This window comes from Streptomyces sp. NBRC 110028 (assembly GCF_001417735.1).
In the GTDB taxonomy this organism is placed as follows: domain Bacteria; phylum Actinomycetota; class Actinomycetes; order Streptomycetales; family Streptomycetaceae; genus Streptomyces.
Window position 1 is genome coordinate 1 of record NZ_BBUZ01000026.1, and the last position, 230,686, is coordinate 230,686.

The following is a 230,686-nucleotide window of genomic DNA, read 5'->3' on the forward strand; positions in this document are numbered from 1 at the left end:
CGTATATCTTCACCACCTCCCCGGTGAGGGACCCCGGTGGCGCTACCGGTAGAGTCATGGGGCATCATCGGCTGATTCCCTCACAGGAGGCCCCCGGGTGGAGGTTCAGGAGACACGGGTCCAGACGGATCGTGTACTCACCATCCCGAACATCCTCAGCACCGCTCGCCTCTTCGGCGTACCGCTTTTCCTGTGGCTGATCCTCCGGCCCGAGTTCGGCGGGCCCAAGAGCGACCTCTGGGCCCTGCTGGTGCTGGCGCTCAGCGGCGTGAGTGACTATCTGGACGGGATGCTGGCCCGTCGCTGGAACCAGATCAGCAGCCTTGGCCGCATCCTCGACCCGGCCGCCGACCGGCTCTACATTCTGTCCACGCTCATCGGCCTCACCTGGCGGGACATCCTGCCGCTCTGGCTACCGGTGGTGCTCCTCGCCCGCGAGGTCGTGCTCGTTGCCATGGTGTGGATCCTGCGGCGCCACGGCTATCCGCCGCCCCAGGTGAACTTCCTCGGCAAGGCGGCGACGTTCAACCTCATGTACGCCTTCCCCTTGCTCCTTCTGAGTGATGGAAGTGGCCCACTTCACACGACCGCCGCTATTTTCGGATGGGCGTTCGCCGGATGGGGTACAACACTCTATTGGTGGGCAGGAGTCCTCTACGTGGTTCAGGTCCGCCGGCTGGTGAAGGCGGACGCCGCGGCCGACTGAGTTCGCCGCCTTGGGCAGCCCAGGACCGGGTGCCCGTAGCGATTTCACGGGCCATCGGGCGTGCGCGGTCGGCGTGACCGTCATCTCTTTCGAGGAGGACGCTTCCGACATGAAGGCCGTCGTAATGGCAGGGGGCGAGGGAACTCGTCTGCGCCCGATGACCGCGACCATGCCCAAACCGCTGCTTCCCGTGGCCAACAGGCCGATCATGGAGCATGTGTTGCGGCTGCTCAAGCGGCATGGCCTGTCCGAGACCGTGGTCACCGTGCAGTTCCTCGCGTCTCTGGTCAAGAACTACTTCGGGGACGGCGAGGAGCTCGGCATGGAGCTCACCTACGCCAACGAGGAGAAGCCGCTCGGCACCGCGGGGAGCGTCAAGAACGCGGAAGAGGCGCTCAAGGACGACGCCTTTCTGGTGATCTCGGGTGATGCCCTGACCGACTTCGACCTGACCGAGCTGATCAATTTTCATAAGGAAAAGGGCGCGATGGTCACGGTGTGCCTGACCAGGGTCCCCAATCCGCTTGAATTTGGAATCACCATCGTCGACGAGGCGGGCCAGGTCGAGCGCTTCCTCGAAAAGCCCACCTGGGGCCAGGTCTTCTCGGACACGGTCAACACCGGCATCTATGTCATGGAGCCCGAAGTCTTCGACTATGTCGACCCCGACGTGCCCGTCGACTGGTCCGGTGATGTCTTCCCGCAGCTCATGAAGGAGGGCAAGCCCATCTTCGGCTATGTTGCCGAGGGCTACTGGGAGGACGTCGGCACCCATGAGAGCTATGTGAAGGCCCAGGCCGATGTGCTCGAGGGAAAGGTCGACGTCGAACTCGACGGCTTCGAGATCTCGCCCGGCGTCTGGATCGCCGAAGGCGCGGAGGTACATCCGGAGTCCGTGCTCCGCGGCCCGCTCTACATCGGTGACTACGCCAAGGTTGAAGCCGGGGCCGAGATCCGGGAGCACACCGTCGTCGGCTCCAACGTCGTCGTGAAGACCGGCGCCTTCCTCCACAAGGCCGTCGTCCATGACAACGTTTACGTGGGCCAGCAGAGCAATCTGCGCGGCTGTGTGATCGGCAAGAACACCGACATCATGCGCGCCTCCCGCATCGAGGACGGGGCGGTGATCGGCGACGAATGTCTGATCGGTGAGGAATCGATCGTCCAGGGGAACGTCCGGGTCTATCCGTTCAAGACCATCGAAGCGGGCGCGTTCGTCAACACCTCGGTCATCTGGGAGTCCCGGGGACAGGCCCACCTCTTCGGGGCCCGCGGCGTATCCGGGATCCTGAATGTGGAGATCACCCCCGAGCTGGCGGTACGGCTGGCCGGCGCGTATGCCACGACCCTCAAGAAGGGCTCCACGGTCACCACGGCGCGCGACCACTCCCGAGGCGCCCGCGCCCTGAAGCGGGCCATGATCTCCGCCCTGCAGACGAGCGCCATCGACGTCCGGGACCTGGAGAACGTGCCGCTGCCGGTGGCCCGCCAGCAGACGGCCCGGGGGAGCGCCGGCGGCATCATGATCCGTACTTCACCCGGCGTTCCCGACTCCGTGGACATCATGTTCTTCGACGAGCGCGGCGCCGATCTGTCCGCCGGTGGCCAGCGCAAGCTGGACCGGGTCTACGCGCGCCAGGAATACCGCCGGGCGTTCCCCGGAGAGATCGGTGACCTGAGCTTCCCGTCGAGCGTTTTCGACTCGTACACCGGCTCCCTGCTGCGGGCCACGGACGTCAGCGGCATCGCCGAGTCCGGTCTCAAGGTCGTGGTGGACGCCGCGAACGGCAGCGCCGGGCTCGTCCTCCCCAGCCTGCTGGGGCGGCTCGGAGTGGACGCGCTGACGATCAACCCGGGGCTGGACGAGTCGCGCCCCACCGAGACCGCCGACGGCCGCCGCTCCGGGCTCGCCCGGCTCGGGGAGATCGTCGCTTCGGCCCGCGCGGCCTTCGGGGTCCGTTTCGACCCCGTCGGGGAGCGGTTCTCCCTCGTGGACGAGCGTGGCCGCATCGTCGAGGACGACCGGGCCCTGCTGGTGATGCTGGACCTGGTGGCCGCGGAGCGCCGCAGCGGACGGGTGGCGCTGCCGGTGACCACGACCCGTATCGCCGAGCAGGTCGCGGCGTACCACGGCACCCAGGTGGAGTGGACGACGACCGCGGCGGACGATCTGACCCGGGTCGCCCGATCGGAGACGACGATCTTCGGCGGCGACGGCCGCGGCGGCTTCATCATCCCCGAGTTCAGCAGCGTCTTCGACGGTACGGCCGCCTTCGTCAGGCTCATCGGGCTGGTGGCGCGTACCCAGCTGACCCTCAGTCAGATCGACGCGCGGATTCCGCGGGCCCACGTGCAGCGGCGGGACCTGGCCACCCCCTGGGCGGTCAAGGGCCTGGTCATGCGGCATGTGGTGGAGGCCGCCGGCGACCGGTCGGTGGACACCACCGACGGGGTCCGGGTGGTGGAGGCCGACGGCCGCTGGGTGATGGTGCTGCCCGACCCGGCCGAGGCCGTCACCCATCTGTGGGCGGAGGGTCCGGACGACGCGTCCGCGCAGGCGCTGCTCGACGAGTGGGCCGGTGTCGTGGACAGCGCGGGCCGCTGATCCGGGGATCTTCCACGGGTTCTTGAACCCGTTTGAACACGTTGGGGCGCCGTCTCCCGGCCCCGTATCCGGCACGCCGGTGGGGCCATTGGGAGACGGCGCCCCCGACGTGCGACGATGTGCGGCATGTCGCAGCAGCCCCCCGTTCGGAGCACAACAACGCCGCGGCCGCGCCTCGACGCGTCCATGTCGCTGCTGACCAACGTGATGGACCACAGCCTCGACGACGGCTACGCCGAGGCGGCCGCGCGGCGCGGCGAGACCGGCCGGTCCCGCCTGCCGCGCACCCTGCGCGGGCGGCTGACCGTGGCCCTCGGCCTGGTGATGGTGGCGGTCGTGGTCACCATCGGGGCCGCCGAGGCCCGGATATCGGCGCCGACGCTGGCCAAGGAGCGGGGAGAACTCATCGACCGCATCGAGTCGGGGAACGCGAAGGCGGACCGGCTCACCAAGAGCGTGGACACGCTCCGCGGCGAGGTGGAGGAGAAGCAGCGGCAGGCGCTGCAGAAGCACGGGGGAGCCAAGGGGGACCTGGTGGCGCTGCTCTCGGGGGCGACCCAGGTGTCCGGCCCCGGCGTCAAGCTGGTGGTCGACGACGCCAAGCAGTCGGCGTCGGGGGGCGGCGGGGGCCCCAGGGAGAGCAACGACTTCTCCGATACGGGGCGGGTGCGCGACCACGACATGCAGCGCGTCGTCAATGGCCTGTGGGAGTCGGGCGCCGAGGCCGTCGCGATCAACGGACAGCGGCTGACGGCGCTGTCGGCGATCAGGGCCGCGGGAGACGCCATACTGGTCGACAACAAGCCGCTGGCGCCGCCGTACACGGTGCTCGCGGTGGGGGACGGGCAGCGGCTGAGCACCGCTTTCCAGGACAGTGCCGATGGCCAGTACCTGCACGTGCTGCAGGAGAACTACGACATCCGCACGAGCATTTCCGCCCAGGACACGGTTCGGCTGCCGGCCGCGCCGAGCCTCATCGTACGTAGCGCAGAACCGATAGCCGGCGGCGCCGGCAACGGTGGCACCGAAACAGGGAAGGGCACATCGTGATCGCCGTATTGGGCCTGATCGTGGGAGTCGTGGTCGGACTGGTGGTCCGACCCGTGGTGCCGACGGTGGTCGAGCCCTATCTGCCGATCGCCGTCGTCGCGGCACTCGACGCCGTGTTCGGCGGCTTCCGGGCGATGCTGGACGGGATCTTCGACGACAAGGTCTTCGTCGTATCGTTCCTGTCCAATGTGGTGGTGGCCGCACTGATCGTCTTCCTCGGTGACAAGCTCGGCGTCGGCGCCCAGCTGTCCACCGGCGTCGTGGTCGTCCTCGGCATCCGCATCTTCTCCAACGCTGCCGCGATCCGTCGGCATGTGTTCCGGGCGTGAGGCCGATGACGACCGACGACACCCCCGAGAAGCCCCAGAACTCCGAGCAGTCCGAGCAGGCCGAGCGGCCGGAGAGGGCGGGAACGCCCGAGCGGTCCGCGGCACCGCGCGAACCGGAGCGCCCGGAGCGCCCGGAGCCAGCCGAGCGAGCGGGGAAGGCCGACCAGCCCGAACGGCCCCAGCGGCCTGAGCAGGCCGAGAAGCCCCGGCCGGCCGAGTCGCGCGAGAAGCGGGCCACGGCCGAGAAGCGCGACGCCGAGCAGCCCGAGCGGCCCGAGCAGTCCGCGAAGCCGAGCCGGCAGGGCCCACCCCAGCGGCCCGCCGCGCCCGAGCGGCCCCGTAGCGCCGGGCGGCCCGCCGCCTCCGCGCCGCCCGGGAAGCCGCGCGCGCAGGGCGGGCCGGAGCAGCGGGCGGTCCCGCCGCGGCCGTCGCTGCCCAAGCCGCCGGAGAAGCGCGCCGCGACCGGGAGGCCCGAGCAGCCCGGAGCGCCGGAGAAGCACAAGGCCGCCCCGCGGAAGCCGCAGGCTCCCCAGGCGACGCCCTCCGGCCCGGGCGGCCCCAAGGGCCCCGCCCGCCCCGCACTGAGGGCCCCGCTGCCGCAGAGCGCCCCGCCCGGCGGCGCGGCCCCCAAGGGCGCCCCGCCCCGGGGCCCGGCCGCCGCCGGCCGGCCCCCGGCCCCGGTGCCGAACGGGCGGCGCCCGTCCGATGGCGCGAGCAGCGGCGGCGGGCCGGCGAACGGACCGGGGCAGCAGCGCGCCGGGTCCGAGCCCGGCGGGAAGCCCGAGGGCGCGGAGGAGGCGCTGACCGGGCGGCAGCGCCTGCTGAAGGGCGTATGGCCGCCCCGGGTGACCCGGGCGCAGCTGATCGTCGCCGTGCTGCTGTTCGGGCTGGGTCTCGGCCTGGCCATCCAGGTGCGTTCGACCAACGAGAACAGCGTGCTGCGCGGGGCCCGCCAGGAGGACCTGGTGCGGATCCTGGACGAGCTGGACTCGCGCACCCAGCGGCTGCAGGACGAGAAGCGCCGTCTGGACAATCAGCGCACCGAGCTGGAGAACAGCTCGGACCAGGCGGAGGAGGCCCGCAAGCAGACGCTCCAGAAGGAGCAGCAGCTGGGCGTGCTCGCGGGCACGGTCGCCGCGCAGGGGCCGGGGATCACGATCACCATCCACGACGCCCAGGGCTCCGTGGAGGCCGACATGCTGCTCGACACGGTGCAGGAGCTGCGGGCGGCGGGCGCCGAGGCGATCCAGATCGGCTCCGTGCGGGTGGTCGCCAATTCCTATTTCTCGGACGTCGGCGGCTCCGTGGCGATCGATGGACGGAAAGTGACGCAGCCGTACGTCGTGAAGGTGATCGGCAAGCCGGAGGATCTGGAGCCGGCACTGAACATTCCGGGCGGAGTGGTGCAGAGTCTGGAGAAGGAGCAGGCCACCGTGTCCGTCCGGCGGGAGAAGAAGATCGTTGTGGATGCCTTGCGGTCGGGGAAGAGCCCTGACTACGCTCGGTCGTCATCACGGTGAGGCGGTTCGATATGGGGGTCTCTCGGGGAGACCATGTGGATGCGGGGGGTCGACGCACCAGAAGAGTCGCGCGTGATGGAAACTGTCTGGTGGTCACGGACGTTGTGAGGATGTCCGGACCGTCTGCTGGTGTGTGCATCGAGGGTTTGTCCTGCCCCACGGGCGGGTCTGTTTCAGTCAAGGGGAATCGCCCGTGAAGTTGTTCGGGAAGTTGTTCGGGAAGAGTGCACGCCAGGACGGCGGCAGCGGCACCGCTCGCCACCGCGCGGGGCGTGCTGCGGACGAGAGCGGAGGGGGGAGCGAGGAGCGGCCGCTGTTCCGGGATCAGGTCGGCGGCCAGGGCGGTGACATTTCGGGCGGCCAGGGCGCGTCTTCTGTTGACCCCTCGGCGGCCGGGCGCATAGGTTTCGAGGACTCATCGGCCTCGCGGAGTGCTGGAGGTCCCGGATTGCCTGTTTGTACGAGGTGCGGGCATCGGAACGCGGAGGACAGCCGGTTCTGCTCCAATTGCGGCGCGCCGCTGCGCGGCCAGGCGCCCTCGGAGCGTGCCTCCGAGACCACGTCGACGATCTCCATTTCCGGCATCGAGGCGTACGACTCCGAGGTGACCGGGCAGAATCCGCTGCCGTCGCTCAGCCCGGAGGCCCAGGCCGCCGTGGAGGCGCTGCCGCTGGGTTCCGCGCTGCTGGTGGTCCGCCGCGGGCCGAACTCGGGCAGTCGCTTCCTGCTGGACAGCGATCTGACCACGGCCGGACGCCACCCCCAGAGCGACATCTTCCTGGATGACGTGACGGTCTCCCGCCGCCATGTGGAGTTCCGGCGCGGCCAGGACGGCAGCTTCACCGTCGCCGATGTCGGCAGCCTCAACGGGACGTACGTCAACCGGGAGCAGATCGATGCGCCGGTGGTCGTGAACAGCGGCGACGAGGTGCAGATCGGTAAGTACCGGCTGGTCTTCTACCCGAGCCAGCGGGGCGTCGGCATCTGACCCGTCAGGGGAGGTCCGTCCATGCTTCAGACACCGTCGGGCGGTGCCGGTACCGGCACCGCCCCCGCGGGCGGCCGGTCCATGAGCATCGGCGCCGTCCTGAATCTGCTGCGGGACGAGTTCCCCGAAGTCACCATCTCCAAGATCCGTTTCTTGGAGGCCGAAGGGCTGGTGGAGCCGCGGCGCACGCCGTCGGGCTACCGCAAGTTCAGCCAGGAGGATGTGGAGCGGCTCGCTCTCATCCTCCGCATGCAGCGTGACCACTACCTGCCACTCAAGGTCATCCGGGAACACCTGGAGGCCCTGGAGCGGGGTGAGCGGCCGCAGCTTCCTGCCGTTTCGCAGGGGGCGCGGCCGCATGAGCTGCTGGGGCCAGGAGCCCGGGACATTCCGCAAAGCCCGACCGTGGCCCGGGTGGGCCGGGCCGAGCTGCTGGCATCCGCCCAGGTCAGCGAGGCGGAGCTGGCCGACTGGGAGTCGTACGGGCTGATCGTGCACGGCGAGGACGGCGGCTACGACGTCGAAGCGGTGACGGTCGCCCGGCTGCTCGCCGAGCTGGGCCGCTTCGGTCTTGAGTCACGTCATTTGCGGATCATGAAAGCGGCCGCGGAGCGCGAGGCCGGACTGGTCGAGCAGGTGGTCGCACCGCTGCGGCTGCATCGAAACCCGCAGACCAGAGCGCATGCGGAGGCCAGTGCGCGCGAGCTGGCGACGCTCTCCGTCCGGCTGCACGCGGCCCTGGTGCAGTCGGCGCTGCGGGCCGCCGCACACTGATCGATCCGGCCCCGACTATCCAAACCGGCCGGGCACGTCCTAGGGTTGCTGTGTGAACGAGCTCGACGTCGTGGGTGTCCGGGTGGAAATGCCCTCCAACCAACCGATCGTGCTCCTGCGTGAAGTGGGAGGCGACCGCTACCTCCCCATCTGGATCGGACCAGGGGAGGCGACCGCGATCGCCTTCGCACAGCAGGGCATGGCTCCGGCACGCCCGCTGACCCACGACCTTTTCAAAGACGTACTCGAAGCGGTCGGCCAGACGCTCACGGAGGTCCGGATCACGGATCTGCGGGAGGGGGTCTTCTACGCCGAGCTGGTCTTCGCCAGCGGTGTGGAGGTCAGTGCGCGGCCGTCCGACGCCATAGCGCTCGCGCTGCGCACCGGGACGCCGATCTACGGCAGCGACGGCGTGCTGGACGACGCCGGCATCGCCATCCCGGACGAGCAGGAGGACGAGGTGGAGAAGTTCCGCGAGTTCCTCGACCAGATCTCGCCCGAGGACTTCGGAAGCAGCAGCCAGTGAAGCGGTCTGCCGGTCCTCGCTAGCGCATTCGAGTAGCCTTTCCCGGACGAGGGACACGGGAAACCACTCTCAGGGTGATTATCACTCGGCGTGCCGAGTGTGGCGATCGTTGACGCACCCCGGGTGACTGCCTACCTTCGAGGAGGCAGGTCGAGGACGGAGGTCGGCGTGAGAAGCACCGGCGACGGCACGGCAGCCGGCGGTCCGTATGCGCTCCAGGGGAGCGCACCGGCCGATCCGGCACTGAAGGCCCGGGTCGCGGCACAGCCCACGGCATCACGTGAGCCCGCCGCGGGGGGTACGGAGACGGTCGGCTACCGCGGACCCACGGCGTGCGCCGCCGCGGGCATCACCTACCGCCAGCTGGACTACTGGGCGCGCACCGGCCTGGTGGAGCCGAGCGTGCGGCCCGCGTACGGGTCGGGCAGCCAGCGGCTGTACAGCTTCCGGGACGTGGTTGTCCTCAAGATCGTCAAGCGGCTGCTGGACACCGGCGTGTCCCTGCAGAACATCCGGGCCGCGGTCTCGCACCTGCGCACCCGGGGCCTGGACGACCTGGCCCAGATGACGCTGATGAGCGACGGCGCGACGGTGTACGAGTGCACCTCGCCGGACGAGGTCGTGGACCTCCTCCAGGGCGGCCAGGGCGTCTTCGGGATCGCGGTGGGCGTGGTGTGGCGGGACGTGGAGAGCGCCCTGTCCCAGCTGCACGGGGAGCGGGTGGACACCGGCGAGACGCTGGTGGGCCACAACCCCGCCGACGAACTCGCCCGGCGCCGCAACCGGGCGGGCTGAGCGCGCTCCCTCCGGGCGGTTTCCCCGCCCCTGCCGGCGCCGATTGTCAGTGGTGTGCGGCAGCATCGGAGATGTGAGGGGTGCGCCGACGATTCTGCATCTGGACATGGACGCCTTCTACGCTTCGGCGGAGCAGGCGGCCAAGCCCAGCCTGCGCGGAAAGCCGGTGGTCGTGGGGGGCCTCGGGCCGCGCGGGGTGGTGGCCACCGCGTCGTACGAGGCCCGGGTGTTCGGGGTGCACTCGGCCATGGCGATGGCGCAGGCCCGCAGGCTCTGTCCGAACGCGGCCTACCTCACCCCCCGCTTCTCCCTCTACCGCCAGGTCAGCGACCAGGTCATGGGGCTGCTGCGGGCGCTGTCGCCGCTGGTGGAGCCGCTGAGCCTGGACGAGGCGTTCGTGGACCTGGAGGCGGGCGGCACCGAGCCCCGGGTGGCGGCGGCGCGGGCCGTGGCGGAGCGGCTGCGGGCCGATATCCGCGCGGTGACCGGGCTGACCGGTTCGGTGGGCCTGGCCGGTTCCAAGATGCTCGCCAAGATCGCCTCGGAGCAGGCCAAGCCGGACGGCCTGACGGTCATCGAGCCCGGCACCGAGCGGGAGCTGCTGGGCCCGATGCCGGTGCGCACCCTGCCGGGCGTCGGCCCGGCCACCGCGGAGGCGCTGCGCCGGGCCGGTATCCACACCGTCGCCGAGACGCGGGAGGCGGGCGAGGCGGAGCTGATCCGGCTGCTGGGCCGGGCCCATGGCGCGTCGCTGCACCTGATGGCCGGCGGGCGGGACGAGCGGCCGGTGGTCGCCGAGCGGGACGCCAAGTCCGTCTCCGTGGAGGACACCTTCGACGTCGACCTGACCGACCGCACCCGGGTGCAGCTGGAGGTGGCGCGGCTGGCCGACCGCTGTGTGCGGCGGTTGCGCGAGGCGGGCCGTTCGGGGCGCACGGTGGTGATCAAGGTGCGGCGGTACGACTTCTCGACGCTGACCCGTTCGGAGACCCTGCGCGGGCCCACCGACGATCCCGGCGTGGTCAGGGAGGCCGCGGCGCGGCTGATCGACGGGGTGGACACCACGGCGGGCGTGCGGCTGCTGGGAGTGGGCGTGACGGGGCTCGCGGACTACACACAGGAGGATCTGTTCGCCCAAGCCGCTCAGGCCGCTCAAGCCGCTCAGGCCGCCGGGGCCGCCCACGAGGCCCTGGAGGGGCCGGAGGGGGGCTGGGGTACCCGGGCGCCGGAGCCGGAGAGTCCGGGCGTCTCAGAGGCCGCTGAGGGCGCCGGGAGGCCACGGGTCTGGCTGCCGGGGCTCGATGTGCGGCACACCGAGTTCGGGGCGGGCTGGGTGCAGGGCAGCGGGGTGGGGCGGGTGACCATACGGTTCGAGGTGCCCTGGTCGGGTCCCGGCCGGGTGCGGACGTTCGCCGTGGACGACCCGGAGCTCGAGCCGGGCGAGCCGCTGCCGCTGGTGCGGCCCCCCGAGGGCGCCGGCGGCCCGGCCGGGGCGCCCGCGCCGGGCGAAGGCCGGGGGAGGGGTCAGCCGGTGACGTCCAGCCCGTAGTGGTGGTACAGCTGCAGCTCCTGCTCCGGGGAGAGATGGCGGCCGACCCCCAGGTCCGGGGCGTCCTTGATCAGTGCCCGGTCGTACGGCACCCGCAGCGAGTCGCCGACGACCTCGCTCGGTTCGAGCGGCACGAAGACGTCCCGGCTGAACAGGCCGGTGCGTACCGCCGCCCACTCGGGCTCCCCGGTCGCGTCGTCGAGGTAGACCTCGTCCACGGTGCCGATCTTGGCGCCCTCGCGGTCGAATGCCTTGCGGCCGATCAGGGTCCGCGGGTCGATGTCCGTCTGCACGCTCTCTCCCACAGGTGGCGATGGTCACGGTGGCGATGGTCCAGTGATACCTACCAAAAGCCACATCACCGCACGCGGCCACTCGAGCACCCCCTGGCCCAACCCCCGTCGGCAGACGCGCTGGTACGCTGGCTGTGGCTGCAGACCCCGTGCGGGAGAGTCCTCCGGCGATCGTGCCGGAGGCGCCGAAGGAGCAAATCCTCCCCGGAATCTCTCAGGCACACGTACCGTGCGGGCGAGGTCACTCTGGAAAGCAGGGTGGGCCACGGGGAGCACAACTCCGGAACCCCTCCTCACCGACGGTGAAAGCCGGTCGAGCACCTATGACCGGTGAAGCTCTCAGGTTGAGATGACAGAGGGGGAGGCCGTCCGGGCACCCGCACCGCGGTGCCCCTCGCCGGTCGTACCAGACCAGGAGGCCCCCGCAGATGACCACTCACCGCATCTCGCTCGCCGAACTGGAGCGCGGTACTCCATTCGAGCAGCGCCATATCGGCCCCGACGCCGGAGCGCAGGCCAAGATGCTCGCCCAGGTCGGCTTCGGCTCCCTCGACGAGCTGACCGCCGCCGCCGTACCCGAGGTCATCAAGAGCGCCGAGGCGCTGCGGCTGCCGCCGGCCCGCAGCGAGGCGGAGGTCCTCGCCGAGCTGCGCGGCCTCGCCGACCGCAACCAGGTGCTGCCGTCCATGATCGGCCTCGGCTACTACGGCACCTTCACCCCGCCGGTGATCCTGCGCAACGTCATGGAGAACCCCGCCTGGTACACCGCCTACACCCCGTACCAGCCGGAGATCTCCCAGGGCCGGCTGGAGGCGCTGCTCAACTTCCAGACCGTCGTCGCCGACCTGACCGGCCTGGACACCGCCGGTTCGTCGCTGCTGGACGAGGCCACGGCCGCCGCCGAGGCCATGGCGCTCTCGCGCCGCGTCGGCAAGGTCAAGGAGGGCGTCTTCCTGGTCGACGCCGACTGCCTGCCGCAGACCATCGCGGTCATCGAGACCCGCGCCGAGCCGACCGGGGTCGAGGTCGTGGTCGCCGACCTGGCCGACGGCATCCCGGACGAGATCGCCGAGCGCGGCGTCTTCGGCGTGCTGCTCCAGTACCCGGGCGCCTCGGGCGCGGTCCGCGATCCGCGCCCGGTCATCGAGCGGGCCCATGAGCTGGGGGCGATCGTCACCGTCGCCGCCGATCTGCTCGCGCTCACCCTGCTCACCTCGCCCGGCGAGCTGGGCGCGGACATCGCGGTCGGCAGCACCCAGCGGTTCGGCGTGCCCATGGGCTTCGGCGGGCCGCACGCCGGGTTCATGGCCGTGCGCGCCGCTCACGCCCGCAGCCTGCCCGGCCGGCTCGTCGGGGTGTCGGTGGACGCCGACGGCGACAAGGCGTACCGGCTGGCGCTGCAGACGCGGGAGCAGCACATCCGCCGCGAGAAGGCCACCAGCAACATCTGCACCGCGCAGGTCCTGCTCGCGGTGATGGCCGGAATGTACGCGGTCTACCACGGCCCGGACGGGCTCGCGGGCATCGCCCGCCGCACCCACCGCTACGCCACCGTCCTCGCCGAGGGGCTGCGGGCGGGCGGCGTCGAGGTGGTGCACGGCGCCTTCTTCGACACCCTCACCGCGCGCGTCCCCGGCAAGGCCGCCGACGTCGTCGCCGCCGCCCGCGAGGCCGGGGTCAACCTCCGGCTGACCGACGCCGACCACGTGGGCATCGCGTGCGACGAGACCACCGGGCGCGCCCAGCTGGCCGCCGTGTGGTCCGCCTTCGGCGTCGACGGCGGGGACGGGGACAGCGCTCCCGGCATTCCCGGCATCGACGAGCTGGACGCCGCGGCGGCCGACGCGCTGCCCGCGCAGCTGCTGCGCTCGGACGCGTATCTGACCCATCCGGTCTTCCACCAGTACCGTTCCGAGACGGCGATGCTGCGCTACCTGCGGCGGCTGGCCGACCGGGACTACGCCCTGGACCGGGGCATGATCCCGCTCGGCTCCTGCACCATGAAGCTCAACGCGACCACCGAGATGGAGCCGGTCACCTGGCCGGAGTTCGGCGCGCTGCACCCCTTCGCGCCGGTCGAGCAGGCCCATGGCTATCTGACGCTGATCCGCGAGCTGGAGGAGCGGCTGGCCGACGTCACCGGCTACGACAAGGTCTCCCTCCAGCCGAACGCCGGATCGCAAGGCGAGCTGTCCGGGCTGCTGGCCGTGCGGGCGTACCACCGGGCGAACGGCGAGCCGCAGCGCACGGTGTGCCTGATCCCGTCCTCCGCGCACGGCACCAACGCGGCCAGCGCCGTCATGGCGGGCATGAAGGTCGTCGTCGTCAAGACCGGCGAGGACGGCGAGGTGGACGCCGCCGACCTGCGCGCCAAGATCGAGCAGTACGGGGACCAGCTGGCCGTCCTCATGGTCACCTACCCGTCCACCCACGGCGTGTTCGAGGAGCACATCACCGAGATCTGCGCGGCCGTGCACGACGCGGGCGGCCAGGTGTACGTGGACGGCGCCAACCTCAACGCGCTGGTCGGGCTGGCCGAGCCCGGCCGGTTCGGCGGCGACGTCTCCCATCTGAACCTGCACAAGACGTTCTGCATCCCGCACGGCGGCGGTGGCCCGGGCGTCGGCCCGGTCGCGGTGCGCGCGCACCTCGCGCCGTACCTGCCCAACCACCCGCTGCAGCCCGCCGCGGGCCCGGCCACCGGCGTCGGCCCGGTCTCGGCCGCGCCGTGGGGCTCGGCGGGCATCCTGCCGATCTCCTGGGCGTACATCCGGCTGATGGGCGCCGAGGGGCTGCGCCACGCGACCCAGGCCGCGGTGCTCGGCGCCAACTACATCGCCAAGCGGCTGGAGCCGCACTACCAGGTGCTCTACACCGGGCCCGGCGGGCTGGTGGCGCATGAGTGCGTGGTGGATCTGCGGCCGCTCACCAAGGCCACCGGGGTCACGGTCGACGATGTGGCCAAGCGCCTGATCGACTACGGTTTCCACGCGCCGACGATGTCGTTCCCGGTCGCGGGGACGCTGATGATCGAGCCGACGGAGAGCGAGGACCTGGCGGAGCTGGACCGGTTCTGCGAGGCGATGATCGCGATCCGGGCGGAGATCGACAAGGTCGGCTCGGGGGAGTGGCCCAAGGAGGACAACCCGCTGCGGAACGCGCCGCACACGGCCGCCATGCTGAGCGGGGCGTGGGACCACCCGTACAGCAGGGACGAGGCGGCCTTCCCGGCCGGGGTCTCGGCCGCCGACAAGTACTGGCCGCCGGTGCGGCGGGTCGACGGGGCGTTCGGGGACCGGAACCTGGTCTGCTCGTGCCCGCCGATGGACTCGTACGAGAACTGACGGGGACGGACCCCACGCACAACGACGGGGCCGGTTCGGCGCGAGCGCACCGGGCCGGCCCCTCTTTATTCGGGCTCGATTCGCCTCCGGGGGTGCCTCGGTCTCCCCCAGCTACCGCTGGGAGGTGCCCCCAGCCGGATGCCAACGTCGCCTGGGTGGTCGGCCTAGGCGGCGGTCACGACGTGCTCGGTGGCGAGCGGTCGGCACGGGGCGATGACGCGCCCGTCCGGCAGCAGCTCACCGGTGTCCTCGAAAAGCAGGACACCATTGCACAGCAGGCTCCAGCCCTGCTCGGGATGGTGCGCCACGAGATGGGCGGCCTCCCGGTCGGCGGAGTCGGCTGACGGGCACGGTGGTTGATGCTGGCACATGGCGAGGTTCTTTCGCTGCGGTGAGGTGTATGTCCTGCTGCTCGCTGCGGCGTTCATGTTGGCCGCCCCCCGGTTGGTGTCGGTCGGATGCTCCCAGTGTTGCCCCACGGCACGGTTTCCGCAGGGATTTCGCGGCACCGGTCTTGCTAGATAATGACGCATCACCCGACCGGACGGTTCACCGTGGCGGGACTGTTACCCGGTCGCAGCGCGGCGCCCCGTGGCCCGGTGGGCCGCGGGGCGCTGGCTCCGGCACGGAAGGGGCAGGTCAGGCGGGGGAGCCCAGCAGTGGGGCGGGGGTCAGCCGATGGGTGAGGACGGGCAGCAGATCGGCCGCCGGGTGCGGGCGGTGCGCCGCGATGCCGGGCGGTGCCGGGGCCAGCGGCACCAGCAGGTCCCCGGCGCCGAGGCCGCCCTCGGCGGCGTCCGCCGTGGGGTCGCCGTGCAGCCACAGCGCGACCATGTACAGCTCGGGGATGGACAGCAGCCGCGGCTGGTACGCGGTGGGCAGTGACTCGGCCTGGCGCAGGGCGAGTTCGGCCGAGGCCACGTACGGCCCCTGGGAGAAGTGCGAGAAGGCCCAGCCGTCGGCGGTGAGCATGGCCTCGGCGGCGGCCACTGTGCGGTCGCCGTCGCGGAGCATGAAGCGCCAGCCGGTCAGTCTGACCCGGGGCGGGCCGGCGGGGGTGGTGATGTCGTCCAAGAGGTGGACGGGAAGCGGGTGTTCGGGTTCGAAGGGGCCGGACAGGGAGCTGAGTGCCGGGGTGCGGACCTCATGGACGGCGGTGGGGGAGCCAAGGGCCGTGAGGACGCTGCGCAGGGCGGGCGCCGGGGCCGGGGGCACAAGCAGCGGCATGGTGGGTCGCCTCTCACGTCTAAGACACGGTGGAGCGATAGCGGGCCGGGGTAGGGGCGCGCGCTGTCGGTGTACAGAGCTCGGAACGCGGGTCAGAGGGGGCCGGGACGAACTGTCCGGGCGTTATCTCTCTGCCTCGTAAAGCGAGTTTATACGACCCATGTTCCGGGCGTGTTTCGGCTAGCTGTCCCCGATATTGCGCACAAGGTGATTTCAGGCCCGCACGGGTGCGGGGATTTCCCCCGATTCGGTGCCGGATGCACGGATATGACCTGACGGTTTACGCCCGCCGCGGTAGGCTGGATCCCGCCGATCCATTTTCATGGAGCAATGCGCCACTGTTGAGAGCCTAGCGGCTGGACGGGCCGTGCGGGGCGTTATCGATCACATTGGCGGGCATCATCGAGCGTGGTGTGCGCGGTGCGGGCGCCGACGATCCACTCGAGGAGGTGCTCCGATGGGGGAGAAGGTCATAGCCGGTGAGTTCGACCCGTCCGGTCGGCAGCGGCAGCGCGGACGCTTGCGGCAGGGCCTCGACGCGCTGTCCCGGCTCCTGGCCGACAAGCGGTTCGACCGCCCGAGGAATCTCATGGGGCTGGAGATCGAGCTGAATCTCGCAGGCGCCGACGGGCTGCCGAGGATGATGAACACGGAGGTTCTGGAGCGCATCGCGAGTCACGATTTCCAGACCGAACTCGGACAGTGCAATCTTGAAGTAAATATCGTGCCGCACCGTTTGCACGGCAGAGTTCTCGACCAGCTCTCGGAAGAGCTGCGGACGGGATTGTCATATGCCGACCGCAAGGCGCGTGAGGTGTCCTCCGAGATCGTGATGATCGGAATTCTGCCGACGCTCGCCGCCGGGGATCTCGGATCGGCCAACCTGTCCTACGACGACCGTTACAAACTTCTCAACGAACAGATGCTGGCCGCCCGCGGCGAGGATTTCCTCATCGATATCGAGGGCCGGGAGCGCATCAGCTACGCCAGCGCCACCATCGCCCCCGAGGCCGCCTGCACCTCCGTCCAGCTGCACCTCCAGGTCACCCCCGGACGCTTCGCCGCCGTGTGGAACGCCGCGCAGGCCGTGGCCGCCGTGCAGATCGCCATCGGCGCCAACTCCCCTTTCGTCTTCGGCCGCGAGGTGTGGCGCGAGTCCCGCCCGCCGCTGTTCCTGCAGGCCACCGATGTGCGCGCACCGGAATACGCGGCGCAGGGAGTGCGGCCGCGCACCTGGTTCGGAGAGCGCTGGATCACCGACGCGTATCAGCTCTTCGAGGAGAACCTGCGCTACTTCCCCCCGCTGCTGTCCACCGGCACCGACGAGGAGCCGCTGCGCACCCTGGACGAGGGCGGTGTGCCCGAGCTGCAGGAGCTGGTGCTGCACAACGGCACGATCTACCGCTGGAACCGGCCCGTCTACCAAGTCGTGGACGGCGTGCCGCATCTGCGCGTGGAGAACCGGGTGCTGCCCGCGGGGCCCACCGTCACCGATGTCATCGCCAACGCCGCCCTCTACTACGGGCTGGTCAGGGCGCTCGCCGAGGAGCCGCGCCCGGTGTGGACCCGGCTGCCGTTCACCGCCGCCGCGGCCAACTTCGACGCCGCGTGCCGGCACGGCATCGACACGGTCCTGCAGTGGCCGAAGCCCGGCCGCTCCTCCTCCCTGGCGCGCATCCCCGCCGTGCGGCTGGTCCGCGAGGAACTGCTGCCGCTGGCCGCCGCCGGCCTGGACGCCTGGGGCGTCGAGCCCGCCGACCGCGACCGCTACCTCGGAGTGATCGAGCAGCGCTGCGCCCTGCGGGTCAACGGCGCGTCCTGGCAGGCCGCGACCTACCACCGGGCACGGGACAGCGGGTTGGGCCGGGACGCGGCGCTCGCCGCCATGACCCGCCGCTACTGCGCCCTGATGCGCACCGATGCCCCGGTCCACACCTGGCCCGCGGACCTCTCGGCTTGAGAGCCTGGGGCGCCGAGAGCCTAGGGCGCCCCGGCCTCGCCCGCGGCGACGATGGCCTTGAGCATGGCCGTGTTGATCTGCGCGGGGTCGTTCACCCGCTGCGCCGATCCGCCGGTCGCCCGGGCGATCTCGCGGCACGCGGCCTGGTCGGCGTCCGGACCGACAGCGATGGCGATGAGCGGCACCGGGCGGTCCGGGTCGACCAGCCCCTTCAGCTCCTTCACCAGCGCGGAGCGCGAGATGCCGTCCGGATCCTGGTTGGCGCCGTCGGTGAGGAGCACCACCGCGTTGAACTTGCCCCGTACGAAGGTGTCCTGGGCGTGTTTGTAGGCGGCCAGCGTGGTGTCGTACAGCCCGGTCGAACCCTCGGGGAGCGGCTTCAGCGCGGCGAAGGCGGCTGACAGCACATCCCGCTGGCCGGTTCCGTCCGGGGTGCGCGCCCCGAGCTGCCGGGCCGCGACCAGTTCCCGGTAGTCGCGGTCGCCGTCCAGCTCGGTCGAGAACTCCCACAGCCCGATCTCGTCCCCCGCGGTGAACCGCGAAAGGGCCTGCCGCAGCGATGCCTTGGTGACGTCCATCCGGCTCTGGCCGGGGCGGCCCGGCACCGGGTCGTTCATCGACGCCGAGGCGTCGACGACCGTGTTCAGCCGGGCGCTCTGCACGGTGATGGTCCACATGCCCAGGGCCGCTTCGACCTCGCGGGCGGACGGCCCGGGCGAGGGCGTGACCGCGTACGGCTGGGGGGTGCGGCCGCCCGCGGCCCGTGCCACGTCCTCGCTGACCTTGCCGTCCGGCGTCCGGAAGCCGTCCTTGCGCAGGGCGGCGCGGCCGGGGGCGTCGGTGAGCAGCGTCATGAAGCGGGTGGCGGCCCGCGCCCGTACGGTGGTCAGCTCGCGGTCGTTGAGCACCGTGTACGGGTAGTCCAGCTCGGCCGTGCCGTCCTTCGGATAGAACAGGCCGAGGCGGGAGGCACCGTCGGCCTTCGCGTTGTGGGCGAAGGCGGCCTGCTCGGACAGGACCACCGCCTCCTCGCGCCGGGGCAGTGACGTCAGCAGGGCGGCGTCGGTCGCGGCGGCCCGCTGGGACAGGAGCTTGGCGTTGGCCGCGGCGCGCGTATCGGCCGCGGCCTTTCCGCCGGCCGCGCCCGCCTTGGCGATGGACCCGTTGATCCGGGCGAGGGCGAGCAGCCCGGTGGCGCTGCGTGCCGGGTCGGCGGTGTTCAGCCGGGGGCCGTCGCCGCCGCTTCCCGCCTCGGCCAGGCGCGCCCAGTCGTACGTCTTGTCCGGCCAGCCCAGCCGGTCGGCCGCCGTGGCCGTGGCGGCGACCGTGACCGGCGAGGAGGCGACCCCGCCGAGCGTGTCCAGGGGCGCGGCGCGGACCGGGGAGGTGGCCGCGCGCTCGACCCAGACGCTGGAGTCCGGCACCCATACCTGGAACCCCGGGGAGCGGCCCGTGTCGCCGAGCGCCTTGGCGACCTCGTACGCCGGGCGACTGGCGACCCTCACGTCCAGACAGCGGCCATCGGACCGGATGCCCGCCTTCCGGGCGTGGTCGGCCACGGTGCGCAGCGCCGGGGCGATGTCGGGAGACGCGGCCACGGAGAGCCGCACCGCGTTGCTGCGGCAGGAGCCGGCGGACGGCAGCAGTCCGCCGCGTAAGACCACCACGGCGCCGGCCGCGACGGCCAGTACCAGCGCTGTGGAGATCGCCACGGTCCGGCGTCGGGAGGACGCGCCGGGTCTGGACCCCGTATTGTCCGGTGCGGAGTGATCGATGCGTCCGGTGTGATCCGCGTGATCGGTGTGATCGGCGCGGTCCATGGCATCGAAGATGCCGGAGTAGTCGGGACCGTCGGATTCGTCGGGCTGGCTGTGGCGTCCCATGGCGATCTGTCTCTCCTGGAAGATGACGCTGTCAGGCGGGACGGGCGCGCCGGCGGATGGCGCCCGGCCCAGCCTGCTCGTGCGCGATCTCGGATGTGTTTTCGAGACCTTAGCGGGGCGGGCGCGCCGATGAGGCAGGAAGAGCGGAAGTGGAGGCAGGAGTGCAGTCAGAGGCGCGCGGGGCGATGCTGCCCGAGGGCGACCTGCCGCGGCGGATGCTGCGCGACGAGACGCTGCTGGTGCTGGCGTTGTCGCTCGGCGCGAGCGCCCTGTCCGCGCTGATCAGCTTCATCGGTTCGGTGACCAAGCCCGGTGGGCTCAAGGATCAGGCGGCCACCCTCAACGCCTCCCAGGCGCCCGGCCGCCCCTGGCTGGACCTGGCCTGGCAGCTGTTCGGGATCGCGACCGCGCTGGTGCCGGTCGCACTTGTGGCCCATCTGCTGCTGCGGGAGGGCGCCGCGCTGCGCGCGATCGGCTTCGACCGTACCCGGCCGCGCTCCGACCTGGGGTGGGGCGCCGCGGTGGCGGCGGGCATCGGCGGCACCGGGCTGCTGCTCTACCTGGGCGCGCGGGCGGCGGGGGCCAATCTGACGGTGGTGCCCGAGGCGCTGCCCGAGGTGTGGTGGAAGCTGCCCGTGCTCATCGTCTCCGCCGTGCAGAACGCCGTGCTGGAGGAGGTGGTCGTGGTCGGCTATCTGCTGCGCAGGCTCGGGCAGTTGGGCTGGACGCCGATGGCCGCGCTGCTGGCCAGCTCGGTGCTGCGCGGTTCGTACCACCTCTACCAGGGGATCGGCGGCTTCTTCGGCAACATGGCGATGGGCGTCGTCTTCGTCCTGCTCTACCGCAGGTGGGGGCGGGTCGGACCGCTGGTCGCGGCGCATGCGCTGATCGACATCGTGGCGTTCGTCGGCTACGCCCTGCTGGCGGGCAAGGTGGGCTGGCTGCCCACCGCCTGACGCCCCGCCCCCGGCAGGCCGTTCAGACGAGCAGTTCCCCGTCGATGACCGTGACGGCCCGGCCGGCCAGCAGCGTACGGTCGCCGCGCACAGTGGTGCGGACCAGCCCGGTGCGGGCGGAGGCCTGGAGGCCGGTCAGTTCCCCGCGGCCGAGCCGGGCGGACCAGAAGGGCGCGAGCGCGGTGTGCGCGCTGCCGGTCACCGGGTCCTCGTCGATGCCGACGCCGGGGGCGAAGACGCGCGAGACGAAGTCATGGCCGCGGGCCGGGTCCTCGGGGAGCGCGGTCGCGATGACGGCCCGCTTGACGAGCCGCCCGAGTGCGGCGAGGTCGGGGTCGAGGGCCCGTACGGCCTTCTCATCGGCCAGCTCCACCAGCAGATCGCCCACCTGGGGACCGGTGTCGTGGGCGGAGACGACCGTGGCGCCGAGCGCGTCGGCCACCTCGCCCGCCACCGGGACCTCGGTGAGCGGGGCGGTCGGGAAGTCCAGGGTGATCGTGCCGCTGGGGTCGCCGGTCGCGGACAGCACCCCGCTGAGCGTGGCGAACCGTACGGTGCCGGTCGCGGCGCCCGTCGTACGCAGCACATGGGCGGTCGCGAGCGTGGCGTGACCGCACATGGCGACCTCGGTGGCCGGGGTGAACCAGCGCAGCGCCCAGTCGGCCCCGGCCCCGGGGGGAAGCGGGTGGGCGAAGGCGGTCTCCGACAGGTTGACCTCGGCGGCGACCTCCTGGAGCCAGGTGTCGTCCGGGAAGGCGCCGGTGTCCAGGAGGACCACCCCCGCCGGGTTGCCCGCGAAGGGGCGGTCGGTGAAGGCGTCGACGATTCGTATCCGCATGGCCCGACCGTAGGCGGCGGCCGGCGCGCCGGACCATGGCCAATCCCCGAAGGGTGGACTCGTTCCGGCATTGTCATCCGACCGGTTCCGATATATCGTTGAGGCATCGTGATGGATCGACGATGAAAGGAGCGTCATGATGAGGTATCACCGTGGACATGAGCACCGCGGACCCGGCCGGCGCGACCGGGGTGACTTCGAGGAGCGGCGCGCGGCCTTCGGGCCGTTCGGTCCCGGACCCGGCGGCTTCGGCGGGTCCCCCTTCGGCGGCCCCCCGTTCGGCGGCCGCGGCCATGGCGGCGGCGGGCGCCGCGGCGGCCGGGCGCGGCGCGGCGATGTGCGCGCCTCGATCCTGGCCCTTCTCAAGGACCGTCCGATGCACGGCTACGAGATGATCCAGGAGATCGCCGAGCGCAGCGGGGGAGCGTGGAAGCCGAGCCCCGGCTCGGTCTATCCGACGCTGCAGCTCCTCGAGGACGAGGGGATGATCAGCAGTGAGAGCGACGGGGGCAAGAAGCTGTACGCGCTCACCGAGGCCGGGCTCGCCGAGGCCGAGGCGGGGCCGCAGGCCCCGTGGGAAGAGGCCGGGCGCGGCATCGACTGGGAGGCCATGCAGGAGGTCCGGCAGGCCGGCTTCGGGCTGATGGAGGCGTTCGCGCAGGTCTGGAAGACGGGCAGCCCCGAGCAGCGGCAGAAGGCGCTGTCCGTCATCAACGAGTCGCGCAAGCGGCTGTATCTGATCCTCGCCGAGCAGGACGAAGAGGAGGGCGACGAGGGCTGAAACAGGGGGGCTACGCCACCAGCGCGGCGAGCTTGCGCAGCGACTCGTTCAGCGCCGCGGCCGCCGAGTCCTTGAGCTTTCCGGCCATCAGGGACACCGCCGCCCCCGTGAAGTCGCCGTCGACGCGGACCGTCGTCGCGTCCCCGTCCGGCGCCAGCGCGTAGCGCATGCCGAGGTTCACGCCCATCGGGCCCTTGCCCCGGGTGGCGAGCACCCGCCCGGGTGCGTACTCCTCGACGGTCCAGGTCACTTCGGCGGGGAAGCCCATCAGCCGCATGTTCTCCTGGTAGGTCGCCGCGGCCTCCAGTGAGGCGGGGGCGCCCCGGGGGAAGCCGGTGTGGGTGACGTTCCAGTCGCCGTATGTGGCGAAGTCCGTGAGCTGGGCCCACACCTTCTCGACCGGTGCCTCGATGCGTAACTGAGCGCTGACCTCGGCCATGGGGTCATGTCCCTTCCGGGTGTCCGGCGGCGGGGCTGCGCACCGTAGCCCCGCCGCCGGGAACATTCAATACTGACGCCCCGTCAGTGATGGGCGCACCGTCTGCGGCCGCGGGCGCCGCAGGCGGCGCGCCCGGGGCGGGTGCCGCAGCAGCCGGTCGACGTGCTCCCGGCGCAGCCCGTGCGCGGGGTCGACCGGCAGCAGCAGCCGGTCGCGCCGCAGGCGGGACCGGGCCGCCAGCCGCTCGGGGATCACATCGTCCACCCAGGCGAACGGGCGGCCCGCGGCGTACCGCAGGATCGGCGCCCACTTGCGGCCCGTGAGGAGGTCGAGCACCGGCAGCTTCGGATCGTCCGGCCGCGGCTCGTAGCCCGTGAACTCCACGACCGGAAGCCGGGGCAGTTCGAGGAGTGGCGCGATATGACGGTTGGCCTCGTGCTCCCAGGTCGTGGCCCAGACGAGTTCGTAGGTGGCGGACAGCTCGCGCAGCCAGTCGGCGTGGGTGACGGAGAGGAGGACGGTGAAGTCGAGTACGTCGTAGGCGGTGAACCCGTCGGTCGGCAGGACCGGGTTGAGAACACCGTCGATGTCCAGGAAGAGCAGCGGCCGGGCGGTCATCGTCACTCCTTGGCGGCACTGTGCGGCGGAAAGGCGCGGTGGTGATTGGGGGGACGGACCCGGAGCGGCGCCGGTTGCGCGTCGCGGGAGTTTCGAGGGGTTCCAGGGCCGGGAGGAACGCCGGGTCCTCTCCTCCCCGAGGATGATTTCCGGTCATCCGTGCCCAACTACCGTGGGACCCGCACATGCTTCCCGCTGAGGACGCTTCGGCCTCAAGGGACTGATGGGGTGAGAGCGTGCGAAGTCCTGCCCTTTCCGCTTCCCCCGACCCGGCCGGTTCCGGGTTCGAGGACCGGCTGAGCGAGCCGTTGACCGCCGTGGTCACGGGGGCCCGCCGCCGCGCCGTACGCGACGGGGACAACCAGCTGGACACGGCCCATCTGCTGCACACCCTGGTGGAGAACGAGCCGCGGGTGTGGGGCGCGTTCGCCGGCGGCCCGCCCCAAGTGGTGCGGCTGCTCGGCTATCTGGTGCAGCGCACCATCGGCTACGGGATCCGGTGGAGCGGCACGGTCGAGAACTCCGTGACCGGTGCCGGTGACGGGGTGCCCGGCTGGTCCCCGGCCGCCGCTGCCGCCATGGCGTCGGCGGTCGGGCGCGCCGTGACGCGGGGCGCGTTCCTCGCCGAGGGCCCCGACCTCCTCGCCGCGCTCACCTACGACCGGCAGTGCCGGGCCGTGGAGGTGCTGCGGCGGGCCGGGGTGGATGTGGACCTGCTGGTGACGGCGCTGGAAGGCGCGCCGTGCCAGGCGCGTACGGGGTGACGGTCCTGACATCGGGCTGACATGATGGCCCGATGCACCACACGCGAGGGCAGCGCCATGATCAGGGCAGGGGTGTCGGTCTGGGGCTCGCCCTGGTCTCGGCGCTCGCGTTCGGCGGCTCGGGCGTCGCCGCCAAACCGCTGATCGGGGCGGGGCTGGAACCGCTGCAGGTCACCTGGTTGCGAGTGGCGGGCGCCGCCCTCGTCATGCTGCCCCTGGTCTGGCGCCACCGCCGCCTGCCGCTGCGGCGCCCCGGACTGCTCCTGGGCTTCGGCCTGCTGGCCGTGGCGGGCGTCCAGGCCTGCTACTTCGCCGCGCTCTCCCGCATCCCGGTCGGGGTCGCGCTGCTCGTCGAATACCTCGCGCCCGCGCTGGTGCTGGGATGGGTCCGGTTCGTCCAGCGGCGGCCGGTGAGCCGGGCGGCCGCGGCCGGCGTCGTCCTCGCCGTGGGCGGGCTCGCGTGTGTGGTGGAGGTGTGGTCCGGGCTGAGCTTCGACGCGCTGGGGCTGGTGCTCGCCCTCGGCGCCGCCTGCTGCCAGGTCGGCTACTTCGTCCTGTCCGACCACGGCAGCGAGGGGCAGGACGCCGCCGATCCGCTCGGGGTCATCGCCTACGGGCTGCTGATCGGCGCCGCGGTGCTGACGGTGATCGCCCGGCCGTGGGAGCTGCACTGGCCGGTGCTCACGGGGCAGGCCGACCTCGCGGGCACGCGGGTGCCCGCGGTGCTGCTGCTGTGCTGGATCGTGCTGGTGGCCACGGTGATCGCGTATCTGACCGGGGTGCTCTCGGTGCGCCGGCTCTCGCCGCAGGTGGCCGGGGTGGTGGCCTGCCTGGAGGCGGTGGTCGCGACGGTGCTGGCCTGGGTACTGCTGGACGAACACCTGGGCGTGGCCCAGGTCGTCGGCGGTGCGGTGGTGCTGGGCGGGGCGCTGATCGCGCAGACGTCGGCGCCGAAGGCTGCGGGGGCGGAGCCGGTGGCGGCGGGACCGTCCCCCGTCGAGCCCGCGGGCGCCGCGGCCGCGCGGGGGCACCGCCACGCGGTGGCGGACGAGCCCCCGGAGGACCGCCCCGGACACCCGGCCCCGTAAGCCCTCTGACACCCCCTAGTCCAGCGATGCGAGATAGCCGGGCAGGGGTGTGCCCGGCGCCAGGTCGTCCGCGGGGACGGGCGCGCCGTAGGTCCGGGCGACCGGGATCACGCCGCTCCAGTACGGCAGCGCCATGTCCTCCGGGTCGTCGTTGGGGCCACCGGCGCGGATCTTGGCGGAGACCTCGTCGAGGTCGAGGCGGAGCACGGCGGTGGCGGCCAGCTCCTTCGCGTTCGCGGGGCGGGAGTCGGCGGCCCGGCCCGGCACCACATGGTCCACGATCGCGTCGAGCGCCGCCGCGCGCTCGGTGTCGTCGAGCACCTGACGGGCGGTGCCGTGCACCACCACCGAGCGGTAGTTGATCGAGTGGTGGAACGCCGAGCGGGCGAGCACCAGGCCGTCGACGTGGGTGACCGTCAGGCACACCGGCAGCCCCGGGTCCTCGGCGCCCGCCATCCGCAGGGGGCGCGAGCCGGTCGAGCCGTGGACGTAGAGGCGGGTCCCGGACCGGGCGTAGAGGGTCGGCAGGACGACCGGGGCACCGTCGCGTATGAAGCCCAGGTGGCAGACGTACGCCGCGTCGAGGATCCCGTGCACCACGTCCGCGTCGTACGAGGCGCGCTCCCGGGCGCGGGTCGGGGTGGTGCGGTCGGTCGCCGCGTAGGCGGTGTCGTGCGGCTCGGTGGTCGGCTCGGTGGTCGCACTCATTTGCGCACTCCCATTGAACTAGTGCAAACTATGTTTTGTGCTAGGAGAATATCCGATCGAAGGCCGTGGCGCAGCGGAGATCGCGGCCAGTGTGGAGCGGGCGGTCGGCGCCGGATCGCTGTCGCCCGGCCAAGCGCTGCCGCCACAGCGGGAGTTGGCCACGCGGCTGGGCGTCAACCCGAACACCGTCGCGGCCGCCTATCGCGTCCTGCGCGAGCGCGGGGTCGTCGAGACGGCGGGCCGCCGGGGGACCCGGGTACGGGCGCGCCCCGCGAGCACACCCCGCGAGTGGCTTCGGGTCGAGGCCCCGGGCGCGCGCGACCTCGCGGCCGGCAACCCCGACCCCGCCCTGCTGCCGCCGCTCGGCGCGGCCCTCGCGGAGGCCGCCGCGCGCGCCGCCGACCGCCCCACGCTGTACGGCGCGCCGGGGGTCGCCCCCGCCCTCGGCGAGTCGGCGCGCGCCGCCTTCGACGCGGACGGCGTGCCGGACGGGCCCGTCGCCGTCACCTCCGGCTCGCTCGACGCCATCGAGCGCGTCCTCGCCGCTCATCTGCGGCCCGGTGACGCGGTCGCCGTCGAGGACCCCGGCTGGGGCAGTCTGCTCGACCTGATCCCGGCGCTCGGGCTGCGCACCGTGCCCGTCGGGCTCGACGACGACGGGCCGCTGCCGGAGGAGGTGGAGCGGGCGCTGCGCCAGGGGGCGCGGGCGCTGGTCGTCACCGACCGGGCGCAGAACCCGACGGGCGCGGCGGTGAGCGCGGCGCGCGCCCATGAGCTGCGCACCGTTCTCGCGGGCCACCCCGGCGTGGTGCTCATCGAGGACGACCACGGCCACGGCATCGTGGACCTGCCGCTGCGTCCGCTCGCGGGCGGCACGGACCACTGGGTCCTGGTCCGCTCCACCGCCAAGGCGTACGGCCCCGATCTGCGCCTGGCGGTGCTCACCGGCGACGCCGTCACCCTGGACCGGCTGCGCGGACGGCAGCGCCTCGGCCCCGGCTGGGTGAGTCATCTGCTGCAGGACGCCGTGACGTGGCTGTGGCGCACCGGCGCGGTGGACCCGGTGGCGGTCGCGGCGGCATACGACGCGCGCCGTGACGCCCTGGTGAGCGCTCTGCGGGAGCGGGGAGTCGCCGCGCACGGGCGCAGCGGGATGAACGTCTGGGTGCCGGTGCCCGACGAGACGGGCGCGGTGGCCCGCCTGCTGTCCGCGGGCTGGGCGGCCGCGCCGGGCGCCCGGTTCCGGGTGGCCTCGGGGCCGGGGCTGCGGCTGACGGTCTCACCGCTGCGCGCCGAAGAAGTGGCCGGGCTCGCCGACGCGGTGGCGTCGGCGGTGGCGAGGGGGCCGGCCCCGGCGGGCCGGACGGACTGATGGGTCACGTGCTTCCGGTGGATCTACCGGCGCTGGGTGAGGGCCGCGCCGACGAGGATGATCAGGGCGCCCACCGGCGTGTTCCAGTCGAGGTGTTCGCCGAGGATCAGCACGCCCGCCGCCGTGGCGATCACCGGGACGAAGTACGTCACCATCATCGCCGTCGTCGGGCCGACCTCATCCACCAGGCCGTACTGGATCAGGAAGGCGACACCGGTGCCCAGGGCGCCCAGGGCGAGCACCGACAGCAGGGGGAGGATGGGGTAGGAGCCGGGGGCCGGCGCGGCGAGCGGGGCGGCCACCGCGAGCTGGACCGTGCCGAGCAGCAACTGGCCGGAGGACATGGCCAGATGGGAGTTCCCGGTCCCGGCGAGCGTGCGGCGGACGTAGGCCCAGCCGATCGCGTAGCTGAGCGAGGCGGTGAGTGCGAGGGCCGTGCCCACCGGGTCCTGGCCGGAGAAGCCCTGCCACGCGCCCAGCACGATCAGGACCCCGGCGAAGCCGAGGCCCAGGCCCGCCACGCGCTGCCGGGTCGGGCGGTCGTCGGAGACGACGGCCACCGCGACGACCATGCCCCACAGGGGCGAGGCGGCGTTGCAGATCCCGGCCAGGGTGGAGGGGATGGTCGTCTCGGCGTAGGCGAAGAGCGAGAACGGAAGGGCGTTGAGGAAGAACGCGGCCACGGCCAGATGGCCCCACACCCGGGTCCCGCGCGGCAGCCGCTCCCGCTTCGCCACCGCCACCGCGAGGAGGACGGCCGTGCCGAACAGCATCCGGCCGAGCGTGACGTACAGCGGCGCGAACGCCTCGGTGCCCACCTTGATGAACAGGAAGCTGAAGCCCCAGACCAGGGCGAGCACGCCGAAGCGGATCCGCCAGTCGAGCAACCGCCGTGGGCGGGCGGCGGGTTCGGGGGGCTGTTCGGCGGGCTGTCCGGTGGCAGGGGAGGACGCCGCGGTGGTCGCTGAGGTCATGGCATCTACAGTGCTGGCTGCGACTTATTAGAACAAGCGAGAATTCATATGCTTTTTCACGTAGCATTCCTTACATGAATCTGGATCGCCTGCGCACCTTGTACGCCGTGGCCCGGCACGGTTCCGTGAGCGGCGCGGCCGAGGGGCTGCACGTCACCACCTCGGCCGTCTCCCAGCAGCTGTCCAAGCTGGAGCGGGAGACCGGACAGCAACTGCTCGCCAAGAACGGGCGAGGGGTGCGGCTCACCGACGCCGGGCGGCTGCTCTCCGACCACGCGGCGCGGATCCTGTCCCAAGTGGAGCTGGCCCAGGCGGATCTGGAGGCCCAGCGCGGGCACGCCGTCGGCGAGCTGCTGCTGGGCGCCTTCCCGACCGCCGTCCGCGGCCTCTTCCCCGCCGCGCTGGAGCGGATGCGGTCCGAACACCCGCAGCTGCGCGCCCGGTTGCAGGAGATGGAGCCGGACGAGTCGGTGCCCGCGGTGGTGCGCGGCGACATCGACCTGGCGGTCGTCCTCGACTGGTACAACAAGCCGCTGCCGGTGCCCGGCGGGCTGGTCAAGGCGGCGCTGCTGGACGACCTGGTGGACGTGGCGATGCCCGCGGACCACCCCTTCGCCGACCGCCGCGCGGTCGAGCCGGAGGACTTCGTGGACGACGAGTGGGTGTCCTGGCCCGAGGGCGGGTTCTGCTACGACTGGCTGATGGTGACCCTGCGCGGCAAGGGCATCGAGCCACACATCCGGCACACCGCGCGGGAGCACCAGACCCAGCTCGCGCTGATCGCCTCCGGGCTCGGCATCGGCGTCATCCCCCGGCTCGGCCGGGGCCCGGTGCCCGAGGGCGTGCGGATGGTGCCGGTGAGCCCGCCCACGATGCGCCGGCACGTCTACGCGATCTGGCGCGCCGACGCCGACCGCAGGCCCTCCATCCGCGCGGCGGTGGACGTGCTGCGGTCGGTGGGGGAGAAGATCGTCGACTGACCGGCTGAGCCAGGTCCGTACGACACGCTCAGCCCTGGGGCAGCTTGCGGAAGTCCCAGGAGCTGACTGTGTCCGGGACCAGCCGCAGCCACGCGTGGCGCCCGTCGTGCGGCATGGCGTCCAGCCCGAAGTACTTCGCCGCGAACATCCGCTCCGGCGCGTCGAGTTCGGGACACGGCGCGCCCGAGCGCGGCGCCTCGCCGACGAAGGCAGCCGCGCCGCTCAGCTCGGCGCCGCGTAACTCGCCGTAGTCGTGCCCGTCGTCGACGATCACCGCGAGCCGCGGATCGCTGCGCAGCTCGGCCCAGCGGCGGCTGCGGGTCAGGGAGTAGAGCCACAGGGCCGTGCCGTCCCAGGCGAACCACAGCGCGCTGATGTGCGGCCGCCCGTCCGCGGACACGGTCGCGACCCGGCAGGTGCGCTGTTCGGTGAGGAAGGCGTCCAGCTCGGCCGGGGTCATCATGATGCGGCGTCCCCGCCGCTGGGTGACGGTCATCCGCACAGAATCGCGACTCTTCCCTCCATGCGCAATGGCCGTTACCCTCCCGGCGCGAGACGCCAGGAGGCCGCCGTGTCGCTTTCCGAACTCCTTCGGCCCGAGGGCTGCGCCCTGCTCACCGTGGAATGCCAGCGCGGCGTCGTGGGACCGGGCAGCGCCCTGCCCGAACTCGCAGCCGAGGCCCGGGAGTCCGGCGCGCTCGGGCGTGTCGCCCGGCTGGTGTCGGCCGCCCACGACATGCGCGTACCGGTGCTGCACGCGGTGGCCGAACGGCGCGCCGACGGGCGCGGCGCGAACCGCAACGCGCCGCTGTTCCGGGCCGCCGAGCGGCTGCCGGTGCGGCAGCTCACCGGGAGCGACGCGGTACGGATCGCCGAACCGGTGCCGGTCGGCGCGGAGGATCTGCTGGTACGGCGGCTGCACGGCCTCTCGCCGCTCGCCGGGACCGGGGCGGACGCGCTGCTGCGCAACCTGGGCTGCCGCACCCTGGTCGTCGTCGGCGTGTCGGCCAATGTGGCCATACCCAACGCCGTCTTCGACGCGGTCAACCTCGGCTATACGGCCGTGGTGCCCGCGGACGCCATCGCCGGGGTGCCCGCCTCGTACACCCCGGCGATGGTCCGCCACACCCTCGCCCTCGTCGCGACCGTCACCTCGACCGAGGACGTCCTCGCCTGCTGGCAGCCGCTCAGGCCATCTTGATCGAGCTGCCCTCCACCTTGATCTTGGCGCCGGGCAGCGGCTTCGTGGCCGGTCCGCCCTTCGGGCTGCCGTCGCTGATGTCGAACTTGCTCTGGTGGCAGGGGCAGTTGATGGTGCCGTCCGACACGTCACCGACCGAGCACCCCTGGTGGGTGCAGATCGAGGAGAACGCCCTGAACTGCCCCGACGAGGGCTGGGTCACCACGACCTTGTGCTCCTTGAAGACCATGCCGCCGCCCTCCGGTATCTGGGAGGTCTTGGCCAGCTCCATCCCGCCCCCGCCGCCCCCCGCGTTGTCGCCTCCCGATCCGGCCGCGCCCGACTGCCCGGCGCCGGCCGACTCCTGTGCGGAACCGGCATTCTGCGAGTCGCCCGACCCGCCGCCGTCGTCCTTACCGCAGGCCGTGAGGGCGGCGGCCAGCCCGGCCGCTCCGGCAGCGGAGACGACGGCGCGACGGGTGGTGCCCCATCCGGTGGTTTCCGGCTGCGTCATGGTGGTGCCTCCTGATCCAGGGACGTTTCGCTTCCATACGCAGCGCGGCGCTCATGCGTTCAACCGTCGGGCGTCTTCTTGGGCCGCGTGATCGCTCCGGCGGTGACAGAACTGTGACGCGGCGAGGCCACAACCAACCCGGAGGCCGTCCGGTCTCATGTCACGGACCACATCAACGAGGGACCACATCAACGAGGGGAACCCCATGAAGCTCGCACGTCGCACCGCCGCCGTCACGACCGTCGCCATCGTCGCCGTGGGCGGTGGGCTGGCCCTTGCCGGGCCCGCGTCCGCGGCGGAGTCGGTCGGCCCGGTCGCGAAGTACAACGGGGCCTGTGGCGCCGGCCACAAGGTCATCGACTCCGCCGACATGGAGAACCTGGGCACCACCTTCCTGACGTACAACCAGACGACCGGCGAGAACTGTGTGGTCACCATTCGCGCCAGGGCCGGGGCGGCGGTGTACATGTTCGCCTCGCTCAGCTCGGAGCGGGAGGGGAAGGCGACCGACAGCGGCCGGTTCACCACCTACGCCGGGCCCGTCTACCTTCAGGCCCGCGGGCAGTGCGTGACCTGGGAGGGCGGCATCACCACGTATTCCACGAAGGGCACCGGCCACTGCGGCTGATCCCTGTGGAGGATCGCGAGGTCGGCGTGTCGGATAGCTTGGGGAAATGCGGACCGAAGTCACCGCGACCCGCTACGTCACGCCGTTGCGTGAGGGCGGGTCGCTCCCCGGCATCGTCGAGGCCGACGATCTCGGCACGTACGGCATGTATTTCCCTGGGCAACGCCGATGACCTGCGCTTTTGGTGAGGTTCGGCGTTGCGCCAGGGACGAGTGTGTGTGACGGAGGGAAAGCGCCGGAAGTGCTCTCGGGCAGGGTGAGCCAGATTCGGGGAGAGCGGAGCCGTCCTCGTCTTCTGGCCCTTCGGAAGGCAGAAGTACGGCCGCCCCTTCTCGTTCCAACGCAGCTGCCGCCGAATGTGAACGACGCCCGATGAGAAGTCGACGTCCTCCTCCGCCAGTCCAAAGGCTTCTCCTTGGCGGAGGCCGGCACCGAGCCCCATGACGACTGCCAGGTGATACCGCTTACGGAACATTTCTTCCCCCGTTGATTTTCGAGTTGACGCCTGGAAAGCGCGTCGATCTGAAGCGTCAGTCCCCTGTCGATCAGAGGAGAACACGCGTACGGCGCTGCATCAGCGGCCGTTCATGTGCATGACGCTTTCCGGATAGCGCGTCCCGGCGACTGTCGCTGCCGGTAGTGCCTCGTCCAGCCGCCGCATCATCTGGGCATCGAGCTTCAGTTGAGCGGAAGCCAGGTTCTCGGTCAGCGTGACGCGCCGTTTCGTGCCGGGGATCGGTACGATGTCCTCGCCCTTGTGTAAAAGCCAGGCGAGGGAGACTTGGGCGGGTGTGGCCGACAGTTCGCGGGCGAGTTCGCGTACCACGTCGGCCGCGGCGGTGTTGGTGTCGAAATTGGTGCCCTGGAAACGCGGGTCGTGCTTGCGGTAGTCGGTCTCCGGGTAGTCTTCCGCACGCATCGCCGATCCGGTCAAAAAACCCCGGCCCAGCGGGGAGTAGGCGACGAGCCCGATGTCGAGTTCACGGATCGTGGGAAGAATCTCCTGCTCCAGGTGGCGTTCCCACAGGGAGTATTCGGTCTGCAGCACCGCCACTGGGCAGACCTTGTTCGCCCTTGTGATGGTTCCCGCCCCGGCCTCGGACAGACCGAAGTGGGCCACCTTTCCCGTCGCGATGAGGTCGCCGACGGTGCCCGCGACCTCCTCGATGGGGACCTCCAGGTCAACCCGGTGCTGGTAGAGCACATCGATGTAGTCCGTGTCCAGGCGAGACAGCGAGGCGTCCACGACGCGGCGAATGTGTTCGGGCTGGCTGTTCAGTGCGCCGCGCCGGGTTCCTTCGTACTCCCAGCCGAACTTCGTTGCGATCACTGCTTGTTCCCGCCGTCCGCGCAGCGCCCGGCCGAGGAGTTCCTCATTCACGAACGGGCCGTATGACTCCGCGGTGTCGAAGAAATTGCAGCCCATCTCGAGGGCGTGGTGAATCGTGGCGATGGACTCGTCATCGTTGGGAGTTCCGTACGTCTGACTCATTCCCATGCACCCCAGGCCCAGGGCGGAGACTTCCAGTCCTGTTCGGCCCGGACGGCGGTGCGGAATCGGTAAGGCGCTCAACTCGGTGGTCCTCTTCTCGGATTCCCGTGGGATTCTCTGTACGGCCCGGACCCGGCCCGTGTAAAGCGCTCTAGAATCCGACCGCAGGATCGGGGGAGACGATACGGAACGGTCTCCCCGGTTGTCAATGTTCAAACAGGAGACATACATGGCGAACACGAACGAAACGTCGAGGCCTGACAAGCCTTCTCCCGGCCAAGCGGGGGGAGGTCCCCGCTTGGCTGCTCCTCTGCGCTCCGACGCCCAGCGCAACCGGGCGCGCGTGCTCAAGGCCGCCCAGGAGGCGTTCGCTTCGGAGGGCCTGGCCGTTCCCCTGGATGAGATCGCCCGGCGCGCGGGGGTGGGGTCCGGCACCGTCTACCGGCACTTCTCCAGCAAAGAGGTGCTCTTCGAGGTGATCATCTTGGGCAGGCTGCAACAACTGGTCGACCAGGCAGAACAGTTGATAGATGCCGCTGAGCCGGCCGAGGCGCTGCTCACCTTTCTCTCCCTGACCATCGAGGAGGGCAGCGTCCGCAAGGACATGATGGACGCACTCGCCGGCGACGACATCGAACCGTCCGCCGCGGTTCCACAGGCCCGCCTCCATCTGCGCCGCGTCATCGGCAAGTTGCTCTTCCAGGCACAGCAGGTAGGGGCCATCCGCGACGACATCAGCGTGGCCGATCTCATGGCGCTGATCACCGGCCTCATCCTCGCCCGACACCGCAACGACGGTGGCATGGCCGGGCCCCAGCGAGTTCTTGGCGTGGTCTGGGACGGCCTGCGCGCCGGCTGTTCCGGCCCGGTCACACGATCCCCGCGCTCTCCGCGAGCTGATGCAGATCGTGCCGCACCGTGACGCTGTCCTGAGAGATCGCCTGGCGGAGCAGATGCCGAGCGTAGAGGTTGTACCGCATCTCCTCCCCGCAGTCGCGGTCCGCCTGCATCAGGGCGAGCACGGCACCCGACTGGTCACGCGCCTGCAAGTGTGCGCGGGCCAAGGTCAGGTAGAACCGGACCCGCCCCTCGCGATGCAACGCGTCGACCTCCTCCACCTGCTCAGCCAGGCGCAGTGCGCGTGCCGTACGGCCGAGCACGGCCTCTACCCGGACCCGGTGAGCGGCGACATCCACCGGCGTCACGGGCGTTGCAATCCGTATGTCACTGCCCCGGAGGCCCCCCGCCGGCTCTTCTGCCATGTCGACCGGTCAGCGCTCCCTCACGCACGTAGCCGAGTAAGGGGTCGATGAATTGCAGGAGTTGACCAGGATTGTCGCGACTTGCCACATGCGAGAGAAAGGTTTTGGAGACCGCCGCGGACGACCGGCGGATCATCAGGAATACGATGCGGTCGTAGTCGGTGCGATGGCCGAAGGTGTCGAAGGACCGTCGTGAGGCGTGGCCGCTGGAGACCGCGCTTCGCGTCCGGGACCTGATCGGCGAGCGACATGGCATAGCGGTGGCGCCCGGTCTGGGGTGCGGGCTGCGCCAAGGGGAGGTGTTCGGCGTCGGCCCGGAGGACATCGACTGGGCGCGTGGCGTGCTGCATGTCCGGAAGCAGGTGCAGGCCCTGGGTGGGAAGTACGCCCTTCCGAAGGGTGGGAAGACCGCAGTGTGGACATGCCCGCCTCAGTGGCTGCCAGAGCTGGGGCAGCACATCGAGCGCTTCCCTCCGGTCGAGGTGGAGCTCCCTTGGAGAGGGCCGGGCGAGGACGCGGCGCGTAAGAAGTTCCCGCTTCTGCTGACCTCTCGCTACGGCGATGTTGTCGCGGTGAACGCATGGAACTCCTACGGGTGGAAGCCCGCCCTCGCGAAGGCCGGCGTCATCCCGCCGCAGGCCGAAGGTGCGAAGCCCCGGCAGTGGGCGGCTGCGCCCAAGGATGTGTGCCGCAGCACGGTCAGACGGGCGTATAGCCTGGGGAAATGCTGACCGAAGTCACCGCGACCCGCTACGTCACGCCGTTGCGTGAGGGCGGGTCGCTCCCCGGCATCGTCGAGGCCGACGATCTCGGCACCTACGTCATGAAATTCATCGGCGCGGGGCAGGGCCGGAAGACCCTCGTCGCCGAGGTCATCTGCGGGCAGCTGGGCCGCCGGCTGGGGCTGCGGGTGCCGGAGCTGGTGGGCATCCAGCTCGATCCGGTGATCGGGATGGGGGAGCCGGACGAGGAGGTGCAGGAGCTGCTCAAGGCCAGCGGGGGGCTCAACCTGGGCATGGACTACCTGCCCGGTTCGCTCGGCTTCGACCCGCTGGCCTTCGAGGTGGGCGCGGCGGAGGCCGGACGGGTGGTGTGGTTCGACGCGCTCGTCGGGAACGTGGACCGGTCCTGGCGCAACCCGAACCTGCTGGTGTGGCACGGCAAGCTGTGGCTCATCGACCACGGCGCCACCATGATCTGGCACCACAGCTGGCGCGGTCTGGACGCGGCCGCCACCAAGCCGTACGACGCCTCCGACCACGTACTCGCCCCCTTCGCACCCGACGTGGCGGCGGCCGCGGCCGCGCTCGCGCCGCGGATCACCGAGGAGCTGCTGACCGAGGTCACCGCCGACGTCCCGGACGCCTGGCTGGACGGTGAGCCCGGCTTCGACAGCCCGGACGCGGTGCGCCGCGCCTATGTGGGCGTGCTGTTGGAGCGGGCCGGGGCGATCGGTGGAAGGATCACGCTCGGGGAGCGCTCCGGCGGCGGGCCGTCGAAAGCTCCCGACTGGCTGCGCGTATGGGTCGACGGAAAGGCAGCGAAGTGAGCGGGCTGCACCATGGCCGGGATGTGTTCGAGTACGCGCTGGTGCGGGTCGTTCCCCGGGTGGAGCGCGGTGAGCTGATCAACGCGGGCGTCGTCGTCTACTGCCGCGCGACGTCCTTCGTGGCGGCCCGCACCCATCTGGACGAGACCCGGCTGCTCGCGCTCGACCCGTCGGCGGACGTGGCGGGCGTACGGGCCGCGCTGCACGCGGTGGAGGGCGTCTGCCGCGGGGGGGAACAGGCCGGTCAGGCGGCCGGTGACGAGCCGGGGCGGCGGTTTCGCTGGCTGGTCGCGCCGCGTTCCACGGTCGTCCAGCCGGGCCCGGTGCACACCGGGCTGACCACGGACGCGGAGGCGGAGGTCGAGCGGCTGCTCGACCTGCTGGTGCGCTGACGGGCGAGGGTGAGCAAGGGCATCACAGCGGGTCGTTGACAGTGGGCGGCGGGCCTCATAGCGTCTCGTCTGCTGAAGCGACTAAGCGGTTGCTCATCCCCGGGGTGCCGGGACGGTGAGCCGCTACCGAGGCGAGGAGAACCCGCATGTCCACCAACGAGCAGCGTGTCGCCATCGTGACGGGCGCGGCCCGCGGCATCGGCGCGGCGACCGCCGTGCGGCTGGCCGAGGAGGGCCGCGCCGTCGCCGTGCTCGACCTCGACGAGGCGTCCTGCGCGGACACCGTGAAGAAGATCACCGCGGCGGGCGGCAAGGCCATCGCCGTGGGCTGCGACGTGTCCGACGCCGGGCAGGTGGAGGCCGCGGTCGGGCGTGTCGCCGAAGAGCTGGGCGCGCCGACGATCCTGGTGAACAACGCCGGTGTGCTCCGCGACAACCTGCTCTTCAAGATGAGCGAGTCCGACTGGGACACAGTGATGAACGTGCACCTGCGAGGCGCGTTCCTGATGTCGCGCGCCTGCCAGAAGCACATGGTGGACGCCGGGTTCGGACGGATCGTCAACCTCTCCAGCAGCTCCGCGCTCGGCAACCGCGGCCAGGTCAACTACTCGGCGGCCAAGGCCGGTATGCAGGGCTTCACCAAGACCCTCGCCATCGAGCTGGGCAAGTTCGGGGTCACCGCCAACGCCGTGGCGCCCGGGTTCATCGCCACCGACATGACCGCCGCGACCGCCGAGCGCGTCGGCATGGGCTTCGACGACTTCCAGAAGGCCGCCGCGAGCCAGATCCCGGTGCAGCGGGTCGGGCAGCCGGCCGACATCGCGAACGCCGTCGCCTTCTTCACCGGGGACGCGGCCGGGTTCGTCTCCGGCCAGGTGATGTACGTGGCCGGCGGCCCGCTCAACTGATACAGGAGCTGGACGAATCCCATGACCAAAGAGATCGCAGCGGACAGCGGCAAGGCCGCGCTCGTCACCGGCGCCAGCCGTGGCATCGGCTACGCCATCGCCGAGGCGATGGTGGCGCGCGGCGACCGGGTGTGCCTCACCGGCCGCAACGAGGAAGCCCTGAGGGAGGCCGTCCAGCGGCTGGGCTCGGACCGGGTGATCGGCGTCCCCGGCAAGGCCCATGACGAGGCGCACCAGGCGGCCGCCGTCGAGCACGCGATGGAGGCGTTCGGGCGCGTCGACTACCTCGTCAACAACGCCGGTACGAACCCCGTCTACTCGCCGATCGCCGATCTCGACCTCGCGGTGATACGCAAGGTCTTCGAGACCAACGTCGTCTCGGCGCTCGGCTTCGCGCAGCAGACGTGGAAGGCGTGGCAGAAGGAGAACGGCGGCGCGATCGTCAACATGGCCTCGGTCGCCGGGCTGTCCCCCTCGCCGTTCATCGCCGCGTACGGCGTCTCCAAGGCCGCGATGATCAACCTCACGGCGCAGCTCGCCCACGAGTTCGCGCCGGGCGTGCGGGTCAACGCGATCGCCCCCGCCGTGGTGAAGACCAAGTTCGCCACCGCCCTGTACGAGGGGCGGGAGGCGGAGGCCGCCGCGGCGTATCCGCTCGGGCGGCTGGGCGTGCCGGAGGACATCGGGGGCGCGGCCGCGTTCCTCACCTCCGAGCAGGCCGCGTGGATCACCGGCCAGACGCTCGTCATCGACGGCGGTGTCTTCCTCAACGCGGGCGTCGGCTGACCGCCCCGGCAATCCGCCACGACGCGCGGGCCCGGCACCGCTTCCGGTACCGGGCCCGCGCCCGTTCTCCCCACGCCGCGTGCGGCGTTGTCGGTGGCCGCCGGTAGGTTCGTGACCGTGAACGGAACACGACCGGAGGTTGTTGACGTGCCCTACGTGCTGCCCGAGTCCTGGCGCGGCGTCCTCGGCGAGGAGCTGGAGAAGCCCTATTTCAAGGAGCTCACCGAGTTCGTCGAGGAGGAGCGGGCCAGGGGGCCGGTCTTCCCGCCGCGCGACGAGGTCTTCGCCGCCCTGGAGGCCACTCCGTACGACCAGGTGAAGGTGCTGATCCTCGGGCAGGACCCGTACCACGGCGAGGGCCAGGGGCACGGGCTGTGCTTCTCGGTGCGGCCGGGCGTCAAGACCCCGCCGTCGCTGCGGAACATCTACAAGGAGATGAAGGAGGAGCTGGGCCACCCCGTCCCGGACAACGGCTATCTGATGCCGTGGGCCCGGCAGGGCGTCCTGCTGCTCAACGCGGTGCTGACGGTCCGCGGCGGCGAGGCCAACTCCCATAAGAGCAAGGGGTGGGAGAAGTTCACCGACGCGGTGATCCGCGCGGTGGCCGCCCGCCCCGACCCGGCCGTCTTCGTCCTGTGGGGCAATTACGCCCAGAAGAAGCTGCCGCTGATCGACGAGGAGCGGCACGCGGTGGTGAAGGGCGCGCACCCCTCGCCGCTGTCGGCGAAGAAGTTCTTCGGATCGCGCCCCTTCACCCAGATCGACGAGGCGGTGAAGGCCCAGGGGCACACGCCGGTCGACTGGCGGATCCCGGACCTCGGCCCGGTTCAGCCCAGCTCGTAGTCGAAGGCGTAACGGACGGCCTGGATGCCCGGCGGGGCGGTGAAGGAGCCCGCACCGGTGAGCCCGGTCAGCTCGCCGGAGCCCGAGCCGGGCACCACCTCGAAGGCGCACCGCACCGTGCCGTCCTCGCCGAAGGTGCCGTGCTGGGCGAGGACGAAGCTGCCCCGGCGGCCGTCGAGCTCCCCGTCCACCAGCTCGTGGCCCGAGAAGCCGCCGGTCTTGTCGGGGAGGTAGACGATGGCGTACTGACAGGCGGTGGCGGACGCCGTGATCGCGCCCGAGTAGCCGTTGGTCACGGTGGCGTGGGCGAGCTTCGCCCCGCCCGCGGCCTCCCCGACCGGCTTCTCCTGCCAGTCGGCGAAGGTGAAGGTTCCGGTGGCGTGCGTGGTCATGGCGGGTCCTTTCGATCAGGCCGTGCTGGTGAGGAGGACTCTGCCCGCCGTACCTGACACCTTCTGTCAGGTACGGCGCACAATGGACCGCATGCGTGCCGACCGCCTGCTCTCCCTGCTCCTTCTGCTGCAGAACCGGGGCCGGATGACCGCGCCGGAGATCGCCGCGGAGCTGGAGGTGTCGGTCCGTACCGTCTACCGTGACATCGACGCTTTGAGCGCCTCCGGCGTGCCGGTGTACGCCGACCGGGGCCCGGCCGGCGGCTACCGGCTGCTGGACGGCTACCGCACCCGGCTGACCGGGCTCACCGGCGACGAGGCCGACTCGCTCTTCCTCGCCGGGATGCCGGGCCCGGCCGCCGAACTGGGCCTCGGCGCCGACCTCACCACCGCCCAGCTCAAGCTGCGGGCCGCGCTGCCGCCCGAGCTGGACGAACGCTCACGCCGCATCCAGGAGCGCTTCCACCTCGACGCGCCCGGCTGGTTCCGGGACGCCGAGCCGGTGCCGTACCTCGCGGCGGCGGCCGAGGCCGTGTGGCGGCGACGGGTGCTGCGGGTGCACTACCGGCGCTGGCGCGGCGAGGTGCACCGGGACCTGCACGCGCTCGGACTCGTCCTCAAGGGCGGCATCTGGTACCTGGTGGCGCGGGTGGACGCGTCGATCCGCAGCTACCGCGTGGCGCGGATCCTGGCCGCCGAGGTGCTCGAGGACGTCTTCGAGCGCCCCGCCGGGTTCGACCTCGCCGCCTACTGGCAGGAGTCGGCCCGCGCCATGGAAACCGCGCGCTTCCGGGGCGAGGCCGAACTGCTGCTGACCGAGCGGGGCCTGCGGCTGCTGCCGATGAAGTTCGGCGCGATCGGCGCGGTGGCCGCCGCCGGTGCGGGCCCGCCCGACGACCGGGGGAGGGTGCGGGTGGTGCTGCCCGTGGAGTCGCTGCCCGTCGCCGTCGACGACATGCTGCGGCTGGGCACCGACGCCGAGGTGCTGAACCCTCCCGAACTGCGGACGGCCGTCGCGCGCGCCGTCACCGAACTGGCCGAGCGGTACGGGCCGCCGGACTGACCCGATGGGCCCGCCTGACGGGCGCCGTACGGCTTCCCGGCTAGCGTCGGCCGCGGGCGGGGGCGACAACCGGCGGCGCGCAGGCGGGAGGACCGGATGGGAGAGGTACGGCGGGAGGCGCCGGAGGACGACGCCGTGCTGACCCGGATCGGGCAGGCGGTCATGCTGCACCGGGGCGGCGACCGCGAGGAGGCGCGCAACCGGCTGGCCGCGCTGTGGCGGGAGATCGCGGGCGACGGCGACGCGTTCCACCGCTGCGCCCTCGCCCACTATCTCGCCGACACCCAGGACGATCCGGCCGATGAGCTGCTGTGGGACCTGCTGGCCCTGGCCGCGGCCGACGGGCCCGGCGCCCGCGCCGCCGCGCCCCGGCTGCGCGCCCTCTACCCGGCGCTCCACCTCAACCTGGCCGTCGACTACGCCAAGCTCGGCCAGGAGGCGGCGGCACGCAGCCAGCTGGCGCTGGCCCGGGGATGCGCGGGCACGCTCGGCGACGATCCGTACGGGGACCGGGTGCGGGCCGGGATCACCCGGCTGGGGCAGCGGCTCGCCCCTGAGGGCCCCGAAGCCCCCGTCTAGTCGCCCGTGACCCCGTCGACGCGCTCGCGGATGAGGTCGGCGTGGCCGTTGTGGCGGGCGTACTCCTCGATCATGTGGAGGTAGATCCAGCGCAGGTTGTACTCCTCGTGGCCGCGGTCGCGGCGGGTGACGACCTCATCCAGGGAGCGGCCCGCCGCGGCCGCACGGGCCTTCGCGACCTCGTCCCGCCAGATCGCGAAGGCGGCCTCGCCGGTGTCCGTTTCGGTGACCCGGAAATCGCCGTCCCGGTCCTCGTCGCTGTACCAGATGGGCGGCGCGTCCTGCCCGTCCAGCACCCGCCGGAACCAGCTGCGCTCGACCTCGGCCATGTGCCGTACGAGCCCGAGCAGGGTGAGCCCGGACGGCGGCGCGGTGGCCTCCCGCAGCTGCTTGTCGTCAAGTCCCTCGCATTTGAGGGCCAGGGTCTCGCGGTGGAAGTCCAGCCACCCCTCCAGGCTGGTGCGTTCATCGGCGGTGCGGGGCGCGTCGCGGCGTTCGGCAGTCGTCATGGCGAGCATCATGCGGCCCCGGCGCGCCGCCGCGCCACGGGTTATCGGCCCAGCATCCCGCGCAGCAGCTCCTCGAACCCGGCGCGCAGCGCCGCGGGGTCGGGGACCGCGGCGTGGTCGGCCCCGGCCGCGCAGCTGAACATCTGCCCCTCGCACCAGGCGACCAGGGACTGGGCGTGCCGCCGCGGTGCGCCGGATCCCACGGCGGTCATCAGGGCCTCCAGCGGCTCGCGGAAGCCGCGTCCCGTCGCGTCGTAGAACTCCCGCAGTTCGGGGCGGCGGGTCGCCTCCAGGGCCAGTTCGTACCGCGCGATCAGCAGGGCGCGCGCTTGTGTGAGCGAGCGGTGCAGCGCCAGGGCGAGCGCGTCGGCCAGCCGGGGGAGCGGATCCGCGGCGGGGTCGCCGGGCCCGCCGGGGCCGTCGCCCGGGTGGGGCATCTCGTCCGGCCGCAGCACCTGCGCCTCCCGCTCGGCCAGCCGCCGGACGGCCGCCTTGAGCAGGGCGGCGCGGGTACGGGCGTGGTTCGACGTCGAACCCGGCGGGAGCCCGGCCGCCTCGTCCACCGCGCGGTGCGTCAGCCCCCGCATGCCGCGCTCGGCCAGCAGGGCGAGGGCGGTGTCGGCGATCAGCTCGGAGCGGGAGCCGCCCGGCGCGAGGGCGAGGGAGGGGGTGTGATCAGCGGTCATACGGCCAACCTACCGTCCGCACTACAGCTGTAGTAGCCTCAGTGGTACTACACCTGTAGTGACCGGGGAGGAGTCATGGAACAGTCCCGTGCCGTCGTCATCGGCGCCGGAGTCGGCGGGCTCACCGCCGCCGCGGCCCTGCACCGCCGCGGCTGGTTTGTCACCGTGCTGGAGCGCGCCGCCCTCGACCCGTCGGGCGCCGGGATCGCGCTGGCCCCCAACGCGCAGCGCGCCCTCGACACCATCGGCCTCGGCGACGAGGTCCGCGCGTCGGCCGCCTGGCAGGGCGGCGGCGGGCTGCGCACCCCCGGCGGGCGCCGGCTGGCCCGGATGGACGGCGCGGCGGTGGCGCAACGGTTCGGCGGCCCGGTGGTCCTGCTCCACCGCGCCACCCTCGTCGACCTGCTCCTCTCCCGGCTGCCCGAGGGCTGCGTACACACCGGAGCCCCCGCCGAGCTGACCGACCCCGGCGACGCCCGCCGCCCCGCCCGGGTCGCCACGGCGGACGGGGAGCGCGAGGCCGACCTCGTGGTCGGCGCCGACGGGGTCCACTCGGCTGTGCGCCGCGCCCTCTTCCCCGGCCACCCCGGACCCCGCTACGCCGGATTCACCACCTGGCGCGTCGTCGTCCCCGCCCCCGAGCACCCCTTCGAACCCCATGAGACCTGGGGCCGGGGGCGGCTCTGGGGCAGCCAGCCGATGCGGGACGGCCGGGTCTACGCGTACGCGGCGGCCTTCACCCCACCCGGCGGCCACGCCCCCGACGGCGAGAAGGCCGAACTGCTCCGGCTCTTCGGCCACTGGCACCGGCCGGTCCCCGACATCCTCGCGGCCGCCGAACCCGGCGCCGTCCTGCGCCATGACGTCCGGGCCATGACCGCATCCCTGCCCGCCTACCACCGGGGCCGGACCGCCCTCCTCGGCGACGCGGCCCATGCCATGGCCCCCACCCTGGGGCAGGGCGGCAACCAGGCCATCGAGGACGCCGTCGTCCTCGCCCACCACCTGTCCCCCTACGCCGCCGACCCCGCCGCCGACCCGGGCGGTGCGCTCGCCGCGTACACCCGCGACCGGCTGCCGCGCACCATGGACGTCGTACGCCGCTCCGCGCGCGCCGCCCGCGCGATCTCCCTGGCCGGCGCCCCCGCGGTGGCCCTGCGGAACGCCGCCGTCGCCACCGCCACCCGCCTCGCCCCCGGTCTGCTGCTGCGCGGCTTCGACGGCATCGCCGACTGGGCTCCGCCCGGAACCCCGGCCCGGGCACCCCGGCAGCCGTCCTGAGTAGGGTGGACGCGGGCCGCCGGACACCCGCCGGGACGTGGAACACCAGGAGGCATCGTGAGGGTCGGCTGCATCGGTCTCGGCGACATCGCGCAGAAGGCCTATCTGCCCGTGCTCATGGCGCGGCCCGGGGTGGAGCCCCATCTGCACACCCGCACCCCCGCCACCCTCCAGCGGGTCGCCGACACCTACCGGGTGCCCGGAGACCAGCGCCACCCCGGCCTGGACTCGCTGCTCGCGGCGGACCTGGACGCCGCGTTCGTGCACGCCCCGACCGCCGAGCACGCCGGGCTCGTCACCCGGCTCCTGGAGGCCGGGGTGCCCACCTACGTCGACAAGCCGCTCGCCTACGAACTCGGGCAGAGCGAGCGGCTGGTGCGGCTGGCCGAGGACCGCGGCGTCAGCCTGATGGTCGGCTTCAACCGGCGCTACGCCCCCGGGTACACCCAGTGCCTGGACCATCCGCGCGATCTGATCCTGATGCAGAAGAACCGCGTCGGCCTCCCCGAGGACCCGCGCACCCTCGTCCTGGACGACTTCATCCACGTCGTCGACACCCTGCGCTTCCTTGCCCCCGGCCCGGTCGACCAGATCGACGTGACCAGCAGGATCCGCGACGGACTGCTGCACCACGTCGTGCTCCGGCTGTCCGGCGACGGGTTCACCGCGCTCGGCGTGATGAACCGGATGAGCGGCTCCACCGAGGAGATCCTGGAGGTCTCCGGCCAGGACACCAAGCGGCAGGTCTCCAACCTCGCCGAGATCGTGGAGCACAAGGGCCAGCCGAGCGTGCGCCGCCGCGGCGACTGGGTGCCGGTCGCCCGGCAGCGCGGCATCGAGCAGATCACCGACGCCTTCCTCGACGCCGTGCGCACCGGCAGGCGGCTCGGCGCGGAGGACGCGCTGCGCACCCACGAACTGTGCGAGCGGGTGATCAGGGACGTGGAGGGGTTCGGGAACCGGAGCGACGCCTGAGGGCCCGTTTTTTCACGCTCGTTCGCCTCCGGGGCGCCAAAGCCCCTGTCTACGGTCGACCGTGCTCGGCGGCCCTCCACGCGGCGGAGCCGCATGTCGATACGAGCCCTCAGGGCCTGCGCGCGCTCTCCTTTTCGACAGCGGCGCGCCCCTTCGGCTTCCTCGCCCCCGCGCCCTCCACGGCCCCGTACACGGCGAGCGCCGCCAGCGCCCCGTACACCGTCAGCGGCCCGGTCCGCACATACGGGCTGGTGCCCTTCGCCAGCGGCACCTCGTACATCGTCGCCGCGCTCGTGTCCGTACCCATGCGCGGGCCCACCGGCTCGCCGCGCGGGCCGAAGACCGCGCTCTCCCCGGTCAGCGTCGCGTGGACGGTCGGCCGCCAGGTCTCCGCGGCGCGCAGCGCGGCCAGCGTGGCGTGCTGCGCGGGCGCCCAGCTCCGCTGGAACGTCGAGGTCGCCGACTGCACGACCAGCACCTGCGCCCCGTGCCGGGCCAGATTGCGGCTCATGTCCGGGAACGCCGACTCGAAGCAGACCTCCGGCCCGATCCGCAGGCCCTGCGGCAGCCGCATCACCACCTGCTCCGTGCCGCGGTGGCGGTCCTCACCGGCCGCCTTGCCCACCGAGGTGGCCCAGCCCAGCAGCGGCCGGGCCGGGATGTACTCGCCGAACGGCACCAGCCGCATCTTGTCGTAGCGCTGCCCGGTCGGACCGTGCGGCCCGATCAGCACCGAACTCTTGTAGATCCCCGGCAGATCGCTGCGCCGCGCGTCCACGTTGACCAGCACATCCGCGCCCACCGAACGGGACAGCGCGCCCAGCCGCTTCGCCAGCCGCGGCCGGTCGCCGAGATCCGTGCCGACGCTGCTCTCGCCCCACACCACCAGGTCCGGATGGCGCCCGGTCAGCTGCCGGGTCAGCTCGATGCCGCGCTCCAGCCGCGGCCCCGGCCCCTTGATCACCCCGGGCTGCACCACCGCGATCCGCGCGGTCCCGGTCTCCTGCGGCACCGGCGCCCACGCCCACACCGCGGCCCCCGCCGCACCGCACGCGGTCAGCCCGGCCACCGCGACGACCCAGGCCCGGGGCAGGACGATCAGCGCGGTGACCGCGACGTTCACCAGGACCAGCAGGAAGCCGACCAGCCACACCCCGCCCACCGACGCCACCCGCAGCGCGGCGGCCACCTGCCACTGGCTCGCCCCCAGCAGCGCCCAGGGCCCGCCGAGGTACTGCCAGGACCGCACCAGCTCGGCCAGCAGCCACGCGGACGGCAGCAGCACCAGCGCGGCGCCCACCCGGCCGGGGCCCGGACGGCCGTGCAGCAGCCGGTGCGTCAGCGCGCCGAACGGCACCCACAACAGCCCCAGCAGCAGAGCCAGCAGCACGATGAACACATGCAGGCTCGGCATCAGCCAGTGGTGCGCCGCGAGCAGGAACCCGCTCCCGCCCAGCCAGCCGTCGTACGCCGCCCGCCGCACGGTGGGCGCCGAGCGCGCCAGCAGCAGCCAGGGCACCAGGGCCACGTACGCGAACCACCACGCCGACGGCGCGGGAAACGCCAGGGCGGGCAGCGCGCCCGCCACCACCGCGGCGCCGCCGCGCACCCACCGGGAGGCGAGCCACTGCCCCCACACCCCTGCACGCACGCCGGATGCCCCCCTCCCGTTGGCCGGACTCCAGTGTGCGGGAGGAAGGCGATCATGGATAGGGCGGGGCCGGGCCGGAGCGTGCCTCATGCCGGATCCGGAAGGTCTTGTTCGGCCCAGATGAGCTTGCCGCCCTCGGTGTACCGGGTGCCCCAGCGGCGGGTCATCTGCGCGACGAGGAACAGTCCGCGGCCGCCCTCGTCGGTGGTACGGGCATGGCGCAGCCGCGGGGAGGTGTTGCTGGCGTCCGCGACCTCGCAGATCAGCACGTCGTGCCGGATCAGCCGCAGCCTGATGGGGCCGGTGCCGTGCCGGATGGCGTTGGTGACCAGCTCACTGACGATCAGCTCGGTGGTCATCGCCAGCTCCGGCAGACCCCATTCGGCGAGCTGGTGGACGGCGAGGGAGCGCGCGTTCGCGACCACGGCCGGATCGGAGGGCAGGTCCCAGGAGACGACATGGCCCGCGCCCAGGGTGTTCGTACGGGCCAGCAGCAGCGCCACGTCATCCGACTGCGGACGGGTCAGCAGGGTGTCGATGACCGTCGAGCACAGCTCCTCCAGCGGCAGCCCGGGCTGGGCCAGGGCGTTGCTCAGCCGGCCGAGCCCGACGTCGATGTCCTGGTCGCAGGTCTCGATGAGGCCGTCCGTGAACAGCGCGATCAGACTGCCCGCGGGCAGCTCCAGCTCCGCCGACTCGAACGGCAGCGAACCGAGCCCCAGCGGGGGACCGGCGGGCAGCGGCGGGTAGGAGACCACGCCGCCGGGGTCCACCACCGCGGGCGTGAGATGGCCGGCCCGGGCCATCGTGCAGCGCCGGGTGACCGGGTCGTACACCGCGTACAGACACGTGGCCCCCAGCACCGCCGTGCCCATCCCCTCCTGCGCGGACTCCTCCTCGGTGAGCCGGATGATCAGGTCGTCCAGGTGGGCCAGCAGCTCCTCGGGCGGCAGGTCCATGTCGGCGAGGGTGTGCACCGCGGTGCGCAGCCGGCCCATGGTGGCCGCGGCGGTGATGCCGTGCCCGACCACGTCGCCGACCACCAGTGCCACCCGGGCCCCGGACAGCGGAATGACGTCGAACCAGTCGCCGCCGACCCCGTTGCGCGCGTCGGTGGGCAGATAGCGCGAGGCCACGTCGAGGGCCTGGCCGCCGGACAGGGCGTGCGGCAGCAGGCTGCGCTGCAGGGCGAGGGCCGCGGTGTGCTCGCGGCTGTAGCGGCGGGCGTTGTCCACGCACACCGCGGCGCGCGTCACCAGCTCCTCGGCGAGCAGCAGATCGTCGCCCTCGAAGGGTTCCGGATGCCGGGTCCGGACGAACGAGGCCACGCCCAGGATCGCGCCGCGCGCGCAGATCGGGACCACCATCAGCGAGCGCATCCCGAACTCGCGGACCTTCCGCGTCCGGGCCGGGTCGTCACCGGTCCACGCGCCCAGCGAGGCGTCCAGCTCCGGGTCCAAGATGGCCTCCCCCTCCAGGAAGCTGCGGGCGAACGGCGACCCCGGGGAGACGGCGACCGGGTCCCCGGGGGCCGCGATCGACTCCGGGCAGCCCTCGTGGACGGAGGCCTGGCCCGCCCGCCGGAACGGGGGCAGGCTCCGGGTCCGATGCGCCGACGGCTCCTCGCCGCGCAGGACGGAGTCCAGCAGGTCGACGGTGACGAAGTCGGCGAGCCGGGGCACCGCGAACTCGGCCAGCTCCTGCGCGGTGCGCATCACGTCCAGGGTGCTGCCGATGTGCTCGCTGGCCCCGCTGAGCAGGGCCAGCCGCTCCCGGGCCCGCCAGCGGTCGGTGACGTCCATGCCCATGTAACAGACGCCGACCGGATGGCCGTCCGTGTTGTCGAGGCGGAAGAACGAGGTCGAGTACGCGTGCTCCCGGTGCGGCTCGGCCAGGGTCCAGCCCCGGTACTCGTAGTCGATCACCGGGACGCCGGTCTCCAGGACCTCGCGCATCTTCCCCTCCAGCGCCGCCGTGTCCAGCCCTGGCAGCGAAGCCGCCATCCGGCGGCCCAGCCGCTGGGCGCGCGGGACACCGCCGTAGCGCTCCAGGGTGTCGTTGATCCACACGTACCGCAGGTCCGGGCTCAGCACGGCCATGCCGATGGGGGAGCGGGTCAGGAACGCCTGGAGCAGCGATCCGCTGACCGCCCAGGTCGGGATCGTCGCCACGTCGATCGCCGAGATCAGCCAGCAGATGCCGTCGCCGAGCCCGGTGACCGGGGTGACCCGCAGACCCACCACGAGCCGGTGACCGGCCTGGTGCCGGACCTCCAGCAGCCCGCCCCAGCCGCCGTGCTCACCGCACTGTTCGGCGATGGACACCGCCTTCGCGGCGTGCCCCGGCGCCGCCAGCAGCATCGCACCGGGCCGCTTCAGCACCTCCGGCGCCGGATAGCCGAGCAGCCTTTCCGCCGCCGTGGTCCAGCCGACGACGGTCCCCGTGGCATCGATCAGGGCCGTCGCCGCATCGGCCATGTCGAAGGGGACATGTGCTTCGGTCGGCGCGATTCCCTCGGGGATGGCCATCGCACCCGTCCCATCTGCGAAGATATTTCCCTTAATACTATGACTCCTGGGCCTCCCCGGTCGTCAGTCGTGCCACGACCAGGGCGAGCAGGATGATCCCGCCGTAGATCGCCTGGATCCAGAAGGTCGACACTTGGGCGAGGGTGAGCAGGTTCTCCAGCATGCCCAGCAGCAAGGTGCCCAGCAGCGCGCCCAGCAGGGAGCCACGGCCGCCGCGCAGGCTGATGCCGCCGATCACCGCGGCCGCGAACACCGTGAAGATCAGGCCGCTGCCCTGGTTGGCGCCCACCGCGCCCACCCGCCCCGCGATGACCAGCCCCGCCACCCCCGCCAGCGCGCCGCCGGCCACCAGCACCGCCCAGCCCACCCGCGCGGTGCGGATGCCCGCCGCCCGGGCGGCCGGGGCGCTTCCGCCGATCGCGTACACCGCGCGGCCCAGCCGGTGGTAGCGCAGGCCGAACCCGGCCAGCGCGAAGCACAGCGCGGTCACCCACACCGAGACCGGCACCCCCAGCCACTCCCGCGAGCCGAGCACGAAGAACGCGTCGGGCGCGTTGAACAGCGTCCTGCCGGAGACCAGGCCGATCAGCACGCCGCGCAGCACGATGTTCATCGCCAGCGTCACGATGAACCCGTTGAGCCCCAGCCCCACGATCAGCGCCCCGTTGACCGCCCCGATGCCCGCTCCCGCCAGCGGGATGACCAGCAGTCCCACCCAGGTCGGCAGCTCGGTGCCGAAGCCCGCCGAGGCGGCCGGGATGACGACCAGGAAGCCCAGGGCCGGGGCCAGGCCCGCGATCGACTCCAGGGAGAGGTCCATCCTGCCGCTGATGAGGATCATCGCCTCGGCGAGCACCAGCAGCCCGAGCGCCGAGGACGCCCCCAGGATGTTCACCAGGTTGTCCCGGTCGAGGAAGCCGGGGTTGGCGACCGCGCCGATGACCAGCAGCAGGACCACCGCGGGCAGCAGCGCCAGATCGCGGATCCGGACCGGGAGGACGCGCCGGGCGCGGCCCGCCCGCGCAGGGGCGAGGTCATGCATGGGCGGCGCCGTCTCCAGGGGTGAGGTCATTCATGGCCGAGGGCGACCCCTTCGATCGAGGCGACGAGTTCCCGGTCGGTCCAGCCCGCCCGGTGTGTGACGGTCACGAAGCCGCCCACCATCACCAGCACCCGGTCGCACGCCCGCAGATCCTCCAGCCGGTCGGAGACGATCAGCACCGCGCGCCCCTCGGCCCGCGCCCGCAGCGCGGTCTCCAGCAGATCGCGCTGGGACCGCACGTCCACCCCCGCCGTCGGGTCGATCAGCACCAGCACCCGGGGGTCGGTGGCCAGCGCCCGGGCCATGACGACCTTCTGCTGATTGCCGCCGGACAGCGCGGTCACCGGCTGGGCCGGGCCGCGGGTGGTGATGCCGAGCCGCTCGATGGCGCGGCGGGCCACCGCGTCCCGGGCGGACGGCCGGATCAGCCCCCGGGGCCCGAGCCGGTCCCCGATCGGCAGCGTGATGTTGTCGGCCACCGACAGCTGGGGGATCAGCCCCTGCGTACGCCGGTCGCGCGGCACGCAGCCGACCCCGGCGGCCAGCGCGGCGGTGACGCTGCCCGTACGCAGCGGACGGCCGAAGATCTCGATCCGGCCGGCGGTCGGCCGGTGCAGCCCGGCCAGCGCCTCGCCGAGCTGATGGCTGCCCGAACCCGCGAGCCCGGCCAGCCCCACCACCTCACCGGCTCTGATGGTGAGGCCGACGTCGTGGAAGGAGGCGCCGCTGAGCCCCACGGCCCGCACCGCCGCCTCGCCCCCCGGGCCCGGCGGGGGCGGGGCGCCGGGCCGGGCGGGGGCGGCCGGTTCACCGGTCATCTCCTCGATCAGGGCCCGGGTGGGCAACTCCCCGACGGGCGCGGTGACGATCCGGCGGGCGTCCCGGAAGACGGTGACGGCCTGGCAGACCTCGTACACCTCGCGCAGATGGTGCGAGATGTACAGAAACGTGACCCCGGCGGCCTGGAGCCGCCGCATGTGCGCGAACAGCCGCGCCGTCGCCCGGCTGTCGAGCTGCGCCGTGGGCTCGTCCAGGATGACGAAGCGGGTGCCCAGCGAGAGCGCCCGCGCGATCTCCACCATCTTCGCGTCCTCGACGCTCAGATCCCCGGCCCGCGCGCCCTCGTGCACGGGGATGCCCCAGGCGTCCAGCAGCGCGCGGGCCCGGCGGCGGGTCCGCCGCCAGCTGATCACCGAGGTTCGGGGGAGGAGCGGCTGATGGGCCAGGAACAGGTTCTCCGCCACCGTCAGATCGTTGATGATCATGGACTGCTGGTAGACGCAGGCCACCCGGCGGCGCCAGGCCGCCCGGTCCGTGACGACGGGGGCGGGCTCCCCCTCGAACCACACCGTGCCCGCGTCCGGCCGCTCCAGCCCGGTGACCACCGCCACCAGCGTGGACTTTCCCGCGCCGTTGCGCCCCACCAGGGCGTGGGTCTCACCCGCCCGCACGGCGATCCCGGCCTCCCGCAGGGCCACCGTCGGCCCGTACCGCTTGGTGATCCCGCGCGCTTCGCACAGCGGTGGCCGTCCGGTGGTCATCCGCGATTGCCCCACAGCGCGGGGTCGTCCACATTGGCCCGGGTCACCAGCGGGGCCGGAAGCTGATCCTCCAGGATCCCTTTCCGCAGCTCGACGATCGTGCTGCCGTGATCGGTCCGCCCCTTCCGGAACGGCTTCCCGGCCATCGCCCGCTTGATGTACACCATCGCGTACCGGGCGTACAGATCCGTCGGCTGGGAGACGGTCGCGTCGATCCACCCCTTGCGGATCGCGTCCAGCTCCTGCGGGATGCCGTCGTTGGAGACGATCGCGATATGGCCCCGGTGGCCTGCCGGGTGCAGCGCCCCGTGGCGCTGCAGCGTACGCAGCGTGGGCGCCAGGTACACGCCCCCGGCCTGCAGATAGATGCCCTTGATGTCCGGATGCGCGCTGTACAGCGCCTTCAGCCCGGCCGCCGCCTTGTCCGCCTGCCACCCGGCGGCGATGCCGAGAACCCGGACGCGCGGGTAGCGGCGCCGCATGCACGCGTCGAACGCGGCGGTGCGGTCGCGCCCGTTGACCGACGCCAGATCACCCTCGATCTGCACCACCTTGCCGCTCCGTACGACCCGCCCCAGGCTGCGGCACGCCTTCTCGCCGTACGCACGGTTGTCGGCCCGCACCACGATCGCCACCTTGCCCCGCTCGGGCGCCACGTCGACGGCCACCACCGGGACGTGCCGGCGCTGTGCCGCGTTCAGCCCGGTGACGATGGCGGCGGAGTCGATGGGGGAGACGACCAGCCCGCCGATGTGCTGCGCCAGCAGACTGCGGATGTCGCTGACCTGCTGGCTCGCGTCGTTGTCGGAGTTCACCGTCGGCAGCACCCGGACGCCCGCCTTGGCCGCCTGCCGCGGGATGTCGCGGTCGTACGCCTCCCAGAACGGCGACGTCAGGAACGGCACCACCACCCCGACCCGCCGCCCGCCGCCGGACCCCTCGGAGCAGCCCGCGGCGGCCGGGCCGCAGCCCAGCACGAGGACCGCGGCGGCGGTGGCGAGGCGGTGGCGCGTCGTGCGCATCGTGCTCCCGGCTCCAGGTCACGGAACGGCTGTGGCGACCATAAGGCCCCCCGCCCGCCGTCCCCCCGGGCCACGCCGCCGGTGTCCCCGGCAGGGGGCACCCCGATACCCCCGGCGGCGGGGAGGGGCCTCGGTGGCGAATCGTGGCGCTAGCGCCACGCGCTGCCGTCGGGGTAGGCGTAGGTCCGCAGGGCCTCGGGGCGCAGGGTCGCGCTGAAGCCGGGGGTGGTGGGGGCACGGTAGCGGCCGTCGGTGACGATCGCCGGGTCGAGGAAGTGCTCGTGCAAATGGGCGGAGTATTCGACGGCCCGGTCCCGGCGGGTGCCCGAGACCGCCACGTAGTCGAACATGGCCAGGTGCCGGACCAGTTCGCACAGCCCGGCGCCGCCCGCGTGCGGCCACACCGGAACCCCGAACTCGGCGGCCAGCAGCAGGATCGCGAGGTTTTCGTTGACCCCGCCGACCCGGCAGGCGTCCAGTTGCAGCACATCGAGCGCACCCGCTTGCAGCAGCTGCTTGAAGACGACCCGGTTCGCCGTGTGCTCGCCCGCCGCGACCTTCACGGGTGCGACGGCGCGACGGATCGCGGCCAGCCCGATGATCTCGTCCGGGCTGGTCGGCTCCTCGATCCAGTACGGGTCGAACCGGGCCAGCGCCCGGGTGCGCTCGACCGCCTCGCCGACCTCCCAGCGCTGGTTGGCGTCGAGCGCCAGCCGGATGTCCGGGCCGATGGTCTCGCGGGCGATCCGGCAGCGCCGGATGTCCACGGCGGGGTCGGCGCCGACCTTGAGCTTGATCTGGGGGAAGCCGTCGGCGACGGCCGCCCGCGCGGTCCGGGCGAGCCGGTCGTCGTCGTAGCCGAGCCAGCCGCAGGAGGTGAGGTACGCCGGGTAGCCCTCGGCCCGCAGGCGGGCCTCGCGCCCGGCCCTGCCGGGGGCGGCGCGGCGCAGGATGCGCAGGGCGGCGTCGGGGGTGAGGGCGTCGGTGAGGTAGCGGAAGTCGGCCAGCGCGACCAGTTCTTCCGGGGTCAGGTCGGCCAGCAGCTTCCACAGCGGTTTCCCGGCGCGCTTGGCGGTGAGGTCCCACAGGGCGTTCATCACCGCCGCGACGGCCATGTGGGTGACGCCCTTCTCGGGGCCCAGCCAGCGCAGCTGGCCGTCGTCGACGAGGGCACGGTAGAGGCCGGCCAGGCCACCGGGCAGGCCGGGCAGTTCGGCGCCGACCAGCCGGGGGCGCAGCGCGTCGATCGCCGCGACCTCGACCTCGGTGCCGCGGCCGATGGTGGCGCAGAAACCGTGGCCCTCCAGGCCGTCCCCGGCGTCGGTGCGGACGACGACGTACGCGGCCGAGTAGTCCGGGTCGGGGTGGGTGGCGTCCGAGCCGTGGAGCCGGCGCGAGGTGGGGAAGCGGATGTCATGGGTGTCGAGTGCCGTGATCCGTGTCCTCGTCGTCCTCGGCACAGCGCGTCGTACGGTCGTCATCGGGCGTCACACCCCGTCCCTTCGCCCCCTTGAGTCGCAGTCTCCGGCCTGGAGGGCGAAAAGTCCATATACCTATAAAGCGGGCAATATCTGGCCGAAATCGTTCGCCGGACGGCCGGATCATTCGCCGCATCAGAAGTCTTGACAACGCTTTGGCGTACGGCTCAGGATCCTCGAGTGAACTTGTCAGACAGCCAGACAGGCCCTGAGTTTCCTCGTCGGATGAGTGCCATGGAGGCGGTGCTCAGCCACCTCCGGGGCGCCATCGAGCGCGGCGACTACGCGGTGGGGGACAAACTCCCCTCCGAGGCCGAGCTGTGCCGTCGCCTGGAGGTGAGCAGGCCGGTGCTCCGCGAGGCGCTGCGGGCTCTGCAGACCATGGGGCTCACCGCCTCGCGCACCGGCAAGGGCACCTTCGTCATCTCCAGCGGTCCGGTGGAGGACCCCACCTTCGGGGACTACGCCGCGAGCGACCTGCTGGAGGTGCGGCGGCATATCGAGATCCCCGTCGCGGGGTACGCGGCACTGCGCCGTTCCGCCGAGGATCTCGATCACCTCACCCATCTGCTGGACCGGATGGAGCGGGAGACCGACACCACCGCCTGGGTGGCGATGGACACCACGTTCCATCTCGCCGTCGCCCAGGCGGCGCGGAACCCGGTCTTCCGCAGGGTGATCGAGGAGATCCGTGACGCCCTGGCACGGCAGTCGGCATTTCTCAACGAACTCGGCGGCCGCCGGGAGCAGTCCAACGCAGAACACCGGGCGATCGTCGAGGCGCTCGCCGACGGGTCCGAACCCGACGCGGTGGCGGCGATGACCCACCACCTCGAACGGGTCGAGACCACCCTGACCTCCATCGTGCGCCCCGCTTCGGCGGACGGCGTGTGATACGTACTCACGGAAGGCGGACAGCAGGCGTGAGCGAGCAGTCCCTCCGGCAGGAAGAACGCCACGACCAAGGGCCCGATCAGCCCCAGCATGTCGATGCCGGCGACGCCGGCTACAGCAAGTCCCTCAAGGCCCGGCATGTCAACATGATCGCCATCGGCGGTGCCATCGGCACCGGGCTCTTTCTCGGCGCGGGAGGGCGCCTGAGGGACGCCGGGCCCTCACTGGCCCTGGCGTACGCGATCTGCGGTCTCTTCGCCTTCCTGGTGGTGCGGGCCCTCGGCGAACTGGTGCTGCACCGGCCCTCCTCGGGGTCGTTCGTCTCCTACGCCCGGGAGTTCCTCGGCGAGAAGGGCGCCTACATCGCGGGCTGGATGTACTTCCTCAACTGGTCCACCACCGGCATCGCCGACATCACCGCCGTCGCGACCTACACCCACTACTGGGGCATGTTCACCGACATCCCGCAGTGGGTGATCGCGCTGGTCGCGCTCGCCGTCGTGCTGACGGTGAACCTCATCTCCGTGAAGATATTCGGTGAGCTGGAGTTCTGGTTCGCCATCATCAAGGTCAGCGCGCTCGTCGTGTTCATGGTGATCGGCGTCTACCTGCTGGTCAGCCGCCAGCCGGTGGACGGTCACACCACCGGCCCCAGCCTGATCACCGACCACGGCGGCGTGTTCCCGCACGGTGCGCTGCCCATGCTGCTGATCATCCAGGGCGTCGTCTTCGCCTACGCCTCCGTCGAACTCGTCGGCGTCACCGCGGGCGAGACCCTGGAGCCCGAGAAGGTCATGCCGAAGGCGATCAACTCCATCATGTGGCGCGTCGCCGTCTTCTACGTCGGCTCCGTGGTGCTGCTGTCCATGCTGATGCCCTCCGGCGCCTACTCCGGCGACCAGAGCCCGTTCGTGACCGTGCTCTCCAAGCTCGGCGTGCCCGCGGCCGGCGACGTGATGAACCTCGTCGTCCTCACCGCCGCGATGTCCAGCCTCAACTCCGGGCTGTACTCCACCGGCCGGATCCTGCGCTCGATGGCCATGGCCGGCTCCGCGCCCAAGTTCACCGGGGCGATGAGCCGCACCCAGGTGCCCTACGGAGGAATCCTCCTCACCTGCGGCATTTGTGTGCTGGGCGTCGGCCTCAACTACGTCGTGCCCAGCGAGGCGTTCGAGATCGTGCTCAACTTCGCGGCGCTCGGCATCCTCTCCACCTGGGCGATCATCATGATCTGTCATCTGGTCTTCTGGCGCCGCACCCAGGCCGGCCACCTCACCCGGCCCGGCTACCGCCTCCCCGGCTCGCCGTACACCGAAATCGTCACCCTCGGCTTCCTCGCCTCCGTCCTGGTCCTGATGTGGGCCGACGGTGGTCCCAGCCGGCTCACCGTCATGGCGCTTCCGCTGATCGTGCTGGCGCTGGTCATCGGCTGGTTCGGCGTCAGGCGCCGGGTGGACGCCACTCGTGCCGAGGCGGCGTCGGCCGAACGGTAGAGGCGCCCGGCCGGGCCGACCGAGCGGTAGACCGGCCCGGCCGGCCCGGACCCCATCCGAACCAGGCGGATGAACCACCCTGTGAACCACCCCGACGACCGGAGCACCACCACCATGAACACCACCACCGGGCAGCACACCGACGACGCTCGCCACACCCCGGCCGAGCCCCCCGTCATCCGCGAACCCCGCCATGTGCCGCTCGCCCATGTCGTACGCGCTGGTGTGATCGAGAGCGTGCACCATGGGTCGGCGGTCGTCCTGGCCGCGGATGGACGGGTCGGGTTCCAGGCCGGCGACATCGACGCCGCGTTCTACCCGCGGTCCGCGCTCAAGCCCGTGCAGGCCGTCGCGCTGCTGCGTGCCGGCCTGCCGCTGGACGGCGAACTGCTCTCGCTCACCGCCGCGAGCCACTCCGGCCAGGACGACCACCTGGCCGGGGCCCGGCGCATCCTTGAGATGGCGGACCTCACCGAGGACGACCTGCGCAACACCCCCGACCTGCCGTACGGCTCCGCGATGCGCGAGCGGTGGCTGCGGGCCGGCCACCGGCCCTCCCGGCTGGCGCAGAACTGCTCCGGCAAGCACGCCGCGATGCTGTACACCGCGAAGCTGCGCGGCTGGTCCCTGGAGGACTACCTCGACCCGGCCCACCCGCTCCAGCGGGTGATCGCCGAAACCGTGGAGGACCTGACCGGACAGCGCGTCGCGCGGGTCACCGTCGACGGCTGCGGCGCGCCGCTGTTCTCCGTCTCCCCGCTCGGCCTCGCCCGCGCCGCCGCCGCGATCGCCTCGGCCGCCCCGGACACCCCCGAGGGCCGGGTCGCGGACGCCATGCGCACCCACCCCGAGATGGCGTCCGGCGACGACCGGGACGTCGCCCGGCTGATGCGCACGGTGCCCGGGCTGCTCGCCAAGGACGGCTTCGAAGGTGTGCAGATGGCCGGGCTGTCCGACGGCCGGGCCTTGGTGGTCAAGATCGCCGACGGCGCCGACCGCGCCCGGATGCCGGTCACCGCGGCCGCCCTCGCCCACTGCGGCATCGACCCCGGCGTCCTCACCGAATTCGCCACCACCCCGGTCCACGGCGGCGGCATCACGGTCGGCTGCCTGCACGTCACCGAAGCCCTCGCCCGGCCCGCCGCCTGACCCGCCCGCCCACCGTGACCCAAGGAACCTCGCACAGCCATGACCGCTGACTCCGGCACCCGCCGCGAACACGACCTGCTCGGCGACCGCGACGTACCCGCCGACGCGTACTGGGGCGTCCACACCCTGCGCGCGTCCGAGAACTTCCCCATCACCGGCACCTCCATCGCCGCCTACCCGCACCTCATCAACGCCCTGGCCGCCGTCAAGGAGGCGGCGGCCCGCGCGAACGAGGACCTGGGCCTGCTCTCCTCGCTCAAGGCCGACGCCATCGCCGCGGCCTGCCAGGAGATACGCCGCGGCCGGCTGCACGACCAGTTCATCGTCGACGTGATCCAGGGCGGCGCCGGGACCTCGACGAACATGAACGCCAACGAGGTGATCGCCAACCGGGCCCTGGAGATCCTCGGCCACGCCAAGGGCGACTACGGCCACCTGCACCCGAACGAGGACGTCAACCTCAGCCAGTCCACCAACGACGTCTACCCGACCGCCGTCAACGTCTCCACGATCATCGCCGTCCGTGAGCTGCACACGGCCATGGAGACGCTGCGCCTGGCGTTCGCCGCCAAGGCCGAGGAGTTCGGCGACATCCTGAAGATGGGTCGCACGCAGCTCCAGGACGCGGTGCCGATGACGCTGGGCCAGGAGTTCTCGGCGTACGCGGTGATGCTGGAGGAGGACCAGAGCCGGCTGCTGGAGGCCTCCGGCCTGGTGCACGAGATCAACCTCGGCGCGACCGCGATCGGCACCGGCCTCAACGCGCCGAAGGGCTACGCCGAGGCCGCCCGCGGCCACCTGGAGAAGATCACCGGACTGCCGCTGGTCACCGCGGCCAACCTGGTCGAGGCCACCCAGGACTGCGGCGCGTTCGTCCACCTGTCCGGGGTCCTCAAGCGCATCGCCGTCAAGCTCTCCAAGAGCTGCAACGACCTGCGGCTGCTCTCCTCCGGCCCGCGCGCCGGGCTCAACGAGATCAACCTGCCGCCGGTGCAGGCCGGTTCCAGCATCATGCCCGGCAAGGTCAACCCGGTCATCCCCGAGGTCGTCAACCAGGTGGCCTTCGAGGTGATCGGCAACGACGTGGCCATCACCATGGCCGCCGAGGCCGGACAGCTCCAGCTGAACGCCTTCGAACCGATCATCCTGCACTCCCTCTCGGAGAGCATCACCCATCTGCGCGCCGCCTGCCTGGTGCTGGCCGACCGGTGCGTCGCGGGCATCACCGCCAACGCCGAGAACCTGCGCGCCACCGTGGAGAACTCCATCGGCCTGGTCACCGCCCTCAATCCGTACATCGGCTACAGCGCGGCCACCAGCATCGCCAAGGAGGCCCTGGCCACCGGCCGCGGCGTCGCCGAACTCGTCCTGGAGAAGGGGCTGCTGCCCGCCGAACGCCTCGCCGAGGTGCTGAGCCCGGAGGAGGTCGCGGGCCGCGGCTGAGGGGGACTCACCCACGCAGCCGGGCGACCGCGGGGGCCACGCTGAACGGCAGGAGACCCTGCCCGCTCTCCGGCCTCCGCACCTCGACGCGGATCCGGTCCGCGAACCGGTAGGGGCGGTGCGCGAGCACCGCCCCGAGCCGTCCGCGCAGCCGGGACATCGCCGCCCGCACGGTGACCGTCCGCGTCGGGTCGCCGAACAGATCGTGGGCGAGCTGCGCCGCCGTGCGCCCCTCGGGGTGGGCGGCGAGCACCAGCAGCAGTTCGGCGTGGCGGGCGCTGAGCGGTTGCGTCCAGGTGCCGGAGGGGCCCGAGAAGGTCAGCGACCAGTGGTGCGGATGCGTGACGTCCAGCACCAGGTGGCCGGATCCGGCGGGCGCCGCCGGGGCGCCGTCCTCGCCGTCGAGTACCCGCAGCAGATGGCCGCCGGGCAGCGGCTCCACCGCGCAGGTGCCGAGCGAGGACAGCCAGACCGGCCCGTACGGTGCCTCCCGCGCCGCTTTCGGCAGCGGCAGCCGGTGGTCCCGCGGGCTGAACCCGGTCACGGCGGCGACCCAGCCGTGCCGGTCCACCACGGCGGCCTTGCCCGGGGTGCGGGCGAGGACGGGCGCGGCGAGGGCGCGCAGCGCGTCCAGTTCGCGACTGTGAGCCAGCCGCAGTTCGCCCTCGGCCCACCGGGCGGTGGCCGTGACCAGGGAGAGCACGGTGGGATGGGCGGTGGGGGCGGGCCCGCTGATGTCGATGACGCCGAGCAGCTGCCCGTCCCGGGGGTCGTGCAGCGGCGCGGCGGCGCAGCTCCAGGTGTGGAAGGCGCTGACGAAGTGTTCCGCGGAGTGCACCCGCACGGGCGCCCGGACGGCGAGCGCGGTGCCGATGCCGCTGGTCCCGGCGGTCTCCTCGGCCCAGTGCGCGCCTTCGGTGAGGGCGATGCCCTCCGCGTGCCGACGGACGCCGCGGTGGCCGTCGATCCAGAGCACCCGGCCGTCGGCATCCGCGATGATCATGATGTGGCCGGCCGCCTCCGCCGCCTCCAGCAGCCCGCTGTGCAGGGTGGGCAGCACCTCGGCCAGCCGGGTCGCCCGCCGGCGCCGCTCCAGTTCGTCCAGGCTGAGCAGCCCCCGGTCCTGGCCGCGGTCCGGGTCCAGACCGAGCCGCAGCATCCGGTCCCAGGACTGGCCGATCACCGGGCGTGCGGGCAGCGGGAGCCTGCCGCGGCTCAGCGCGGCCTCCCGCATCACCGCCATCAGCCGGGCCGATTCGGCGGGGCTCAGCGCGGCCAGTGAGTCGCCGGAACGCGTGGCTTCGGTTCGCATGCAATGCGGCCTTTCGTTCCGCCGCGGGGCCCGCCACGCCGGCGGGCAGCGGCGTCCGCCTGACGCCGCATGCCATGGTGCGGCCTCACGTCCGTGCTGAAGGGGGCTTCCCGCCGCCGATTGTAGTGAAGCCGGGCGTCCCGCACGCCACCCGAGGCGTGGGGGACCGGATCAGCGGTCGGCTGGGGACAGGGACTGCTCCGCCCAGATCGTCTTGCCGGTGCCGGTCTGCCGGGTGCCCCAGCTCTGCGTCAGCTGAGCCACCAGCAGCAGCCCACGGCCGCCCTCGTCGAAGGTGCGGGCCCGGCGCAGATGGGGGGCGGTGCCACTGCCGTCGGACACCTCGCAGATCAGCGTGCGGTCGTGGATCAGCCGCAGCTGGATGGGGGCCTTGGCGTGCCGGATGGCGTTCGTGATCAGCTCGCTGACCACCAGCTCGGTGGTGAACACGGCCTCGTCCAGACCCCACGCCTCCAGCTGCGCGGAGGCGTCCCGGCGGGCCCGCGCCACCACGGAGGGGTCGGCCGGCAGGTCCCAGGTGGCCACGTGGTCGGCGTCCAGGGCGCGGGTGCGGGCGACCAGCAGCGCCACGTCGTCCGCCGGGCGGCCGGGCAGCATCTTGCTGAGCACGATGTCACAGGTGGCTTCCAGCGACTCGGTGGGCTGGGCCAGTGCGGAGCGCAGCGTGTCCAGCGCCCGGTCGACGTCCTGGTCGCGGGACTCGATCAGACCGTCGGTGTACAGCGCGAGCAGACTGCCCTCCGCCAGCTCCACCTCCACCGTCTCGAACGGCAGACTGCCAAGGCCCAGGGGCGGGCCGCCGGGCAGGTCGAGCAGGTCGACCGAGCCGTCGGGGGCCACCACCGCGGGCGGCGGATGCCCCGCCCGGGCGATCGAACAGACCCGGGAGACCGGGTCGTACGCCGTGTACAGGCAGGTGGCGCCGATGCCCCCGCTGGTGGCCCCCGCGCCCGCCGGGCCCTGGGCGCTCTCCGCCTCCGCCGACAGATGGTTGACCATGTCGTCCAGGTGGGTCAGCAGCTCATCGGGGGCCAGGTCGACATCGGCGAGGGTACGGACCGCCGTGCGCAGCCGTCCCATGGTCGCCGACGCCTGCACCCCGTGGCCGACCACATCGCCCACCACCAGCGCGACCCGCGCCCCGGACAGCGGGATCACATCGAACCAGTCGCCGCCCACCCCGGCCTGCGGGCCCGCGGGCAGATAGCGGGAGGCGACCTCGACGGCCGCGCTCCGCGGCAGGATCCGCGGCAGCAGGCTGCGCTGCAGGGTCAGCGCGGTGTTCCGCTCCCGGGTGTAGCGGCGGGCGTTGTCGATGCAGACCGCCGCCCGGGCCGTCATCTCCTCGGCGAGCAGCAGATCGTCCTCCTCGAACGGCTCGGGGCGCCGGTGCCGGGAGAACGTCGCCACGCCGAGGGTCGTGCCGCGGGCGCGCAGCGGGATGGCCATCGTGGAGTGGAAGCCGAACCGGTGGATCGACGCGGCCCGGTCCGGGGCCTGTGCCGCCCACCGGGACACCGCCGGGTCCGTCACCCGGTTCAGCAGCCCCCGCTCCAGCTTCAGGCATTCGGCGGCGGGGGAGAAGTCGGGGTACGCGGCCACCTTCCCCACCTCCACCACGGCCTCCGGGGTGCCCGCGAAGACCGACCGGGCGGCGACCCGCCGCAGCATGACATGGCCGCTGAGGGGGCCCGGACGCGGTTCGCTGCCGCCGTGCACCGAGGGCAGCAGATCGAGGGTGACGAAGTCCGCCAGCTCCGGGACCGCCACATCGGCCAGCTCCTGCGCGGTCCGGTCGATGTCCAGGGTGGAGCCGATCCGGACGCTCGCCTCGTTGAGCAGCAGCAGCCGCTTGCGGGTGGTGTGCTGCGGGGTCCGGTCGTGCGCGGACAGCATCACGGCCGCCACCCGGCCCTCGCCGTCCCGCAGCGGGGCCAGTGAGGTCGACCAGGCGACCGGACGGTCGTGCCCGGGCATCCGCAGGAACAGCTCGATGTGCTGCTCCTCGCCGGTCTCCAGCACTCGGAGCATCCGCTCCTCGGTCTCCTCCGCCTCGGGCCCGGGGGTGATCTCCGGCACCCGCAGTCCGCGGATCTCCTCCTGGGTGAGGCCCAGCACCCGCTCCATGTCCTGGTTCGCCCACCGCAGCCGCAGCCCGGTGTCGTACACCGCCATCGTGCACGGTCCCTGGGCGAAGCAGTGCTTCAGCAACTCCTCGTCCGCCAGCGGCCGTTCCGGCCGGGGCAGTGGGGAGACGACGAGCCATTCGGTGGCCCCGCCGGGCGCGGTGACGCGGTGTGCCAGCAGCCCGGCCGTCACCCGGGAGCCGTCGCGGCTCAGCAGCGCCACCCGGCCGCGGAACCGGTCGGGCGGATTCAGGGTGCGCAGGGTTTCGGCCACCGACCGCGGATTCGCCTCGCCGGCGAGCAGACCGGCCGTCGACCTGCCCACGATCTCCTCGGGCCGGTATCCGAGAAGCCTTTCGGCCCCCTCGTTCCACTGGGTGACGATGCCGTGCTCGTCGACAGTGGCCCTGGCTGTGGACGCCTCGTCGATGAGGTCGTCCGACCGGACGGGCTGCTCGTGCGGCGGCGGGTCCGGTCGCGTCATGTGGTCATCTCACCTTGCCCTCGGACTTCCGCCACGAGCAGATGCGGCCTCCACCGCCGCGACCCTGGCGGGGAGTGAACCCATTTGGTCGCGCATTCAAGTATGCCATCGGTGGCCGAATATCGGCATACGCGGAGCGGGATCGACGATAACGCTCCGCAGCCGTCCGCCACCGCAGCCGTCCGCCCCTTTGATGGGCCGACCGGCTGACGCCGACCGGCCGGGGCGCGGCCCAGGATCGACCGAGGGGGAGTGAGCGGGGCGAAGAGAGGAACTGGAGGGAGGGAGAGAACGGACGAAAGGCGAGACACCGCATGAGCAGGGCAGCGAGCAACGGAGCCGACGACACGGCCCACCACGGCGACGGAACGGGACCGCGCCCGGGCGCCACCTCCCACGGACACCCCCACAGCTCGCACTGGGGCGCCTTCGAGGCCGCCCTGCGCCCGGACGGCGGCCTCGACGTCACCCCCGACCCCCGCGACCCCCACCCCGCCGCGCTGCTGCGCAACGTGCCCGCCGCGCTGGGCCCCCGCGACCGGGTGCTCACCCCCTACGTACGCCGCGGCTGGCTGGAACACGGACCCGGCGCCGACCCGGCCCGCGGCACCGACGGCCATGTGCCCGTCCCCTGGGACGAGGCGATCCCGCTGCTGGCCCGCGAATTCGACCGGGTCCGCACCACCCACGGAAACCGGGCCATCTTCGGCGGGTCGTACGGCTGGGGCAGCGCGGGCCGCTTCCACCACGCGCAGAGCCAGATCCACCGGTTCCTCAACTGCCTCGGCGGCTACACCCGCTCCGTCAACTCCTACAGCCTCGGCGCCGCCCACCCCCTGCTGCGCCATGTGGTGGGCGACGACGCCCCGATCAGCAAGCCCACTCCGCTGTCCGTGCTGGCCGAACACACCGGCCTCTTCCTCTGCTTCGGCGGGATGCCGGCCAAGAACACACAGGTCAACGCGGGCGGCATCAGCCGCCACCGGGCCGCGGGGCTGCTGCGCGCGGCCCGCGACCGGGGCGCCCGCTTCGTCCTGGTGAGTCCCTTGCGCGACGACCTCGCCGCCGAACTGGACGCCGAGTGGCTGGCCCCCGTCCCCGGCACCGACACCGCGCTGATGCTGGCGCTGTGCCATGTGCTGATCGAGGAGGGCCGGTACGACGCGGACTTCTGCCGCCGCCACTGCGAGGGCTTCGGCACCTTCGCCGGTCACGTCCTCGGCCGGGACGGCTCCGCCGCCAAGACCCCGCACTGGGCCGAGGAGATCTGCGGCATTCCCGCCGCCCGGACCGCCGCCCTCGCACGCGAGCTGACCGAACACCGCACCATGATCTCCCTCAGCTGGTCGCTCCAGCGCGCCCACCGCGGCGAGCAGCCGCTGTGGGCGGGCATCGCGCTGGCCTGCCTGATCGGCCAGATCGGGCTGCCCGGCGGCGGTTTCGGCCACGGCTACGGCGCCACCGGCGGCACCGGCGCCGGGACGCTCCCGTACAAGCTGCCCACCCTGGACCAGGGCACCAACCCGGTCCCCGACTTCATCCCCGTCGCCCGGATCGCCGATCTGCTGCTGCACCCGGGCGAGGAGTTCGAGTACGACGGCGGGCGCCACACCTATCCCGACATCCGGCTCGTCCACTGGGCCGGCGGCAACCCCTTCCACCACCACCAGGACCTCGGCCGCCTGCGCCGGGCCTTCGCCCGCCCCGACACGGTCGTGGTCCACGAGCCGCACTGGACGGCCACCGCCCGCCACGCCGACTTCGTGCTGCCCGCCACCACCACCCTGGAGCGCGACGACATCGGCGGCGCCAAACAGGACACCGCGCTCATCGCCATGCACCGCGTCGCCGACCCGGTGGGCGAGGCCCGCGACGACTACCGGATCCTCGGCGACCTGGCCACCGAACTCGGCATCGGCCACGCCTTCACCCAGGGCCGCGACGCGCGTGACTGGCTGGAACACCTCTACGAGAGCTGGCGCCGGGGCCTGCCGCCGGAGTACGCGCCAGAGGAGGACTTCAAGACCTTCTGGAGCGCGGGCCGCGTCCGGCTGCGCGCCCTGCGCGAGGAGCGCACCCTGTACGCGGCGTTCCGCGCCGACCCCGACGGCGCGGCGCTGCCCACGCCGAGCGGCCGCATCGAGCTGTACTCGGCCACCATCGCCTCCTACGGCTACGACGACTGCCCCGGCCACCCCGCGTGGCTGCCGCCGGAGCCAGGGGACGCCGATGGCGCCGACGACCCGGTCGCGTACCCCCTGTACCTGATCGCCAACAACCCGCCCACCCGGCTGCACAGCCAGCTCGACCAGGGCGAACTCAGCGCCTCCTCCAAGGTCCGCGGCCGCGAACCGGCCCGGATGCACCCCGTTGACGCCGCCGCGCGCGGCGTACGCGACGGCGACGTGGTGCGGATCCGCAGCACCGTGGGCAGCTGCCTGGCGGGCGCCGTGCTCAGCGACGCGGTGCGGCCCGGCGTGGTCCAGCTCTCCACCGGAGCCTGGTTCGACCCCTCGGCCCCCGAGGTGGCCACCTGCGTCCACGGCAACCCCAACGCGCTGACCCGCGACATCGGCACCTCCCGGCTCGCCCAGGGCTGCACCGGCCAGCTCGGCCGGGTCGAGGTCGAACGCCACGACGGGCCGCTGCCCGCCGTCCGTGTCCACGACCTGTCCCATTGAGCGGGCATCGGGCGGAACGCGGGAGGGCACGTCGGAGCACGGGGGGCCGAAGTTCCCGGAGGGCGTCGAGCCGGCCACCGTCCTGTCCCGGCACCTGGACGCCGGTGACCGCGACCGGGAGAAATAATGTGCCAAGCGGCGCGATCGCTCCTCAGCCCGCCGCGTCGACGACCAGGCCCGTGCCGTCCGGCGCCGGTTCCGGCTCGTACGCATGTGGCAGATCGCGCCGCCGCCGCATCGGTCCCAGCGCCAGGATCAGCCAGCAGGACGCCACCAGCCCGGTCATGATCCACATGGTGGGACGGAGTCCGAGCGTGTCGCCGAGGAGCCCGCCGAGCAGCGAACCGAGCGGGATGGTGCTGTGGTTGAGCATCATCGTCGTCGCGACCACCCGGCCCAGCAGCTCGGGCGGGCAGTAGCGCTGCCGGAAGCTGCCCAGCACCACGCCGCACACCGCGACGCCCGTCCCCACCATGAACCAGCCGACCGCGAAGAGCAGCAGCCCGGCGCCGGGCGCGGCCAGCGGCATCAGCAGGGCGAACGGGCTGGTGACCGCCTGGAGGACGAGCATGCCGCGGGCGGATCCCAAGCGGCGGCCGATGGCGGTGGCGAGCAGGGCGCCGAGGATGCCGCCGAGGCTGCCGGACATGATCAGGACACCGACCGTCGCCTCGGACACCCCCACCGTGCGCACGAGGAACACGATCTGCACCGCCTGATATCCCATCAGCGCCATGTTGAGCACGGCCCCGTAGGTGACCATCGGCCGCAGATACGGGTCATGGCGGACGAAGCGCAGCCCCTCGCCGATCCGGCGGCGCAGCGTGGCCGCCTCGTCGGGGGCCGGCGGGGCCGGTTCCCGGACCCGGATCATCCGCAGGCACACCGCCGAGACCATGAAGGTCAGGGCGTCGATCAGCAGTCCGGTGACGGAGCCGAAGGCCTGGGCGATCAGCCCGGCGGTGCCGCTGCCGACCATGCGCGTACCGGCCTCGCTGCTCTGGAGTTTGGCGTTTCCCTCCAGCAGATCGCGCTCGTCCAGCACCGCGGGCATGTACGCGTGGGACGCGGTCTTGAAGAACACCGCCGACACCCCGCACATCACCGCCACCGCGAGCAGCTGGGGCAGCGTCAGCACATCGCACCAGGCCGCCACCGGGACACTCACATACAGCGCCGCCGACACCAGATCGCAGGCGATCAGCAGCGGCCGCCGCCGGACCCGGTCCACCCAGGCCCCCGCCGGGAGCCCGATCACCAGCCACGGCAGCCATACCGCGGCGGTGAGCAGGCCGACGGCGAACGGGCCGGCCCGCAGCTCCACCACCGCGACCAGGGGCAGCGCCACCGTGGTGATGCCGGCGCCCAGCCCGCTGGTGGTCTCGCCCAGCCAGAGCAGCCGGAAGTCCCGTTGCCTCAGCACCCCGGGGCGCCGTCCCGTCCCCGGGGAATCGCTCGTGGTCTCCATGCCCTCTTGATACGGGTCCGGGCAGGGTCCGTCACCTCATTTGATCGAGGCGGTACGGGCCCAACTGCCGTGCCCTGCCCGCCGGAAGAGCGCGAACCCGGCGGTGGCCACCAGGAGATACGCGGGCACCAGCAGCACCGCGTCCGGTGTCGTCGCCTCCACGGGCCAGCCCGTGTGGCGCCCGTCGCCGTCCAGCGCGATCCGGTTGACGGTCAGAAACGTCAGATGGGTGCCGATGGCGGCCCACAGGGGTGCCTGCCGCACCGCTGTCCTCGCCGCGACCAGCGTCAGCCCGAAGACGGTCAGCAGGATCAGGTAGTCCACCGGGTGCTGCCCGTCCGGTGCCCAGCCGACCGGCCCCGGCTCGCCGCCGAGGAGCCGTACGGTCCCGGCCTCCGCCACCGTGGAGGCGCCGGGCACCAGCAGGAAGACACCCGTTGTGCCGAGCGCCGCCACCGCACCGCCGAACCGCTGCCGCAGCGAGGACCAGGTGTGGCCGCGCAGCGTCGTCTCCTCCGGCAGCGCCTCCAGCAGCAGCGCCACCACCGCGTTGGAGACGAGGAAGCGGGCGAGGCCGAGGGGGCCGGCCGCGGACCAGCGCAGCATGCCCGCCGCCGTCCCCGCCCCCAGCACCAGGGCGGCCGCCCCGGCCGTCACCCCCGCCCCGGTCAGGAATGCCCGCGCGCTCGCCCGCGCCCCGCCGAACCCCAGCGACGTCAGGGGCTGCCCCGCCCGCCGCGTCAGCAGCCACACCACGGGTACGGCCACACCGCTCACCAGCGCGGCCGGTACCAGCCGCCCCGCGAAACCGCCCACCTGGGCCGTCGCGCCCACCCCGGTTCCCACTCCCAGGGCCACGGCCATCACCAGCCCGCCGAGGAGCGCCCGGCCGAGGGCGCGGGCGGCCGAGGGGACGGGCGGGGCGGGGTGGAGCCGGGGCATACGGGGATCCTCAAGCGCTGCGTCGGGCCGTGGACGATGTCCCCGCCATCCTCATGTCCCACGGCGCCCCGTACCTCGTGATCGATGATGAAAGGCCGGTACATCCTTCGATGTATAAAGCGGCCGCGCACGCACCCCTTTTGTGAGGCGCCGATCCCCCGGGCGGACGACCCCGCGTTGTTACGTCTGTATGAAGCCGAGGGGGGCGATGCGTGACGTCTGTCGATGGCCGGGGTCTGGTGGGGCACCTAGATTCCACTGAACCGCAACCCGCCCCACACCCGCCTTCACCGGGCTTCGGTCCTGCTCGGGGCCCCTTTTCGTGTCACCGATCGGGGACACGGCTCACCACCGGTGACGCCTTCCGCGCGCCCCCACAGGGGTGCGTCCGCGCGCGCCGGCTCCCGCCGTCATGAAAGACGAGGAACGATCATGAGCGCCCAGAAGCCGATCACCACGGACGCCCGCGCCCCCGGGGGCGCTAAGTCGCCACCGGGCGAGGCCCCGCCCGGCGCCACCGGATCCGGCTCCGGTGGGGGCGAGGGCCTGCAGGCCGGGCTGAAGAACCGCCATCTGTCGATGATCGCCATCGGCGGGGTCATCGGGGCCGGGCTGTTCGTCGGCTCCGGCGCGGGAATCGCCGCGGCGGGGCCCGCCATTCTGCTCTCGTACGCGCTGGTGGGCGCGCTGGTCGTGTTGGTGATGCGGATGCTCGGCGAGATGGCCGCCGCCGATCCGGTCTCCGGCTCGTTCTCGTCGTACGCGGACCGGGCGCTCGGCCGCTGGGCGGGGTTCACGATCGGCTGGCTGTACTGGTTCTTCTGGGTCGTGGTGCTGGCGGTGGAGGCCACCGCGGGGGCGGCCATCCTCACCGGGTGGGTGCCCGCGGTGCCGCAGTGGGCGTGGGCGCTCATCGTGATGGTGGTGCTGACGGCGACCAATCTGTTCTCGGTGGGCTCCTACGGGGAGTTCGAGTTCTGGTTCGCGGGCATCAAGGTGGTCGCGATCGCCGTGTTCATCGTGGTCGGCGGGCTGGCGGTGTTCGGTCTGCTGCCGGGCGGCTCCGGCGGCGCGGTCGGCACCGCGAATCTGACCGGGCACGGCGGCTTCCTGCCGAACGGCCCCGGTGCGGTGCTCACCGGGGTGCTGATGGTCGTGTTCTCCTTCATGGGCAGTGAGATCGTCACCCTCGCCGCGGCGGAGTCCGCCGATCCGCGCAAGGCGGTCGCCCGCGCCACCAACAGCGTGATCTGGCGGATCGCGGTCTTCTACCTCGGTTCGATCGCCATCGTGGTGACCCTGCTGCCGTGGAATTCCCCTGAGGTGAAGAAGAGCCCGTATGTGGCCGTGCTGGACCACATCGGCATCGCCCACGCCGGTCAGCTGATGGACGTGATCGTGCTGACCGCCGTGCTCTCCTGTCTCAACTCCGGTCTGTACACGGCCTCCCGGATGGCGTTCTCGCTCGGCGGGCGCGGGGACGCGCCGAAGAGCTTCAGCCGCACCACCGGGCGCGGTGTACCGGCCACGGCGATCCTCGCCTCGGTCGTCTTCGGATTCGTCGCGGTGTTCTTCAACTACGCCTACCCCGACACCGTGTTCCAGTTCCTGCTGAACTCCTCGGGCGCGGTGGCGCTCTTCGTCTGGCTGGTGATCTGTTTCTCCCAGCTGCGGATGCGCCGGGCCCTGGAGCGTGAGTCCCCGGAGCGGCTGACGGTGAAGATGTGGGCGTACCCGTATCTGACCTGGGTCACCATCGGCATGATCGTTTTCGTGGTGGGCTACATGTTCACCGATCCGGACGGCCGTCAGCAGATGGTTCTGTCGCTGTTCGCCGCGGCCCTCGTGCTCGGTGTCGCCCTGGTGCGCGAGGTGCGGCGCAAGCGGACCGGAAGGGATCTGGCGCGGCGGTAAAAGACCATGTGCGCGCATCATGGGCGGAGTAGCTCATTCCGCCCATGATGCGGCCATGGAAGTAAAACTGACGCGTCGTCACTTTCTGGGGCTGGCGGCCTTGCGGACGGCCGCCGCCCTCGGAGTCACCCGAATCGGCCTCACCCCGGCGGCCGCCGCCGAGAGCGCCGACTACGCCCCCGCCCTCGTCATCGGATCCGGCTACGGCGCGGCGGTCGCCGCGCTGCGGCTGGGTGAGGCGGGCATCCGCACCCTCGTCATCGAGATGGGCCGGCTTTGGGAGGCGCCCGGCCCCGACGGGACGGTGTTCTGCTCGATGACCGCCCCCGACCAGCGCTCCATGTGGTTCAAGCGCAGGACCGAGGCGCCACTGTCCACGTTCCTGTGGCTGGACGTCATCAACAAGGACATCACCCCCTACCCCGGTGTCCTGGACCGGATCCGGCACCCGAACATGTCCGTCTACGTCGGCCGCGGGGTCGGCGGCGGATCGCTGGTCAACGGCGGTATCGCGGTCACCCCGCCCCGCGCGTACTTCCAGGAGATCCTGCCGGGCGTCGACGCGGACGCCATGTACGGCACGTACTTCCCGCGCGCCAACCGCATGCTCGGCACCTCCCCCGTCCCCACCGACTGGTTCGAGACCACCGAGTGGTACCAGTACACCCGGGTGGCCCGGGCCCAGGCGGCCGCGGCGGGGCTGAGGACCGTCTTCGTGCCCAGCGTCTACGACTTCGACCACATGCGGCGCGAGGCCGCCGGGACCGCCGCCAGGTCCGCGCTCGCCCAGGAGGTCATCTACGGCAACAATCACGGCAAACGCAGCCTCGACAAGACCTATCTCGCGGCCGCCCTCGGCACCGGGAACGTCACCATCGACACGCTCAGCCGCGCCCGGGCGGTGCGGCGGGCCGCCGACGGCACATACGTCGTCACCGTCGACCGCCTCGACACCACCGGCGCGGTCACCGCGACGGACGAGATCGGCTGCCGCTCCCTCTTCCTCGGCGCGGGCAGCCTCGGGACGACCGAACTCCTGCTGCGCGCCCGCGAGACCGGCGCGCTGCCGGGGCTGAACGCGGAGGTCGGCCGGGGCTGGGGCGGCAACGGCAACGTCATGCTGGGCCGCGCCAACCACATCTGGAACCCCACCGGGGCCCATCAGTCCACGATCCCGGTGATGGCCGTCGACGACTGGTCCAACGCCGCCAACCCGGTGTTCGCCGAGATCGCCCCGCTGCCGGCCGGCACCGAGACCTGGGCCAGCCTCTACCTGGCGATCACCAAGAACCCCGAGCGCGGCACCTTCACCTACGACGCCGCCAAGGACGCCGCCGTCCTGAACTGGACCGCCGGCCAGAGCGCCCCGGGCATCGCCGCCGCGAAGTCCCTCTTCGACCGGGTCAACGCGGCCAACGCCACCATCTACCGCTACGACCTCTTCGGCGACACCCGCGCCTTCGCCGCCGACTTCTGCTACCACCCGCTGGGCGGCTGCGTGCTGGGCCGCGCCACGGACGCGTACGGCCGGGTCGCCGGCTACCAGCGGCTCTATGTGACCGACGGATCCCTCATCCCGGGCTCCCTCGGCGTCAACCCCTTCGTGACGATCACGGCCCTGGCGGAGCGCACCATGGCCCGCGTCATCGCCGAGGACAACGTGGGCCGCTAGTGCCGCGTCAGCCAAGGTTCGCCCCGCTCGCCGCCCTGGCACGGCCATCTGCGGCGTTGCCGAATCGACCGAGTAGGCCCACTACGAGGCCGATCCGGCGCCTTGCAGCTGACCGCACCAGGACGCCTCGCTACCGGGCAAACCCTGACTGACGCGGCACTAGCACCGGACACCACACGAACGCCGGGACGCCCCGTACCGCGCCCCGGCGCATCACCTCATCCGCCCGGCGTCAGGTGCTCAGCAGGGAGTCGTCCTGGACGCGAGCGCCGGGGAGCCGGTGGCGGGCGGCGATCAGGGCGGTGTCCACATCCCGGGTCCCGGTGGCGACGCACAGGGTGTAGGCGACGTCGTCCATGCGCTGCCGCACCTCCGGGCTGCCCACGTCGGCGTGCAGAGCGTGCAGGGTCTCGTAACTCTCGACGAGATTGCGCAACACGGCGGGGTGGGCCATCAGCATGGGGGCTCTCCTCGGGTGATGAGACTGCCGGAGATCGGCTGGTCGGGAATCCGTGTACCCGACACACGGGTCCCCATGCGCGGGAATCGCCGGGCCGCCGCGGGCTCAGGTCTCCGCGGGCGTGGCGGGCCTCCCGTCGGTGGCGGGCGCGGCCGCCTCGGCGGCGGCCGGACGCTGCCCGGGGAGGAAGGCGGCGAGGACGAAGGCGAGGAGCGCTGCCCCGGCGCCGACGGCCATGACCACCCGGAAGCCGTTCTGGGCGGGGAGGGCGACGGAGCCGAGCGTGATGGTCATCTCGGCCAGGACGACGCCCGCCACCGCGCTGGAGACCGAGGTGCCGATGGACCGCATCAGGGTGTTGAGGCTGTTGGCCGCGGCCGTCTCCGACACCGGCACGGCCGCCATGACGAGCGCGGGCATGGCGCCGTAGGCGAGCCCGACCCCGGCGCCGATGATGCCGGAGACGAGGACGAGGTGCCAGAGGGCGGACATCAGCGCGATGTTGAGCCCGTAGCCCGCGGCTCCCCTTCAAGCACGACGGGTCGGTCTACGGCGTCTACGAACTGCCCGTGGCCTGGTGATCCGCCCCGGCCCGGGACATGCTGGAGCCTCCCGGCGGCGCGGCTTCGACCGCGTGGATCACGCCGCCGGGAGGAGCTGTGGGGCGCCGGGCGATACCGCCCGGGGGTCACCCGAGGGCGGTGCGGACCGCCGTGGGTGCGTGCTCGGGGCTGGTGGCCAGCTCCTCGAACTCGTTGACGTTGTCGAGTTCGGTGCCCATGGACACGTTGGTGACGCGCTCCAGGATGATCTCGACGACGACCGGGACCCGGAATTCGGCCATCAGCTTCTTGGCCTCCTCCAGGGCGGGCGCGATGCGGTCGGGTTCGAAGACCCGGATGGCCTTGCAGCCGAGCCCTTCGGCCACCTTGACGTGGTCGACGCCGTAGCCGCCGACCTCGGGGGCGTTGACGTTGTCGAAGGAGAGCTGGACGCAGTAGTCCATGTCGAAACCGCGCTGGGCCTGTCGGATCAGCCCCAGGTAGGCGTTGTTGACCACGACGTGCAGGTAGGGGATCTGGAACTGGGCCCCGACGGCGAGTTCTTCGATCATGAACTGGAAGTCGTAGTCGCCGGAGAGGGCGACCACGGAGGCGTCCGGGTCGGCGGTGGCCACGCCCAGCGCCGCCGGGACGGTCCAGCCCAGCGGCCCGGCCTGACCGGCGTTGATCCAGTGCCGGGGGCGGTAGACGTGCAGCATCTGCGCGGCCTGGATCTGGGAGAGGCCGATCGTGGAGACATAGCGGGTGTCCGGCCCGAACGCCCGGTTCATCTCCTCGTAGACCCGCTGCGGCTTGACCGGCACCTGATCGAAGTGGGTCTTGCGCAGCATCGAGCCCTTGCGCCGGCGGCAGCTGTCGGCCCAGTCGGCGCGGTCCGCGAGACGGCCGGCCGCCTTGAGTTCGTGTGCGGCCTCGACGAACAGCTCCAGCGCGGCCCGGGCGTCGGAGACAATGCCGTAGTCGGGCGCGAACACCCGCCCGATCTGGGTGGGCTCGATGTCGACGTGGACGAAGGTCCGGCCCTGGGTGTAGGTGTCGACGCCGCCGGTGTGGCGGTTGGCCCAGCGGTTGCCGATGCCGAGGACGAAGTCCGACTCCAGCAGGGTGGCGTTGCCGTAGCGGTGCGAGGTCTGCAGGCCGACCATGCCCGCCATCAGCGGGTGGTCGTCCGGGATGGAGCCCCAGCCCATCAGCGTGGGCACCACCGGCACCCCGGTCAGCTCGGCGAACTCCACCAGCAGGTCGGACGCGTCGGCGTTGAAGATGCCGCCGCCCGCGACCAGCAGCGGCCGCTCGGCCGCCTGGAGCAGGCCCATCGCCTTGTCGATCTGGGCCCGGGTCGCCGCGGGCTTGTGGACCGGCAGCGGCTCATAGGTGTCCGGGTCGAACTCGATCTCGGCCATCTGGACGTCGATGGGCAGGTCGATCAGGACCGGTCCGGGGCGGCCGGACCGCATCAGGTGGAACGCCTGCTGGAAGGCGCCCGGCACCTGGGCGGGCTCCAGCACGGTCATGGCCATCTTGGTCAGCGGCCTCGCGATCGAGGCGATGTCGACCGCCTGGAAGTCCTCCTTGTGCAGCTTGGCCACCGCCGCCTGGCCGGTGATGCACAGGATCGGGATCGAATCGGCGCTCGCCGAGTACAGGCCGGTGATCATGTCGGTGCCCGCGGGGCCGCTGGTGCCCACACAGACCCCGATGTTCCCCGCCTCCGCCCGGGTGTAGCCCTCGGCCATGTGCGAGGCGCCCTCGACATGCCGGGCCAGGACGTGGGTGAGGCCGCCGTTGCTGCGCATCGCGGCATAGAAGGGGTTGATCGCCGCGCCGGGGAGACCGAAGACGTGAGTGGTGCCCTCACGCTTCAGGATCTCCACCGCCGCCTGAGCCGCTGTCATACGCGCCATGGGGTGTCTCCTGTGGTTCCGGGGGATCAGTGGATGTCGCGGCCGGCCAGGCGCTCGACGCCGCGCAGCAGTGCGGAGTGGTCCAGGTCGCCGTCGCCGCAGGCGCGGGCGGAGGCGACCAGCTGGGCGACGACGGAGCCGACCGGCAGCGGTGCGCCGACCGCCCGGGCCGCGTCGGTGACGATGCCCATGTCCTTGTGGTGCAGGTCGATGCGGAAACCGGGCTGGAACGAACGGTTCAGCACCGCGTCCCGCTTGCGGGCCAGCACGGTCGAACCGGCCAGGCCGCCGCCCAGCACCTCCAGCGCGGCCTTGAGGTCCACCCCGGCGTTCTCCAGGAACACCACGGCCTCGGCCAGGGCCTCGAGGTGGACGGCGACCATCAGCTGGTTGGCGGCCTTGACCGTCTGGCCGGCGCCGTGCGGGCCGACGTGCACGATGGTGGTGCCCAGCGCCTCGAACACCGGCCCCGCGTCGGCGAAGTCGTCCGGCTCGCCGCCGACCATGATGGACAGGACGCCCTCGATGGCACCCGCCTCGCCGCCGGAGACCGGGGCGTCCAGCGTGCGGACCCCCTTGGGCCGGGCGGCCGCCTCGACCTCCAGGGAGGTCTGCGGGGTGATGCTGCTCATGTCGATCAGCAGGGTGCCCGGCGCGGCGTGTTCCAGGACGCCGCCCTCGCCGAGGACGACCTCCTTCACCTGGGGGTCGGCCGGGACCATGGTGATGACGACCTCGGCATCGCCCACCGCCTGTGCGACGCTGTCCGCGCCGCGGCCACCGGCGGCGACGAGCGTGTCGACGGCCGCGCGGCTGCGGTTGTAGCCGGTGACGATGTGCCCGGCCTTGACCAGGTTGGCGGCCATCGGGCCGCCCATGATGCCCAGGCCGATGAAAGCGATCTTCCGCGGGGTGGCGGTCATGATTCCTCCTTAGTTCTTGAGGCTCGGTTCGCCTCCGGGGCGCCTCAGCCGGTGTCGACGGTCGACCCTGCTCGGCCCTTCGGCGCCGGCGCGCCCCTTCGGCTCACTCGCCGCTTGGTTACAGGCGAAGGTCAGGCGTGGGCGGTGCTGCCGCGCCGCTCGCGCGGGAGCCAGTCGAAGCTGTCGGCGCTCGGGCCCTGGGCCTTGTACTCCAGGCCCACCCAGCCGTCGTAGCCCGCCGCCTCGATCCCGGTGAGCAGCCCGTCGAGGTCCAGCCCGCCGCTGCCCGGCGCGCCCCTGCCGGGGGCGTCCGCGATCTGGACGTGGCCGATGCGCCTCGCGTGGGCGGCGATCACACCGGCCACGTCGTCACCGTTCACGGCCAGGTGGTACAGGTCGGCGAGGAAGCGGAGGTTGCGGGCGCCGGACGCGCGCTCCACCCGGTCGATGACCCCGATCGCGTCCGCCGCGGTGAGCAGCGGGTACGCGGGGGCGCCGCTGACCGGCTCCACCAGGACGGTGCCGCCGATGCGCCGCGCCGCCTCGGCCGCCAGCGCCAGGTTCTCGGCGGCCACGGCGTCCTGCTCCGCCGGGTCGGCGCCCTCGACGCGGTTGCCGTACAGGGCGTTGAACGCGCGGCAGCCCAGCTGTTCGCCGATCGCGACGGTCACCTCGATGTTGTCGCGGAACTCGGCGCTGCGGGCGGGCCAGGACACCAGGCCGCGGTCGCCGCCCGGCATGTCCCCGGCGAAGAAGTTCAGCCCGGTCAGCTGGACCCCGGCGTCCCGCACGGCCCGGACGAAGGCGTCGGCGTGCCGGTCCTCCGGCACCGCCACGGTGTGGGGCCACCAGAACTCGACCGCGTCGAACCCGGCGGCCTTCGCCGCGGCCGGGCGCTCCAGCAGCGGCAGCTCGGTGAAGAGGATCGACAGGTTGACCGTGTACGGCAGACGGTGGGTGCTCATTTCTCACATCCCGGGAAGTGGTGCGTGCAGGACTCGTAAGGAGGAACAGGGGGAAAGGGAGGAAAGGATCAGGCCCCGGTGGAGCTCGCGTCCCGGACCGCCGCGGCGACCGCGGGCGCGACGTCCGGGTCGAAGACGCTGGGGACGATGTGTCCGGCGTGCAGCTCGGCGGGTGCCACCGTGTCGGCGATGGCGCGGGCCGCGGCGATGAGCATCGCGTCGGAGATCTCCCGGGCGCCCGCGTCGAGCAGTCCGCGGAAGATGCCGGGGAAGGCCAGGACGTTGTTGATCTGGTTGGGGTAGTCGCTGCGGCCGGTTGCGACGACGGTGGCGTGGCGCCGCGCCTGGACCGGATCGACCTCGGGGTCGGGGTTGGCCAGGGCGAACACGATCGCGTCGTGTGCCATCGCCGCCACGTCCTCGCCGCTCAGGATGTTGGGCGCGGACACGCCGATGAAGACGTCCGCGCCGCGCAGGGCGTCCGCCACGCCACCGGTGCGGTTTGCGGCGTTGGTGTCCTCCGCGAGCTGCCGGCGGGACGCGTCCAGTCCGGCCCGGTCGCGGTGGAGGACACCGGACCGGTCGCAGGCCACGATGTCGCCGGCGCCCTCGGCGGCCAGCAGCCGGATGATGGCGGTTCCCGCCGCGCCCACCCCGCTCACCACGATCGTCGTATCAGCGAGCTTCTTGCCGACCACGCGCAGGGCGTTGGTGAGGGCGGCGAGGACGACGACCGCGGTGCCGTGCTGGTCGTCGTGGAAGACGGGGATGTCCAGCTTTTCGCGCAGCCGCCGTTCGATCTCGAAGCAGCGCGGTGCGGAGATGTCCTCGAGGTTGACGCCTCCGTACACCGGGGCGATCAGCTCGACGGCCCGGACGATCTCGTCGGTGTCCTGGGTGTCCAGGCATACCGGCCACGCGTCCACATCGGCGAACCGCTTGAACAGGGCGGCTTTGCCCTCCATGACGGGCAGGGCCGCCGCGGGGCCCAGGTTGCCCAGGCCGAGCACGGCCGATCCGTCGGTCACGACCGCGACGGTGTTGCGCTTCACGGTCAGGCGCCGGGCCTCTTCCGGGTCGGCGGCGATGGCCTGGCAGACGCGCGCGACTCCCGGTGTGTAGGCACGGGAGAGGTCGTCACGGCCGCGCAGCTCGACCCGGGGGCTGACCTCCAGCTTGCCGCCGATGTGCATGAGGAACGTGGCGTCGCCGACCGTGCGCACCGCCACCCCGTCGAGCGCCGCCACCGCGTCGGCGATCACCTTGATGTGGTCGCTGTCGACGGCGTCGCAGGTCAGGTCGACCACGATGTGGTCGGCGCCGGTCTCGACGACGTCGAGGGCGGTGAGCACGCCCCCGGCGTCGCCCACCGCCGCGGCCAGCCGCCGGGTGGCGGTGGTGTCGGCGGGGGCCTCCGCACGCAGGGTGAGGGCGAATCCGGGACTCGGTGTGGGCATGGGCTGACCTCGCACGTCGGGGCGCCTCTGAACGCCGGGCTGCTACGTCTCCACCACCCTGGTAACTTCCACGATGCGGATAGTGGTTTTTGCTTAGTGGAATAACAACCCTTGTGGTCCGTCGGTGTCAACCCCCCGGCGATGGTCGATGGTGATGCGTCCGCTTCAACGAGGTGTTTGATCGATCCACTGGGCGTGAAGCGTTGACATGGGTTCGCGGCCGACCTATACATCTCCCAGTCGAAAAAAGTTTTCCGCGAAGTGGAATGGCCTGGATCGGGGAGAGGTGACCACCCGTCCTGATGGGCCGAGCCGTCCCCCCGGTGGCATCGCCCCGGCGGGACCGTCCCACGCTCGTGTCATCCCCAGAGGAGCCCCGCCCCGTCTGAGGAGTGCGGCCCGCCCCAGGAGGTTCTTGACGTGAAACCCATCCATCTGCTCGGCGCGATCCCGTTCATCGGGATCCTCGGGGGGATCTTCTTCGTGAACCGGGTGACGCCCTATGTCCTCGGTATGCCGTTCATCCTCTTCTGGCTCGTCCTGTGGGTCGTCCTGATATCGGCGACCATGGCCGTGATCTACCGGCTCGACCCGGCCAACCGTGAGGAGACCACCTCGTGATCGCCCTCGCCGTCATCTTCGTCTTCCTCGCCGCCGCGCTGCTGCTGGGGCTGCGCGCCCGCCGCGGCAGGGACATGGACCTCGAACAGTGGTCGGTCGGCGGCCGCGGCTTCGGCACGATCTTCGTGTTCCTGCTGCTGGCCGGTGAGATCTACACGACCTTCACCTTCCTCGGCGCCTCGGGCTGGGCCTACGGCAAGGGCGCCCCGGCGTACTACATCCTCTGTTACGCCTCACTCGCCTACGTGCTGTCCTACTGGCTGCTCCCGGCCGTCTGGCGGTACGCCAAACAGCACCGGCTCATCTCCCAGTCCGACTTCTTCGTCGCCAAGTTCGACTCCCCGCTGCTCGGCGCCCTCGTGGCCCTCGTCGGCGTCATCGCGATGGTGCCGTACCTCGTCCTGCAGCTGAAGGGGCTCGGGATCATCGTGTCCGTCTCCTCCGACGGCCGCGTCCCCTCCCACTGGGCCATCGTGATCGGCACCATCGCCCTGACCGTCTACGTCACCATCTCGGGCATCCACGGTTCGGCGTGGACCGCCGTCATGAAGGACGTCACCATCCTCGCGGTCGTCCTGATCCTTGGCATCTACCTGCCGATCCACTACTTCGGCGGCTTCGAGGACATGTTCCGCGCGGTCGACAAGCACCAGGCGGGCTTCCTCACGCTGCCCACCAGCGGCATGAGCACCTCGTGGTTCGCCTCCACCGTGCTGCTCTCGGCGCTCGGCTTCTACATGTGGCCGCACACGTTCAGCGCCTCCTACAGCGCCCAGAACGAACGTGTCTTCCGCCGCAACGCCATCTTCATGCCGCTCTACCAGCTCATCCTGCTCTTCGTCTTCTTCGCCGGGTTCACCGCCATCCTCGTCGTGCCCGGCCTCAAGGGCGCCGACGCGGACCTGTCGCTGCTGCGCATCACCACCGCCACGTTCCCGCCGTGGTTCGTGGGCATCGTCGGCGGCGCGGGGCTGCTCACCGCGCTGGTCCCCGGGTCGCTGCTGCTGATGACCTCCGCGACCTGCCTGGCGAAGAACGTCTACCGCCTCGCCCGCCCGCGCAGCAGCGACAAGCAGGTGACCCGCCTGGCCCAGTGGCTGGTCCCCGCCCTCGCGCTGGTCTCCCTCTACTTCACCTTCAACGGCGGCAGCTCCATCGTGTCCCTGCTGCTCATGGGCTACGCCCTGGTGACCCAGCTCTTCCCCGCCCTGCTCGCGAGCCTGGCCAAGCGTCAGCTGGTCAGCAAGCAGGGGGCGGCCGCGGGCATCGTGGTCGGAGTGGTCACGGTCGCCGCCATCACCCTCTCCGGTGCCACGGTCGGCAGCCTGCTGCCGGGATTCCCGCAGGCGATCAAGGATCTCAACGTGGGCGTCATCGCGCTGTTCCTCAACGTCGTGGTGATGGCGGCGGTCTCCGCCGCCACCCGCCCCGCGGGGCGCCCCAGCCCCGCCCCGCAGATCCAGCCCGAGGCCGCGGCCGGCGCCGGCTGAGCCACTTCGCCCACATGCCACCACCCCCGGCGCAGCCGGGGGTGGTGGCATGTGGGCGACCGTACGCGGGGGCGGCGCGGGCACGGGCCGGCCTCACCCACGGTCGAATTCGTTCGGCCGGACGGCCCCCCGCGCGGGTGCGCGGCCCGGGCGTCAGAAGACTGAAACCATGCCCATGAGGACCGTCGCCGGGCCCACCGGCCATATCGTGGTCGTCGGGGCGGGCCTGTCCGGGCTCGCCACCACCTTGCACCTGCTCGGCGCCGGACGCCGGGTGACCCTGGTGGAACGCGCCACCCGGCCCGGCGGCCGGGCGGGCCGGCTGGAGCGGGGCGGCTACCACTTCGACACCGGCCCCACCGTGCTCACCATGCCGGACCTGCTGGCCGAGCCACTGGCCGCCGTGGGGGAGGAGGTGGCCGACCGGCTCGACCTGGTCGCGCTGCACCCCGCCTACCGGGCCGCGTTCGCCGACGGCAGCAGTCTCGACGTCCACACCGGCGCGGACGCCATGGAGGAATCCGTACGCGCCTTCGCCGGGCCACGGGAAGCGGCCGGATACCGGCGGCTGCGGACCTGGCTGGAAGCCCTCCACCGTGTGCAGATCACCCGCTTCATCGACGCCAACTTCGACTCACCGCTCCAACTGCTCCACCCCGACCTGGCCCGGCTGGCCGCGCTCGGCGGCTTCGGACGGCTCGACCCGGGCATCGGCCGCTTCCTCCGGGACGAGCGGCTGCGCCGGGTGTTCTCCTTCCAGGCCCTCTACGCGGGTGTGCCACCGGCCCGCGCCCTGGCCGCGTACGCCGTCATCGCCTACATGGACACCGTCGCGGGCGTGTACTTCCCCCGGGGCGGCCTGCACGCCGTGCCCCGCGCACTGGCCGCCGCGGCCGCCGACGCCGGTGCCGACCTGCGATACGGCCAGCGGGTCACCCGGCTGGAGCGGCGGGCCGGGCGGATCACCGCCGTCATCACCACACACGGCCGCGTGCCCTGCGACGCCGTCGTCCTCAGCTGCGAGCTGACCGAGGCCTACCGGCTGCTGGGCCGCGCCCCCCGCCGCCCGCTGCGGCCGCGGCGCTCACCCTCGGCCGTCGTCCTGCACACCGGCACCGACCGCACCTGGCCGCAACTGGCCCACCACACCCTCTCCTTCGGCGCCGCGTGGCGCACCACGTTCGAGGAACTGACCGTCTCCGGGCGGCTGATGAGCGACCCCTCGCTCCTCATCACCCGGCCCACCACCCACGACCCCGCCCTCGCCCCGCCCGGCCGCCACATCCACTACCTCCTCGCGCCCTGCCCCAACACCGACATCGGGCCCCGCGCAGCCGAGTGGCGCACCCTCGGACCGCGCTACCGGGACCGCGTCCTCACCGAACTGGAGCGCCGCGGCCTGGCCGGACTCGGGGCGGCCATCGAAGAGGAATGCCTGGTCACCCCGGCCGACTGGGCGGCCCAGGGGCACGCCGCGGGCAGCCCGTTCTCGCTCGCCCACACCTTCGGCCAGACCGGGCCGTTCCGCCCGGCCAACCTCGTCCGCGGAACGGAGAACGCGGTGCTGGCGGGCTGCGGCACCACCCCCGGGGTGGGCGTCCCGACCGTGCTGATCTCCGGAAAGCTGGCCGCCGCCCGCATCACCGGCCACCCCCGCCCAGGCCCCCGCCACGTCCCCCTCGACGGCCTCCACCGTGTCCGGCCGCGGGCCCTCCACCGGCAAGGATCCCCATGACCCGAAACGAACTCGACGCCGCGGGCATCCACGACCCGGCGCTGCGCGCCGACTATCTGCGGTGCCGACAACTCAACGCCCGCCATGGCAGGACGTACTTCCTGGCCACCCGGCTGCTGCCCGCGGCCCGGCGCCCCGCCGTGCACGCGCTCTACGGATTCGCCCGCTGGGCCGACGACATCGTGGACGACCTCGAACGCTCCGCCGGTCCCGCGCCACGCGAGGCCCGCCTGGACCGGCTCGCCGACGAACTGTCCCGGGCGCTGCGCACCGGCCGCGGCCACGAGCCGGTCGTACGGGCACTGGCGCACACCGCCGCCACGTACCGCATCGACCACCGGCACTTCACCGATTTCATGGCCTCGATGCGGAGCGACCTGACCGTCACCGACTACCCCACCTTCGCGCACCTGCGCCACTACATGCACGGTTCGGCCGCGGTGATCGGCCTTCAGATGCTGCCCGTCCTCGGCCACGTCGTGCCCCGCGAGGCCGCCGAGCCGCACGCGGCGGCGCTCGGTGTCGCCTTCCAGCTCACCAACTTCCTGCGGGACGTGGGGGAGGACCTGGACCGCGGCCGGATCTACCTGCCCGCCGACCTGCTGACCGCGCACGGAGTGGACCGGGCGCGCCTGCGGTGGTCCCGCCGCACCGGGCGGCACGACCACCGCATCACCGCCGCACTGCGCGACTTCGCCGCCCTGACCCGCGGCTACTACCGTCGCGCGCTGCCCGGCATCCCGATGCTCGACCCCGTGGCCCGCCCCTGCATCCGTACCGCGTACGTGCTCTACGGAGGCATCGTCACCGCCGTCGAGCGCGACGGCTACGCGGTGCTGCACCGGCGCTCGGCGGTGCGGCGGCGGGTACGCGCCGCCGTCGCGCTCGACGGACTGGTCCGGGTCGGCGCCGCCCGGCTGCTGGCCGCCCGTACCGCACGCACCGGCGCGCCCGGACGGCCGCTCCCCGCCGAGGAGGCCGCATGACACCGGTCGTACCGCGCCGTCTTCCGCTGTCGCTGCGCCGCGGCGGTGTTCCCTGGGACCGGCAGCGGCCCACGTGGCGGGAGGCCAGACCCGCCCTGATCGCCGCGGCCCTGAAACGGGCCCAGGACCGCCCGACGGGCAACTGGTACGTGCTCGGCGCGTCCGCCGCCGTCACCCCGGGCCGCCCCTTCGGCCGCACCATCGCCGGCAGCGAGGTGGTGGCCTGGCGGGACACCGCCGGGCGCCTCGCCGCCGGACCCGGCGCCTGCCCGCACCTCGGGGCGCCGCTGAAGGACGCGGCGGTCAGCCGCGGCGCGCTCGTCTGCCACTGGCACGGCCTCGCCCTGCCCGGGGACGCCACCGCGGGCTGGTCCCCGCTGCCCGCCCACGACGACGGCGTGCTCGCCTGGGTACGGCTCGACGCGGCCGGTGGCGAGGAGCCGCTGGAACGCCCCGTACAGCCGCCCCGCCCGGCGGCCGGGGCCACGGTCGCCGCCGTCCACGACGTCACCGGCATCTGCGAGCCCGCCGACGTCATCGCCAACCGCCTCGACCCGTGGCACGGCGCCTGGTTCCACCCGTACTCCTTCGTCGACCTCACCGTCGAGGAGTCCGACGGCGAGGACGCCCTCGCCGTCCGGGTGTCCTTCAAAGTGGCCGGGCGTGTGGTCGTCCCCGTCCGCGCCGTCTTCTCCGCACCCGGGCCCCGCACCGTCGTCATGCGCGTCACCGACGGCGAGGGCCGCGGCTCCGTCGTCGAAACCCACGCCACCCCGCTGGCCTCCGACCACCGCGGCCGCCCCCGCACCGCCGTCATCGAGGCCGTCCTCGCCACGTCCGACCGCCCCGGCTTCGCCGTCGCCCGCGCGGCCGCACCCCTGCTGCGCCCCCTGATGCGCGCGGCCGCCGCCCGACTGTGGCGCGACGACCTGGCCTACGCCGAACGCCGCTGGGCCCTGCGGGAGGCCGGGCGCTTCCCGGGCTGACCGACGGTGGGCGCGGCGGACGGACGGCCGGTCAGCCGGTGCACACCGCGCAGCACGGCCACGCGGCCGTGGCGGGGTACCGTCCACAGCCGCTGGCCGCTCACGCCCCACCGGGCGAGCAGCGCGTTGGCCGCCAGGAACCCGCTGGTGGCCGCCCGTTCCATCAGCGCGACCGGAAGATCGGTGCGAACCAGGTCCCCGGCCAGCACCACCGCCGGATCGGGCGTGCGCACCGTGGGCCGGTCGCGGTAGCCGCCGACCGGGAAGGCCGGGCAGTCGGCGCGCCACTCGTGGCGGACGTCGACCAGCCCGGCGTCCCGGGTCTCGGGGTAGACCCGGGCCAGCTCCGCCCGCAACCGGCGCTCCACGGCGGCCCGGTCGGCGGCCGGGTCGACGGCGTACGCGTGCAGCTCCAGCACCGATCCGCCGGTGGCCGCCGCCCAGCGGGCGGCTTCGCCCTCCCAACCGGACACCACGCTGACGTTGTCGAGCGGGCCGTAACCGCTCGTGCCGAGGAATCCGGGGCGGCCGGGGTCGGTGGGCGCGTCGAGCCACAGGCGGGAGACCAGGAACGGCGGCGCGGTCCGCAGGGCCGCGATCCGCTCCCGCCACGTCGGGTCGCCGAGGCCGGGGGAGTCCGCCACCAGCGCGCGCAGGCCCGCCGTGTCCAGGGCGAGCACCACCCCGTCGTACGCCTCCCCGTCCACCGCCACCCGCCCGCCGCCCAGCGGGCACACCGACTCCACGGCGGCACCCAGCCGCACCCGCGTGCCGTGGCCCTCCAGATAGCGCCGCAGCGGATCCCACAGCGCGTACGGGAACGGCTCGCGCACCACGTCGAACAGCAGCCCCTCGCTGGACCCGAGGAAGTAGATGTGGAACATCACCGCCAGCTCGGCCGCGGACAGTTCACCCGGATCGGTGAAGAAGCTGCGGGAGAACACCTCGAACGCCAGATGGCGGGCCGCCACCGGGAAGCGGACCGCGTCCAGGAACTCCGCCGCGCTCAGCGCGTCCAGCCGCTCGTGGATCCACGGCAGCCGGACGTCGAACAGCGGCAGCGCGGCCGCCGGGTCCATGCGTGCCAGGTCCCGCCAGCCGAACGACGGACTGCGCGCGGCGAAGCCGAGCGCGGACCACGGCGGGGTGCGCGGGACGCCCGCGAACCCGTCCCGCAGGCCCGAGGCGTGCCACAGCGGATAGTCGGGCAGCCCGGTGAGCACACTCAAGCCCGGGTCGATCCGCCGCAGCAGCCCGCGCAGGTTGTAGTACTGCCGGAAGAAGGCGTGGAACCCGCGGCACATCGTCGCCGCCGATCCGTCCGCGAGCGTGGTCGGCCATCCGGCCAGCCGCCCGCCGAGCATCGCGCCGCGCTCGTACAGCACCACCGCGACCCCGCGTTCGGCCAGCGCGGTCGCCGCCGCGAGCCCCGCGAGCCCGCCGCCCACCACCGCGACCCGCGGCGCACATCCGGCCGGGACCCGGGCCCGGCCCGCCGCCACGGGCAGCGCCTCGGCCCGCCGGTCCCGCCCCCGGCGGGCCGCCACCGCGCGCTTCACCGCCCCGCCTCGGCGGCGCCCGGCCGGTGCGGGCGCGCACGATGCCGGTCCGCCACCGCGGCGCCCGCCGCCTTGCGGAGCCAGGGCAGTTCGGCCACCGTGCGCAGCATGGGCGCCACCGGGGTCCGCAACCCCACCATGACGTCCTCCGCCAACCCGGTGCGGCCGTCGAGGAAGCGGAGCAGCCGCTCGGTGGGGACGTGGCGGAAGAGGGTGGTGAAGACATCGGCGCCGGTCACCCGGCCGGTGGCCAGGGCGCGCAGCATCGCCGCGTCCATGGCGAGCGCGCGGGCCGGGTACGGGGCGGGGGGCACCGGGCGGCGGCCCGCGGCGAGGGCCGCCGCCACCGCGCGGGTCTGCCGCTGCACCGCGGCGAAGGTGTAGCCGGTGGCCGGGCGGGTGGCGCCGCCCGCGGTGCCGACGCGGAACACACGGGCGCCCGCGCGGCGGGGGAAGCGGCCGTCGGTCATCGGGATGACGCCCTGCTCGGCGGAGAGCACCCGGAAGGGCGGCAGCCGCAGCACGGTCCCGGTGTAGTGGCGCAGGGCCGCGTCGTACGCGGTGCCGTCCAGCACCGCGGGCGAGAACTCGGTGTACTCCACCAGCGCCTCACGGTCGCTCAGCGGCAGCACATAGCCGAAGGACAGGCCCCGCTCCGGCTGCGGGGTGCGGAAGTCCATCAGCTCGGCCACCGCGGGGTCCAGGGCGGGGGTGGCACAGCGGATGAACCAGCCCCGGAAGTGCTGGAGCAGCGTCGTACGGGCCGGTGGCAGGGCGGCCGCCGGGCGGGAGTCGAAGGCCCACCGGGTGCGCCAGGCCACCGGGCGGCCGTCGGCGCGGACGCCCCGCACCAGGGCGCCGTCCGCCTCGTCGCACACCTCGTCCACCACCGCCTCGGCCCGCCGCACCGAGGGCGCGGTGCCGAGGCGGGCGGCCACCCAGCGCTCGAAGTCGCGCGACCGCAGCATCTTGTAGACGAAGGGCGCGATCTCGCGGTCCAGTCGGCGGCCGTCGGTTCCGTGCATCCCGACCCGGCTCCAGCGGGCGGCCAGTGCCCCGTCGAACTCACCGCCCGGCTCCTCCCACCAGCACCACGTCCGCTCCGGTGGCCGCAGCCGCCCCTCCGGTGCCTCGACCAGCAGCACCCGGGGCGGGGAGGGCAGGGTGGCGAGCCGGTAGGCCAGCGTCAGACCGGCCGCGCCCGCGCCGACGACGGCCACCTCCGCGTCCCACGCCACCGCCGAGTCCCTACGGGCCGGGCTCAGCGCCGGACGCTTCGGTGGCGGCGCATCATGAGCACACCCCCGGCCGTGACGGCCAGGACCGCGCCACCGAGGAGGGTGGGCTTGTTCTCGCCGACCGCGGCGGGCCCGAAACCGGCGTGGACCCCGCCGGTGGGGCGGCTGCGCTCGACCGCGACCGTATCGGTGATCTTGATGCTCGGCGGACACTTCACGACCACGTCGTGGTCGCCGGACGCGGCGTCCCCGGGAATCCGGAAGTGGCCGGTGAGCACGCCAGTGTGGTTGTCGTCGAACAGATGGAACTCGTCTCCGCCCGCGGTGCCCTTGCCGTAGGTCACGTCCGAGCCGCAGGCGGTCGTGCTGACGGTGACCGTGGACCCCGGGGCGCCGTTCCGCGGGCTGATGCGGAGCTCCGAGTCATCGGCGGCGGCAGCGGCCGGGCCCTGCAGCGCGAGGGCACAGAGCGCCAGGCCGATGCCTGCGCCGGCGGGTACGTAACGCATGAAAATCCTCCAACGAAAGCAGTGGCCGACCCGAACACGCGGCACCCGTGAGGTGTTCCGCTCATGAGCCAACCGACAGCCCGCCACCCCCGCAACACGAGGCGTCACCCCACCGCGCCACGGCCACCACCGCACTTGATCGTTTACGCAGGTCACCGGAGCGCCCTCCCGGCGCGGAGCGGAAGCGACCGAGGAGGAGGGAATGGGCCATCCGCGCGCTGCCGGCGAGCGATTCAGGCCGCGGGCCAGTTGCGCAGCAGGGCGTCGAGCGCGTCCAGAGCCCGGGACCAGGACTCCTCCGAGTCGGGGGAGCTGTGGCTGAAACCGCCCGCCAGCTCCAGGCTGACGTAGCCGTGGAAGACGCTGCCCAGCAGCCGCACCGCATGCGTCTGGTCCGGCTCCGCCAGGTCGTAGCCGCGCAGGATCGCCCGCGTCATCTGGGCGTGCCTGCCGCCCGCGCTGGCGGCCGCCGTCTTTGGGTCGAGCCGGAACTGGGCGGCGGCGTAGCGGCCGGGATGCTCGCGGGCGTAGTCGCGGTAGACGTGCCCGAAGGCGGTCAGGGCGTCCTTCCCGGCCCGCCCCGCCAGGGCCTCGGCGGCCCGGTCGGCGAGTTCTTCCAGGGCGAGCAGTGCGATCCTGGTCTTGAGGTCGCGGGAGTTCTTCAGATGCGAGTACAGGCTCGCCACCTTGACGTCGAACCGCCTGGCCAGCTCCGACACCGTCACCTGCTCGAAGCCGACCTCATCGGCCAGCTCCGCCCCGGCCCGGGCCAGACGCTCCGCGGTCAGCCCTGCGTACCCCATGCCCCCGCCTCTCCGTCGACAGCGTCATGTCGACCGAGCATATTATTCATTTGCCTAAGACCTTTAGGCAACTTAGCCTCCCGGTCATGAAGCCGCTGACCGAGCAAGAGATCCGCTCCGCCTTCGTCAACTGCACCAAGGGCGAGGCGAAACGCCTGTCCGTACCCCGCGATCTGGCCGACCGTCCCTGGGACGACCTGGACTACCTCGGCTGGCGAGATCCCCAGGCCTACGACCGTGCCTACCTCGTCACCACGCTGGACGACCGCCCGACGGCCCTCGCGCTGCGCTGCCCCGCGCCCGCCTCCTGGCAGACCCGGCGCGGCATGTGTTCGCTGTGCCTCACCTCCCACGCGGGCGGCGTCTGCCTGATGGTCGCGCCGAAGACGGGGAAGGCCAGGCAGCGGGGCAACTCGGTGGGCACCTACATATGCGGCGACCTCGCCTGCTCGCTGTACGTACGCGGCAAGAAGGACGCGGGCGCGGGCGCCCGGCTCCATGAGTCGCTGACCCTGGAGGAGAAGGTCGAGCGGACGGTGACCAACCTCGCCGGGTTCCTGGCCAAGGTGACCGCCTGACCAGGGAGGTCCCGGAACGCCCCGGCCAGGGCGGATCTGACGGAACGGTGACGTGATCCACCCCGCTGCCACGGTCCGGCCGCGTGGCTATAGCCTTCCGTCGAACGCGTCCGACATGACAGAGGAGTTCCATGCGACGCAATACGCGTAGGCGGTCGAAGACCGCGAGACGGGCGATCGTCGCCACCGCCGCGTTAGCCCTGGGGGCGGGCGGGCTGGTGACGGTCAACATGTACGCCTCGGCCGACGCGGGCGGATCGCAGCACAGTGACAGCCGCGGCCGGGCACTGTCCGCCCGGGCCTCCACCATCGACTGCCCCGACGTCGGCCGGCGCCTGAGCGCGGTGCCCCAGCGGGCCAAGGCCGAGGTGGACCGGGAGCTGGCCCTGCTGGACAAGCAGGTCGCCGAGGCCTACCAGCGGCTGGCCGGTTCCCAGCGGGCGATCCAGCAGGACGCCGGCTTCGCGCAGAACGCGATCATGGGTCCGCTGAAGGACAAGCGCACCGCGACCATCGACCGCATCTCGATCGCCATCGGCAGAGTGGCCGCCACTCCGCAGGGTCTCGACGGGCTCGCCACCTGCACGCTGAAGGAGCAGTCCGGTGGCGGCCAGGGTGGGAACCAGGGCGGTGGTCAGGGTGGCGGTCAGGGTCAGAAGGGCAACGGCCCGGTGGCCGCGGACTTCGTGGACATCACCCGCGTCCAGCCCAATGTGCGCACCCCGCGCCCGGCCCGCAGCGCCTCCAAGGGCCTGTTCACCACCGCGTGCGGCGTCAACGCCAACAAGCTCTACAACACCGACAACGTCATCGTGGCGCCCGGCGTGTCCAACGGGGCGCATCACACCCACGACTATGTCGGCAACCAGGCCAACAACGCGTTCGCCGACAACAACACCTTCGCCGGTGGCCGCACCACTTGCCAGAACCAGGGCGACAAGTCGACCTACTACTGGCCGGTGCTGCGACTGCAGGACGGCACCCGCGAGTTCGACGCGGACCAGCAGGGCGGCGGCGCCGAGGGCAACACCGGCCGCATCCTGACGGCCAAGAAGGTCACCCTGGAGTACGTGGGCAACCCGCGCGGCAAGGTCGTGGCGATGCCCAGGTTCCTGCGCATCATCACCGGCGACGCGAAGGCCTTCAGCAACGGGACGGCGAACGCCAACGCCTCCTGGAGCTGCACCGGGTTCGAGAACCGGCAGCTGAAGGACAAGTACCCGATCTGCCCGCAGGGCAGCGACGTGGTGCGTACGGCGAAGTTCCAGAGCTGCTGGGACGGCAAGAACGCCGACAGCGCCAACCACCGCTCCCACGTGGCGTTCACGGACGCCGACGGCCGCTGCCCGAAGGGCTTCGTGGCGATTCCGCAGCTCGTGCAGCGCCTGGTGTACGACGTGGACGCGCCCAGCCTGAAGGACAACGGGAAGACCCGGCCGTTCTTCGCCGTGGACGGCTTCCCCGAGCAGTTGCACAAGCCGGTCACCGACCACGGAGACTTCATCAACGTCTTCGACGAGCGTGTGATGAACCAGATGGTGCGGTGCATCAACACCGGACGCACCTGCCGCTGAGACACCGCGAAGCCCTGCCGGCGGCCCCGCTCCGGGCCACCGGCAGGGCTTCGCCCCCTTTTTTTCAGTGCGTGTTTTCAGTGCGTGCGCACCGTACGGGCGTACGCCTCGGACAGCGCCGTTGTCACCTTGCCGACGCCGTACCGGTGGCCGTCCACCGCGCCGACCGGCTGGACCTCGTACGCGGTGCCGGTGAGGAAGACCTCGTCGGCGTCGGCGAGGGCGTCCGGCTCCAGCGGGCGCTCATGGACGGGGATGCCGAGGTCGTGGGCGAGGCCGATGACGGTCTGGCGGGTGATGCCGTTGAGGAAGGTGTCGGGGACGGGGGTGTGCAGGGCGCCGTCGATGACGAGGAAGAGGTTGGCGCCGGTGGCTTCGGCCAGCAGCCCCCGGTGGTCGAGCAGCAGGGCGTCGTCGTGACCGGCGGCTTCGGCCTCGTCACGGGCGAGCGTGCAGATGTTGTACAGCGAGGCCGCCTTGGCCTGCACCGGTGCGGTGTCGGGTGCCGGGCGGCGCCAGCGGGAGGTGCCCAGGCGGATGCCCTCCACCTGCGTCGTGTCACCGAAGAGGTTCGGCCACTCCCAGGTGGCGATGGCGACATGGACGCGGTTGCCCGTACCGGCGACGCTGAGCTGCTTGCCGCCCCGCCACGCCACGGGCCGGACGTATCCGTCCGTGATGCCCTGCCTGCGGACCAGTTCGCGTGAGGCGTCGTCGAGTTCGGGCACGCCGAAGGGGACGGCGAAGCCCAGTTCGCGCGCGGAGGTGTGCAGGCGCTCGGTGTGCTCGGTGAGTTTGAAGATGGCGCCCCCGTAGACGCGCATCCCCTCGAAGACGCCACCGCCGTAGTGCAGACCGTGGGAGAGGACGTGCAGCTTCGCGTCGCGCCAGGGCACGAAGGCCCCGTCGTACCAGATGACGCCGTCACGGTCGTCGAAGGGGAGGGAGGTCATCGGTCACTGCCTTCCGGGGCGTACTCGATGCGGATGGCGGTCTCCAGCGCGCGGTGGAACTCCTCGGCCTCGGCCGTGGTGGCGTGCCGGGACAGGACGAACGCCGGATATCCGGTGAAGTCCGGATAGGGGCGCACCACGTCGCCGGGGAAGAGCATCTGCACGACGTGGTCCACCCGGGGGTCGGCACGCAGCTCGTCCAGGCCGTGGATGGCGGTGATCCGCCCCGAACCGCCGCACGGCACGATGTAGTTGGCCGCCGCGCCCGTGGCGCAGGGGGTGTGCCCGGGGCCGAAGGAGCGTGGTGGCCGCCCGGTGGCGATCCGCAGCGCGTCCGCGGCGAAGTCCAGCCCGGTGACGTTCCGGACGATGTACTCCGAGACCCCCGAACCGCCGATGCGCGCCCCCAGCTCCAGCAGGTACGGCCGGTCGCCGCGCAGCCGCAGTTCGGTGTGGGTGGGGCCGTCGGCGATGCCGAGGGCGGTGTGCGCGGCGGTGACCTCGCGCCGGATGGCGTCCCGCACCGCCTCGGGCAGGACGGCGGGCGCGCGGTAGACGCTCTCCTCGAAGTACGGACCCTGGGGTTCGCCCTTGTAGCCGATGGTGCACACCGTCACCTCCCCGCGGTGGGCGAGGGATTCCACGGCGAACTCGGGCCCGTCGAGATACTCCTCCACGATCAGGCTCCCGGTCGCGCCCAGCTTCGACCGGCAGATCTGCCACACCTCCTCGACCACGGCCCGCAGCTCCTCCGGCCGTTCCGCCTTGGTGACACCGAGGCTGGAGAAGCCGTGCGCGGGCTTGACCACGACGGGAAAGTCCAGGTGCGCGGCCTCCTCCCAGGCGGAAGGGGCTTTCAGGCCGACGAAGCGGGGCACGTTGAGCCCCGCCGCGGCCAGCCGTTCCCGCATCACCCGCTTGTCCTGCGCGCCGAGCGCCGCGTCCCGCCCGATACCGGGCAGCCCGAGGAGTTCGGCGGCCTCCGCCACGAACGGCACGGCCGGGTCGTACAGGGTGCAGATGCCCTGGAACGGGGTGGCCCGGTGCGTCTGCCGCAGCGTGGCCAGGGCGCCCGCCCGGTCCCCTTCGACGTCCAGCCGCAGCACATCGACCACGGCCGGGGGCAGTCGGTCCGCGCTCACGGTCTCGTCGGGGCGGGGGACCAGGATGAGACGGATACCGGCGCGCTCGGCGCTGTCGAAGACCCAGGGCAGAGTCGTCCGCTGGTACACCAGGACGACGCTGGGCTGCTGTGTGCTCACGATGTCTTCCGTTCCACTGGGATTCCGGCCTCCGGGCCGGTGTTGTCGGTCGTGCCGGGCCCGGTGGCCGGGGGACGGGCCCGGCGGGAGCCGCCCACCGTCAGCCACACCCCGGCCGAACAGGCGACGATCAGGACGAGCACGACCGGACCGGGCGGGCCCGCCCACCCCAGCGCCCATTCACCGAGCCGGATCAGGAACGGCACCACCAGCGCCACGGCGGAGGTGAACAGCGGGCCCTTGCGCAGGATGAGTTCGTGCGAGATGAGGAAGACCGGGGCGGTGAGCCCCGCGCCGAGCAGCGCCACCCCGCCCCAGTCGGCCGCCGTGACGCCGTCCACCGGCACGAAGAGCGCGGTCGTCAGCCCCAGCATGACCGCGCCCGCGCCCGTGATGGCGGGCAGCGCGGCCAGCGGTGAGATGTCGGCCATGCGCTGCCGGTAGACGTAGCCGTAGAGGGCGTATGTGAACGTGCCGCCCAGCGCCAGCAGGGCACCGGCCGACAGGGTGGCCCCGCCCGTCGCGCCCTCGCCGCCCGGCCCGTCCGCCACCGCGTAACCACACGCCGCGGCCACTGCGAGCAGGGTGCCGCACACCTTGCGGACCGTGCCGCGCTCGCCGAAGGCGACGATGCCGATGACGAAGGTCACGCACGGCAGCAGCGAGACGATCAGGCCCACCCGGGAGGCGCCGATCCGGCCGATGCCGAGCAACGTACCGGAGTAGTACGCGAAGAACCCGAGGAACGCCAGCAGCAGGAACCCACCCGGGCGGCCGAACCCCGTCCGGACGTCCGGCCAGCTGCGCGGGCGGAGCACGGCGATCACCGAGATGGCCAGGAAGCTGGCCGCCGTCCGGCCGCTCGCCACGGCGAGCGCGGGCACACCGTCGACCAGACGGGCCGACATCAGCCAGCCCGCGGCGAGCAGCAGCACCATGAGCACCGACAGCGCGGGCACCACCAGCGGTTCGCCCCGCCGTGGCGGCGCCGGGGGGTCCGTCACCACTGCGCGAGCGAGAACGTCAGCGGTGGCAGCCGGTCCAGGCTCCGCCTGGCCCGCAGCAGTACCCGCTGGTCCTCGGTGAACCGGTAGCGCTGTTTGGGCTCCCCGGCGGGCAGGTAGGAGCGCACCAGGGCCTTGGCGGCGGCCCGGTACTCGTCGTCGGTGGTGACCTCGGCCTCCATCTTCTCGATGGTGGTGACGTAGTCCCGCAGCGCGGCCACGGTGGCGTCCCGGTCCAGGCGCAGCAGACCGCCGTCGTCCGGGGAGCCGGTCAGCGCGCCGCGCTCACGCAGCCAGGAGTAGAGGAGGACACCGGTTCCGGAGTCGAAGTTGCGGGTCGCGTCGTCGGCCTGCGGATAGCGGAAGACACGTTCCAGCAAGATCATGGCGATCTGCTCCTCGGCGTACGGAATGCCGCCGTCGGCGCAGGCCAGCGCGGTCTTCGCGTCGACCTTGATCTCTTCGAGCAGGCCGACGAACCAGTTCATCTTGAGCGAGATGTGCTCGTCGAACGGCCACAGCCCCTGGTAGTGCATGCGGTCGTGCAGATAGCCCCAGATGGCGCGGGCCTCGAAACACACCTCCGGGTCCAGGCCGGTGGAGGCGCGGGGCACCGAGTCCGGGGTGAGGACGGCCGCCGCCCCCGGGAGGGCGTAGGTCTCGTGGATGGCGCGCATCTTGTTGTAGAAGAACATGGCGTACGGCTGATCGGTGATCTTGTCGTGCGCGGCCACGTTCTCCGGGAAGAACACCAGGCAGTTGCCCTGCGCGAAGCCGTCGCTGCCCGCGACGAGGATCAGGGACTGGCAGTTGTTCTTGGGATGCGGATGGGTGACGGCCAGGTCAGGCAGCGCGGCGGGCTCCTTGCGCAGCGCGTAGAAGCAGTCCAGCCGCTTGCCGACGGGCGGTGCGCTGTTGGTGCTCTGCAACGGCGCGAGGAAGAGGACCATGGTTCCGTCCTCGGGCGGGCGCAGCGCGTCCCGGGAGCGGGCGAAGTGGGGCGGGGTGTCCAGCCCGGCCTCCAGCCATCCGGCGACATCGGCGTCCAGCGCGTCGGCCTGGTGTCCCAGCCCGTTGCGCCGGTACCAGGCACACGCCTCGTCCGAGATCAGGGTCAGCAGCTCACGGTCGTCCGCCGTGGGGGCGGTGACCGTGCCGTCGTCGGCCTGGCGGGTCCGGAAGCGGTTGACCCGCGGTATGAGTGATGCCGTCAGCGTCCGGGCCTCGGCCAGGTACGCGGGGTCCATGGGTGCTCGGGAGGTCACAGTGCCATCGCTCCCGTCGTCAGCGGCTCCCCGGCCCCGGCGTCCACGGCCAGGACCTGGTGGACGGTGAAGACCATGGGGACCGGGCCGAAGTCGCGCAGGACCCGCAGTCCGTGCCGCTCGGCGGCGACGAGCGTGGTGATGCAGCCCTCGACCTTGCCGGCGGCGCAGTCGATGGCGGCCTGGGAGTTGCTGAGCACCTCATGGGCCTCGGCCGTGCCGGGGACGAGCCCCCTGGGCGCCGGATGTGAGGCGACGGTGGCCGGTGCCGGCGTTCCGGTGGAGGCGAGCACCATGTTGTGCGTCGGCATGACGAAGCTGTCGACCATCGTCAAACGGTGGAGGTTGCCGAAGACCAGGGTGTGCAGGGCCGGGTAGACCGCGCAGGCGGTCAGGGCGTGCTGCCCGTCGGCCGGGACGGCTTCCAGCGCCGCCTCGATGGAGGAATGCAGCTGGACCGTTCCCTCGACACCGCGTCTGCGCAGCCATTCGTGTGAGGCGGCTTCCAAGTTGGTCCCCTGCGGGCCGAGGGTGTGCAGGTGGCGGACGTGATCCGGCCCGGCATGGATATGCCGCATGATCCCCCCATGTTTTGTGTTCTCGATCGCTTCGGCGGCGTTCCCCGGAAGCTGAGAGGATAAAAACAGGAGTAAACGGCAACAAACAAGAGCTTTCTGTAAAATATTCCAGATGGCGAGATTCGATGCCTGATGGAAGGCGTTATTCGGCCAACTGGCCGACGGCGTAACGGAATGCGACGCTCTGTCTCCTTCGCGCCCCGCTCCGCCTCTCCGTCCCCTCCGCCGCCCCCGGTCGTACGTCCGTCAGCGGCGTTGTCAGTGGGCGCACGTATGTTCATTCGTGCCGCACCGCAGTGGTGCGGAAGTACCCCTGTGCGCAGAGGAGATGACGCGTTGTCAACTTGGGAGAGGTCGAGCACGGCGCGGGTGGTCCCACCCGCGCGGCCGCGCAAGCTCGCCAAGGTCCCGTTCGTCGAGCTGGCCGACGGACGGTTGCAGGGCGTGGTGTCCAGCGGCTCGGACATCGGCCGGGTCTACGTGTCGTCGGTCGCGTCCGGCAGCTACGCGTTCGCCTGCAGCACCAACAACAACCGCCCCTGCGGCGGCGCGCACGGCTCGTACTGCAAGCACATCAAGGCCCTGATCAGCGAGGCGGTGCTGCAGTACGGCGCCGGGCGCGTCGCCCGCTATCTGAAGGTCGAGGCCGCGGACGGCGAGCCCACCGCGCTGACCATCACCGCCGACATGGCCGACACCGTCCCCTCGCAGGCGGGATCCCAGGCCGCCGCGGCGGTCTTCAGCCGGTTCCTGCGCCACCTGACCTACCTGGAACTCGACCCCGTCACCACGCCGTTGCCGGAGATGCAGTGGTTTCCGTCGACCAGGGCGGTGGCGTGATGCGCGCCGATCTGCTCGCCGAGCCCATCGCCGGTCTCGACGAAGCCCTGGCGGCCGTCGACGCCTTCGACCAGGCACTCGTCACCGGTCTGCTCCGCCCCCAGCCGGGCCGGGCCACCGGTACGGCGGATCTCGCCCAGGCCGTCGCGGGCACGCCGCTGGCCGCCAGGGTCGCCGAGGCGGCCGAGAAGGCAGTCGCGGGCGAGGACCACTTCGTCGCCCTCGCCGCCGCCCGCACCGCACTGCTCGGGTCCGTCCACGACGCACTGCTGGCCCGGGCCCGGGAGGCGATCGCGCGGCCGGGCGGCGAGGAGATCGCCCCGGCCCCGGGGCCCGGCGGGCAGGAAGCGGTGAACCTGCTGGTCGCCGCCCGCTCCTGGCTGTCCGATCTGGCGCGCTCCGGATGGCAGGGCATCGACCACGACGTGGTCTCCGGATCGGCGCGCATCGTCTCCGAGATGCTTCCGGACCCGGCCCTGCGGCGCCTGGCGACGCTCCTCGACGGTTTCGCCGCCGAACTCGCCGCGTCCTGCCCGGGCGCCGCCCTGGACCGTGTTCCGGCGCGCCGATGGGCCGACCTGTGGGCGCGGGCGCTGCTGCTGACGCTGCCCGGCGCGGCCGCCGCACCCGCGACCGGCACGGCCACCGGCCGCCTCCTGCCCCTCGGTGTCGATGTGCGGGAACACGCGACCGCCGCACAGGCCCAGGTCCACGCGGTGTTCGAGCCCGCTGACGGCGGCACGCCCCGCCTGGTGCGGGCCAGTGTGTCGGCGCCCAAGCCCGACACGGTCGTCGGAGTCGGCATCTGGCAGCTGCTCCGGCCCGCCATGTCGCTCCTGGCGGCCGTCGGCGAGGGCCGCGCGATGGACCTCACCGACATGCCGGTCACCGCCGAGGGCGACCTGCTCTGGAGCGAGGAGCACGCACGCCAGGGCGAACCCGCCGACCCCTTCGCCACCGCCCGCGTCGCCCTGCCCACCGCCACCGACGCGCCGACCGCGCCCCTGGACCGGCATCCGGCGCGCATCGCCGTGCCCGTCTTCCTGGAGGGCTACGACTGCCAGAAGGACGACGACGCGCTGGCGTTCACCATCGCCGGACACCCGCTCGCCGTCGACACCGACCGCGTTCCGGCCGCCGGTCCGCTCACCCCCGAGGCCGTCGCCGGGGCGAGCGCCTGCGTCGGACTGCTCCGCTGGGACGCCGGGGCGTATCGCGTCCAGCCCCTGGCCGTGGAGAAGACCGTGCGGAAGAAGACCGTCGCCCTGCACGCCGGGGGATGGGCCGGGGGCACGACCGACAAGGCCGGAGTCAAGGCCGAGAAGGCCGCCACCGACGCCGTGGCCGCGCTGCGGGAGCGGGCCGGGAGGCTGCTGCGGACATGACGGAGCACACCACCGAACACACCACGTCGCACCCCGCCCCGGACCCGGCTGAGCACCCCACCCCGGACACGGCCCACGACAACCGTCGGCAAGTCCTGTACTGGCGGCTGCTGGCCCGCCTCTTCGACCCCGAGGAGCAGGCCACCCTGGAATCGGCGAGCCTCGCCGTCGTGGAGGACATCGGGCTGCCGCCCGCCCTGCTGGACCCGCAGACCTCCGTCGACTCCCTCGTGCAGCGCCACCCCGAGCTGGCCGACGAGTTCGACGGTCTGATGACCCCCGAACCCGGCGAGGACGGAGCGCGCGACCGGGCCGCCGAAGTACGGCGCGCGGCGCTCGCCTCGAAGGTTCTGCTCAACGTCTTCGCCTGCGGCTCCGGCACGGTCACCGCCGGACAACTGGCGCGCTGGCAGTCCGACGCGGGCTGGCTGGAGCGCGCCCTCGGCTGCGAGCCCGGTGAGCTGCGCGGGGGCCGCTCCGGCGGGACTCCCGGCGGAAGGGCGGCGGGGTCGGGCGTCAGTCCGACCGGCACCGGCGGACCGGGCACCACGCCCGACCTCAGCCGGCTGATTCCGGAGATCGGCCCGGAGCTGGGCGCCCTGGAGGCCGGCCTCGTCAAGCGGATGCATCTGCGCGAGGTGCTGGCCGACCCCCGGCTTGCCGCGCAGCTGACACCGAGCATGTCGCTCATCGAGCAGCTGCTGCGGGACAAGGACAACCTCTCGGGCGTGGCCCTGGCCAACGCCAAGGCGCTGATCCGCCGGTTCGTCGACGAGGTCGCCGAAGTGCTGCGCACCCAGGTGGAGAAGACCACGGTCGGCGCCCTGGACCGCTCCGTCCCGCCCAAGCGGGTGTTCCGCAACCTCGACCTCGACCGCACGATCTGGAAGAACCTCACCAACTGGAGCCCGGAGGAGGAGCGGCTGTACGTCGACCGCCTCTACTACCGGCACACCGCCCGCAAGACGACACCGCAGCGGCTGATCGTCGTCGTGGACCAGTCGGGCTCGATGGTCGACTCGATGGTGAACTGCACCATCCTGGCGTCCATCTTCGCCGGGCTCCCCAAGGTGGACGTCCATCTGATCGCGTACGACACACAGGCGCTCGACCTGACGCCGTGGGTGCGCGACCCCTTCGAATCCCTGCTGCGCACCAACCTCGGGGGCGGCACCGACGGCACGGTCGCCATGGCCCTGGCCCAGCCGAAGATCGCCGAGCCCCGCAACACCGTCGTGGTGTGGATCTCCGACTTCTACGAATGGCAGAGCGAGCCGCTGTTCGCGAGCATGGCCGCCATCCACCGCTCGGGAGCCAAGTTCATCCCGGTCGGCTCGGTGACCAGCTCCGGACGCGGCAGTGTCAACCCGTGGTTCCGCGAGCGTTTCAAGGATCTCGGTGCGCCGGTGCTCTCCGGCCACATCCGCAAGCTCGTCCACGAGCTCAAGACGTTTCTCGCCTGATCCCCGCTACTTTCCTGCTCAGAACGGCCCTTTTGATGTCCGACCTGTTGCGCGCCCCCGCCGAGATCAAGTACGCCGAGGAGCTGGACTGGCTGGAGTCCGTCGACGACAGCCCCAAGCCGTTCTCCTGGCGCCTGTCCCCGAAGATGATCCGCCTGTTCATCCTGGGCTCCGAGCGCTCCGACGGCCTGGACCGGGACATCGCCCAGAAGTGGTTCGGCGACCGCAGCTTCGTCGAGCGCTCCATCGTCACACTGGCCTCCGACCGCGGCCTGCTGCTCATCGGAGACCCCGGCACCGGAAAGAGCTGGCTGGCCGAGCTGCTGTCCGCCGCGATCTCCCGCAACTCCACCCTGGTGGTGCAGGGCACGGCAGGCACCACCGAGGACCACATCAAGTACTCCTGGAACGTGTCCATGGTGATCGCCAAGGGCCAGTCGCGGGAGTCGATGATCCCCTCGCCGATCATGACCGCCATGGAGACCGGCGCGATCGGCCGCTTCGAGGAACTCACCCGTTCCACCAGCGACGTCCAGGACGCGCTGATCTCGATCCTCTCGGAGAAGTACATCTCCGTTCCCGAACTGGACAGCGACAGCATCGTCTTCGCCAAGCCCGGTTTCTCCATCATCGCCACCGCCAACAGCCGTGACCGGGGCGTCAACGACCTGTCCTCGGCCCTCAAGCGCCGCTTCAACTTCGTCCGCATCCCGGTGATGACGAACAAGAAGAGCGAGGCGGAGATCGTCCGCTTCCGCACCGAGGAACTGCTGCGCCGCCACCAGCTCGAGCTGGACGTGCCGCCGACGCTGCTCGACGTCCTGCTGCGGAGCTTCGCCGATCTGCGCGCCTCGGCGGCCGCGGCGGGCAGCGACGACGAGAAGCTGGAGTCCGCGCTGTCCACCGCCGAACAGATCGGTGTGCTCGAGGACGCGATCCTGCACAGCAATTTCTTCGGCGAGCGCGCCCTGACCGCCCACACCCTCGCCACCTCGCTCGTCGGGTCGCTGGCCCGGCGCGAGCCCGAGGACCTGGCCATCCTCAACAAGTATCTGCACGGTGTCGTGGAGCCGCGCAGCAAGGAAGAGGGCGGATCCTGGCCGGAGTTCCTGGAGGGCGGCCGCGACGCGATCGCCACCCTGTCATGAGCCGCCCCGTCATGAGCGGCACGCACCGGGGGACCTTCGAAGCCCTGCGCGCGCAGATGCGGGAGGCCGCCGCGACGTTCGCCGACGGGCCCGACGCCCTGGAGGACATCCTCCTCGGTCTCGTCGACGACGTCGACCGCGCGGCGGGCGAGCCACTGGAGATCTTCCCCGTCTGCCATCATTCGCCCGCCTCGGCGATCGCGATGGCCCGCCGTCTGCGCCAGAAGCAGCCGAAGGTCGTGTACCTGGAGCTGTGCGAGGACATGGCGCCGCTGCTGACCGAGCTGCGCAACTGCCGCCTCCCGGTGGCGGTCCAGGGGTTCGCGAGCGACGTCGACGGCTTCCCGGCCGAATGGTCCCCGCTGTCGGTGGTCGCACCGGTCACCGAGGCCTCGGCCGAGTACCAGGCGATCGCCTACGCGCTGGACACCCCCGGCGTCGAGCTGGTCCTCGTCGACCGTTCCTCGGACCACGTCTTCCAGTGGGACAAGCGCGCCACGCCCCCCGAGGAGCCCGGCGCCGACGCGGGGGAGCCGGGTGCGCCCGCCGCCGGCGAAGAGGCCGCGCTGCACGGCGACGCGCTCGGCGTGGAGATCGGCGACCTGCGGCCGCGCTTCGCGCAGTTGGAGGAGCACCTGCTGCGCCACGGCAAGGTGCGGCACTGGTCGGAGTGGTGGCACCAGTACGTCGAGCTGCCGCTCGGCGACGGCGACCACGACACCTACCGCCAGGTCATGTTCCTGATCGGCAGCCTCTTCCGGCGCCTCGCGCCCGGCGATCCGCACCGGGTGCGCGTGGACGAGGACCGCGAGCGCCACATGTGGACCAGGATGCGTGAGCACCTGGCCGCGACCGGCACCGATCCCGCGGACTGCCTCTACGTCTGCGGCGCGTTCCACGCCGCCAGCCGTGTCGCGGAGTTCGGTGTCCACGGCGCCGACACCTACCGGATCAGTCCGCGCACCGCCACCACATGGCAGTACGGCCTGATCCCGTCCAGCCACGCGGCGATCGAGGCGCAGTTCGGCCTGGCCGCCGGTTCGGTGTCGATCGCCGCGACGGTCTGGGCGAAGAACGTCAAGCGCACCGGGGTGGAGCCGTACCGCCTGGCGGGACAGGCGGGGACGAAGAAGACCAAGCCCCGGAAGCACACGGCCGCGCCCGCGCCCACCACCCCGGCGCCGGCCTCCGACAAGCTGACCGGCTTCCTGCGGCAACCGCCCGTCCTGGACCGGCTGGACGAGACCGAACTGCTCGGCTGGTCGGTGGAGATCGTGCGCGCCGCCCGCCGTAACGGCTATCTCGCCTCCACCGCCGACGCCATCGCCGTGTTCGAGACGTCGATCCTCCTGGCCGGGATGCGCGACCGGGCCAAGCCCACGCCGTACGACTTCCAGGACGCGGCCGTCACCTGCATCGAGAAGGACACCGTGCCCGGCCGGCGCGATGTGCGCCGCCTCGTGGAGATCATGATGGGCGGTGACCGGATCGGGAAGGTCGGCTACGACGCGCTGCCACCGCTGGCCCGCGACGTGCACGACCGGCTCGCGCCGCTGAACCTGAAGCTCCAGCAGCGCGGCGTGCAGCGGGCGCTGCTGGACATCGCCTCCCGGCCGGAGCTCCAGCAGTGCTCCGACGTGCTGTGGATCCTGCGCCATCTGATGCCGCACGGCACCGCCCGTCCGATCATGGGCGAGCGGACCCTGGGGGAGCGGCCCATCCAGGAGTCCTGGGACGTGGCGCTGGGCACCCATCAGCGCGCGCTCATCGAGCTGGGCTACGAGGGCGTCAGCATCGAGCAGGTCCTGGAGCAGCGCCTTCGCCGCGCGGCGTACGGCCCCCGGGCCACCGCGGCGACCGTCCTCGAAGCCGTCGAGGACGCGACGCTGTACCTGCGCGGCCGCCGTCTCGCCGATGAGCTGGGCACCCGCGCCCTGGAGGTGCTGTCCGCCGAGCGCGGCGTCGACGGGGCACCGGAGGTGCTGCGCCGGGTGCGGCGGCTGCTGGCGTACTACCGCACCAGCGAGCCGGTGCTGCCGCCGTGGATCGAGTCCTTCGTCAAGGCCGGATACGCGCACTACTGCACCCTGCTGCCGACGGCGTTCACCGACGACGAGGCCACCGTCCGCCAGGTGGCGGCGATGCTGGGCTTCCTGTTCAGCATGGAGGGCTTGGCGCTGTCCCTGGGCTGTGACCGCACCCAGCTGGAGCTGGCCGTCGCCCAGTCGCATCCGTCGGACCCGTCGAAGACGGCGCTGCTGTGGGCGGCACAGCAGCAGCTCGGACACCTCTCCCGCGCGGGCCTCCGGGCGAGGTGCGACGAGCTGCTGGCCAACCCCCTGGTGGTGCCCGCCTATCCGCGCTACCTCAGCGGCTTCGTCCACGCCCTGGAGCCCGTCCCCGGCCTCACCGGCTTCGTCGTGGAGGCGGTGTCGCACGCCTTCGGGCGGCTGCCGGACACGGTGCTCCTGCCCTGGCTGCCGACCCTGATCACCACCCTGCGGTCGGGCGGCGCCGAACTGGCCCCCCTGCTGATCCGCGAGGCCGGACGGATCTTCCCCGGCCGTCTCACGGCGCTGGACACCTGGGTGCCACCGTGGCAGGCGCAGCCGGAACCCCCTCACCCCGCACCACGCGCGGACGGCCACCGCCGCGCCGCGCTGCTCGCCGCCCACCCCGCGGCCTGCGACGCGGTGGCGGACCTGCTGGGCTGCGACGGGACATGGGCGACGACGGACTCCCACCCGGCAGGCGCGGCACTGGCCGGCCGCCATCCGGACACGGCCGTGGCCCTGGAGGCGCTGCTGAGCGGCACCTGACCCCAGCGCACCCGCACGCCGCGGGAGGCCCGGATGTCACACTCCGGAGGCCTCCCCTGTCACACCTCCGGAAGACCCTTGGCACCCCGTATACGACAAGAGGAGCACCCGCCATGGCCCGGATCTCGCTCACCCCGCCCCGCACTCTGCTCAACCGCCTTGGTGCCTGGTACTCGCGCCGCACCTACGGCAAGGTGCTCGACCCTGGCCTGGCCGTCGGCCACAACGCGCGGGTGCTGCTCACGTACGTACGGCAGGAGCGCGGTGCCGCCAAGTGGAACCGCCTCGACCAGAGCCTCAAGCACCTCGCCGTCATGGCCGCGGCGGCCAGGATCAGCTGCTCGTGGTGCATGGACTTCGGACACTGGGAGGCCGACGCCCTCGGACTGCCCATGGACAAGGTTTCCAAGGTCCCTCGGTGGCGTGACCACCAGGAGGACTTCACCGAGCTTGAGCTGCTCGTCCTGGACTACGCCGAGGCCATGACCGAGACCGAGCCCCGTGTCACCGACGAGCTGGCCGCCGCCCTGGTCGAACGGCTCGGTGAGGCCGCCTTCGTCGAACTCACCGCCATGGTCGCGCTGGAGAACTACCGCTCGCGAATCAACAGCGCCTTCGGCCTGACCAGCCAGGGTTTCTCGGACGCCTGCGCGGTACCGTCTCGGACGTGATCGACACAACCACCTTCGAACAGCACCGACGCATGTTGTTCGGCATCGCCTACCGCATGCTCGGCAGTGTCGCCGACGCCGAGGACCTGGTGCAGGACACCTGGCTGCGCTGCAGCCAGGTGTCCACCGCCGTGGACAACCCGGCCGGCTATCTGACCCGTACGGTCACCAACCTGGCGCTCAACCGGCTCACCTCGGCCGCTGCCACCCGCGAGCGGTACGTCGGGCCCTGGATGCCCGAGCCGCTGGTCACCGAGCCCGACGCGGCTGATGAGGTGGAAATGGCCGAGTCGGTCTCACTCGCCATGCTCGTGGTCCTCGACAGCCTCTCGCCGCTGGAGCGAGCGGTATTCGTCCTCAAGGAGGTCTTCGGTTTCTCGTTCAAGGAGATCGCCGGAATTCTGGAGCGCGGCGAGGCGTCCGTGCGGCAGGTCGGCCACCGGGCCAGGGCACACGTCCAGACCCGGCGGCCGCGCTACGACACACCGGCCGAGGTGCGGCGACAGGTCACCGACGAATTCCTGGCCGCCTGTATCGGCGGCGATCTCAACCGGATGATGGAGCTGCTCGCCCCCGATGTGACGGCGTGGAGCGACGGTGGCGGCAAGGTGAAGGCCGCCCTCCGCCCGCAGCGCGGCGCGGACAAGGTCGCCCGTTTCCTCGCCGCCGTCGTCACCCAGCCGATGGACCATCCCCGCGTACACGCTGTCGACGTCAACGGGCGGCCGGGGCTGTTGCTCACCATCGCGGGCCTTCCGGACACCGTCGCCTGCGCTGAGGTGGCCGACGGCCGGATCACGGAGATCCGTATCATCCGCAACCCGGACAAATTGCGACACCTTCAGCCGCGACCCCGCTGAAGGGGTGCGGGCGGCCCAGCCGGACACAGGTCCGGCTGGGTCAGGGCGGGCCGGGTGGCGGGGGCGTGGGAGCGGCCGGAGTGGGTGGGCTCAGTCGACGAGGTCGAGAGCGGCGGCGAGAACGCTGTCGCTGTCGATGCCGTGGTACCGGTAGACCTCGTCGAGGGCGCCGCACTGGCCGAACCGGGTCACACCGAGCGTGGTGAGCGGCACCTGATGCACGGTGGCGAGGAAGGCCAAGGTGTGCGGATGGCCGTCGAGTACGGTGACCAGCGGGGTGGCCCGGTCGGCGGGGAAGATCCGGTCGAGGATCCAGTCCGGTTCCTCCGCCAGGCCGCGCCGGGCCCGCAGCGCGCGGAACAGCAGGTCCGGGCTGGTCACGCACACCACATCGGCGCCATGGCCGAGCGCGTCGAGCCGTTCGGCCGCGGCCAGGGCCTCGGGGACCAGGGCGCCCATCGCCGCGATCGTCACCACCGGCTTGTCGTGGCGCCGCAACCGGTACCCGCCCGCGACCACCTGCCGGCGCCGGCGCTCCCGCGCGGCGGGGTCGGTGGGCACGGCGGCCAGGGACTGGTCCACCGGCCGGGTGGACAGCCGCAAGTAGGCCGAACTCCCCTGCGGGCGGCCGAGGTTGCCCAACGCGGCGAGCAGACACCATTCGGTGTCGAGGGTGAAGGCGGGCTCGTACGACACACATCCCGGCTGCTCTATGCCGAGCGAAGGGGTGGTGATCGACTGGTGTGCGCCGCCCTCCGGGGCGAGGGTGACACCGGACGGGGTGCCCACCAGAATGGACTGCCCGCCCGCGTACATGCCGAAGGACCACGGCTCGAGCGCCCGGTTGACGAAGGGGTCGTACACCACGCCGATGGGCAGCAGGGGCTGCTCCCAGCGGCTCCAAGTGGCGCCCAGCTCGCCCAGCAGACCCACCAGGTTGGTCTCGGCGATGCCCAGCTCCACATGCTGGCCGGTCGGCTTCTCCCGCCAGTGCAGGATCGTCTCGGCGTCGTCGGCGAACCAGTCGGTGCCCTCCGTCGCCGACCACACCCCGACCTTGTTCAGCCAGCCGCCCAGGTTGGTGGTCGAGCTGACGTCCGGGCTGACGGTGACGATCCGGCCCGCCGCCTCCGGTGCCCGGCGGGTGAGGTCCAGCAGCGCCCTCCCGAGCGCCTGCTGGGTGTGGCCGGTCCCGGTGGGCGCCGGGCGGCCGAGGTCGGCCGGAACGGCGGGCGGCTGCCGCGGCTCACGCTCGGGCCGGTGCAGCCGGTGTGCGGCGGCCGCGCACAGGGACGCCTCCGCCGAGCCGTCGGGGAAGAGGGCCCATGGGCGCTCCAGATCCGCCCCCAGCCGCTCGGCCAGCGGGCGCATCTGGTCGCCCGTCAGCAGCGAGGAGTGGTTCTGCGGGTGGCCCTCGATGGGCAGCCCGTGACCCTTGACCGTGTACGCGAAGATCACGGTCGGCCGGGTGTCGTCGATGGCGTCGTACGCCTCCAGGAGGGCGCCGAGGTCATGGCCGCCCAGGTTGCGCAGCGCGGCAAGCAGCGTGGCGTCGTCCAGTCGCGCGATGAGGCCGGCGATGGGACCGGCCGTGGAGCCGCTGCCGGGCAGCCGCTCGCGCAGCTGTCCGGCGGTGCAGCGCAGCAGGCGCTGGTACTCGGGGTTGCCCATGGCGTCGATGCGGGTGCGCAGGGCGTCCCCGCCGGGCCGGGCGAACAACTCGCGCAGCAGATAACCGTACTTGAGCGTGAGGACCTGCCAGCCGGCGGCGGTGAACATGCCCTGCAGACGGCCGGCGGCGATGCCGGGCACCACACGGTCCAGGGACTGCCGGTTCAGGTCGACGATCCACGTCACCTCGCCCAGGGAGGACACCACCGGGTCCTGGATCGCCTCCCAGATCGCCCCCTCGTCCAGCTCCGCGTCGCCGAGCAGGGAGTACTGCCGTCCCGTCCCGGCGCCGCCGAAGCGCCCCTCCACATAGCGCCGCGCGAGCGCACCCCACAGGGGAGCGGTGGCGCCGATCCCGACCGAGCCGGTGGAGTAGTCGACGCGGTCGGGATCCTTGGACCGGCTGGGGTAGCTCTGCAGCCCGCCGAACGCGCGAAGCGTCGTCAGACGGGACTCGTCCAGTTCGCCGAGCAGGTAGTTGATGGCGTGCAGCACCGGTGAGGCATGGGGCTTGACCGACACCCGGTCCTCGGCCCTCAGCGTGTGGAACCACAGCGCCGTCATGATCGAGGTCATTGACGCGCTGGACGCCTGGTGGCCGCCGACCTTCAGCCCCGTGGGGTTCGGGCGCACCCGGTTGGCATGGTCGATCATGGCCGTGGACAGCCACAGCACCCGGCGCTCGACCGCTTCCAGCGTGCTGAGCGTGCCGAGGTGTTCCTTCCCGGCCGGGTCCTTGCCCGGGGCACCCGAGAAGGGCGCGTCCATGACCACATCAACCACCTCCGCCGCCTGGACCTGGTGTCCAGGAATACCGTGTGATGCGAGAAGTAGACAGAGCGCTCCCGTTCCGCGCAACATGTCTCCTTCCGGCTGGGCACATTGCCCACTGCGCCGGGGGACAAGACGGTCCCGATTGATCAACGTGACCAATGGCCCGGCGGCCGACGGAAGCCACGGCGGCCTGACCCCGGGGAGCCCTGCCTCGGCGCGTCCGGTCTACGAACGCCGCCGCCTCGCCACGGCAATGCCCGTTCCGATACCCGTGATCAACAGCCCGAGCCCACCGAAGATCAGCGGCAGCAGCCACAGTGAGACGAATCCGTTGATGCGCGCGTCATCGGGGGAATCGGCGCGGTACAGCACCTCGACCCGGTCACCTTCGTCGTAGGACGGTGGATTGGAGCCCGTCGAACTCCGGAACGTCCTCGAGGTGCCGTCCGCCGACGTGAACTCGACCACCGGGTACGCCGCGGGCTTGTTGCTCTGCGTCGCCTTGCGGGACGCGCCGCTGCTGTCGTTCCGCCACTCCAGCGCCACCACCGTGCCCTGGGCGCGCTTGGCGTCCGTCAGGAACGAGACCGACATCCCCGCCAGGATCAACCCGATGACCAGGAACACCGCTCCGAAGGCGATCACCCCGAAGGTGATCCACCGGCTGGCCTGCCCACGCTGACGCACCTGTACCCGCACGAAGCGTCCCCCTCGCTCATCTGGAATGACAGGACGCTATCCCAGGCACCCGGTCGCCGTGCTCCCACCCCCCGCGCGGTCCCGCGTCCGGACCACACCGGCCTCGGCATCCGCATGCCGCAGGTCAACCGGTCGCCGCGTCAGGTCCTGGGACGCACCCGGATGCCGGCCCGGTCGTACGCGCCGTAGGTGATCAGGTCCTCGGCGACGAGCAGCACCACCCAGGACTCGCCCCGCTCCCACACCAGGCACCTGTTCACTGTCTCCTCGTCCCCGAGGGGATCGCACGCGCCCTCGGGCAGCGGGTCGCCGAGCCGGGCGCGGAGCATCCCGGACACCCGCCCGTACTGGGCCGCGAAGTCCTCGGCCGTGGCCTCGGGGAGCACATCCGCCCGGCTGTGGAAGGGGCCGAACTCGTTGTCCCACTCCTCCGGGTCGCTCGGATCGGTGAAGTACGCGAAGGGGTGTTCCACGAAGCAGCCCGTCCGGCACTCGGGGTGATCGCAGACCACGGTGGGGTCCGGTCGGCGGCGGCACCCGGGGGCCTCCCCGAGCAGCAGCCACCAGTCGTCCACCATCTCCTCCCCGCTGATCCACCAGGGTTCTTCCCAGCCCACGCCCGGCGCCCCGGGGTCCTCGCCGGCACACCAGCCGTTGCGCGCGAAGGCGTCCTCGAACGCCTGCCGGCTCCAGGGCAGGTCCGCGAGCTCGATCGCGCGGTCCACCAGGGCGTCGTCGAAGGGCAGCAGTTGCATCGCCATGGAGGAACGCTATCCGGCCGGGCGAGGCCGGTGTCCGGTCGGCGGCGAAGCCGCTCAGCGCGTCTTCTGGAGGCCGATCGGACCGGTCGGGGCGGTCTCGTCACCGGGAGTGTGCCGGGTCTCGCGGGCGAGGCCGACGGTGAGGATGGTCAGCGCGCTCATGAGGGCGATGAAGAGGACGACGCCGCTGACGCTGTGGTTGAACCAGAGCAGGAGGGCGGAGCAGAGCATGGGGGCGAGCCCGCCGGTGAGGACGGTGCCGATGTTGTTGGCGATGCCGACGGCGCTGAACCGGACGCTGGTGTCGAAGAGTTCGGCGAAGAAGGCGGGCTGGGAGCCGAGGACGGCGGACTGGCCGATGCCGAGGGTTCGACATCGTGCGGATCATCTGCCCATGATGGCAATGGACTTGGAGAGCCCCCGCAGCCCGACCTGGGGTGCTGGGACGGGATCGGGTTCAACACGCCGCTCGTCGACGCCCTCGCCGACCCGGTCGGCGAGGGCTGGGTCGTGCCGGACGAGGTCGTGGACGCCGTCTTCGACACGGCCCTGGGCGGCGTCCCGGCCGAGGAACGCGTGTTCTGGCTCACCACCTACCGCGCGAACTACGCCGGTGACGCCGGACGCCGCCGTCTGCGCCTCAGCACGGTGAACCTGCGGGACCGCGACGGGTTCCACGGCAGCGCACTGGGCCTGAGCCCGAAGCCCCCGCCGCCCCCACCGGCGGGCCGGATGGCCCCGGCGGGCCCGGCGGCAGGCCGGGGAACCCACCCAAGCTCACCCAGGCGGCGGGCGAGGCCATCGGGAACACCCCTTCAGCGACGAGGCGTTCTGCTTCACCGTCATGGGCGAGCCGTAGGCCACCGCCCCGGCCGAGGCCTGCCGGGCGTTCGGGCTTGACGGCGGTGTCAGCCGTTCATGGCCGCCCAGAACTCCTCGAAGGACATCTGGCGATCGCCGTTGGTGTCGAGCGAGTCGATCAGCCCCTGGGCCTGCGCCTCGGTGATCTCCGAGCCCTCCAACTCCGCCACGACCTTGCGGTATTCGTCCGCGGTGACCAGGCCGTCGCCGTCGACGTCGTAGCGCTCGAAGACCTTGCGCGCCGCCGTCTCCATGATGTCTGCCATGTTCTCCGCCCTTCTGTGATCTTCGCTGACGGGCCCAGATTATCCGTCCGCCCGGAGCGCCACGGAGCCCGCCCAACCGGCCGGGGCGGAGGGCGGCGGCGCGGCGACGCTCCGGCACCAGCACTCCTGCGCCTACCTGACGCGAGTCCTGGCACGACGGCGGCGGGCAGGGCCATGGCGGCCATACGCAGGCCCCAGCAGCAGCTCACCCACCGCCGCGAACCGGACGTCGGACACTCAGGACTGGTAGGCCACCAGTGCCATCATCCCGGACTCGCCGTGGTAGGCGTTGTGGCAGTGCAGCATCCACCGGCCGGGGTTGTCGGCATCGAAGACCACGGACACCTTCCTCTTGGGCAGCACGATGGTGGTGTCCTTGCGCGGGCCCGTGCTGCCGAGCTGGTAGGTGTGGCCGTGGAGATGCATGGGGTGCCACATGTCGGTGGCGTTGACGAAGTCCAGCCGCACCCTCTGCCCCTCTTCGATGCGCAGAGGGTGCGCGTCCGGGGCGCGCATGTCGAACTTCCTGCCGTTGATGGCCCAGTCGTACCTGTCCATGCCGCCGGTCAGCTCGATGCGGTGGACCCGGTCAGGCTTCTTCGAGGACAGCCGCACATCATCGGCGGCGCGCAGCTGGGACGCGCTCAGGATCAGGCCGTCCAGTTCCTCGGGACGGACGGTCGGGGAGGGCTTCCTGCCCGAGCCGGTGCGGACCAGCGCCATCGCACTCGCCTTCTTGCCCTCGGCCATCGCGACCAGCGGGAAGACGCCGTCCTCGAGGGTGACCAGGACGTCGTAACGCTCTCCCATGCCGATGAGCAGTGCGTCTGCCTGCCGGTGCTCGACGGGGTAGCCGTCGGTGTGGGTGATGGTCAGCTGGTGTCCGCCCAGTGCCACCCGGTACGCGGTGTCCGCGCCCGCGTTGATGATCCGTAGCCGCACTCGCTTGCCCGGCTTACCGGTGTAGACGGCCGGGTCGTTCGGGACCCTGCCGTTGACCAGGTGGTGGGGGTATTTCACATCCCCTGCGTCGCCACCGAGGAGCCTGCTGTCGGCACCCATGAGCATGAACTTCGCCGACATGCCGCCGTCGGCGGAGTCGGAGGGGGACGGCGACGCGCTCATCCCGTCCATGCCGCTCATACCGCTGTGGTGCATCCCGCCCATGCCTCGCTTGAGCTCCGCGAATGCCTCATCAGGGGTACCGGTGACACCGTCGAGCCAGTCGTCGAGGACGACGACCCACTCGTCGTCGTACCTCAGCGGCTCCCTCGGATCCTCGACGATCAGCGGGGCGTACAGTCCGCGGTCGAGCTGGACGCCGACGTGGGGATGGAAGAAGTACGTGCCGGGGGTGTCGGCGATGAAGCGGTAGGTGAAGGTCGAACCGGCGCGGACCGCCGGCTGGGTGGCCGGGGGTACGCCGTCCATGTCGTTGCGCAGGGCCAGGCCGTGCCAGTGAAGGGACGTGGTGGTCCTGCCCGGTAGCTGATTGGTCAACTCGGCGGCCAGGGTGTCCCCGGCCGGGAGGCGGATCTCCTGACCCGGGGCGCGCCCGTCGAACGCCCAGGTCTTCGCGGTGACGCCGCCACCCAGGTCGAGCTTGACGGGTGCGGCGGTCAGGCTCCGCTGATGCACCCTGCCGGTGGACGGGCGCTTCTTCTCCACGCGGGTCACCGCGGAACCGGAGGGATCGATCAGACCCGGAGTGCTGTCGGAACCGGGGGTGTTGCCGCAGGCGGCGAGCGCACCGGCGCCGGCCGCTCCCAGTCCGGCCAGCAGGACGGATCGGCGATTGACACTGTTCACAGAAGGGGTGTCCTTGTCTCGATATGCCGTTCAGGTCGCATGCGGAGACGGCTCCTCGCCCTGTCGCCGGGCGGGGATGCCGTGGGGTGCGACCTAAACGCGCAAACGAGAAAGGACGGAGAGGAGGTCGGGTGGCGCACGCTCCGCCGTCCCGGAGACGCCGCGTTCGGAGACGGCGGCGTGCGGGGCGGCGTCGTGCTCGGCGTACGACATCGCGGTCGGCGCCGTGAGCTTCAGCGTGTCGACACCCGAGGCGGAACAGTGCTCCATGCCCGCGCCGCCGCAGGCCATCGCCCCGTCCCCGTACAGGACCGGGCCGGACCGGAGCACCGGTGTGGCGGTGGCTGACGCGGCACGAGGGTGGGCGTCGTGCCCACCGGAGGGCATGGGCATCGACATGGCGGTCATCGTGTGTGCGGTGCTCGGCGATGTCGACGTCATCGGCGCGGCCACCTGGTGGTGGACCAGGACGGCGAGCGCCGCGAAGAGGGCGACGACGGCAGCGCGTGCCCAGCGGACGCCATCCCTACGGGGGCGGGTCGGCCGGACCTTCCGCACGGTCATCGCCTCCACCTACGGTTCCTGTCAGCGAAGGGCCAATATACCCGTAGGGGGTAGCGAGCCGTACGCCCCTCCCCGTATGAGGCCGTCGCGCGAGGGGCGGCGGTCCGGTGCGGATCAGTGGGACGCGGCAGGCCCGGTCTTCTTGCGGGCGCGGTACGCGGCCGCCTTGATCTTGTTGCCACAGGACTCCATGCCGCACCACTGCCGCCGCATGCCACGCGAGCGGTCGATGTAGACGCGAGTGCATTCGGGGTTGCCGCATTCCTTGAGCAGTGGAACGTCCGTCCCGCTCAGCAGCTCGATGGCGTGGCGCGCCACCGTGGAGAGAGCTTCCTCCGGCGTGGCTTGTGTCCATCGCCCCGACGGCGTGAGCTGCGGCACGGCGGGTGGTTTGCGGGCCGCGTTGTTCACCACGGTCAGCGCCGCCCCGTCGTACTCCTCCCCGAGCCGGCGGGCGGTGGCCAGCTGGTAAATGGCTTCCCGTACGGTCGTCGCCTGCTCGACATCGGTTTCCTTGCCGGGGGAGACCGCGTCGACGATGCCGGACTCCACGTACCACGCGTTCAGCCGGTCCGGCGTCGTGAACATCTCGAAGCACGCCGAGCGGCGCGCTCGGAGCGTCGCGGCGAAGTCGAGCGCCGGGTTGCCGCATACGAAAACGTGGTCCAGGTGCACGGCACCATCCTGGCAGGTGACTTCGGGCCGGACAAGCTACTATTCCGCGATGTCGTCACCGGTCAAAAGGGTGGTGACGTATACGGGGTGGTCGAGGCCCCGTCAGAGGTGGTCCACGTCGATGACGGCCTGGGCGAAGGCGGTGGGCGCCTCCTGGGGCAGGTTGTGGCCGACCCCCGTCAGGGTGCGGTGCTCGTACTCACCCGTGAATCTGTCCCGGTACGAGGCTCCGTCATCCGCAGGGGTGAAGGGGTCCCGTCCGGGGTCGAGGGTGATGGTGGGCACCTCGATGACCGGTCGTGCGGCGAGCCGCTTCTCCCAATCGTCGTAGCGGCGCTCACCGTCGGCGAGGCTCAGCCGCCAGCGGTAGTTGTGGATGACGATGTCCGCGTAGTCCGGGTTGTCGAAGGCCGCCGCGGTGCGTTCGAACGTGGCGTCGTCGAAGTCCCAAGTCGGGGAGACGGTGTCCCATACGAGCCTGGTGAGGTCGCGGCGCAGGGTCTTGTCCTCCATGGCGAGTCGGCCTCGCTCGGTCGAGAAGTAGTACTGGTACCACCAGGCGTGTTCGGCTTTGGCCGCCAGCGGCTTCAGGTTCGCCCGGAGGTTGGTGATGAGGTAACCGCCCACCGACACGAGGGCCTTGCAGCGTTCGGGCCAGAGCGCGGCGACGATGCCGGCGGTGCGTGAGCCCCAGTCGAAACCCGCCAGAACCGCCCTCTCGATCTCCAGGGCGTCCATCAGGGCGAGGATGTCGAGGGCGATGGCCGACTGCTGGGCATTCCGGAACGTCCTCTGGGAGAGGAAGCGGGTCGTGCCGTGGCCGCGCAGATAGGGGACGACCACCCGGTAGCCCTCCTCGGCCAGCAGAGGGGCGACGTCGACATAGCTGTGGATGTCGTACGGCCAGCCGTGCAGGCAGACGACCGCGGGTCCGTGGGCGGGGCCCAGTTCGGCGTAGCCGACGTTCAGCAGGCCGGCCCTGATCCGTTTCAGCCGCGGGAAGGCGGTGTGGGTTCCGGGGGTGACCGTGGGGGCGGTCGGTGCCGCGGACGCGCTCCGTGTGGCGGCGGACGCGGCCTGCGGACCGGTCAGTGAGACGGTGGCCGCGCCCAGCCCCAGGGCCTTGCTGAAACCGCGTCTGCCGATCATGTGCGTCACTCCCGGTGTCTCGTGAGCCGCCTTCTGTGATGACCGACTGTCCCACAGGCGTTCGTCACTGGTCAAGGCGGTGACCCAAGGGCTACCCCGTACGGTGAAGTCATCGTTTGATCGGAATATGTAGGTAGTCATCACCCTCTGAAGCGGTGATGCGAGAGAGTGTGTGGCACGGCGGATCCGTCGTACCGCGGCGCCGGGCTGGTCGGCCCGGCGCCGGAGTGGTGATTCAGAACTGTGTGAAGAACTTCCAGACCTCTGCCGGCACCCAGGTCCTGGAGCCGCTGTCACCGCCGGCCCCGTCCTGGGGAGCGGCGATGTGGCCTTCGTCGAACGCGGCCCATTCGACGGGGTGTCCGGCCGAGCATCCCGCGTAGGTGGTGATCCGGTGCGTCAGGCTGCCCTGCGCCGGCTCGGGCGGGTTCTGGGTGGTGCAGCCGTTGTTCCTGACGAACGTGTCGCGCATGGTCCGTCCGCCGGAGATGCCGAGCACGCTGTCCCTGATGCCGTGCACCCCGAGGTAGGCGATGGGCTGGTTACCGCCGCTGCACCCGCTGAGCTGTCCGCCGGACTGGACCGCGACCGCGCGGAAGACCGTCGCCCGGGAGCAGGCGAGCGCGTAGCTCATGGCGGCGCCGTAACTGAAGCCCAGGGCGAAGCGCCGTGAGGTGTCGACGCAGAGGGCTCCCTCGATCTGGCTGATCATGTTGTCGACGAGCGCGACGTCCTCGCCGCCGGAGTTCGCCCAGCCGTTGTTGAGTCCCTGGGGTGCGACGAAGATGGTGCTGTTGTTCGCCAGCCGCTGCAGTCCGTAGTAGGCCCAGGTGCCCGTTTCCACCGTGCGTCCCGTGTCGACGTCGGTGGCGGTGCCGCCCAGCCAGTGGAATCCGAAGACCAGCCGGTAGGCGTGGTCGCGGTCGTAGTTGTCCGGAACTTTCAGGATGTAGCTGCGGCTCTTGCCGTTGCTCTGGATCGTATGCGTACCGCTGGTCAGACCGGGGGCCTTGCCGCAACCGGCAGTCGCCGTCGCGGTCTCACCAGCCGTGAGCGCCGCCTTTCCGCTGAAGACGCCGGGCGTCGCTGTGCCGCCCAGGGCCAGAGCGAGAAACCCCGCGACCATGGCGGGCCACAACGCGATCCTTGACATCACACCACTCCTTCTGTGGCTGTGGGAGCGCTCCCAAAATTGGCTGGAACGTTCCCCTGTCCATACGGGTTCGATGTGGGGGCGGGCCGGACTCAGGGTGTGGACAGCTCGAACCGGGCGACCTTGACCGACCCGCCGAGCGCCTGGGTGGCGTAGTTGAAGATGGCGTAGCGGTAGCCCATGAAGAACCGCCAGTCGTTGCCCATGGTGAACGAGGGCCCGAGGCGGATGAAGTTCACCCCGTCGGTGCTGTACGAGAAGGTGCCCGGACGCCCCGCGCCCGGGCGGATGTCGGCGGTGGCGCGCAGCCATATGCGGCCGCTCGGGACGGTGGCGCTCGCCACCTCCGTGCCGGTGCCGGTGGTGTTCCAATTTCCGTCCATCGACAGCCCGTTCACCATCGCCACCCGCGTCGCACCACCGTCGCGCTTCACCCCGATCCACGCGGAGGAGTCGCGCAGCAGTGCGAGCCCGGCACGGTCGCCGTCGCGCATCGCGGAGTGGTCGAGTTGGACGGTGGCGGTGGAGGTGGGTCCCTGGATGCGATGGGTGAGGGTGTTGCGGGCCCAGTACAGGTCGTTCGTGACGGTGGCGGTGCGCAGCGTCAGACCGTTGTCGACCGACCACTTGGTGGTGTCCGGGTTGTGGTTCCACTCCCATTTCGGCTTCAGGGCCGTGCCGTCGAAGGTGTCGACGCCGATCAGCGGGGTGACCTGGCGGGGCGGCGCGGGGAGAACCGGGCTCGGATACGAGGCGCCCCAGGCGCCGTTCACCAGTTGTACGACGGGCCACCCGTCGGAGGTCCAGCTGATCGGGGCCAGCACGGGGATCCGGCCGCCGGGGTAGGCGTCCACGAAGGCCATGTAGTACCAGGCACCGCTGGGGGTCTGTACCAGTCCGCCCTGGTGCGGCACCCCGCCGCCGGAGACCGGTCCGCCCAGGTTGAGCAGGACCTGCCGCATGGTGTACGGCCTGAAGGGGCCGCTGGTGGACTTCAGGATGTACTGGCCGTTTCGCCGGGCGGGTGAGGAAGATGTAGTAGTTCCCGTTGATCTTGTAGAAGCGGGAGCCCTCCAGCGTCCCGACGCTCGACGGCGTGGTGAACACCTGCTGCGCACGGACCTGGCTGCGCCCGTCGGCGGAGAGCTGGGCCACGCTGATGGTGGTGTTCCCGTAGGCCACGTACAGGGTGTCGTCGCTGTCGACGAGCAGGCCCGCGTCGTAGTAGGCGTTGTTGATCGCGGTGAGCCTGCGCCACGGCCCTTCGACGGCCGGAGCGGTGTAGAGGTACGACGTACCGAATTCGATGCAGCCCAGCCAGTAGAACGTGCGGTTGCTCGGCCGGTAGGCGAGGGACGACGCCCAGATTCCCTTGACGTAGGCGCGGGCGCCGCTCAGGTCGTACCTGGGGCCGAAGTCCAGGACGGGCACCGAATGTCCGGCGAACTCCCAGTTGACCAGGTCGTACGAGCGGAGGATGGGTGCCCCCGGCGAGTAGTGCATGGTGGAGGCCGAGTAGTAGTACGTGTTGTCGACGCGGATGATGTCGATGTCCGCGAAGTCCTGCCAGATCACCGGATTCGCGTACGAACCGGCGGCTGTGAGGGTGGCCCCGGCGGGGCCGTGGGACGGGGCGGTGGCGCGGGCGGCGGAGACGGGCAGGGCGGCTCCCGCCACCAGCCCGGTGGCTGTTGCCAGTGCGGTGCGGCGACTGTGCTCGCGATGGAGCCAGGACATGGAGGGTCGTTCTCCTTTGTGGTGGCCGGACTGCCACAGGAGCGATGACGCGCCGGCACGGTGGACGTGGTGTGGTTACGGCCTCGTACGAGAAGGCCCGGTGGTGTGCACGCGTTGCGGAAGCGGTCCTGGAGCGGCGGGGCGGCGGGCCGGTCCGGTGCACGGGTCCTCGGATGGCCGCAGCTGCCGCGGCGCCCCCTGTCCCCTTGGGTTTTCCCTTGGGATTCCCCTCGGGACGCGACGCGTTGACGCATGGGCACATCGCACCGGATAACGTCTTTTCAGCGCTGGTCTGTGGGGCCGGCACAAACCTGTCCGTCTGATGTCCTGTTCGGAATAGCGAACAGTAATCGGTTGCCCGGACAAGCATGGATGATAGGCGGATGGCGAGAGACGTCAACACCTCTCGCGCCAAACGAACCGGCGAAGCCGGACGAGGGCCGGAACGAAGTCCGGACGGCTGATGCGGCCCCCGGCTCTCGGCGCTTGTGGACGACGGCCGGCTCTTCGCCTGCGGTTCAGCCGCCGGCGCCGCGGTGCGGGCCGGTGCTTTCGCGGACGATGAGGGCGGGCTCGTCGCAGGGGGCGGGGATCGGTGCCGCGGGATCGAGCAGCCGGTGCAGCAGCCCGAAACAGGTGCGGCCGAGCCCCTCGAAGTCGAGGCGGACCGTGGTCAGGGCGGGGGAAAGGAACGCCGCGACGGGCACGTCGTCGAAACCGGCCACGCTCAGGTCGCCGGGGATGTGACGTCCGGCTTCGCGGGCCGCACGCATCACCCCGGCGGCCACGTCGTCGTTACCGCACAGCACGGCGGTCACCGACCGATTCGCGACCAGCTCCCACGCGGCGAGATAGCCGGTGCGCGGCGTCCAGCCTCCCTCCACCACGGGTGGCTCCGGGGCACCGGCCGCGCGCAGCGCGTCCAGCCAGCCCAGGGTGCGCTGGGCCACCTGAGCGGTCGAGGACGGCAGTGTCAGGTAGTGCACGGTGCGGTGACCCAGGCCCAGGAGGTGGCGGGTGGCACGGTCGGCGGCGATCCGGTCGTCCAGCCAGACCTGCGACCGGGTGGAGACCGGCTCGCCACCGGAAGGGCGCTCGACGGCGGCCACCACCGGTGTGTCCGTGGGCAGCAGTCGCAGGGCGTGCGCTCCGGGGGCGTCGAAAGCGATGACCACGACGGGCTCGCCCGGCCGTGCCAGTCGGGTGCGCAACTCGGTACGGTCCAAAACGGCGTGGCGGTCCAGCACGCTCACGGCGACGGCGAAGGAGGCGGCGCGCGCGGCTTCCTCGATGCCGCGCAGCGTCGAGGCGGCCCCGTACAGACTGGTGTCGCTGGTGAGGACGGTCAGGGAGCGGGCCGCCTTGCCCGCGAGTTCACGGGCCGCGCGGTTGGGCCGGAAGCCGAGCGAGTCGATGGCGTCCTCGACCCGGCGACGGGTGGCGCCGGCGACAGAGCCGTGCCCGTTGATGACACGGGAGACGGTCTGGTGAGAGACGCCGGCCAGCCGTGCCACGTCGCGGATGGTCACGGTGGGGGCACCGTCGGCAGGGGTGCGCATCAGCCCGTGTCGGCTCCCGGGCGCGAGACCGCGAGGGGGAGCAGCGGCTGGTATGCGAACGGACGCCGACTCATCACAGCCCCCACGTGACGCGAGTGGTGGCGAGGGAGGCGTCGGGAAGGCGGCGGCCGTCGCGCGGCATGGCCGGGCCCCTCGTCGGCGCGGGACGTAGGTGACCGGTCACTGACCTGCTCTCCCCTTGGACGCCACGCGAAGCGATCGTCCTGAGCCGACGCCGGGCCTCCGGCTATGGCGCTATCGGCCCGGAAAGCCCGCGCTGCGATGGCTATTGACACTTCGGCTTCCGTCACCACAATCATGCGATGGTGTGACCGTTCACACAAGGGCCGGAAGAGGCGGGACCCGAAGTCCTGACGACCCGGGCCGCCACACCCCGATGCCCCGCTCTTGGACGGTTCCACGGTCGCCAGGGCCGGCGCCGTGGGCACCACTGTGATCAGCGGCTCCGGGATGGCGGCTGCTCGGCCCCGGAGCCGGGGTGGTACCGCGTCGGAACGCACTGTCCTCCGGCGTCATCGCGCCACGTCCGACTGCGAGACGCGTATGCGGCTTCGTCCCGGACCAGGAGCGTCGTGCGCCCGGTGACATGAGGGTCGGAGCACCGCGGATCAACGCCAACATTCGGAGAGGACAATCGATGACGTCGCATCGGGAGCGATCCGGGGGGCGAGGGCGACAAGCCCCGAGCCGGCGGTCCGTTCTGGCCACGATAAGCGCCCTGCCGGTCCTCGCGTCCGCGACGCCGGCCGTGGGGGCGTCCGCGACGGCGGCTGCCGGAGTGATCATCGATCCGGCGGCGGAGCGGCAGACCATCCGGGGCTTCGGCGGCATGAACCACACTCTGTGGATCAACGATCTGACGCCTGCCCAGAGGGATGTGGCATTCGGCAACGGCGAGGGGCAACTCGGGTTCTCCGTGCTGAGAATCCCCGTATACGAGAACCGGGCGGACTGGAGTCGCGAGGTGGCGACGGCGCGGCGTGCGATCGAGTACGGGGCGACCGTCATCGCGTCGCCTTGGAATCCGCCCGCTCATATGGTGGAGACCTTCGTACATGGCAATCAGGCCAACGCGAAACGGCTCCGGTACGACATGTACGGCGCCTATGCGCTCCACCTGGACGAGTTCTACAGGTTCATGAGGGACAACGGCGTGAACCTGTACGCGATCTCCATACAGAACGAGCCCGATTACGCGCATGACTGGACATGGTGGACTCCGAACGAAATGATCCGGTTCCTGCGGGAGAACGCCGGCTCGATCGGCACCAGGGTCATCGCGCCGGAGTCCTTCCAGTATGTGAAGAGCTTCTCGGACCCGCTTCTCAACGATTCGGGGGCGCTCGCCAATATGGACATTCTCGGGGCTCACCTGTACGGCACGCCGTACCAGAACTTTCCCTACCCCCTCTTCAAGGAAAGGGGCAGGGGTAAAGAACTCTGGATGACCGAGGTCTACTACCCCAACAGCAGCGATTCGGCGGACCTCTGGCCCCAAGCGCTCGACGTGGGGGAACATATCCACCGCGCCCTGGTGGACGCCGAGTTCCAGGCTTATGTGTGGTGGTACATCCGGCGCAGCTACGGCCCGATGCGGGAAGACGGGCGCATCAGCAAGCGCGGGGCCAACATGGCGCACTTCTCGAAGTTCGTCCGACCTGGGTATGTGCGGATCAACGCGACCTCGAATCCCCAGGCGAACCTCTACGTCTCGGCGTACAAAGGCGGAACTTCCAAAGTGGTCATCGTCGCCATCAACAAGGGCACCTCGACAGTGAGTCAGCCGTTCACCCTTGTGAACAACACCTCGTCCAGCGTGTCGTCCTGGCTGACGGACGCGAGCAGGAACCTCGCGCCCAGGGGTGCGATCAACGTGTCGAACGGCTCCTTCACGGGCGAGCTTCCCGCCCGAAGCGTGACCACCTTCGTGACCGGGTGAGGCAAACCACTCCCATCAGGCGCGCGGACACGGGCCGGCCGGCTGGTGCGGACGGCCTGCGGGGCCGACCCCGCAGACGCAAGGGCCGGCTCACCGACGGCCGCGACTTCGCCACCCGCGTGATCAGCGAAGCCTTGTCCAGCTTTCCAGAGGCGTAGGAGTGAGGTGGCCGGCGTGCGGCTGCACAACGCCCCCGCTCGGCAGTCGGCCGTCGAGATCGGCGCCCGCGCGTTGGGCGGAGGCGGAAGTGGACTTCCTTGCCCGCGTCGCGGAGTTGAGGGAGGCGGGGGTGGCCATGACCAGCAGCGGCAGGCCGCGGGTGTCGACCACCAGGTGCCGCTTGCGGTCGTTGATTTTCTTGCCCGCGTCGTAGCCGCGGGAGCCGCGACCGACGGTCTCGTCCGCTTCATGTGATCTCCGAACGCCGCCGTACCTCCTCAGCATGCAGCCCCATCCAACGTCACTGGATGAGGACAAGCCGTATCACCATCATTTGGCGGGGAGCAGAGGACCGGCCGGACGCCTCCGCGCTCTTCGGCTACGTCAGATCAGCTGCCGCCGAGGAGTTCGCCCAGGCCCTGGCGGGTGGTGGCCAGCACCACGCGGTCGTGCGGCTTCAGTACATAGCCGGGGTGCAGGTCCCACACCAGACCGGGCTCCCGGTCGGCGCCGTCGTACGGGAGCGCCGCGGCGAGGTCGCGCCGCCGGTCCGCCGGTTCCGCCGCGTCGAGCGCGATCACCCGCCAGGCGCCCGGTTTGAACGCTTCGGCGACCGTGCGGTCCTCCAGCTGCGGATGGCCCGCGACATGCAGTGCGGCGAAGAGCAGTACTGTGCGTTCGACCGGTATGGCGCCCAGAACCTGGCGGCCCATCATGGCTCCGGCGAAGGCCGGTGCGGCGAGTGTCGAGACACTGCGGCTGCGGGTCAGGGCTTGGGGGTGGGCGGCGCGCAGAGTTCGGTAGACGGCCGTGGCGAAGTGATCGTCGTACAGGCGCAGTGCCACCCGCAGGCCGGGTTTGACCGAACGGGCGTACAGCGTCGCCTCCAGGTTGGTGATGTCGGAGCTGGTCAGCGCGAGCAGTGCGTGCGCCCGCCGGATCTTGGCGGCCTCCAGCACGCCTTCCTGCGTGACGTCACCAACGACGGTCGGCACTCCCAGCCGCCGGGCGAGCGGGATGCCTCGCGCTTCGGGGTCCTCCTCCACACACACCACGGGGATGTCCAGCTCACGCAGTCTCGCCAGCACACGCGTGCCCACCTTGCCGAGGCCGAGCAGGACGACGTGGCCGGAGAGCCCGCGCGGTGGCCGGCGCAGCGCGGACGCGGTCCGGAAGGTGCCCAGCGCTTCGAGGGCCGCGGCCACCAGGACGGGCAGCAGGAGCAAGCCGATCAGTCCGGACAGCAGTTGGAGGACCTTGCGCGCGGTCGGCTCGTCGAGCGCCGGGTCGTCGATGGCCAGCACGTCCAGCACGGTGAGGTAGGCCGCGTGCGGGAGGTCGTCCCCGGTGAACTGCCACGAAGCGAGGGCGAGTGCGAGAACGGCGGTCACCATCGCGGCGACGGACCAGCGCAGCCGGCGGGAGAACAGGGAGGCGAGTGGCACCCTGCGGCTGCCGAGCCGCCGCGGTGGAAGGGGCGTACCGGTGAAGGAGACGGCTTCCAGCACCACCGTGCCGCGCCCGGTGGCGGCGGCGACCTCCTCGTCGCCGGGCAGCAGGCGCGGACCTTCGTCTCCGCTGCTGTCCGAGCCCTCGCTGCCGCCGGGGTCGCTGGTGGTGGACGAGAGCAGGGCGAGGGTGCACAGTCCCGGATCGGCGACCTCGTCGCGGTCGGGCGGGATGCGCTCGGCCGCGTGCAGCAGCAGCCCGTCGGCCTGCACCACTTTCCGCGTGCCCGCGACGGCGGTGGCCGCGAGCGCGGGAGCCACGGTGTCGGCGTCGGACAGCACAGTGGTGGCGGCGTCCAGCTCCGCCGGGTCCATGCCGGGGTCGGCGACCACCGCGGCCTGGTCGAGCAGGTCTTCCAGGTGCTGCCCCAGTTTTCGGTTGTAGAGCCGGATCACCAGCCTCAGCCGGGGATTGAGCCGACGGGCACGCAGCGCGGCGTGGATGTTAGTCTCGTCGTCGTCATGGACCAGAGCCAGTGCCGTGGCCCGCGCCGCCCCCGCCTCGGTCAGCACGTCATCGGCGAGGTCCGGCGCCTCCATCAGCCGAACGCCCGTATCCGGCGCCCCGTCCGACGCGCCCTGGCGGGGGAGCGGCGCCCGTCCGACCGCCGCTGCCACGCGGCCCAGGAGGGCGGACGCGCGAGCGGGTCCTGTGGTCCGTAACCGCGTGGTCTCCCCTACCGGGGCCGCGGCCGGAACGACGACCGTCACCTGTGTGCGGTAGACCTCGTGCAGTTCGGCCGCCAGGCGGTGGGCCAGCGCGTCGTCGCCGCAGACGATCATGTGCGGGACGGCGGGATGGCCGGGCGGTCCTTGAGGTGAGGAAGACATGATGGTGCAGACCCCCGTCGGTCGGTGATGTCAGCGGTCAGCCGAGGGCGAAGTACCGCAGCCACAGGTACCCCGCGGCGATGGTGACCGTGACCGCGGTGACGACCAGCCCGTACTTGGTGAACTGCCAGAAGGAGATGGGCTGCTGGTTGCGTTCGGCGATGCCGAGGACGACGACGTTGGCGGAGGCGCCGATGGCGGTGGCGTTGCCGCCGAGGTCCGCGCCCAGGGCCAGGGCCCACCACAGCACGTGGACACCGTCACCGCCGAAGCCGTGGGCCAGGTCGGCGGTGATGGGGGCCATGGTGGCGACGTACGGAATGTTGTCGACGACCCCCGACAGCACGGCGGAGCCGAACACCAGCAGCATCGTGGCACCCAGCTCGCTGCCACCGGTCGCGTCCGCCAGGGCACGGGAGACCTCTCCGATGACGCCTGTTTCGATGAGCGACCCGACCATGATGAACAGCCCGGCGAAGAACGCCAGGGTCGGCCACTCCACCTCGCTCAGCGCCTGGCCCGTCTCCACCTTCGAGACGGCGATGAGCAGCCCGGCGCCGAGCAGGGCGACCACGCTCGGCGCGTAGTGCAGCACCGGATGCGCCACGAACCCGAAGACGACCAGGGCGAGCACGCCCAGGCCCTGGTACAGCAGCGTGTGGTCGCGGATGGCCTCGCGCTCCTCCAGCGCCATCACCTCCGCCGCCCGGGCCTCGTCGTACACCAGCACCTTCCGGAACATCACCCGGCACATCACCACCAGCACGGCGGTGAGCAGCGCGGCGATGGGGGCGAGGTGGACGAGGAAGTCGTTGAAGGTCAGCCCGCCCCGGCTGGCGATGATGATGTTCGGCGGGTCGCCGACCAGGGTGGCGGTGCCGCCGATGTTGGACGCCAGCACCTCCGCGATCAGGAAGGGGGCGGCGGGCAGCGCGAGGCGTTCGCACACCAGCAGGGTGACCGGGGCGACCAGCAGCACGGTGGTGACGTTGTCCAGCAGCGCGGACGCGCTGGCGGTGATGAGTATCAGCATGGTCATCACGCGGAAGGGTTTGCCGCGGGCGCGTTTGGCCGCCCAGATCGCCAGATACTCGAACAGGCCGGTCTGCCGCAGGACTCCGACGATCGCCATCATGCCGAGGAGCAGGAAGACGACGTTCCAGTCGATCCCGGAGTGTTCGTCGAAGAAGGCGGCCTTGTCGTCGGTGGCGCTGATGGCGAGCATGGCCGCCGCACCGGCCAGGGCGGCGGCCGTGCGGTGGACGCGCTCGCTGATGATCGCCACGTACGCGATCACGAAGACGGCGATCGCCGCCCAGCTGTGCCAGTCGCTCATGTTGCCCCCAGAAGACGTTCCAGTAGATGGGCGGCGGTGATCACGCCGAGCAACCGGGAGCCGCCGCGCTCCCCGCGCTCACCCCGTTCCACCACTGCGATCAGCGGGCTGCGTTCGCGCGCCATGAGCGCCGCGACCTCCAGAGCGGTGTCGTCCGGGTCCGCGACCGGCGGCTTGTGAGGTTCCCGGGGCAGGCAGTCGGCCACCCGCCGTCCCGCCAGCGCCTGGCACAGCCGGTCCGCGTGCGGCTCGTCGATGACCGCCGCGAGCGTGGGGTCTTCGAGTACGTAGCCGGGCACCAGGAGCTTGACCAGTGCGGACCCGGGCAGTACCGCATAGGGCTCCGGTCCGTCGCCCAGCACCAGCACCCCGGGCAGCCGTTGCTCGGCCAGCAGCCGTGCCGCGTCCAGCGCATCGCTGTCCAGACGCACCGACGGATATTCCACCGCCAGATCACGTGCGCGCATTGCCGTCCTCCTCCATCCGGGCCGCAGGCTCCGCGGCCACCGCAGTCCGCTTCTGCCTGTGCTCATCGTCATCGTCGTCATCCGGTATGCCGACGAGGTCCTCGACATCGAAGAGACGGGCGACGGGTACATCCGTGCTGCTGTGGGCGGCGATGGAGAAGGCGATGCACATCGCGATCAGGGTGTATGCCTCCTGGCCCTGCGGGATGCCGGACTGCAGCACCAGCAGCCCGTAGACGACCGAGGCGAAGCCCTTCGGGCCGAACCAGGCCGCCGCCAGCTTCTCCCGCCGGTCGAAACGGGTGCCGATCAGCGAGAGCAGCAGCGACGCCGGGCGTACCAGAACGATCGCCAGGACCACAGCGATGTATCCGCCGAGCGGCAGGTCACCGAACAGCCGTGGCGTCAGCAGCGCCCCGAACACCAGCAGTGCCGCGAACTTGCTCAGCTCCGCCAGCGCCTCACCCAGCGGCTCGAAGGCATGCCTGGAGTCCGGCGACACCGAGGCGAACACCGCGCCCGCGGAGAAGGCCGCCAGGTAGGGGTTGGCATGGGTGAGATGGCAGGTGGCGTAGAGGATCACTCCGGTCGCCAGCGGCAGCAGCGGCTGGAGCTTCGGCTCCGCGCCCAGCAGCCGGAACCGCACGAGCCCGTTCACGACCAGCGGCAGCACGACACCGAGCGCCAGACCACCGACCAGCTCAAGGGCGATCTTCGACAGCGACGCTTCCGCCGCATCCGAGGTCGGCCCGGCCGTCGCGATCAGCACCAGTACGACCGGCAGCGCCAGCCCGTCGTTGATCCCGCTCTCCACATTCAGCAACTGCCGCAACCGCGCCGGGACCTCCTTACGGCCCACGATCGCCGACGCGAACACCGGGTCCGTCGGTGCCAGCACGGCCCCGACCAGGAAGGACGTCGTCCAGTCCAGCCCGGCCAAGAAGTGGGTGATCAGCGCCATCCCCACGAACGCCAGCGGCATCCCGAGCCCGAGGGCACGCGCCGGATTCCGCCAGGCGCCGCGCAACGCGGGGAACGACACATGCATGCCGTCGGTGAACAGCACCGCGAACAGCGCCAGATCGGCCGTGACCGAGACGATCGGGCTGTCCGCCGTGATGTGGATCAGGCCGAAGGCACCGTCACCGACGAGCGCGCCCGCGACGAGGAAGAGCAGCGAGGTGGAGAGTACGGAGCGGGCCGCCAAGCCCGAGACCAGTACCGCGATGAGGAGTGCGACGCCGAAAACAGCGATGAGCACCATGGGTTGTTCCGCCCCCGATCGGCAAAGAGAGTGATCCCCTGTCCGCCGACCAGACTTCCCGGCACTCCGCCAGGCACCTTACAGGATCCTGACGCGTTCACTATGGAATCTTGATCCCTACGGGTCGTATCGGCACTTGGCACGTGGTCGCTGCCGGCCGGCGGAGAGCTGGTCGTACAGGTTGAGAGTGACGCGGCCGCGGCGGGCCTGGGGCGGGATGTCGAAGTCTTCCCACAGGGACAGGGCGGACATGGTGGTGCTCAGCTCCGGGTGCTCGTGCCTTCCGGCACCGGGCACCTTCCGTGGAACTCAGGGGGCTGGGTGAGACCGCGGAACGCCGTTGGGATGCGCCGCCGCGGCCAGCGGATACTGGGGCGTATGCGTATCGACTTTGATCCTGAGAACGTCGGCCGGAACCCTTTCTACAAGCTGCTGACCTCGGTCGTCGTACCTCGGCCGATCGCTTGGGTGTCCACCATCAACCCGGACACGCTGGCACCGAACCTCGCCCCGCATTCCTTCTTCACCGTCGCCTGCGTGTCACCGCCCGTCGTGCAGTTCACCTCCGTCGGGCGGAAGGACTCGCTGCGCAATGTGGAGGAGACCGGGGAGTTCGTGGTGAACCTCGCGCCGGAGCGGATGTTCGAGACGATCAATGGGACGGCTACGGACTTTCCGCGGGGGGTGAGCGAGTTCGAGGCCGTGGGGGTGGCGCGCGAGGACAGTGTGCGGGTGAGGCCGCCGCGGGTGGCGGAGTCGCCGGTGGCGTTGGAGTGCGAGCTGCACAGCACGGTGCTGTTGGGGGACTCGACCGTGGTGTTCGGGCGGGTGGTGCATGCCGCGGTCGATGCCGGGGTGATGGTCGACGGGCATCCGGAGGTGGGCAGGCTGCGGCCACTGGCGCGGCTGGGGAAGAACGAGTGGGGGACGGTCGGCGAGGTGCTGGAGATCGAGCGGGTCCGGTATGCGGACTGGGCGGCGGAGAAGGGGGCGGGGGAGGGCGCGTCGTGATCGAGGTGGTGGCGTTCGACGTCGGCTCCACCCTGGTGCGGGAGGACCGCTACTGGGCCTCGTGGGCCGACTGGCTCGGGGTGCCCTGGCATACGCTGTCCGCCCTGGTGGGGGCCGTGGTCGCGCAGGGGCGGGAGGACGGGGACGCGATTCGGCTGGCCCGGCCGGGGGTGGATGTCGCCGCGGAGCGGCGGGCGTGGGACGCGGCGGGGCGGGGGGAGTGGCTGGAGGAGCGCGATCTGTATCCGGACGCGCGGCCCGCGCTCGGGGCGCTGCGTGCGCTGGGGGTACGGGTCGTGGTGGCCGGGAACCAGCCAGTGCGTACGGGGGAGCAGTTGCGCGGGCTGGAACTGCCGGTGGACGCCGTCGCGACGTCCGGGGAGTGGGGGGTGGCCAAGCCCGATCCGGGGTTCTTCGAGCGGGTCGTCGAGCTGGGCGGGGCCCCGCCGGACCGGACGGTGTACGTGGGCGACCATCCGGCCCTCGACATCCGGGCGGCGCGGGCCGCCGGGCTGCGGGCCGCGCATGTCCGCCGGGGGCCCTGGGGCCATCTGTGGGCTGCCGGTGATGATGCGGCGCGGGCGGACTGGCGGGTTTCGGGGCTGGAGGAGCTGGTCGAGGTCATCCGCGACGGAAGGGGATGAGGCGCGGCTCAGGGGGGAGGTCGTACGGAGTGTGATGTATTCACACCCCGTGTGATGAGAGTGCTTGCATATATCTATCGCACACCCTCCCGTAGCGCGCCGGGTGGCGGTTGACTCTTCGCATACCGCTCAGGGGGCGCCAGACCTGAGCGAAGGGGCCGCCGGACCTCCTCCCTCCTCGGCCGGCGGCCCATCTCTCCGTCTTTCCAGTGCCCTCCCTCGCCGACCACGAACGGCGCAGCCACCTGGTTTGCAGCGAATCGGCAATCTCCTGCTCCATGGTCAGGGCAACGTGCGAGTAGAGACCATCCACGCCGGCGACCTTGCGGCCCATGCGGGTCTCCACGGCGATGCGACTGTGTCGATCTTCATCCAGCCACTCCTTGCCGCCGTGACGAAGCAGGTACAGCCGCTTCCCGGCGTACGCGGTCGCGGGGAACCGGCCCCTGACCCGCGGCCAAACTGTCCGACAAGGCACTGGCCGCAGTGCGCGCCCCGGTCGCTCACCAGCCCGGATGAGATTTTCGGCAAGGGCAGGATGCATGAGGCCGACTGGGACGACAGCGGTGCCCCGGATGAGCTGACCGGCACGCGAAGAGCTGTGCCGCCAGCGGTGCCCCGGTGCGGGGATCCCCCGGCGGGCAGACGCAGAAACGCGGCCAGCGCCCGCTGGGGTGCGGTGACCGCTGGAGCGCCTCCGGCGACCGCCAGGGCATGCGGGTCACCCTCTGGCACTCGTGCCTGTACGGGGCGGTGTAGCCGGTGGTCGGGTGCACGGTCGCCTCAGGTTGTCGGTGCCGTCGGCTAGCGTGCGAGGTATGCGCTACTTCAATACGGCCGGGCCGTGCGTCCCCACGCGTCACTACATGGTGCCGGCCCAGGAGCGGCTGCCCAGGGCCCGCGGGTACATCGAGCAGGGCCAGTACTTCGTGGTGCACGCGCCACGGCAGACCGGGAAGACGACGGTGCTGGCGGCGATGGCCCGGGAACTGACGGCCTCGGGCCGGTACGCGGCGCTGCACTTCTCGTGCGAGAGCGCGGAGGTGGCCGGGGAGGACTACGGCCAGGCGGAGCTGTTGGTGCTGGAGGCGATTCGGCGGTCCGCGGAGTCCGCTGGGCTTCCTGATGGGCTCGCGCCCTGCGCCTCCCGGCCCGACGCGGTGCCCGGGTCCCGGCTCACGCGGGGGCTGACTGAGTGGGTGCGGAGCTGTCCGCGTCCGCTGGTGCTGTTCTTCGACGAGATCGACGCGTTGCGGGGGGAGAGCCTGCGCAGTGTGCTGCGCCAGTTGCGCGATGGCTTCACTGTCAGCCGTGGCGGCTTCCCGCATGCGGTGGTGCTGTGCGGGCTGCGGGATGTGCGTGACTACAAGGCGGCCTCGGGCGGGGATCCGGGGCGCCTTGGTACGTCGAGTCCGTTCAACATCAAGGTGGCGTCGCTGCGGTTGGGCGACTTCACCGAGGCCGAGGTCGCCGAGTTGTACGGGCAGCACACCAGGGAGACGGGCCAGGATTTCACGGTGGATGCGCTGGAGCGTGCCTTCAGCTTTACCCAGGGGCAGCCGTGGCTGGTCAACGCGCTGGCCCGGGAGGTCGTCGAGGAGATGGGGGTGCCGTCGGACACGCCGATCACGGCCGAGCACATGGAGGAGGCGAAGGAGCGGCTGATCCTGGCGCGTGCGACGCATCTGGACTCGCTGGCCGCCAGGTTGGGCGAGGACCGGGTGCGGCGGGTGATCCAGCCGGTGATCGCGGGCGAGCTGCTCCTGCCGACGGACACGTACGACGACGATCTGGCGTACGTGCGCGACCTGGGGCTGGTCGCTCCGGACGCGCCGGTGCGGGTGGCCAATCCGATCTACCAGGAGGTCATTGTCCGGGTCCTGGGAAACAACACGGAGGGCCAGGTCGTCGCCGCCCCGAGCAGCTTCCGGCTGCCTGATGGCAGGATCGACATGGACAAGCTGCTGTGCTCCTTCGCCGAGTTCTGGCGGGAGAACGGCGAGATCCTGGCCACCGCCTCGACCTACCCGGAGGCCGCAGCACAGCTGGTGATGATGGCCTACCTGCACCGGATCGTGAACGGGGCGGGTTTCATCGACCGGGAGTACGGGGTCGGCCGGCGGCGCGTGGACCTGCTGATTCGCCAGCCGTACACCGCTGCCGACGGTTCGCGGGCGGTGCAGCGCGAGGCGCTGGAGCTGAAGGTGTGGCGCCAGGGCCGCACCGACCCCCTCGCCGAGGGGCTGGCACAGTTGGACGACTACCTGGACCGCATGGAGCTGTCCACGGGCACCCTCGTCGTCTTCGACACCCGCCCGCAGGCAGCCCCGGTCCACGAGCGCACCGCTTTCTCGCAGCAGACCACGCCCTCCGGGCGCACCGTCACCCTGCTGCGCGCCTGACGGCCGGGAGACCTCAGCCAGGAGCGCCCCCGGATCGGTGGCGGGTCAAGTGCTGGTCGATCAGGGTGATGCCGGCGTCGCCTTTGTGGGATCCGGCCGGGGCCAGGTGCATGGCAGTGATCACGAACGGGACTTCGGTGCCGCCGAGGCCGCGGGCGTTGACGGCGAGGTGGAGGTCGTAGCCGCAGAAGACGTTGCCGGGTGAGGCGTTGGTGCCGGAGCGGTAGCCCTCGCGAGCGTCGGGGTCGATCGTGTGCTGAAGGCGGCTGTCATGCCCGGCGGTTGGCCAGCCGGGCACGTTCGGTGGGCGCTTGCGGCGCGGCGGGGTGGTGGCCTTGCTCGCGGCCCACGCCCTCGACGGGTATCTGCGCGGAACGGCGGACGAGGGCGCCACCTTCGTGGAGTTCGAGAGGCGGTACAAGGAGGCGTACGGCGAAGTCCTCCACAGCGACGGCCCCCACCCCCCCCGCTGCCGGACTTCCCCGCCGTGTCCGCCCGGACGGGCGTCAGTCGGTGACGAGGTCCTCCGGCGCGGACCTGGCGAGTCCGGCGAGCGTACCGAGCGCCTGGGAGAGGACGTCTCGCTGGGGCGAGGCGAGTCCCACGCGGATGGCGTTGGGGGCGTGGCTGCCGCCGACGGTGAACGCGGCGGCGGGCACCACCCCGATGCCGTGCCGCGCGGCGGCGGCGACGAACGTGTCCGCGCGCCACGGGCGCGGCAGCTGCCACCAGCAGTGGTAGGAGCGTGGATCGCTCTGCACGGCGAAACCGGCGAGGTGCCGGGCCGCGATCTCCTGCCGTACTGCCGCTTCCCTCTGCTTGGCGTCCACCAGCTTCTTCACCGTGCCGTCCTGCTGCCAGCGGTGGGCGGCCTCCAGGGCGAAGCGCATGGGGGTCCAGCCGCCCGATCGAAGGGCGGCGGCGATCTCGCTCGCCAGGGTGTCGGGCGCCACCACGAAGCCGAGAGTCAGACCGGGGGCGATGCGCTTGGACAGGCTGTCGATCAGTACAGTCCGCTCGGGGGCGTAGGCGGCGAGCGGTGCCAGTTCGTCGTGCAGGAACGCCCAAATGGCGTCCTCGACCACCGGGATCCGGAGCCGCAGCAGTACGTCGGCCAGCCGCTCGACTCGCTGCGTGGACATGGTGAGCGAGAGCGGGTTGTGCAGCCTCGGCTGCACGTAGACCGCGTGCAGCGGGGCGGCGGCGTGAGCCTCCTCCACAGCCTCCGGGGCCAGTCCGGCACCGTCCATGGCCAGCGGGACGAGGGTGATGCTGAGCCGGGCGGCGACGGCCTTGATCACGGGGTACGTCAGCTCCTCGACGCCGAGGCGCCCACCCGGTGGCACCAGGGCGGTGATGACGGCGGAGATGGCCTGCCGCCCATTGCCCGCGAACTGGATCCGCGCGGGGTCGGCACGCCAGCCGCCGCGGGCGAGGATGCTGGCGGCGGACTCCTGCACGGCCGGGAGGTCGGACGCACCGACCGGTCGCAGGGAGTATCCGAGGGCGTCGGGTCGCAGCAGCCCGCTGAGCCCTTCGGCGAGGAGTGTGCTCTGCTCGGGTACGACCGGGTAGTTGAGTTCGAGGTCGATCCGGGTGCCGGCGGGTTCAGTGAGCGCGGGAGCGGAAACAACGGACCTCGCGGACACCGCGCGGACGAAGGTGCCACGTCCCACCTCACCCACCGTCAACCCGCGGCGGGCCAGTTCCTGGTAGACGCGCGTGGCCGTGGAGTTGGCGATGCCGTGCTGCCGCGCGAACTCGCGCTGCGGGGGAAGTCGGTCGCCGGGCCGGAGGGCGCCGGCATTGATCTCCTCGGCCACCGCGTCAGCGACGCTCTGATAGTCCTTCACGGCGCGCTCCCCTCGTCCGCCCGGGCGGCCTCCATCCAACCATAGAATTGCACCGAGTGCAATGCATGGGTTGCATCGAGCATTGCTCTGCCCATACGCTCCGGGCATTGCTCCGGAGGCCAGGAAGGGAGGGTACTGGGCTCAGTGAACACGACCACGCGATTCCGGTCACCGCTCGGCCGGACTCCCCTACCCTCGCCCGACTGTCGACGCTGCGGCTTCACATCCGACCTGATCAGGCAGGATGCGATCGCCGACGCGCTCCGGGAGTACACAGCAGGCTGGCAGCAGCTCCTGCGGGACCCGGGACTCGGAAGTCGGCGGGCAGGCTCGCCCGCCTGGTCGCCCCTGGAATCGGGCTGCCACGTCCGGGATATGTGTCTGCTGTTCCACGCCCGACTCGATGCAATCCTAGGACAATCATCGATTGCACCGAGATTTCGGGCTGGGGCGGAGACCGGGGCATCCACAGATCGCCCGGACACCGTCCGGCGCTACCGGGACGAGGAGCCGCAGCAAGTGGCGGAGGAGCTGGGGCGTGCTGCCGAGGCCCTGGCCCTCCGCCTGGCCACGCTCACCGCCGATGACTGGGACCGCGACGATCCGCGCCTGGCCGACCCGCGGCTCACCGTCGATCTCTTCACCCGCCACCTCCTCCACGACATCGCCCACGACCTCGCCGAGGCCATGCGCGACGACCGCGCCGTCGGAGCGCGTTCAGAGGATGGCGACACAACGCACCAGCGAATGAGGGGGTTTCATGGTTGAACTGAGCGGGATTCTCGGCGTGGTGGTGGTGGCTCTCGGCATGGTGCTCACCCCCGGCCCGAACATGATCTATCTCGTCTCCCGCAGCATCACGCAGGGCAGGCGCGCCGGCATCGTCTCCCTCGGCGGTGTGGCGCTCGGCTTCATGGTGTACCTGGTCGCCGCGAACCTGGGCCTGTCGGTCGTCTTCATCGCCGTACCCGAGCTGTACTTCGCTGTGAAGCTCGCGGGCGCCGCGTACCTCGCCTACCTGGCCTGGAACGCCTTGAAGCCTGGCGGCGTCTCCGTCTTCGCCCCGCGGGACGTGCCACACGACTCACCGCGCAAGCTGTTCACGATGGGCCTGATGACGAACCTGCTCAACCCGAAGATCGCCATCATGTACCTCTCGCTCATCCCCCAGTTCATCGACCTGGACAAGGGCCACGTCCTCCTCCAGGGCCTCATCCTCGGCTCGATCCAGATCGTGGTCAGCGTCGCGGTCAACCTCACCATCGTCCTGGCGGCCGGCGCGATCGCCGTCTTCCTCTCACGCCGCCCCTCCTGGCTCAAGGTGCAGCGCTACGCGATGGGCGCCGTCCTGGGCGCGCTCGCCGTCTCCCTGGCCATCGACACCTCAGGCCCGACCAAGGTGAGCTGACGGCACAGCAGCAAGGCCGAAGGGCCGGCCGCGACGCGCCGGCCCTTCGGCCTTCTCCCTTTGGCCTCGGCACTACCGCGCCGCGGTCAGATGTTCCGCGTATTCCTGGAGCGAACGGACGCCCACATCACCGTGGTTGAGTGCGTCGATGCCCTGGACGGCTGCGGCGAAGCCTGGACCGTCGTCAGACACGGCACGGACCGCGCCACGGCCGCCGTACGGATCTCGTAGCCGTCGAGGCGGCCGCCGGTGCCGTACAGGGTGTTGACGATGAGGTCGACCTCGCCGTCATGGATGAGCTGGAAGATGGTCTTCTCGCCGTTGGGACCGGTGCCCCGGGTTGCAGTTGACCATCACGGTCTCGTAGCCCGCGTCGCTCAGCGCGAAGGAGGTGTGGACACAGGAGTAGTCGAACTCGATGCCCTGGCCGATGACGATCGGGCCGGAGCCGATGACCAGGACGGACCGGATATCGGTGCGCTTAGGCACGCCGGCCCTCCATCGGAGCTGTGCTCATCAAAGACGTGAAGCGGTCGAACAGGTAGGCGGCGTCGTGCGGGCCGGCTGCCGCTTCGGGGTGGTACTGGACGCTGAAGGCCGGCTGGTCGAGGAGGTGAAGACCCTCCACCACGTCGTCGTTGAGGCAGACGTGGGAGACCTCGGCGCGGCCGTAGGGCGTGTCGGAGACCCTGTCGAGCGGGGCGTCGACGGCGAAGCCGTGGTTGTGCGCGGTGACCTCGACCTTGCCCGTCGTGCGGTCCTGCACCGGCTGGTTGATGCCGCGGTGGCCGTACTTCAGCTTGTAGGTGCCGAAGCCGAGCGCGCGGCCCAGGATCTGGTTGCCGAAGCAGATACCGAACAGCGGCGTCTTCCGCTCCAGGACGGCCCGCATCACGGAGACCGGGTGATCGGCCTTCTCCGGGTCGCCGGGGCCGTTGGAGAAGAACACGCCGTCCGGGTTCACGGCGTACACGTCCTCGACGGTCGCCGTGGCGGGCAGTACGTGCACCTCGATGCCGCGCTCGGTCGACGCAGGTGTTGACATAGCGCGAGGCCCGCCACGGTCCCAGGCGTTCACCCGTCCACAGGCCGTCGATGTGGACGGTGTCGTCCGGGCAGTACTCCTGCACCAGGCGTGGTTCGGACGGCAGGGCTTCCAGCTGCGGAAAGTCGGCGGGGGAATCGAGGCGTACGACGCCCCGGCTGGCGGTACCCCGGCGCGGCTTGACCACGACGGCCAGGCCATGGCGGTCGGCGAACGCGCGGACGGCGGGCTCGTCGGGGGCATCCGCGAAGCGGGGGGTCGCTATGCGCGCGCCGGAGACGATCTGGTTCATGGTCAGTTTGTCGCGGAACCGGGCGAGTTCAGTCGGCGCCTGGCCGACACAGCCGAGGCGGTCGCGGATGATGGATGCGGTGTCGAGGTCACCCTCGTTGAGGGCGAGGAGCCGGGCGGGCGGGCCGAAGCGGGCGCGCAGTTCGGTCACCGCGCGCCAGACCGCCGCGGTGTCGTCGGTGGCGGGGACGACCAGGGCGGCCGCGGCGTCGGCGGATACGGAGTCCAGGGCGGGGCGGGTGGTGCTTCGATCGCTTTGGCGTCAGCGCGGTCGGCTTCGGTGGGCTCGTTGTGGAGAGCGAGCTGGAGGTCGAGGTCGGAGACGCCGGGTGTGGCGGTGCCGCGGGGGATGCTCCCGTAGAGGTAGGCGCTGTGCAGGCGCGTTGGACCAAACGTATCGGCGATATGAGCGCGGGCGGCGTCGACGACGGGGGCGAACGCTGCCGGTACTCGATCCAGTGCGCCTTCGCGTGCGATCGTTCCATCGCGGTCCAGCCCTCGTCTGTTCATAGGGCCTACTGTGCCTTGTGCTGCTGCGTGTCGCCGAGCTGGCTATGTTCAGGAGTTCCGACAGCAGTTGTTCAGGACGCCGGGAGGCGCCTGGCCGACGCGCTGTTCGATGTTCACGAGAGAGGGCAGCACCGCGGTTCCGGGCGCGCGTCGCGGTTCTGATCCCGCTCGACCAATGGTCCCGGCCGTGGCTGCGGCCGGGTGCCGATACCGCTTTCATGGGTGTCGGGGGTTGACTCCACCCTTCTCGGTGGCATCAGCGACACCACTGATCGGCATGGTGGCCGGATGTCCTCCATCCGATGAAGGACGAAGAATTCTTTTTGTCCGAACACACCGAAGCACCAGTTTCCAGGGATCAGTCATGACACGTCCCCGCCTTTCCTGTCGACGCATACGCGGCGCGATGTCCGGCATCGTCCTGCTGGCCGTCACCGCCGGTGTCGTCACAGCCTGCGCTGACGAGGAATCCTCTGCGCACACCTCCTCGGCCTTCTCGGCTTCCGCCTCTGCGACCCCCGGGACGCACGGTACAGCGGGGGTGGCCAAGCTGCACATGATCGAGAACGAGGGTCACCGCCTCGCCTTCCACGTCACGGGGGGAAGCGGCCCCGTCATCGTCCTGGACGCCGGCGGCGGCGAGGACTCCTCCTACTGGAAGGATGTCGTCCCCAAACTTCACACAGCCACCGGCGCCAAGATCATCACCTATGACCGGGCCGGTCTGGGCCAGAGCGAGGCAGTCGCCGGACCGTGGCAGGTGGAACTCGCGGTCAGCGATTTGAAGACGGGCTTGCGGAAGCTCGGCGTGACCAGGGACGTGATACTCGTGTCCCACTCACAGGCAGGCGAGATCGCCACCTACCTCACCAAGCAGAACCCCGGGCTGGTGTCCGGCTCCGTGCTGGTCGACGCGAGCCTGCCCCCTCTGTATACGGACGAGGAGATCGCCCGCATCGTCGCCGCCAACCAGCCCGCGGTCGACGCGGCGAAGAAGGAGCCTTCCAAGCCGCAGAACAAGCAGATGATCTCCACGGCGGAGAGCTACGCACCGATGCACAAGGCATACCACCAGGTCTCGTGGCCCGACACCGTTCCCGCGACCGTCATCGTGTCGGAGAAGACCCCGTTCGACGGATCGCCCGAGGACGCCCAGCGCTGGCGGGACGCCGCCGCGACGTTCGCGCGCCAGGGGCCGAACCGGGCCCTGGTCACCGCGACGGGAAGCTCGCACGACGTTCCGAAGGACCGGCCCGCCCTCGTGCTCAAGGAGATCGAGAAGATGGCGACCACACAGGGCTGACACGCCGACCTCCGTGGCCACGGCACAACATCCCCGCACGTGAACGAGCCGCATCAGCGCTGTCCGGACTCGCGAATAGTTCGAATCGCCGCCCGGCCCTCACTGCCTCCCGAATCGCTGAACAACTGCGGTCCATTCTGGTGGGCAAAGCCACCGAGCGGAATTCCGAGGCGATGAGACATCCGCCAATCGCACTGCTCACGGATCCGCCAACGGGCTGTGCAGCTGAGATCGGCCTTGTACTTCGGCAGCCCTCATGCCGCCTCGTGGTGTGGACACAGCCGTGGTCCCGTGGGTGGTCTCGTGGGACGGCCCGTCCACTGGGCGGGTGGACGGGCCGTGAAGTGGTTGGGCGCTGGCAGTTCACCACCCACGATGCACGCATCAAACTGCGCCACCTCTATCCCAAACATTAGATGCGAGTGGGGTGTATCCCGCCTCCCCGGTGGGAGATGAGTGGGAGACAAGTGGGAGATGATCATGGCGTGGTGCTGCAATCAGGCGCTAGGAAATGCTAGATAGCGCTACCTGTACGGCCCTGGTTCAGCCGCCGGATTCGCCCGCGTGCGGGCTCAGGAAACCTGCTCCCACCAGCACGAACAGCAGGATTCCGAGCAGGATGCGGTAGATCACGAACGGCATGAAGCTCTTGCTGGAGATGAACTTCATGAACCAGGCGATGACGGCATAACCGACGACGAAGGCGATGACGGTCGCGAAGATCGTCGGACCCCACTCGGTGTGCCCCTCGGACGCGTCCTTCAGCTCGAAGGCCCCGGAGGCCAGTACGGCCGGGACGGCGAGGAGGAAGGAGTAGCGGGCCGCGGCCTCGCGGGTGTAGCCCATGAGCAGACCACCGCTGATGGTCGCGCCGGAGCGGGAGACACCGGGGACGAGCGCCATCGCCTGGCATATGCCGTATATCAGTCCGTCCCGGACGCTCAGCTCCTGCAGCGACTTGCGCTGCTTGGCGACGCGGTGCTTGCCGCCCGTCTCTTCGCGTGCGGCCCGCCGGTCCGCGTAGCCGAGCACGACGCCCATGACGATGAGGGTGGTGGCGATGAGCCGCAGATCGCGGAACGGGCCCTCGATCGCGTCCTGGAGCGTGAGGCCGAGCACGCCGATCGGGATCGAACCGACGATCACCAGCCAGCCCATCTGGGCGTCGTGGTCGCCGCGCCACTCCTTGTTGAACAGGGAGCGGAACCAGGCGCTGACGATCCGGGCTATGTCCTTGCGGAAGTAGATGAGCACCGCCAGCTCGGTGCCTATCTGGGTGATCGCGGTGAAGGCTGGGCCAGGGTCGCTCCAGCCCGCGAAGGCGGCCGTGAGGCGCAGATGGGCGCTGGAGGAGATCGGAAGAAACTCGGTCAGCCCCTGGACCAGCCCGAGGATGAAAGATTCAAACCACGACATTGCGTCTACGCTATCCAAAGGCTGATCATGCGCTGTTCCGGGGCATGCCGGAACAGGCGGGGCGGCCGAGGGGAAGGCCGGCCGCCGGGGATCGGCGACCGGTTGTGGTGGCAGCGTAGCGTCCCCGGGCGAACGGCCTGCCAAGGGCCCGGCCCGAAGGCCGGTTTACCCATAGGGCAGGGGTACTCGGCGGTCTTTCGGAGTGCGTTCGGAATGCGCTCACCGAACGCCGCCCAGCAGCCGCCGAGGAGCCACATGACCACCACCGGGCCGGAGGCGTCACGGCCACCCCGGGACGGGGACGCCGCGATCGTCACCACCAAGGTTCCCGCGCGGCTGGACCGGCTCCCCTGGTTTAGCCGGCACGGGATGGTCGTCATCGGCCTGGGCACCGTATGGATCCTGGACGGCCTGGAAGTGACGGTCGTCGGCAACATCGCCAGCCGCCTCTCCGAGCCCGGCGGCGGGCTGCCCATCACCGGCGCCCAGGTGACGGGCATGGCGGCGGCGCTCCCTGTCGCCGGGGCCGGCACCGCCGGCGCTGGGCGTCGACATCGATGATCGCGGGGACGTATGTCCTCTCCGGTGCGCCGCTGTTCGTCACCGCCTGGATGTTCGGCCGGGGCCGGCTCGACGCGGCGGCCACGAAGGGCTGCTGATGCGTGGTCCTCTTCTTCGCCTCGGCGGGCGCGAGTTCCGCGTATCCGACGGCCGGCGAGGTCTTCCCGATGGAGACGCGCGCCCTGGCCATCGCCTTCTTCCACGCCATCGGCACGGCGGCCGGCGAAGATCAGCGGCCCGCTGATCTTCGCCGAGGTGACGCGGAGCGGGGTCGTCGGGGACACGGTCCTGGCCTTCTGTACCGGGGCGTCGCTGATGGTCGTGGCCGGGGTGGTGGCCGCCTTCCTGGCCGTACCGGCGGAACAGCGCTCGCTGGAGGACGTCGCCGAGCCGCTGTCCGCGCGCGCCGCGGCGAAACCGCACTGAGCCGTCGCGCACCCCGCCCCTGAGCGTGCAGGGGCCCGCTCAGGTGCCCCGTAGCCTGCCGCGCTTGCGCCAGGCCATGACGAGCCCGGCGAGGGCGGGTACGGCGATACAGGTCAGCGCGATCAGGAAGACGGGCGAGGTGGGCGTGGCCGCGTGGCCGCCCGCCACCACGTACGCCGCCGTGTTCGGCACACAGCCGAGCCCCGTTGCCAGCAGGAACGCCGGCCAGCCCATCCGCGAGATCGCCGCGCAGTAGTTCGCGGCGGCGAACGGTACGCCCGGGAAGAGCCGGATCGCCAGCATGGAGCGGAAACCGTGCCGGCTCAGCTGCCGGTCGGCCGCGCCCAGCCAGCGGCCCCGCAGCAGCGGGCGCAGCGCGTCCTGCCCCAGCAGTCTGCCCAGGCCGAAGGAGATCCCGGCGCCGAGCACCGTACCGGCGACGGCCGCGGCGAGACCGGTCTGGGCGCCGAGCAGCACACCAGCCGCCAGGTTCAGCAGCGGCCTGGGCACCAGCGCGGCGGTGCACAGCCCGTACGCGGCCGCGAACAGCACCACGGCCGCCGCCCCCGACAGCTGCGGCGGCCAGCCGTCCGCCAGCAGCCGCTGCGGCTGCCACAGCCACACCGCGGTCGCGGAACCGGCCAGCAGCGCGGCGAGCAGCCCCAGCCGTGACCACGGCGAGAACAGCACGGCGCGGGTGCGGCGCACGGCCGTTTTCGGGGAGGGGGCGGCGACATCGAGCATCGGGGGAGCGTAACCGACCGGGCCGGGGCAACGCTGTGATGTCGTTCGCTCGTCGGCTGGTTGTCGCCCCGTTGATACGCGGGCCGATCCGGACGACCGACTCCCGGACGCCAGGGGTTCACAGGCATCACACCGGCCCCGTGGGCCCCGAAAACCATTCGACCGGGACCGAACGGTACGCAATGATCACGGCATGTTCCGGTATGCCTTCCTCGTGATGCCGTCCGCTGTCGCGGACGCGCCGAAGGCTGCCGCCCTCCTCGACAGCGCTCGAAGCTGACCCTCCTCGGACCACTCCGACGGACCCCGCCAGGGGAGGGTCGGCCGGGCACCGGGGTCCGCGCTTCCCTTGTCGTTCCGAGGAGGAACAGCCCGCATGTCCGCCACGTCCAAGCTGCCCAAGGTGTCCAAGCCGGCCTACAAGCGCACCAAGCCGCATCTGAACATCGGCACCATGGGACACGTCGACCACGGCAAGACCACGCTCACCGCCGCCATCACCAAGGTCCTCAGCGAGCGCGGCCCCGGCGGCACCTATGTGCCGTTCGACCGCATCGACCGGGCGCCGGAGGAGGCCGCGCGCGGCATCACCATCAACATCGCGCACGTCGAGTACGAGAGCGACACCCGGCACTACGCGCACGTCGACATGCCCGGCCACGCCGACTTCATCAAGAACATGGTGACCGGCGCGGCCCAGCTCGACGGCGCCATCCTCGTCGTCTCGGCGCTCGACGGCGTCATGCCGCAGACCGCCGAACACGTGCTGCTCGCCCGCCAGGTGGGGGTCGACCACATCGTCGTCGCCCTCAACAAGGCCGACGCGGGCGACCCCGAACTCACCGACCTGGTCGAACTGGAGGTGCGCGAGCTGCTGTCCGCGCACGGCTACCCCGGCGAGACCACGCCGGTGGTACGGGTCTCCGGGCTGCGCGCGCTGGAGGGCGACCCGCGCTGGACCGGCGCCATCGAGGCGCTGCTCGACGCCGTCGACATCTACGTACCCACCCCGGTGCGCCACACCGACGCCCCGTTCCTGCTGCCGGTGGAGAACACGCTGACCATCACCGGCCGCGGCACCGTGGTCACCGGTGCCGTCGAGCGTGGCACGGTACGCGTCGGCGACCGCGTCGAGGTGCTGGGCGCGGACGTGACGACGGTCGTCACCGGCGTCGAGACCTTCGGCAAACCCATGGAGTTTGCCGAGGCGGGCGACAACGTGGCGCTGCTGCTGCGCGGGGTGGCCCGGGACGCGGTGCGCCGCGGCCAGGTGGTCGCGGCGCCCGGCAGCGTCGTGCCCCGGCGGCGCTTCACCGCGAGCGTGTACGTGCTGTCGGCGGCCGAGGGCGGCCGCCGTACCCCGGTGGTGACCGGCTACCGGCCGCAGTTCTACCTGCGTACGGCCGATGTGGTCGGCGAGGTGGACCTCGGGGCCGCCGGGGTGGCCCGCCCCGGTGACACCGTCACCCTGACGGTGGAGCTGGGCCGCGCGGTGCCGCTGGAGCCGGGGCTCGGCTTCGCGATCCGCGAGGGCGGCCGCACGGTGGGCGCGGGCACGGTGCTCACCGTGCCCGGCCGGCCGTAGGGCCGGTGCTCCCGCTCGCCCCACCGGCGAGCGGGAGCCGTGACCTGCCGGGGACGGCACAATGGGACGGTGAACGAGCCGATACCCGTGACCCGGGCCGTGGACCACGGCACCGCCAAGCTGATGCCGGACCTGGACCGCCCGCGCGCCTGGCTGCTCACGGTGGACGGCGCGCCCCAGTCGTACGTCGACCTGGACGACCCCGGTCACCTGGAGTTCGAGTACGCGCGCCGGCTCGCCCATGTCCTCGACGGGACCGGCGAGCCCGGCGCTCCACTGGACGCCCTGCACCTGGGCGGCGGGGCGCTGACCCTGCCCCGCTATCTGGCCGCCACCCGGCCCGGCTCCCGGCAGCGGGTGATCGAGGCCGACGGCGGACTGCTGGAACTGGTCGCCGAGCGGCTGCCGCTGCCGCCGGGCGGCGCGGGCATCACGGTGCGCCGGGCGGACGCCCGCGCCGCGCTGGAGGCCGCGCCGGAGGCGTCCGCCGATGTCATCGTGGCCGATGTGTTCGGCGGCTCCCGGGTGCCCGCGCATCTGACCTCCGTCGCGTACGCGCGCGCCGCGGCCCGGGTGCTGCGCCCCGGCGGCGTCTACGCGGCCAACCTCGCCGACAGCGCGCCGTTCACCTTCCTCCGCTCCCAGCTGGCCACGTTCCGCGCCGTGTTCGCGCACCTGTGCCTGATCGCGGAGCCCGCGGTGCTGCGCGGCCGCCGGTTCGGGAACGCGGTGCTGGTGGCCTCGCGGGGCGAACTGCCGGTCGGGGTGCTGGCGCGGCGTACCGCGGCCGACGCGTTTCCGGCGCGGGTGGAGCACGGGGCGGCCCTGGAGCGCTTCACGGGCGACGCGGTGCCGGTGGGGGACGAGGACGCGGTGCCCTCGCCGGAGCCGCCGGGCGGGGCGTTCAGCGTCGGGTGACGGCAGGGGCCACGTCCGCAGCGGCCGGCCGGGGGCGCCCGTAGGGCACGTGAGGAGCGGCCCTCAGAGCTTTTCCGGCGCCGCCGCCCGTTCGGTGGCGGGCATTCCCTCGGCGACCGGGGCCGGTTGGCGGCGCCGCAGCCGCCGTACGTCCGGTACGCACAGCACCGCCAGGGTCAGCAGCAGGATCAGCGACGAGCAGCCCCACAGCGCGGCGGACCGCCCGAAGGCGCTGTCGGCGGGGCCCGCGAGGGCGGTGGCGAGGGGGACCAGGGCCATGGAGCCGATCGAGTCGTACGCCGCCACCCGAGACAGCTTGTCCTCGGGGATCTCCTGGTGCAGGGCGGTCATCCAGGACACCCCGAACACCTCGACCGACGCTCCGGCGACGAACATCACCGCCCACAGCGCGGGCGCGGACAGCGGGACGGCGAGCGCGGCCGACGGCAGGGCGAGGGGCAGCACGCACAGGATGCCCGGGAGCAGCAGGCGGCGCGGTCTCCAGCGGGTCATCGTCAGCCCGCCGACGACGGTGCCCGCGCCGAACGCCGCGAGCGCGAACCCCCAGGGCCGCGCCCCGCCCAGCTGCTCCTCGGAGACCAGCGGCCCGTACACCGCCTCGGCAGCGGCCACCACGGCGTTGACGACCGAGAACTGCAGCACGATGGTCCACAGCCAGGGCCGTCCGGTGAACTCCCGCCAGCCCTCGCGCAGATCGCGCAGCATGCCGCCGCCGGGTTCGCGCGGTGCGATGTGGCTGACGTCGAGCAGGGTGCGCAGCGCCCCGGCGGCGGCGAAGGCGGCGGCGTCGACGGCCAGCACCCAGCCCGGGCCGGCGACCGCCACCAGCGCGCCGCCCAGCGCGGCACCGCCGATCTGCGCGCCGTTGATGCCCATCCGGAACAACGCGAAGGCGCGGGCGGACTGTTCGGCGGTGACGCTGGAGAGCAGCATGCCCTCGGCGGCGGGGCTGAAGAACGCCTGCCCGGTGCCGCTGAGCGCGGCGAGCACGGCCATCTGCCATAGCCGCGCCTCGCCGGTGAGCACGAGCACCGCGAAGACGCCCTGCGAGGCGCAGTTGAGGGCGTTGGCCGCGACCATCACCCGGTGCCGCGGCAGCCGGTCCGCCAACGCGCCGCCGATCAGCAGGAAGGCGACGAGCGGAACGGTACGGGCCGCGGCGACCAGCCCGACGTCGCCGCCGTCCCCGCCCGCGTCCAGCACCGCGAACGCGGCCGCGATGAGGGCCCCGGAGTTTCCGAGGCCCGTCACCATCGCGGCGGCGGTCAGCAGGGTGTAGTTGCGGCCCGCCCAGGCGGGGCGGTGCCGTCGGGGACGCGGAGCCGGGGGAGTGGTCACGCGGCCGAACTATCCCGGGGGCGGGCCCCCGGTGTCCAACCCGATTCCGGCAGCGTCGATCAGGAGCCCTCGGACTTCACCGGACGCAGCGTGCTCATGATCTTCTTGATGGTGGCGTCCGGGACCTCGTCCTTGACGCCCTTGGCGGAGTAGAGCACCCAGGTCGCGAAGTCGCCGTTGACGTCCGTGTAGGTGACGGTGACCGCCTTGCCGTCCGTGACGCACTTGTCGGTCTTCTTGACGCCGGTGACCGTGGCCGTGGAGGTGTAGCCCTTGAGCCCGTGCTCGCTCTTGAACGGCTTGGCGTCGGTGACCTTGCGGGTGCCGGTCTGCTTCTGGTCGAAGGCGGCGAACACCCAGTTCTCGGCCTCGGTCTTGGCGGCGGAGGCCTCGGTCTTGGCGCCCTGCGCGCCCTTGGTGCCGACCCCGGCGATGCCGCTGGTCTCCTCCTCGCCGTCCTTGCCCTTGACCGTGCAGGCGTTTTCCTTGTACTTGGCCGGGGCGGACATGATGACGAGCGGGTTGCCCTTCTCGTCCTCGAAGCCGATGCTCAGGTCCGGCTTCTTCACCGTCCAGTTCGCGGGCACGTCGAAGGCGTCGTGCCGCTTGGGGCTGACGACCGTCTGCCAGCCGGATATCACCGGCTTCATCTCGGGCGCGTCGCCGCCCGCGCGCGGATTGTCCTCGCCGCCCGCGGAGGGGTCCTCGGTCGGGGCGGAGGAGGCGGCGGAGGACGCGGAGGCGGCGGGCTTCCCGCCGTCCTTCGCCTGGTCGTCCTTGTCGTCGCCCTGGTTCAGGACGACGACGCCGGTGATCACGGCCGCCGCGACGACCGCCACCGCGGCGACGATCGCGATGGTCGCCGTGCGCTTCTTCCGCGGCGGCTGCGGGGGCTGAGGTGGCCCGGCCGGTCCGGACGGCGTGTTCCAGCCGTGTGCGGGCTGGTTCTGCGGTGGTCCGTAGCCCGGTTGCGGTCCCGGCGGTCCCGGCGGGTGGCCGGGGTAGCCCGGCTGTGGCTGCTGATACGGATTCGGCTGCTGGTAGCCCGGTTGCTGGTACGGGTTGGGTTGTTGATACCCCGGTTGCTGATAGGGGTTCTGATCCTGCGGATTGTGCTCGCCCCCGGGCGGCTGCTGTCCTGGCCACATGGCCGATAACGATAGAGGGGGTCGCCGGGAGCGGCTACGGCCACCCCGTTCCCGAATGTGCTACTGGATGGTAACTTCCGGGGCATGTCAGAGACACCGCCGTCCATCGGCGACATGCTCGCGGCCACCGTGCCCATGGTGCGCACCCTGAACCTGGAGTTCATCGAGGCGTCAGCCGAACGCGCCGTGGTGCGCCTGCCCGACCAGCCCGAGCTGCACAACCACGTCGGCGGACCGCACGCGGGGGCGATGTTCACCCTGGCCGAATCCGCGTCCGGCGCGGTCGTGCTCGCCGCCTTCGGCGACCAGCTCCGGCGCGCCGTACCGCTGGCCGTGCGCGCCGGGATCGAGTACAAGAAGCTCGCCAAGGGGCCGGTCACCGCGACCGCCCGGCTCGGCCGGCCGGCGGCCGAGGTGGTGGCCGCGCTCGACGCGGGAGAGCGCCCCGAATTCCCCGTACGGATCGAGATCACGCGCGAGGACGGAGCGGTCACCGGGGAGATGTCCGTCACCTGGACGCTGCGGCCGCAGGACTGAGCGGCGGCCTCCCTCACCGCGCGGGCCGCTCGTACAGGGGTGTCTCCCCCTCGTACGGGGCCCTCCGGCGCGCCGATGTGGCCGGGGCCACGCATGGTGGAATGTGGCGGACGCGCCGATTGAGTACGCTTCCCGAAGTGCGCTCGATCGGGCGTGCGCCGACCATGGATCGGCATACGGGAGGGAACCGGCGTTGCACATCGAGGAATGGCTCGCGACCGTACCCGCGATCAGTGTGTATCTGCTCGTCGGGCTGGTCATCGGCCTCGAAAGCCTGGGCATCCCGCTCCCCGGAGAGATCATCCTCGTCACCGCCTCGCTGCTGGCGGCGTCGCAGGACCACATCAACCCGTACATCCTCGGGGCCTGCGCCATCGCGGGTGCCGTGATCGGCGACTCCATCGGCTATCTCATCGGCCGCAAGGGCGGCAAGCCCCTGCTCGAATGGCTGGGGCGCAAATTCCCCAAGCACTTCGGCGCCGATCAGGTGGCGTCCGCCGAGCGGTCCTTCCAGAAGTGGGGCATGTGGGCGGTCTTCGTGGGCCGCTTCATCGCGCTGCTGCGCATCTTCGCGGGCCCCCTCGCCGGGGTGCTGCGCATGCCGTACTGGAAGTTCGCCATCGCCAACGTGCTCGGCGGCATCGTCTGGGCGGGCGGCACCACCGCGGTCATCTACTCCGTCGGGAAGGTCGCCGAGGACTGGCTCAAGCGCTTCTCCTACCTCGGGCTCGTGGCCGCGCTGTGCTTCGGGCTCGGCTCGATGCTGGTGATGAAGTGGCGTACGAGGAAGGTGCAGGAGAAGGCTCGGCGGCGGGCCGCCGAACAGCCGGTCGCGGTCGGCGGTTCCGGGTCCGGGGCGGAGGCGGCCGAGCCGGAGCCCGTCCCGGCCGCCGAGTAGCCCGTCACTCCGTTTTGCCGGCCCGCTCCTCCGCCGCCGCGCGGTGGTGGCGGGCCAGTTCCACATAGCCCTCGGCGTTCAGCCGGACGTGCTCCCGCTCCTCCCCGGTCAGCTCGCGCCTGACCTTCGCCGGAACGCCCGCGACCAGCGAGCCCGGCGGCACCCGCATCCCCTGCGGCACCAGCGCCTGGGCGGCGATCAGCGAGCCCGCCCCGATGTGCGCGCCGTTCAGCACCGTGGCGCCCATGCCGACCAGGACGTCGTCCTCGACGGTGCAGCCGTGCAGCACCGCGTTGTGGCCCACCGTGACCCGCTCGCCGACCGTGGCGGGGAAGCCGGGGTCGGCGTGCACGGTGCAGTTGTCCTGGATGTTGCTGTGCGCGCCCACGCTGATCGACTCGGAGTCGCCGCGCAGGACGGCGTGGTACCAGACGCTCGCCCCCGCGGCCACCGACACATCGCCGATCACCACGGAGGTCGGGGCGGTGAACGCCTCCGGATCGACCTTCGGCTCCTTGCCGCCCACTCCCGCGATCAGCGCCCGCTCCGCCACTGCCGTCTCCCTCGGTCCGCGATTCCTGCCGTTCCCGGCACGTTAGCCCGTCGTCAGCAGCACCGCGCCCACCAGGGCGAGCCCGGCGCCGGTCGCCTGCACCGCGCGCAGCCGCTCGCCCAGCAGCCCGCGGGCGGCGAGCGCGGTCACCACCGGGTACAGCGAGGCGAGCACGGCGGCGATGGCGACCGGCCCGTGGTGGGCGGCCAGGTTGTAGGTGCCGTTGGCGGCGACGTCGGCCAGGCCCACGAAGGCGAGCGCGGGCAGGGTCGCCACGACGACGCGCAGGCCGCCCTCGGGCAGCGCGCGCGTGCCGCGCCGTACGGAGACCAGCAGCGCGGTGCCGCCGACCACCACGTTGCACACCCGCTGCACGAACAGCGCGAGGAAGAGCCCGGTCAGGGTGGAGGACGCCTCGGCGATCAGCGCCATCACCGATCCGAAGCCCAGCGCGGCGACCAGGGTGAGCAGCAGGGTCTGCCGCTGTACCGGGGCTCCGCCGCTCTGCGGCCCGCCGGCCAGGACCACCCCGGCCACCGCCACCACGACCCCGGCCAGCTGCAGCAGCCCGGGCCGCTCGCCGAGCACGATCGCGACCGCGAGCGGCACCATGACCCCGCCCAGGGCGCCGAGCGGGGAGACGACGCCCATCGGGCCGAGCGCGAGCGCCCGGTAGAAGCAGAGCATGGCGGCCGGGCCCACCACGCCCGCCGCCGCGGCGAACCACAGCTGCGGCCCGGCCTCGGCCCAGCCGCCGGTGGCGACCACGATCGCGCCGAGCACGGTCACCGCGATGACCTGCGAGACGACGACCACCGTGAGCGCGGGGGTGCGCCGGGTGAGCAGCCCTCCACCGAAGTCGGCCAGCCCCCACATGAGGCTGGTGGCCAGAGCGAAGAGTGCGGACATGGGAAGACCTCGCCGTACAGTGAGATGGACGCTGGAGTACACCCCACCGTAGTTCAATCTGTTCGACTACGCCATTTACGATATTGGACTGGATGCCGTGACCGACCTCGATCAGCTCACGCAGTCGCTCGCCCGCAACCTCAGGCGCTGGCGCAACGAACGCGCCTACACCCTGGACGCCCTCGCCGCCCGCGCCGGGGTCAGCCGGGGGATGATCATCCAGATCGAGCAGGCCCGTACGAACCCGAGCGTCGGCACCACCGTGAAGCTCGCCGACGCGCTCGGCGTGAGCATCACCACCCTGCTCGACTACGAGCAGGAAGCGCGGGTGCGGCTCGTACCGCCCGAGCAGGCGGTGCGGATGTGGTCCACGGAGGCGGGCAGCCACACCGTGCTGCTCGTCGGGACGGAGGCACGGGGGCCGCTGGAGCTGTGGGACTGGCGGCTGATGCCGGGCGACGGCAGCGACTCGGATCCGCACCCGCCCGGCACGGTCGAGATGCTGCACGTCCGCGACGGTGAGCTCACGCTCGTGGTCGACGACCAGGAGTACGCCGTGCCCGCCGGCACCTCGGCGATCTTCGAGTCGAACGTGCCGCACGCCTACCGCAACGACGGCGAGGAGACCGTCACCATGACCCTGGCGGTGTCCATCCCGCCCCCGCGCTGAGCGCAGCCCGTCCCGGTCCCCGTACGGCTGTTACGTTGTCGCCATGAGTACCCCGATGGATGCCTTCGGCGAGGTCCGTCCCGCCGTGGAATGCCTGGAGTCGCTGGCCGCCCCGGTCGCCGGCGCGCTGCGCGACTGGCGCGGCGCCGAGCCGGTGGAGGAGGTGCTCTACGTGGACACCGACCCGGACAAGGCCGACACCGCCGTGCTCGTGGAGCACTACGGCTCCTGGCTGCTGGAGCAGTCCGCCAACTGCGTGGTGGTGGCCGGGAAGCGGGGCGGCGAGACCACGCTCGCCGCATGCCTGGTCCTCGCCCACACCCGCGCGGACGTCAACGGGGTCGTACGGCGCCATCTGGGCGCCCGCAAGGCGTCGTTCGCGCCGACGAGTACCGCGACCGGCGAGAGCGGCATGGAATTCGGCGGCATCACCCCGATCGGGCTGCCCGCCGGCTGGCCGCTGCTGCTGGACGCCGCCGTCGCCGACATCCCGTACGCGCTCATCGGCAGTGGCAGCCGCCGGGGCAAGCTCATCGTGCCGGGCAAGCTGCTCGCCGGGCTGCCGGGCGCGGTCGTGCTGGAGGGGCTGGGCGCATAGCGGCCGGGCAAAGCCGGCCGCCGCGCCGCGCGCCGACCGGTTACCGGCCCAGCCGGGGGATCTCGATGGCGGGGCAGCGGTCCATCACCATCTCAAGACCCGCCGCGCGGGTCCGCTCGTACGCCGCCGGATCGACGACACCGAGCTGGAACCACACCGCCTTGGCGCCGATCTCCACCGCCTGGTCCGCGACCGGCCCGGCCAGCTCGGAGTTGACGAACACATCGACCACGTCGACCGGGAACGGGATCTCGGCGAGGCCGGCGTAGCCGGGCTCGCCGAGCACCGTCTCGGCCTTCGGGTGTACGGGCACGACGCGCTTGCCGTGGCGCTGGAGCACCCCGGCCACGCCGTAGGCCGCGCGGGCCTGGTTGGAGGACAGGCCCACGACCGCCCAGGTGTCGCCCAGCTCGCCCAGGATCGTGGCGATCGTCGCTTCGTCGCCGTACATGATTGCCTCCTGCGGGTGCGGTGTCCGTCCGGCCTCCTCGGGCGGAAACGGACACCGCGCCCCGGAGATTCCCCGGCGGGCGCCGGGGAGCCGCTTCAGGAACCCGACTCGGCCATGCGCTCGCGCAGACTGCGGGGCCGCATGTCGGTCCACACCTCGTCGACGTACGCGGAGCACTCCTCCTTGGTGCCCTCCTTGCCGACGGTCCGCCATCCGTCGGGTACGTCGAGGTCGGCGGGCCACAGGGAGTACTGGTCCTCGTCGTTGCGGAGCACCTGGTAGCGGGCGTTGTCGTCCATGAGCTGTTCTCTCCTCGATCGTTCTGTACGGAACGTGTGTGGGTGTGGTTCTCAGGCCGCCGCCGGCCGGTTGCCGGGCGGCGGGTTCGGGGACAGCCCGCGCAGGGCCGGGCTGGCGGTGGCGAGCACGGCCGCGGCGGCCATGCCGGCCGAGCACACCAGGATCGCCCGGTCGCCCGGCAGGGCCTGGGTGAGCAGGCCGCCCAGCGCGGGGCCCGCCGCGCCCGCGGCCCCGCAGGCCAGGGCGAGGGCGCTGGTGAGCCTGCCGCGCAGCTCGTCGGGGGTGCGCAGCAGCTGCTCCGTCATGATCGCGGTGTTCGCGGTGGGCGGGAACAGCGCCATCAGGGCGAACAGCGCCCCGGTGAGATAGCCGCCGCGCACGAGCGCGGCGACCGGGGTGAGCACGGTCAGCGCCCAGAACACCGCCACGATGGCGCGGTAGGCGCCGAGACGGCCGTGGAGCAGGGGCGCGGCGAGCGCGCCGGCGACCCCGCCCACCCCGAGCATGGCCGCCATCACCCCGACCTCCCCCGACGGCACCCCCCGGGTTCCGGCGAGCACGATGACGACGAGGTAGAAGGCGCTGAAGAACAGGTTCAGCACGACCGCGCACAGGATGGTGACCCGGATCCGGCGCTCCTGCCACACCCACCGCAGGCCGGCCAGCATCTCGTGGCCGAGCCTGCCGGGCGGTGCGGCGGGCCGCTCCCGCTTCGGCAGCCGCAGGAAGAGCAGCGCGGCGAACGACAGGGTGTGCATGACGGCGTCGGCCAGGAACGGGACGAACCGCCCCGCGGCGAACAGGAACCCGCCGGTCGCGGTGCCCGAGAGCTGGCCCATCGACGCCCGCGCCGTGTTCATCGAGACCGCCGCGGGCAGTTGGGTGGTGTCCACCAGCAGCGGCAGCGCGGCGTTCTCGGCCGGTTCGAAGAGGGCGGCGGCGGCGCCGAACACCGCGGCGACGGCGACCATGTGCGGCACGGTGGCCGCGTCGCTCCACACCGCGATCACCAGGCTGATGGCGGACACCGCCTGGGCCGCCTCGCAGCCGAGCATGAGCGCCTTGCGGTCGTACCGGTCCACCAGAACACCCGCCGGGAGCCCGGCCACCATCTGCGCGGCGGCGATCGTGCCCATCACCAGACCGGACACGGCACCGGAACCGGTGAGCGCCAGGACCAGCAGCGGAAACGCGATCACCGACGCGTGGAAGCCGAACTCCGAGAGCGCCTGGCTGCCCCACAGCAGCCGGTAGCCGCGGTTGCGCGCCAGGGACACCGGGGCGGCGGCGCGGTCGTCCGTCGCCACGCCCGCCTCGCCGCTCGCCGCCTCCCCCCGCTCCCCGGTCATGCGGCACCACCCCGGCAGTCCTGGGCGATGCTGCGCAGCGCGTCCGCGAAGTCCGCGGCCACCGCCGCCACGGTCGACTCCTCGTGGACACCGGGACGGTAGTACCAGGTGAAGCCGAGCCGCCCGTGCTGCACCGCGCCCACGACCTCCAGCAGATGCGATCCGCCCTCGCGCGGGTCGTGGTCCTGGCCGAAGGAGCCGTGTTCGGCGTGGACGAGGCCGTCCTTGGCCTCGGCGGACCGGGCGTCCCACTGGCCGAGGTAGTTGAACACCACCTGCGGCCCGTCGCCGGTGCCGGTCAGCCGCTCCCGCACCGCGTCCGTACCGAAGGTCCGCAGCGCCCCGAAGCCGAAGCCGTTGCCGGGGACGGCCCGCAGCCGCCGCCTGACCGACTTGACCAGGGCGCGCCAGTCGACGGACGGGGAGCCCCCGGTGGCGGGCAGGTCGAAGGAGACCGGGTACATCGTGGTGAACCAGCCCACCGTACGGGAGAGATCGGCGCCCTCGATGACGTCCTCGCGCCCGTGGCCCTCCAGTTCGACGGAGACCCGCTCCCGGCCGGTCCAGCGGATGAGCGCCAGCGCGAGGGCGGCCAGCAGCACATCGTTGATGCGGGTGCGGTACGCGGTGGGGGCCGCGCGCAGCAGCGCCTCGGTGTCCGCCTCGTCGATCTCCACCGGAACCGCCCGGGTCTCGGCGCCGGGGGCGGACGTTTCGTGGTCGACCGGCAGCGGCCGCGCGTCCAGCGCCGAGGCCCAGTGGTCGACCTCGTGGTCCAGGGCGCCGTCGGCGACCTGCTCGGCGAGCTGCCGGGCCCAGTCCCGGAACGAGGTCGTCTTGGGGCCGAGGTCGACCACCTCGCCCCGCACGCTCTGCTGGTACGCGGTGTCCAGGTCGTCCAGCACGATCCGCCAGGACACCCCGTCGATGACCAGATGGTGGGCGGTCAGGAAGAGGAACGGCCGCCGGTCGTCGCCGAACCGGAACAGCGCGGCCTTCAGCAGCGGGCCGCTGCCGAGGTCGAAGCCCGCGTGCAGGGCGTCGGCCGTCTTCTCCATCGCCGCGTCCGCCTCCTGCTCCGGCAGCCCGGACAGGTCGTACCGGTCGAGGACGTGCGCCGCCTCAGGTTCCGGGTTGTACTGCCGCCACTGCCCGCCGTCTTCGGTGAACCGCATCCGCAGCGCGTCATGGTGGACGAGGAGCGCGGACAGCGCCCCCTCCAGCGCCGCTTCGTCCAGCTTCTGGTCCAGCTCCAGCAGGGTGGACTGGTTGAAGTGGTGCGGGTTGACGGTGTGGGTGGCGAAGAACCAGCGCTGGATCGGGGTGAGCGGAAGGTCTCCGGTCACCGGTTCCGCCCCGCCCTCGTCGTCCCGTTCGGCGGTGACCACGGCGGCCAGGGCCGCCACCGACTGGTGGGTGAAGAGGTCCTTGGTGGACAGGCGCAGCCCCGACTGGCGGGCGCGGGAGACCACCTGGATGCTCAGGATGGAATCCCCGCCGAGGTCGAAGAAGTTGTCGTTCACCCCGACCCGGTCCAGTCCGAGGACATCCGCCCAGATCGCCGCGATCCGGTTTTCCATCGGGGTGCGCGGCGCCACATGGTCCGCGCCCGGGGCCGGAGCGGGATCCGGATCGGGCAGGGCGCGCCGGTCGACCTTGCCGTTGGCCGTGAGCGGCAGCTCCTCCAGGGTGGCGAACGCCGACGGCACCATGTGGGGCGGCAGGGTGCGGCCCAGGAAGTCGCGCAGCGAGGCGGCGGTCGGCGTGGCGCCGGGTGCCGGAACCACGTAACCGACCAGGCGCTTCAGCCCGGACGGATGCTCGGCCGTGGGCCCGGTGTCCGTTACGGCCACCACCGCCTCGCCCACCTCGGGGCTGCGCCGCAGCGCGCTCTCCACCTCGCCCGGCTCGATCCGGAAGCCCCGCACCTTGACCTGGTCGTCGGCCCGGCCGACGAACCGCAACTCGCCGCCCGAGGTCCAGCGCACCACATCGCCCGTGCGGTACATCCGCCCGCCCGCGGGACCGAAGGGATCGGCCAGGAAGCGGGAGGCGGTGAGCCCCGGCCGGCCCAGATAGCCGCGGGCCAGGCCGGCCCCGGCCACGTACAGCTCCCCGGCCACGCCCACCGGGACCGGGCGCAGCGCGGAGTCCAGCACATAGGCCCGGGTGTTACGGATCGGCCCGCCGATCGGCGGCACCCCCGTACCGGCGGTCAGCGGCCCGGACCAGGTGCTCACCACGGTCGCCTCGGTCGGACCGTACGAGTTGATCATCCGGCGTCCCGGGGCCCAGCGGTCCACCAGTTCGGCGGAGCACGCGTCACCGCCGACGATCAGGGTGCGCAACTCCGGCAGGCCCGCCTCCCGCGCCGTCTCCGGCACGGTGGCCAGCGCCGCCGGGGGGATGAGCGCATGGGTGATCCGCTGCTCCACCAGCACCCGGGCCAGCCGCTCGCCCAGCAGCGGTCCCTCCTCCGCGACCACGAGCGCGGCCCCCCTCGGCAGGGAGACGCACAGCTCCAGCACGGAGGCGTCGAAGCTCGGCGAGGCGAACTGCAGGACCCGGTCCCCGGCCCGGACGTCGTAGCGTGCCGCGGCGGCGGCCGAGAAGCTCGCCAGCCCCGCGTGGGTGACCACGACCGCCTTGGGCACCCCGGTGGACCCGGAGGTGTAGATGACGTACGCCGGATGGTCCGGTGTCAGCCCCCGGACGGAGGGCGGGTCCGCGGGGCCGTCCCCGGCCCACGCCGACGCCACGTCGTCGAGGACGACCAGGGGTTCGGCGTCGCGCAGCATGAACGCCACCCGCTCCGCCGGATAGTGGGGGTCGACCGGCAGGAACGCGCCGCCCGCCTTCACCACCGCCAGCTGCGCCACCACCATCTCCACCGACCGCGGCAGCACCAGCGCCACCAGCTTCTCCGGCCCCACACCGCGCCCGATCAGCTCGTGCGCCAGCCGGTTGGCCGCCGTCTCCAGCTCGGCGAAGGTGAGCGCGCCCGCCCCGAACGCTACGGCCGTGGCGTCCGGGGACGCCGCCGCCTGCCGCTCGAACAGCTCGGCCAGTGTGGCCGGTGGTACGGGGTGCTCCGTGGCGTTCCACTCCACGAGGGTGCGGCGCAGTTCGGCCGGGGTGGCGAGCGGCAGCGCGCCCACCGCCCGGTGTGGATCGTCGGCGATGCCGGAGAGGAGCGTGCGCAGGGCCGCGGCCATCCGCTCGGCCGTCGCCGCGTCGAACAGATCGGTGCTGTAGCTGATCAGCCCGCGCAGCGCGCCCCCGTCGGCCTCGGCGAACTCCAGCGTGAGGTCGAAGCTCGCGGTGCTGTTGTCGGGGGCGATGTCCTCCAGCGCGAGTCCGGGCAGGTCCAGTGGCCCGCCGGGGATGTTCTGCAGCACCACCATCGCCTGGAACAGCGGTGTCCGGCTGGTGTCCCGGACGGGCTGCACCTCGTCCACCACCCGCTCGAACGGCACGCCCTGGTGGGCGAAGGCGTCCAGGACGGTGCCGCGCACATCGGCCAGGAAGTCGGTGAAGCCGCGCTCGGGATCGACCGAGGAGCGCAGCACCAGCGTGTTGACGAAGAAGCCGATCAGTCGCTCCGTCTCGGCGCGCTCCCGCCCCGAGGTGACCGTCCCCACGGCGATGTCCCGCCGGCCCGACAACCGGGCCAGCAGCACCTGGGCCGCCGCCACCAGCGTCATGAAGAGGGTGGTGCCACGGGCCCGGCCGTAACTCTTCAGGCGCCGGTTCACCGCGGCGGGCACCTCGAACTCCGCCGTCGCGCCGTGTCCGCCGCGCACCGCCGGACGGGGCCGGTCGGTGGGCAGCTCCAGCGGCTCCACATCGCGCAACTGACGTTTCCAGTAGGTCAGTTGCTCATCGGCGTACGGGCCGGACAGCTCGGACCGCTGCCATGCGGCGAAGTCCGCGTAACCCACGGGGAGCGGTGGCAGCGCCGCCGTGTCGCCCGCCAGTGCCGCCCGGTACAGCTCGCGCAGATCGCCGATGAGCACACCGGTGGACCAGCCGTCGGTGATGATGTGGTGCAGCGTCAGGGTGAGCGCGTGGTCCTCGGCGCCCAGCCGGATCAGCCCGGCCCGCAGCAGCGGGCCGCGCCGCAGGTCGAAGGGGCGCTCCCGCTCCCGCGCCAGCAGCTCCGTCAGCTCCGCCTCCCGCCGGTCGGCGGGAAGGCCCGACAGATCGTGCCGGGTGAGCCGCACCGGGGCGGGCTCGTGCACGATCTGCCTCCCGCGCCCGTCCACCGCGTCGAAGGTGGTGCGCAGCGACTCGTGCCGGGCCACCAGCGCGGTCAGCGCGTCCTCGAGCGCCCGGACGTCGAGCACGCCGCGCATCCGCAGCGCCAGCGGGGTGATGTATTCGGTGCTGTCCGGCGCGAAGGAGTCCAGGAACCACAGGCGCTGCTGGGGATACGACAGCGGCAGCTCCGAGCCCCGGGGCACCGGTGTGATCGGCGCGGAGCCCCCTTCGGTGCGGCCGCTCGCCCCGGTGAGGGCCGTGGCGAGGGCGGCCACGGTGGAGTGGGTGAACACCAGCCGGGGCGACACCTCCGCACCGAAGGCCTCCCGCAGCCGCGAGGTGAGCCGGATGCTGAGGATGGAGTCACCCCCGAGGGCGAAGAAGTCGTCCTCGGCGCCGACCCGTTCGGCCCCCAGCACCTCGGCCAGGATCCCCGCCACGCGCCGCTCGGCCTCGTCGCGCGGGGCCACATGGGCGGCCCGGCCGGGGGCGGCATCCGGGGCGGGCAGCGCCGTACGGTCCAGCTTGCCGTTGCGGCTCAGCGGCAGCGCGTCCAGCAGGACCACCGCGGACGGCACCATGTAGTCCGGGAGCCCGGCCGCCACATGGGCGCGCAGCTCCGCGCCGTCCACGCCCCCGTCGCCGCCCGGCACCACATAGGCCACCAGCCGCTTCACCCCGGGGCGGTCCTCCCGGGCCACCACCGCGGCGTCCGCCACCCCGGGGTGCGCGGTCAGCACGCTCTCCACCTCGCCCGGCTCGATCCGGAAGCCCCGGACCTTCACCTGCTGGTCGACGCGGCCGACGAACTCCACCGTGCCGTCCGGGCGCCGCCGCGCCAGGTCGCCGGTGCGGTACATCCGCTCCCCGGCGGGCCCGTACGGATCGGCGAGGAAGGCCGCCGCCGTCGCGCCCGGGCGGCCCAGATAGCCGCGGGCCACGCCCTCACCGGCGACGAAGAGTTCACCGACGACACCCGGCGGGACGGTCCGCAGCCGCGCGTCCAGGACGTACACCCGCATGTTGTCCAGCGGCCCGCCGATCGGCACCACCTCGGGCACCCCGTCGGCCTCGGCCATCGGGAAGGCGGTGGCGAACGTCGTCGTCTCGGTCGGCCCGTAGCCGTCCACGACGGTCAGCCCGGGGCAGGCCGCCAGCACCCGGCGCACGGCCGCCGCGGGCACCACATCGCCACCGGTCCACACCTCGCGCAGCCCCGCGAAGCACTCCGGGTCGTCCTGCGCCAGCAGCCGGAACAGCCCGGCGGTCAGCCACAGGCAGCTCACCCCGTGCCCGGCCACCAGCCGCCGCAGGCCCGCCGCGTCCAGCTCGCCCGGCGGGGCCACCACCACCCGGCCGCCGCGCAGCAGCGGCACCCACACCTCGTAGGTGGCGGCGTCGAACGCCACCGGGGAGTGCAGCGGCACCCGTGCGTGGCCGCCGCTCGCGAACGCCCGGTGGAAGGCGAGCGCCGCCACATCGCGGTGGCGCACCCCCACGGCCTTCGGCACCCCGGTCGACCCGGAGGTGAACATCACGTACGCCAGGTTGTCCCGGTCCACCGGCACGGCGGGCGGCGTCCGCTCCCCGTCGCGCGCGGCGGCCACGTCGTCCGCCGTCAGCACCACCTTCGCGCCCGTCCGCTCCAGCAGCTCCCGCTGCCGTGCGCGCGGCGCGCGGGTGTCCACCGGTACGTACACCCCGCCGGCCCTGACCACCGCGAGCTGCGCCACGACGAGTTCGGCCGACCGGTCCATGAGCAGCGCCACCGGGTCCTCCGCGCGCACCCCCGACTCGGCCAGGACCGCCGCCAGCCGGCCCGACCACGCGTCGAGGTCGCGGTAGCCGAGGGCGGTGTCGCCGTCGGTGACGGCGATGGCGTCCGGGGCCCGCGCGGCCTGCTCGGCGAACAGCTCCGCGAGCGAGCCCGCGGGCAGCGGCCGGGCGGTGTCGTTCCACTCCCGCACCGCCCGGCGCTCCTCGGCCCCGGTCAGCAGCCGCAGATCGTCCAGGGTGCGCCCGGCGCCGTCCGCGATGCCGGTCAGGAGCGTCCCCAGGTGGCGTGCCGCCCGCTCCGCCGTCGCCGCGTCGAACAGGGCGGGATCGTAGGCGATGTCGAAGCCGAGCCGGTCGCCGAGATAGGCGCGGCAGACCAGGGGGAAGTTCGTGGCGTCCTCGGCCCGCACCTCCCGGATCGCGATCCCGGCACCGGCCGCCGACTCCTCGTCGAACGGATAGTTCTCGAAGACCACCATGGAGTCGAACAGCGCCTCGGCGGCGGGCAGTTCGCTCAAGGACTGGATGCGTGAGAGGGCGACGAAGTCGAAGCGGCGGGACTCGCTCTGCTGGTCCTGCAGCTCCCGCAGCCAGCCCGCCACATCGCGGCCGCCGTCGGCCACGGCCCGGGTGGGGACCGTGTTGATGAACATGCCGATCATCGTCTCCACCCCCGGCAGCCCGTCCGGGCGGCCCGAGGCGGTGGTGCCGAACACCACGTCCGGCTCGCCGCTGTACCGGGACAGCAGCAGCGCCCAGGCGCCCTGCACCACCGTGTTCACCGTCAGCCCATGGCCGCGGGCCGTCTCGCGCAGCCGCGCGGACACCTCCCCGGTCAGCTCCAGCCGGGTCAGCGCGCCGGAGGCGGCGCGGTGCGCCTCCCTCGGTGGCCGGTCGTACGGCAGCGGGGTCCGGGCGGCGAAGCCCGCCAGGACGTCCCGCCAGTGCCGCTCGGCCCGCTCCTGGTCCTGCTCCCGCAGCCAGCGCAGGAAGTCCCGGAACGGGCGGCGCGCGGGCGGGTTCAGGCCGCGGCCCTCGGTGAGCGCCGCGTAGTGCTCGCACACCTCGGCGAAGATCTGCCCGGTGGACCAGCCGTCCAGCATCAGATGGTGCGAGGTCCACACCAGCATGATCTCGCCGTCGGTCAGCCGCGCCACCGCGATCCGGCTCAGCGGGGCCGCCGTCAGCTCCATCCCGGCCGCCCGGTCCTCCGCCAACAACCGCTCCAGCGCGGCCTGTTGGCCCTCAGGCGGGAGGTCCCGCCAGTCGTGCCGGGCGGTGGGCAGTACGGCATGGCGGCGCACCACCTGGACGGGCTCCTCAAGACCCTCCCAGCGGACCTCGCCGCGTAAGCCCGGTGTCCGGTCCACCACCCGCTGCCAGGCGGCGGCGAACGCGTCCGGGTCGGCGATGCCGCCGATGCGCAGCGCGATCTGGTCGAAGTAGGCGCCGCCGGTGTCGACCAGGCCGTGGAAGAGCATGCCCGCCTGCAACGGGGTCAGCGGATAGATGTCCTCCACGTCCCGGCCGTCGCCCGCGATCCTGTCCACCTGGCGCTGGTCGAGCCGGGCGAGCGGGAAATCGGAGGGGCTGCGGCCGCCCGCGCCGGGCTCCGCGCAGTGCGCGACGATCTCGCGCAGCGCGGCCATGACGTCCTCGGCGAGGCGGCGCACGGTCGCCTCGTCGTACATCAGCGCCGGATACGTCCAGCCCAGCTCCAGACGGCCCCCCTGGACCACTCCGGTGATCTCCAGCAGATACGTACGGGTCTCGCCGTCCGGCGCGTCCCGGCCGGTGGTGGGCAGGGCGGCCCGGTACAGGCCGGTGGCCTCGTCGGCCGCGGCGACATCCCACTGGCCGTGGTAGTTGAACCCGATCTGCGGCGCCGGACCGCCGCGCAGCGCCTCGCCCGCGGTGGGGGAGAGGTGGCGCAGCGCCCCGTGGCTCAGCCCGCGGTGCGGGACGGCGTGCAGCTGCTCCTTGACGGACCTGAGCGTGTCCCGCCACCCCGCGCCCGGCGCGACGGTCAGCGCGAGCGGGAACTCCGCGGTGAACCAGCCCACCGTACGGGAGAGGTCCAGCTCCTCGAACAGGTCCTCGCGGCCGTGCCCCTCCACCCCGATCAGCACGGTGTCGCCGCCGGTCCAGCGGGCCAGGCTCCGGCCGAGCGCGCCGAGCAGCACATCGTTGATCTGGGTGCGGTAGACCTCCGGGACGTCCCGCAGCAGCGCCTCGGTCTCGGCGCGGCCGAGGGCGACGGTCACCGTGGCCGCCGTCTTGTGGGTGTTGGCGCCCCGGCGGTCGACGGGCAGCGGCGCGGGCGTGGCGCGCGCGGTGCGCGTCCAGTACTCCAGGTCGCCGTCGAACCCGCCGGAGCGCACGTGCTCCGCCAGCCGGGCCGCCCAGTGTGCGTAGGCGCTGCTCGCCGGGGGCAGAGCGGGCGTGGCTTTGGAGGCGGCCTGGTCGTACGCGGTCTCCAGATCGCCGAGGAGGACGCGCCAGGACACGCCGTCGACCACCAGATGGTGCACGGTGACGACCAGCTCGGGCGCCCGCCGCGGACCGTAGGTGAACAGCAGGGCCTTCAGCACCGCGCCCTCGGCGATGTCCAGCCCGGTCTGCGCCGCGACCGTGGCCTCCCGTACGGCATCCGCCCGTGCTTCGTCGCCGAGGCCGGACAGATCGTGCCGTTCCAGCAGAGGACCGGGCGCGGCGGGCAGAACCTCCTGCGCCCACTCACCGTCGATGACGAGGAACCGGGTGCGCAGCGCCGCGTGGTGCGCCACGAGAGTGTCCACCGCCCGCCGCAGCGCGGTCTCGTCGAGGTCGTCGGCGAGCCGCAGCCGGTGGGTCATGGTGAAGTGGTGCGGATCGCCGGGCCGCCGCCCGTCCAGGTACCAGTGCTGGATCGGGGTCAGCGGCGCCGGACCCGCCGGCGGACCGGCCGGAGCCGGGTCCCGTTCCGGGGCGGACCCGATGCTCAAGCCGAGTTCCGCGATGGTCTGGTGGCGGAAGATGTCCTTGGAGGTGATCCGCAGCCCGGCCTGGCGGGCGCGGGAGACGATCTGGATGCTGAGGATCGAATCGCCGCCCAGGGCGAAGAAGTTGTCCTCCACGCCGATCCGCGGGGTGCCGAGCACCTCGGACCACACGCGCGCGAGCACGGTTTCGGTCTCGGTGCGCGGCGCCACGTAGGCGGTCTCCGCGTCCGGCTGCGCGGGCGGCGCGGGCAGCGCCCGCCGGTCGACCTTTCCGGCATCCGTACGCGGCATCCGGTCCAGCGGCACGAAGGCCGCCGGGACCATGTAGTCGGGCAGGGTCCGCTTGAGCCGGGTGCGCAGCTCCGCCGCGCCGGGCGCGGCGTCCGCCCCGGTGGCCACGAGATAGCACACCAGCCGCCGGTGGCCGGTGTCCTCCCGGACCACCACCACGGCGTCCTCCACCGCCGGATGGTCCAGCACGGCGGCCTCGATCTCACCGGGCTCGACGCGGAAGCCACGGATCTTGACCTGTTCGTCGGCGCGGCCGAGGAATTCGAGCACCCCGTCCGCCGTCCAGCGGGCCCGGTCGCCGGTGCGGTACATCCGGGAGCCGGGCGGGCCGTACGGGTCGGGGACGAAGTGGCGCGCGGTCAGCCCCGGCCGGCCGAGATAGCCGCGCACGACCTGGGCGCCGGCCAGGTGCAGTTCGCCCGGCACCCCGGGGGGTACAGGGCGCAGCGCCCCGTCCAGGACGTACGCCCGCAGGTTGTGGCCGGGGCGCCCGATGAGCGGACGGTCCCCGAGGTCGGCCAGGCGCCCGTACACCGCGTCGACGGCGCATTCGGTGGGCCCGTAGAAGTTGTACGCCGCCACCCCGGGCAGCGCCCGCAGCTCCCGCCACAGCGCGGCCCCCAGCGCCTCGCCGCCCACCATGACGATCCGCGGCCGGTGGCGGCCGTCGAACAGCCCGGCGGCCATCAGCTCGTGCAGATACGAGGGAGTGAGGTCGAGGAAGTCCAGCGTCCGGGCGCGGATCAGCTCCACCAGGGCGGCCGGGTCGAGCCGTACCGCGTCGTCGATCAGATGCACCTCCTGGCCCGCGGCCAGGAACACGGCGCCCTCCCATGAGGTGTCGAAGGAGAACGCCGCGGTCAGCGCCGCGCGCAGCGGACGGCCCGCCTCGGCGGCGTGCGGCCCGATGAGCGCGGCCCGGTGGTCGTGGCAGAGGTTGACCAGCTGGCGGTGTTCGACGGCGACCCCCTTGGGGCGGCCGGTGGAACCCGAGGTGTAGTTGATGTACGCGGTGTTCGCGGGGCGCAGCGGAGAGCGCCGGTCCCGGTCGGTGGGGTCGGTGGCGGGCAGGCCGCCCAGCGGCGCCTCGTGCAGCGTCTCGGGGGTGAGGACCACCGCGGGCGCCGCGTCCTGAAGCAGGAACGTGACGCGCTCGGCGGGCAGTTCCGGATCGACGTACAGATACGTGCCGCCCGACTTGAGGACGGCGATCTGGGCCACCACCAGTTCGGCGGTGCGCGGCAGCCGGACCGCCACCACCGTCTCCGGGCCGGCCCCGAGCGCGATCAGATGGTGGGCCAGCCGGTTGGCGCGGGCGTTCAGCTCCGCGAAGTCGTAGGTGGCGTCGGCGGCGACCAGCGCGGTGGCGTGCGGGGTGCGGGCCGCCCGCTCCTCGAAGAGGCGCGGGAAGGTGGTGGCCGCCACCGGGAGCGCGGTGTCGTTCCACTCCTCCAGCACGGTGTGCCGCTCCCGCGCGGTCAGCAGCGGGAGTTCGCCCACCCTGCGGCCGGGGTCGTCCGCCACCGCCTCCAGCAGCAGCCGCAGCTGGTGGGTCATCCGCCGCACGGTCGCGGCGTCGAACAGATCGGTGTTGTACTCCACGAAGCCGGTCAGGGCGCCGAGGTGTTCCACGAAGTCGAAGCCGAGGTCGAAGGCGGCGGTCCGGCTCGGGACGCGCACGGCCTCCACGGCGAGCCCGGGCAGGCTCGGCACCTCGCTGCCCAGGTTGTGCAGCGCCACCATCACCTGGAACAGCGGGGTGCGGCTGGTGTCCCGCTCCGGCTGGAGCGTGTCGACGATCCGCTCGAACGGCACGTCCTGGTGGGCGAAGGCGGCCAGGACGGTGTCGCGCACCTCCTGGAGCAGTTCGCCGAACGGGCGGTCCGCGCGCACCCGGCCGCGCAGCACGAGCGTGTTCACGAACATCCCGACCAGGCGCTCCACCTCCGGCCGCTCCCGGCCGGAGGTCACGGTGCCCACCGCGATGTCCTCCTGCCCCGACCAGCGCGCCAGCAGCACCTGGCAGGCGGCGAGCAGGGTCATGAAGAGGGTGCTGTCGCTTCGCCGCCCGGTCTCGCGGAGCCGGTCCACCAGCTCCGCTTCGAGGGTGAATTCCAGCAGCGCCCCGTTCTTGGTCTGCACCGCCGGGCGCGGCCGGTCGGTCGGCAGCTCCAGCGGGGCCAGGCCGGCCAGGGTCTTGCGCCAGTGCTCCAGCTGCGGTTCCACGGCGGCGGCCCCGCCGTCCGGGTCGCGCTGCCAGGCCGCGTAGTCGGCGTACCCCAGGGGCAGCGGGGGCAGTTCGGGGCTGCGGCCCGCCACCGCCGCGGCGTACAGCTCGCTCAGATCGTCGCTGAGGACGGCGGTGGACCAGCCGTCGGTGACGATGTGGTGCATCGTGAGGGTGAGGACGTGTTCCTCGTCGTCCAGCCGGATCAGGGAGGCGCGCAGCAGCGGACCGGTGCGCAACGAGAAGGCGGTGGCGCCCTCCCGGACGAGCAGCCGCTCCAGCTCCCGTTCGCGCTCGGTGGCGGGGAAGGCGGTGAGGTCGTGGCGCGGCAGCTCGACCCGGTACGGGGCGTGGATCCGCTGCACACCGTGGCCGTTCACCTCGGCGAACGTGGTGCGCAGCGGCTCGTGCCGGGCCACCAGACCGTCGAGCGCGGTGCGCAGGGCGGCGGTGTCGAGCCGCCCGCGCAGCCGCAGCGCGAACGGGGTCACATACTCGGTGTCGCGGTCGTCGAAGCCGTCCAGGAACCACAGGCGCGCTTGCGCGTACGACAGCGGCAGGTCCCCGCCCCGCTCCACGGCCGGGATCGCACCGCGCGGCGTGGCGCCGTCCGGGGTGCTCAGGGCGGCGGCCAGGGCGGCGACGGTGGCGTGGGTGAACAGGGTGCGTGGCGAGACGTCCGCGCCGAAGGCGGTACGCAGCCGGGAGGCCACCCGGATGGCGAGGATCGAATCGCCGCCCAGGGCGAAGAAGTTGTCCCCGGCCCCCGCCTCCTCGACCCCCAGGACCTCGGCCCACACCCGGGCCACCGTGCGTTCCGCCTCGGTGCGCGGGGCGATCCGCTCGGCGCTGGTGGCGAGGCCGTCCGCGCCCGGGGCGGGCAGCGCGGCCCGGTCCAGCTTGCCGTTGACCGTCAGCGGCAGGGTGTCCAGCGGGACGTAGGCGGCCGGAATCATGTGCTCGGGCAGGGACCGGCCGAGGAATTCCCGCAAGCACGCGGCGGACGGCGGCTCGGCCGTGGCACTGGCCACGGTGTACGCGACCAGCCGCCGCACCCCGGGCCGGTCCTCCCGCGCGATCACCACGGCGTGCGCCACTCCCGGGTGCTCGGTCAGGGCGGCCTCGATCTCACCGGGCTCGATCCGGAAACCGCGGATCTTCACCTGGTCGTCGGCGCGGCCCAGATACTCCAGCTCGCCGTCCGCGCTCCACCGGGCCCGGTCGCCGGTGCGGTACATCCGGCTGCCGGGCGGGCCGAAGGGGTCGGCGACGAAACGGGACGCGGTCAGCCCCGGGCGGCGCAGATAGCCACGGGCCAGCCCCGCGCCCGCCACGTACAGCTCGCCGACCGCGCCCGGCGGCACCGGTTCGAGAGCGCCGTCGAGGACGTAGATCCGCAGGTCGGGGATACCGGTGCCGATGCCGCTGCCGGTGGCGCGGGCCGCGGTGGCGCGGTCGAGCGCGGTATGGGTGACGTGCACGGTGGTCTCGGTGATCCCGTACATGTTGACCAGCACGGGCACGGTGTCCGCGTGGCGTGCGTACCAGCCCTCCAGACGGCGCGGGTCGAGCGCCTCACCGCCGAAGATCACCCGGCGCAGTGAAAGCCGCGCCCCGGGGCTCTCAGCGTTTTCCTCGTCCGCGTTTTCCTCGTCCGCGCGCATCAGCGCGTAGAAGGCCGACGGCGTCTGGTTGAGCACCGTCACCCGCTCGTCCGCCAGCAGCCGCCAGAACTCCTCCGGGGAGCGCGAGACCGCGTACGGGACGACCACGAGGCGGCCGCCGTGCAGCAGCGGCCCCCAGATCTCCCAGACGGAGAAGTCGAAGGCGTAACTGTGGAACAGCGTCCACACATCCGAAGCGTCGAACGAGAACCACTGACGGGTCTGCGAGAACAGCCGCACCACATTGCCGTGCGGGATGACCACGCCCTTGGGACTACCGGTCGACCCCGAGGTGTAGATGGCGTAGGCCGGGCTGTCCGGCAGCGGCCGGGCGGCGGCCGGGAGGGTGGCAGGGCGCCGCCGCAGATCGGCGGCCACGGACCGGTCGTCCAGGCACAGCCGGGGCACGGCGGTGTCCGCCGCGATCCGCTCGTCCAGGCCGGCGGTGGTCAGCAGCAGTACGGGTGCGGTGTCGGCCAGCATATGGGCGATCCGCCCGGCCGGCTGGTCCGGATCGATCGGCAGATACGCCGCCCCGGTCTTCAGCACGGCCACGATCGCCACGATCATGTCGAGCGAGCGGGGCAGGGCGAGTGCCACATACCGCTCCCGCGCCGCGCCTCCGGCGGCGAGCCGGTGGGCCAACCGGCCCGCACGCGCGTCGAGTTCGGCGTACGACAGGGACTCCGCGCCGCAGGTGACGGCGGTGGCGTCCGGGGTGCGGGCGGCCTGCTCCTCGAACAGGTCCACCACGGTCCGCTCCGGCGTCCCCTCTGTTCGGGGTTCGGTTCGCCTCCCTGCCGAGCCGCTCCACTCCACCAGGATCCGCCGCCGCTCCTCGGCCGTCGTCCACGGCAGGGCCCGCAGCGGACGGTCGGGGTCGGCCGCGATGCCGGTCAGCAGCCGGCACAGCCGGTGCACAAGGGCTTCCGCGGTCCCGGCGTCGAACAGCTCCGGGTCATAGCCGAGGTCGAAGCCGAGCCGGTCGGAGAGGTGCGCCCGCAGGCTCAAGCCGAAGTTCGTGGCGTCCATCGACCGGACGTCCAGGATCCGCAGCCCCGCCTCGCGCGCCGAGGAGTCGTCGAAGGGGTAGTTCTCGAAGGCCACCATGCTGTCGAACAGCGGCGTACCGGCCGGGACCTCGCTCCACGCCGACAGCTGGGCCAGCGACACGGATTCGAAGCCCCGCGCCCCGGCCTGCGCCACCTGCAGTTCCCGCAGCCACTCGGCGGTGTTCCGGGCGCCGTCGACCCGCACCCGCGTGGGCAGGGTGTTGATGAACATGCCCACCATGGACTCGACCCCGGCCAGCTCGGCCGGGCGGCCCGAGACGGTGGTGCCGAACACCACGTCCGCCTCGCCGCTGTACCGCGACAGCAGCAGCGCCCAGGCGCCCTGCACGATCGTGTTGGCGGTCAGGCCGTGCCGCCGGGCGGCCGCACGCAGCTCCGCCGAGACACCGGTCCCCAGCGCCGCCGCCACCGTCGCCGAGGAACCGGCCCGGTGCGACTCCAGGGGCTTGCGGTCGTACGGCAGCGGAGTCGGCGCGGCGACCCCCGCGAGCAGCGCCCGCCAGTACTCCTCGGCCTCCCGCCCGTCCTGGCGGTCCAGCCAGTGCAGATAGTCGCGGAAGGGCCGCCGGGCGGTCAGCGCCGGGCGGTCGCCCCGGACAGCCGCGGCGTACCGCTCGCACACCTCGGTGAAGACCTGCGCCAGGCTCCATCCGTCCAGGATCAGATGGTGCGAGGTCCAGATCAGCTCCACCCGGTCGCCGGGCAGCCGCACGATGGTCAGCCGCGTCAGCGGCGGCTCCGTCAGATCCAGGCCGAGCGCCAGGTCCCGCTCCCGCAGCCGGTCCAGCTCGGCCGCGCGCCGCTCCTCCGGCAGCTCCCGCCAGTCCACCTGGGTGATGGGCACGGCGGCCCGGTGGCGTACGAACTGCACGGGCCGCTCGACGTCCTCCCACACCACGCCGCTGCGCAGCACCGGCGTGCGGTCGACCGTCCGCTGCCAGGCGACGGCGAACGCCTCCGGGTCGCCCACCCCCGCCAGCGTCAGGATGGCCTGGTCCAGATAGACGTCCTTGCCCTCGCCCACCAGGCGGTGGAAGAGCATGCCCTCCTGCAGCGGGGTCAGCGGATAGACGTCCTCGATTCCGCGCCCGTCGCCCACCAGCCGGTCCACGCCCGCCTGGTCCAGCCGGGCGAGCGGGAAGTCCGACGGCGTACGGCCGCCCGCGCCCGGCTCGGCGCAGTGGCCGACGATCTCCCGCAGCGCCGCCAGCATCCCCTCCGCGAGCCGCCGCACCGTGGCCCCGTCGTGGACGCGGTCGGAGTACAGCCAGGTCAGCTCCAGCTCCCCGGCGGCCACCACACCCGACACATCGAGCGGATACGCCGAGGGCTCGTCGGCGGCGAGATCCTGCCCCAGGGTCTCGCCGGTGAGGGTGAACGCGTCGTCGCCGGTGACGGAGTCCCACTGGCCGTGGTAGTTGAAGCAGATCCCCGGCAGCGGGGCGTCGCGCAGCGCGCGGGCGGGGGAGCCGGGCGCGCTCAGATGGGCCAGCGCCTCGTAGCTCAGCCCCTTGCGGGGCAGCGCCCGCAGCTGCTCCTTCACCGACTTCAGGACCGGGCCCCAGCCGCCGCCGGGCAGGGTGAGCGCCACCGGGTACTGGGTGGTGAACCAGCCGACGGTGCGGGACAGTTCGACGGTGTCGTCGATCTCCTCCCGGCCGTGGCCCTCCATCGCCACCAGCACCCGGTCGGTGTGCGTCCAGTCGGCGAGGACCCGGCCGAGCGCGCTCATCAGGACGTCGTTGACCTGCGTCCGGTACACCCCCGGCACCCGGCGCAGCAGCGCGTCGGTCGTGTCGCGGTCCAGCCGCACCCGGACCGCGCGGGTGGTGCCGGCGGTGGCGCGGCCCGGGCGGTCCACCGGCAGGTCCGTGCCGCCCGCCCGCGCCACGCCCTCCCAGTACGGCAGATCGCCGTCCAGGCCGCCGGCCAGCACATGGTCGCTCAACCGGTGCGCCCACCGGGCGAAGGGCGTCCCGACCGGGTCCAGCTCGACGGTGTCCCCGGCCGCCGCCTGCCGGTAGGCGGTGGCCAGGTCGCCGAGCAGGATGCGCCAGGAGACGCTGTCCACCGCCAGGTGGTGCGCGGTCAGGAACAGCCGCGGCCGGGCCCCCGCGCCGCGCAGGATCAGCGCGGCGCGCAGCAACGCGCCCGTGGCCAGGTCGAGTTCGGCGCGGGCGGACCCGGCTGCCGCCTCGGCCGCGGCGTGCAGCGCCTCGCCCTCGAGCCCGGACAGGTCGTGGCGGCGGATCAGCGGTCCGGCCACGGGAGCGTCGGCGTGCTGGCGCCACTGCCCACCGTCGTTCACGAACCGGGTGCGCAGCGCCGGGTGATGGGCGGCCACCGACTCCAGGGCGGTGTTCAGCGCGGTCTCGTCCACGTCGTACGGCAGGTCCACGACCATCGACATGGTGAAGTGGCGCAGCGGGCCGTGGGTGGCGAAGAACCAGTGCTGGATCGGGGTCAGCGGTGCCGGGCCCGTCGGCCCGGCGGCGGTGCCGTCGTCCGTACCGGGCGCCGTGCGCGGGGTGATGGCGGCGGCCAGGTCGGCGATGGTCTGGTGCAGGAACACGTCCCGGGAGCTGAGCCGCAGCCCGGCCTGGCGCGCCCGGGAGACGGCCTGGATGCTGAGGATGGAGTCGCCGCCGAGCTCGAAGAAGTTGTCCGTCACCCCGACCGTCCCGGCGCCCAGCACCTCGGCCCAGATCCGGGCCAGCTCCTCCTCCACCGGGGTGCGCGGAGCCGTGTGGGCGTGGTCCCGGCGGTCGGTGTCGGGGCGCGGGTCGGGCAGCGCCCGCCGGTCCAGCTTGCCGCTCGTGGTGAGCGGCATGGCGTCCAGGGCGACGAACGCGCCGGGCACCATGTGGCCCGGCAGCGTGCGCTTCAGTGCCGCCCGCAGCTCCTGCGCGGTGGGCGGTTCGGCGGAGGCGGCCGGTACGTAGTAGGCGGCCAGCCGCGCGTGGTCCCGGTCGTCGGTCACGGCGACCACGGCCGCCTCGGCGACGGACGGCAGATCGAGCAACGCGGCCTCGATCTCGCCCGGTTCGATCCGATGGCCCCGGATCTTCACCTGGTCATCGGCGCGGCCCAGGTAGTCCAGCTCCCCGGCGGCGGTCCAGCGGGCCACATCGCCGGTGCGGTACATCCGGCCGCCCGCGGGCCCGAACGGATCGGCCACGAACCGCTCGGCGGTGAGGCCCGGGCGGTGCGGATAGCCGCGCGCGAGCTGGTCCCCGGCCAGATACAGCTCTCCCGCGACCCCGGCCGGGACCGGCTGGAGCCGGGCGTCGAGCACATAGGCGCGCAGATTGCCCAGCGGCCGCCCCACCACCGGCCGCCCGTCACCGCCGATGCGGGCGGCGAGCGCGTCGATGGCGCATTCGGTCGGGCCGTAGAAGTTGTACGCCGTGGTGCCGGGGACTTCCGCCAGCTGCCGCCACAGCGACTGGCCGATGGCCTCACCGCCCAGCATCAGCACCCGGGGCCGGTGCCGGGGGTCGGTGAGCAGCCCGGCCGGGAGGAGCTGCCGCAGATACGACGGGGTGAGGTCGAGGAAGTCGATCCGGTGCCCGGCGATGTGGTCCACCAGCGCCGCCGGATCGAGCCGGGTGGTCTCGTCGATGAGGTGCAGCTCATGGCCGTCGGCCAGCAGCAGCAGCCCCTCCAGCGAGGTGTCGAAGGAGAACGACGCGGTCAGCGCGGCGCGCAGCGGACCGCCGCCCGCCTCGGCCACGAAACCGTGACGGTGGCCCACCAGCAGGTTCACCATGGCCCGGTGGGTCACGGCCACCCCCTTGGGGCGGCCGGTGGAGCCGGAGGTGTAGATGATGTACGCCGCGCCGTCCGGGTGCGGCCCGGTCCGGTCGGCGTCGGTGGGGTCGGTCTGGGGCAGCGTGGCGGGGACCGCGCGTACGGCCTCCTCGTCCAGCACCAGCATCGGCCGGGCGTCGTCCAGGAGGAACGCGACGCGCTCCTGCGGCAGTTCGGGGTCGATGGGCAGATAGACGCCGCCGGCCTTGAGGACGGCGAGGATCGCCACGACCATGTCGGCGGTGCGCCCCAGCTTCACCCCGACGATCCGCTCGGGGCCCACGCCCAGCCCGATCAGCCGGTGCGCCAGCCGGTTGGCGGCCGCGTTGAGCGCCGCGAAGTCGTAACGCACCTCCCCGGCGACCAGCGCCGTCGCCGCCGGGGTCCGGGCCGCCCGCGCCTCGAACACCGCGGGGAACGTCGTCGGCTCCACGTCCAGCGCGGGACCGTGGCCCCACGCCGCCACCTGCCGCCGCTCCTCCCGCGTCAGCATCGGAAGTTCCCGCACCGGCCGGTCCGGCTCGGCGCTCGCCGCGTCGAGCAGCACCAGCAGATGCCCCGCCATCCGCTCGGCGGTCCGCGCGTCGAACAGCTCGGTGCTGTACTCCAGCAGCCCCCGCAGCTCCCCGCCGTCCTCGACGAACTCCACGCTGAGGTCGAACGTCGAGGACCGCCGGGGCACATCGACGCCCGCCGCCGTCAGACCGGCCGGGCGGGGCGCGCCGCGCGGGGTGCTGTGGAGCAGCACCATCACGTCGAACAGCGGGTTCCGCCCGGCGTCCCGGCGCGCCCCCACGGCCTCCACCAGCCGCTCGAACGGCGTCTCGTCGTGCGCGAAGGCGTCGAGGACCGTCGTACCGGCCTCGTCGATCAGCTCGCGGTAAGAACGCGCCACGTCGACGCCGGAGCGCAGCACCACGGTGTTCACGAAGAACCCGACGGCGCGCTCCAGTTCGGTGCGGCCACGGCCGGAGGTGACGGTGCCCAGCGCGATGTCGTCCTGCCCCGACCAGCGGGCGAACAGCGCCTGGCACGCGGCGACCAGCACGGTGAACAGGGTGGTGCGCCGCTCCGCCGCCAGCTCCTTCAGCCGCGCCGCGACCGCGCGGTCCACGGTGAACTCGTGCACCGCGCCCGCCGAGGTGCGCGACCTGGGCCGGGGGCGGTCGGTGGGCAGCTGAAGCGGAACGGTGTCCGCGAGCCGCCCCTTCCAGTAGTCGAGCTGCTTGTCCAGGGTGGCCCCGGAGAGCCGCTCGCGCTGCCACACCGCGAAGTCCGGGTACTGCACCGGCACCGGCGGCAGCGGCTCCTGTGCCGCCCCGTCCGGCCCGGGGCCGTACAGCGCGCACAGCTCGTCCTGCAGGATGCCCATGGACCAGCCGTCGGTGACGATGTGATGGGCGGTGAGCAGCAGGACGTGCTCCTCGTCGGCCAGCCGCACCAGCAGCGCCCGCAGCAGGGGCCCGGTGCGCAGGTCGAACGGGCGGGAGTACTCGGCGAGCAGCGTGTCGTCCAGCGCCCCGGGGTCGCCGGTGAGGTCGGCCACCGGCAGCGGCACCGCGGTGGCCTCGCGCACCACCTGCGACGGCTGCCCGTCACCGTCCTCGAAGACGGTCCGCAGCGCCTCGTGGCGTTCCACCAGGGCGTCGAGCGCCCGGGAGAGCGCGGCGGTGTCCAGGGCGCCGGTCAGCCGCAGGGCGACCGCGCTGTTGTAGCCCGCCTCGTCCGGCTGGAGGGTGTGCAGGAACCACAGCCGTGCTTGCGCGAACGACAGCGGAAGGGGCCGTGTGCGGTCCGCGCGGGGGATCCCGGTCCCGGGGCGTCCGGCCTTGCCCGCGAGCCGGCGGCGCAGGGCTTCCCGCATCTCCTCGGGCAGGGCGGAGGCGCGGCTGTTCCTCGAAGACGTCATGTTGTCTGTCCTCACCGTTCGTCGTGGTCGCTGCCGCCCGAAGCGGCGTCTTCGAGTTCGCGCAGGATGTATTCCTCGACCAGCCCGGCGAGGGAGGAGACCGTGTGCGCGGTCATGATGTCCCGCGGCGTCAGGTCGAGGCCGAACGCCTCACCCGCCCGGGAGGCGATCAGCAGGCTGCGGACCGAGTCACCGCCCAGGGCGAAGAAGTCGTCCTCGGCGCCGACCGGATCCACCCCCAGGACCTCGGACCAGATCTCCGCGATGACCTCCTCCGTCGGGGTGCGCGGCTCGACATGGCCGGAGGCCGGTGCCGCGGTGGCCGGGCCGGGCGCGGGCAGCGCCGCACGGTCCGTCTTGCCGTTCTCGGTGAGCGGGAGGCGCTCCAGGACGGCGAACGCCGACGGCACCATGTAGCCGGGCAGGGTACGGCCCAGCTCGGCGCGCAGCTCGGCGTCGGCCGGGGCGGTGGCACCGGGGGCGAGCACGAGGTGCGCCACCAGCCTGCGGACGCCGGGCTCGTCCTCCCGGACCGTCACCACGGCCTCGGCGACCGAGGGATGGCCGACCAGGGCGGTCTCCACCTCACCGGCCTCGATGCGGTAGCCGTGCAGCTTGATCTGGTGGTCGGTGCGGCCCAGGTGGTGGATGCGGCCCCCGGCGTCGTAGCGGGCCAGGTCGCCGGTGCGGTACATCCGCGATCCGGCGGGCCCGAACGGGTCCGCGAGGAAGCGGGACGCGGTCAGCCCGGGGCGGTTCAGATAGCCGCGGGCCAGCGACGGGCCGCTGATCCACAGCTCACCGGGCACCCCGGGGGGCACCGGGCGCAGCCGCGCGTCGAGCAGATACACCCGGGTGTTGGGGACGGGCCGCCCGATGGGCGGCGGGGCGCCGTCCGCGACGAGCGGGTCGGACCAGGTGGCGACCACGGTGGCCTCGGTGGGCCCGTAGGAGTTCACCATGCGGTGGTGGGGGGCCCAGCGGGTCGTCAGCTCCGTGCCGCAGGCGTCCCCGCCCACGATCAGCGTGCGCAGTTCGGGCAGCTCCTTCTCGGTTCCGGCGGGCAGCGTGGCCAGCGCGGCGGGCGGGATGAGGGTGTGGGTGACGCGCTGCTCGCGCAGCACGCGCGCCAAGTGCTCGCCCAGCAGCGGCCCGGGCTCCGGCACCACGAGCGCGGCGCCGGTGGGCAGCGCCATGCACAGCTCCAGTACGGAGGCGTCGAAGCTGGGCGAGGCGAACTGCAGGACGCGGTCGCCCTCCCGCACCTCGTAGTGCTCGGCCTCGGCGGCGGCGAAGTTCCCGATCCCGCGGTGGGTGACCACCACGCCCTTGGGGGTGCCGGTGGACCCGGAGGTGTAGATCACGTAGGCCGGGTCGTCGGGGTCGACGGGACGCGACCGGTCCCGGTCGGTGGGCCGGTGCGCGGGGCCACCGGTGTCCTCGCCGATGTCGCGGAGGGTGAGGTGCGGGGCGGAGTCCTCCAGCATCAGGGCGACGCGCTCGGCGGGATAGCCGGGGTCGACGGGCAGATAGGCGCCGCCCGCCTTGGCCACCGCGAGCTGGGCGACGACGATCTCCACCGACCGGGGCAGCACCAGGGCGACGATCCGCCCGGGTCCCACACCGCGCGCGATGAGGCGGTGGGCGAGGCGGTTGGCCCGGGCGTCCAGCTCCGCGTAGGACAGCCCGGCGCCGGGGGCGAGGACCGCGGGCGCGTCGGGGTGACGGTCCGCGGCGGCCTCGAAGAGGTCCGCCAGGGTCGTCAGCGGGGCGGGGCGGACGGTGTCGTTCCAGTCCACCAGGAGCCGCTCGCGCATCGCGGCGGGCAGGGTCTCGATCCGGTCCAGCCGCTGATCGTCGGGTGCCGCGGCGAGCGCGCCGAGGACGTGCGTCAGCTGGGCGGCCAGCCCCTCGGCGGTGGTCTCCTCGAAGAGCCGGGGGTCGTAGCCGAGTTCGACGGACAGTTCCGGGCCGGGCGAGACGACCACGGTCAGCGCGTAGTTGGTGGACTCCAGGGCCTGGAGTTCACGCACCCGCAGCCCGTGTTCGGCGGCGGCGGAGCTGTTGATCGGGTAGTTCTCGAACACCACCAGGCTCTCGAAGAGGTCCGCCCCGCCCGGCACCTCGCTCCAGCCCTGGAGCTGCGACAGCGGGACCTGGCCGAAGCCGCGCGCCTCCGCCTGGTCGGTCTGGAGCCCGCGCAGCCACGGGACCGTGAGGGCGCCCTCCGCGCCTTCGGCGGCTTCGTCGCCTTCGTTCACGGTCAGCCGCACCGGAAGGGTGTTGATGAAGATGCCGGTGATGCTGTCGGCGCCGGGCAGTTCGGTCGGCCGTCCCGAGACGGTCGCCCCGAAGCAGACGTCCGACTCTCCGCTCAAGCGAGATACGAGCAATCCCCAAGCGCCTTGGACGATCGTATTGAGAGTGAGCCGGTGCCGTCGGGCGAAGTCCTCCAGGGCCGCGGTCTCCTGCTCACCGAGCCGCTGCGACAGCCACCGCGAGGACCGGGTGGCGGCCTCAGCGGTCGGCTTGCGGTCGTAGGGGAGGGGAGTGGGTGTGGTGAACCCCGTCAGTGTCTTGCGCCAGTGCGCCTCGGCCTGCGCGCGGTCCTGCCGGCCGAGCCAGGCGACATAGTCCGCGAACGGCCTGCGGGCCTGGAGCCGGGGCTGTTCACCCGCGGCCAGGGCGGCATGGGCGGCGAAGACGTCGGTCAGGACCTGGAAGACGCTCCAGCCGTCGAGCAGCACATGGTGGAAGGTCCACAGCACCTGCACCTCGGTCGGAGAGAGCCGCGCCAGGGTGACGCGGAGCAGCGGCGCCGTGGCCAGATCGAGCCCTCGCTCGCGGTCCTGGTCGAGCAGCCGCTCCAGCGCGGCCCGGCGCTCGTCCTCCGACAGATCGCTCCAGTCCAGCTCCTCGACGGGTACGGCCGCGCTGCGGCGCACGAGCTGCAGCGGCTCGGGCACCCCCCGCGTCACGACCTCGCTGCGCAGCACCGGGGTGCGGTCGACGACGTGCTGCCAGGCGGCGGCGAGGACCCGGGAGTCCCGGACGCCGTCCAGGATGAAGGTCGCCTGCTCCACATAGAGCCCTTGGCCGCGCTGGGCCAGCCCGTGGAAGACGAGCCCGCTCTGGGTGGGCGTCAGCGGATAGATGTCGGCCACGTCCCGGCCGTCGCCCGCCAGCCGGTCGACGGTCTCCTGGTCCAGGGCGGCCAGCGGGAAGTCCGAGGGCGTGCGGCCGCCCGCCTCCCCCTCCGTGCACAGCCGCATGATCGCGCGCAGCTCGTCCAGGGTCTCCTCGGCGAGCCGGAGCACCGTGCCGCGCTGATGCCGGTGACGCGAGTAGGACCAGGTGAGTTCCAGCTCCTTGCGCTCCACCCGGCCGACCACGTCGAGGAGATGCGGCCGGGGCGCCTCCGGGCTCATATCGCCCTCGAGCCCGCTGCGCAGGGAGTGCAGCAGACCGCCGTCCGGCAGGTCCCAGTCGAGCTGGCCCAGATAGTTGAAGCTGATCTGCGGGTCCTCGGGGAGATCCGGCGCGGCCGCGCCGGACAGATGGCGCAGCGCCCCGTAGCCCAGCCCGTTCCCGGGGATCGCCCGCAGCCGCTCCTTGACGGTCTTCAGCGCCTCCTCGAGACCGGTTCCGGCGCCGCCGTCCAGGGCGACGGGGAACATGGAGGTGAACCAGCCGACCGTACGGGACAGATCGGTGTCCTCGAAGATCTCCTCGCGGCCGTGTCCCTCCAGGGCGACCAGCACCCGGTCCTGACCGGTCCAGCGGCTCAGCACCCGGCCCAGCGCGCACAGCAGCACGTCGTTGATCCGGGTCAGATAGGCGCCGGGCACATCCTGGAGCAGGGCCCGGGTCTCCTCGGTGTCCAGCCGGACCGTCACCGTCTCCTCACTGGCGGCGGTGTTGGGCCCCTCGGCGTCCGTGGGGAGGCCGGGGCAGCCGTGCGCGGCGGTCCAGTGGCCGAGTTCGGCGTCGAAGCCCCCGGCGACGGTGTGTTCGCCCAACCGCCGTGACCACGCGCGGAACGAGGTGGTCTTGCGGCCCAGGCTCCCGGGCCGCCCGGCGACGATCAGCCGGTAGGCGGTGTCCAGGTCCTCCAGCAGGATCCGCCAGGAGACCGCGTCCACCACCAGATGGTGGGCGATCAGGCTGAGGACCGGGCGCTCCCCGTCGCCCCGCGGGAACAGCACGGCTTTGAACAACGGCCCCTGCTCCAGCCGGAATCCGGCGCGGACGCGCATCTGCGCATCCCGCATGACCGCCTCGTGCGATCCGGGGCCGGTGGCGGACAGGTCGTGGACGTCGAGCACCGGCCCATGGCCGCCGGGCGGGACGCTGTGCTGGCGCCAATGGCCGTTCCCGATGGGCTCGAAGCGCAGCCGCAGCGCGTCGTGGTGGTCGACCAGCGTGTCCAGGGCGGCGCGCAGCGCGGCCTCGTCCACCGGCCCGGCCAGCTCGGCGGAGACCGACTGGGTGAAGTGGCCGGGGCTGTCCGGGAGGGTCGCGAACAGCCAGTGCTGGACGGGGGTGAGCGGCACCTCGCCGACGACCGGCCCCTGTTCGGCCGCGACCGCCGTGGCCGGGACGTCCCGGGCGGCGGCGGCCAGGTCCGCGACGGTCTGGTGGACGAACAGATGGCGTGGGGTCAGCTCGATCCCCGCCCGGCGGGCGGAGGAGACGATCTGGATGCTGAGGATGGAGTCGCCGCCGAGGGTGAAGTAGTTGTCGTCGACGCCGACCCGCTCCACCCCCAGGACCTCGGCCCAGATCCCGGCGAGGGCCTTCTCGGTCTCCGTCCGGGGCGGCACATGGCCGGCGGCGGGGGCGGCCCAGTCCGGGGCGGGCAGCGCCCGCCGGTCGAGTTTGCCGCTGGTGCCCAGCGGCAGCCGCTCCAGGGTGACGACGGCCGCGGGCACCATGTGGTCCGGCAGGCTCGTCGCGAGGAACGCGCGCATCGCGGCGGGATCGACCGCCGTCGTCCCCGGAGCCGGGACGACATAGCCGACCAGCCGTTTGTGGCCGTCCGTGTCGACCACCGCCGCGGCCGCCTCGGCGACCTCGGGGTGGCGCGCGAGGGCGGCCTCGACCTCGCCCAGCTCGATCCGGAAGCCCCGCACCTTGACCTGGTCGTCGGTCCTGCCCAGGTACTCCAGCTGCCCGTCCGCGTCCCACCGCACCAGGTCGCCGGTGCGGTACATCCGGCTGCCCGCGGGTCCGAAGGGGTCGGCCGTGAAGCGGTCCGCGGTCAGTCCGGGACGGCCGGAGTACCCCCGGGCCAGGCCCGGACCGGCCAGGTACAGCTCGCCGGGCACCCCGACGGGCACCGGCCGCAGCCGCGCGTCCAGCGCGTAGGCCCGGGTGGCGGCGACCGGGGAGCCGATCGGCGGCGTCCGCCCGGGGTCGGCGGGGTCGCAACTCCAGGCGGTGGCGTAGACGGTGGCCTCGGTGGGCCCGTAGATGTTGGCCACCCGGCAGCCCGGGATGGCGTCGCGGACCTCCTGGACCGTACGGGCCGCCAGGCCCTCGCCCGCCAGCACCACCGTGTCGGCCGTGACGGAGACGCCGCCCTTGCCGAGCACCTGTGCGAGGGCCGAGGGCACGGCGCTGATCAGGGACGCCGTCCAGGGCTCCGGCCGCTCGGCCAGGGCGAGCAGATCCGCCACGATCTCCAGGGAGCCGCCCGTCAGCAGCGGGCAGATGATCTCGAAGACCGACACATCGAAGTTCAGCGAGGTGGACGCCACGACATGGGAGAGCCCCACCGCGCCGAACTCCTCGCCCGCCCAGGCGGCCAGCGCGGCGACACCCTGGTGGGTGGCGACGACGCCCTTGGGCTTCCCCGTCGACCCGGAGGTGTGGATGACGTACGCCGGATGGCCGGCGACCAGCGGCGCGACGCGCTCGGCGCCGCCGACGTCCTGGGCGCCCAGCCCGGCCAGCGCCCGGCCGGTCTCCGCGTCGTCCAGCAGGATCCGGTGACCCGGGCCGACCGGGATCCGGGGAGCCGTCTCCCGCGTGGTCAGGACGATGTCCGGGGCGATGTCGCCGATCATGAACTCGATGCGCTCCGCCGGGTACGCGGGGTCGACCGGCAGATATCCGGCGCCGCTCTTGAGCACCGCCAGCAGCGCCACCACCAGCTCCGGCGTACGCGGCAGCGACAGCGCCACGAAGCGCTCGGGACCGGCTCCCGCGCCGATGAGCAGCCGGGCGAGCCGGTTGGCGCGCTCGTTCAGCTCCCGGTAGGTCAGCTGTGTCCCCGCACCCCGCACGGCCACCGCGTCCGGGGTACGGGCCGCCTGCGCCTCGAACAGCTCCGGCAGGACCGCGCCCGGCGCCGGGGCGACGCGACCGCTGAACTCGTCCAGGATCCGGCGGGTTTCCGCCGCGCCGATCAGCGGCAGCTCCTCAAGACGCCGCTCCGGATCGGCCGCCATCTCGGCCAGCAGCCCGTGCAGGCACCCGCCCAGCCGCTCGACCGTGGCGGCGTCGAAGGCGGCCGGATCGTAGTCCAGCGAGATCGACAGCCGCTCCTCGGGCGCCACCACGACGCTGAGCGCGTAGTTCGTCGGTTCGAGGTCCCGCTCCTGGTGGATGCCGAGCCCGTGCGCGGCGATGGCCTCGCTGTCGAAGGGGTAGTTCTCGAAGACCACGATGCTGTCGAAGAGGCCGACCCCGCCGGGCACCTCGCTCCAGCTCTGCAGTTGCGCCAGGGACACGAACTCGAAGCGCCGGGACTCCGACTGCGCCGTCTGGAGTTCCCCCAGCCAGCTCAGCAGCGGGCTCCGGCCGTCCACCCTGACCCGGGTGGGAAGGGTGTTGATGAACACCCCGACCATCGACTCGACCCCCGGCAGCGCGGCGGGCCGCCCCGAGACCGTGGTCCCGAACGCCACGTCGTCCGCCCCGCTGTAGCGGGACAGCAGCAGCGCCCAGGCGCCCTGCACCACCGTGTTCATCGTCAGCCCGCCCGACTGGGCGACGGCGCGGAGCAGCGCGGACTCCTCGGCGCCGAGCGTGACCCGGTGCGAGCCCGACGACGCCGAACGGTGCGCCTCGGCCGCGGGCCGGTCACGCGGCAGCTCGGTCGGGGCGGTGAAGCCCGCCAGCGCCTCGCGCCAGAACCGCTCGGCCTCCGCCGTGTCCTGCTCACCGAGCCAGCCCAGGTACTCGCGGAAGGGCCGCCGGGCGGGTACCTCGGCGCCGCGCCCGGTGGTGAGCGCCGCGTACCGCTCGCACACCTCGTCGAAGACCTGCGCCGCGCTCCAGCCGTCGAGCAGCACATGGTGGAACGTCCAGATCAGCCGCACCTCGTCGGCCGACAGCCGGATCAGGGCCAGCCGGGTCAGCGGCGCGCTGCCGAGGTCCATGCCCTCGGCCCGGTCGTCGGCGAGGAGCCTGTTCAGCTCGGCCTCGCGCCATTCCCCGGACCGTCCGGTCCAGTCGTGGTGGGCGATCCGCAGGGTGGCCCGGCGCGTCACGACCTGGAGGGGTTCGGGGGTGTCCGCCCAGACCAGGCGGGTGCGCAGGATCGGGTTGGCGTCCGCGGTCCGCTGCCACGCCGTGGCCAGCGCCCGCGGGTCCGTCACCCCGGTCAGCCGCAGCTGCACCTGGTTGAAGTAGGCGTCGGACGCCGGGTCCACGAGGCTGTGGAACAGCATCCCGGCCTGCATCGGGGTCAGCGGATAGATGTCCTCCACCGACCGCCCGTCGGCGGCCACCCGGTCCACCGCGGCCTGGTCCAGCCGGGCCAGCGGGAAGTCCGACGGGGTGCGGCCGCCCGCGGCGGGGCCGGCGCAGTGGGCGACGATGTCCTCCAGGGCGCGGAGCATGTCCCCGGCCAGCCGGGCCACCGTCTCCTCGGAGTGGGTCCCGGAGCCGTAGTGCCACGTGATCTCCAGGCGGTGCCCCTCGACCCGGCCCACGATGTCGAGCAGGTGCGCCCGGGGCGACTCCGGCGCGGCGTCACCGCTCAAGCCACCCCGCACGGTGCGGACCAGGGCGTCGCCGCCGCCGGTCCCGCCCGCGTCCGACCAGTCGAACTGGCCGAGGTAGTTGAAGCTGATGCCGGGCTCCGCCGCGTCCGCGAGCGGCGCGTCCGGGGCCAGATGGCGCAGCGCGCCGTAGCCGATGCCCTTGCCGGGCACCGCCCGCAGCTGCTCCTTGACGGATTTCAGCGTCTCGCCCCAGCCGTCGCCCGGGACCTGCGGGATGTCCAGGGCGACCGGGAACATGGTGGTGAACCAGCCGACGGTGCGGGACAGGTCCACGCCGTCGAGGAGGTGTTCCTCCCGGCCGTGGCCCTCCAGGTCGACCGTGACCCGCCGCCGCCCGGTCCACTCGGCCAGCACCCGGCCCAGCGCCGAGAGCAGCACGTCGTCCACGCGGGTGCGGTAGACCTCGGGCACCTGCCGCAGCAGGGCCGTGGTCCGCTCCCGGTCCAGCGCCACGGTCACCGACTCCATGGCCGCGACGGTGTTCTCGCCCTCGCCGTCCACGGGAATCCCGGCGGCGCAGTCGGCGGCCACCGCCGTCCAGTGCGGGAGTTCGGCGTCGAAGCCGCCCGCCGCGGTGTGCTCGGTGAGCCGCCGGGACCAGTCCCGTACGGAGGTGGTGCGCGCGCCGAGACCGGCCGGGGCGCCGTCGAGCGCCTGGCGGTAGGCGGTTTCCAGGTCCTCCAGCAGCACCCGCCAGGAGACGCCGTCGACCACCAGGTGGTGCGCGGTCAGGAAGAGCGTCGGCCGCGAGCCCTGGCCCGGGCGCAGCAGCCGGGCGGCCAGCAGCGGCCCGGTTTCCAGGGCGAACCCGGCGTTCGCCTCGGCGATGGCCGCCTCCTCGGCGGCCCGCCGTTCCGGTTCCGCGAGCCCGGACAGGTCCACCTCCCGCAGCGGGTCAGCGCCCGTCTCGTCCGGCGGCGGGCAGTACTGCCGTACGGTGCCGTCCGCCCGGCGCTCGTAAGCCATCCGCAGCGCGTCGTGGTGGACCAGCAGCGCCCGGAGGGCCTGACGGAGCGCCCGGGGGTCGGGGTCCCGGTCGAGTTCGACCAGGACCGACTGGTTGAAGTGCTCGGGCCGGGGGCTGCCCGTCCCGAGGAACCAGTGCTGGATCGGGGTGAGCGGCACCTCGCCGCTCACCGGTCCCATGTCGGCGGCGGGCCGGGCGGTGGCGGTGGCGACGGTGGCGAGCGAGGCGATGGTGGGGTGCCGGAACAGCTCCCTGGGCGTCACCGTCAGGCCCGCCTGCCGGGCGCGCGAGGCGACCTGGATGCTGAGGATCGAGTCCCCGCCGAGCATGAAGAAGTTGTCCTCGACGCCGATCCGCTCCCGGCCCAGCAGCGGACCCATGATCTCCGCCAGGATCCGCTCGGTGTCGGTGCGGGGCGCCACGTACTGCGCGCCCGTGGTGGCCGCCGCCCAGTCGGGCGCCGGAAGGCGGCGGCGGTCCACCTTGTCGTTGGCGGTGAGCGGCAGTTCGTCCAGGGTGATGAAGACCGCGGGCACCATGTAGTCGGGCAGCTGCCGGCCCAGCAGGGACCGCAGCTCCGCGGACTCGGGCACGGCTTCGCCGCGCACCGGGACCAGATAGGCGGCCAGCAGTTTGCGCTCCCCGTCCCGCGCGAGCGCGACGACCGCCTCGGCGACGGACGGGTGGCGGGTGAGCGCGGCCTCGATCTCGCCGGGTTCGATGCGGAAGCCGCGGATCTTCATCTGGTCGTCCGAGCGGCCCACGAAGGCGAGTTCGCCGTCGACGGTCCAGGACACCAGGTCCCCGGTGCGGTACATCCGGGAGCCGGGAGGCCCGAACGGGTCGGCGACGTAGGCCTCGGCCGTGGGCCCCGGCCGGTTCCGGTAGCCACGGGCGAGACCGGCGCCCGCGATGTACAACTCACCGGGGATGCCCGGCGGTTGCGGCTGGAGGGCGCCGTCCAGGACGTAGACGCGGGTGTTGTCCATCGGGCGTCCGATGGGCAGGGTGCCGGGCAGGTCCTCACCGGCGCGGAAGAAGCGCCGGGTGGCGAAGGTCGTGGTCTCGGTGGGCCCGTAGCCGTCGACCACCGTCAGGTCGGGGCAGGCGTCGAGCACCCGGCGCACCGCCGCGGGCGGCACCGCCTCACCGCCGGTCCACACCTCCCGGGCGCCGCGCAGGCAGTCCGGCGCCTCCTGCGCCAGCAGCCGGAACAGACCGGCGGTCAGCCACAGGCAGCTCACCCCGTGCCCGGTGATCGCGTGGCGTACGGCGTCGGTGTCCACGTCGCCCACCGGCGCCAGGACGGCCGTGCCGCCGCGCAGCAGCGGCACCCACACCTCGTAGGTGGAGGCGTCGAACGCCTGCGGGGAGTGCACCAGCACCCGGTCGTGGCGGGCGAAGGCGCGGTCCTGGGCGAGGGCGGTGACATCGCGGTGCCGGACCGCGACGCCCTTGGGCCGTCCGGTGGAGCCCGAAGTGAACATCAGGTAGGCCGTGTTGTCGGGGAAGATGTCCACCGCGGGCGGCCCGGACGGCTCGTCGCCGCCCTGGGCGCCGGGCGCCACCAGCAGGGTGCGCCCGTCGTGCCCGAGGTCCGCGGCGGTCCGCTCCCAGGCGCGGTCGGTCAGCAGGACGTCCGCCGTCGCCTCGGCCAGCACCACCCGGAGCCGGTCCTCGGGCGCACGGGTGTCCAGCGGTACGTACACCCCGCCCGCCTTGACGACGGCCAGCTGGGCGACCACCAGTTCCACGGACCGGTCCATCAGCACGGCCACCGGACGCTCCGGCCCGGTCCCGAGCCCGATGAGCCGGTGGGCCAGCCGGTTGGCGCGCGCCTCCAGCTCGCGGTAGCTCACCGGGCCGCCGTCGCCGTCCAGGGCGGGCGCGTCCGGTGTCCGCCGCACCTGGGCGGCGAAGAGGTCGGCCAGCGACCCCTCGGACAGCGGCGCCGTGGTGTCGTTCCACTCCCGCAGCACCTGGGCGCGCCGGGCGTCGCCGAGCACCGGAAGGCGCGCGGGCGCCCGGTCCGCGCCGGTGGCCATGTTCGTCAGCAGCACCGACAGGTACTCGGCCATGCGCCGAATCGTCGCCGCGTCGAACAGGGACGGGTCGTAGCCGAGCCGCAGCGCCATCTCCTCGCCGGGGTAGACCACCAGGCTCAGCGGGTAGTTCGTCGTCTCGACGCCGTCGAGGTCCCGCAGGGCCAGCCCGTGCGCGGCGGCGAGGTCCCCGCCGACGGGGTAGTTCTCGAAGACCACGATGCTGTCGAAGAGATTCACCCGCTCTTCGAGCCGGGTCATGGACCGCAGCCGGGTCAGCGGTACGAAGTCGAACCGCCGGTCCTCGGCCTGCCGCTCCTGCACCTCCCGCAGCCACGACAGCAGGGTGCCGCCCGTGGGGACGGGCAGCCGGGTCGGCACGGTGGTGATGAACAGACCGGTCATCGCCGGGGCGCCGGGCAGCTCCGGCGGGCGGCCCGAGACCGTGGTCCCGAAGACCACGTCCGCGCGGCCGGTGTACCGGGACAGCAGCAGCGTCCAGGCGCCCTGGAGCAGGGTGTTCATGGTGAGCCCCGCGCCTCTGGCCAGCTCGGCCAGCCGGTGGGAGGCGTCCGCGGGCAGCGTGACCCGCACCTCGGCGGTGGACTCCGCGTGATGGGTCTCGGTGGGCTCCCGGTCGAAGGGCAGCACAGTGGGCTCGGACAGATCGCCGAGCCGGGCGCGCCAGTGCTCCTCGGCCTCCGCCCAGTCGCGGTCCCGCAGCCAGGCCACGTAGTCGCGGAACGGGCGGCGGCTGGGCAGCGCGGCCCCCGCCCCGGCCGCATGGCAGGCGAAGACGTCGGACAGCACCTGGAACAGGCTCCAGCCGTCCAGGATCAGATGGTGGAACGTCCACACCACCTGGACCTCGGTGTCGGACAGCCGGGCGATCGCCAGCCGCATCAGCGGCGCGACGGCCAGGTCCAGGCCCCGCTCCCGGTCCTCGGCGAGGAACCGCCGTGCCTCCTCCCGGCGCTCCGCCTCGGACAGCCCGCGCCAGTCGAGCCGGGTGACCGGCACCCGGGCCCCGCGCTCCACCACCTGCAGCGGCTCGGGCACCCCGTCCCACTCGGCGCGGACGCGCAGGCCCGGGGTGCGGTCGGTGACCCGCTGCCAGGCGTCGGCCAGCGCCCGAGGGTCGGGCACCCCGTCGAGGACGAAGGTGAGCTGCTGGAAGTAGGCGCGCCGGTCGTCCTGGGACAGCCCGTGGAACAGCATGCCCGCCTGGGTGGGGGTGAGCGGGTAGATGTCCTCCACCCCGCTGCCGTCGCCCACCAGCCGGTCGACCGTGGCCTGATCGAGGGAGGCGAGCGGGAAGTCGGACGGGGTGCGGCCGCCCGCGCCGGGCGCGGCGGCGTGCCGCGCGATGGCGCGCAGCGCCCGCAGGAACTCCCCGGCCAGCTCGCCGACGGTCTCCTCCCGGTGCAGATGCGCGGAGTAGAACCAGGTGAACGCGAGCCGCTGGTCCTCGACCCGGCCGACCACCTCCAGCGGATGCGGCCGCAGGCCTTCCGGGTCGGTGTCCAGGGCCAGTTCGCGGTGGAGGCCGCGGAAGAGCCCGTCGCCGTCGCCCGGCAGCTCGAACTGGCCCAGGTAGTTGAAGCTGACCCCGGCCGTGGGACCGGACGGAAGCCCCTCGGGGCGGGCCAGATGGCGCAGCGCCCCGTAGCCCAGGCCGCGCTGCGGCACGGCCCGCAACTGCTCCTTGACGGACTTGAGTACGTCCCCCCAGGCGTCCAGGGGAAGGCCGGCCAGGTCGAGCGCCACCGGGAAGCGGGTGGTGAACCAGCCGACCGTACGGGACAGATCCACCTCCTCGAAGATCTCCTCGCGGCCGTGGCCCTCCAGGTCCACCGGCACCCGGGCGCGCCCGGTCCACCGGCCCAGCACCCGGGCCAGCGCGCTCAGCAGCACGTCGTTGACCTGCGTGCGGTAGACCTCGGGCAGCGTCTGGAGCAGGGCGGTGGTCTCGTCCTCGTCGAGCGTGACGGTGACCGACCGGGCCGAGGCGTAGGTGTTCGCCCCGGCCGCCCCGTCCGCCCCGGCCAGGTCCACCGGCAGCGACGGATCGCAGGCACCGGCCACCTCGGTCCAGTACGCCGCCTCGGCGTCGAACCCACCGCCACGCGCGTGGTCGTTCAGCCGCCGGGCCCACCGGCGCAGCGGGGAGGACGCGGCGGGCAGCGCCAGGCCGCGGTACGCGCTGTCCAGGTCCTCCAGCAGGATGCGCCAGGAGACCCCGTCCACGACGGCGTGGTGCGCGGTGAGGTGCAGTACCGGCCGCCCCCCGGGCCCGGCGTCCGCCTCGATCACCGCGCGCAGCAGCGGCCCGGCCGCCAGGTCGAAGCCGCCGAGGTGCGGTTCGCCGTCCCCGGTGTGGCGGCGCAGCAGGTCCGCGCTCCCACCGCCGTCGATGCGCTGGTGCCGGCCGCCGTCCTCGTGGGGGAAGCGGGAGCGCAGGGCGTCGTGGTGGGCCACGACTGTCTCCAGGGCGCCGCGCAGCGCGCCGGTGTCCACGTCCTCGGGCAGGACGAGGGAGATCGTCTGGTTGAAGTGCCCCGCCCGCTCGGGGTCGTGCTCGAACAGCCAGTGCTGGATGGGCGTCAGCGGCAGATCCCCGGTGGCCGCTTCGCCATCGGTGGCGGCGGCTCGCGGAGCCGCGGCCGCGGAGTCCAGGTGCAGGGCGAGGGCGGCGATCGTCTGGTGGCGGTAGACATCGCGGGAGGTGACGGAGAGCCCGGCCTGCCGTGCCTGGGAGACCACCTGGATGCTGAGGATCGAATCGCCGCCGAGGGAGAAGAAGTTGTCCTCCACCCCGATGCGTTCCACATGGAGGATCCGGGCCCAGACGGCGGCGAGGGTCCGTTCGGTCGCGGTGCGCGGCGCCACGTAGCCCGGCGCCGCCGACTGCGACCAGTCCGGGTCGGGCAGACGGCTCCGGTCCAGCTTGCCGTTGGGGCTGAGCGGCATCCGCTCCATGACCAGGACCGAGGCGGGCACCATGTAGTCGGGCAGGCCGCCCCGGAGGAACGTGCGCAGCGCGGCCGGGTCCGGTGTGGCGCCCGGCGCGGGCACCACGTAGGCGATGAGCCGCTTGTGGCCGCCGGTCTCCTTCGCGACGGCGGCGGCCTCGGCGACGCCGGGGTGGCGCAGCAACGCCGTCTCGACCTCGCCCAGTTCGATGCGGAAGCCGCGGATCTTCACCTGGTCATCGGCCCGGCCCAGGTACTCCAGCTGGCCATCGCTGTCCCAGCGCACCAGGTCACCGGTGCGGTACATCCGGCTGCCGGGCGCCCCGAACGGGTCCGCGAGGAAGCGGTCGGCGGTCAGCCCCGGCCGGTTGAGGTAGCCCCGGGCGAGGCCCTGGCCGCCGAGGTACAGCTCGCCCGTCACCCCGGGCGGCACCAGCCGCAGCGTCGGGTCCAGGACGTAGGCGCGGGTGCCGGCGACGGGCCGCCCGATCGGCGGCGCCTGCCGGGGGAGCGGGCCCGAGGCGAACCAGGCGGTGGCGTACACGGTCGCCTCGGTCGGCCCGTACATGTTGGCGATGCGGCAGGAGGGCAGCGTCGCCCGGATGTCCCGTACGGTCTGGGCGGGCAGGGCCTCGCCCGCCAGGACGACGGTCCCGGCGTCGACGCGCCCCGCGTCGCCCTGCCCGGTGTCGAGGGGCCCGGCGTCGGTCTGCCCGGCGTCCCCGCTCAGGAGCCGGGCGAACACCGACGGCACGCCGCTGATCAGCCCGGTCGCGCGCGGCCGGTTCGCGGGGTCGGCGAGGGCCAGCAGATCCTGGACGACCTCGATGCTGCCACCGGCCAGCAGCGGGCACAGGATCTCGAACACGGACACGTCGAAGTTGAGCGAGGTCGAGGCGACCACCCCGGTCAGCCGCTCCCGCCCCAGCGCGGCCTCGGCCCAGGCGGCCAGGCCCGCCACGCTCCGATGGGCGACCACCACGCCCTTGGGCGTACCGGTGGACCCGGAGGTGTAGATGACGTAGGCGGGGTGGGCCGGGTCCAGCGGTCCGGTGCGCTCGGCGTCGGTGATGTCGCCGTCCGCCCGCCGCGCCAGCTCCGCGCGGACCGCCGCGTCGTCCAGCACCAGCGGTTCGGCCCCGGCGGGCAGGCTGCCCGCCGTCTTCCCGGTGGCGAGGATGGTCGAGGGCGCGGCGTCCCGCAGCATGAACGCGATGCGCTCGGCCGGGTATCCGGGGTCCACCGGCAGATATCCGGCGCCCGCCTTGAGCACCGCCAGCAGGACGACGACGAGGTCGGCCGAGCGCGGCAGGGCCAGCGCCACCAGTTCCTCGGGGCCGACGCCACGGTCGATCAGCAGCCGGGCGAGTTGGTTGGCGCGCCGGTTCACCTCGTCGTAGGAGAGCCGGGTCTCCCCGCAGGTCACGGCGGTCGCCCGCGGCTGCGCGGCCGCCCGCGCGGCGAAGAGTCCGGGCAGCGTCGCCTCGGTGGCGGCCTGGCCCGGGCCGTTCCAGGCGTCGAGCAGCTGGTGCCACTCGGCGTCGCTCAGCATCTGCAGTTCGATCAGGGTGGTGCCGGGGTCGGCCACCATCCGGGTCAGCAGCCGGTGCAGATGCCCGGCCATCTGTTCCATCGTCCGGGCGTCGAACAGATCGGAGTTGTACTCGACGGTGAGCCCCAGCGAACCGTCGTCGCGGGGCAGGAACTCCAGCACCAGGTCGAACCGGGCGGCGGGCCGCGGCAGGGAGTGTTCGGCGATCGTCAGGCCCCCGGCCTCCCGGGCGGGCACCATGGCGTTCTGCTGGACGACCAGCGCCTGCACCAGCGGGTTGCGGCTGGCGTCGCGCCCCGGCGCCAGCTCCTCCACGACCCGCTCGAACGGCAGCCTGTCGTGGCTGAAGGCGTCCAGCACGGTCTCGCGCATCGCGTCCACGAACTGCTCGACGGTGCTGTCCCCGTCGACGTCGGCGCGCAGCACCAGCGTATTGACGAAGAATCCGGCGACCGACTCCAGCTCCTTGCGGTGGCGTCCGCTGGTGACGGTGCCGAAGGCCACGTCCCGCTGGCCCGAGTAGCGCGAGAACAGGACCGCGACGGACGACGCGAGCAGGGTGAACAGGGTGGTGTTCCGCTCCCGGCCGAGCCGGCCGAGGGCGGCCACCAGATCGGCGGGCAGCTCACGCCGGTGCACCGCCCCGGTGGTGGCGCGCACCGGGGGACGCGGGCGGTCGGTGGGCAGCTCCAGGGTCTGCATCCCGGAGAGCCGGTCCCGCCAGTACTTCAGATCGGTGTCCTGCCCGGGCGGGGCGGGGCGGTTCCGCTCCCACACGGCGAAGTCCGGGTACTGCAGCGCGGGTTCGGCGAGGCCGGCGTCGGCCCCGGTGGCCTCCGCCTCGTACAGCGCGGTCAGTTCGCGGACCAGGATCCCGACCGACCAGCCGTCGGTGACGATGTGGTGCTGGGCCAGCAGCAGTACGTGGTCGTCCTCGGCGAGCCGGATGAGCAGAGCCCTGGTCAGCGGGCCCACGGCGAGGTCGTAGGGGCGGTTCAGCTCGTCGGTCAGCAGCCGGTCGACGGCGGCGTCGCGCTCCGCGGCGGGCAGCTCGCCGAGGTCGGCGTGGGCCAGCGGAACGGTGCCGTGCTCGGCGACCCGCTGCACACCGTGCCCGTCCACGGTGACGAACGTGGTGCGCAGCGCGTCGTGCCGGGCGGCCAGGGTGGCCAGCGCGCGGCGCAGGGCGCCGGTGTCGAGCGGGCCGCTCAGCCGCAGCCCGGCCCCGGTGTTGTACTCGGTGCCGCCGGAGGTCAGATCGTCCAGGAACCACAGCCGCCGCTGGGCGGCGGACAGCGGCAGCGGCCGGTCGCGGGGCGCGGGCGGAATCGGCGCCTCCGTCGCGTCGGGGGTCTCCTCCGGCAGCCGCGTGGCCAGCCGCGCCACGGTCCGGGCGTCGAGCAGTTCGCGCAGCGACAGTTCCACGCCCAGCTCCGCCCGGATCCGGGACAGCAGCCGGACACCGAGGACGGAGTCGCCGCCGAGCCCCAGGAAGTCGTCCTCGACGCCCACGGCGTCCACCGGCAGCACCTCGGTCCACACGCGGACCAGGGCGGCCTCGGCGGGGGTGCGCGGGGCGATGTGGCGGGAGTGCCCCTCGGCGGTGGCGGACGGGGCGGGCAGCGCCTGCCGGTCGACCTTGCGGTGCGGGGTGAGCGGGAACGCGTCCAGCACGACGAAGGCGGACGGCACCATGTGGGCGGGCAGCAGCCGGGCCGCCGCGGCCCGCAGCTCCGCGGCCCTGGGCTTCGAACTCCCGGCGGCGGGTACCACATAGCCGACCAGCCGCTTCAGCCCGGGCTCGTCCTCCCGGACGGTGACGACGGCGGCCCGGACGTCCGGGTGGCGGGCGAGCGCGGCCTCCACCTCGCCCAGTTCGATGCGGAAACCGCGCACCTTGACCTGGTGGTCGGTCCGGCCGAGGAACTCCACCTCGCCGTCCGCGTTCCAGCGGGCCAGGTCGCCGGTGCGGTACATGCGGACGCCGGGCGGCCCGAAGGGGGCCGCGACGAAGCGGTCCGCGGTCAGCCCCGGGCGGCCGAGATAGCCCCGGGCCACGCCCGCGCCGCTGATGTACAGCTCCCCGACCGAGCCCACCGGCACCGGCCGCATCGCCTCGTCCAGCACGAACACCCGCGTGCCCGGCAGCGGGCGGCCGATCGGCGGGTTGCCGGAGCCCGCCTGAAGCGCGTCCGTCCAGGTGGCCACGACGGTGGCCTCGGTCGGCCCGTAGGAGTTGACCATCCGCCGGCCCGGCGCCCACAGGTCCACCAGATCGGCGGGGCACGCCTCCGCCCCCACGATCAGGGTGCGGAACTCCGGCAGCCCGTGGACCTCCTCCGCGGGTACGGTCGCCAGCGCCGCCGGGGGGATCAGGGCATGGGTCACCCGGTGTTCCCGCAGCACGGTGGCGAGTTCGGCGCCCAGCAGGGGGCCCTCGGGGGGCACCACCAGCGCCGCCCCGGCGAGCAGGGAGGAGCACAGCTCCAGTACGGAGGCGTCGAAGCTCGGCGAGGAGAACTGCAGCACCCGGTCACCCGGCCGGACGCGGTAGTGGTCGGCGGTGGCGGCCGAGAAGTTGCCCAGACCGGCGTGCGGCACCATCACGCCCTTGGGCACACCCGTGGAGCCGGAGGTGTAGATGACGTACGCCGGATGCTCCGGCAGCAGCGGGGCGAGCCGGTCCGCGTCGCCGGGCGTGTGCTCGGGGCCGGTCACGGCCCGGATGCGCTGCGGGTCGTCGAGCACCACCACGGGCCGGGCGTCGGCCAGCATCATCGCCCGGCGCTCCTCGGGGTGCGCGGGATCCACCGGCAGGAACGCGGCCCCGGCCTTGGCGACCGCCAGCTCGGCCACCACCAGCTCGGCCGAGCGCGGCAGGACCAGGGCCACCACGCGCTCGGGCCCCACACCGCGCCCGATGAGGTGGTGGGCCAGCCGGTTCGCCCAGGCGTCGACCTCACCGAAGGACCACGTCCGGTCTCCGGCCACCAGCGCCGCGGCCCGTGGGGTGCGGGCCGCCCAGGACGCGAACAGCTCACCCAGGGGGCTGCGGGAGCCGGCCCGGGGCGTGGCGTTCCACGCCGCGGGAGGCAGGCCCGGGGCGCCCTGGGGCGAGGACGCGGGATCCGATGCGTTGTCGTAGTGGTCCGTCATGTCGGTGCGGCCCTTCGGAGCGGTTGAAAGGGGTGGAACTCGGGTGATGAGGTGCCGCGCGCGGCCGTGGCGAGGCGGGGGAGACGGCCGTGGTGGGGAGTGCGGTGGAGAACCTCAGACGAGGGCGCTCTTACGGGCCATCCGGCCCGAGAGCTGAATGCGGTCGACCGCTCCGGTGCGCGGGTCGCGCACGAAGCGGCCACCGGGAATCCGGCGTCCGGAGGACGGGTCCACCAGGTCGCAGGTCAGGTCCTCGTGGCAGACCAGTGGCGCGGGGACGTCACCGTCCACGGACAGGGCGAGCGTGCCGCTGTCGCTCATCGTCACCTGGTACTCGACATCGCCGTTGAGATAGATCCCGGTGCACTGCGCCGTCGCGGCCGTGGGGGAGGCCGGAGGCGTCATGGGGGTGGCCGGACGCGGCCGGGCCGGTGCCCCGGGGACCGGGATGCCGGTGATCTCCTCCAGCTCGCCGGACAGTTCGTGCCACAGGTCGGCGCCGCTGTTGGAGTTGCTGGTGAAGGCGACCACGGTGCCGGTGCGCGGATCGGCCCGCAGATAGCAGGAGGTGCCCTGGGCGTTCCCGTCGTGCCCGAACCAGGTGGCCGCGTCCCGCTGGAAGAGCGCGAACCCCAGCCCCCAGCCGTCGGCGAGGACACCGGGGTCGGCACCGGGCACCGGCCGCCGCATCTCCTGCGCCAGCTCCGGCGGCAGCAGCCCGCCCGGGCCGTCGTGGGTGTGGGCCAGGGCCAGCGCCACCAGGTCCCGCGCGCTGGCCATCAGGGCACCGGCGGCGGCCTCCGCCGGGGCGAGGTTCTGGTGCACCGGCCGGGTCCGGCCCGCCGCCTTGTTGGCCGAGTGGCCGCGAGCGGCCTGCCGCCCCGGCGCACCGGGTGCGCCGATGAACGACGGCACGGTGCCCAGCGGCTCCAGCAGGATGGACCGTACGGCCTCCTGCCAGCTCATCCCGGTGACCGTCTCGATCAGCCGGCCCGCCGCGACATAGCCCGCGTTGGAGTAGGAGAAGTCGGTGCCCGGGGCCATCACCAGCGTGCCGTCGGTGCAGTGGGCCTGCAGATAGCGCGCGGTGGTCAGCGCGGCGACATGGTCGGAGTCGGGCCCGGACGCGAGCCCGGCGGTGTGGCTGAGCACCTGCCGCACCGTGCACGGCGGCCCGGCCCGCCGCAGTTCCGGCACATGGTCGCCGAGCTGGTCGTCCAGCTCCACGTCGCCGTCGGCGACCAGGAGCATGACGACGGTGGCGGTGTAGCACTTGGTGAGGGAGCCGATGGGCACCGCCGTGTCGGCGGTGAACGGCTCCCCGGTTATGGAGTCCAGCACTCCGGTGTGCACGGCGCGGGTGGTTCCGCCGCTGTGCACGGCGAGTTGGGCTCCGGGCACCTGATGGGCCCGCGCCAGGGCGTGGAGGCGGTCTGGGAGGTCGTGGCGGGCCGTGGGCCGCCGCTCGTCGCCGGACGTATCCGTGGGCCGGTGTAACACTGGGCACTCCTTGCCGCGGATGGACGGTGGGAGGGGACGGGGCGAACCCGGTCGGTCACGGCAGCCGGCTCGCCGCCGTGACGTCCCGGGGGACGATCCGGAAGCTCTGCCAGTGCGTGGGCATCGGGTCCTGGTCCTCGTCCCGTGGCACGTGGTGGTAGTCGACGCTCACCCAGGCGACCGGGTCGGTGACCTTCTCGCCGTCTGTGTACGTGTCGACCGAGGCGGCGCAGCCCTTCGCGGTGTTGCCGTAGGCCAGCCGCTCGCATTCTCGGTATTGGGTGACATACACGTCGTGATGCGTGAACTTCTCGGTATCGCCCGGACCCCGGTACTGATCGCTGTCGTGGTTGTCGATCTCCCAGGACATGGGGTGGCCGTCGTCGTTCTCGGCCGCCGGGTTCACCACCCGCCAGAAGCGGGCGGGCGCCAGGTCCGCCCCCGTCTCCTTGGACAGCTTGGTGCGCTTCATGGTGCGCTCGGCCGTGCCGCTGCCCTCGAAGTCGTACTGCTCCACGACGTTGTTCGGCTGGCCGTTCACATCGAAGTCCAGCCGCCAGAAGATGTTGTGCGTGTGGTTCTCGCTGAACCGCTGGGAGCCCACGCCCGTCGGCCAGCCGTGGGCCGCGTCGGAGAACGCGAACGGCGAGAGGGAACCGGTGGCGCCCGCTCGCGGGGTGATGGCACCGTCGTCGGAGAAGTGCCACTCCATGATGTAGTCGTACCAGCCGATCTCGGACACCGAGAACACGACCAGATCGCTCCCGTGCCGCACGCTCCTCTCCACCGCGCTCTTGTACGCGAACGGCCGCGACTGCTCCTGACTGCACATCACCGGGGTGTCCTGGTAGTTCCAGAGCTTGCCCGTGGGGCAGTCGTCCTTCGAGAGCTTGGTGAGCGTGCCCTGCCCGAGGTCGCCGAAGCCGATGGACGACACGTCGTAGAAGCGCGGCTGGCCGCTGTCGTAGGGCACGTGCACCTCGGCGAGCGACGCGCTCTTCAGGACGCGGGTCGGGGTGCCGCGGTTGGGGGTGTACGTCACATCGCCGAGCTCCACACCGGTGCTGCGGTCGATGTTCCAGCACATCTGCCAGCGGGCGCCGTTCTTCAGCGTCTTGTCGACGCGATCGGCCTCGGGGCAGGAGGGAGCCGCCGGGGCCTTCCGGGGAGCGGCGGACGCCGGACCCGGCACCCACAGCGTCAGCAGACCCACCACGGCCATGAGCACACGGGCACGCCGAAACGAACTGAACACGAACGGAAGCCCCCTCACAGGCCGATGACGGCGGTGCGCCCGGCCGAGAGATCGATGACGATCCTGCTGGTGTCGATCCACTTGCCGCCCGGGACGCGCACGAAGAGCTGTACGCACCGGTGGGTGCCGCACCGCGACACCTGCTCGGCCCCCTTGACGCCCTTGGCGCGGGTCCCGAGGAACGACATGCCCTGGACCCGCAGCTGGGAGGGCGAGGTCAGCCGCTTCTTGGTCTCCGCCCGGTAGGAGGCGCGCATTCCGTCGCCGAGCCGGCGGTCGGCGAGGATGACCTTCACCGCCTGCCGGACCTCGGCCAGGGTGGGCGGCGGCTGGACGCCGTGCTGCCGGGTCGAGCGCACGACCTTGCCGGAACGCAGATCGACGAGCCGGGTGATCAGGCTGTCCGAGGCGTAGTCGTAGAGCTGGACCTCGGCCTCGCTGTCGGGGGCGGGGGCGGCGGTCGACTTGGCGCGCGGCGGGCGGCGGGTGTCCAGCACCTCGGCGCCGGAACCGCCCGCGGCGTTCTTCTCCCCGCCCTCGGTGCCTTTGGCGCTCCCGCCCTTGGTGTTCTCGTCGTGGGTGTTCTCGTCCTGGGTGTTCTTCTGCCCGCCCCGGTGTGTGGGCCGTTGCCCGGTGGCGGCGCCGACGGCGATCCGGGACGCCTCCCGGGTCTCCTTCGACGTCAGCGGCCCGGTGTGCGAGGCGACGCTCGCCGCGGGGGCAGAGTCGCCGGGCGCGGGCGATCCGGTCGCCTTCAGCGCCACGATCCCCCCGCCGGTCAGCACCGCGGCCAGGCCCACGGCCGCGGACACGCGCCATCTCCGTTTCCCGTCGCCCGTCCCGTCGGCCCTACCGTCCCCAGTGGCCTTGATCGTCATCACCCAGCCGTTCCCGTTGTCGGTCAAGTGAGCCCGGGCAGGGCTCCGTGACAGCACCCGGCAGGCATCAAGGGGGTGTGACCGCTGGTGTGTGCGTCTCATTCGCCTCATTCGCATGAATCGAGACGCTTCCTCACGCTTTCCGCACTCAGCGCGCGCATCCCCCCCGGACTCTGCGCTGTCCACTGTCGGCTCACGTTTTCACCCCGTCGGGCGCGGTAACAGTCGCATTTGTAATGAAGGCACCGTGAAGAACGCATGTGCCGATGGGCAGCAATTCGCCGAGTACCACGATTTCGGAGGTGGGAGACGCGGCATCCGGGGAATGCTGTGCGCGGGGCCGCAAGGCCGCAAAGTGACGACGTACAAAGCCTGTTGGCGACGTGTCTGCCATCATGCTCACATGAGCCATTTGATCACCATTCGATGTGACATCTGTGGCGCCACTTGTACCTCCGACGCGGCCGACAGCGTGAGCGCGGCGCGAGCGGCGATGGTCCCGCTGAGCTGGGCCAGGACGCTCCGGGGTGGCCGGGTGATCGATGTGTGCTCCGCGTGCCGCGCACGGGGGGAGGGGCCGGGGACACCGGCCCGGGAGGCCGGCTGTTCCTGTGAGGGCGGCGAACTCTTCGATGTTCTGGGACATGACGGATTCGGGCATCGGCTGGCCAACACCTTGCTGCGGGCCGGCGTCGACAGTGTCGAACGATTGTCCAGTCTCTCCGCCCGGCAGCTGCGCGATCTGGAGGGAATCGGAGCCGCGAGCGCGCGGCGCGCGCTCAGCTGTCTCCGCTCCGAACCGGGCGGTTAGCGATCTCCTCGAACATTCCATCGGAACTGGAGTGCGGGGAGTGAAGAATCGGCCAAATGATCGAACCGTGCCTGTATCCGTGTCCATGCCCATGCCCATGACTGGTACACCGACCGCCGAGAGGTAAATGTGAACGAATTCCCCGCCGCCGTCTCCGCAAACGCCCCCATGTACACCAGTCGGCGGCACCGCGCGCTCTGGGTCGTGGGCGTGGTGTTCTCCGCCGGGCTGCTGGCGCCGGTGCTGTTCCTCGGCGCCGCCAGAAAGGGCATCGTGCGGCACGCGGTCCCCGCCGTCTACGCGGCGGTCATCTACCCCGTCGCCCTGGGCCGGCAGTGGCTGCCCGACCCGGGCGACTGGATCTCATGGACCCTCGCCGCCGTGGTGCTCGCCGCGGCGGCCCACGCGGCACTCCTGCCCGTCCCCCGCGAAGAGGCCGGGACGTAGGCTGACCGCATGCAGGAGCAGTACCGGACGGTCGCGCGCGAAGCCGTGCACGAGGTCGAGATCAACAAGTCCCGCTTCCTCTGCACGCTCGCGCCCGCCGCGACCGAGCGGGAGGCCCAGGAGGTCATCCAGCGGATCCGCAAGGAACACCCCACCGCCAACCACAACTGCTTCGCCTACGTCATCGGCGCCGACGGCGACGTACAGAAGGCGAGCGACGACGGGGAACCGGGCGGCACCGCGGGCCTGCCGATGCTGCAGATGCTGGTGCGCCGCGAGGTGCGGTACGCGGTGGCCGTGGTCACCCGCTACTTCGGGGGCGTGAAGCTCGGCGCGGGCGGGCTGATCCGCGCGTACGGCGGAGCGGTCGGCGAGGCGCTGGACGCGCTGGGCACCGTCACCCGCCGACGGTTCCGGCTGGCGACCGTCACCGTCGACCACCAGCGGGCCGGAAAGCTGGAGAACGACCTGCGCGCGACGGGCCGGGTGGTACGGGACGTCCGGTACGCGGAGGCGGTGACCATCGAGGTGGGGCTGCCCGAGGCGGACGTGGCGGCCTTCCGTGGCTGGCTGGCGGACGCCACCGCGGGGACGGCCGGCCTCGAACTGGGCGGCGAGGCATACGAAGAGGCCCCCTGAGCAGGGGCCAAGGGCTGTCCCGTCATCCCCGGCGGGCTCCTGGCGCCGGCTACGGCCACTCGCCGCGTTGTCGGGATCGCCCGAGTACGACCCGGTACGAGGGCGCCCCTCCGTCTTGCGATTGACCGCATCCGACGCCGCTCGCTGATCCGCTGGGGATGACGGGACAGCCCTTAGACCGGAGCCCGGACGGTGGGCTCCGGGACGGTTCTGCGGCGCAGCTGCATTCTGGCCGGGCGTCCCGGGCCACCGGACCTGACCGGGGAGCGCAGCCGGACCGCGGCGTCCAGCCCGCCGCCGGGAGCCGCGTTCAGCGTGGCCTCGCCGCCACTGGCGTGGGCCAGCCGCTGGACCAGCGAGAGCCCGAGGCCGGTGCCGCCCTTGGGGGAGTCGGGGGCCCGCCAGAAGCGGTCGAAGGCGCGGCGGCGCTGCTCCGCGGTCATGCCCGGCCCCTGGTCGATGACGTGCACCTCGACCCAGGTGGGGCGGCCGTCCCGGTGCAGATGGCGGCGGTCCGGCGCGGGGTGGCGGAGGTCGAGGGCGACGGTTCCGCCCAGCGGCGAGGAACGCAGCGCGTTGGACAGGAGATTGTCCAGGATCTGCTCGACGGCCCCGGGTACCGCGAGCGCGTGGCCGACCGGGACGCCGCGCAGGACGAGACGGGCGTGGTGCTGCTCGAACAGCGGGGTCCAGGTGCGCAGCCGCTCCGTGCACAGCTCGTCCAGATCGACCTGCTCAGGCGTCACGGCACCCTCCTCCATCCGGGCCATCGCCAGCAGCCCCTCGACCATCCGGGCCAGCCGCTCGGTCTCGGTCGTCGCGGCGGTGAGATGGGGACGCGCGCGTTCGGCGAGGTCGGGCTCCAGATTGTCCAGGCGCAGCCGCAGCGCCGCGAGCGGGGTCTTGAGCTGGTGGGAGGCCTCGGCCGCGAACGCGCGCTGGGCCTCCAGCAGATGGGCGAGACGGGCGGCGGTCTGGTTGAAGGTGGCCGCCAGGCTGCGTACCTCCGGCGGCCCGGACGTCACCGGGGCGGGCGTGGGGGCCTTGCCGTCGGCCAGCCGGTGCGCGAAGCGCTCCAGCTCCACGATGGGACGGCTGGTCCAGCGGGCGAAGACCAGCGCCACCACGGCGGCCCCGGTCAGGATCGCCAGCCCGGCCAGGGCCAGCAGCAGCCACGCCCGGTGCACCTTGGAGTGCACCGCGTCGGTGGGGAGGATGAGCCGGACCGCGCCCTGGAGCTGGTTCCCGTGGGTGACGGGAAGGGCGACGGACAGATAGCTGACCCCGCCGATGGTGGAGGTCCGTACGTCGACCGCGTCGTGGCCCCCCAGCGCCGCCGCGATCTCGGGCCGGGACGTCATGTCCCGCGCCTGGTCGGCGGGCAGCGGATGGGAGGCGGCGAGCACTCCGCCGTCGGCGGCCACGATCAGCACCTCGCCGCCGATGCGCTGGGCGCAGTGCACGACCCGGGCCGGCAGCTCCCGCTCCTCCCGGCCCGCCATGATGGACAGGGAGGCGAACGCGGACACCGACTCGGCCTCGTCCTCGGCCGCGGAGATGACCCGCTCCTTCTCGGACCGGCTGTAGATGTAGCCGAGCGGGATCTCGAAACACAGCAGGACCAGGACGGCGAGGCTCAGATAGCCGAGCAGCAGACGGCGGGTCACGGCCGGGCGGCCTCCGGAATTCCGCTGTGCACGGCGAGCCGGAAGCCCACGCCGCGCAGGGTCTGGATCCAGGCCGGGTCGCCGAGCTTGCGGCGCAGGGTGGCCACGTGCACGTCCAGGGTCTTGGTCGGCCCGTGGAAGTGCGGGTCCCACACCCGGTCGAGGATCTGCTGACGCGAGTACACGGCGCCGGGATCCTCGGTGAGCAGGGCCAGCAGTTCGAACTCCTTGGGCGTGAGGGCGACCGGGGCGCCGCCCACCCACACCTGCCGGGTCCTGCGGTCCACGATCAGCGGCTCCTGGCCCTCCAGCGTCTGGTGCTGCACCGGCGCCGGGGCCGGGGCGGGTGCCGGTTCCGGTTCGAGGACCGGCGGGGGAGCGACGGCAGTCCCGGCCCCCCGGCGGGCGGTGGGCGCGGGTTCGGTGCGCTGGGTGCGGCGGGTCACGGCGCGGATGCGGGCGATCAGCTCACGCATGCTGAATGGTTTCGCCAAGTAGTCGTCCGCTCCCAGCTCCAGTCCGAGTACCCGGTCGGCCTCCTCACCGCGCGCGGTGAGCATGATGATGGGTACGTCGGAGACCTGCCGGATGCCGCGGCAGACGTCGATGCCGTCCATGTCCGGCAGTCCCAGGTCGAGCAGGACGATGTCCCCGTACGGCCCTTCCAGCCCGGCGGTACCCGTACTCACGTGACTGGCCGTCAGCCCGTATCGCCGTAAACCCTCGACAAGGGGCTCGGCGATCGTCTCGTCGTCCTCGATCAGCAGTGCTCGTACGGTCATGGGGTCCTGTCTACCGCAGCGCCGGATGCCCGTCCCGGTTTTTGTAAGGTTGCGAGTGCGGTTCCGAATATTGAGGAAGAACTTGCAATGCTCTAGTGTTCGTTTAACCCTCGTCTGGCGCACGCCTCCCTACGGTGAATGGCATCCGGTGGAAAACACCCGTCAGGGAGGCATGATGCAGACTCTGCTCGAACACGCCCGCTCGTTCCGGCGCCGGTCCGATTTCGACAGCGGTGCATACCGCAAACTGGCCGACGGGCAATCTCCGCAGGCCCTGTTCATCACCTGCTCCGATTCCCGCGTCATTCCGGCGCTCATCACGGGCGCCCGGCCCGGTGAGATATTCGAGCTGCGCAACGCGGGAAACATCGTTCCCCCGCACGGTATGCACCTGGTATCCGGTGAGGTCGCCACCATCGAATACGCGCTGGAGGTGCTGGGTGTCCGGGACGTCATTGTCTGCGGTCATTCGCACTGCGGCGCCATGGGAGCGCTGGCCTCCGGGGCGGATCTGTCCCGGATGCCCGGGGTCGGCGCCTGGCTCGACGTCGCCCGGCCCGGACTGGCCACGAGGCTCGGCTCCACCCAAGAGGACCCGTGCCTGCGGGAATTGGCCCAGCTGAATGTCCGTAATCAGCTCGAAACCCTCAAGGAATACCCGGCCGCCCGGCGCCGGTGGGAAAACGGCCGGCTGCGGTTGCACGGCTGGTTCTACCAGGTCGACAGTGCCGAGTTGTGGGAAATGGAAGCGGACGGCGATTTCCGGGTGCACCCATGACGACCGGACGGCATGCGCGAGGCCGGGCGCCCATGGAGACGGCCGGGCCGCCGACATACGTCGACGATTGGCCGGCCCCATCCCCGGCCCATGCCCCGCCCCCTGCACCGGATGACGGAATCGGGCCGGGTACCGAAAGCTTCGAGACGTTACAAGGGATGGTCCGAACTCCCGCCCCCGGCCCCGCCCCCGGGGCGGCATCCGGCACCCGCGCGGGCGCCGGTACGGGCGCCGGGGGCGGTGCCAAGGGGCGCGCCCCCAAGGGCGGCATGTTCGCCGGGGCCAACCTCGGCACCGAGATCGGCGCCTCGCTCGTCGTCTTCCTGGTGGCCCTGCCCCTGTGCATCGGCGTCGCCGTCGCCTCGGGCGCCCCCGCCGAACTCGGCATCATCACCGGGGTGATCGGCGGACTCGTCGTCGGCATGACCCCGGGCAGCACCCTCCAGGTGAGCGGGCCCGCCGCCGGGCTCGCCGCGCTCGTCGCGGAGACGGTGGAGGCGCAGGGCATCGCCATGCTCGGCGTGATCGTACTGGGCGCCGGAATCCTGCAGATCGTGCTGGGGCTGATCCGCCTCGGCCGGATGTTCCAGGCCACCTCCGTCGCCGTCGTCCAGGGCATGCTCGCCGGTATCGGCCTGCCGCTGATGGTCAGCCAGTCGTATCCGCTGGCCGACAACAAGGCCCCCGGCACGCCCATCGAGAACATGCTCGCCTTCCCCGGGCTGATCGCCGACACCCTGGCGAACCCGCAGGCGGCCATCGCCGCCGGGCTGGGCGTCGCCACCGTCGTCCTCAGCTTCGTCTGGAAGAAGGTGCCGGGGCCGGTCAAGAAGATCCCCGCCGCGCTGGTCGCGGTCGGACTCGGCATCGTCATCGCCGCGCTCCCCGGCGTCGAGGTGAAGACACTCCAGGTCGGCAATCTGCTGGCCGCCATCCAGGTCCCCGGCCCCGAACAGTTCGCCGGGCTCACCGACCCCGCGATCCTCACCGCCATCGTCACCTTCACCGTCATCGCCTCGGCGGAGAGCCTGTTCACGGCCGCCGCCGTGGACCGGATGCACGACGGCAAGCGCACCCGGTACAACAGCGAGCTGATCGCCCAGGGCGCGGGCAACACCCTCTGCGGCATCCTCGGCTCGCTCCCCATGACCGCCGTCGTCGCCCGCAGCTCGGCCAACGTCCAGTCCGGCGCCAAGACCCGGCTCTCCCGCACGCTGCACGGCCTGTGGCTGCTCGCCTTCGCCCTGCTGCTCCCCAGCGTCCTCGCCCTGATCCCCATTTCGGTGCTGGCCGGTGTCCTCGTCCACAGCGGCTGGAAGCTGCTCGCCCCCGAGCAGTTCCCGAAGATGTGGCACGAGGACCGCGGCGAGTTCTTCGTGATGACCGCCACCACGCTCGCCATCGTCGCCACCGCGCTGCTCGAAGGGGTGCTGATCGGGCTCGCGGCCGGGATCGTGCTGGCCGCGCTGCGGATGTCGCAGACTTCCGTCGAGCACGTCGTCGAGGGCGACAGCGCCAAGGTCGTCATGAAGGGCAACGCCACCTTCCTGCGGCTGCCGAAGCTCATCGACGCGCTCGAGGCCGTCGGCGCCTCCGGGAAGGCGCGGATCCGGCTCGATCTGATGGGCGTCACCCATCTGGACCACGCCTGCCGCAACCAGGTCGAGGAGTTCGTCGCGCAGAAGCGGGCCACGCCCGGGGTGCGGGTGGAACTGCTGATGCCGAACGGACTGAACGCGCCGAAGGCGGCCAAGGAGCCCGCGCCGCGGCCGGACGCGGCGGCGTCCGGCGCGTGGTCCGGCGAGCCGTCCGCCGGTCCGGAGGCGCCGGCCGACCCGTCCGCCGGTCCCGGACCCACGGCCGAGTGGTACTACCTCGACCCCCGCCCGCTGGACGGCCACCAGGACGACCACCACGCCTACGGCACGGACTACGGCACCGGCTACCCCGAGGGCGTCGACCTCTTCGACGACCACCGGTGGGGCGGCACGCGCAGGTAACACGGGTACAAAAGCGAGGTCCGTGCGGCCCCGGGCACCGATCGCGGTTAACGTGGTCGGTGCCCGTAGCGCTGATCCGGTACGGGCGCGTCGCTGACCAATGGGGTGGAGGAAGGACGAACGTGCGCGTCGGAGTCGACCGTTGAGAATTCTGCACACCTCCGACTGGCACCTCGGACGGTCCTTCCACCGCGTCAGCCTGCTCGCGGCGCAGCGGGAATTCCTCGACCGTCTCGTCGCGACCGTACGGGAGCGGGAGGTGGACGCCGTCCTCGTCGCGGGGGACGTCTACGACCGGGCCGTACCGCCGCTGGCCGCCGTCGAGCTGTTCGACGACGCCCTGCACCGGCTCGCCGGCCTCGGCGTGCCGACCGTCATGATCTCCGGCAACCACGACTCGCCCCGGCGGCTCGGCGTCGGCGCCGGGCTCATCGAGCGGGCCGGGATCCATCTGCGCACCGACCCCGCCGGATGCGGCACCCCCGTCGTCCTCGCCGACCGCCACGGCGACGTCGCCTTCTACGGTCTGCCCTACCTCGAACCCGGCCTGGTGCGCGAGACGCTGGGCGCGCCGGCGGGGGGTCATCCGGCGGTCCTCGGCGCCGCCATGGACCGGGTGCGCGCCGACCTCGCCACCCGGCCGCCCGGCACCCGGTCCGTCGTCCTCGCCCACGCCTTCGTCACCGGCGGCGCGGTCAGCGACAGCGAACGGGACATCACGGTCGGCGGAGTCGCCTCCGTCCCCGCCGAGGTCTTCGACGGCGTCGACTATGTGGCGCTCGGGCATCTGCACGGCTGCCAGACCCTCACCGAGCGCGTCCGCTACTCGGGCTCGCCGCTCGCCTACTCCTTCTCCGAGGCCGCGCACCGCAAGTCGATGTGGCTCATCGAGCTGGCCGCCGACGGCGCGATCGGCGCCGCCGAGCGCGTCGACTGTCCCGTACCCCGCCCGCTGGCCCGCCTCCGGGGGCGGCTGGAGGACCTGCTCGCCGACCCGGACCTCGCCCGGCACGAGACGGCGTGGGTCGAGGCCACGCTGACCGATCCGGCGCGGCCGTACGAGCCGATGGCCCGGCTCGCGGAGCGCTTCCCGCACGTCCTCAGCCTGGTCTTCGACCCGGAGCGGCCCCCCGAGGACCCGCTCGCCTCCTACGCCCAGCGGCTGCGCGGCCGCACCGACCGGGAGATCGCCGAGGACTTCGTGGCCCACGTACGGGGCGGGCGCGGCCCGGACGCGCGGGAGTCCGTGCTGCTCGGCGACGCCCTCGAAGCCGTCCGTGTGGAGGGGGAGGACCCGCGATGAGGCTCCACCGGCTGACCGTCACCGCCTTCGGCCCCTTCGGGGCCACCCAGCAGGTCGACTTCGACGAACTGTCGGCCGCCGGGCTCTTCCTGCTGCACGGGCCGACGGGCGCGGGCAAGACCTCCGTCCTCGACGCCGTCTGCTACGGCCTGTACGGGCAGGTGCCCGGCGCCCGGCAGGGCAGCGGGCTCTCCCTGCGCAGCGACCACGCCGATCCGCACACCCCGACCGAGGTCGTCCTCGAACTCACCGTGGGCCGGCGCCGCCTGGAGATCACCCGGCGGCCCGAGCAGCCCCGGCCCAAGAAGCGGGGCACCGGGGTGACCCGGGAGAAGGCGCAGAGCCTGCTGCGCGCCTACGACGCCGACTCCCGCACCTGGAAGGCGCTCAGCCGCTCGCACCAGGAGATCGGCGCGGAGATCGAACAGCTGCTGGGCATGAGCAGGGACCAGTTCTGCCAGGTGGTCCTGTTGCCGCAGGGCGACTTCGCCCGCTTCCTCCGCGCCGACGAACCGGCCCGGGCCAGGCTGCTGGGCAGGCTCTTCGACACCAGCCGCTTCGCCGCCGTCGAAGAGCGGCTCGCCGAGCTGCGGCGCGCCGCCGAGAAGCGCGTCATCGGCGGCGACGAACGGCTCCTCGCGCTCGCCCACCGCATGGCCCAGGCCGCGGGCCGCTCCGCCGAACTGGACGCACACCCGCTGCCGGAGACCGCCGCCGGGGCGCCGGGCCTCGCCGACGCCGTCCTGGAGTGGGCCGCCCTCGCCCGCGCGGACGCGCGCGAACGGCGCGACATCACCGCGTCCGCGCTGCGCCGCGCCGAAGCCGTGCACGAGGCCGCCCGGCGGGCGGCCGACGCGGAGAGCGAGCGCGCCGAACTCCAGCGCCGCCACGCCCGGGCGCGGCGCCGCGCGGACGACCTGGAGCTGGGCCGGGCCGAACGGACACGGCTGCACGCCCTGTTGGAGCGCGCCCGCGCCGCCGACGCCGTGGCCCCCGCCCTGGACCTCCGCACCACCGCCGCCCACGCCCACCACCGCGCCACCGCCGCCGAACGCCAGGCCCGCACCCGCCTGGCCGCCGACCCGGCGTTGGACGCCCTGGCCCACGTTCCGGCCCCGCGGCCGTCCGGCGCCGATAAGGCCGACGAGCCCGCCGCGCGGCGCAACGGACCGGAGGCCGGCGCCACGGCCGCGCCCGGTTCGCGCGGCGTACCGCCGGCGCGCGGCGCCGGGTCGCCGGGCGGGGCCGAGGCGGAGGGCCGTACATCGGTCGCGGTGGAGGGCCCGGCCGGTGGGCCCGGCCCGTTTGCGGACCCCGCCGCGCGGGACGAGCGTGGCGGGCCGGAGGCCGGGGCCGTGGACGTGGCTCGTTCGGGTGGCGTGCCGCATGCGCGCGGGGGCTCCGCGTCCGGCGCGTCGCAGGAGGGCGACCGTGGTGACGCGGGGCCGCTGGCCGAGGCGGGGGCCGAGCGGTTGGCGCGGGTGGAACGGTGGGTGCGGGGGGAACTGGGGGCGTTGGCGGCGGCTCGGCGGGGCGAGGACCGGGCCCGGGCCGTGGCGACGGAGATCGCGGAACTGGACCGTGAGGCGCGGGCCGACGAGGAGGCCGTCGAGGAGGCCGCCGAATGGCTCGCGGGCTGGGAGTCGACGCGGCGCGCGCACCAGGCGCGCATCGAGGCCGCGCAGGAGGCCGCCACCCGGGCCGAGCAGCTCGGCGCGCGCATCGAGCCCGCCGAGCGGCGGCTGGAGGCGGCCCGTGAGCGCGACCGGCTCGCCGAGCTGGCGGAGCGGGCGCGGGAGGAGCTGTTGCGGTGCCGGGAGCGGGCGGCCGGCGCCCAGGAGAGCTGGCTGGACCTCAAGGACCGGCGGCTGCGCGGGATCGCCGCCGAGCTGGCGGCCGGGCTGCGCCCGGGGGAGCCGTGCGCGGTGTGCGGGGGCTGTGAGCATCCGAGCCCGGCGCGCCCGGGGGCGGGGCATGTGGACCGTACGGCGGAGGAGGCCGCGCTGGAGGACTACCGGCGGGCCGAGGCGGGCCGAGAGGAGGCCGAGAGCCGGTCGCAGCGGCTGAAGGAGGCCCTCGCCGGCGCGGAGGCCGGGGCCGACGGCGGCGCGGTGGAGGCGCTGGACCGCGCCCTGGCCGAGCTGCGCGCCGCGTACGCCGAGGCCCGCGCCGCGGCCGCGGACGGGCTCGACGCCCGCGCGGCCCTCGACCGGGCCGAGGGCGAGCACGCCCGGCGGCTGGCCCAGCGGCAGGAGGCCGAGCGGCGCTCGGCGGCTCGTACGTCGCACCGCGAGGCGCTGGCCCGGGAGCGGGCCGCGCTGCTGGCCGAGCTGGCGGAGGCCCGCGGCGCCGACGCCTCGGTGGCCGGGCGCGTGGCGCGGCTGGAGCGGCAGGCCGGGCTGCTGGCGCGGACGGCCGAGGCGGTGCGCGACGCCGAGGCCGCCGCCCGGCGGCTGAAGGAGGCCGACGCGCACCTCGCCGACGCCGCGTACCGGGCGGGCTTCGACACGCCGGAGGCGGCGGCCGACGCCGTGCTGTCCGCCGACCGGCGGCGCGAGGCGCAGCGCCGCCTGGAGGAGTGGCGGACGGAGGAGGCGGCCGTCGCGGCGGAGCTGGCCGACGCGCGGCTCGCCGCCGCGGCGCAGGAGCCGCCCGCCGACCTCGCCGGGGCCCGGGCCGCCGCGGACGCGGCCACCCGCGCCCTGCGCGACGCCTCGGCGGCCGACGCGGCGGCCCGCACCCGTTGCCAGGACCTGGACGGGCTCTCCGCGCAAGGCCTGGAGGACGCGCGCCGGCTCGCCCCGCTGCGCGAGGAGTACGACCGCGTCGCCCGCCTCGCCTCGCTCGCCGCCGGCACCTCGGCCGACAACGAGCGGCGGATGCGGCTGGAGGCGTATGTGCTGGCCGCGCGGCTGGAGCAGGTCGCGGCCGCGGCCAGCGCGCGGCTGGGGCACATGTCCTCCGGGCGCTACACCCTGGTGCACTCCGACGCGAGGGCGGGCGGCCGCGGCCGCTCCGGGCTCGGGCTGCACGTCATCGACGCCTGGACCGGCCGCGAGCGGGACACCGCGACCCTCTCCGGCGGCGAGACGTTCTTCGCCTCGCTCTCCCTCGCGCTCGGGCTCGCCGATGTCGTCACGGACGAGGCGGGCGGGGTGCGGCTCGACACCCTCTTCATCGACGAGGGGTTCGGCAGCCTGGACGAACAGACCCTGGACGAGGTGCTGGACGTCCTGGACTCGCTGCGCGAACGGGACCGTACGGTCGGCATCGTCAGCCATGTCGCGGATCTGCGGCAGCGGATCCCGGCGAGGCTGGAGGTGGTGAAGGGGCGCGAGGGTTCGGCGGTGCTCCACCGCACCGCCACCGCCGCGCCGGGGTGAGAGCGGGGTCAGGGCCTCGCGGTGTGCTGGTAGACGTGCAGGTCGCCGCGGTCCGCCGTGCGCGTGAAGTCCGCGCGGAGCAGCACCCGCTGGGAGGGGATGTTCCACGGCTCGGTGGTCGCGATGACGGTGTGGACCTCCGGCCGCTCCACGGTCCACTCCATCAGCAGCCGCAGCGCACCGGTGGCCCAGCCCGCGCCCCGCGCCGAGTGGGACAGGTCGTAGCCGACCTCCACCTCGCCCTCGCCGGGGGCGGGCGCGCCGTGGAAGCCGATGCTGCCGAGGGCGACGCCGTCCTCGGCGCGCAGGATCGCGTAGGTGCCCCACGGGGAGCGGTGGTACCCCGCCGCCGCGGCGCGCGCGGTCATTCCGGCGGCGCCGATCGACGCGTCGCCGGGGACACCGTCGATCCAGTCCAGATCGCCGGGCTTGCCGTCGGCGACCACGGCCGCGTCGCCGGGGGTGTGCTCGCGCAGCGTCACCCGGTCGTTCCGCAGCACGAACCGGCCGTTCTCGTGCGTCTTCTGGTACGCCACGTAGCGCCCTTCCTCGCCGGGACGCGGCACGGATTCGCGCGGCCCAGCGTGAGACTGTACTCGGCCGGGGCGGCACACGGGTGTCGTCAGGGGAATGTCCGCGAGGCCCCGCCCGGCCCCGGCCGGCGATCAGGAGCCGGGGGCCGGGACACACCGGCGCCCCGCCCGGCCCCCGGCTCGTCACCTCAGAGCGCGGACAGCTCCGCCACCAGGTCGTCCAGCCCGAGCGACCCCTGCGACAGCGCCGCCATGTGCCACTTCTTGGCGTCGAAGGTGGCGCCGTGCGCCGTGCGGGCCGCCTCCCGCCCGGTCAGCCAGGCCCGCTCGCCCAGCTTGTAGCCGATGGCCTGGCCCGGCATGCCCAGATAGCGCACCAGCTCGCTGTCGAGGAAGTCCGCGGGGCGGCCGCAGTGCAGCCCGAAGAACTCCCGCGCCAGCTCCGGCGTCCAGCGCTCACCGGGGTGGAACGGCGAGTGGCCGGGGATCTCCAGCTCCAGGTGCATGCCGATGTCGACGATCACCCGCAGCGCCCGCATCATCTGCGCGTCGAGGTAGCCCAGCCGCCGCTCCGGATCGGTCAGATAGCCCAGCTCGTCCATCAGCCGCTCCGCGTACAGCGCCCAGCCCTCGGCGTTGGCGCTGACCATGCCGACCGTGGCCTGGTAGCGGGAGAGCCGGTCGGCGACGTGCGCCCACTGCGCGAGCTGCAGATGGTGGCCGGGGACACCCTCGTGGTACCAGGTCGAGACCAGGTCGTAGACGGGGAAGCGGGTCTCGCCCATGGTGGGCAGCCAGGTGCGGCCGGGGCGGGAGAAGTCCACCGACGGCTGGGTGTAGTACGGGGCGGCCGCGCTCCCCGGCGGGGCGATCATCGACTCGACCCGCTTGACCCGCTCGGCCAGGTCGAAGTGGGTGCCGTCCAGCTGCTCGATGGCCTCGTCCATCAGCTCCTGCAGCCACACCCGGGTCTCCTCGACGCCCTCGATGTGCACGCCGTGCTCATCGAGGTGGCGCAGCGCCTCCCACGGGGTGGCGCCGGGCAGGATCTTCTCCGCCTCGGTGCGCATCTCGGCGTGGATGCGGTGGTATTCGGACCAGCCGTACGCGTACGCCTCGTCCAGATCCAGGTCGGTGCCGTTCCACATCCGCGACCAGCGCTGGTAGCGCTCGCGCCCCACCACCTCCGGGGCGCCCTCGACGCCCGGGCCGTACACGTCGCGCAGCCAGTCCCGCAGGGCGGCCAGCGCCCCGGTGGCGACGGCCGCGGCCTCGTCCAGCTCGGCGCGCAGCGCCTGCGGCCCCTCGGCGGTGAAGTCGCCGAACCAGCCGCGGCCGGTGCCGATCCACTCCTCCAGCTGGCCGAGGACCGTGGCCACCTGCCGGGGCCCGGCGGGCAGCTCGCGCCGCAGCCCCTCGGCGAGCGAGGCGCGGTAGCCCTCCAGCGCGCCGGGGACGGCGCGCAGCCGGGCCGCGATCGCCGACCAGTCCTCCTCGGTGGCGGTCGGCATCACGGTGAAGACGCTGCGGACCGAGTGCAGCGGGGAGTGCAGGTTGCTGACCGCGCGCAGCGACTCATGGGCCTCGTGCACGGCCAGCTCGGCGGTCAGCCGCTCCCGCAGCAGCCGCCCGCAGCGCCGCTCGGCGTCGCTGTCCGCACCGGGCCGCGCCTCGGCCTCGGTCAGCCGGTCCAGGGTGGTGCGCGCCAGCTCGGCGGCGGCCTCGGCGCCCGCGGGGGAGAAGTCGGGCAGATGGCGTGCGCTCTCGGGAACGCCCAGGTAGGTGCCGGTGATCGGGTCGAGTGCGATGAGGTCGTCGACGTAGGCGTCGGCGACCTGCCGGGGCAGCGGAGCGTTCTTGGAATCGGACATGGGGCCATCCTCGTACGGCCGGGGGCGCGGCGTCATCCGCGCGGGGGCGCTCCGCCCCCGGCCGGCGTCCGCCGCCGCTCAGCGGCCGCTCCGCGGGGCCGGGGCGGGCACCTGCGCCATGGGGGCGAGCTGGGCGGTGACCACGAGCGTGCCCTGCTCGATCTGGTAGTCCAGCGGCAGCCCGAGCGCGCGCATCGCCGCGACCATGCCGGTGTTGGCCGACTGGGTGACCGCGTAGACGCATGTGCCGCCCGTCTCGGCGGCCATCGCGACCAGCCGCCGCAGCAGCTCCCCGCCGATGCCGCGGCCCTGCCACGCGTCCTCGACGATCAGCGCGACCTCGGTCTCGTCCCCGTCCCACAGCAGATGGCCGAGGGCGACCAGCCGGCCGGAGGCGGTGTACGCGGCGAGGGTGCGGCCGAAGCGCGGGCTGAGCAGATGGTCCAGATAGCGGTCGGCGTCGCCGACCGGGCCGTGGTAACGCAGCCCGAGCGTGGTGGCCGAGCACCGCTGGTGCATCGCGCGGGCCGCGTCCAGGTCCCGGGTGTCGGCCCGGCGCACGGTGACCTCGTTGCCCTCGGGCAGCGTCAGCACATCGCGGCGGTGCGGCAGCCGGGGGCCGAGCCGCGCGTCCAGCTCGACCAGCGCGCGGGCGCGCGCGAACTCGGTCGGCGTGAACGGCAGATGCGGCCGCTCGATGACGAGCGCCCCGCCGGACGGGTCCCGCAGCCGGATCACGGTCTCCTCCAGCACCCCCTCGACCGGCGGCGCGTCCTGGAGCGGACGGCCGCCGAGCGAGGTGGCCGGAAGCGAGTGGAGGGTGCAGCGGCCGAGCAGCTGGCGCAGCGCGAGCGGCAGTTCGGCGCCGTCCAGGGCGGTACGGGTCGCCAGCGTCAGCACCCGGGTCGGCGCGTCCACCAGATCGTGGGCGTCGGCGCGCTCGACCCAGGTGTTGTCGCCGCCGCCCGCGGCGATCGCGCGCTTCAACTCGTCGGCCGGTACGACGGCGGGGGCGCGCAGCAGGAACTCGTCCACGGTGCCATCGGCCAGCGGATGGGTCTGCAGCGACAGGATGTCGACCCGGTGACCGGCCAGCGCCCCGCACAGCGCGGCCAGGGTGCCCGGCTCGTCCCGTACGGTCGTCCGTATCCGCCACAGCGTGGTGGCGGCGTCGTGGCCGTCGGTGGACTGGCTGTTCTCCGGGGCGCCCGCGGCCTCGGCCGCGCCGGTCGGTGACGGGTCCGCGGGCTCCGGTGAGGATTCCGCCGCCGGCGGGGCGTGGCCGTGTAGTCGGCGCCACCAGGTGGGCAGCCGCCAGCGGTCACGGGGACGGGTGGGGTGGTGGTCGGGCGTCGCTCGAGGAGTCATGGATAACAGCCTCGCGCAACGGTGTTGCGTGATCACAAACGTTCTGTGACCTATGGGTTAAGTGTGCATCTGCTCGGAGAAGCTCGTTTTGTCCGAGATTGAATGGTGGCGGATTCACCCATCCCGGCCCCCCGCTGCCAGCCGCCGCAGCACCCGCCCGCAGCGGCGCGCGTACGCCCGCTGGAGATGCGGCACCAGCGGCGCCACCGCCCGGGTCAACCCTACCGCCGGGCGGCTGAACGCCGTGACCGTCAGCCACACCGAGCCGTCCGGCTCCAGGCTCACCACGAACGACTCCTCGCCGCACTCCGGATGGCCGGGCAGCGTCCCGTACGCGAAGCCGGTATGAGCGTCGTCCGCAACCGTCCACACCACCTCGCACGGCGCGCGCAGCCGCAGCGGCCCGGCGCCCAGCCCCACCACGACCGTCCGCCCCCCGGCGGCGGGCCCCCGGGCGCGGACCGTGACCCCGACCGCCCGGTGCATCCGCCACTCCAGCACCGCGCGCCCCGCGGCCTCGAACACCTCCGGGCCCGCCCCGATCCGGGTCCGCACCCGCAGATGGTGGTATCCGGCGGGCAGCGGCCGGTGCCGGGTGGCGCCCACCTCCGGGTAGGTGAGGCGGGACGGCGGAACGCAGGAGGCCATGGGCGCAACGGTACGCGGCCCCGGGGCTCCTCCGGGGACGCGCACCGCACACATGGGGCCCTACTGGCCGACCAGCCCCGGGCGGAGCGCCTTGGTGTACAGCACCGTCCCGCCGACCTCCAGCAGCCGGACCGTCAGCTCGCCGCTGTCGCCGTCGATCTCCACCTCGCCGTAGAACTGGTAGCCCTCGGCGGGCGAGACGTTCGCCCGGTCCGGCGCCTTGAGATACGGCTGCGCCGGGCCGAACGTGCCGTCCAGCTTCACCGCCGGGAAGGCCCCCGCGTTCAGCGGGCCGGTGACGAACTCCCAGAACGGCGCGAAGTCCTTGAACGCCGCCCGCGACGGGTCGTAGTGCTGCGCCGAGGTGTAGTGGACGTCCGCCGTCAGCCACACCGTGCCGGTGATCTTCTGGTGCTTGATGTGCCGCAGCAGCTCCGCGAGCTGCAGCTCACGGCCGAGCGGGGCGCCCGGGTCGCCCTGCGCGACCGCCTCGAAGTCGCCGGCGCCGTCCGGGACCACCAGACCGAGCGGCATGTCGCAGGCGATCACCTTCCACACCGCGCGCGACCGCGACAGTTCCCGCTTCAGCCAGCTCAGCTGCTCGGCACCCAGGATGCCCTGGGTGTCCTCCGGCTGGCGGCCGGGCGAGTTGGCGTCGCGGTACGTACGGCAGTCCAGTACGAAGACGTCCAGCAGCGGGCCGTGGTGCCGCACCCGGTACACCCGGCCGCTCGCGTCCGGCCGCAGCGTGCTGATCGGGAAGTACTCGGCGAACGCCTGCCGGGCGTGGGACGCCAGCACGTTCACGTTCTTCTCGGTGTAGCGGTCGTCGGCCAGGATCTCGCCCGGGTACCAGTTGTTCAGCACCTCGTGGTCGTCCCACTGGGTGATGGTCGGCACCTCGGCGTGGAACCGGCGCAGATTGGCGTCCAGCAGGTTGTAGCGGAAGTTGCCCCGGTACTCGTCCAGGGTCTCGGCGACCTTGGACTTCTCCGGCGTCATGACGTTCCGCCAGGTGGAGCCGTCGGGCAGCTTGACGGTCTCGGTCAGCGGGCCGTCGGCGTAGATGTTGTCGCCGCTGCACAGGAAGAAGTCCGGCTCGCGGCGACGCATCTCCTCGAAGACCCGGTAGCCGCCGCGGTCCGGGTCGATGCCCCAGCCCTGCCCCGCCAGGTCGCCCGACCAGACGAAGCGCACACCCTTCCGGCGCTCCGGCACCGTACGGAACGTCCCGTACACCGGCTCACCGGTGCGGCGCGGGTCCTCCGGATCGGCGAGCAGCACCCGGTAGTGCACCTGGCTGCCGGACGGCAGACCGTGCAGCGCGGTGCGGCCGGTGAAGTCCGTGCCCGGCCCGAGCAGCGGCCCCTGCCAGCGGTGCGGGCGTGTGAAGGACTCGGTCGCGGAGGTCTCCACGATCATCCGCGCCGGGCGGTCGGAGCGCACCCACACCAGACCCGAGGACGTGGTCACGTCGCCCGTCTGCACGCCCCACCGGGCGCTCGGGCGGCCCGACAGCGCCTGGGCGGGCGCCGCCGCCGATGCCACCCCCGACGCCGCGGCGGGCAGTGCCAGCGCCGCGGACGCGGCCGCCGACCCCTGCAGGACCGTACGCCGCCCGATCGTTCTGCCGGATTCCCGCGCCATGGTGGAGCCTCCCGTTGCTCGTAGAACAGCTGTGCCGGTCTGTTGCTATCGGTGCGAGATGCCTCATTCCCGAACGCACAGTGAACAGCAGCCCTTTCCGGGGGCCGGTCCGGTTACACCTCTACGGCGCCACTACAGTCCGCCCGCCACCCGCAGCACGGCTCCTGTCGTGTACGACGCCTCCGGGGAGAGCAGCCACGCCACCGCGCCCGCGATCTCCTCCGGCTCGCCCGGCCGCCCCATCGGCACCCGCTCGGGGTTGCGCCACGGCCGCTCCGGGTCGCCCATCCGCGCGTGGATGTCGGTCAGCGTCATGCCCGGCTGGACCGAGTTGACCCGGATCCCCTCCGCCGCCAGCTCCTTCGACAGGCCCACCGTCATCGCGTCCACGGCCGCCTTGCTGGCCGCGTAGTGCACGTACTCCCCGGGGCTGCCGGTCGTCGCCGCACCCGAGGAGACGTTCACGATGGCGCCGCCCCGGCCGCCGTGCCGGGTGGACATCTCGCGCGCCGCGCGCCGCGCGCACAGCAGGGCGCCGGTCGTGTTGACGTCCACGACCCGCCGCATCACCTCGGGCGGCGTCTCCGTGAAGCGGCCCAACGGCCCGGTGATGCCGGCGTTGTTGACCAGCCCGGTGATCGGGCCCAGCTCCTCCCGGGCCGTGTCGAACATCGCCTCGACCTGCTCCACGACGCTGGTGTCGGCCCCCACGACGGCGGCCCGCACCCCCTCCGCGCGCACCAGCTCCGCACACCGCTCGGCGGCGTCCCGCGCCTGCTCGTAACCGATGGCGACGTGGTGCCCGGCGCGCGCGAGCCGCACCGCCACCGCCGCCCCGATGCCACGGCTGCCGCCCGTCACCACCGTGACCTGGTCCACTGCCTCAGCTCCCGCCCCGTATCGCCCCGATGGAATGATCATCGACGATAGCTGATCGTGCATTGGTCTTGACCAAGTGTGCGCCCCGCCCTATGGTCGCCTTCATACTTCAACAATGTTTAATAAATAAGTGAGCATAAAGAAGGCTGGGGGAGATCAGGGTGGGGACCACGCAGCTCGAATCGGTACCGGAGCCGAAGTACTGGCATCTGAAGACCGTGCTCAGCGACGCGCTCGACTCGGAGTTCGCGGTCGGGGAGATCCTGCCCAACGAGCGTGAGCTGGCCGCCCGCTTCGGCGTCGCCCGCGCCACCCTCCGGCAGGCCCTCGAACAGCTGGAGCTGGAGGGCAGGCTGCAGCGCCGCCGCGGTGTCGGCACCACCGTCGCGCCGCCGCGCGTCGGCGTGGCCGTCGCGGACTACACCCACACCTGGAGCGAGGCGGGCGACGACGCCTGGGCCTGCGTCGACAGCGTCGAGGCGGTGCCGCCCGCGGCCGTCGTGCGGCTGCTCGACACCGACCCCGCCACCCCCGTGCACCAGGTGCGGCGCACCCGGGTGAGCCAGGGCCAGCCGCTCGCCGCCGAGCTGCTGTACGTACCGGCCGCGTCCGTTCCCGGCCTCGCCGCCATCGACACCCCCAGCGGGCTGGCCCGCGCCCGCGCCGTGCTGCGCGAGCTGGGCCGGCTGCGCCTGGAGGGGCGGGAGCAGTCGGTGGAGCTGGGGTCGGCCCGCGCGGACGACGCCAAGGAGCTGGACCGGCTGCCCGGCGCCCCCGTGCTCGTGGTGACCACCCGCTATGTGGCGGACCAGCGCACCGCGGCGGTCGCCGTGGCCACCTACCGCGCCGACACCTGCCGCCTCACCTTCGGCGACCCGGGCGGCGTCGAGCTGCTGGCGGGCTGATCCGAGGACCGGCCCGGCCGGCTGGTCAGCGAGCGGCGCGGCGAGCGGTGACCGTGCCGTCCACGGCGAACAGCTCCGCCTCCACATGGTCCAGGGCCAGCCGCACCGCGCCCGTCGTCACCGCGGCCTCGCCCAGCAGCGACTGGGCGACCTGCGGCGGGCGCAGACAGTAGCGCGCCAGCTCCTCGCGGAGCGGGTCCAGCATGCCCTCCAGCCCCGCGGCCCAGCCGCCCACCACGACCACCTCGGGGTCGAGCGCCAGCACCAGGGCCGCCGTGTCGTGCACCAGCCGCCGGACGAAGCGGTCCACGGCCGCGCGCGCCCGGACGTCGCCGTCCCGGGCGAGCGCGAAGACCCGTACGACCTGCGCCTCGTCCAGGGGGTTCAGCGGTTCGCCGGTGGTGGACAGCACCTCTTCCGGGCTGGCCTCGCGGCCCAGCAGATGCAGCGCGCCGATCTCCCCGGCCGCGCCGCCGTAGCCGCGGTGCAGCCGCCCGCCGATCAGCGATCCGGCGCCCGGGCTCAGCCCCGCCAGGACGAAGACGACATCGTCCGAACCCGCCGCGGCGCCCCTCCAGTGCTCGGCCACGGCAGCCATGTTCGCGTCGTTCTCCACCAGCACCGGGCACTGGAAGGAGTCCCGCAGCCGCTCCCCGAGCGGCAGGCCCGTCCAGCCCGGCAGCGCGGTGCACAGATGGACGGTGCCGTCGGCCTCGACGATGCCGGGGCTGCCCACCCCGACCGCCCGCAGCGAGTGGCGTTCGACCCCGGCCTCGCGGAGCAGATCCGCGGCGGCGGCCCGCACCCGCTCCAGCCGCATCTCCGCCGGGGCCTTCTCGGACACCTCGCGCACCGCCCTGCCGAGCGCACGCCCGTCCAGGTCCGACAGCAGGGCGGCGACCCGGTGCGCCCCTATCTCCAGGCCCAGCAGATGCCCGGCCTCGGCGCGGAAGCGGAAGCGCCGCGCGGGGCGGCCCTGGCGGCGGACCCCGCCCTCCTCGGCGGGCACCTCCGCCGCGAGCCCGCTGTCCAGCAGCCCGTCGACCACGCCCTCGACGGTGGGCCGCGACAGGCCGGTGGCCAGGGTGAGGTCGGTGAGGGACGCGGAGGGGGCGTCCGGTGGCGCGGACGCGGTCGCGGCGCGCAGCGCCTGCAGCACCACGGTGGAGTTGATGCGCCGCAGCAGGGACGGATCCCCGCCGGTCAGCCGCCCCACGTCGGACCCCCTCCCAGTGCGTGTGTGCCGGATGGTATCTGCTGGGCTCGTCGACGGCACCCGTGCGGTCAGGTCCGTGGGCGGGCGTCGTGGGTGAGGAGGGCCAGCTGGACGCGGTTGTCCAGGTCCAATGTGGCCAGGGCGCCGGAGAGATGGGCCTTGACCGTGCCGACGGCCAGGTGCAGGCGGACGCCGATCTCGGTGTTGGACAAGCCCTCGGCGACGGCCTCGGCCACCTCGCGCTCCCGTGGGGTGAGCAACGCGAGCCGCCGCCGGGCGTGTTCGGACCGGTCGTCCGGTCCCGTCGCCGCGTGCTGGATCAGTGCCCGCGCGGCGGACGGCGACAGGGCGGGCTCGCCGCGGGCGGCCCGCCGTACCGCCTCCACGATCTCCTCGGGCGCGGCGTGTTTGACGAGGTACCCGGCGGCGCCCGCGCGCATCGCCTCCAGCACCAGCCGGTGCTCGTCGAAGGTGGTCAGCACGATCACCCGCGGGGACGGCGCGTCGCGGTGTGCGAGGGCCCGGGTGGCGGCGAGGCCGTCCATGACCGGCATCCGGATGTCCATGAGGACCACGTCGGGCTCGTGTTCGCGGACGGCGGCGGCCACCTGGGCGCCGTCGGCCGCCTCCCCGACGACCTCCATGCCCTCCGCACCGCGCAGCATCATCTTCAGCCCGGTCCGCACCAGGGGGTCGTCGTCGGCCAGCAGCACTCGGATCATGACGTCACCTCGCGGGCCACGGTAGCCGGGCGCGCAGTGTGAACGTGCCGTCGGCGGCGGTGTGGTCGAGGGTGCCGCCGTCGAGCCGTACGCGTTCGGCGAGCCCGGTGAGGCCGGTGCCGGTCCCCGGGATCGGGTCGCGGGCACCGGGGGCGGCGGGCAGCGCGTTGCGGACCTCCACCGTGAGACCGGCGCCCGGACCTCCGGCCAGCGTCAAGCCGACGGGGATGCCGGGCGCGTGCTTGCGGGCGTTGGTCAATCCCTCCTGGGCCACCCGGTAGACGGTCCGGTGCAGTTGCGACCGCACGGCCCGGACAGTGCCGGCGGCTACCTCGGTACGGAAGTCCACCGGCTGTCCCGTGGCACGGGCGTCCGCGACGAGACCGTCGATGTCCTCGATCCGCGGCAGCAGTGACACCGGCTCGCCGCCCTCCTCCGCGTGCAGCAGGCGCAGCACCTCCTGCAACTCCTCCACGGCCTCGTGCGCGTTGCCCCGGATCACCTCTGCGCTCGCGGCGACCTCGGCGCCGTCGAGCGCGGGTCCGGCGCCCGCCTCCGCCTGCCGGGTGCGGTAGGCGAGCGCGCCCGCGTGCACCGAGAGCAGGGAGACGCGGTGCGCCAGCACGTCGTGCATCTCCCGGGCGATGGCCTGGCGTTCGGCGCGGCGGGCGTCGGCGAGCCGGCGCTCGTGTTCGGCCCGTGCCCGCGCGGCGTCCGCGCGCAGCCGTTCGACGAGCAGCCGCCGGGACCGCAGGGCATGACCGCAGGCGAAGGCGGCCAAAAGGTAGGCCAGCGAGAACGCGGCGTCGAACCACAGGTCGCCCGCCGTCCCCGGCAGCAGCAGGCCGGAGGGCGCCATGAACAGCGTGTACGCACCGAGCGTCGGCAGCGCCCGCCGCCGGCGGAGCCGGAGCGCGGCATTGGCGACGATCACCGCGCCCGCGGGCAGGGCGCTGGTCGCCAGCGCCACCGCGGGCAGCCCGATCAGGGCCACCACGAGCGGGTGGCGGCGCCGCCACCACAGCGCGCCGCAGGCCACGAGCCCGAGCAGCGGGTCCGCTTCCACCGCCCATCGCGGCAGATCACCCTGCTCCTTCACCACACCGAGGACGACCATGCCGAGGAGCACCGCGGCGCAGAAGAGCGCCGCGTCCACCGCCCGGTCGCGCCAGGCGCGCCCGGGCGGGAGAGCGAGGTCGGTGCCGTTGGTCATGACGGGAGAGTAAACGGGCCACCGGGAGTCGCACACCGGCCCATCGGCCACACAGCCCCGGCCACTTGGCGGAGGCGGCGGGCGCCGGACCGGCACCTCCGGCGACGACGGCAGGCCCTCCGGCCACCCCGTGGTGGACCATCGGCGCATGGTGCGGGCACCGGCGGCCCGGCAGGCTGCTTCCATCCATCCGGACGGACGGGAGAGATGACATGGACGCAGCCCAGATCAGCAGGGTGAGGTTTCTGCGGCTCGCGGGGGCCGTCGCCGTCGGCACGGCACTGCCCGCCGGGCACGCCGCCGCGGCCGGGCGCCACCCGGCCCCTCAAGGACGGGCGCGGGACGCGGGGCCGGGCGGGGTGCGCTACCGCGGGGTCGTCTACGAGGTGGGGGAGGGCGAAACGCCCGCCACGGCGTGGAACCCGGAACGTACCCGGGCCGATCTGCGGGCCATCCGCCACCAGCTCCACGCCGACACGGTGAAGATCACCGGCGACGGCGTCGAACGCCTCACCCGCACCGCGGCCGAGGCGGCCGAGAGGGGGCTGCACGTATGGCTGGAGCCGACCCTCGGCGACGTACCCGCCCGGGACATCCTCGACCACCTCGCCGAGACCGGACGGTTCGCCGAACGGCTGCGCCGCCAGGGAGTCCGCGTACACCTCAACGTGGGGTGTGAGTTCCTGCTGTTCGTACCCGGCATCGTGCCCGGCGCCACCGCGGCCGAACGCATCGACAACCTGCTCAAGGGCAACTACGACCCGGTCACGACGGCCCGCCGGCTGCGCCGCTTCACCGCGCGGGCCGCCGCCGTCGGCCGCTCGGTCTTCCACGGGCCCCTGTCGTACGGGGCCGCACAGGACGAGGACGTGGACTGGGGCCTGTTCGACCTGGTGTGCGTCGACTACTACGGCTGGTTCCCGCACCGCTGCGGACACGTCCGCGCACTGAGCGCGTACCAGCGCCACGGCAAGCCGCTGGCGGTCACCGAGTTCGGCTCCTGCACCTTCGAGGGCGCACCGCGCCTGGGCGGCATGGCCTGGGACGTCGTCGACTACACCACGACACCACCGCGGGTGAGGAAGGGGCTGGTGCGCAGCGAGCGCACCCAGGCCGCGTATCTGACCGGCGTACTCGACGTGTTCGAGTCGATGAACCTGTACGCGGCCATGGCCTACACCTTCGTCACGCCCGACGCCCCCCACCGCCGCGAGCGGCGACTCGACCTGGACATGGCCAGTTACAGTCTGGTGAAAGTGGTCCGGGACCGTCCGGCGGATCCGGACTCGCCCTGGCACTGGGAGCCCAAGGAGTCGTTCACCGCCCTGGCCGGCGCGTACGCCCGCCGGCGACCGATCCCCTGACGGGTATCCAGATGTCGGACCCTGGTTGTTCACTGACATCATGACCAGTACAGCGGACCACCTGGCCGCGATCGAGGACCTGCGCACCCGGGACTTCCCCGCGCAGCGCCGGGGCGGTCCGGGGTGCCATGTCGCCGACCTCCGGGTGAGCGAGGACTTCTGGGACGCGGACCTGGCCCGGGTCGAGGAGGTGCTGGAGGAGTTCGAGGCCGAGCTGGCCGTCCTCGTCCAGGTGCTGACGTTACGGTGGGGCGCCCCCGAGGTCCTCGACCTCAGCGACGCCCTGGAGCGCTCGGCGACGGGCGAGCCGGTCCCGCCGCCCCTGGACACGCTGTGCGGTTACGTACCGGAGCTGCACATCTGGCGTGTGGAGGGGCGCTGGATCGGGCTGGGCGTGGGCCAGGGCGACCGCGAACTGCCCTTCCAGCTGGTGGTGGCGATAGGGGAAGGGTGAATTCCGCCCGGACAGGGGGAGAACAGGGCCACCGTCGATCAGCATCGCCACGATGCTCGTGTATCCCTGGCCGACGGCCATCATGAGAGGGGTGGCTCCCGCTTGGCCGCCGCGCCCCTCGGGATCAGCTTCGCGTCGAGGAGCATGCGCACCAGGTGCGTGTGCTCCGGGAGGCTGCGAACAGCAGTGGCAGCGTCTCGCGGAACTCGCCGATCGGTTGTCCGGGGTCTGCTCCCGCCTCCAGGAGTTGGTTCACGACGTGGTCATGGCCTGCCGGGTGTGTGCCCCAGGTGCTGGCCGGGGTATCCACCGGCTAGCCGCTCTCCGTCCCTTCCGCGTAGGCGGCGGCGCGCAGCCGGGCGAACTCCTCCGCCATGGCCGCCGCCGTCCAGTGCGCGTTGAGCCCGCTGGGGTTGGGCAGGGCCCAGATACGGGTGTCGCCTATGGTCCGTTCCTGCGGGCCGATCTTCGCCCGCTTGTCGCCGAACGCGACCCGGTAGGCGGTGACCCCCGCCACCGCGAGCCAGCGTGGCCGCAGGCGGCGGACCTTCTCCTCCAGGATCTGGCCGCCCTCCCGGTATTCCTCGTCGGTCAGCTCGTCGGCACGCGCGCTGGCCCGGGCGACCACATTGGTGATGCCCAGCCCGTAGGACGGCAGTTCGCCCTGCTCGGAGGGGTGCAGCCGCCGCGGGGTGAATCCCGAGGCGTGCAGGACGGGCCAGAAGCGGTTGCCGGGGCGGGCGAAGTGGTGACCGGTGGCGGCGGTCATCAGCCCGGGGTTGATGCCGCAGAAGAGGACCCGCAGACCGTCCCCGACCACATCGGGGACGATGCGGTCGCGGGCGGCCTCCAGCTCTTCGGGGGTCACGGGCGGCGTCCAGGGGGTGTCTTGTCGATCATGCCGGGCTCCCGACGCCCGGCACGGCACCTCGCGGCCCCGCGCTCGTCGCACGCAGCGCCGCTGCGCTCTCCTCACGCGGGTTGCGAGCCACCGCACCAGACGCCGCTCGCTGATCCGGCCTGATCGACAAGACACCCCCTCAGAGGATCGAGCCCGGCGCGTACGCGGCGGCCTCGGGGTGCTGCTTGACGATCTCCTCGATCCGGCCGACCACCGTGCCGACCTGGTCGGCGGCGGCGCCCGTGAAGGACAGCTTGTCGGCCATCAGCGCCTCCAGCCCCGCCCGGTCCAGCGGGATCCGCTCGTCGGCGGCGAGGGAGTCGAGCAGTTCGTTGCGCTCGGCGCCCTGTTCGCGCATCGCGAGGGCGGCGGCGACCGCGTGCTCCTTGATCGCCTCATGGGCGATCTCGCGGCCCACCCCGGCCCGCACGGCGCCCATCAGCACCTTGGTGGTGGCGAGGAAGGGCAGGTAGCGGTCCAGCTCGCGGGCGACGACGGCGGGGAAGGCGCCGAACTCGTCGAGCACGGTCAGGAAGGTCTCCAGCAGCCCGTCGAAGGCGAAGAACGCGTCCGGCAGCGCGACCCGGCGCACCACCGAGCAGGACACGTCGCCCTCGTTCCACTGGTCGCCGGCCAGCTCGCCGGTCATCGAGGCGTAGCCGCGCAGGATCACGGCGAGGCCGTTGACGCGCTCGCAGGAGCGGGTGTTCATCTTGTGCGGCATCGCGGACGAGCCGACCTGGCCCGGCTTGAAGCCCTCGGTCACCAGCTCGTGCCCGGCCATCAGCCGGATCGTCTTGGCCAGCGAGGACGGGGCCGCGGCCAGCTGCACCAGGGCGGTGACGACCTCGTAGTCCAGCGAGCGCGGGTAGACCTGGCCGACCGAGGTGAACGCCTGCGCGAAGCCCAGGTGACCGGCGATCCGCCGCTCCAGCTCGGCCAGCTTGCGCGCGTCGCCGCCCAGCAGGTCCAGCATGTCCTGCGCGGTGCCGACCGGGCCCTTGATGCCGCGCAGCGGGTACCGGCCCAGCAGCTCCTCCAGCCGCCCGTGGGCGACCAGCAGCTCGTCCGCCGCGGTGGCGAAGCGCTTGCCGAGCGTGGTGGCCTGCGCGGCGACGTTGTGCGAGCGGCCCGCCATCACCAGCTCGGCGTGGTCGGCGGCCAGCTTGCCGAGCCGGGCCAGCACGGCGACCGTACGGTCCCGCACCAGCTCCAGGGAGAGCCGGATCTGCAGCTGCTCGACGTTCTCGGTCAGATCGCGGGACGTCATGCCCTTGTGGACGTGCTCATGACCGGCGAGGGCGTTGAACTCCTCGATGCGGGCCTTCACATCGTGCCGGGTGACCTTCTCGCGCTCGGCGATCGAGGCCAGGTCGACATCCTCCAGGACCCGCTCGTAGTCGGCGAGGGCGGCGTCCGGCACCTCGATGCCCAGGTCCTTCTGGGCACGCAGTACGGCGAGCCACAGCCGCCGCTCCAGCGTCACCTTGTACTCGGGGGACCACAGGACGGCCAGCTCCGCGGAGGCGTAGCGGCCGGCCAGGACGTTCGGAATGCGCGGCTTACCAGTCACGTGGACGGAGTCTACCGGCCGTATTTCCAGGCCAGGCCGGTGCCCACCGGCCTGGTCCGGTCAGCCCTCGTAAGGCAGCAGTTCGGCGCGCTTCGGCGCCCGGCCGTCGCCCGAGGAACGGCCCGTCAGCCGCCGGGCGATCCACGGCCCGAGGTGCTCGCGGGCGAACCGGGCGTCGGAGGTGCGGCGGGCCACCCAGCCGGGGCGGACCGCGGGCGGCAGGGCCGCGTCCCAGTCCTCCTCCGGCTCGTGGCCCAGCGCCTGCCAGACGGCCTCGGCGACCCGCCGGTGCCCCTCGGCGTTCAGATGGAGCCGGTCCTCCGCCCACATCCGGGGATCGCCGACCGCCTCGGAGGCGTACAGGTCCACGACGAGCGCGTCATGCCGGACGGCCAGCTCGTCCACGAAGGAGAACAGCCGCTCCATCCGCGGCAGGAACCTCTCGAACACCGGGCCGCGCCGCCCGGGGCTGCGCATCAGCACCAGTTGCCTGCAGCTGGGCGCGAGCCGGCCGGCCGCCTCCTCCAGCAGCCCGCACACGCGTCCCACGTCGCATTTCGGCCGCAGGACGTCGTTCCCTCCGCCGACCAGCGTCACCAGGTCCGCGCCCATCGCGGCCGCCGGGCCCGTCTGCTCGTCCACGATCTGGCCGATCAGCTTTCCGCGCACCGCGAGATTGGCGTACCGGAAACCGGGGGTGCGGGCCGCCAGCCGGGCGGCGAGCAGATCCGCCCAGCCGCGGTAGCCGCCGTCCGGGAGCGCGTCGGACATGCCCTCGGTGAAGGAGTCGCCGACCGCGACAAAGCTCGTATAGGTGGGGTTCGTCTGCATGGCTCGGGCGATCTTATCCGGTGCACGCGGGCTGCGCGGAGGCGGAGGCGCGCGCATCATGAGCCGCATGGCGATGACCCACATCTATTTCGAGGGCGGTGCCCGGAACGGGACGACGGCGAGCTGGAACCTCGAACCCGGGGCGGACATCTACGACGACAACATCTTCCGGCCGCCCGAGCTGTACCGGCGGACCGACCGCACGAAGGTGCTCGGGCACGTCGAATACGTCGTCTTCCGCTACGACCCGGCAGGCGCACGGCCCGGCGGCCGGCCCTGAGCGCCCCGCGCGCCGATGGCCGGGAATCCGCGGCGGGGACGGCGCGCGGAGGCAAACGGGTCGCTCGGTTGGGCGGAGCGGGGTTCCGTACGGCGCGGAGTAGGGCAGTCTGGTCCGCGTGGATGCCTTTGAATGCGACCGTACGACGATGGCGATCGTCGCCGCCGCCCTCGCCGACGACGGTGAGGGCGCGGCGGCCCTGCTGGAGCCGCTGGAGACGCGCGATGTGTGCCGGGTCGCCGTCCGGCTCGCCGCGATGGCCGCCGACGCGCTGCTGGCCGTGGCCGAGGAGGGCGGCGGCGGACGGGAGGAGGCGCTGGCGCACTGGCAGGCGTGCATCATCGCCCATGAGTCCAGACGGGACCAGTGACGGACCGGCTCGCCGTCACGTCACGCCGCGCTCGCCGTCACGTCACACCCGCCGTCACGCCACCAGCAGGCGCAGCACGTCCTCCATCGTGACCAGCCCCGCCAGCCGCCCCTCCGCGTCGATGACGGGCGCGAGATGGGTACCGCTGTCGCGCATCGCGGTCAGCACGTCGTCCAGCGGCGTCTGGGACCGCACCCGGGCGACCGGCCGCAGCTGATCGGGGCGGAACGGAACGTCGCGCGGATGGGCGTCCAGCGCGTCCTTCACATGCAGATAGCCCAGGATCCGCCCGGATTCGTCGATCACGGGGAAGCGGGAGAAACCGGTTTCGGCCGACTTTCGCTCCAGTTCCTCGGGGGTGACCCCGATCCGCGCCGAGACCACCCGGTCCATGGGCAGCACCACGTCCCGCACCGGCCGCCGGCCCAGCTCCAGCGCGTCCCGCAGCCGCTCGGCACCGCGGTCGTCCAGCAGTCCGGCCTCACTGGAATCCGCGACCATGCGCGCCAGTTCGTCATCCGAGAAGGTGGCCGCCACCTGGCCCCGGGGCTCGACCCGCATCAGCTTCAGCAGACCGCCCGCGAACGTGTTGACCGCGAAGATGACCGGGCGCAGCGCCCGCGCCAGCCCCACCAGCGGCGGTCCGAGCAGCAGCGCGGTGCGCACCGGCTCGGCCAGCGCCACGTTCTTCGGCACCATCTCGCCGACCAGCATGTGCAGATAGGTCGCCAGGCTCAGCGCGATCACGAACGAGACGGGATGGACCAGCCCGAGCGGCAGCCCGGCCGCGTGGAACAGCGGCTCCAGCAGATGCGCGATGGCCGGTTCCGCGACGGCGCCCAGCACCAGCGTGCACAGCGTGATGCCGAGCTGGGCCGCGGCCAGCAGCGCGGAGACGTGTTCGAGCCCCCACAGCACGGCCCGCGCCCGGCGGTCGCCCCGCTCGGCGTACGGTTCGATCTGGCTGCGCCGCACCGCGATCAGGGCGAACTCGGCGCCCACGAAGAAGGCGTTCGCGACCAGCGTCAGCAGGCCGATCAGCAGCTGGACGGCGGTCATGGGCCCGTCCCGCCGTGGTCCTGCCTCCGGCCGTGGCCGTGGCCGTGGTCGTGGCCGTGGGGGAGCGGGGCGTGCAGCCGGACCCGGGCGGCGCGGTGGCCCGCCGCGTTCACCACCTCCACCCGCCAGCCCTCCCTTTGGACCGTGTCGCCCACGGCCGGGATACGGCCCAGCTCGGCCGCGATCAGCCCGGCCAGCGTCTCGTACGGACCCGGGGGCACCCGCAGCCCGATCTGCTCCAGCTGATCGACCCGGGCGGCGCCGTCCGCGTCGTACACCGCCCGGCCCTCCGCGTCCTCGCCGGCCGGGGCCAGATCGGGGGTCTCGTGCGGATCGTGCTCGTCGCGTACCTCGCCGACCACCTCCTCGACGATGTCCTCCAGGGTGACGACCCCGGCCGTGCCGCCGTACTCGTCGATGACCACGGCCATGCTGCGGTTGGCCGAGAGCCGGTCCAGCAGCCGGTCCACCGTGAGCGACTCGGGGACCAGCAGCGCCTCGTGCATCAGCTCGGACACCGGATGGCGCGGCCGCGCCTCGGCGGGGACGGTGAGGACGTCCTTGATGTGGACGACGCCCGCCACCGCGTCCAGGCTGTCGCGGTGGACGGGGAAGCGGGACAGCCCGGTGGCGCGGGTCGCGTTGGCGACGTCCTCGGCGGTGGCCCGTACGTCCAGCGCGATCACCTGCACCCGGGGCGTCATCACGTTCTGCGCGGTCAGCTCGCTCAGATTGAGGGTGCGGACGAACAGCTCCGCGGTGTCCTCCTCCAGCGCGCCCTCCTTCGCGGAGTGCCGGGCGAGCGCGATCAGCTCCTGCGGGCCGCGCGTCGAGGCCAGCTCCTCGGCGGGCTCCAGGCCCATCCGGCGCACCATGCGGTTGGCGGTGTTGTCGAGGTGGGCGATGAGCGGGCGGAAGGCAGCGCTGAAGACGCGCTGGGGGGTGGCGACGGCCCGGGCGACCGGCAGCGGGCGGGAGATCGCCCAGTTCTTGGGGACCAGCTCGCCGACCACCATCATCACCACCGTCGACAGGGCGGTGCCGATGACCAGGGCCGCCGAGTGGACGGCGGAGCGGGGCACCCCGATCGCGGTGAGCGGCCCGCCCAGCAGTACGGCGATCGACGGCTCGGCGAGCATGCCCACGACCAGGTTGGTGACGGTGATGCCCAGCTGGGCGCCCGAGAGCTGGTACGTCAGGCCGCGCACGGCCTTCAGGGCGCTCTCCGCACCGCGCTCGCCGCGCTCCACGGCCCGCTCCAGCTCGCCGCGCTCGACCGTGGTCAGCGAGAACTCCGCCGCCACGAAGCCGCCGCAGGCGAGCGCCAGCAGGAGCGCCACGACCAGGAGGAGGACTTCGGTCATCGGTTCACCTCCGTCCCATGATCCGGCAGGGTCCGGAGGAGCGCGCGACGGGAGATGCCGCGCACTCTCATGGTAAAGGCACGGCAAACCGCCGGGTCAGGCGCGGCCGAGCGGCTTCACCCAGCGGCTCCACTGCGGTTCCCGGGCGTAACCGGCCGCGCTCCACGCGTGGTGGGCGAGCGCGTTCGCGTCGAGCACCATGGCGTCCCCGCGCCGCCCGCCCAGCGCCGCGAACCGCTCCTCGGCGGCCGCGAGCAGCGCCGTCGCCACGCCCCGGCGGCGGTGGGCGGGGTGGACCGCGAGCCGGTACAGATGGCAGCGCCAGCCGTCGAAGCCCGCGATGACGGTCCCGGCGAGCGCCCCGTCCCGCTCGGCCAGCAGCAGCGACTCCGGGTCCCGGGCTATCAGCCGGGCCACCCCGGCCCGGTCGTCGCTGATGCTGGTGCCCTCCGCGGCCTCGCGCCAGAAGGCGAGCACGGTGTCGACGTCCGGGGGCCCGGCGGCCCGTATACGAAGATCATCCATGCCGGTATCCCACCACCGGGCGGTGCGAGGCGTCGACCGGGTTTCAGCTGCCGCGCAGCTCCTCGATCACCGGTGCGAAGGTCTCCATGTGGTGCTCCATCACCGTGAAGTACGAGAAGCCGAAGCGCTCGCGGTGCGCCCGCAGCTGGTCCGCCATCTCCTTGGGAGCGCCCAGCAGCAGCGCGGGGTGCTCCAGCAACTGCTCCTCGGTGACGTCGGGCGCGTACGGCTGGAGTTCGCGGGCCTTGACGCGGCGGTCGCCGGTGGTGTCGACCATCTGGATCAGATAGTTCAGCTCGGGGGGCTCCGGCCGGGGCCCCGTGCCGGCGTCGGCCTCGGCGGCGAAGCGGCGGAAGGCCGCCACCCGCTCGTCCAGCGCCTCCGGGGTGATCATCTTCATCGGGCTGGGCGCTCCCTCCGGGGCCTGGACCGCGCCCGTGAAGGCAGCGATCTCGGCGTGGCGCGCGGCCACCCGCAGCAGCCGGTCGCCGTTGCCGCCCAGCAGCAGCGGCGGGCGCGGCGTCTGCGCGGGCCGCGGCTGCTGCTCGGGGTCGGTCAGCAGCCGCGCCAGCTCACGGACGGTGTGCTCCAGGTGGTCCACCCGCTCGCGCGGCGACCCGAATGGCAGCCCGGCGCTGTCGTGCTCGGCCTTCACATACCCCGCTCCCAGGCCCAGCTCGAGCCGTCCCCCGGTGAGCGCGTCACAGGTGGCGACCTCGCGGGCCAGCAGGGCCGGGTTCCAGAAGCCGAGATTGAGGACGAAGGTGCCCAGCCGTGGCCGCTCGGTGGCCTCGGCGGCGGCCACCAGGGCCGCGAACGGCGCGGGCATGCCCAGATGGTCGGGGACCAGCAGTACGTCGTAGCCGAGACGCTCGGCGCGGCGGCACTTCTCCCGCCATGCCGGGGCCGATTCGAGCGCGAGCAGATTGACTCCGAAACGGAACGGCCTTGCCATGAGCCCTCCTTGATCGGGGATGTCCCGAATCTATCGGAGAAGCGGCTCTCCCGGGGGCCGCCTTGTGCTCTCGGCAGAGCTTGGAGCGCTCAGCGGCCCGCGCCGGCCACCGGGCCGTCGGGCGCCGCGATGTACGCCCGGGTGAAGATCTGCATGCGGCCCAGCACCGAGTCGGCCGTGGGCCGCTCCATCCGGTCCACGATCCGGCCGTCGTCGAGGAAGAGCACCAGGTCGGAGTGGGCGGCGGCGCTCGGGTCATGGGTCACCATGACCACCGTCTGGCCCAGGTCGTCCACCGCCTCGCGCAGGAAGGTCAGCACCTCCAGGCCGGCCCGCGAGTCCAGGTTGCCGGTCGGCTCGTCCGCGAAGATCAGCTCGGGGCGGGAGGCCAGCGCCCGGGCGCAGGCCACCCGCTGCTGCTGACCGCCGGACAGCTGGGCGGGCCGGTGCTTCAGCCGGTCCCGCAGCCCGAGAGTGTCGATGACCCGCTCCAGCCACTCCGGGTCGGGCTTCTGGCCCGCGATGTCCATGGGCAGGGTGATGTTCTCGGCCGCGTTCAGGGTGGGCAGCAGATTGAACGACTGGAACATGAAGCCGATCCGGTCGCGGCGCAGTTGGGTCAGCTGCCGGTCGTTGAGCCCGGTGATCTCGGTGTCGCCCAGCCAGACCTGGCCCGAGGAGACCGTGTCCAGCCCCGCAAGACAGTGCATCAGCGTGGACTTGCCGGAACCGGACGGTCCCATGACCGCGGTGAACCTGCCCCGCTCGATTTCCACGTCCACCGCGTCCAGGGCGATCACGGCGGTCTCGCCGGTGCCGTACGCCTTGGTCAGGCCGCGGGCCCGGGCCGCCGCGCGAGCGCCGCCCTCCGCGTCCCCGTCTGTTCTCGTCGCCGCCGGTGTGGACACAAACGCCTCCCGTGTCGGAACGGTTTGCTCTCGATGGTAGGGACCGTCCCGGCTTTCGCGCGCGGTTGGCGCTGCTAGCAAATATGCGCTAGCGTGAGGGCGTGGCCAAAACACAGCTGAACGTCCGGGTCGACGAAACCACCGCCGAGGTGGCCCGGGAGCGTGCACTGCAGCGGGGCGTGAGCGTCAACCGCTACATCGAAGAGCTGGTGCGCAAGGACGCGGGCGAGGTGGGGCATACGTTCGTGGAGGCCGCCGCCGACTTCATGAAGCAGTACCAGTCCGTCTTCGACGAGGAGTTCGGCCGGGAGCTCGGAGGCGAAGCGCGCCGTTGACCGTGCGTATCGATCTCGCCTGGCTTCTGATGATCGCCGAACACAACACCCCGGGGGACCCGCGCGTCACCGACTACGGTGCGCTGGTGGCCGCCGTGAGCCGCCACGAGGCGGAGATATTCGGCACCCCGATCTACACCGACCCGCAGGAGCGGGCCGCCGCGCTGTTGCAGCTGCTGCTCCTGGTACCGGCCCTGGAGCGCTCGAACGCGCTGTTCGCGTCGGCCGTCGCGTACGCGTACCTGGTGGCGAGCGGGCTGAAGGTGGCCATCTCGCCGGAGCGGGTGCGGGATCTGGCCCGCCTGGTGCACGACGGCGCCGTGGACGTGCACGCGATCGCGGACGAGCTGCGCCGCTGGAGCGTCTAGGGCGTGTTTCGAAAGTCCCGCCTGCCCCGCGACGCCTGGTACGCACGCTCGCTGCGTTGTCGGGATCGTCCGAGTAGGCCCACTACGAGGACGACCCTCCGCCTTGCGATCGCACGCACCAGACGCCGCGGGGCCCGCCCTCCGGGCGGCCGGCGCTACTTTCGAAACACGCCCTAGGGGAGATACTCCCTGGCGAGCGCTATGCCGCCGGGCGCCGCACCACGCCCAGTGTGCAGGGAGAGGTGGGCAGCGGCAGTCCCCGTTCGGGGAGCCGCAGGGACCGGTGGGTGACGGGCTCGAAACCCACCCGCGCCATCTCCACCCGCACCTCGCGCCCCGTGTGGCAGCCGCCGAACATCCGCGGCCACACCGTCCGGTCCAGCACCCCCTGTGTCATCGCCAGCGCCCGCCCCTCGGCCCGCCCGTGCTCCAGGAACCGCAGCTCACCGCCCGGCCGCAGCACCCGCATCAGTTCGGCCAGGGTGCTTGGGACGTCCCGTACGGAACACAGCACCAGACACGCCACCGCCGCGTCGAACGCCTCGCTCTTGACCGGGAGGGCCTCCGCGACCCCGGGCACCACGTCCACCGGCACCTCGGCCCGGTGGCCCGCCCGCACCGCCAGCCGGCGCAGATGACGCTCGGGCTCGATGGCGACGACCTCGCAGACGGCGCTCGGGTAGTGCGCGAAGTTCAGGCCGTTTCCGGCGCCGATCTCGATGACCCGGCCGGACAGCCCGGCCAGCAGCTCACTGCGGAGTTCGGCGACCCCGGCCCGTTCGTCGGCCAAGGGGCTGACCTTGGCGTAGAAGCGGGCGAAGAGCGGATGGCGGACGGCTTCGCACGGGGGCCGGGGACGGCGTACGGGCATGAGTGACACCCCTTTTCCAGCGGGACGGCTGTGTACCGATACCGGGAGTCTGCCCATGCCGCCCCCACCGTCAAGCCGTGCGGTGCTCCATCATGAACTGCTCCGCGTCCCAGCCGCCGTCGAGCCGCGGGGCCAGCCACCCCGGGGCCGCCGCGCGGAAGTCGGCGGGCGGAAGGGCCCCGGCCCGCTCGGGTACGGCGCCCAGCAGCGGGGCGCCCGCCGCCTGCGGCAGGTCGGTCCGGTTGCAGCGGGAGGCGAGATCGGCGTCGGCGGGCCAGCTGCCGATGACGACGCCGGGGAAGCGCAGGCCCCGGGAGCGCAGCGCCTCGGCCGTGAGGGCCGTGGCGTTGAGCGTGCCCAGCCCCGCGTGCGCGACGACCAGGACGGGGGCGTCGAGCAGCCGGGCCGCGTCGGCGAGTGTCGCGCCGGTCTCGTCGAACCGTACGAGCAGGCCGCCCGCGCCCTCGACGAGCACCAGATCGTGCTCGGCGGCCAGCTTCTCCGCCGCCTCCGCGATCCGTTGCGGCCGCACCGCGGGGCGCCCGGCGCGGCGCGCCGCGGTGTCGGGCGCCAGCGGCTCGGGGTAGCGGGCGAGTTCGCGCGACGTCACGCCACCGGCGAGCCGGGCCACCTCGGCGGCATCGCCCGGCTCGTCCGGACCGACGCCGGTCTGCGCGGGTTTGAGGACGGCGACCGACCGGCCGCGCGCCAGCGCCGCCGCCGCGACGGCCGCCGTGGTGACGGTCTTGCCGACCTCCGTGCCGGTCCCGGTCACGACCAGTACTGACATCTGTCGCTTCTTGCCTTTCGCTGGTGTCTCGCTGTGGTCCGGCCGCCGCCCCGTCAGCCCGCCGCGGCCGCCGCCCGTACCGCCGTGCAGATCCGGGCCAGATCGTCGTCGCCGGTGATGTAGGGCGGCATGGTGTAGAGCAGATCGCGGAACGGCCGCAGCCATACGCCCGCGCGCACCGCCGCCCGCGACGCCGCCGCCATGCCCGCGTCGTCGAGCGGGTGGTCGAGCTGGACGACGCCGATCGCGCCGAGCACCCGTACGTCCCGTACGCCGGGCAGCTCGGCGGCGGGCGCCAGCCCCTCCCGCAGCCCCGCCTCGATCCGCTTGATCTCCTGCCACCAGTCGTAGGACAGCAGCAGGTCGATCGAGGCCCCCGCGACGGCGGCGGCCAGCGGGTTGCCCATGAACGTCGGGCCGTGGGCGAGCACCGGAAGCTCGCCGCGCGAGATGCCCTCCGCCACCCGCGAGGTGCACAAGGTGGCGGCCAGGGTCAGATAGCCGCCGGTCAGCGCCTTGCCCACACACATCACATCGGGGCTGACCCCGGCGTGCCCGGCCGCGAAGAGCGTGCCGGTGCGTCCGAAGCCGGTGGCGATCTCGTCGAACACCAGCAGGACGTCGTGCTCGTCGCACGCCTCGCGCAGCGTCCGCAGCAGGGCGGGGGAGTGGAACCGCATGCCGCCCGCGCCCTGCACCACCGGTTCCACGATCACCGCGGCCACCTCGTCCGCGTGGCGGGCCACCAGCTCGCGCACATGTGCCTCGTACGCCGGATCCGGCTCGGCGTCGAAGCCGGGCGGCGGCGCGTCCGCGAAGATCTGCTCCGGCAGGACGCCCGACCACAGCCGGTGCATGCCGCCCTCCGGGTCGCACACCGCCATCGGCTGCCAGGTGTCGCCGTGGTAGCCGCCGCGCCAGGTCAGCAGCCGCCGCTTGGCGGGGCGGCCGAGCGAGCGCCAGTACTGGAGGCACATCTTGACCGCGACCTCGACCGACACCGAGCCCGAGTCGGCGAGGAAGACGTGCTGCAGCGGTTCCGGCGTGATCTCCACGAGCCGGGTGGCCAGCCGCACGGCGGGCTCATGGGTGAGCCCGCCGAACATCACATGGCTCATCCGGTCGAGCTGACCGCGCGCCGCGTCGTTGAGCACCGGGTGGTTGTAGCCGTGGATGGCCGACCACCACGACGACATCCCGTCCACCAGTTCCCGTACGCCCTCGGCCGGTTCGGCGAGCCGCAGCCGGACCCCGGCCGCGGACTCCACGACGAGCGGGTCCGTGCGGCCGGGCATCGGGCCGTACGGATGCCAGACGTGCTGCCGGTCCAGCGCCAGCAGCGCGTCGGGCGTCAGCGGCTCAGGCATTGGGCGGCAGTTCCGTCCCCGCGCCCCGGCGGCGCACCGCGACCAGGTCCGCGTGCGACTCCCCGGCCGTGACCGCGACGGGCTCCGCCACCGGCTCGTCCGTTTCCGTGACGGCCCGGGGCGCGTCACCGCACGGGCCGCAGCCGCCGCCCTCCGCGCCGTGCGAGCCGCAGCCGCCCCCGGCCGCCGCGAGGGCGTCGGCGCGGTGCTGGGGCAGCGTCCGGGTGTCGGTGCCCTCCACCTCGAAGCCCGCGTCGGCGATCATCGCCAGGTCGTCCTTGCCCGACTGGCCCTCGGTGGTCAGATAGTCGCCGAGGAAGATCGAGTTCGCCAGGTGCAGGGCCAGCGGCTGGAGGGAACGCAGATGGATCTCGCGCCCGCCCGCGAGCCGCACCTCCACGTCCGGGCAGACGAACCGCACCATGGCGAGGATGCGCAGACAGCGCTGCGGGGTGAGGTTCCAGTCCCCGGCCAGCGGGGTGCCCTCGATCGGGATGAGGAAGTTGACCGGCACCGAGTCCGGGTTCAGCTCGCGCAGCGAGAAGACCACGTCGACCAGGTCCTCGTCACGCTCGCCCATGCCCGCGATCAGCCCGGAGCAGGCCGACATGCCCGCGGACTGGGCCTGCTGCACGGTGGAGACCCGGTCGGCGTAGGTGTGGGTGGTGGTGATGTCGCCGTACGTGGCCTCGGAGGTGTTGAGGTTGTGGTTGTACGCGTCGGCGCCCGCCTCCCGCAGCCGCTGCGCCTGCCCGTCGGACAGCAGCCCGAGACAGGCGCAGATCTCGACGTCCTCGTGTCGTGACTTGATCGCGGCGATGGTCTGCGAGACCCGGTCCACGTCCCGGTCCGTCGGCCCGCGCCCGCTGGCGACCAGGCAGACCCGCTTGGCGCCGCCCGAGACCCCGGCGTCCGCCGCGGCCGCCGCCTGGTCCGGCTTGAGCCAGGTGTACTTGAGGATCCCGGACGTCGAGCCGAGCCGCTGCGAGCAGTACGAGCAGTCCTCGGGGCACAGCCCGGACTTGAGGTTCACCAGGTAGTTGAGCTTCACCCGCCGCCCGAACCAGCGACGGCGCACCTTGCCCGCGGCGGCCACCACATCGAGCACGTCGTCGTCGGAAGTCGCCAATACCGCGAGAGCCTCTGCGCGGGTCGGCGACTCGCCCCGCAGCCCCTTTTCCACCAGCGTGTTCAGCAGGTCCATGGCGGAGATCCTGTCTTACCCCACCGCTCCTGGCCAAGGAGGGACCGTACAAGACGCGGCGTTCGGGGTGTGTGTATTGCCACACCCTGACCACGCATGGGCACGACTACCTTCTATCCGGACCCCACAGTCGGCGCCCGGCACCCGCCCGGCCGCGCCCGGCCCAGGCCCGAACGAAGGCGAGGAAGCCGATGCCCCAGGCGCCCCAGGACCGCCAGGACGACCCGTTCACGATCGACCCGTTCGCGTGGATCGACGCCGACCGGGAGCAGCGCGGCCGCGCCGGGCTGCATCGCGTGCTCAGCCCCCGGCCCGCCGGGTCCCCGCTGCTGGACCTCGCGAGCAACGACTACCTGGGCCTGGCCCGGCACC

Annotated in this window: 177 protein-coding genes, 9 pseudogenes and 1 riboswitch (1 of these 187 cut by a window edge); of the genes and pseudogenes, 83 read left to right on the forward strand and 103 right to left on the reverse strand. The window is 72.6% G+C overall.

What is annotated here, in order from left to right; all coding sequences use genetic code 11:
• The first annotated feature begins 97 nt into the window (after window positions 1–97).
• The 10 genes from ASC60_RS15360 to ASC60_RS15405 all read left to right on the forward strand — a co-directional run bounded on the left by ASC60_RS15360 (window position 98) and on the right by ASC60_RS15405 (window position 10,842).
• Entirely contained in the window at window positions 98–706 is a 609-nt protein-coding gene (locus tag ASC60_RS15360; RefSeq protein ID WP_055551161.1) for a CDP-alcohol phosphatidyltransferase family protein, read from the forward strand.
• A gap of 109 nt (window positions 707–815) precedes the next feature.
• Window positions 816–3,311 carry a mannose-1-phosphate guanyltransferase gene (locus ASC60_RS15365; protein ID WP_055551163.1) on the forward strand — a complete coding sequence of 832 codons (2,496 nt, stop codon included), beginning with the start codon at window positions 816–818 and terminating at the stop codon, window positions 3,309–3,311.
• A 126-nt stretch (window positions 3,312–3,437) separates the two neighbouring features.
• Window positions 3,438–4,361, forward strand: coding sequence for a DUF881 domain-containing protein (locus ASC60_RS15370; RefSeq protein ID WP_055551165.1), 924 nt, complete (start codon window positions 3,438–3,440; stop codon window positions 4,359–4,361).
• Entirely contained in the window at window positions 4,358–4,690 is a 333-nt protein-coding gene (locus ASC60_RS15375; protein ID WP_014058688.1) for a small basic family protein, read from the forward strand. The genes ASC60_RS15370 and ASC60_RS15375 overlap by 4 nt, the downstream gene beginning before the upstream one ends.
• Before the next feature lie 431 nt (window positions 4,691–5,121).
• The gene (locus ASC60_RS15380; RefSeq protein ID WP_370592925.1) at window positions 5,122–6,210 is read left to right on the forward strand and encodes a DUF881 domain-containing protein; all 1,089 of its coding nucleotides are present in this window, start codon (window positions 5,122–5,124) and stop codon (window positions 6,208–6,210) included.
• A gap of 133 nt (window positions 6,211–6,343) precedes the next feature.
• On the forward strand, window positions 6,344–7,198 hold the full coding sequence (locus ASC60_RS15385; RefSeq protein ID WP_199830963.1) for an FHA domain-containing protein: 855 nt from the start codon (window positions 6,344–6,346) through the stop codon (window positions 7,196–7,198).
• Between the two features lie 21 nt (window positions 7,199–7,219).
• The gene (locus ASC60_RS15390; RefSeq protein WP_055551169.1) at window positions 7,220–7,972 is read left to right on the forward strand and encodes a MerR family transcriptional regulator; all 753 of its coding nucleotides are present in this window, start codon (window positions 7,220–7,222) and stop codon (window positions 7,970–7,972) included.
• A 52-nt stretch (window positions 7,973–8,024) separates the two neighbouring features.
• The gene (locus ASC60_RS15395) at window positions 8,025–8,498 is read left to right on the forward strand and encodes a bifunctional nuclease family protein (protein WP_009713203.1); all 474 of its coding nucleotides are present in this window, start codon (window positions 8,025–8,027) and stop codon (window positions 8,496–8,498) included.
• 168 nt (window positions 8,499–8,666) lie between these two features.
• Window positions 8,667–9,293, forward strand: coding sequence for a MerR family transcriptional regulator (locus ASC60_RS15400; RefSeq protein ID WP_055551171.1), 627 nt, complete (start codon window positions 8,667–8,669; stop codon window positions 9,291–9,293).
• Between the two features lie 73 nt (window positions 9,294–9,366).
• Window positions 9,367–10,842: a DNA polymerase IV gene (locus tag ASC60_RS15405; protein WP_079038423.1), complete on the forward strand. Its 1,476-nt coding sequence runs from the start codon at window positions 9,367–9,369 to the stop codon at window positions 10,840–10,842.
• Here ASC60_RS15405 and ASC60_RS15410 read toward each other — a convergent pair.
• A complete protein-coding gene (locus ASC60_RS15410) occupies window positions 10,818–11,135 on the reverse strand; it encodes a PRC-barrel domain-containing protein (protein ID WP_055551176.1) in 318 nt (105 codons plus the stop codon). The genes ASC60_RS15405 and ASC60_RS15410 overlap by 25 nt on opposite strands.
• Before the next feature lie 142 nt (window positions 11,136–11,277).
• Window positions 11,278–11,375, forward strand: a riboswitch (glycine riboswitch).
• Window positions 11,376–11,563: 188 nt separating this feature from the next.
• On the opposite strand from ASC60_RS15410, the gene gcvP reads away from it, so the two are divergent.
• A complete protein-coding gene (gcvP, locus tag ASC60_RS15415; protein ID WP_055551178.1) occupies window positions 11,564–14,479 on the forward strand; it encodes an aminomethyl-transferring glycine dehydrogenase in 2,916 nt (971 codons plus the stop codon).
• A gap of 164 nt (window positions 14,480–14,643) precedes the next feature.
• Here gcvP and ASC60_RS15420 read toward each other — a convergent pair whose 3' ends face one another.
• Window positions 14,644–14,850: a DUF5999 family protein gene (locus ASC60_RS15420; RefSeq protein ID WP_055551180.1), complete on the reverse strand. Its 207-nt coding sequence runs from the start codon at window positions 14,848–14,850 to the stop codon at window positions 14,644–14,646.
• A 268-nt stretch (window positions 14,851–15,118) separates the two neighbouring features.
• A complete protein-coding gene (locus tag ASC60_RS15425; RefSeq protein ID WP_055551182.1) occupies window positions 15,119–15,706 on the reverse strand; it encodes a hypothetical protein in 588 nt (195 codons plus the stop codon).
• Window positions 15,707–16,163: 457 nt separating this feature from the next.
• On the opposite strand from ASC60_RS15425, the gene ASC60_RS15430 reads away from it, so the two are divergent.
• The gene (locus ASC60_RS15430; protein ID WP_055551184.1) at window positions 16,164–17,666 is read left to right on the forward strand and encodes a hypothetical protein; all 1,503 of its coding nucleotides are present in this window, start codon (window positions 16,164–16,166) and stop codon (window positions 17,664–17,666) included.
• A 20-nt stretch (window positions 17,667–17,686) separates the two neighbouring features.
• On the opposite strand, the gene ASC60_RS15435 is transcribed toward ASC60_RS15430, so the two are convergent.
• Complete coding sequence (locus tag ASC60_RS15435) at window positions 17,687–19,486, reverse strand: substrate-binding domain-containing protein (protein ID WP_370592926.1); 1,800 nt, start codon at window positions 19,484–19,486, stop codon at window positions 17,687–17,689.
• 248 nt (window positions 19,487–19,734) lie between these two features.
• Here ASC60_RS15435 and ASC60_RS15440 point away from each other — a divergent pair, with 248 nt between their 5' ends.
• Window positions 19,735–20,505: a CPBP family intramembrane glutamic endopeptidase gene (locus ASC60_RS15440; protein WP_079038425.1), complete on the forward strand. Its 771-nt coding sequence runs from the start codon at window positions 19,735–19,737 to the stop codon at window positions 20,503–20,505.
• Window positions 20,506–20,527: 22 nt separating this feature from the next.
• On the opposite strand, the gene ASC60_RS15445 is transcribed toward ASC60_RS15440, so the two are convergent.
• Window positions 20,528–21,343 (reverse strand): PhzF family phenazine biosynthesis protein, encoded by an 816-nt coding sequence (locus ASC60_RS15445; RefSeq protein ID WP_055551187.1) that lies wholly within the window; start codon window positions 21,341–21,343, stop codon window positions 20,528–20,530.
• A 139-nt stretch (window positions 21,344–21,482) separates the two neighbouring features.
• Here ASC60_RS15445 and ASC60_RS15450 point away from each other — a divergent pair, with 139 nt between their 5' ends.
• Window positions 21,483–22,124: a PadR family transcriptional regulator gene (locus tag ASC60_RS15450; RefSeq protein WP_055551800.1), complete on the forward strand. Its 642-nt coding sequence runs from the start codon at window positions 21,483–21,485 to the stop codon at window positions 22,122–22,124.
• Window positions 22,125–22,134: 10 nt separating this feature from the next.
• On the opposite strand, the gene ASC60_RS15455 is transcribed toward ASC60_RS15450, so the two are convergent.
• Together ASC60_RS15455 and ASC60_RS15460 are read right to left on the reverse strand one after the other, a co-directional pair.
• On the reverse strand, window positions 22,135–22,563 hold the full coding sequence (locus ASC60_RS15455) for an SRPBCC family protein (protein ID WP_055551189.1): 429 nt from the start codon (window positions 22,561–22,563) through the stop codon (window positions 22,135–22,137).
• 66 nt (window positions 22,564–22,629) lie between these two features.
• On the reverse strand, window positions 22,630–23,181 hold the full coding sequence (locus ASC60_RS15460) for an HAD domain-containing protein (RefSeq protein WP_063787145.1): 552 nt from the start codon (window positions 23,179–23,181) through the stop codon (window positions 22,630–22,632).
• 236 nt (window positions 23,182–23,417) lie between these two features.
• On the opposite strand from ASC60_RS15460, the gene ASC60_RS15465 reads away from it, so the two are divergent.
• Together ASC60_RS15465 and ASC60_RS15470 are read left to right on the forward strand one after the other, a co-directional pair.
• Window positions 23,418–23,945: a Clp protease N-terminal domain-containing protein gene (locus tag ASC60_RS15465; protein WP_063787146.1), complete on the forward strand. Its 528-nt coding sequence runs from the start codon at window positions 23,418–23,420 to the stop codon at window positions 23,943–23,945.
• A 32-nt stretch (window positions 23,946–23,977) separates the two neighbouring features.
• Window positions 23,978–25,033 carry a DMT family transporter gene (locus ASC60_RS15470; RefSeq protein ID WP_055551191.1) on the forward strand — a complete coding sequence of 352 codons (1,056 nt, stop codon included), beginning with the start codon at window positions 23,978–23,980 and terminating at the stop codon, window positions 25,031–25,033.
• A 15-nt stretch (window positions 25,034–25,048) separates the two neighbouring features.
• On the opposite strand, the gene ASC60_RS15475 is transcribed toward ASC60_RS15470, so the two are convergent.
• Window positions 25,049–25,741 carry a pyridoxamine 5'-phosphate oxidase family protein gene (locus ASC60_RS15475; protein WP_055551193.1) on the reverse strand — a complete coding sequence of 231 codons (693 nt, stop codon included), beginning with the start codon at window positions 25,739–25,741 and terminating at the stop codon, window positions 25,049–25,051.
• A gap of 37 nt (window positions 25,742–25,778) precedes the next feature.
• Here ASC60_RS15475 and ASC60_RS15480 point away from each other — a divergent pair, with 37 nt between their 5' ends.
• A complete protein-coding gene (locus ASC60_RS15480; RefSeq protein ID WP_055551195.1) occupies window positions 25,779–27,113 on the forward strand; it encodes an aminotransferase class I/II-fold pyridoxal phosphate-dependent enzyme in 1,335 nt (444 codons plus the stop codon).
• 23 nt (window positions 27,114–27,136) lie between these two features.
• Here ASC60_RS15480 and ASC60_RS15485 read toward each other — a convergent pair whose 3' ends face one another.
• On the reverse strand, window positions 27,137–28,087 hold the full coding sequence (locus ASC60_RS15485; protein ID WP_055551197.1) for a DMT family transporter: 951 nt from the start codon (window positions 28,085–28,087) through the stop codon (window positions 27,137–27,139).
• Between the two features lie 74 nt (window positions 28,088–28,161).
• Here ASC60_RS15485 and ASC60_RS15490 point away from each other — a divergent pair, with 74 nt between their 5' ends.
• The gene (locus ASC60_RS15490) at window positions 28,162–29,067 is read left to right on the forward strand and encodes a LysR family transcriptional regulator (RefSeq protein ID WP_055551199.1); all 906 of its coding nucleotides are present in this window, start codon (window positions 28,162–28,164) and stop codon (window positions 29,065–29,067) included.
• Between the two features lie 28 nt (window positions 29,068–29,095).
• Here ASC60_RS15490 and ASC60_RS15495 read toward each other — a convergent pair whose 3' ends face one another.
• Complete coding sequence (locus tag ASC60_RS15495; RefSeq protein WP_055551201.1) at window positions 29,096–29,563, reverse strand: pyridoxamine 5'-phosphate oxidase family protein; 468 nt, start codon at window positions 29,561–29,563, stop codon at window positions 29,096–29,098.
• A gap of 27 nt (window positions 29,564–29,590) precedes the next feature.
• On the opposite strand from ASC60_RS15495, the gene ASC60_RS15500 reads away from it, so the two are divergent.
• The gene (locus tag ASC60_RS15500) at window positions 29,591–30,268 is read left to right on the forward strand and encodes a cysteine hydrolase (protein WP_055551203.1); all 678 of its coding nucleotides are present in this window, start codon (window positions 29,591–29,593) and stop codon (window positions 30,266–30,268) included.
• On the opposite strand, the gene ASC60_RS15505 is transcribed toward ASC60_RS15500, so the two are convergent.
• On the reverse strand, window positions 30,255–30,761 hold the full coding sequence (locus ASC60_RS15505; protein ID WP_055551205.1) for a Rieske (2Fe-2S) protein: 507 nt from the start codon (window positions 30,759–30,761) through the stop codon (window positions 30,255–30,257). The two genes, ASC60_RS15500 and ASC60_RS15505, sit on opposite strands and share 14 nt — an antisense overlap.
• Before the next feature lie 205 nt (window positions 30,762–30,966).
• Between ASC60_RS15505 and ASC60_RS15510 the strand changes: the two genes are divergently transcribed.
• The gene (locus ASC60_RS15510; RefSeq protein ID WP_055551207.1) at window positions 30,967–31,389 is read left to right on the forward strand and encodes a hypothetical protein; all 423 of its coding nucleotides are present in this window, start codon (window positions 30,967–30,969) and stop codon (window positions 31,387–31,389) included.
• 46 nt (window positions 31,390–31,435) lie between these two features.
• Window positions 31,436–31,561 carry a hypothetical protein gene (locus tag ASC60_RS43730; protein ID WP_267892802.1) on the forward strand — a complete coding sequence of 42 codons (126 nt, stop codon included), beginning with the start codon at window positions 31,436–31,438 and terminating at the stop codon, window positions 31,559–31,561.
• Between the two features lie 402 nt (window positions 31,562–31,963).
• Here the strand turns inward: ASC60_RS43730 and ASC60_RS15515 are convergent, their stop codons facing one another.
• Window positions 31,964–32,962, reverse strand: coding sequence for an aldo/keto reductase (locus ASC60_RS15515; protein ID WP_055551209.1), 999 nt, complete (start codon window positions 32,960–32,962; stop codon window positions 31,964–31,966).
• 217 nt (window positions 32,963–33,179) lie between these two features.
• Between ASC60_RS15515 and ASC60_RS15520 the strand changes: the two genes are divergently transcribed.
• On the forward strand, window positions 33,180–33,803 hold the full coding sequence (locus ASC60_RS15520) for a TetR/AcrR family transcriptional regulator (RefSeq protein ID WP_063787147.1): 624 nt from the start codon (window positions 33,180–33,182) through the stop codon (window positions 33,801–33,803).
• Here the strand turns inward: ASC60_RS15520 and ASC60_RS15525 are convergent.
• Entirely contained in the window at window positions 33,751–34,086 is a 336-nt protein-coding gene (locus tag ASC60_RS15525; RefSeq protein ID WP_159043270.1) for a hypothetical protein, read from the reverse strand. The genes ASC60_RS15520 and ASC60_RS15525 overlap by 53 nt on opposite strands.
• A gap of 233 nt (window positions 34,087–34,319) precedes the next feature.
• Here ASC60_RS15525 and ASC60_RS15530 point away from each other — a divergent pair, with 233 nt between their 5' ends.
• The 6 genes from ASC60_RS15530 to ung all read left to right on the forward strand — a co-directional run bounded on the left by ASC60_RS15530 (window position 34,320) and on the right by ung (window position 38,621).
• Window positions 34,320–34,874 (forward strand): hypothetical protein, encoded by a 555-nt coding sequence (locus ASC60_RS15530; RefSeq protein WP_055551213.1) that lies wholly within the window; start codon window positions 34,320–34,322, stop codon window positions 34,872–34,874.
• Entirely contained in the window at window positions 34,868–35,692 is an 825-nt protein-coding gene (locus tag ASC60_RS15535) for a HipA family kinase (RefSeq protein ID WP_055551216.1), read from the forward strand. The genes ASC60_RS15530 and ASC60_RS15535 overlap by 7 nt, the downstream gene beginning before the upstream one ends.
• Complete coding sequence (locus ASC60_RS15540) at window positions 35,665–36,084, forward strand: DUF3037 domain-containing protein (RefSeq protein ID WP_199830964.1); 420 nt, start codon at window positions 35,665–35,667, stop codon at window positions 36,082–36,084. The genes ASC60_RS15535 and ASC60_RS15540 overlap by 28 nt, the downstream gene beginning before the upstream one ends.
• A gap of 146 nt (window positions 36,085–36,230) precedes the next feature.
• Entirely contained in the window at window positions 36,231–36,992 is a 762-nt protein-coding gene (fabG, locus tag ASC60_RS15545; RefSeq protein WP_055551219.1) for a 3-oxoacyl-ACP reductase FabG, read from the forward strand.
• A gap of 21 nt (window positions 36,993–37,013) precedes the next feature.
• The gene (locus tag ASC60_RS15550; protein ID WP_055551221.1) at window positions 37,014–37,778 is read left to right on the forward strand and encodes an SDR family oxidoreductase; all 765 of its coding nucleotides are present in this window, start codon (window positions 37,014–37,016) and stop codon (window positions 37,776–37,778) included.
• Window positions 37,779–37,925: 147 nt separating this feature from the next.
• Window positions 37,926–38,621 carry a uracil-DNA glycosylase gene (gene ung / locus ASC60_RS15555; protein WP_055551223.1) on the forward strand — a complete coding sequence of 232 codons (696 nt, stop codon included), beginning with the start codon at window positions 37,926–37,928 and terminating at the stop codon, window positions 38,619–38,621.
• On the opposite strand, the gene ASC60_RS15560 is transcribed toward ung, so the two are convergent.
• On the reverse strand, window positions 38,606–39,013 hold the full coding sequence (locus ASC60_RS15560) for a DUF3224 domain-containing protein (protein WP_055551226.1): 408 nt from the start codon (window positions 39,011–39,013) through the stop codon (window positions 38,606–38,608). The genes ung and ASC60_RS15560 overlap by 16 nt on opposite strands.
• 82 nt (window positions 39,014–39,095) lie before the next feature.
• On the opposite strand from ASC60_RS15560, the gene ASC60_RS15565 reads away from it, so the two are divergent.
• Together ASC60_RS15565 and ASC60_RS15570 are read left to right on the forward strand one after the other, a co-directional pair.
• A complete protein-coding gene (locus tag ASC60_RS15565; RefSeq protein WP_055551228.1) occupies window positions 39,096–40,076 on the forward strand; it encodes a YafY family protein in 981 nt (326 codons plus the stop codon).
• 96 nt (window positions 40,077–40,172) lie between these two features.
• Window positions 40,173–40,655 (forward strand): hypothetical protein, encoded by a 483-nt coding sequence (locus ASC60_RS15570; RefSeq protein ID WP_055551230.1) that lies wholly within the window; start codon window positions 40,173–40,175, stop codon window positions 40,653–40,655.
• Here ASC60_RS15570 and ASC60_RS15575 read toward each other — a convergent pair.
• Window positions 40,652–41,164: a DinB family protein gene (locus ASC60_RS15575; protein WP_055551232.1), complete on the reverse strand. Its 513-nt coding sequence runs from the start codon at window positions 41,162–41,164 to the stop codon at window positions 40,652–40,654. The genes ASC60_RS15570 and ASC60_RS15575 overlap by 4 nt on opposite strands.
• A 41-nt stretch (window positions 41,165–41,205) precedes the next feature.
• Window positions 41,206–41,850 carry a TetR/AcrR family transcriptional regulator gene (locus ASC60_RS15580; protein WP_055551234.1) on the reverse strand — a complete coding sequence of 215 codons (645 nt, stop codon included), beginning with the start codon at window positions 41,848–41,850 and terminating at the stop codon, window positions 41,206–41,208.
• Window positions 41,851–41,925: 75 nt separating this feature from the next.
• Here ASC60_RS15580 and ASC60_RS15585 point away from each other — a divergent pair, with 75 nt between their 5' ends.
• Both ASC60_RS15585 and ASC60_RS15590 read left to right on the forward strand, forming a co-directional pair.
• Window positions 41,926–43,131: an FAD-dependent monooxygenase gene (locus ASC60_RS15585; protein WP_055551236.1), complete on the forward strand. Its 1,206-nt coding sequence runs from the start codon at window positions 41,926–41,928 to the stop codon at window positions 43,129–43,131.
• Window positions 43,132–43,188: 57 nt separating this feature from the next.
• Window positions 43,189–44,106, forward strand: a complete 918-nt coding sequence (locus tag ASC60_RS15590; protein ID WP_055551238.1) for a Gfo/Idh/MocA family protein — start codon at window positions 43,189–43,191, stop codon at window positions 44,104–44,106.
• Between the two features lie 109 nt (window positions 44,107–44,215).
• Here ASC60_RS15590 and lnt read toward each other — a convergent pair whose 3' ends face one another.
• The 6 genes from lnt to ASC60_RS15620 all read right to left on the reverse strand — a co-directional run bounded on the left by lnt (window position 44,216) and on the right by ASC60_RS15620 (window position 53,371).
• Window positions 44,216–45,847 carry an apolipoprotein N-acyltransferase gene (gene lnt, locus ASC60_RS15595; RefSeq protein ID WP_079038427.1) on the reverse strand — a complete coding sequence of 544 codons (1,632 nt, stop codon included), beginning with the start codon at window positions 45,845–45,847 and terminating at the stop codon, window positions 44,216–44,218.
• Window positions 45,844–48,285 carry a SpoIIE family protein phosphatase gene (locus ASC60_RS15600; RefSeq protein WP_055551242.1) on the reverse strand — a complete coding sequence of 814 codons (2,442 nt, stop codon included), beginning with the start codon at window positions 48,283–48,285 and terminating at the stop codon, window positions 45,844–45,846. The genes lnt and ASC60_RS15600 overlap by 4 nt, the downstream gene beginning before the upstream one ends.
• Window positions 48,286–48,322: 37 nt before the next feature.
• A complete protein-coding gene (locus ASC60_RS15605; RefSeq protein ID WP_055551244.1) occupies window positions 48,323–49,327 on the reverse strand; it encodes an ABC transporter permease in 1,005 nt (334 codons plus the stop codon).
• A 26-nt stretch (window positions 49,328–49,353) separates the two neighbouring features.
• A complete protein-coding gene (locus ASC60_RS15610; RefSeq protein ID WP_055551245.1) occupies window positions 49,354–50,868 on the reverse strand; it encodes a sugar ABC transporter ATP-binding protein in 1,515 nt (504 codons plus the stop codon).
• Window positions 50,865–51,890 carry a sugar ABC transporter substrate-binding protein gene (locus ASC60_RS15615; protein WP_055551247.1) on the reverse strand — a complete coding sequence of 342 codons (1,026 nt, stop codon included), beginning with the start codon at window positions 51,888–51,890 and terminating at the stop codon, window positions 50,865–50,867. Before ASC60_RS15615 ends, ASC60_RS15610 begins: the two co-directional genes overlap by 4 nt.
• A 149-nt stretch (window positions 51,891–52,039) precedes the next feature.
• The gene (locus tag ASC60_RS15620) at window positions 52,040–53,371 is read right to left on the reverse strand and encodes an enolase C-terminal domain-like protein (RefSeq protein ID WP_055551251.1); all 1,332 of its coding nucleotides are present in this window, start codon (window positions 53,369–53,371) and stop codon (window positions 52,040–52,042) included.
• 177 nt (window positions 53,372–53,548) lie between these two features.
• Here ASC60_RS15620 and ASC60_RS15625 point away from each other — a divergent pair, with 177 nt between their 5' ends.
• The 4 genes from ASC60_RS15625 to aspA all read left to right on the forward strand — a co-directional run bounded on the left by ASC60_RS15625 (window position 53,549) and on the right by aspA (window position 58,347).
• Entirely contained in the window at window positions 53,549–54,262 is a 714-nt protein-coding gene (locus ASC60_RS15625; RefSeq protein WP_079038428.1) for a FadR/GntR family transcriptional regulator, read from the forward strand.
• A 29-nt stretch (window positions 54,263–54,291) separates the two neighbouring features.
• Window positions 54,292–55,755, forward strand: a complete 1,464-nt coding sequence (locus ASC60_RS15630; protein ID WP_055551255.1) for an amino acid permease — start codon at window positions 54,292–54,294, stop codon at window positions 55,753–55,755.
• Between the two features lie 114 nt (window positions 55,756–55,869).
• Window positions 55,870–56,904: an asparaginase gene (locus ASC60_RS15635; RefSeq protein ID WP_055551803.1), complete on the forward strand. Its 1,035-nt coding sequence runs from the start codon at window positions 55,870–55,872 to the stop codon at window positions 56,902–56,904.
• A 39-nt stretch (window positions 56,905–56,943) separates the two neighbouring features.
• On the forward strand, window positions 56,944–58,347 hold the full coding sequence (gene aspA, locus ASC60_RS15640) for an aspartate ammonia-lyase (RefSeq protein ID WP_055551257.1): 1,404 nt from the start codon (window positions 56,944–56,946) through the stop codon (window positions 58,345–58,347).
• Window positions 58,348–58,354: 7 nt separating this feature from the next.
• Here the strand turns inward: aspA and ASC60_RS15645 are convergent, their stop codons facing one another.
• The gene (locus tag ASC60_RS15645; protein ID WP_055551259.1) at window positions 58,355–59,659 is read right to left on the reverse strand and encodes a GAF domain-containing protein; all 1,305 of its coding nucleotides are present in this window, start codon (window positions 59,657–59,659) and stop codon (window positions 58,355–58,357) included.
• 171 nt (window positions 59,660–59,830) lie between these two features.
• Window positions 59,831–62,290: a SpoIIE family protein phosphatase gene (locus ASC60_RS15650; RefSeq protein WP_055551261.1), complete on the reverse strand. Its 2,460-nt coding sequence runs from the start codon at window positions 62,288–62,290 to the stop codon at window positions 59,831–59,833.
• 314 nt (window positions 62,291–62,604) lie between these two features.
• Here ASC60_RS15650 and ASC60_RS15655 point away from each other — a divergent pair, with 314 nt between their 5' ends.
• The gene (locus ASC60_RS15655) at window positions 62,605–64,971 is read left to right on the forward strand and encodes a molybdopterin-dependent oxidoreductase (RefSeq protein WP_079038429.1); all 2,367 of its coding nucleotides are present in this window, start codon (window positions 62,605–62,607) and stop codon (window positions 64,969–64,971) included.
• A gap of 151 nt (window positions 64,972–65,122) precedes the next feature.
• On the opposite strand, the gene ASC60_RS15660 is transcribed toward ASC60_RS15655, so the two are convergent.
• Together ASC60_RS15660 and ASC60_RS15665 are read right to left on the reverse strand one after the other, a co-directional pair.
• The gene (locus ASC60_RS15660) at window positions 65,123–66,439 is read right to left on the reverse strand and encodes an MFS transporter (RefSeq protein ID WP_055551263.1); all 1,317 of its coding nucleotides are present in this window, start codon (window positions 66,437–66,439) and stop codon (window positions 65,123–65,125) included.
• Window positions 66,440–66,475: 36 nt separating this feature from the next.
• Complete coding sequence (locus ASC60_RS15665; protein WP_055551265.1) at window positions 66,476–67,381, reverse strand: type II CAAX prenyl endopeptidase Rce1 family protein; 906 nt, start codon at window positions 67,379–67,381, stop codon at window positions 66,476–66,478.
• 432 nt (window positions 67,382–67,813) lie between these two features.
• On the opposite strand from ASC60_RS15665, the gene ASC60_RS15670 reads away from it, so the two are divergent.
• Window positions 67,814–69,295, forward strand: a complete 1,482-nt coding sequence (locus ASC60_RS15670) for an amino acid permease (RefSeq protein WP_107097086.1) — start codon at window positions 67,814–67,816, stop codon at window positions 69,293–69,295.
• Between the two features lie 55 nt (window positions 69,296–69,350).
• Entirely contained in the window at window positions 69,351–70,967 is a 1,617-nt protein-coding gene (locus ASC60_RS15675; protein WP_055551267.1) for a GMC oxidoreductase, read from the forward strand.
• 232 nt (window positions 70,968–71,199) lie between these two features.
• On the opposite strand, the gene ASC60_RS15680 is transcribed toward ASC60_RS15675, so the two are convergent.
• From ASC60_RS15680 to ASC60_RS15705, 6 genes and pseudogenes are all read right to left on the reverse strand, one after another.
• Window positions 71,200–71,427 carry a DUF5133 domain-containing protein gene (locus ASC60_RS15680; RefSeq protein ID WP_055551269.1) on the reverse strand — a complete coding sequence of 76 codons (228 nt, stop codon included), beginning with the start codon at window positions 71,425–71,427 and terminating at the stop codon, window positions 71,200–71,202.
• 105 nt (window positions 71,428–71,532) lie between these two features.
• Window positions 71,533–71,949 (reverse strand): annotated as a pseudogene (locus ASC60_RS15685) (MFS transporter); the annotation flags it as partial.
• A gap of 166 nt (window positions 71,950–72,115) precedes the next feature.
• Entirely contained in the window at window positions 72,116–73,894 is a 1,779-nt protein-coding gene (gcl, locus tag ASC60_RS15690) for a glyoxylate carboligase (RefSeq protein ID WP_055551273.1), read from the reverse strand.
• Window positions 73,895–73,920: 26 nt separating this feature from the next.
• A complete protein-coding gene (locus tag ASC60_RS15695) occupies window positions 73,921–74,817 on the reverse strand; it encodes a 2-hydroxy-3-oxopropionate reductase (RefSeq protein ID WP_055551275.1) in 897 nt (298 codons plus the stop codon).
• A 131-nt stretch (window positions 74,818–74,948) separates the two neighbouring features.
• Complete coding sequence (locus tag ASC60_RS15700; protein ID WP_055551277.1) at window positions 74,949–75,782, reverse strand: hydroxypyruvate isomerase family protein; 834 nt, start codon at window positions 75,780–75,782, stop codon at window positions 74,949–74,951.
• A gap of 68 nt (window positions 75,783–75,850) precedes the next feature.
• On the reverse strand, window positions 75,851–77,239 hold the full coding sequence (locus ASC60_RS15705) for an NAD-dependent malic enzyme (protein WP_055551279.1): 1,389 nt from the start codon (window positions 77,237–77,239) through the stop codon (window positions 75,851–75,853).
• 420 nt (window positions 77,240–77,659) lie between these two features.
• Here ASC60_RS15705 and ASC60_RS15710 point away from each other — a divergent pair, with 420 nt between their 5' ends.
• The 5 genes from ASC60_RS15710 (at window position 77,660) to ASC60_RS15730 (ending at window position 83,057) form a co-directional block, all read left to right on the forward strand.
• A complete protein-coding gene (locus ASC60_RS15710; protein WP_055551281.1) occupies window positions 77,660–77,860 on the forward strand; it encodes a DUF3311 domain-containing protein in 201 nt (66 codons plus the stop codon).
• Window positions 77,857–79,350, forward strand: a complete 1,494-nt coding sequence (locus ASC60_RS15715; protein ID WP_055551283.1) for a sodium:solute symporter — start codon at window positions 77,857–77,859, stop codon at window positions 79,348–79,350. Before ASC60_RS15710 ends, ASC60_RS15715 begins: the two co-directional genes overlap by 4 nt.
• 175 nt (window positions 79,351–79,525) lie before the next feature.
• On the forward strand, window positions 79,526–81,085 hold the full coding sequence (crtI, locus tag ASC60_RS15720; RefSeq protein WP_055551285.1) for a phytoene desaturase family protein: 1,560 nt from the start codon (window positions 79,526–79,528) through the stop codon (window positions 81,083–81,085).
• Entirely contained in the window at window positions 81,082–82,071 is a 990-nt protein-coding gene (locus ASC60_RS15725) for a phytoene/squalene synthase family protein (protein WP_055551287.1), read from the forward strand. Before crtI ends, ASC60_RS15725 begins: the two co-directional genes overlap by 4 nt.
• Window positions 82,068–83,057, forward strand: a complete 990-nt coding sequence (locus tag ASC60_RS15730) for a DUF5914 domain-containing protein (protein WP_055551289.1) — start codon at window positions 82,068–82,070, stop codon at window positions 83,055–83,057. Before ASC60_RS15725 ends, ASC60_RS15730 begins: the two co-directional genes overlap by 4 nt.
• Here ASC60_RS15730 and ASC60_RS15735 read toward each other — a convergent pair.
• The 4 genes from ASC60_RS15735 to ASC60_RS15750 form a co-directional block, all read right to left on the reverse strand.
• Window positions 83,006–84,616, reverse strand: a complete 1,611-nt coding sequence (locus ASC60_RS15735; protein WP_199830965.1) for an FAD-dependent oxidoreductase — start codon at window positions 84,614–84,616, stop codon at window positions 83,006–83,008. The two genes, ASC60_RS15730 and ASC60_RS15735, sit on opposite strands and share 52 nt — an antisense overlap.
• Window positions 84,613–85,854, reverse strand: a complete 1,242-nt coding sequence (locus tag ASC60_RS15740) for a lycopene cyclase family protein (RefSeq protein ID WP_055551291.1) — start codon at window positions 85,852–85,854, stop codon at window positions 84,613–84,615. The genes ASC60_RS15735 and ASC60_RS15740 overlap by 4 nt, the downstream gene beginning before the upstream one ends.
• Before the next feature lie 23 nt (window positions 85,855–85,877).
• Window positions 85,878–86,363, reverse strand: a complete 486-nt coding sequence (locus tag ASC60_RS15745; protein WP_055551293.1) for a hypothetical protein — start codon at window positions 86,361–86,363, stop codon at window positions 85,878–85,880.
• Between the two features lie 233 nt (window positions 86,364–86,596).
• Entirely contained in the window at window positions 86,597–87,166 is a 570-nt protein-coding gene (locus tag ASC60_RS15750; protein ID WP_055551295.1) for a TetR/AcrR family transcriptional regulator, read from the reverse strand.
• Window positions 87,167–87,252: 86 nt separating this feature from the next.
• Here ASC60_RS15750 and ASC60_RS15755 point away from each other — a divergent pair, with 86 nt between their 5' ends.
• Window positions 87,253–87,744, forward strand: a complete 492-nt coding sequence (locus ASC60_RS15755; protein WP_055551297.1) for an FBP domain-containing protein — start codon at window positions 87,253–87,255, stop codon at window positions 87,742–87,744.
• Window positions 87,745–87,875: 131 nt separating this feature from the next.
• Window positions 87,876–89,318: a DUF1996 domain-containing protein gene (locus tag ASC60_RS15760; protein WP_055551299.1), complete on the forward strand. Its 1,443-nt coding sequence runs from the start codon at window positions 87,876–87,878 to the stop codon at window positions 89,316–89,318.
• Between the two features lie 77 nt (window positions 89,319–89,395).
• Here the strand turns inward: ASC60_RS15760 and ASC60_RS15765 are convergent, their stop codons facing one another.
• From ASC60_RS15765 to ASC60_RS15780, 5 genes are read right to left on the reverse strand one after another with little or no spacing between them, the layout of a single operon-like run.
• Window positions 89,396–90,271: a branched-chain amino acid aminotransferase gene (locus ASC60_RS15765; RefSeq protein WP_055551301.1), complete on the reverse strand. Its 876-nt coding sequence runs from the start codon at window positions 90,269–90,271 to the stop codon at window positions 89,396–89,398.
• Window positions 90,268–91,533, reverse strand: coding sequence for an ATP-grasp domain-containing protein (locus ASC60_RS15770; RefSeq protein WP_063787148.1), 1,266 nt, complete (start codon window positions 91,531–91,533; stop codon window positions 90,268–90,270). Before ASC60_RS15770 ends, ASC60_RS15765 begins: the two co-directional genes overlap by 4 nt.
• Window positions 91,530–92,537 carry a DMT family transporter gene (locus ASC60_RS42885; protein ID WP_159043271.1) on the reverse strand — a complete coding sequence of 336 codons (1,008 nt, stop codon included), beginning with the start codon at window positions 92,535–92,537 and terminating at the stop codon, window positions 91,530–91,532. Before ASC60_RS42885 ends, ASC60_RS15770 begins: the two co-directional genes overlap by 4 nt.
• Complete coding sequence (locus tag ASC60_RS15775) at window positions 92,534–93,802, reverse strand: DUF6421 family protein (RefSeq protein ID WP_055551305.1); 1,269 nt, start codon at window positions 93,800–93,802, stop codon at window positions 92,534–92,536. Before ASC60_RS15775 ends, ASC60_RS42885 begins: the two co-directional genes overlap by 4 nt.
• Window positions 93,799–94,380 carry a bacilysin biosynthesis protein BacA gene (locus ASC60_RS15780; protein ID WP_055551307.1) on the reverse strand — a complete coding sequence of 194 codons (582 nt, stop codon included), beginning with the start codon at window positions 94,378–94,380 and terminating at the stop codon, window positions 93,799–93,801. The genes ASC60_RS15775 and ASC60_RS15780 overlap by 4 nt, the downstream gene beginning before the upstream one ends.
• 336 nt (window positions 94,381–94,716) lie before the next feature.
• Here ASC60_RS15780 and ASC60_RS15785 point away from each other — a divergent pair, with 336 nt between their 5' ends.
• The 7 genes from ASC60_RS15785 (at window position 94,717) to ASC60_RS15815 (ending at window position 103,566) form a co-directional block, all read left to right on the forward strand.
• Window positions 94,717–95,220: a hypothetical protein gene (locus ASC60_RS15785; protein ID WP_199830966.1), complete on the forward strand. Its 504-nt coding sequence runs from the start codon at window positions 94,717–94,719 to the stop codon at window positions 95,218–95,220.
• The gene (locus ASC60_RS15790) at window positions 95,220–96,605 is read left to right on the forward strand and encodes a hypothetical protein (RefSeq protein ID WP_055551809.1); all 1,386 of its coding nucleotides are present in this window, start codon (window positions 95,220–95,222) and stop codon (window positions 96,603–96,605) included. The genes ASC60_RS15785 and ASC60_RS15790 overlap by 1 nt, the downstream gene beginning before the upstream one ends.
• Entirely contained in the window at window positions 96,602–98,068 is a 1,467-nt protein-coding gene (locus ASC60_RS15795; protein WP_055551311.1) for a VWA domain-containing protein, read from the forward strand. The genes ASC60_RS15790 and ASC60_RS15795 overlap by 4 nt, the downstream gene beginning before the upstream one ends.
• Window positions 98,069–98,103: 35 nt before the next feature.
• Entirely contained in the window at window positions 98,104–99,216 is a 1,113-nt protein-coding gene (locus ASC60_RS15800; RefSeq protein ID WP_055551313.1) for an AAA family ATPase, read from the forward strand.
• Window positions 99,217–99,227: 11 nt separating this feature from the next.
• Window positions 99,228–102,035 (forward strand): DUF5682 family protein, encoded by a 2,808-nt coding sequence (locus tag ASC60_RS15805; RefSeq protein ID WP_107097087.1) that lies wholly within the window; start codon window positions 99,228–99,230, stop codon window positions 102,033–102,035.
• Between the two features lie 113 nt (window positions 102,036–102,148).
• Window positions 102,149–102,706, forward strand: coding sequence for a carboxymuconolactone decarboxylase family protein (locus tag ASC60_RS15810; RefSeq protein ID WP_055551317.1), 558 nt, complete (start codon window positions 102,149–102,151; stop codon window positions 102,704–102,706).
• Window positions 102,703–103,566 (forward strand): RNA polymerase sigma-70 factor, encoded by an 864-nt coding sequence (locus ASC60_RS15815; protein ID WP_079038432.1) that lies wholly within the window; start codon window positions 102,703–102,705, stop codon window positions 103,564–103,566. The genes ASC60_RS15810 and ASC60_RS15815 overlap by 4 nt, the downstream gene beginning before the upstream one ends.
• 90 nt (window positions 103,567–103,656) lie before the next feature.
• Here the strand turns inward: ASC60_RS15815 and ASC60_RS15820 are convergent, their stop codons facing one another.
• The 13 genes and pseudogenes from ASC60_RS15820 to ASC60_RS15870 all read right to left on the reverse strand — a co-directional run bounded on the left by ASC60_RS15820 (window position 103,657) and on the right by ASC60_RS15870 (window position 117,244).
• A complete protein-coding gene (locus tag ASC60_RS15820) occupies window positions 103,657–105,891 on the reverse strand; it encodes a pyruvate dehydrogenase (protein WP_234356983.1) in 2,235 nt (744 codons plus the stop codon).
• A gap of 345 nt (window positions 105,892–106,236) precedes the next feature.
• A complete protein-coding gene (locus ASC60_RS15825; RefSeq protein WP_055551319.1) occupies window positions 106,237–106,710 on the reverse strand; it encodes a DUF3592 domain-containing protein in 474 nt (157 codons plus the stop codon).
• A gap of 140 nt (window positions 106,711–106,850) precedes the next feature.
• Window positions 106,851–107,471, reverse strand: a complete 621-nt coding sequence (locus tag ASC60_RS15830) for a hypothetical protein (RefSeq protein WP_055551321.1) — start codon at window positions 107,469–107,471, stop codon at window positions 106,851–106,853.
• A gap of 54 nt (window positions 107,472–107,525) precedes the next feature.
• Window positions 107,526–107,702, reverse strand: a complete 177-nt coding sequence (locus ASC60_RS41685) for a hypothetical protein (RefSeq protein WP_159043272.1) — start codon at window positions 107,700–107,702, stop codon at window positions 107,526–107,528.
• A 153-nt stretch (window positions 107,703–107,855) separates the two neighbouring features.
• Window positions 107,856–108,149, reverse strand: coding sequence for a hypothetical protein (locus ASC60_RS42225; protein ID WP_199830968.1), 294 nt, complete (start codon window positions 108,147–108,149; stop codon window positions 107,856–107,858).
• 230 nt (window positions 108,150–108,379) lie between these two features.
• Window positions 108,380–108,598: an EF-hand domain-containing protein gene (locus ASC60_RS15835; RefSeq protein ID WP_055551323.1), complete on the reverse strand. Its 219-nt coding sequence runs from the start codon at window positions 108,596–108,598 to the stop codon at window positions 108,380–108,382.
• 237 nt (window positions 108,599–108,835) lie between these two features.
• On the reverse strand, window positions 108,836–110,407 hold the full coding sequence (locus tag ASC60_RS15840; protein ID WP_055551325.1) for a multicopper oxidase family protein: 1,572 nt from the start codon (window positions 110,405–110,407) through the stop codon (window positions 108,836–108,838).
• Between the two features lie 93 nt (window positions 110,408–110,500).
• Window positions 110,501–110,971, reverse strand: a complete 471-nt coding sequence (locus ASC60_RS15845) for a hypothetical protein (protein WP_159043273.1) — start codon at window positions 110,969–110,971, stop codon at window positions 110,501–110,503.
• Between the two features lie 114 nt (window positions 110,972–111,085).
• Entirely contained in the window at window positions 111,086–111,646 is a 561-nt protein-coding gene (locus ASC60_RS15850; protein WP_055551329.1) for an ABATE domain-containing protein, read from the reverse strand.
• A 102-nt stretch (window positions 111,647–111,748) separates the two neighbouring features.
• The gene (locus tag ASC60_RS15855; protein WP_055551331.1) at window positions 111,749–112,795 is read right to left on the reverse strand and encodes an alpha/beta fold hydrolase; all 1,047 of its coding nucleotides are present in this window, start codon (window positions 112,793–112,795) and stop codon (window positions 111,749–111,751) included.
• Between the two features lie 238 nt (window positions 112,796–113,033).
• Window positions 113,034–113,921 (reverse strand): annotated as a pseudogene (locus ASC60_RS15860) (PHB depolymerase family esterase); the annotation flags it as partial.
• Window positions 113,922–114,040: 119 nt separating this feature from the next.
• Window positions 114,041–115,685 (reverse strand): annotated as a pseudogene (locus ASC60_RS15865) (glycoside hydrolase 43 family protein).
• A gap of 518 nt (window positions 115,686–116,203) precedes the next feature.
• Window positions 116,204–117,244, reverse strand: coding sequence for a LacI family DNA-binding transcriptional regulator (locus ASC60_RS15870; RefSeq protein ID WP_055551336.1), 1,041 nt, complete (start codon window positions 117,242–117,244; stop codon window positions 116,204–116,206).
• Between the two features lie 799 nt (window positions 117,245–118,043).
• On the opposite strand from ASC60_RS15870, the gene ASC60_RS15875 reads away from it, so the two are divergent.
• Entirely contained in the window at window positions 118,044–119,204 is a 1,161-nt protein-coding gene (locus tag ASC60_RS15875) for a glycoside hydrolase family 30 beta sandwich domain-containing protein (protein WP_370592918.1), read from the forward strand.
• A gap of 229 nt (window positions 119,205–119,433) precedes the next feature.
• Here ASC60_RS15875 and ASC60_RS44080 read toward each other — a convergent pair.
• The 6 genes and pseudogenes from ASC60_RS44080 to ASC60_RS43735 all read right to left on the reverse strand — a co-directional run.
• Window positions 119,434–119,609: pseudogene (locus tag ASC60_RS44080) on the reverse strand (transposase); the annotation flags it as partial.
• A 143-nt stretch (window positions 119,610–119,752) separates the two neighbouring features.
• Window positions 119,753–121,654, reverse strand: a complete 1,902-nt coding sequence (locus tag ASC60_RS15880) for an NAD(P)-binding protein (RefSeq protein WP_055551340.1) — start codon at window positions 121,652–121,654, stop codon at window positions 119,753–119,755.
• 85 nt (window positions 121,655–121,739) lie between these two features.
• The gene (locus tag ASC60_RS15885; RefSeq protein ID WP_055551342.1) at window positions 121,740–123,038 is read right to left on the reverse strand and encodes an ArsB/NhaD family transporter; all 1,299 of its coding nucleotides are present in this window, start codon (window positions 123,036–123,038) and stop codon (window positions 121,740–121,742) included.
• The gene (locus tag ASC60_RS15890; RefSeq protein WP_055551344.1) at window positions 123,035–123,505 is read right to left on the reverse strand and encodes a CBS domain-containing protein; all 471 of its coding nucleotides are present in this window, start codon (window positions 123,503–123,505) and stop codon (window positions 123,035–123,037) included. Before ASC60_RS15890 ends, ASC60_RS15885 begins: the two co-directional genes overlap by 4 nt.
• On the reverse strand, window positions 123,492–124,769 hold the full coding sequence (locus ASC60_RS15895) for a sodium:proton antiporter (protein WP_079038433.1): 1,278 nt from the start codon (window positions 124,767–124,769) through the stop codon (window positions 123,492–123,494). Before ASC60_RS15895 ends, ASC60_RS15890 begins: the two co-directional genes overlap by 14 nt.
• 117 nt (window positions 124,770–124,886) lie before the next feature.
• Window positions 124,887–125,021 (reverse strand): hypothetical protein, encoded by a 135-nt coding sequence (locus ASC60_RS43735; protein ID WP_267892797.1) that lies wholly within the window; start codon window positions 125,019–125,021, stop codon window positions 124,887–124,889.
• A gap of 126 nt (window positions 125,022–125,147) precedes the next feature.
• On the opposite strand from ASC60_RS43735, the gene ASC60_RS15905 reads away from it, so the two are divergent.
• The 3 genes from ASC60_RS15905 to ASC60_RS15915 all read left to right on the forward strand — a co-directional run bounded on the left by ASC60_RS15905 (window position 125,148) and on the right by ASC60_RS15915 (window position 128,826).
• Window positions 125,148–125,780 (forward strand): flavin reductase family protein, encoded by a 633-nt coding sequence (locus tag ASC60_RS15905; RefSeq protein ID WP_055551814.1) that lies wholly within the window; start codon window positions 125,148–125,150, stop codon window positions 125,778–125,780.
• On the forward strand, window positions 125,777–126,424 hold the full coding sequence (locus ASC60_RS15910; RefSeq protein ID WP_055551348.1) for an HAD family hydrolase: 648 nt from the start codon (window positions 125,777–125,779) through the stop codon (window positions 126,422–126,424). The genes ASC60_RS15905 and ASC60_RS15910 overlap by 4 nt, the downstream gene beginning before the upstream one ends.
• Before the next feature lie 818 nt (window positions 126,425–127,242).
• A complete protein-coding gene (locus ASC60_RS15915; protein WP_234356962.1) occupies window positions 127,243–128,826 on the forward strand; it encodes an ATP-binding protein in 1,584 nt (527 codons plus the stop codon).
• 13 nt (window positions 128,827–128,839) lie between these two features.
• On the opposite strand, the gene ASC60_RS15920 is transcribed toward ASC60_RS15915, so the two are convergent.
• Together ASC60_RS15920 and ASC60_RS15925 are read right to left on the reverse strand one after the other, a co-directional pair.
• Window positions 128,840–129,124: a hypothetical protein gene (locus tag ASC60_RS15920; RefSeq protein ID WP_159043274.1), complete on the reverse strand. Its 285-nt coding sequence runs from the start codon at window positions 129,122–129,124 to the stop codon at window positions 128,840–128,842.
• Window positions 129,125–129,332: 208 nt separating this feature from the next.
• Window positions 129,333–130,679 carry a PLP-dependent aminotransferase family protein gene (locus tag ASC60_RS15925; protein WP_055551352.1) on the reverse strand — a complete coding sequence of 449 codons (1,347 nt, stop codon included), beginning with the start codon at window positions 130,677–130,679 and terminating at the stop codon, window positions 129,333–129,335.
• 519 nt (window positions 130,680–131,198) lie between these two features.
• Between ASC60_RS15925 and ASC60_RS15930 the strand changes: the two genes are divergently transcribed.
• The gene (locus ASC60_RS15930) at window positions 131,199–131,447 is read left to right on the forward strand and encodes a hypothetical protein (protein ID WP_055551354.1); all 249 of its coding nucleotides are present in this window, start codon (window positions 131,199–131,201) and stop codon (window positions 131,445–131,447) included.
• Complete coding sequence (locus ASC60_RS15935) at window positions 131,440–132,087, forward strand: LysE family translocator (protein WP_055551356.1); 648 nt, start codon at window positions 131,440–131,442, stop codon at window positions 132,085–132,087. Before ASC60_RS15930 ends, ASC60_RS15935 begins: the two co-directional genes overlap by 8 nt.
• A gap of 72 nt (window positions 132,088–132,159) precedes the next feature.
• Here the strand turns inward: ASC60_RS15935 and ASC60_RS39255 are convergent.
• The 3 genes and pseudogenes from ASC60_RS39255 to ASC60_RS15945 all read right to left on the reverse strand — a co-directional run.
• Window positions 132,160–132,428: pseudogene (locus tag ASC60_RS39255) on the reverse strand (hypothetical protein); the annotation flags it as partial.
• The gene (locus ASC60_RS15940) at window positions 132,376–132,576 is read right to left on the reverse strand and encodes a hypothetical protein (protein WP_055551358.1); all 201 of its coding nucleotides are present in this window, start codon (window positions 132,574–132,576) and stop codon (window positions 132,376–132,378) included. The gene ASC60_RS15940 and the pseudogene ASC60_RS39255, both read right to left, overlap by 53 nt.
• A pseudogene (locus ASC60_RS15945) lies at window positions 132,569–133,114 on the reverse strand (gamma-glutamyl-gamma-aminobutyrate hydrolase family protein); the annotation flags it as partial. The gene ASC60_RS15940 and the pseudogene ASC60_RS15945, both read right to left, overlap by 8 nt.
• A gap of 70 nt (window positions 133,115–133,184) precedes the next feature.
• Between ASC60_RS15945 and ASC60_RS42230 the strand changes: the two are divergent.
• A complete protein-coding gene (locus ASC60_RS42230) occupies window positions 133,185–133,784 on the forward strand; it encodes a hypothetical protein (RefSeq protein ID WP_055551361.1) in 600 nt (199 codons plus the stop codon).
• On the opposite strand, the pseudogene ASC60_RS39265 reads toward ASC60_RS42230, so the two are convergent.
• Window positions 133,667–133,933: pseudogene (locus ASC60_RS39265) on the reverse strand (nucleotidyltransferase domain-containing protein); the annotation flags it as partial. The gene ASC60_RS42230 and the pseudogene ASC60_RS39265 sit on opposite strands and share 118 nt — an antisense overlap.
• A 406-nt stretch (window positions 133,934–134,339) precedes the next feature.
• On the opposite strand from ASC60_RS39265, the gene ASC60_RS15955 reads away from it, so the two are divergent.
• Entirely contained in the window at window positions 134,340–135,236 is an 897-nt protein-coding gene (locus ASC60_RS15955) for an alpha/beta fold hydrolase (RefSeq protein ID WP_234356963.1), read from the forward strand.
• Window positions 135,237–135,779: 543 nt separating this feature from the next.
• On the opposite strand, the gene ASC60_RS15960 is transcribed toward ASC60_RS15955, so the two are convergent.
• Window positions 135,780–136,652, reverse strand: a complete 873-nt coding sequence (locus ASC60_RS15960) for an undecaprenyl-diphosphate phosphatase (protein WP_055551365.1) — start codon at window positions 136,650–136,652, stop codon at window positions 135,780–135,782.
• A 255-nt stretch (window positions 136,653–136,907) separates the two neighbouring features.
• Between ASC60_RS15960 and ASC60_RS39270 the strand changes: the two are divergent.
• Window positions 136,908–137,639, forward strand: a pseudogene (locus ASC60_RS39270) (hypothetical protein).
• Window positions 137,640–137,678: 39 nt separating this feature from the next.
• Here the strand turns inward: ASC60_RS39270 and ASC60_RS15970 are convergent.
• Window positions 137,679–138,383, reverse strand: coding sequence for a TVP38/TMEM64 family protein (locus ASC60_RS15970; protein ID WP_079038434.1), 705 nt, complete (start codon window positions 138,381–138,383; stop codon window positions 137,679–137,681).
• A gap of 403 nt (window positions 138,384–138,786) precedes the next feature.
• Here ASC60_RS15970 and tuf point away from each other — a divergent pair, with 403 nt between their 5' ends.
• Window positions 138,787–139,968, forward strand: coding sequence for an elongation factor Tu (gene tuf, locus ASC60_RS15975; RefSeq protein WP_055551819.1), 1,182 nt, complete (start codon window positions 138,787–138,789; stop codon window positions 139,966–139,968).
• Window positions 139,969–140,037: 69 nt separating this feature from the next.
• The gene (locus ASC60_RS15980) at window positions 140,038–140,886 is read left to right on the forward strand and encodes a spermidine synthase (protein ID WP_055551368.1); all 849 of its coding nucleotides are present in this window, start codon (window positions 140,038–140,040) and stop codon (window positions 140,884–140,886) included.
• A 63-nt stretch (window positions 140,887–140,949) separates the two neighbouring features.
• Here ASC60_RS15980 and ASC60_RS15985 read toward each other — a convergent pair whose 3' ends face one another.
• Together ASC60_RS15985 and ASC60_RS15990 are read right to left on the reverse strand one after the other, a co-directional pair.
• The gene (locus ASC60_RS15985; protein WP_055551370.1) at window positions 140,950–142,245 is read right to left on the reverse strand and encodes an MFS transporter; all 1,296 of its coding nucleotides are present in this window, start codon (window positions 142,243–142,245) and stop codon (window positions 140,950–140,952) included.
• Between the two features lie 59 nt (window positions 142,246–142,304).
• Window positions 142,305–143,393, reverse strand: coding sequence for a hypothetical protein (locus tag ASC60_RS15990; RefSeq protein ID WP_055551371.1), 1,089 nt, complete (start codon window positions 143,391–143,393; stop codon window positions 142,305–142,307).
• A gap of 84 nt (window positions 143,394–143,477) precedes the next feature.
• On the opposite strand from ASC60_RS15990, the gene ASC60_RS15995 reads away from it, so the two are divergent.
• Window positions 143,478–143,930 (forward strand): DUF4442 domain-containing protein, encoded by a 453-nt coding sequence (locus ASC60_RS15995; RefSeq protein ID WP_055551372.1) that lies wholly within the window; start codon window positions 143,478–143,480, stop codon window positions 143,928–143,930.
• 193 nt (window positions 143,931–144,123) lie between these two features.
• A complete protein-coding gene (locus ASC60_RS16000) occupies window positions 144,124–144,828 on the forward strand; it encodes a DedA family protein (protein ID WP_055551373.1) in 705 nt (234 codons plus the stop codon).
• Between the two features lie 4 nt (window positions 144,829–144,832).
• Here ASC60_RS16000 and ASC60_RS16005 read toward each other — a convergent pair whose 3' ends face one another.
• Together ASC60_RS16005 and ASC60_RS16010 are read right to left on the reverse strand one after the other, a co-directional pair.
• Window positions 144,833–145,381, reverse strand: a complete 549-nt coding sequence (locus ASC60_RS16005; protein WP_055551375.1) for a gamma carbonic anhydrase family protein — start codon at window positions 145,379–145,381, stop codon at window positions 144,833–144,835.
• A gap of 42 nt (window positions 145,382–145,423) precedes the next feature.
• On the reverse strand, window positions 145,424–146,290 hold the full coding sequence (locus ASC60_RS16010) for an EamA family transporter (RefSeq protein WP_055551377.1): 867 nt from the start codon (window positions 146,288–146,290) through the stop codon (window positions 145,424–145,426).
• 97 nt (window positions 146,291–146,387) lie between these two features.
• Here ASC60_RS16010 and ASC60_RS16015 point away from each other — a divergent pair, with 97 nt between their 5' ends.
• On the forward strand, window positions 146,388–146,960 hold the full coding sequence (locus ASC60_RS16015) for a helix-turn-helix domain-containing protein (protein ID WP_055551379.1): 573 nt from the start codon (window positions 146,388–146,390) through the stop codon (window positions 146,958–146,960).
• Between the two features lie 43 nt (window positions 146,961–147,003).
• Window positions 147,004–147,558 carry a YbaK/EbsC family protein gene (locus ASC60_RS16020; protein WP_055551381.1) on the forward strand — a complete coding sequence of 185 codons (555 nt, stop codon included), beginning with the start codon at window positions 147,004–147,006 and terminating at the stop codon, window positions 147,556–147,558.
• Between the two features lie 40 nt (window positions 147,559–147,598).
• On the opposite strand, the gene ASC60_RS16025 is transcribed toward ASC60_RS16020, so the two are convergent.
• The 8 genes from ASC60_RS16025 to ASC60_RS16060 all read right to left on the reverse strand — a co-directional run bounded on the left by ASC60_RS16025 (window position 147,599) and on the right by ASC60_RS16060 (window position 191,917).
• Entirely contained in the window at window positions 147,599–148,009 is a 411-nt protein-coding gene (locus ASC60_RS16025; protein WP_055551384.1) for a CoA-binding protein, read from the reverse strand.
• A gap of 95 nt (window positions 148,010–148,104) precedes the next feature.
• Window positions 148,105–148,308 carry an MbtH family protein gene (locus tag ASC60_RS16030; protein ID WP_055551386.1) on the reverse strand — a complete coding sequence of 68 codons (204 nt, stop codon included), beginning with the start codon at window positions 148,306–148,308 and terminating at the stop codon, window positions 148,105–148,107.
• A 51-nt stretch (window positions 148,309–148,359) separates the two neighbouring features.
• On the reverse strand, window positions 148,360–149,658 hold the full coding sequence (locus tag ASC60_RS16035; RefSeq protein ID WP_234356964.1) for an MFS transporter: 1,299 nt from the start codon (window positions 149,656–149,658) through the stop codon (window positions 148,360–148,362).
• Window positions 149,655–169,649 (reverse strand): non-ribosomal peptide synthetase, encoded by a 19,995-nt coding sequence (locus ASC60_RS16040; protein ID WP_055551388.1) that lies wholly within the window; start codon window positions 169,647–169,649, stop codon window positions 149,655–149,657. Before ASC60_RS16040 ends, ASC60_RS16035 begins: the two co-directional genes overlap by 4 nt.
• Before the next feature lie 11 nt (window positions 169,650–169,660).
• The gene (locus ASC60_RS16045) at window positions 169,661–188,350 is read right to left on the reverse strand and encodes a non-ribosomal peptide synthetase (protein ID WP_063787150.1); all 18,690 of its coding nucleotides are present in this window, start codon (window positions 188,348–188,350) and stop codon (window positions 169,661–169,663) included.
• Between the two features lie 114 nt (window positions 188,351–188,464).
• Window positions 188,465–189,850 carry a serine hydrolase gene (locus tag ASC60_RS16050; protein WP_055551390.1) on the reverse strand — a complete coding sequence of 462 codons (1,386 nt, stop codon included), beginning with the start codon at window positions 189,848–189,850 and terminating at the stop codon, window positions 188,465–188,467.
• Between the two features lie 55 nt (window positions 189,851–189,905).
• Window positions 189,906–191,105 carry a copper amine oxidase gene (locus ASC60_RS16055; RefSeq protein ID WP_055551392.1) on the reverse strand — a complete coding sequence of 400 codons (1,200 nt, stop codon included), beginning with the start codon at window positions 191,103–191,105 and terminating at the stop codon, window positions 189,906–189,908.
• Window positions 191,106–191,119: 14 nt separating this feature from the next.
• Window positions 191,120–191,917 carry a hypothetical protein gene (locus ASC60_RS16060; RefSeq protein ID WP_055551394.1) on the reverse strand — a complete coding sequence of 266 codons (798 nt, stop codon included), beginning with the start codon at window positions 191,915–191,917 and terminating at the stop codon, window positions 191,120–191,122.
• 559 nt (window positions 191,918–192,476) lie between these two features.
• Here ASC60_RS16060 and ASC60_RS44085 point away from each other — a divergent pair.
• From ASC60_RS44085 to ASC60_RS16075, 3 genes are all read left to right on the forward strand, one after another.
• Window positions 192,477–192,794 carry a helix-hairpin-helix domain-containing protein gene (locus tag ASC60_RS44085; protein ID WP_055551396.1) on the forward strand — a complete coding sequence of 106 codons (318 nt, stop codon included), beginning with the start codon at window positions 192,477–192,479 and terminating at the stop codon, window positions 192,792–192,794.
• Between the two features lie 129 nt (window positions 192,795–192,923).
• Window positions 192,924–193,241 (forward strand): hypothetical protein, encoded by a 318-nt coding sequence (locus tag ASC60_RS16070; RefSeq protein WP_159043276.1) that lies wholly within the window; start codon window positions 192,924–192,926, stop codon window positions 193,239–193,241.
• 9 nt (window positions 193,242–193,250) lie between these two features.
• Window positions 193,251–193,880, forward strand: a complete 630-nt coding sequence (locus ASC60_RS16075; protein ID WP_055551401.1) for a YigZ family protein — start codon at window positions 193,251–193,253, stop codon at window positions 193,878–193,880.
• Window positions 193,881–194,053: 173 nt separating this feature from the next.
• Here the strand turns inward: ASC60_RS16075 and ASC60_RS16080 are convergent, their stop codons facing one another.
• A complete protein-coding gene (locus tag ASC60_RS16080) occupies window positions 194,054–195,547 on the reverse strand; it encodes a HAMP domain-containing sensor histidine kinase (protein WP_055551403.1) in 1,494 nt (497 codons plus the stop codon).
• Window positions 195,544–196,329, reverse strand: a complete 786-nt coding sequence (locus ASC60_RS16085; RefSeq protein ID WP_055551405.1) for a response regulator transcription factor — start codon at window positions 196,327–196,329, stop codon at window positions 195,544–195,546. The genes ASC60_RS16080 and ASC60_RS16085 overlap by 4 nt, the downstream gene beginning before the upstream one ends.
• Before the next feature lie 175 nt (window positions 196,330–196,504).
• On the opposite strand from ASC60_RS16085, the gene ASC60_RS16090 reads away from it, so the two are divergent.
• The 4 genes from ASC60_RS16090 (at window position 196,505) to ASC60_RS16105 (ending at window position 203,793) form a co-directional block, all read left to right on the forward strand.
• Window positions 196,505–197,107, forward strand: coding sequence for a carbonic anhydrase (locus ASC60_RS16090; protein ID WP_055551823.1), 603 nt, complete (start codon window positions 196,505–196,507; stop codon window positions 197,105–197,107).
• Between the two features lie 158 nt (window positions 197,108–197,265).
• Window positions 197,266–199,107, forward strand: a complete 1,842-nt coding sequence (locus ASC60_RS16095; protein WP_370592919.1) for a SulP family inorganic anion transporter — start codon at window positions 197,266–197,268, stop codon at window positions 199,105–199,107.
• A 142-nt stretch (window positions 199,108–199,249) separates the two neighbouring features.
• Window positions 199,250–200,410 carry an exonuclease SbcCD subunit D gene (locus tag ASC60_RS16100; RefSeq protein ID WP_055551407.1) on the forward strand — a complete coding sequence of 387 codons (1,161 nt, stop codon included), beginning with the start codon at window positions 199,250–199,252 and terminating at the stop codon, window positions 200,408–200,410.
• Window positions 200,407–203,793, forward strand: coding sequence for an AAA family ATPase (locus ASC60_RS16105; protein ID WP_055551409.1), 3,387 nt, complete (start codon window positions 200,407–200,409; stop codon window positions 203,791–203,793). The genes ASC60_RS16100 and ASC60_RS16105 overlap by 4 nt, the downstream gene beginning before the upstream one ends.
• Window positions 203,794–203,801: 8 nt before the next feature.
• Here the strand turns inward: ASC60_RS16105 and ASC60_RS16110 are convergent, their stop codons facing one another.
• The 6 genes from ASC60_RS16110 to ASC60_RS16135 all read right to left on the reverse strand — a co-directional run bounded on the left by ASC60_RS16110 (window position 203,802) and on the right by ASC60_RS16135 (window position 210,739).
• Complete coding sequence (locus tag ASC60_RS16110; protein ID WP_055551411.1) at window positions 203,802–204,329, reverse strand: GNAT family N-acetyltransferase; 528 nt, start codon at window positions 204,327–204,329, stop codon at window positions 203,802–203,804.
• A gap of 185 nt (window positions 204,330–204,514) precedes the next feature.
• Window positions 204,515–206,197 (reverse strand): DUF885 domain-containing protein, encoded by a 1,683-nt coding sequence (locus ASC60_RS16115; protein ID WP_055551413.1) that lies wholly within the window; start codon window positions 206,195–206,197, stop codon window positions 204,515–204,517.
• 78 nt (window positions 206,198–206,275) lie between these two features.
• Window positions 206,276–207,565 (reverse strand): GNAT family N-acetyltransferase, encoded by a 1,290-nt coding sequence (locus tag ASC60_RS16120; protein ID WP_055551415.1) that lies wholly within the window; start codon window positions 207,563–207,565, stop codon window positions 206,276–206,278.
• Window positions 207,566–207,679: 114 nt separating this feature from the next.
• Window positions 207,680–208,213 carry a DUF1990 family protein gene (locus ASC60_RS16125; protein ID WP_055551417.1) on the reverse strand — a complete coding sequence of 178 codons (534 nt, stop codon included), beginning with the start codon at window positions 208,211–208,213 and terminating at the stop codon, window positions 207,680–207,682.
• A gap of 60 nt (window positions 208,214–208,273) precedes the next feature.
• Window positions 208,274–209,860, reverse strand: coding sequence for an alkaline phosphatase (locus ASC60_RS16130; protein ID WP_055551419.1), 1,587 nt, complete (start codon window positions 209,858–209,860; stop codon window positions 208,274–208,276).
• A 132-nt stretch (window positions 209,861–209,992) separates the two neighbouring features.
• Window positions 209,993–210,739: an SDR family oxidoreductase gene (locus ASC60_RS16135; RefSeq protein WP_055551421.1), complete on the reverse strand. Its 747-nt coding sequence runs from the start codon at window positions 210,737–210,739 to the stop codon at window positions 209,993–209,995.
• A 161-nt stretch (window positions 210,740–210,900) separates the two neighbouring features.
• Here ASC60_RS16135 and ASC60_RS16140 point away from each other — a divergent pair, with 161 nt between their 5' ends.
• Entirely contained in the window at window positions 210,901–211,644 is a 744-nt protein-coding gene (locus ASC60_RS16140; RefSeq protein ID WP_055551423.1) for a GntR family transcriptional regulator, read from the forward strand.
• A 25-nt stretch (window positions 211,645–211,669) separates the two neighbouring features.
• Here the strand turns inward: ASC60_RS16140 and ASC60_RS16145 are convergent, their stop codons facing one another.
• The 3 genes from ASC60_RS16145 to ASC60_RS16155 all read right to left on the reverse strand — a co-directional run bounded on the left by ASC60_RS16145 (window position 211,670) and on the right by ASC60_RS16155 (window position 214,795).
• Window positions 211,670–212,860 (reverse strand): ROK family protein, encoded by a 1,191-nt coding sequence (locus ASC60_RS16145; RefSeq protein ID WP_055551425.1) that lies wholly within the window; start codon window positions 212,858–212,860, stop codon window positions 211,670–211,672.
• A 68-nt stretch (window positions 212,861–212,928) separates the two neighbouring features.
• Window positions 212,929–213,582, reverse strand: coding sequence for a response regulator transcription factor (locus ASC60_RS16150; protein ID WP_055551426.1), 654 nt, complete (start codon window positions 213,580–213,582; stop codon window positions 212,929–212,931).
• A 4-nt stretch (window positions 213,583–213,586) separates the two neighbouring features.
• Window positions 213,587–214,795: a sensor histidine kinase gene (locus ASC60_RS16155; protein ID WP_055551428.1), complete on the reverse strand. Its 1,209-nt coding sequence runs from the start codon at window positions 214,793–214,795 to the stop codon at window positions 213,587–213,589.
• Window positions 214,796–215,007: 212 nt separating this feature from the next.
• On the opposite strand from ASC60_RS16155, the gene ASC60_RS16160 reads away from it, so the two are divergent.
• Together ASC60_RS16160 and ASC60_RS16165 are read left to right on the forward strand one after the other, a co-directional pair.
• A complete protein-coding gene (locus ASC60_RS16160; protein WP_055551430.1) occupies window positions 215,008–216,159 on the forward strand; it encodes a hypothetical protein in 1,152 nt (383 codons plus the stop codon).
• A gap of 40 nt (window positions 216,160–216,199) precedes the next feature.
• Window positions 216,200–216,613 carry a hypothetical protein gene (locus ASC60_RS16165; RefSeq protein WP_055551432.1) on the forward strand — a complete coding sequence of 138 codons (414 nt, stop codon included), beginning with the start codon at window positions 216,200–216,202 and terminating at the stop codon, window positions 216,611–216,613.
• A gap of 313 nt (window positions 216,614–216,926) precedes the next feature.
• Here ASC60_RS16165 and mug read toward each other — a convergent pair whose 3' ends face one another.
• From mug to ASC60_RS16180, 3 genes are all read right to left on the reverse strand, one after another.
• Window positions 216,927–217,481: a G/U mismatch-specific DNA glycosylase gene (gene mug / locus ASC60_RS16170; protein WP_055551434.1), complete on the reverse strand. Its 555-nt coding sequence runs from the start codon at window positions 217,479–217,481 to the stop codon at window positions 216,927–216,929.
• Between the two features lie 172 nt (window positions 217,482–217,653).
• Window positions 217,654–219,087 carry an adenylosuccinate lyase gene (gene purB / locus ASC60_RS16175; protein ID WP_055551435.1) on the reverse strand — a complete coding sequence of 478 codons (1,434 nt, stop codon included), beginning with the start codon at window positions 219,085–219,087 and terminating at the stop codon, window positions 217,654–217,656.
• A 60-nt stretch (window positions 219,088–219,147) separates the two neighbouring features.
• Window positions 219,148–219,918: an SGNH/GDSL hydrolase family protein gene (locus tag ASC60_RS16180; protein WP_055551437.1), complete on the reverse strand. Its 771-nt coding sequence runs from the start codon at window positions 219,916–219,918 to the stop codon at window positions 219,148–219,150.
• A 67-nt stretch (window positions 219,919–219,985) separates the two neighbouring features.
• Here ASC60_RS16180 and ASC60_RS16185 point away from each other — a divergent pair, with 67 nt between their 5' ends.
• Window positions 219,986–220,198: a hypothetical protein gene (locus ASC60_RS16185; protein ID WP_234356965.1), complete on the forward strand. Its 213-nt coding sequence runs from the start codon at window positions 219,986–219,988 to the stop codon at window positions 220,196–220,198.
• 148 nt (window positions 220,199–220,346) lie between these two features.
• The gene (locus ASC60_RS16190) at window positions 220,347–220,568 is read left to right on the forward strand and encodes a hypothetical protein (protein ID WP_039936516.1); all 222 of its coding nucleotides are present in this window, start codon (window positions 220,347–220,349) and stop codon (window positions 220,566–220,568) included.
• Between the two features lie 54 nt (window positions 220,569–220,622).
• Here the strand turns inward: ASC60_RS16190 and ASC60_RS16195 are convergent, their stop codons facing one another.
• The 5 genes and pseudogenes from ASC60_RS16195 to ASC60_RS16215 form a co-directional block, all read right to left on the reverse strand.
• Window positions 220,623–221,627 (reverse strand): hemolysin family protein, encoded by a 1,005-nt coding sequence (locus ASC60_RS16195; protein WP_055551439.1) that lies wholly within the window; start codon window positions 221,625–221,627, stop codon window positions 220,623–220,625.
• Window positions 221,624–222,991, reverse strand: coding sequence for a hemolysin family protein (locus tag ASC60_RS16200; RefSeq protein ID WP_055551440.1), 1,368 nt, complete (start codon window positions 222,989–222,991; stop codon window positions 221,624–221,626). Before ASC60_RS16200 ends, ASC60_RS16195 begins: the two co-directional genes overlap by 4 nt.
• A gap of 96 nt (window positions 222,992–223,087) precedes the next feature.
• Window positions 223,088–223,531, reverse strand: a pseudogene (locus ASC60_RS16205) (GNAT family N-acetyltransferase); the annotation flags it as partial.
• A gap of 28 nt (window positions 223,532–223,559) precedes the next feature.
• Window positions 223,560–224,471, reverse strand: coding sequence for an LLM class F420-dependent oxidoreductase (locus tag ASC60_RS16210; protein WP_055551444.1), 912 nt, complete (start codon window positions 224,469–224,471; stop codon window positions 223,560–223,562).
• A gap of 89 nt (window positions 224,472–224,560) precedes the next feature.
• Entirely contained in the window at window positions 224,561–225,379 is an 819-nt protein-coding gene (locus ASC60_RS16215) for an ABC transporter ATP-binding protein (protein ID WP_055551446.1), read from the reverse strand.
• A 101-nt stretch (window positions 225,380–225,480) separates the two neighbouring features.
• Here ASC60_RS16215 and ASC60_RS16220 point away from each other — a divergent pair, with 101 nt between their 5' ends.
• On the forward strand, window positions 225,481–225,714 hold the full coding sequence (locus ASC60_RS16220) for an antitoxin (RefSeq protein ID WP_055551448.1): 234 nt from the start codon (window positions 225,481–225,483) through the stop codon (window positions 225,712–225,714).
• Complete coding sequence (locus ASC60_RS16225; protein WP_055551449.1) at window positions 225,711–226,082, forward strand: hypothetical protein; 372 nt, start codon at window positions 225,711–225,713, stop codon at window positions 226,080–226,082. The genes ASC60_RS16220 and ASC60_RS16225 overlap by 4 nt, the downstream gene beginning before the upstream one ends.
• Before the next feature lie 199 nt (window positions 226,083–226,281).
• Here the strand turns inward: ASC60_RS16225 and ASC60_RS16230 are convergent, their stop codons facing one another.
• From ASC60_RS16230 to bioB, 4 genes are all read right to left on the reverse strand, one after another.
• Complete coding sequence (locus ASC60_RS16230) at window positions 226,282–226,953, reverse strand: class I SAM-dependent methyltransferase (RefSeq protein ID WP_055551451.1); 672 nt, start codon at window positions 226,951–226,953, stop codon at window positions 226,282–226,284.
• A gap of 70 nt (window positions 226,954–227,023) precedes the next feature.
• Window positions 227,024–227,743, reverse strand: a complete 720-nt coding sequence (gene bioD / locus ASC60_RS16235; RefSeq protein WP_055551453.1) for a dethiobiotin synthase — start codon at window positions 227,741–227,743, stop codon at window positions 227,024–227,026.
• A 53-nt stretch (window positions 227,744–227,796) separates the two neighbouring features.
• A complete protein-coding gene (locus ASC60_RS16240; RefSeq protein ID WP_055551455.1) occupies window positions 227,797–229,110 on the reverse strand; it encodes an adenosylmethionine--8-amino-7-oxononanoate transaminase in 1,314 nt (437 codons plus the stop codon).
• The gene (gene bioB, locus ASC60_RS16245) at window positions 229,103–230,314 is read right to left on the reverse strand and encodes a biotin synthase BioB (RefSeq protein WP_055551457.1); all 1,212 of its coding nucleotides are present in this window, start codon (window positions 230,312–230,314) and stop codon (window positions 229,103–229,105) included. Before bioB ends, ASC60_RS16240 begins: the two co-directional genes overlap by 8 nt.
• 191 nt (window positions 230,315–230,505) lie before the next feature.
• Here bioB and ASC60_RS16250 point away from each other — a divergent pair, with 191 nt between their 5' ends.
• Window positions 230,506–230,686, forward strand: the 5' portion of a protein-coding gene (locus tag ASC60_RS16250) for an 8-amino-7-oxononanoate synthase (RefSeq protein ID WP_055551459.1). The gene runs 1,013 nt beyond the window's last position; 181 of the gene's 1,194 nt are visible here — the first part of the coding sequence; its start codon is at window positions 230,506–230,508; its stop codon lies off the right edge, out of view.

Excerpts from the sequence above, each read along its gene's own strand:
- ASC60_RS15890 (WP_055551344.1), bottom strand. The coding sequence starts at position 123,505 with ATGCGCGCACGTGATCTGGCGGTGGAATATCCGTCGGTGCGTCTGGAC.
- ASC60_RS15820 (WP_234356983.1), bottom strand. The coding sequence starts at position 105,891 with ATGATCGACCATGCCAACCGGGTGCGCCCGAACCCCACGGGGCTGAAG.
- ASC60_RS15990 (WP_055551371.1), bottom strand. The coding sequence starts at position 143,393 with ATGTGGCCAGGACAGCAGCCGCCCGGGGGCGAGCACAATCCGCAGGAT.
- ASC60_RS16210 (WP_055551444.1), bottom strand. The coding sequence starts at position 224,471 with ATGGCAAGGCCGTTCCGTTTCGGAGTCAATCTGCTCGCGCTCGAATCG.
- aspA (WP_055551257.1), top strand. The coding sequence starts at position 56,944 with ATGACCGCTGACTCCGGCACCCGCCGCGAACACGACCTGCTCGGCGAC.
- ASC60_RS15440 (WP_079038425.1), top strand. The coding sequence starts at position 19,735 with ATGCTGCCCGAGGGCGACCTGCCGCGGCGGATGCTGCGCGACGAGACG.
- ASC60_RS16045 (WP_063787150.1), bottom strand. The coding sequence starts at position 188,350 with ATGACGGACCACTACGACAACGCATCGGATCCCGCGTCCTCGCCCCAG.
- ASC60_RS15670 (WP_107097086.1), top strand. The coding sequence starts at position 67,814 with ATGAGCGCCCAGAAGCCGATCACCACGGACGCCCGCGCCCCCGGGGGC.
- ASC60_RS44085 (WP_055551396.1), top strand. The coding sequence starts at position 192,477 with ATGGTCCCGCTGAGCTGGGCCAGGACGCTCCGGGGTGGCCGGGTGATC.
- ASC60_RS16230 (WP_055551451.1), bottom strand. The coding sequence starts at position 226,953 with ATGCCCGTACGCCGTCCCCGGCCCCCGTGCGAAGCCGTCCGCCATCCG.
- ASC60_RS15790 (WP_055551809.1), top strand. The coding sequence starts at position 95,220 with ATGCGCGCCGATCTGCTCGCCGAGCCCATCGCCGGTCTCGACGAAGCC.
- ASC60_RS15745 (WP_055551293.1), bottom strand. The coding sequence starts at position 86,363 with ATGCGTTACGTACCCGCCGGCGCAGGCATCGGCCTGGCGCTCTGTGCC.
- ASC60_RS15830 (WP_055551321.1), bottom strand. The coding sequence starts at position 107,471 with ATGGCGATGCAACTGCTGCCCTTCGACGACGCCCTGGTGGACCGCGCG.
- ASC60_RS16200 (WP_055551440.1), bottom strand. The coding sequence starts at position 222,991 with ATGACCGAAGTCCTCCTCCTGGTCGTGGCGCTCCTGCTGGCGCTCGCC.
- ASC60_RS16075 (WP_055551401.1), top strand. The coding sequence starts at position 193,251 with ATGCAGGAGCAGTACCGGACGGTCGCGCGCGAAGCCGTGCACGAGGTC.
- ASC60_RS15610 (WP_055551245.1), bottom strand. The coding sequence starts at position 50,868 with ATGACCACCGGACGGCCACCGCTGTGCGAAGCGCGCGGGATCACCAAG.
- ASC60_RS15895 (WP_079038433.1), bottom strand. The coding sequence starts at position 124,769 with ATGGTGCTCATCGCTGTTTTCGGCGTCGCACTCCTCATCGCGGTACTG.
- ASC60_RS15905 (WP_055551814.1), top strand. The coding sequence starts at position 125,148 with ATGCGTATCGACTTTGATCCTGAGAACGTCGGCCGGAACCCTTTCTAC.
- ASC60_RS15510 (WP_055551207.1), top strand. The coding sequence starts at position 30,967 with ATGAAGCTCGCACGTCGCACCGCCGCCGTCACGACCGTCGCCATCGTC.
- ASC60_RS15560 (WP_055551226.1), bottom strand. The coding sequence starts at position 39,013 with ATGACCACGCACGCCACCGGAACCTTCACCTTCGCCGACTGGCAGGAG.
- ASC60_RS16165 (WP_055551432.1), top strand. The coding sequence starts at position 216,200 with ATGACCAGTACAGCGGACCACCTGGCCGCGATCGAGGACCTGCGCACC.
- ASC60_RS15970 (WP_079038434.1), bottom strand. The coding sequence starts at position 138,383 with ATGCTCGATGTCGCCGCCCCCTCCCCGAAAACGGCCGTGCGCCGCACC.
- ASC60_RS15365 (WP_055551163.1), top strand. The coding sequence starts at position 816 with ATGAAGGCCGTCGTAATGGCAGGGGGCGAGGGAACTCGTCTGCGCCCG.
- ASC60_RS16020 (WP_055551381.1), top strand. The coding sequence starts at position 147,004 with ATGAGTACCCCGATGGATGCCTTCGGCGAGGTCCGTCCCGCCGTGGAA.
- ASC60_RS15570 (WP_055551230.1), top strand. The coding sequence starts at position 40,173 with ATGGGAGAGGTACGGCGGGAGGCGCCGGAGGACGACGCCGTGCTGACC.
- ASC60_RS15435 (WP_370592926.1), bottom strand. The coding sequence starts at position 19,486 with ATGGACCGCGCCGATCACACCGATCACGCGGATCACACCGGACGCATC.
- ASC60_RS15390 (WP_055551169.1), top strand. The coding sequence starts at position 7,220 with ATGCTTCAGACACCGTCGGGCGGTGCCGGTACCGGCACCGCCCCCGCG.
- ASC60_RS15660 (WP_055551263.1), bottom strand. The coding sequence starts at position 66,439 with ATGGAGACCACGAGCGATTCCCCGGGGACGGGACGGCGCCCCGGGGTG.
- ASC60_RS15425 (WP_055551182.1), bottom strand. The coding sequence starts at position 15,706 with ATGCCGCTGCTTGTGCCCCCGGCCCCGGCGCCCGCCCTGCGCAGCGTC.
- ASC60_RS16040 (WP_055551388.1), bottom strand. The coding sequence starts at position 169,649 with ATGACGTCTTCGAGGAACAGCCGCGCCTCCGCCCTGCCCGAGGAGATG.
- ASC60_RS15730 (WP_055551289.1), top strand. The coding sequence starts at position 82,068 with ATGACACCGGTCGTACCGCGCCGTCTTCCGCTGTCGCTGCGCCGCGGC.
- ASC60_RS15565 (WP_055551228.1), top strand. The coding sequence starts at position 39,096 with ATGGACCGCATGCGTGCCGACCGCCTGCTCTCCCTGCTCCTTCTGCTG.
- ASC60_RS16025 (WP_055551384.1), bottom strand. The coding sequence starts at position 148,009 with ATGTACGGCGACGAAGCGACGATCGCCACGATCCTGGGCGAGCTGGGC.
- ASC60_RS15795 (WP_055551311.1), top strand. The coding sequence starts at position 96,602 with ATGACGGAGCACACCACCGAACACACCACGTCGCACCCCGCCCCGGAC.
- ASC60_RS15370 (WP_055551165.1), top strand. The coding sequence starts at position 3,438 with ATGTCGCAGCAGCCCCCCGTTCGGAGCACAACAACGCCGCGGCCGCGC.
- bioB (WP_055551457.1), bottom strand. The coding sequence starts at position 230,314 with ATGGACCTGCTGAACACGCTGGTGGAAAAGGGGCTGCGGGGCGAGTCG.
- ASC60_RS15835 (WP_055551323.1), bottom strand. The coding sequence starts at position 108,598 with ATGGCAGACATCATGGAGACGGCGGCGCGCAAGGTCTTCGAGCGCTAC.
- ASC60_RS15855 (WP_055551331.1), bottom strand. The coding sequence starts at position 112,795 with ATGATCGGCAGACGCGGTTTCAGCAAGGCCCTGGGGCTGGGCGCGGCC.
- ASC60_RS15750 (WP_055551295.1), bottom strand. The coding sequence starts at position 87,166 with ATGGGGTACGCAGGGCTGACCGCGGAGCGTCTGGCCCGGGCCGGGGCG.
- ASC60_RS15995 (WP_055551372.1), top strand. The coding sequence starts at position 143,478 with ATGTCAGAGACACCGCCGTCCATCGGCGACATGCTCGCGGCCACCGTG.
- lnt (WP_079038427.1), bottom strand. The coding sequence starts at position 45,847 with ATGAGGCACGCTCCGGCCCGGCCCCGCCCTATCCATGATCGCCTTCCT.
- ASC60_RS16115 (WP_055551413.1), bottom strand. The coding sequence starts at position 206,197 with ATGTCCGATTCCAAGAACGCTCCGCTGCCCCGGCAGGTCGCCGACGCC.
- ASC60_RS15645 (WP_055551259.1), bottom strand. The coding sequence starts at position 59,659 with ATGCGAACCGAAGCCACGCGTTCCGGCGACTCACTGGCCGCGCTGAGC.
- ASC60_RS16130 (WP_055551419.1), bottom strand. The coding sequence starts at position 209,860 with ATGGCGCGGGAATCCGGCAGAACGATCGGGCGGCGTACGGTCCTGCAG.
- ASC60_RS43730 (WP_267892802.1), top strand. The coding sequence starts at position 31,436 with ATGCGGACCGAAGTCACCGCGACCCGCTACGTCACGCCGTTGCGTGAG.
- crtI (WP_055551285.1), top strand. The coding sequence starts at position 79,526 with ATGAGGACCGTCGCCGGGCCCACCGGCCATATCGTGGTCGTCGGGGCG.
- ASC60_RS41685 (WP_159043272.1), bottom strand. The coding sequence starts at position 107,702 with ATGCTCTGCTCCGCCCTCCTGCTCTGGTTCAACCACAGCGTCAGCGGC.
- ASC60_RS16180 (WP_055551437.1), bottom strand. The coding sequence starts at position 219,918 with ATGCAGACGAACCCCACCTATACGAGCTTTGTCGCGGTCGGCGACTCC.
- ASC60_RS15705 (WP_055551279.1), bottom strand. The coding sequence starts at position 77,239 with ATGCCCACACCGAGTCCCGGATTCGCCCTCACCCTGCGTGCGGAGGCC.
- ASC60_RS15810 (WP_055551317.1), top strand. The coding sequence starts at position 102,149 with ATGGCCCGGATCTCGCTCACCCCGCCCCGCACTCTGCTCAACCGCCTT.
- ASC60_RS15420 (WP_055551180.1), bottom strand. The coding sequence starts at position 14,850 with ATGTGCCAGCATCAACCACCGTGCCCGTCAGCCGACTCCGCCGACCGG.
- ASC60_RS15725 (WP_055551287.1), top strand. The coding sequence starts at position 81,082 with ATGACCCGAAACGAACTCGACGCCGCGGGCATCCACGACCCGGCGCTG.
- ASC60_RS15460 (WP_063787145.1), bottom strand. The coding sequence starts at position 23,181 with ATGACCGCCCGGCCGCTGCTCTTCCTGGACATCGACGGTGTTCTCAAC.
- ASC60_RS15500 (WP_055551203.1), top strand. The coding sequence starts at position 29,591 with ATGCGCAATGGCCGTTACCCTCCCGGCGCGAGACGCCAGGAGGCCGCC.
- ASC60_RS15580 (WP_055551234.1), bottom strand. The coding sequence starts at position 41,850 with ATGACCGCTGATCACACCCCCTCCCTCGCCCTCGCGCCGGGCGGCTCC.
- ASC60_RS43735 (WP_267892797.1), bottom strand. The coding sequence starts at position 125,021 with ATGTCCGCCCTGTCCCTGTGGGAAGACTTCGACATCCCGCCCCAGGCC.
- ASC60_RS15585 (WP_055551236.1), top strand. The coding sequence starts at position 41,926 with ATGGAACAGTCCCGTGCCGTCGTCATCGGCGCCGGAGTCGGCGGGCTC.
- ASC60_RS15780 (WP_055551307.1), bottom strand. The coding sequence starts at position 94,380 with ATGCGGCATATCCATGCCGGGCCGGATCACGTCCGCCACCTGCACACC.
- ASC60_RS16150 (WP_055551426.1), bottom strand. The coding sequence starts at position 213,582 with ATGATCCGAGTGCTGCTGGCCGACGACGACCCCCTGGTGCGGACCGGG.
- ASC60_RS15680 (WP_055551269.1), bottom strand. The coding sequence starts at position 71,427 with ATGCTGATGGCCCACCCCGCCGTGTTGCGCAATCTCGTCGAGAGTTAC.
- ASC60_RS15805 (WP_107097087.1), top strand. The coding sequence starts at position 99,228 with ATGAGCGGCACGCACCGGGGGACCTTCGAAGCCCTGCGCGCGCAGATG.
- ASC60_RS15635 (WP_055551803.1), top strand. The coding sequence starts at position 55,870 with ATGAACACCACCACCGGGCAGCACACCGACGACGCTCGCCACACCCCG.
- ASC60_RS15955 (WP_234356963.1), top strand. The coding sequence starts at position 134,340 with ATGTCCGGCATCGTCCTGCTGGCCGTCACCGCCGGTGTCGTCACAGCC.
- ASC60_RS15915 (WP_234356962.1), top strand. The coding sequence starts at position 127,243 with ATGCGCTACTTCAATACGGCCGGGCCGTGCGTCCCCACGCGTCACTAC.
- ASC60_RS16035 (WP_234356964.1), bottom strand. The coding sequence starts at position 149,658 with ATGACCGGGGAGCGGGGGGAGGCGGCGAGCGGCGAGGCGGGCGTGGCG.
- ASC60_RS15615 (WP_055551247.1), bottom strand. The coding sequence starts at position 51,890 with ATGCGCACGACGCGCCACCGCCTCGCCACCGCCGCCGCGGTCCTCGTG.
- ASC60_RS15445 (WP_055551187.1), bottom strand. The coding sequence starts at position 21,343 with ATGCGGATACGAATCGTCGACGCCTTCACCGACCGCCCCTTCGCGGGC.
- ASC60_RS15455 (WP_055551189.1), bottom strand. The coding sequence starts at position 22,563 with ATGGCCGAGGTCAGCGCTCAGTTACGCATCGAGGCACCGGTCGAGAAG.
- ASC60_RS15765 (WP_055551301.1), bottom strand. The coding sequence starts at position 90,271 with ATGACCTCCCTCCCCTTCGACGACCGTGACGGCGTCATCTGGTACGAC.
- ASC60_RS16190 (WP_039936516.1), top strand. The coding sequence starts at position 220,347 with ATGGCGATCGTCGCCGCCGCCCTCGCCGACGACGGTGAGGGCGCGGCG.
- ASC60_RS15575 (WP_055551232.1), bottom strand. The coding sequence starts at position 41,164 with ATGACGACTGCCGAACGCCGCGACGCGCCCCGCACCGCCGATGAACGC.
- ASC60_RS15650 (WP_055551261.1), bottom strand. The coding sequence starts at position 62,290 with ATGACGCGACCGGACCCGCCGCCGCACGAGCAGCCCGTCCGGTCGGAC.
- ASC60_RS16125 (WP_055551417.1), bottom strand. The coding sequence starts at position 208,213 with ATGGCCTCCTGCGTTCCGCCGTCCCGCCTCACCTACCCGGAGGTGGGC.
- ASC60_RS15540 (WP_199830964.1), top strand. The coding sequence starts at position 35,665 with ATGGGTCGACGGAAAGGCAGCGAAGTGAGCGGGCTGCACCATGGCCGG.
- ASC60_RS16095 (WP_370592919.1), top strand. The coding sequence starts at position 197,266 with ATGGTCCGAACTCCCGCCCCCGGCCCCGCCCCCGGGGCGGCATCCGGC.
- ASC60_RS15450 (WP_055551800.1), top strand. The coding sequence starts at position 21,483 with ATGAGGTATCACCGTGGACATGAGCACCGCGGACCCGGCCGGCGCGAC.
- fabG (WP_055551219.1), top strand. The coding sequence starts at position 36,231 with ATGTCCACCAACGAGCAGCGTGTCGCCATCGTGACGGGCGCGGCCCGC.
- ASC60_RS15600 (WP_055551242.1), bottom strand. The coding sequence starts at position 48,285 with ATGGCCATCCCCGAGGGAATCGCGCCGACCGAAGCACATGTCCCCTTC.
- ASC60_RS15695 (WP_055551275.1), bottom strand. The coding sequence starts at position 74,817 with ATGACCGCCACCCCGCGGAAGATCGCTTTCATCGGCCTGGGCATCATG.
- bioD (WP_055551453.1), bottom strand. The coding sequence starts at position 227,743 with ATGTCAGTACTGGTCGTGACCGGGACCGGCACGGAGGTCGGCAAGACC.
- ASC60_RS16085 (WP_055551405.1), bottom strand. The coding sequence starts at position 196,329 with ATGACCGTACGAGCACTGCTGATCGAGGACGACGAGACGATCGCCGAG.
- ASC60_RS16010 (WP_055551377.1), bottom strand. The coding sequence starts at position 146,290 with ATGTCCGCACTCTTCGCTCTGGCCACCAGCCTCATGTGGGGGCTGGCC.
- ASC60_RS16240 (WP_055551455.1), bottom strand. The coding sequence starts at position 229,110 with ATGCCTGAGCCGCTGACGCCCGACGCGCTGCTGGCGCTGGACCGGCAG.
- ASC60_RS15550 (WP_055551221.1), top strand. The coding sequence starts at position 37,014 with ATGACCAAAGAGATCGCAGCGGACAGCGGCAAGGCCGCGCTCGTCACC.
- ASC60_RS15620 (WP_055551251.1), bottom strand. The coding sequence starts at position 53,371 with ATGACGACCGTACGACGCGCTGTGCCGAGGACGACGAGGACACGGATC.
- ASC60_RS15665 (WP_055551265.1), bottom strand. The coding sequence starts at position 67,381 with ATGCCCCGGCTCCACCCCGCCCCGCCCGTCCCCTCGGCCGCCCGCGCC.
- ASC60_RS15880 (WP_055551340.1), bottom strand. The coding sequence starts at position 121,654 with ATGATCGTCTGCGGCGACGACGCGCTGGCCCACCGCCTGGCGGCCGAA.
- ASC60_RS15935 (WP_055551356.1), top strand. The coding sequence starts at position 131,440 with ATGGTTGAACTGAGCGGGATTCTCGGCGTGGTGGTGGTGGCTCTCGGC.
- ASC60_RS15885 (WP_055551342.1), bottom strand. The coding sequence starts at position 123,038 with ATGAGCGACTGGCACAGCTGGGCGGCGATCGCCGTCTTCGTGATCGCG.
- ASC60_RS15490 (WP_055551199.1), top strand. The coding sequence starts at position 28,162 with ATGAATCTGGATCGCCTGCGCACCTTGTACGCCGTGGCCCGGCACGGT.
- ASC60_RS16030 (WP_055551386.1), bottom strand. The coding sequence starts at position 148,308 with ATGGACGACAACGCCCGCTACCAGGTGCTCCGCAACGACGAGGACCAG.
- ASC60_RS15495 (WP_055551201.1), bottom strand. The coding sequence starts at position 29,563 with ATGACCGTCACCCAGCGGCGGGGACGCCGCATCATGATGACCCCGGCC.
- ASC60_RS15535 (WP_055551216.1), top strand. The coding sequence starts at position 34,868 with ATGCTGACCGAAGTCACCGCGACCCGCTACGTCACGCCGTTGCGTGAG.
- ASC60_RS15760 (WP_055551299.1), top strand. The coding sequence starts at position 87,876 with ATGCGACGCAATACGCGTAGGCGGTCGAAGACCGCGAGACGGGCGATC.
- ASC60_RS16105 (WP_055551409.1), top strand. The coding sequence starts at position 200,407 with ATGAGGCTCCACCGGCTGACCGTCACCGCCTTCGGCCCCTTCGGGGCC.
- ASC60_RS15755 (WP_055551297.1), top strand. The coding sequence starts at position 87,253 with ATGAAGCCGCTGACCGAGCAAGAGATCCGCTCCGCCTTCGTCAACTGC.
- ASC60_RS15655 (WP_079038429.1), top strand. The coding sequence starts at position 62,605 with ATGAGCAGGGCAGCGAGCAACGGAGCCGACGACACGGCCCACCACGGC.
- ASC60_RS15475 (WP_055551193.1), bottom strand. The coding sequence starts at position 25,741 with ATGAGTGCGACCACCGAGCCGACCACCGAGCCGCACGACACCGCCTAC.
- ASC60_RS16090 (WP_055551823.1), top strand. The coding sequence starts at position 196,505 with ATGCAGACTCTGCTCGAACACGCCCGCTCGTTCCGGCGCCGGTCCGAT.
- ASC60_RS15960 (WP_055551365.1), bottom strand. The coding sequence starts at position 136,652 with ATGTCGTGGTTTGAATCTTTCATCCTCGGGCTGGTCCAGGGGCTGACC.
- ASC60_RS16120 (WP_055551415.1), bottom strand. The coding sequence starts at position 207,565 with ATGACTCCTCGAGCGACGCCCGACCACCACCCCACCCGTCCCCGTGAC.
- ASC60_RS15505 (WP_055551205.1), bottom strand. The coding sequence starts at position 30,761 with ATGACGCAGCCGGAAACCACCGGATGGGGCACCACCCGTCGCGCCGTC.
- gcl (WP_055551273.1), bottom strand. The coding sequence starts at position 73,894 with ATGGCGCGTATGACAGCGGCTCAGGCGGCGGTGGAGATCCTGAAGCGT.
- ASC60_RS15605 (WP_055551244.1), bottom strand. The coding sequence starts at position 49,327 with ATGCATGACCTCGCCCCTGCGCGGGCGGGCCGCGCCCGGCGCGTCCTC.
- ASC60_RS15870 (WP_055551336.1), bottom strand. The coding sequence starts at position 117,244 with ATGCGCACCCCTGCCGACGGTGCCCCCACCGTGACCATCCGCGACGTG.
- ASC60_RS16195 (WP_055551439.1), bottom strand. The coding sequence starts at position 221,627 with ATGACCGCCGTCCAGCTGCTGATCGGCCTGCTGACGCTGGTCGCGAAC.
- ASC60_RS16185 (WP_234356965.1), top strand. The coding sequence starts at position 219,986 with ATGGCGATGACCCACATCTATTTCGAGGGCGGTGCCCGGAACGGGACG.
- ASC60_RS15485 (WP_055551197.1), bottom strand. The coding sequence starts at position 28,087 with ATGACCTCAGCGACCACCGCGGCGTCCTCCCCTGCCACCGGACAGCCC.
- ASC60_RS16155 (WP_055551428.1), bottom strand. The coding sequence starts at position 214,795 with ATGACCAACGGCACCGACCTCGCTCTCCCGCCCGGGCGCGCCTGGCGC.
- ASC60_RS15800 (WP_055551313.1), top strand. The coding sequence starts at position 98,104 with ATGTCCGACCTGTTGCGCGCCCCCGCCGAGATCAAGTACGCCGAGGAG.
- ASC60_RS15845 (WP_159043273.1), bottom strand. The coding sequence starts at position 110,971 with ATGACCGTGCGGAAGGTCCGGCCGACCCGCCCCCGTAGGGATGGCGTC.
- ASC60_RS16160 (WP_055551430.1), top strand. The coding sequence starts at position 215,008 with ATGGACGCAGCCCAGATCAGCAGGGTGAGGTTTCTGCGGCTCGCGGGG.
- ASC60_RS15430 (WP_055551184.1), top strand. The coding sequence starts at position 16,164 with ATGGGGGAGAAGGTCATAGCCGGTGAGTTCGACCCGTCCGGTCGGCAG.
- ASC60_RS15470 (WP_055551191.1), top strand. The coding sequence starts at position 23,978 with ATGCACCACACGCGAGGGCAGCGCCATGATCAGGGCAGGGGTGTCGGT.
- ASC60_RS15700 (WP_055551277.1), bottom strand. The coding sequence starts at position 75,782 with ATGAGCACCCACCGTCTGCCGTACACGGTCAACCTGTCGATCCTCTTC.
- gcvP (WP_055551178.1), top strand. The coding sequence starts at position 11,564 with ATGACCACTCACCGCATCTCGCTCGCCGAACTGGAGCGCGGTACTCCA.
- ASC60_RS15675 (WP_055551267.1), top strand. The coding sequence starts at position 69,351 with ATGGAAGTAAAACTGACGCGTCGTCACTTTCTGGGGCTGGCGGCCTTG.